Source organism: Bradyrhizobium forestalis (assembly GCF_002795245.1).
GTDB lineage: Bacteria > Pseudomonadota > Alphaproteobacteria > Rhizobiales > Xanthobacteraceae > Bradyrhizobium > Bradyrhizobium forestalis.
Map to the genome: position 1 here is coordinate 89005 of NZ_PGVG01000006.1, position 204674 is coordinate 293678.

The 204674-nt window shown below is 64.7% G+C and carries 195 protein-coding genes, 1 tRNA gene and 2 pseudogenes (1 of these 198 running past the window's edge); 126 read left to right on the plus strand and 72 right to left on the minus strand.

The annotated features are described in order from the left end of the window. Both cimA and CVM73_RS09525 read left to right on the plus strand, forming a co-directional pair. Window positions 1-3, plus strand: the 3' portion of a protein-coding gene (cimA, locus tag CVM73_RS09520; RefSeq protein ID WP_100231752.1) for a citramalate synthase. 1596 nt of this gene lie to the left of the window's left edge; the window shows 3 of its 1599 coding nt (coding positions 1597-1599); its start codon lies beyond the left edge, outside the window; its stop codon occupies window positions 1-3. A 140-nt stretch (window positions 4-143) separates the two neighbouring features. Continuing rightward, window positions 144-521: a VOC family protein gene (locus CVM73_RS09525; RefSeq protein WP_100231753.1), complete on the plus strand. Its 378-nt coding sequence runs from the start codon at window positions 144-146 to the stop codon at window positions 519-521. Between the two features lie 4 nt (window positions 522-525). Here CVM73_RS09525 and CVM73_RS09530 read toward each other — a convergent pair whose 3' ends face one another. Beyond that, window positions 526-1131 (minus strand): LOG family protein, encoded by a 606-nt coding sequence (locus CVM73_RS09530; protein WP_167406742.1) that lies wholly within the window; start codon window positions 1129-1131, stop codon window positions 526-528. 201 nt (window positions 1132-1332) lie between these two features. Here CVM73_RS09530 and CVM73_RS09535 point away from each other — a divergent pair, with 201 nt between their 5' ends. The 4 genes from CVM73_RS09535 to CVM73_RS09550 all read left to right on the plus strand — a co-directional run bounded on the left by CVM73_RS09535 (window position 1333) and on the right by CVM73_RS09550 (window position 5872). Then, window positions 1333-3291 (plus strand): ABCB family ABC transporter ATP-binding protein/permease, encoded by a 1959-nt coding sequence (locus CVM73_RS09535; RefSeq protein WP_100231755.1) that lies wholly within the window; start codon window positions 1333-1335, stop codon window positions 3289-3291. A gap of 54 nt (window positions 3292-3345) precedes the next feature. Further along, complete coding sequence (locus tag CVM73_RS09540; protein WP_283809903.1) at window positions 3346-4068, plus strand: phosphatidylserine decarboxylase; 723 nt, start codon at window positions 3346-3348, stop codon at window positions 4066-4068. Between the two features lie 80 nt (window positions 4069-4148). Continuing rightward, a complete protein-coding gene (locus tag CVM73_RS09545) occupies window positions 4149-5030 on the plus strand; it encodes a CDP-alcohol phosphatidyltransferase family protein (protein WP_100231757.1) in 882 nt (293 codons plus the stop codon). A gap of 122 nt (window positions 5031-5152) precedes the next feature. Then, a complete protein-coding gene (locus tag CVM73_RS09550; RefSeq protein ID WP_100231758.1) occupies window positions 5153-5872 on the plus strand; it encodes an RraA family protein in 720 nt (239 codons plus the stop codon). Window positions 5873-5889: 17 nt separating this feature from the next. On the opposite strand, the gene CVM73_RS09555 is transcribed toward CVM73_RS09550, so the two are convergent. Then, entirely contained in the window at window positions 5890-6183 is a 294-nt protein-coding gene (locus CVM73_RS09555; protein ID WP_100231921.1) for a hypothetical protein, read from the minus strand. A 301-nt stretch (window positions 6184-6484) separates the two neighbouring features. On the opposite strand from CVM73_RS09555, the gene CVM73_RS09560 reads away from it, so the two are divergent. From CVM73_RS09560 to CVM73_RS41725, 9 genes are all read left to right on the plus strand, one after another. Further along, entirely contained in the window at window positions 6485-7258 is a 774-nt protein-coding gene (locus CVM73_RS09560; RefSeq protein ID WP_027571673.1) for a motility protein A, read from the plus strand. A gap of 21 nt (window positions 7259-7279) precedes the next feature. Continuing rightward, complete coding sequence (locus CVM73_RS09565) at window positions 7280-8110, plus strand: OmpA/MotB family protein (RefSeq protein WP_100231759.1); 831 nt, start codon at window positions 7280-7282, stop codon at window positions 8108-8110. A gap of 172 nt (window positions 8111-8282) precedes the next feature. Further along, window positions 8283-10184, plus strand: a complete 1902-nt coding sequence (locus CVM73_RS09570) for a potassium transporter Kup (RefSeq protein ID WP_167406743.1) — start codon at window positions 8283-8285, stop codon at window positions 10182-10184. Window positions 10185-10324: 140 nt separating this feature from the next. After that, window positions 10325-12259 (plus strand): potassium transporter Kup, encoded by a 1935-nt coding sequence (locus tag CVM73_RS09575; protein ID WP_100231760.1) that lies wholly within the window; start codon window positions 10325-10327, stop codon window positions 12257-12259. 276 nt (window positions 12260-12535) lie between these two features. Beyond that, window positions 12536-12862 carry a rhodanese-like domain-containing protein gene (locus CVM73_RS09580; protein WP_027571677.1) on the plus strand — a complete coding sequence of 109 codons (327 nt, stop codon included), beginning with the start codon at window positions 12536-12538 and terminating at the stop codon, window positions 12860-12862. Between the two features lie 8 nt (window positions 12863-12870). Next, window positions 12871-14049 carry an aminotransferase gene (locus tag CVM73_RS09585; protein ID WP_100231761.1) on the plus strand — a complete coding sequence of 393 codons (1179 nt, stop codon included), beginning with the start codon at window positions 12871-12873 and terminating at the stop codon, window positions 14047-14049. A gap of 7 nt (window positions 14050-14056) precedes the next feature. Further along, window positions 14057-15181, plus strand: coding sequence for a polyamine ABC transporter substrate-binding protein (locus CVM73_RS09590; protein ID WP_100231762.1), 1125 nt, complete (start codon window positions 14057-14059; stop codon window positions 15179-15181). An 81-nt stretch (window positions 15182-15262) separates the two neighbouring features. Then, on the plus strand, window positions 15263-15493 hold the full coding sequence (locus CVM73_RS09595; RefSeq protein ID WP_100231763.1) for a DUF433 domain-containing protein: 231 nt from the start codon (window positions 15263-15265) through the stop codon (window positions 15491-15493). A 1-nt stretch (window position 15494) separates the two neighbouring features. Continuing rightward, on the plus strand, window positions 15495-15932 hold the full coding sequence (locus CVM73_RS41725; RefSeq protein ID WP_430641294.1) for a DUF5615 family PIN-like protein: 438 nt from the start codon (window positions 15495-15497) through the stop codon (window positions 15930-15932). Here the strand turns inward: CVM73_RS41725 and CVM73_RS09605 are convergent. From CVM73_RS09605 to CVM73_RS09630, 6 genes are all read right to left on the minus strand, one after another. Next, the gene (locus CVM73_RS09605; protein WP_100231764.1) at window positions 15859-16791 is read right to left on the minus strand and encodes a lipid A biosynthesis lauroyl acyltransferase; all 933 of its coding nucleotides are present in this window, start codon (window positions 16789-16791) and stop codon (window positions 15859-15861) included. The genes CVM73_RS41725 and CVM73_RS09605 overlap by 74 nt on opposite strands. 8 nt (window positions 16792-16799) lie before the next feature. Continuing rightward, window positions 16800-18077 carry a beta-ketoacyl-ACP synthase gene (locus tag CVM73_RS09610; RefSeq protein ID WP_100231765.1) on the minus strand — a complete coding sequence of 426 codons (1278 nt, stop codon included), beginning with the start codon at window positions 18075-18077 and terminating at the stop codon, window positions 16800-16802. Between the two features lie 21 nt (window positions 18078-18098). Then, entirely contained in the window at window positions 18099-19304 is a 1206-nt protein-coding gene (locus tag CVM73_RS09615; RefSeq protein WP_100231766.1) for a beta-ketoacyl-ACP synthase, read from the minus strand. Then, window positions 19301-19771 carry a 3-hydroxyacyl-ACP dehydratase FabZ family protein gene (locus CVM73_RS09620; RefSeq protein ID WP_100231767.1) on the minus strand — a complete coding sequence of 157 codons (471 nt, stop codon included), beginning with the start codon at window positions 19769-19771 and terminating at the stop codon, window positions 19301-19303. The genes CVM73_RS09615 and CVM73_RS09620 overlap by 4 nt, the downstream gene beginning before the upstream one ends. Before the next feature lie 10 nt (window positions 19772-19781). Continuing rightward, on the minus strand, window positions 19782-20069 hold the full coding sequence (locus CVM73_RS09625; protein ID WP_007592476.1) for an acyl carrier protein: 288 nt from the start codon (window positions 20067-20069) through the stop codon (window positions 19782-19784). Window positions 20070-20302: 233 nt separating this feature from the next. After that, entirely contained in the window at window positions 20303-20644 is a 342-nt protein-coding gene (locus tag CVM73_RS09630) for a hypothetical protein (RefSeq protein ID WP_100231768.1), read from the minus strand. 320 nt (window positions 20645-20964) lie between these two features. Between CVM73_RS09630 and CVM73_RS09635 the strand changes: the two genes are divergently transcribed. Beyond that, complete coding sequence (locus CVM73_RS09635) at window positions 20965-21588, plus strand: ParB-like protein (RefSeq protein ID WP_100231769.1); 624 nt, start codon at window positions 20965-20967, stop codon at window positions 21586-21588. Between the two features lie 220 nt (window positions 21589-21808). Here CVM73_RS09635 and CVM73_RS40270 read toward each other — a convergent pair whose 3' ends face one another. Then, window positions 21809-21964 (minus strand): hypothetical protein, encoded by a 156-nt coding sequence (locus CVM73_RS40270; protein ID WP_167406744.1) that lies wholly within the window; start codon window positions 21962-21964, stop codon window positions 21809-21811. A gap of 271 nt (window positions 21965-22235) precedes the next feature. Between CVM73_RS40270 and CVM73_RS40275 the strand changes: the two genes are divergently transcribed. The 6 genes from CVM73_RS40275 (at window position 22236) to CVM73_RS40285 (ending at window position 29209) form a co-directional block, all read left to right on the plus strand. Next, window positions 22236-22379, plus strand: a complete 144-nt coding sequence (locus tag CVM73_RS40275) for a hypothetical protein (RefSeq protein WP_164936629.1) — start codon at window positions 22236-22238, stop codon at window positions 22377-22379. A 216-nt stretch (window positions 22380-22595) separates the two neighbouring features. Beyond that, window positions 22596-22763, plus strand: coding sequence for a hypothetical protein (locus tag CVM73_RS40280; protein ID WP_167406745.1), 168 nt, complete (start codon window positions 22596-22598; stop codon window positions 22761-22763). Continuing rightward, window positions 22760-25312: an HAD-IC family P-type ATPase gene (locus CVM73_RS09640; RefSeq protein WP_100231770.1), complete on the plus strand. Its 2553-nt coding sequence runs from the start codon at window positions 22760-22762 to the stop codon at window positions 25310-25312. Before CVM73_RS40280 ends, CVM73_RS09640 begins: the two co-directional genes overlap by 4 nt. A 552-nt stretch (window positions 25313-25864) precedes the next feature. Next, window positions 25865-27829 carry a TonB-dependent siderophore receptor gene (locus CVM73_RS09645; RefSeq protein ID WP_100231923.1) on the plus strand — a complete coding sequence of 655 codons (1965 nt, stop codon included), beginning with the start codon at window positions 25865-25867 and terminating at the stop codon, window positions 27827-27829. A 5-nt stretch (window positions 27830-27834) separates the two neighbouring features. Beyond that, entirely contained in the window at window positions 27835-28980 is a 1146-nt protein-coding gene (locus CVM73_RS09650; RefSeq protein WP_100231771.1) for a PepSY-associated TM helix domain-containing protein, read from the plus strand. 70 nt (window positions 28981-29050) lie between these two features. Next, a complete protein-coding gene (locus CVM73_RS40285; protein WP_167406746.1) occupies window positions 29051-29209 on the plus strand; it encodes a hypothetical protein in 159 nt (52 codons plus the stop codon). A gap of 13 nt (window positions 29210-29222) precedes the next feature. Here the strand turns inward: CVM73_RS40285 and CVM73_RS09660 are convergent, their stop codons facing one another. The 3 genes from CVM73_RS09660 to CVM73_RS09670 all read right to left on the minus strand — a co-directional run bounded on the left by CVM73_RS09660 (window position 29223) and on the right by CVM73_RS09670 (window position 32129). Next, window positions 29223-29717: an MgtC/SapB family protein gene (locus tag CVM73_RS09660; protein ID WP_100231773.1), complete on the minus strand. Its 495-nt coding sequence runs from the start codon at window positions 29715-29717 to the stop codon at window positions 29223-29225. Between the two features lie 10 nt (window positions 29718-29727). Beyond that, window positions 29728-30309, minus strand: a complete 582-nt coding sequence (locus tag CVM73_RS09665) for a peroxidase-related enzyme (RefSeq protein ID WP_100231774.1) — start codon at window positions 30307-30309, stop codon at window positions 29728-29730. A 227-nt stretch (window positions 30310-30536) separates the two neighbouring features. Continuing rightward, the gene (locus CVM73_RS09670; RefSeq protein ID WP_245452271.1) at window positions 30537-32129 is read right to left on the minus strand and encodes an ATP-binding protein; all 1593 of its coding nucleotides are present in this window, start codon (window positions 32127-32129) and stop codon (window positions 30537-30539) included. Here CVM73_RS09670 and CVM73_RS40855 point away from each other — a divergent pair. Both CVM73_RS40855 and CVM73_RS09675 read left to right on the plus strand, forming a co-directional pair. After that, entirely contained in the window at window positions 32122-32424 is a 303-nt protein-coding gene (locus tag CVM73_RS40855) for a hypothetical protein (RefSeq protein WP_245452272.1), read from the plus strand. The genes CVM73_RS09670 and CVM73_RS40855 overlap by 8 nt on opposite strands. 284 nt (window positions 32425-32708) lie before the next feature. Next, on the plus strand, window positions 32709-33677 hold the full coding sequence (locus tag CVM73_RS09675) for a catechol 2,3-dioxygenase (RefSeq protein ID WP_100231776.1): 969 nt from the start codon (window positions 32709-32711) through the stop codon (window positions 33675-33677). Window positions 33678-33888: 211 nt separating this feature from the next. Here the strand turns inward: CVM73_RS09675 and CVM73_RS09680 are convergent, their stop codons facing one another. Together CVM73_RS09680 and CVM73_RS09685 are read right to left on the minus strand one after the other, a co-directional pair. Then, on the minus strand, window positions 33889-37419 hold the full coding sequence (locus CVM73_RS09680) for a molybdopterin cofactor-binding domain-containing protein (protein ID WP_100231777.1): 3531 nt from the start codon (window positions 37417-37419) through the stop codon (window positions 33889-33891). Next, window positions 37419-37901: a (2Fe-2S)-binding protein gene (locus CVM73_RS09685; RefSeq protein ID WP_100231778.1), complete on the minus strand. Its 483-nt coding sequence runs from the start codon at window positions 37899-37901 to the stop codon at window positions 37419-37421. The genes CVM73_RS09680 and CVM73_RS09685 overlap by 1 nt, the downstream gene beginning before the upstream one ends. A gap of 253 nt (window positions 37902-38154) precedes the next feature. On the opposite strand from CVM73_RS09685, the gene CVM73_RS09690 reads away from it, so the two are divergent. From CVM73_RS09690 to CVM73_RS09725, 8 genes are all read left to right on the plus strand, one after another. After that, the gene (locus CVM73_RS09690) at window positions 38155-39612 is read left to right on the plus strand and encodes a 6-hydroxynicotinate reductase (RefSeq protein ID WP_167406758.1); all 1458 of its coding nucleotides are present in this window, start codon (window positions 38155-38157) and stop codon (window positions 39610-39612) included. Next, a complete protein-coding gene (locus CVM73_RS09695) occupies window positions 39609-40505 on the plus strand; it encodes a UPF0280 family protein (RefSeq protein WP_100231780.1) in 897 nt (298 codons plus the stop codon). The genes CVM73_RS09690 and CVM73_RS09695 overlap by 4 nt, the downstream gene beginning before the upstream one ends. A gap of 27 nt (window positions 40506-40532) precedes the next feature. Further along, complete coding sequence (locus CVM73_RS09700; protein ID WP_074119251.1) at window positions 40533-41117, plus strand: amino acid synthesis family protein; 585 nt, start codon at window positions 40533-40535, stop codon at window positions 41115-41117. 31 nt (window positions 41118-41148) lie between these two features. After that, on the plus strand, window positions 41149-42351 hold the full coding sequence (locus tag CVM73_RS09705) for an ABC transporter substrate-binding protein (protein WP_100231781.1): 1203 nt from the start codon (window positions 41149-41151) through the stop codon (window positions 42349-42351). Between the two features lie 150 nt (window positions 42352-42501). Next, complete coding sequence (locus CVM73_RS09710) at window positions 42502-44391, plus strand: ABC transporter permease (protein ID WP_100231782.1); 1890 nt, start codon at window positions 42502-42504, stop codon at window positions 44389-44391. Further along, a complete protein-coding gene (locus tag CVM73_RS09715) occupies window positions 44388-45179 on the plus strand; it encodes an ABC transporter ATP-binding protein (RefSeq protein WP_100231783.1) in 792 nt (263 codons plus the stop codon). The genes CVM73_RS09710 and CVM73_RS09715 overlap by 4 nt, the downstream gene beginning before the upstream one ends. Further along, window positions 45176-45880: an ABC transporter ATP-binding protein gene (locus CVM73_RS09720; protein ID WP_100231784.1), complete on the plus strand. Its 705-nt coding sequence runs from the start codon at window positions 45176-45178 to the stop codon at window positions 45878-45880. Before CVM73_RS09715 ends, CVM73_RS09720 begins: the two co-directional genes overlap by 4 nt. 25 nt (window positions 45881-45905) lie before the next feature. Further along, window positions 45906-46373: a MarR family winged helix-turn-helix transcriptional regulator gene (locus CVM73_RS09725; protein WP_100231785.1), complete on the plus strand. Its 468-nt coding sequence runs from the start codon at window positions 45906-45908 to the stop codon at window positions 46371-46373. Here the strand turns inward: CVM73_RS09725 and CVM73_RS39680 are convergent. Continuing rightward, window positions 46327-46911, minus strand: a complete 585-nt coding sequence (locus CVM73_RS39680) for a DUF2306 domain-containing protein (protein WP_158237559.1) — start codon at window positions 46909-46911, stop codon at window positions 46327-46329. The genes CVM73_RS09725 and CVM73_RS39680 overlap by 47 nt on opposite strands. A 31-nt stretch (window positions 46912-46942) precedes the next feature. Between CVM73_RS39680 and CVM73_RS39685 the strand changes: the two genes are divergently transcribed. Then, on the plus strand, window positions 46943-47491 hold the full coding sequence (locus CVM73_RS39685; RefSeq protein WP_158237560.1) for a hypothetical protein: 549 nt from the start codon (window positions 46943-46945) through the stop codon (window positions 47489-47491). A gap of 5 nt (window positions 47492-47496) precedes the next feature. Here the strand turns inward: CVM73_RS39685 and CVM73_RS09740 are convergent, their stop codons facing one another. Beyond that, window positions 47497-48693 (minus strand): amidohydrolase family protein, encoded by a 1197-nt coding sequence (locus CVM73_RS09740; RefSeq protein ID WP_100231788.1) that lies wholly within the window; start codon window positions 48691-48693, stop codon window positions 47497-47499. A 159-nt stretch (window positions 48694-48852) separates the two neighbouring features. Between CVM73_RS09740 and CVM73_RS09745 the strand changes: the two genes are divergently transcribed. The 6 genes from CVM73_RS09745 (at window position 48853) to CVM73_RS09770 (ending at window position 52438) form a co-directional block, all read left to right on the plus strand. Continuing rightward, window positions 48853-49626 (plus strand): ferredoxin--NADP reductase, encoded by a 774-nt coding sequence (locus tag CVM73_RS09745; protein WP_100231789.1) that lies wholly within the window; start codon window positions 48853-48855, stop codon window positions 49624-49626. Window positions 49627-49816: 190 nt separating this feature from the next. Further along, window positions 49817-50137 carry a hypothetical protein gene (locus tag CVM73_RS09750; protein WP_100231790.1) on the plus strand — a complete coding sequence of 107 codons (321 nt, stop codon included), beginning with the start codon at window positions 49817-49819 and terminating at the stop codon, window positions 50135-50137. 102 nt (window positions 50138-50239) lie between these two features. After that, on the plus strand, window positions 50240-51511 hold the full coding sequence (locus tag CVM73_RS09755; protein WP_100231791.1) for a cytochrome P450: 1272 nt from the start codon (window positions 50240-50242) through the stop codon (window positions 51509-51511). A 149-nt stretch (window positions 51512-51660) separates the two neighbouring features. Beyond that, window positions 51661-51846 carry a hypothetical protein gene (locus CVM73_RS09760; RefSeq protein WP_100231924.1) on the plus strand — a complete coding sequence of 62 codons (186 nt, stop codon included), beginning with the start codon at window positions 51661-51663 and terminating at the stop codon, window positions 51844-51846. A 49-nt stretch (window positions 51847-51895) separates the two neighbouring features. Further along, window positions 51896-52159, plus strand: a complete 264-nt coding sequence (locus tag CVM73_RS09765) for a hypothetical protein (protein ID WP_100231792.1) — start codon at window positions 51896-51898, stop codon at window positions 52157-52159. 36 nt (window positions 52160-52195) lie between these two features. Next, the gene (locus tag CVM73_RS09770) at window positions 52196-52438 is read left to right on the plus strand and encodes a hypothetical protein (RefSeq protein WP_100231793.1); all 243 of its coding nucleotides are present in this window, start codon (window positions 52196-52198) and stop codon (window positions 52436-52438) included. 35 nt (window positions 52439-52473) lie between these two features. On the opposite strand, the gene CVM73_RS09775 is transcribed toward CVM73_RS09770, so the two are convergent. Continuing rightward, window positions 52474-53724: a DUF763 domain-containing protein gene (locus CVM73_RS09775; RefSeq protein ID WP_100231794.1), complete on the minus strand. Its 1251-nt coding sequence runs from the start codon at window positions 53722-53724 to the stop codon at window positions 52474-52476. A 257-nt stretch (window positions 53725-53981) separates the two neighbouring features. Then, window positions 53982-54959: a tripartite tricarboxylate transporter substrate binding protein gene (locus tag CVM73_RS09780; RefSeq protein WP_100231795.1), complete on the minus strand. Its 978-nt coding sequence runs from the start codon at window positions 54957-54959 to the stop codon at window positions 53982-53984. A 118-nt stretch (window positions 54960-55077) separates the two neighbouring features. Between CVM73_RS09780 and CVM73_RS09785 the strand changes: the two genes are divergently transcribed. The 6 genes from CVM73_RS09785 to CVM73_RS09810 all read left to right on the plus strand — a co-directional run bounded on the left by CVM73_RS09785 (window position 55078) and on the right by CVM73_RS09810 (window position 60012). Continuing rightward, window positions 55078-55788: a TetR/AcrR family transcriptional regulator gene (locus tag CVM73_RS09785; RefSeq protein ID WP_100231796.1), complete on the plus strand. Its 711-nt coding sequence runs from the start codon at window positions 55078-55080 to the stop codon at window positions 55786-55788. 31 nt (window positions 55789-55819) lie between these two features. Then, entirely contained in the window at window positions 55820-56704 is an 885-nt protein-coding gene (locus CVM73_RS09790; RefSeq protein WP_100231797.1) for an amidohydrolase family protein, read from the plus strand. A gap of 94 nt (window positions 56705-56798) precedes the next feature. Continuing rightward, entirely contained in the window at window positions 56799-57512 is a 714-nt protein-coding gene (locus CVM73_RS09795; protein ID WP_100231798.1) for a PIG-L deacetylase family protein, read from the plus strand. Continuing rightward, the gene (locus CVM73_RS09800; protein ID WP_100231799.1) at window positions 57509-58192 is read left to right on the plus strand and encodes a 4-carboxy-4-hydroxy-2-oxoadipate aldolase/oxaloacetate decarboxylase; all 684 of its coding nucleotides are present in this window, start codon (window positions 57509-57511) and stop codon (window positions 58190-58192) included. The genes CVM73_RS09795 and CVM73_RS09800 overlap by 4 nt, the downstream gene beginning before the upstream one ends. Before the next feature lie 27 nt (window positions 58193-58219). After that, a complete protein-coding gene (locus CVM73_RS09805; RefSeq protein ID WP_100231800.1) occupies window positions 58220-59089 on the plus strand; it encodes a substrate-binding domain-containing protein in 870 nt (289 codons plus the stop codon). Further along, window positions 59089-60012 carry a DUF1932 domain-containing protein gene (locus CVM73_RS09810; RefSeq protein WP_100231801.1) on the plus strand — a complete coding sequence of 308 codons (924 nt, stop codon included), beginning with the start codon at window positions 59089-59091 and terminating at the stop codon, window positions 60010-60012. The genes CVM73_RS09805 and CVM73_RS09810 overlap by 1 nt, the downstream gene beginning before the upstream one ends. A 5-nt stretch (window positions 60013-60017) precedes the next feature. On the opposite strand, the gene CVM73_RS09815 is transcribed toward CVM73_RS09810, so the two are convergent. Further along, a complete protein-coding gene (locus tag CVM73_RS09815; protein WP_100231802.1) occupies window positions 60018-60332 on the minus strand; it encodes a hypothetical protein in 315 nt (104 codons plus the stop codon). Between the two features lie 311 nt (window positions 60333-60643). After that, window positions 60644-61885, minus strand: coding sequence for an amidohydrolase family protein (locus tag CVM73_RS09820; RefSeq protein ID WP_100231803.1), 1242 nt, complete (start codon window positions 61883-61885; stop codon window positions 60644-60646). A 178-nt stretch (window positions 61886-62063) separates the two neighbouring features. Between CVM73_RS09820 and CVM73_RS09825 the strand changes: the two genes are divergently transcribed. After that, window positions 62064-62450 (plus strand): nuclear transport factor 2-like protein, encoded by a 387-nt coding sequence (locus tag CVM73_RS09825; protein WP_167406759.1) that lies wholly within the window; start codon window positions 62064-62066, stop codon window positions 62448-62450. On the opposite strand, the gene CVM73_RS09830 is transcribed toward CVM73_RS09825, so the two are convergent. Continuing rightward, window positions 62447-63205, minus strand: a complete 759-nt coding sequence (locus tag CVM73_RS09830) for a GntR family transcriptional regulator (protein ID WP_100231805.1) — start codon at window positions 63203-63205, stop codon at window positions 62447-62449. The two genes, CVM73_RS09825 and CVM73_RS09830, sit on opposite strands and share 4 nt — an antisense overlap. Window positions 63206-63399: 194 nt before the next feature. Between CVM73_RS09830 and CVM73_RS09835 the strand changes: the two genes are divergently transcribed. The 5 genes from CVM73_RS09835 to CVM73_RS09855 all read left to right on the plus strand — a co-directional run bounded on the left by CVM73_RS09835 (window position 63400) and on the right by CVM73_RS09855 (window position 68593). Continuing rightward, on the plus strand, window positions 63400-64257 hold the full coding sequence (locus CVM73_RS09835; RefSeq protein WP_245452273.1) for an ABC transporter ATP-binding protein: 858 nt from the start codon (window positions 63400-63402) through the stop codon (window positions 64255-64257). Beyond that, entirely contained in the window at window positions 64257-65033 is a 777-nt protein-coding gene (locus CVM73_RS09840; RefSeq protein ID WP_100231806.1) for an ABC transporter permease, read from the plus strand. Before CVM73_RS09835 ends, CVM73_RS09840 begins: the two co-directional genes overlap by 1 nt. Window positions 65034-65072: 39 nt before the next feature. Next, the gene (locus CVM73_RS09845) at window positions 65073-66098 is read left to right on the plus strand and encodes an ABC transporter substrate-binding protein (protein WP_100231807.1); all 1026 of its coding nucleotides are present in this window, start codon (window positions 65073-65075) and stop codon (window positions 66096-66098) included. Between the two features lie 16 nt (window positions 66099-66114). Then, on the plus strand, window positions 66115-67548 hold the full coding sequence (locus tag CVM73_RS09850; RefSeq protein ID WP_100231808.1) for an amidohydrolase family protein: 1434 nt from the start codon (window positions 66115-66117) through the stop codon (window positions 67546-67548). A 136-nt stretch (window positions 67549-67684) separates the two neighbouring features. After that, window positions 67685-68593: an amino acid ABC transporter substrate-binding protein gene (locus tag CVM73_RS09855; RefSeq protein WP_100231809.1), complete on the plus strand. Its 909-nt coding sequence runs from the start codon at window positions 67685-67687 to the stop codon at window positions 68591-68593. Window positions 68594-68788: 195 nt separating this feature from the next. Here CVM73_RS09855 and CVM73_RS09865 read toward each other — a convergent pair whose 3' ends face one another. The 3 genes from CVM73_RS09865 to CVM73_RS09875 form a co-directional block, all read right to left on the minus strand. Continuing rightward, entirely contained in the window at window positions 68789-70000 is a 1212-nt protein-coding gene (locus tag CVM73_RS09865) for an acyl-CoA dehydrogenase family protein (protein WP_100231811.1), read from the minus strand. A 29-nt stretch (window positions 70001-70029) separates the two neighbouring features. Next, entirely contained in the window at window positions 70030-71148 is a 1119-nt protein-coding gene (locus CVM73_RS09870; protein ID WP_100231812.1) for a glycoside hydrolase family 172 protein, read from the minus strand. A 102-nt stretch (window positions 71149-71250) separates the two neighbouring features. Beyond that, window positions 71251-72876: a long-chain fatty acid--CoA ligase gene (locus CVM73_RS09875; RefSeq protein WP_100231813.1), complete on the minus strand. Its 1626-nt coding sequence runs from the start codon at window positions 72874-72876 to the stop codon at window positions 71251-71253. Between the two features lie 177 nt (window positions 72877-73053). On the opposite strand from CVM73_RS09875, the gene CVM73_RS09880 reads away from it, so the two are divergent. The 5 genes from CVM73_RS09880 (at window position 73054) to CVM73_RS09900 (ending at window position 77700) form a co-directional block, all read left to right on the plus strand. Further along, window positions 73054-74907 (plus strand): flavin-containing monooxygenase, encoded by a 1854-nt coding sequence (locus tag CVM73_RS09880; protein WP_100231814.1) that lies wholly within the window; start codon window positions 73054-73056, stop codon window positions 74905-74907. Between the two features lie 38 nt (window positions 74908-74945). After that, the gene (locus tag CVM73_RS09885; protein ID WP_100231815.1) at window positions 74946-75764 is read left to right on the plus strand and encodes a lytic murein transglycosylase; all 819 of its coding nucleotides are present in this window, start codon (window positions 74946-74948) and stop codon (window positions 75762-75764) included. A 224-nt stretch (window positions 75765-75988) separates the two neighbouring features. Next, a complete protein-coding gene (locus CVM73_RS09890) occupies window positions 75989-76210 on the plus strand; it encodes a hypothetical protein (protein ID WP_027571731.1) in 222 nt (73 codons plus the stop codon). 12 nt (window positions 76211-76222) lie between these two features. Then, a complete protein-coding gene (locus tag CVM73_RS09895; RefSeq protein ID WP_100231816.1) occupies window positions 76223-76645 on the plus strand; it encodes a hypothetical protein in 423 nt (140 codons plus the stop codon). 542 nt (window positions 76646-77187) lie between these two features. Continuing rightward, entirely contained in the window at window positions 77188-77700 is a 513-nt protein-coding gene (locus tag CVM73_RS09900; protein ID WP_100231817.1) for a hypothetical protein, read from the plus strand. 55 nt (window positions 77701-77755) lie between these two features. Here the strand turns inward: CVM73_RS09900 and CVM73_RS09905 are convergent, their stop codons facing one another. Further along, entirely contained in the window at window positions 77756-80944 is a 3189-nt protein-coding gene (locus CVM73_RS09905) for an efflux RND transporter permease subunit (protein WP_100231818.1), read from the minus strand. A 165-nt stretch (window positions 80945-81109) separates the two neighbouring features. Next, the gene (locus tag CVM73_RS09910; RefSeq protein ID WP_100231819.1) at window positions 81110-82354 is read right to left on the minus strand and encodes an efflux RND transporter periplasmic adaptor subunit; all 1245 of its coding nucleotides are present in this window, start codon (window positions 82352-82354) and stop codon (window positions 81110-81112) included. Window positions 82355-82553: 199 nt separating this feature from the next. Here CVM73_RS09910 and CVM73_RS09915 point away from each other — a divergent pair, with 199 nt between their 5' ends. Then, entirely contained in the window at window positions 82554-83159 is a 606-nt protein-coding gene (locus tag CVM73_RS09915; RefSeq protein WP_100231820.1) for a TetR/AcrR family transcriptional regulator, read from the plus strand. Here CVM73_RS09915 and CVM73_RS09920 read toward each other — a convergent pair whose 3' ends face one another. From CVM73_RS09920 to CVM73_RS09940, 4 genes are all read right to left on the minus strand, one after another. Continuing rightward, window positions 83160-84656, minus strand: a complete 1497-nt coding sequence (locus CVM73_RS09920; protein WP_167406748.1) for an amidase — start codon at window positions 84654-84656, stop codon at window positions 83160-83162. 278 nt (window positions 84657-84934) lie between these two features. Next, window positions 84935-86302, minus strand: a complete 1368-nt coding sequence (locus CVM73_RS09930) for an MFS transporter (protein WP_100231823.1) — start codon at window positions 86300-86302, stop codon at window positions 84935-84937. A gap of 308 nt (window positions 86303-86610) precedes the next feature. After that, on the minus strand, window positions 86611-88140 hold the full coding sequence (locus CVM73_RS09935) for an aldehyde dehydrogenase (RefSeq protein ID WP_100231824.1): 1530 nt from the start codon (window positions 88138-88140) through the stop codon (window positions 86611-86613). Continuing rightward, entirely contained in the window at window positions 88137-88787 is a 651-nt protein-coding gene (locus CVM73_RS09940) for a GntR family transcriptional regulator (RefSeq protein ID WP_167406760.1), read from the minus strand. The genes CVM73_RS09935 and CVM73_RS09940 overlap by 4 nt, the downstream gene beginning before the upstream one ends. A gap of 145 nt (window positions 88788-88932) precedes the next feature. On the opposite strand from CVM73_RS09940, the gene CVM73_RS09945 reads away from it, so the two are divergent. From CVM73_RS09945 to rnz, 5 genes are all read left to right on the plus strand, one after another. Beyond that, entirely contained in the window at window positions 88933-89706 is a 774-nt protein-coding gene (locus tag CVM73_RS09945) for an alpha/beta fold hydrolase (RefSeq protein ID WP_167406749.1), read from the plus strand. A 222-nt stretch (window positions 89707-89928) separates the two neighbouring features. After that, a complete protein-coding gene (locus tag CVM73_RS09950) occupies window positions 89929-91146 on the plus strand; it encodes a multidrug effflux MFS transporter (protein WP_100231826.1) in 1218 nt (405 codons plus the stop codon). A gap of 15 nt (window positions 91147-91161) precedes the next feature. Beyond that, a complete protein-coding gene (gene guaD, locus CVM73_RS09955; RefSeq protein WP_100231827.1) occupies window positions 91162-92559 on the plus strand; it encodes a guanine deaminase in 1398 nt (465 codons plus the stop codon). A gap of 15 nt (window positions 92560-92574) precedes the next feature. Continuing rightward, the gene (locus CVM73_RS09960) at window positions 92575-93558 is read left to right on the plus strand and encodes an antibiotic biosynthesis monooxygenase (RefSeq protein ID WP_100231828.1); all 984 of its coding nucleotides are present in this window, start codon (window positions 92575-92577) and stop codon (window positions 93556-93558) included. A 52-nt stretch (window positions 93559-93610) separates the two neighbouring features. Then, window positions 93611-94513, plus strand: coding sequence for a ribonuclease Z (rnz, locus tag CVM73_RS09965; RefSeq protein WP_100231829.1), 903 nt, complete (start codon window positions 93611-93613; stop codon window positions 94511-94513). 15 nt (window positions 94514-94528) lie between these two features. Here the strand turns inward: rnz and CVM73_RS09970 are convergent, their stop codons facing one another. Further along, a complete protein-coding gene (locus tag CVM73_RS09970; protein ID WP_100231830.1) occupies window positions 94529-95362 on the minus strand; it encodes an IclR family transcriptional regulator in 834 nt (277 codons plus the stop codon). A gap of 116 nt (window positions 95363-95478) precedes the next feature. On the opposite strand from CVM73_RS09970, the gene CVM73_RS09975 reads away from it, so the two are divergent. From CVM73_RS09975 to CVM73_RS10000, 6 genes are read left to right on the plus strand one after another with little or no spacing between them, the layout of a single operon-like run. Continuing rightward, window positions 95479-96402, plus strand: coding sequence for a dihydrodipicolinate synthase family protein (locus CVM73_RS09975; protein WP_167406750.1), 924 nt, complete (start codon window positions 95479-95481; stop codon window positions 96400-96402). 25 nt (window positions 96403-96427) lie between these two features. Beyond that, window positions 96428-97867 (plus strand): FAD-binding oxidoreductase, encoded by a 1440-nt coding sequence (locus tag CVM73_RS09980; RefSeq protein ID WP_100231832.1) that lies wholly within the window; start codon window positions 96428-96430, stop codon window positions 97865-97867. A gap of 2 nt (window positions 97868-97869) precedes the next feature. Beyond that, entirely contained in the window at window positions 97870-98976 is a 1107-nt protein-coding gene (locus CVM73_RS09985; RefSeq protein WP_100231927.1) for a four-carbon acid sugar kinase family protein, read from the plus strand. Beyond that, window positions 98973-100016, plus strand: coding sequence for a 4-hydroxythreonine-4-phosphate dehydrogenase PdxA (pdxA, locus tag CVM73_RS09990; RefSeq protein WP_100231833.1), 1044 nt, complete (start codon window positions 98973-98975; stop codon window positions 100014-100016). Before CVM73_RS09985 ends, pdxA begins: the two co-directional genes overlap by 4 nt. 13 nt (window positions 100017-100029) lie before the next feature. Next, a complete protein-coding gene (locus tag CVM73_RS09995; RefSeq protein WP_208639188.1) occupies window positions 100030-101160 on the plus strand; it encodes an iron-containing alcohol dehydrogenase in 1131 nt (376 codons plus the stop codon). Window positions 101161-101217: 57 nt separating this feature from the next. Further along, complete coding sequence (locus tag CVM73_RS10000; protein ID WP_100231834.1) at window positions 101218-102189, plus strand: Bug family tripartite tricarboxylate transporter substrate binding protein; 972 nt, start codon at window positions 101218-101220, stop codon at window positions 102187-102189. Between the two features lie 73 nt (window positions 102190-102262). Here CVM73_RS10000 and CVM73_RS10005 read toward each other — a convergent pair whose 3' ends face one another. From CVM73_RS10005 to CVM73_RS10015, 3 genes are read right to left on the minus strand one after another with little or no spacing between them, the layout of a single operon-like run. After that, complete coding sequence (locus CVM73_RS10005; RefSeq protein ID WP_100231835.1) at window positions 102263-103243, minus strand: G1 family glutamic endopeptidase; 981 nt, start codon at window positions 103241-103243, stop codon at window positions 102263-102265. Then, complete coding sequence (locus tag CVM73_RS40640; RefSeq protein ID WP_208639189.1) at window positions 103230-104171, minus strand: phosphatase PAP2 family protein; 942 nt, start codon at window positions 104169-104171, stop codon at window positions 103230-103232. The genes CVM73_RS10005 and CVM73_RS40640 overlap by 14 nt, the downstream gene beginning before the upstream one ends. A 15-nt stretch (window positions 104172-104186) precedes the next feature. Next, window positions 104187-106238, minus strand: coding sequence for a BTAD domain-containing putative transcriptional regulator (locus tag CVM73_RS10015; RefSeq protein ID WP_158237561.1), 2052 nt, complete (start codon window positions 106236-106238; stop codon window positions 104187-104189). A 127-nt stretch (window positions 106239-106365) separates the two neighbouring features. Between CVM73_RS10015 and CVM73_RS39690 the strand changes: the two genes are divergently transcribed. The 4 genes from CVM73_RS39690 to CVM73_RS10035 all read left to right on the plus strand — a co-directional run bounded on the left by CVM73_RS39690 (window position 106366) and on the right by CVM73_RS10035 (window position 108017). Beyond that, on the plus strand, window positions 106366-106584 hold the full coding sequence (locus CVM73_RS39690) for a hypothetical protein (RefSeq protein WP_158237562.1): 219 nt from the start codon (window positions 106366-106368) through the stop codon (window positions 106582-106584). Between the two features lie 216 nt (window positions 106585-106800). Beyond that, window positions 106801-107121: a hypothetical protein gene (locus CVM73_RS10020; protein ID WP_100231837.1), complete on the plus strand. Its 321-nt coding sequence runs from the start codon at window positions 106801-106803 to the stop codon at window positions 107119-107121. Window positions 107122-107415: 294 nt separating this feature from the next. Beyond that, window positions 107416-107489 (plus strand) — tRNA-Gln (locus CVM73_RS10030). Window positions 107490-107654: 165 nt separating this feature from the next. Continuing rightward, window positions 107655-108017, plus strand: coding sequence for a DUF1428 domain-containing protein (locus CVM73_RS10035; RefSeq protein ID WP_100231839.1), 363 nt, complete (start codon window positions 107655-107657; stop codon window positions 108015-108017). A gap of 10 nt (window positions 108018-108027) precedes the next feature. Here the strand turns inward: CVM73_RS10035 and CVM73_RS10040 are convergent, their stop codons facing one another. From CVM73_RS10040 to CVM73_RS10050, 3 genes are all read right to left on the minus strand, one after another. Continuing rightward, on the minus strand, window positions 108028-108591 hold the full coding sequence (locus CVM73_RS10040) for an invasion associated locus B family protein (RefSeq protein WP_167406751.1): 564 nt from the start codon (window positions 108589-108591) through the stop codon (window positions 108028-108030). Between the two features lie 61 nt (window positions 108592-108652). Further along, window positions 108653-111799: a multidrug efflux RND transporter permease subunit gene (locus CVM73_RS10045; protein WP_100231840.1), complete on the minus strand. Its 3147-nt coding sequence runs from the start codon at window positions 111797-111799 to the stop codon at window positions 108653-108655. Beyond that, window positions 111796-112968 carry an efflux RND transporter periplasmic adaptor subunit gene (locus CVM73_RS10050; protein WP_167406752.1) on the minus strand — a complete coding sequence of 391 codons (1173 nt, stop codon included), beginning with the start codon at window positions 112966-112968 and terminating at the stop codon, window positions 111796-111798. Before CVM73_RS10050 ends, CVM73_RS10045 begins: the two co-directional genes overlap by 4 nt. Window positions 112969-113346: 378 nt before the next feature. On the opposite strand from CVM73_RS10050, the gene CVM73_RS10055 reads away from it, so the two are divergent. The 6 genes from CVM73_RS10055 to CVM73_RS10080 all read left to right on the plus strand — a co-directional run bounded on the left by CVM73_RS10055 (window position 113347) and on the right by CVM73_RS10080 (window position 119120). Then, window positions 113347-113586 carry a hypothetical protein gene (locus CVM73_RS10055; RefSeq protein WP_027571757.1) on the plus strand — a complete coding sequence of 80 codons (240 nt, stop codon included), beginning with the start codon at window positions 113347-113349 and terminating at the stop codon, window positions 113584-113586. A 208-nt stretch (window positions 113587-113794) separates the two neighbouring features. After that, complete coding sequence (locus CVM73_RS10060) at window positions 113795-116191, plus strand: TonB-dependent receptor (protein WP_100231842.1); 2397 nt, start codon at window positions 113795-113797, stop codon at window positions 116189-116191. A gap of 2 nt (window positions 116192-116193) precedes the next feature. Beyond that, window positions 116194-116883 (plus strand): Fe2+-dependent dioxygenase, encoded by a 690-nt coding sequence (locus CVM73_RS10065; protein WP_100231843.1) that lies wholly within the window; start codon window positions 116194-116196, stop codon window positions 116881-116883. Next, window positions 116880-117839 carry a tonB-system energizer ExbB gene (gene exbB, locus CVM73_RS10070; RefSeq protein ID WP_100231844.1) on the plus strand — a complete coding sequence of 320 codons (960 nt, stop codon included), beginning with the start codon at window positions 116880-116882 and terminating at the stop codon, window positions 117837-117839. Before CVM73_RS10065 ends, exbB begins: the two co-directional genes overlap by 4 nt. Before the next feature lie 3 nt (window positions 117840-117842). Beyond that, complete coding sequence (gene exbD, locus CVM73_RS10075) at window positions 117843-118298, plus strand: TonB system transport protein ExbD (protein WP_100231845.1); 456 nt, start codon at window positions 117843-117845, stop codon at window positions 118296-118298. Window positions 118299-118307: 9 nt separating this feature from the next. Then, a complete protein-coding gene (locus CVM73_RS10080) occupies window positions 118308-119120 on the plus strand; it encodes an energy transducer TonB family protein (RefSeq protein WP_100231846.1) in 813 nt (270 codons plus the stop codon). On the opposite strand, the gene CVM73_RS10085 is transcribed toward CVM73_RS10080, so the two are convergent. The 3 genes from CVM73_RS10085 to CVM73_RS10095 form a co-directional block, all read right to left on the minus strand. Beyond that, entirely contained in the window at window positions 119108-119530 is a 423-nt protein-coding gene (locus CVM73_RS10085; protein WP_100231847.1) for a hypothetical protein, read from the minus strand. The two genes, CVM73_RS10080 and CVM73_RS10085, sit on opposite strands and share 13 nt — an antisense overlap. 62 nt (window positions 119531-119592) lie before the next feature. Beyond that, window positions 119593-120273 carry a site-2 protease family protein gene (locus tag CVM73_RS10090; protein WP_100231930.1) on the minus strand — a complete coding sequence of 227 codons (681 nt, stop codon included), beginning with the start codon at window positions 120271-120273 and terminating at the stop codon, window positions 119593-119595. Between the two features lie 77 nt (window positions 120274-120350). After that, window positions 120351-121217 carry a LysR family transcriptional regulator gene (locus CVM73_RS10095; RefSeq protein WP_100231848.1) on the minus strand — a complete coding sequence of 289 codons (867 nt, stop codon included), beginning with the start codon at window positions 121215-121217 and terminating at the stop codon, window positions 120351-120353. An 87-nt stretch (window positions 121218-121304) separates the two neighbouring features. On the opposite strand from CVM73_RS10095, the gene CVM73_RS10100 reads away from it, so the two are divergent. Then, on the plus strand, window positions 121305-122204 hold the full coding sequence (locus CVM73_RS10100; protein WP_100231931.1) for a DMT family transporter: 900 nt from the start codon (window positions 121305-121307) through the stop codon (window positions 122202-122204). Window positions 122205-122212: 8 nt separating this feature from the next. Here the strand turns inward: CVM73_RS10100 and CVM73_RS10105 are convergent, their stop codons facing one another. The 6 genes from CVM73_RS10105 to gntR form a co-directional block, all read right to left on the minus strand. Continuing rightward, the gene (locus CVM73_RS10105; RefSeq protein WP_100231849.1) at window positions 122213-122605 is read right to left on the minus strand and encodes a GFA family protein; all 393 of its coding nucleotides are present in this window, start codon (window positions 122603-122605) and stop codon (window positions 122213-122215) included. A gap of 3 nt (window positions 122606-122608) precedes the next feature. Further along, the gene (locus CVM73_RS10110) at window positions 122609-123778 is read right to left on the minus strand and encodes a serine hydrolase domain-containing protein (protein ID WP_100231850.1); all 1170 of its coding nucleotides are present in this window, start codon (window positions 123776-123778) and stop codon (window positions 122609-122611) included. Between the two features lie 30 nt (window positions 123779-123808). Continuing rightward, window positions 123809-124555, minus strand: a complete 747-nt coding sequence (locus CVM73_RS10115) for an SDR family NAD(P)-dependent oxidoreductase (RefSeq protein ID WP_100231851.1) — start codon at window positions 124553-124555, stop codon at window positions 123809-123811. Between the two features lie 17 nt (window positions 124556-124572). Continuing rightward, window positions 124573-125304 (minus strand): SDR family oxidoreductase, encoded by a 732-nt coding sequence (locus CVM73_RS10120; RefSeq protein WP_100231852.1) that lies wholly within the window; start codon window positions 125302-125304, stop codon window positions 124573-124575. 164 nt (window positions 125305-125468) lie between these two features. After that, on the minus strand, window positions 125469-127298 hold the full coding sequence (locus CVM73_RS10125; protein WP_100231853.1) for an IlvD/Edd family dehydratase: 1830 nt from the start codon (window positions 127296-127298) through the stop codon (window positions 125469-125471). 123 nt (window positions 127299-127421) lie between these two features. Next, on the minus strand, window positions 127422-128522 hold the full coding sequence (gntR, locus tag CVM73_RS10130) for an HTH-type transcriptional regulator GntR (protein WP_100231854.1): 1101 nt from the start codon (window positions 128520-128522) through the stop codon (window positions 127422-127424). 202 nt (window positions 128523-128724) lie between these two features. On the opposite strand from gntR, the gene CVM73_RS10135 reads away from it, so the two are divergent. The 14 genes from CVM73_RS10135 to CVM73_RS10200 all read left to right on the plus strand — a co-directional run bounded on the left by CVM73_RS10135 (window position 128725) and on the right by CVM73_RS10200 (window position 141774). Further along, window positions 128725-129792, plus strand: coding sequence for an ABC transporter ATP-binding protein (locus CVM73_RS10135; RefSeq protein WP_100231855.1), 1068 nt, complete (start codon window positions 128725-128727; stop codon window positions 129790-129792). A 52-nt stretch (window positions 129793-129844) separates the two neighbouring features. Beyond that, window positions 129845-131164, plus strand: coding sequence for an ABC transporter substrate-binding protein (locus CVM73_RS10140; RefSeq protein ID WP_100231856.1), 1320 nt, complete (start codon window positions 129845-129847; stop codon window positions 131162-131164). A gap of 100 nt (window positions 131165-131264) precedes the next feature. Then, window positions 131265-132182 (plus strand): carbohydrate ABC transporter permease, encoded by a 918-nt coding sequence (locus CVM73_RS10145; RefSeq protein ID WP_208639190.1) that lies wholly within the window; start codon window positions 131265-131267, stop codon window positions 132180-132182. Beyond that, a complete protein-coding gene (locus CVM73_RS10150; protein ID WP_100231858.1) occupies window positions 132175-133101 on the plus strand; it encodes a carbohydrate ABC transporter permease in 927 nt (308 codons plus the stop codon). The genes CVM73_RS10145 and CVM73_RS10150 overlap by 8 nt, the downstream gene beginning before the upstream one ends. 65 nt (window positions 133102-133166) lie before the next feature. Continuing rightward, window positions 133167-134153, plus strand: coding sequence for a D-erythronate dehydrogenase (gene denD / locus CVM73_RS10155; protein WP_100231859.1), 987 nt, complete (start codon window positions 133167-133169; stop codon window positions 134151-134153). 24 nt (window positions 134154-134177) lie between these two features. Continuing rightward, window positions 134178-135146: a sugar kinase gene (locus tag CVM73_RS10160; RefSeq protein WP_100231860.1), complete on the plus strand. Its 969-nt coding sequence runs from the start codon at window positions 134178-134180 to the stop codon at window positions 135144-135146. Between the two features lie 24 nt (window positions 135147-135170). Then, window positions 135171-135821 (plus strand): bifunctional 4-hydroxy-2-oxoglutarate aldolase/2-dehydro-3-deoxy-phosphogluconate aldolase, encoded by a 651-nt coding sequence (gene eda / locus CVM73_RS10165; RefSeq protein ID WP_100231861.1) that lies wholly within the window; start codon window positions 135171-135173, stop codon window positions 135819-135821. Window positions 135822-135881: 60 nt separating this feature from the next. Further along, window positions 135882-137051: an acetyl-CoA acetyltransferase gene (locus CVM73_RS10170; protein WP_100231862.1), complete on the plus strand. Its 1170-nt coding sequence runs from the start codon at window positions 135882-135884 to the stop codon at window positions 137049-137051. 197 nt (window positions 137052-137248) lie between these two features. After that, window positions 137249-137455: a hypothetical protein gene (locus tag CVM73_RS10175; protein WP_100231863.1), complete on the plus strand. Its 207-nt coding sequence runs from the start codon at window positions 137249-137251 to the stop codon at window positions 137453-137455. 126 nt (window positions 137456-137581) lie between these two features. Further along, window positions 137582-138781, plus strand: coding sequence for a CaiB/BaiF CoA transferase family protein (locus CVM73_RS10180; RefSeq protein ID WP_100231864.1), 1200 nt, complete (start codon window positions 137582-137584; stop codon window positions 138779-138781). A 154-nt stretch (window positions 138782-138935) separates the two neighbouring features. Further along, a complete protein-coding gene (locus CVM73_RS10185) occupies window positions 138936-140072 on the plus strand; it encodes a thiolase family protein (protein ID WP_100231865.1) in 1137 nt (378 codons plus the stop codon). After that, the gene (locus CVM73_RS10190) at window positions 140069-140428 is read left to right on the plus strand and encodes a Zn-ribbon domain-containing OB-fold protein (protein WP_100231866.1); all 360 of its coding nucleotides are present in this window, start codon (window positions 140069-140071) and stop codon (window positions 140426-140428) included. Before CVM73_RS10185 ends, CVM73_RS10190 begins: the two co-directional genes overlap by 4 nt. 490 nt (window positions 140429-140918) lie before the next feature. Continuing rightward, entirely contained in the window at window positions 140919-141446 is a 528-nt protein-coding gene (locus CVM73_RS10195; protein ID WP_100231867.1) for a carboxymuconolactone decarboxylase family protein, read from the plus strand. 25 nt (window positions 141447-141471) lie between these two features. Then, a complete protein-coding gene (locus CVM73_RS10200) occupies window positions 141472-141774 on the plus strand; it encodes a nucleoside triphosphate pyrophosphohydrolase family protein (protein WP_167406753.1) in 303 nt (100 codons plus the stop codon). A 106-nt stretch (window positions 141775-141880) separates the two neighbouring features. Here the strand turns inward: CVM73_RS10200 and glsA are convergent, their stop codons facing one another. From glsA to CVM73_RS10225, 4 genes are all read right to left on the minus strand, one after another. After that, entirely contained in the window at window positions 141881-143728 is a 1848-nt protein-coding gene (glsA, locus tag CVM73_RS10205) for a glutaminase A (RefSeq protein ID WP_100231869.1), read from the minus strand. Between the two features lie 21 nt (window positions 143729-143749). Beyond that, window positions 143750-145825, minus strand: coding sequence for a TRAP transporter permease (locus CVM73_RS10210; RefSeq protein ID WP_100231932.1), 2076 nt, complete (start codon window positions 145823-145825; stop codon window positions 143750-143752). Window positions 145826-146071: 246 nt separating this feature from the next. Beyond that, complete coding sequence (locus CVM73_RS10220; RefSeq protein ID WP_100231870.1) at window positions 146072-147238, minus strand: TAXI family TRAP transporter solute-binding subunit; 1167 nt, start codon at window positions 147236-147238, stop codon at window positions 146072-146074. A gap of 167 nt (window positions 147239-147405) precedes the next feature. Beyond that, a complete protein-coding gene (locus tag CVM73_RS10225; protein WP_100231871.1) occupies window positions 147406-147627 on the minus strand; it encodes an acyl-CoA carboxylase biotin carboxyl carrier protein subunit in 222 nt (73 codons plus the stop codon). A 94-nt stretch (window positions 147628-147721) separates the two neighbouring features. Here CVM73_RS10225 and CVM73_RS10230 point away from each other — a divergent pair, with 94 nt between their 5' ends. From CVM73_RS10230 to CVM73_RS10245, 5 genes are all read left to right on the plus strand, one after another. Further along, on the plus strand, window positions 147722-148696 hold the full coding sequence (locus CVM73_RS10230) for an IclR family transcriptional regulator (RefSeq protein WP_100231872.1): 975 nt from the start codon (window positions 147722-147724) through the stop codon (window positions 148694-148696). Next, window positions 148626-150185 (plus strand): acyl-CoA carboxylase subunit beta, encoded by a 1560-nt coding sequence (locus CVM73_RS10235; protein ID WP_100231873.1) that lies wholly within the window; start codon window positions 148626-148628, stop codon window positions 150183-150185. The genes CVM73_RS10230 and CVM73_RS10235 overlap by 71 nt, the downstream gene beginning before the upstream one ends. 266 nt (window positions 150186-150451) lie before the next feature. Continuing rightward, window positions 150452-152149 carry a GMC family oxidoreductase gene (locus CVM73_RS10240; protein WP_100231874.1) on the plus strand — a complete coding sequence of 566 codons (1698 nt, stop codon included), beginning with the start codon at window positions 150452-150454 and terminating at the stop codon, window positions 152147-152149. A 59-nt stretch (window positions 152150-152208) separates the two neighbouring features. Further along, window positions 152209-152373: a hypothetical protein gene (locus tag CVM73_RS39695; RefSeq protein ID WP_158237563.1), complete on the plus strand. Its 165-nt coding sequence runs from the start codon at window positions 152209-152211 to the stop codon at window positions 152371-152373. A 253-nt stretch (window positions 152374-152626) separates the two neighbouring features. Beyond that, on the plus strand, window positions 152627-153232 hold the full coding sequence (locus tag CVM73_RS10245) for a hypothetical protein (protein ID WP_167406754.1): 606 nt from the start codon (window positions 152627-152629) through the stop codon (window positions 153230-153232). 321 nt (window positions 153233-153553) lie between these two features. Here CVM73_RS10245 and CVM73_RS10255 read toward each other — a convergent pair whose 3' ends face one another. Continuing rightward, on the minus strand, window positions 153554-155029 hold the full coding sequence (locus CVM73_RS10255) for an FAD-binding oxidoreductase (RefSeq protein WP_100231876.1): 1476 nt from the start codon (window positions 155027-155029) through the stop codon (window positions 153554-153556). Window positions 155030-155211: 182 nt separating this feature from the next. On the opposite strand from CVM73_RS10255, the gene CVM73_RS10260 reads away from it, so the two are divergent. Continuing rightward, window positions 155212-155679 carry a hypothetical protein gene (locus tag CVM73_RS10260; RefSeq protein ID WP_245452275.1) on the plus strand — a complete coding sequence of 156 codons (468 nt, stop codon included), beginning with the start codon at window positions 155212-155214 and terminating at the stop codon, window positions 155677-155679. Window positions 155680-155881: 202 nt separating this feature from the next. Here CVM73_RS10260 and CVM73_RS10265 read toward each other — a convergent pair whose 3' ends face one another. Continuing rightward, window positions 155882-157057, minus strand: a complete 1176-nt coding sequence (locus CVM73_RS10265) for a patatin-like phospholipase family protein (RefSeq protein WP_100231878.1) — start codon at window positions 157055-157057, stop codon at window positions 155882-155884. 231 nt (window positions 157058-157288) lie between these two features. On the opposite strand from CVM73_RS10265, the gene CVM73_RS10270 reads away from it, so the two are divergent. The 3 genes from CVM73_RS10270 to CVM73_RS10280 all read left to right on the plus strand — a co-directional run bounded on the left by CVM73_RS10270 (window position 157289) and on the right by CVM73_RS10280 (window position 160609). Then, window positions 157289-158062 carry an acetoacetate decarboxylase gene (locus tag CVM73_RS10270; RefSeq protein WP_100231879.1) on the plus strand — a complete coding sequence of 258 codons (774 nt, stop codon included), beginning with the start codon at window positions 157289-157291 and terminating at the stop codon, window positions 158060-158062. Window positions 158063-158172: 110 nt separating this feature from the next. Beyond that, window positions 158173-159189, plus strand: coding sequence for a transporter (locus CVM73_RS10275; RefSeq protein ID WP_100231880.1), 1017 nt, complete (start codon window positions 158173-158175; stop codon window positions 159187-159189). Between the two features lie 22 nt (window positions 159190-159211). Continuing rightward, entirely contained in the window at window positions 159212-160609 is a 1398-nt protein-coding gene (locus CVM73_RS10280) for a carbohydrate porin (RefSeq protein WP_100231881.1), read from the plus strand. Here the strand turns inward: CVM73_RS10280 and CVM73_RS10285 are convergent. The 3 genes from CVM73_RS10285 to CVM73_RS10295 all read right to left on the minus strand — a co-directional run bounded on the left by CVM73_RS10285 (window position 160606) and on the right by CVM73_RS10295 (window position 164284). Beyond that, window positions 160606-161901, minus strand: coding sequence for an MFS transporter (locus CVM73_RS10285; RefSeq protein ID WP_100231882.1), 1296 nt, complete (start codon window positions 161899-161901; stop codon window positions 160606-160608). The genes CVM73_RS10280 and CVM73_RS10285 overlap by 4 nt on opposite strands. A gap of 107 nt (window positions 161902-162008) precedes the next feature. Beyond that, the gene (locus CVM73_RS10290; RefSeq protein WP_100231883.1) at window positions 162009-163205 is read right to left on the minus strand and encodes an acetyl-CoA C-acyltransferase; all 1197 of its coding nucleotides are present in this window, start codon (window positions 163203-163205) and stop codon (window positions 162009-162011) included. Window positions 163206-163513: 308 nt separating this feature from the next. Continuing rightward, window positions 163514-164284 carry an enoyl-CoA hydratase gene (locus tag CVM73_RS10295; RefSeq protein WP_100231884.1) on the minus strand — a complete coding sequence of 257 codons (771 nt, stop codon included), beginning with the start codon at window positions 164282-164284 and terminating at the stop codon, window positions 163514-163516. 156 nt (window positions 164285-164440) lie between these two features. Between CVM73_RS10295 and CVM73_RS10300 the strand changes: the two genes are divergently transcribed. Next, window positions 164441-164968, plus strand: a complete 528-nt coding sequence (locus CVM73_RS10300; RefSeq protein WP_100231885.1) for a PaaI family thioesterase — start codon at window positions 164441-164443, stop codon at window positions 164966-164968. A gap of 70 nt (window positions 164969-165038) precedes the next feature. Beyond that, complete coding sequence (locus CVM73_RS10305; RefSeq protein WP_100231886.1) at window positions 165039-165659, plus strand: TetR/AcrR family transcriptional regulator; 621 nt, start codon at window positions 165039-165041, stop codon at window positions 165657-165659. 131 nt (window positions 165660-165790) lie between these two features. On the opposite strand, the gene CVM73_RS10310 is transcribed toward CVM73_RS10305, so the two are convergent. Next, the gene (locus CVM73_RS10310) at window positions 165791-166699 is read right to left on the minus strand and encodes a LysR family transcriptional regulator (protein ID WP_100231887.1); all 909 of its coding nucleotides are present in this window, start codon (window positions 166697-166699) and stop codon (window positions 165791-165793) included. A 102-nt stretch (window positions 166700-166801) separates the two neighbouring features. Between CVM73_RS10310 and CVM73_RS10315 the strand changes: the two genes are divergently transcribed. The 8 genes and pseudogenes from CVM73_RS10315 (at window position 166802) to CVM73_RS10350 (ending at window position 176509) form a co-directional block, all read left to right on the plus strand. Further along, window positions 166802-168298, plus strand: coding sequence for a CoA-acylating methylmalonate-semialdehyde dehydrogenase (locus CVM73_RS10315; protein ID WP_100231888.1), 1497 nt, complete (start codon window positions 166802-166804; stop codon window positions 168296-168298). Between the two features lie 236 nt (window positions 168299-168534). Continuing rightward, the gene (locus tag CVM73_RS10320) at window positions 168535-169680 is read left to right on the plus strand and encodes an isobutyryl-CoA dehydrogenase (protein ID WP_100231889.1); all 1146 of its coding nucleotides are present in this window, start codon (window positions 168535-168537) and stop codon (window positions 169678-169680) included. Continuing rightward, window positions 169677-170747, plus strand: a complete 1071-nt coding sequence (locus CVM73_RS10325; protein WP_100231890.1) for an enoyl-CoA hydratase/isomerase family protein — start codon at window positions 169677-169679, stop codon at window positions 170745-170747. The genes CVM73_RS10320 and CVM73_RS10325 overlap by 4 nt, the downstream gene beginning before the upstream one ends. 247 nt (window positions 170748-170994) lie before the next feature. Continuing rightward, window positions 170995-171891, plus strand: a pseudogene (gene mmsB / locus CVM73_RS10330) (3-hydroxyisobutyrate dehydrogenase); the annotation flags it as partial. Beyond that, window positions 171891-173609 (plus strand): AMP-binding protein, encoded by a 1719-nt coding sequence (locus CVM73_RS10335; RefSeq protein WP_100231892.1) that lies wholly within the window; start codon window positions 171891-171893, stop codon window positions 173607-173609. The pseudogene mmsB and the gene CVM73_RS10335, both read left to right, overlap by 1 nt. Further along, entirely contained in the window at window positions 173610-174086 is a 477-nt protein-coding gene (locus CVM73_RS10340) for a MaoC family dehydratase (protein ID WP_100231893.1), read from the plus strand. Window positions 174087-174374: 288 nt separating this feature from the next. Beyond that, window positions 174375-175292, plus strand: coding sequence for an SDR family NAD(P)-dependent oxidoreductase (locus CVM73_RS10345; protein WP_100231894.1), 918 nt, complete (start codon window positions 174375-174377; stop codon window positions 175290-175292). Continuing rightward, entirely contained in the window at window positions 175289-176509 is a 1221-nt protein-coding gene (locus CVM73_RS10350; protein ID WP_100231933.1) for a BaiN/RdsA family NAD(P)/FAD-dependent oxidoreductase, read from the plus strand. Before CVM73_RS10345 ends, CVM73_RS10350 begins: the two co-directional genes overlap by 4 nt. A 163-nt stretch (window positions 176510-176672) precedes the next feature. Here CVM73_RS10350 and CVM73_RS10355 read toward each other — a convergent pair whose 3' ends face one another. Genes CVM73_RS10355 through CVM73_RS10365 form a run of 3 tightly spaced genes read right to left on the minus strand, consistent with a single transcriptional unit; the run spans window position 176673 to window position 180061 of the window. Next, on the minus strand, window positions 176673-177752 hold the full coding sequence (locus CVM73_RS10355) for a D-TA family PLP-dependent enzyme (protein WP_100231895.1): 1080 nt from the start codon (window positions 177750-177752) through the stop codon (window positions 176673-176675). Between the two features lie 3 nt (window positions 177753-177755). Then, the gene (locus CVM73_RS10360) at window positions 177756-179567 is read right to left on the minus strand and encodes an ABC-F family ATP-binding cassette domain-containing protein (RefSeq protein WP_100231896.1); all 1812 of its coding nucleotides are present in this window, start codon (window positions 179565-179567) and stop codon (window positions 177756-177758) included. Window positions 179568-179569: 2 nt separating this feature from the next. Beyond that, window positions 179570-180061 carry a YaiI/YqxD family protein gene (locus tag CVM73_RS10365; RefSeq protein ID WP_100231897.1) on the minus strand — a complete coding sequence of 164 codons (492 nt, stop codon included), beginning with the start codon at window positions 180059-180061 and terminating at the stop codon, window positions 179570-179572. Between the two features lie 108 nt (window positions 180062-180169). On the opposite strand from CVM73_RS10365, the gene CVM73_RS10370 reads away from it, so the two are divergent. Next, entirely contained in the window at window positions 180170-180970 is an 801-nt protein-coding gene (locus tag CVM73_RS10370) for a hotdog family protein (RefSeq protein WP_100231898.1), read from the plus strand. Between the two features lie 241 nt (window positions 180971-181211). Here the strand turns inward: CVM73_RS10370 and CVM73_RS10380 are convergent, their stop codons facing one another. Next, entirely contained in the window at window positions 181212-183584 is a 2373-nt protein-coding gene (locus CVM73_RS10380) for a xanthine dehydrogenase family protein molybdopterin-binding subunit (protein WP_100231934.1), read from the minus strand. Between the two features lie 210 nt (window positions 183585-183794). Here CVM73_RS10380 and CVM73_RS10385 point away from each other — a divergent pair, with 210 nt between their 5' ends. Next, window positions 183795-184868, plus strand: coding sequence for a Ppx/GppA phosphatase family protein (locus CVM73_RS10385; RefSeq protein WP_100231899.1), 1074 nt, complete (start codon window positions 183795-183797; stop codon window positions 184866-184868). Window positions 184869-184870: 2 nt separating this feature from the next. Next, complete coding sequence (locus CVM73_RS10390; RefSeq protein WP_100231900.1) at window positions 184871-185551, plus strand: RlmE family RNA methyltransferase; 681 nt, start codon at window positions 184871-184873, stop codon at window positions 185549-185551. A gap of 112 nt (window positions 185552-185663) precedes the next feature. On the opposite strand, the gene CVM73_RS10395 is transcribed toward CVM73_RS10390, so the two are convergent. After that, window positions 185664-187154: an MFS transporter gene (locus CVM73_RS10395; protein ID WP_100231901.1), complete on the minus strand. Its 1491-nt coding sequence runs from the start codon at window positions 187152-187154 to the stop codon at window positions 185664-185666. A gap of 481 nt (window positions 187155-187635) precedes the next feature. On the opposite strand from CVM73_RS10395, the gene guaB reads away from it, so the two are divergent. The 3 genes from guaB to CVM73_RS10410 all read left to right on the plus strand — a co-directional run bounded on the left by guaB (window position 187636) and on the right by CVM73_RS10410 (window position 190799). Further along, window positions 187636-189129 carry an IMP dehydrogenase gene (gene guaB / locus CVM73_RS10400; RefSeq protein WP_100231902.1) on the plus strand — a complete coding sequence of 498 codons (1494 nt, stop codon included), beginning with the start codon at window positions 187636-187638 and terminating at the stop codon, window positions 189127-189129. Between the two features lie 190 nt (window positions 189130-189319). Beyond that, entirely contained in the window at window positions 189320-190354 is a 1035-nt protein-coding gene (locus CVM73_RS10405) for an NADP-dependent oxidoreductase (protein WP_167406755.1), read from the plus strand. A gap of 151 nt (window positions 190355-190505) precedes the next feature. Further along, window positions 190506-190799 (plus strand): hypothetical protein, encoded by a 294-nt coding sequence (locus CVM73_RS10410; protein WP_100231904.1) that lies wholly within the window; start codon window positions 190506-190508, stop codon window positions 190797-190799. Between the two features lie 84 nt (window positions 190800-190883). Here CVM73_RS10410 and CVM73_RS10415 read toward each other — a convergent pair whose 3' ends face one another. The 4 genes from CVM73_RS10415 to CVM73_RS10430 all read right to left on the minus strand — a co-directional run bounded on the left by CVM73_RS10415 (window position 190884) and on the right by CVM73_RS10430 (window position 194124). Then, a complete protein-coding gene (locus CVM73_RS10415) occupies window positions 190884-191480 on the minus strand; it encodes a phasin family protein (protein WP_100231935.1) in 597 nt (198 codons plus the stop codon). A 457-nt stretch (window positions 191481-191937) separates the two neighbouring features. Beyond that, complete coding sequence (locus CVM73_RS10420; RefSeq protein WP_245452278.1) at window positions 191938-192468, minus strand: DUF992 domain-containing protein; 531 nt, start codon at window positions 192466-192468, stop codon at window positions 191938-191940. Between the two features lie 114 nt (window positions 192469-192582). Further along, window positions 192583-193428: a metallophosphoesterase family protein gene (locus CVM73_RS10425; RefSeq protein WP_100231905.1), complete on the minus strand. Its 846-nt coding sequence runs from the start codon at window positions 193426-193428 to the stop codon at window positions 192583-192585. A gap of 69 nt (window positions 193429-193497) precedes the next feature. Continuing rightward, window positions 193498-194124 carry an acriflavin resistance protein gene (locus CVM73_RS10430; RefSeq protein ID WP_100231906.1) on the minus strand — a complete coding sequence of 209 codons (627 nt, stop codon included), beginning with the start codon at window positions 194122-194124 and terminating at the stop codon, window positions 193498-193500. A gap of 155 nt (window positions 194125-194279) precedes the next feature. Between CVM73_RS10430 and CVM73_RS10435 the strand changes: the two genes are divergently transcribed. After that, the gene (locus CVM73_RS10435) at window positions 194280-194702 is read left to right on the plus strand and encodes an MAPEG family protein (RefSeq protein WP_100231937.1); all 423 of its coding nucleotides are present in this window, start codon (window positions 194280-194282) and stop codon (window positions 194700-194702) included. Window positions 194703-194770: 68 nt separating this feature from the next. Next, window positions 194771-196072 carry an RsmB/NOP family class I SAM-dependent RNA methyltransferase gene (locus CVM73_RS10440; RefSeq protein WP_100231907.1) on the plus strand — a complete coding sequence of 434 codons (1302 nt, stop codon included), beginning with the start codon at window positions 194771-194773 and terminating at the stop codon, window positions 196070-196072. A 217-nt stretch (window positions 196073-196289) separates the two neighbouring features. On the opposite strand, the gene CVM73_RS10445 is transcribed toward CVM73_RS10440, so the two are convergent. The 3 genes from CVM73_RS10445 to CVM73_RS10455 form a co-directional block, all read right to left on the minus strand. Then, a complete protein-coding gene (locus tag CVM73_RS10445; protein WP_100231908.1) occupies window positions 196290-196499 on the minus strand; it encodes a cold-shock protein in 210 nt (69 codons plus the stop codon). Between the two features lie 262 nt (window positions 196500-196761). Then, on the minus strand, window positions 196762-197094 hold the full coding sequence (locus CVM73_RS10450; protein WP_027573925.1) for a DHCW motif cupin fold protein: 333 nt from the start codon (window positions 197092-197094) through the stop codon (window positions 196762-196764). Window positions 197095-197162: 68 nt separating this feature from the next. Beyond that, on the minus strand, window positions 197163-198428 hold the full coding sequence (locus tag CVM73_RS10455) for an MFS transporter (RefSeq protein WP_100231909.1): 1266 nt from the start codon (window positions 198426-198428) through the stop codon (window positions 197163-197165). A 95-nt stretch (window positions 198429-198523) separates the two neighbouring features. Here CVM73_RS10455 and CVM73_RS10460 point away from each other — a divergent pair, with 95 nt between their 5' ends. After that, the gene (locus CVM73_RS10460; RefSeq protein ID WP_100231910.1) at window positions 198524-198976 is read left to right on the plus strand and encodes a winged helix-turn-helix transcriptional regulator; all 453 of its coding nucleotides are present in this window, start codon (window positions 198524-198526) and stop codon (window positions 198974-198976) included. 18 nt (window positions 198977-198994) lie between these two features. On the opposite strand, the gene CVM73_RS10465 is transcribed toward CVM73_RS10460, so the two are convergent. Next, window positions 198995-199366, minus strand: a complete 372-nt coding sequence (locus CVM73_RS10465) for a nuclear transport factor 2 family protein (RefSeq protein ID WP_100231938.1) — start codon at window positions 199364-199366, stop codon at window positions 198995-198997. Window positions 199367-199515: 149 nt separating this feature from the next. Between CVM73_RS10465 and guaA the strand changes: the two genes are divergently transcribed. After that, window positions 199516-201114, plus strand: a complete 1599-nt coding sequence (gene guaA / locus CVM73_RS10470) for a glutamine-hydrolyzing GMP synthase (RefSeq protein ID WP_100231911.1) — start codon at window positions 199516-199518, stop codon at window positions 201112-201114. A gap of 1 nt (window position 201115) precedes the next feature. Here guaA and CVM73_RS10475 read toward each other — a convergent pair whose 3' ends face one another. The 3 genes from CVM73_RS10475 to CVM73_RS10485 are packed head-to-tail and all read right to left on the minus strand — an operon-like array spanning window position 201116 to window position 202632. After that, window positions 201116-201730 (minus strand): DUF998 domain-containing protein, encoded by a 615-nt coding sequence (locus CVM73_RS10475; protein ID WP_100231912.1) that lies wholly within the window; start codon window positions 201728-201730, stop codon window positions 201116-201118. 45 nt (window positions 201731-201775) lie between these two features. After that, window positions 201776-202273: an SRPBCC family protein gene (locus CVM73_RS10480; RefSeq protein WP_100231913.1), complete on the minus strand. Its 498-nt coding sequence runs from the start codon at window positions 202271-202273 to the stop codon at window positions 201776-201778. Further along, window positions 202270-202632, minus strand: a complete 363-nt coding sequence (locus tag CVM73_RS10485; RefSeq protein WP_100231914.1) for an ArsR/SmtB family transcription factor — start codon at window positions 202630-202632, stop codon at window positions 202270-202272. Before CVM73_RS10485 ends, CVM73_RS10480 begins: the two co-directional genes overlap by 4 nt. Before the next feature lie 115 nt (window positions 202633-202747). Here CVM73_RS10485 and CVM73_RS10490 point away from each other — a divergent pair. The 4 genes and pseudogenes from CVM73_RS10490 to CVM73_RS10505 form a co-directional block, all read left to right on the plus strand. After that, window positions 202748-202835: pseudogene (locus CVM73_RS10490) on the plus strand (GMP synthase (glutamine-hydrolyzing)); the annotation flags it as partial. 3 nt (window positions 202836-202838) lie between these two features. Further along, complete coding sequence (locus CVM73_RS10495; protein WP_100231915.1) at window positions 202839-203696, plus strand: hypothetical protein; 858 nt, start codon at window positions 202839-202841, stop codon at window positions 203694-203696. 181 nt (window positions 203697-203877) lie between these two features. Continuing rightward, window positions 203878-204120, plus strand: coding sequence for a type II toxin-antitoxin system Phd/YefM family antitoxin (locus tag CVM73_RS10500; protein WP_100231939.1), 243 nt, complete (start codon window positions 203878-203880; stop codon window positions 204118-204120). Window positions 204121-204123: 3 nt separating this feature from the next. Next, the gene (locus CVM73_RS10505) at window positions 204124-204561 is read left to right on the plus strand and encodes a type II toxin-antitoxin system VapC family toxin (RefSeq protein ID WP_100231916.1); all 438 of its coding nucleotides are present in this window, start codon (window positions 204124-204126) and stop codon (window positions 204559-204561) included. Window positions 204562-204674: the final 113 nt, after the last annotated feature.

Genomic DNA, 204674 nt, shown 5'->3' on the forward strand with positions numbered 1-204674 from the left:
TAAGCCCCACGACGACTGTCATACCCCGCGAAAGCGGGGTATCCAGTACGCCGCGGCTTCTCGGTCGCTCTCTGGCGTCTCGGAGTACTGGATCGCCCGGTCAAGCCGGGCGATGACAGCGGAGGGTGAGGAAAGGGCGGGACATGATCGACCACATCTCCGTCGGCGTCAGCGATCTCGATCGCGCCGCAAAATTCTACGAGGCAACGCTTGCCGCTCTCGGCCTCACGCGCCTCGTGACGCGGCCGCGGACGGTCGGCTTCGGCAAGGCCTATCCGGAGTTCTGGATCAACTTGCGCGAGGGCATGCCGCCCGTAGCCCCCGAGAGCGGCGTGCACATCTGCCTGCGGGCGAAAACCACGGTCGAGGTCGATGCATTTCACGCGGCGGCGCTGTCCGCTGGCGGCGCCTCCGACGGTGCGCCCGGCATCCGCCCGCACGACCGCGTGCGCTACTACGCGGCCTTCGTCCTCGATCCCGACGGCAACCGCATCGAAGCGGTGACGTTTCCGGCAGAGTAGGACGTTACAGCTTGCGCGCCATTTCCGGGGCGAGCTCCTTTTCCGATTCGGCCACCTGTGCCGCGGCCGCTTTCAGCTTCGGCAGGATCTCCTCGACGCGATCGGCCTTGAGGATGTCGATCGAAAGGCCGGCGCGGATGAACTCGGTCTGGCGCATGTGCGACAGCAGCGAGAACAGCGGCTCCCAGAAATTGTCGATGTTGGCAAGCAGCACCGGCTTGGCGTGACGGCCGAGCTGCTTCCAGGTCATCTGCTCGACCAGCTCCTCCAGCGTGCCGACGCCACCCGGCAGCGCCACGAAGGCGTCGGAGCGTTCGAACATCAGGCGCTTGCGCTCATGCATATCAGGGGTGACGATCATCTCCTGCACGCGCGTCAGCGCGTTCTCGCGCAGCCGCAGGAAGTCGGGGATGATGCCGGTGACGGTGCCGCCATGGTCGAGCACGGAGGTCGCGACCGCGCCCATCAGGCCGAGCGAGCCGCCGCCATAGACCAAGCGGATGTTGTTTTCGGCGAGCGCCTTGCCGAACGCCTTGGCGCCTTCGGTGAAGCGGGGATTTGTTCCTGGGCCGGAGCCGCAATAGACACAGACGGTTTTGATCGTGCTCATTGGTGCCATGATGCATTGCAGCGAAGAGGCGTCAAGCCCAATCGGTGATTCGATACTCCCGGAAATCTACCGGTAAATGACGATGAACAATCAAAGATTCGCCATCTGGCGGGGTGCGCGCGCATCGGGAAGGCTCTATATGACGGACGAAAATCGTTAATCGCAGTTGCGCCCGCATCCGGCGGGCTTTCAGGCTTCTTGATGGACCAACCTCAATCGTTCGACGGCGCCGACGTTCCTGAGCCTCCCGCCGGAGGACCGCAGGCCGGGGCCACGCTGATGGGCACGCTCGCGCATCTGTGGCCCTATATCTGGCCGGGCGATCGCTTCGATTTGAAGATGCGGGTGGTCTGGTCGCTGGTGCTGCTGCTCGCCGCCAAGCTGATCACGCTCGCGGTGCCGTTCAGCTTCAAATGGGCGACGGATGCGCTGACCGGCGCCAACACCGCGCCTGTCGCAGCCGACAACTGGCATCTCTGGGTGATCGCCTCGCCGCTGCTGCTCACCGCAAGCTACGGCGCGATGCGCATCCTGATGGCGGTGCTGACGCAATGGCGCGACGGCATCTTCGCCCGCGTCGCCATGCATGCGGTGCGCAAGCTCGCCACCATCACCTTCATCCACATGCACGAGCTGTCGCTACGCTTCCACCTGGAGCGCAAGACCGGCGGCCTGACGCGCGTGCTCGAGCGCGGCCGCGAGGGCATCGAGGTGATCGTGCGCATGGTGATCCTGCAGCTGATCCCGACCATCGTCGAGGTCTCTCTGCTGCTGGCGGTGCTGCTCTGGCAATTCGACTGGCGTTACGTGGTCGCCACCCTGATCACGGTCACGCTCTACATGTACTACACCTACATCGCGACCGAGTGGCGGATCGGCATCCGCCGCAAGATGAACGATTCCGATACCGAGGCGAACACCAAGGCGATCGACTCGCTGCTCAACTACGAGACCGTCAAATATTTCAGTGCCGAGGCGCGCGAGGCGCAGCGCTACGACAGATCTGTGGAGCGTTACGAGGAGGCGAGCATCCGCACATACACCTCGCTCGCGGTGCTCAATACCGGCCAGGCCGTGATTTTCACGATGGGACTGACTGCAACCATGGTGATGTGCGCGATCGGCGTGCGCAACGGCACCAACACCGTCGGCGATTTCGTGCTGGTCAACGCCATGATGATCCAGCTCTACCAGCCCCTGAATTTCATGGGCATGGTGTATCGCGAGATCAAGCAGGCGATCATCGACATCGAGAAGATGTTCAATGTGCTGGGCCGCGAGGCCGAGATCAAGGATGCGCCTGACGCGAAGCCGCTGGTCATCTCCGCCGGCACGGTGCGCTTCGAGGACGTGCGCTTTGCCTATGAGCCGACGCGCCCGATCCTCAAGGGCATCAGCTTCGAGGTGCCGGCCGGCAAGACCGTTGCCATCGTCGGCCCGTCGGGCGCAGGCAAGTCGACCATCTCCCGGCTCCTGTTCCGCCTATATGACGTCTCCGGCGGCAAGATCCTGATCGACGGCCAGGACATCCGCGACGTCACGCAGGCCAGTCTGCGTGCATCGATCGGCATGGTGCCGCAGGATACCGTGCTGTTCAACGACACCATCCGTTACAACATCCGCTACGGCCGCTGGGACGCCAGCGATGCCGAAGTCGAGGAGGCGGCGCGGCTGGCGCAGATCGATCATTTCATCCGCATGGCGCCGAAAGGCTACGAGACCCAGGTCGGCGAGCGCGGCCTGAAGCTGTCGGGCGGCGAGAAGCAGCGCGTCGCCATTGCGCGTACCGTGCTGAAGGCACCGCCGATCCTGGCGCTGGACGAGGCGACCTCGGCGCTCGACACCCATACCGAGCACGAGATCCAGGGCGCGCTCGACCGCGTGGCGAAGAACCGCACCTCGCTGGTGATCGCGCACCGGCTTTCGACCATCGTCGGCGCCGACGAGATCATCGTGCTGGACCAGGGCCGCATCGCCGAGCGCGGCACCCACGCAAAGCTGCTCGCGCAGGGCGGCCTCTATGCCAGCATGTGGAACAGGCAGCGCGAGGCCGAGGCGGCGCGCGAGAAGCTGGCCAGGATGGCCGACACCAGCGCCGCGCCCAACCGGGAGCCGCCGCCGGTCGATGACATCCTGACGACGCCCGCGGCAGTGGAGTGACCTTGTCTCCGGTCCCAACTCTGGCCTAAACAAGCCCGCGCGACGACCCGCGCCATTAACCCCAAGCGGCAGATAGCGATGTCCATTCTCGATTCGATCCAGCGTCAGATCCCGCCGATCCACAAGGAGGGCTATCCCTTCATCGGCGGCTTTGCGCTGGCAAGCCTGATCCTGTTCTGGCTGTGGTCGCCTTTGGGGTGGATCGGCACGATTCTGACCGTGTGGTGCGCGCTGTTCTTCCGCGACCCCGTCAGGGTAACGCCGGTGCGCGAGGGGCTGGTGGTGTCGCCGGCCGACGGCCGCGTCTCGATGATCACCATGGCGCTGCCGCCGGCCGAGCTCGGCCTCGGCGACCGGCCGTTGCCGCGCATCTCGGTGTTCATGAGCGTGTTCAACTGCCACGTGAACCGCGCTCCCGTGGCGGGCAGGGTGGATCGCATCGCCTACCGCCCGGGTCTCTTCATCAACGCCGAGCTCGACAAGGCGAGCGAGGACAATGAGCGCAACTCGCTAGTGATCACGACGCCGACGGCGCGGATCGGCGTGGTCCAGATCGCCGGTCTCGTCGCCAAGCGCATCGTCTGCTTCGTCAAGGAGGGGCAGGCGATCGGTGCCGGCGAGCGCTTCGGCCTGATCCGCTTCGGCTCGCGCCTCGACGTCTATTTGCCCGTGGGCACCAAGGCGCTGGTCTCGGAAGGGCAGACCGCGATCGCCGGAGAGACGATCCTGGCCGACCTTGCCGGCGACGACCCGAGCCGCGTCTACCGCGCCAATTAACCAATAGTCGGTGCTTGTGGAGCCTCCGTCGCAATGGCGGAGGGGGGCGCGGCTTGCTATATCTCGCCTTGAGGTGAGCAATGACGCCCTTTGACTTCAAATATCCCGATACGCGCCGCCGGCGGTTCCGACCGATCCCGGTGCGGATGCTTGTCCCCAACGTCATCACGCTGCTGGCGATCTGTGCCGGCCTGACCTCGATCCGCCTGTCGATCGAGGGGCGGATGTCGCTCGCCGTCTACGCCATCGTGTTCGCAGCCGCGCTCGACGGCATCGACGGCCGCATCGCGCGCATGATCAAGGGCCAGTCCAAGTTCGGCGCCGAGCTCGACAGCCTCGCCGACTTCGTCAATTTCGGGGTGGCGCCCGGCCTGATGCTGTATTTCTGGCAGTTGCACGAGCTCGGCAATGCCGGCTGGATCGCCGCCATGGTGTTCGCGATCTCCGGCGGCCTCCGTCTTGCGCGCTTCAACGCCACGATGGACGATCCCAACAAGCCGGCCTTCGCCGCCAATTTCTTCACCGGCGTGCCGGCGCCCGCCGGCGCGATCACGGTGCTGCTGCCGATCTATGTCGCGTTCCTCGATCTCGGCCGGCTGCCCGCTGTGGTGACGGCGGCCTATACGCTGCTGATCGCCTTCCTGATGGTGTCGCGCCTGCCGGTGTTCTCCGGCAAGACCAAGCGCATGCGCGTTCCGCCCGAGCTGGTGCTGCCGGCCTTCGTTGCAGTGATCGTCTTCATCGCGCTCCTGATCGCCTATCCCTGGCACGTGCTGTCGATCGGCACGGTGCTGTATCTTCTCGCTTTGCCGCTCGGCTACAAATCCTATCGCGACCAGGCGCGCGCGATGGAAACCACTGCGCCGTCAGGAGGCGAGGTCCCGTCGCCGCCCTCAGCGCCGACGCTGGCGAATTTGTCGGAACCGCCGCACGACGACGACCGACCCGGCCGGCTGCACTGAGCGGACACACGCGGATATCTGCCATGAGGCCCTCTGAGTTGGGTTGAGGCCTGATCTCGGCTATATCGCCCTGTGCCGGCGGCATCGCGCCAACAGCGACCGCCAATCTGGGAGAGAACGCCGTGACTGATACCGCGACCGGGCCGCTGCCCGCTTCCGTCCTCGAGGCGCTGGGCCGCTACGACACCCCGACGATCTGCAATGCCATGGAGATCGTGGCGCCCGAGCGGCGGCTGATCGGCTACACCACCAAGCAACTGGTCTGCCCGTTCCCCGACCTGCCGCCGATCGTCGGCTATGCCCGCACGGTCACGATCCGCTCGGTGCTGAAATCATCGCTCCCGGCCGAAGAACAATCCAGGCGCCGCATCGACTATTACGAATATGTCGGCACCGGCCATGGCCCGCGCATCTCGGTGATCCAGGACATCGACGGGCCCGACGTCGGCTATGGCGCGTTCTGGGGCGAGGTGCAGAGCAACGTGCACAAGGCCCTCGGCTGCCTCGGCGTCATCACCGACGGCTCGATCCGCGACATCCCGCAATGGGCACCTAGCTTCCAGGCGCTGGCCGGCTCGATCGGCCCGTCGCATGCCTGGGTGCATGCGGAGAGCTTTGGTGGCGAAGTGCGCGTCGCCGGCATGACCGTGAGGTCCGATGATCTGATCCATGCCGACCAGCACGGCGCCATCGTGATCCCGCTCGACGTCGCCGCAAAGCTGCCGGAGGCAGCCGAACTCTGCGGCCGCCGCGAGACGCCGATCCTGGAGATCGCCCGCAGCCCCGATTTCTCGCTGGAGAAGCTGAAGGCCGCGCTGAAGCGCTCGGCGGAAATCCACTAAGCGCGTGATTGAACGACCTATGGCCGCGACGCCGGCCGTAGGTCGCCTTGCTCCTCCAGAAACAGGGCCGCCTGATCCGGCTCACCGAACACTGCGGCGGCGCATCCGATCAGGGTGAAGCCGCCGGCAAGGTCCCATAGCGTGATGTCCTCCGCATCGTCCGGGAGGTGAATCAAGCGCGCTGCGATCACCGCGAAGGCGGCTTCGACAAAGAGCAGCACGCTGAACGCCGGCAGGACGAGCTCCGGCTCGAGCAGGTGGAACGCCAGCGCCGCGGGCAGCGCGGTGAGAAGACTGAACAGTGTCAACATCGCGATGGCTCCGCGATCGACCATGTCTCAACGCTAGCAGACATCAACTGATCCCAGGCCACGATGTGGCGGAGGGCCGCAGCCGATGTGACGTCGTGGCGCGCCTGCTTATGGTTAGCGAAGTGTTGAAATTCCCATCGCTGGGCGACAATCGCAGCAGGCGCAGCGGCGGGCGGCACACCGTCCAGACTTAACCTTTACGCGGCTTTAAGGGCGGCGCTCTAGGGTTTCCGATGCGGTTCGGGGTTGGGCCGCGCCAGCGGCCAGGACGGCCGTTGTTGCGTTCGCGTTGGAGTCTCCCATGGATATCATGACGGGCGTTGGGCTCACGGCGGGCATCATCGTCATCACCGCGATGATCCTCATGGGCGGCGACCTGCACATGTTCATCTCCGAACATGCGATGATCATCATCTTCGGCGGCTCGATCTCCGCCACCATGATCCGCTTTCCCCTCTCGGCACTCCTGCACGGCCTTCCGCTCGGCGCCAAGTTCGCCTTCACCATGAGCCGGCTGTCGGCGCACGACCTCGTCGACGAGCTTGCCCGCATCGCCGAGATCGCCCGCAAGCAGGGCCCGGTGGGTCTCGAAAAGGTTGAGACCGACGAGCCGTTCCTCGCCAAGGGCATCCGCTACGTCGCCGACGGCTACGACCTCGACTTCATCCGCGACAATCTCGAGCGCGACCGCGACAACTTCCTGATGCACCTCGACGAGGGCAGCAAGATCTACCGCGCCATCGGCGACTGCGCCCCGGCTTTCGGCATGATCGGCACCCTGATCGGCATGGTGCAGATGTTCGCCAACATGACCGATCCCTCCAAGCTCGGCCCGTTCATGGCGACCGCGCTGCTCGCCACCCTCTACGGCGCGCTGGTTGCGAACCTGTTCTGTCTGCCGATCGCCGACAAGCTGCACGGCAAGCTGCTGGATGAAGAGACCAACCGCACCCTGATCATCGACGGCATCCTGATGATCCGCGACTCCAAGAGCCCGACCTTGGTGCGCGAAATGCTGCTGGCCTATCTGCCGGAGAAGCATCGCAACGCCGAGGGTGAACCGGTGCCGGCCTGATCGCGCACCAGGATTTGGGTCATGGCGAAGAAGAAACGCGGCGATGCGCATGGTGGCGGTCACGGCTGGTTCGTGACCTTCGCCGACCTCATGGGCCTGATGATGAGCTTCTTCGTGATGCTCGTCGCGTTCTCGACGCAGGATGCCAACAAGCTGAAGATCGTCGCAGGATCCATGCGCGATGCCTTCGGCGTGCAGAGCGAAGCGCGCTACGCCGGCATCGTCGAGTCGGACGGTCTGCCGACCCGTCCGCGGCTGAAGAACGTCGATCACATTCAGCCTGAAGATGCCTCGAATACGCCGACGCCGGATCAGGAGGACCGCGACCGCACGTCGGGGGCCAAGGTCAAGGTCGACCGCAATTTCGCGCTGGCCGCGGCCTCGCTGCGCCAGGCGTTGCAGGACATGCCGGAACTGACCGAGATGTCCAAGCACATCATGTTCGAGGAGACCAAGCAGGGCCTCAACCTCGAGATCGTCGACCAGGACGGCCGCTCGATGTTCGCCGACGGCTCCAAGGTGCCCTATGACCGCACCCGCCGTCTGGTCGAGAAGCTTGCGGTCCCGCTCAAGGCGACGCCGCTTCGCGTTTCCATCGCCGGCCACACCGCGGCCGGATTCGTGCCGACCCGCAGCGACTACGGCGCCTTCGATCTGTCGGCCGACCGCGCCAATGCGGTACGCCAGATCCTCGAACGCGAGGGCCTGCCGCCATCGCACATCTTCGCCGTCTCCGGCAAGGCGGATACCCAGCCGCTGTTTCCCGACGATCCCTCGCTCGCGGCGAACCGGCGGGTGACCATCACGTTGATGCGCGAAGATCCGCCGCTGCCGCCGAATCTGAAGCCGTAAGCCCCTTGTGCTACCATCTTACCTGAGGCATGTCGTCGCGCAGGCGACGAGCGTGGCTGCGGCGTCACAGCGTCTGTCCCGGTGCCTGTTATGGTGGGGGCCGATTGACAGGTGCGCCGGAAGCGTCAAAAGGCGCCGGATCAAATTCAGGGACGAAGCGTTTTCCACCCTCATGACGGCGAGCATCACACAGGCCGAGACCCAGGATGGGCAACCGGTCACATCAGGCTTTTGGGCCCTTACGCTCGGGAGCATCGGAGTCGTCTTCGGCGATATCGGCACCTCACCGCTCTACGCATTCCATGAGGCGGTCAGGGGCGCGGCGCATGGCGAGCCGGTCTCACGGGTCATCGTGCTCGGCGTGCTCTCGCTGATCCTGTGGGCGCTGCTGATCGTCGTCACCGCCAAATACGTCTTGCTGCTGCTGCGCGCCGACAATAATGGGGAGGGTGGCACGCTATCGCTGATGGCGCTCGGCCAGCGCGCGCTCGGGCGCCGGAGCTGGCTCCTGCTCGCGCTCGGCGTGGTCGGCGCCTCCATGTTCATCGGCGATTCCATGATCACGCCGGCGATCTCGGTGCTCTCGGCGGTCGAAGGCCTGAAGCTCGCAACTCCCGCGCTCGAGCACTACGTCGTGCCGCTCACCGTCCTCATCCTGGTGGTGCTGTTCGCGGTCCAGAGCAAGGGGACTGCCCTCGTCGCCTCGGCCTTCGGGCCGGTGATGGTGGTCTGGTTCACCGTCATCGCCGTGATGGGAGCCGTCCACATCGCCGACGATCCCTCCGTGCTGGCGGCCATCAATCCCTATTATGCGGTGCAGTTCGTGCTGTCGCACGGCACGATCGGCCTCGTGACACTCGGCGCCGTGTTCCTGGCGGTGACGGGGGGCGAGGCGCTTTATGCCGATCTCGGCCATTTCGGCCGTAAGCCGATCCAGTCGGCCTGGATGTTCTTCGTGCTGCCCGCGCTCCTGATCAACTATTTCGGGCAGGGTGCGCTGGTGCTGTCCGATCCCAGCGCGATCGAGCATTCCTTCTATCGCATGGTGCCCGAGAAGCTGGTGCTGCCGCTGGTCGGGCTTGCGACGGCCGCAACCGTGATCGCGAGCCAGGCGGTGATCACCGGCGCCTATTCTCTGGTCTATCAGGCCGTGCAGCTCGGCCTCTTGCCGCGTTTCGAGGTGCGTTACACCTCCGAATCCCATGCCGGCCAGATCTATCTGCCGCGCGTCAACCGCCTGCTGCTGATCGGTGTGATGCTGCTCGTGCTGCTGTTCCACACCCCCAGCAATCTGGCCTCGGCCTATGGCATTGCGGTCTCAACCACCATGGTCGCCGACGGCATCATGGGCTTCGTCGTGATCTGGAAGTTGTGGAACTGGCGTGCGGCGGCGGCCGCGGCCGTGATCATGCCGTTCGTCGTTGTCGATTTGAGCTTCTTCAGCGCCAATCTGCTCAAGCTGCTCGAAGGCGCCTGGGTGCCGCTGCTGTTCGGCGCCGCCATGGCGGGGACGATCTGGACCTGGCGCAAGGGCTCCGGAATCCTGATCCAGAAGACGCGACGGATCGAGGTGCCGCTGGACGATCTGATCCGGAGCCTGGAGAAGCGGCCGCCGCACATCGTCAAGGGCACCGCCGTGTTCCTGACCAGCGATCCCGCTTTCGTGCCGACCGCGCTCTTGCACAATCTCAAGCACAACAAGGTGCTGCATGAGCACAACGTCATCCTGACCATCGAGACCGCACACACGCCGCGGGTTGATATTTCGGAGCGGTTCAGGATGGAAAAGATCAGCGACAAGTTCTCGAAGGTTCGCTTGCGCTTCGGCTTCATGGAGCAGCCGAACGTGCCCAAGGCGCTCGCGATCGCGCGCAAGCAGGGCTGGCAGTTCGACATCATGTCGACGTCGTTCTTCGTGTCGCGAAGGTCGTTGAAGGCCTCTGCGCAGTCGGGTATGCCGCTCTGGCAGGATCATCTGTTCATCGCATTGAGCCGGTCGGCCAATGATGCCACCGACTATTTCCAGATTCCCACGGGGCGGGTGGTTGAAGTCGGAACCCAAGTCACTATTTGAGCGCAACCGGTGAATCCATGCAAAATTAGCATGGCTAGGGCCCGGATTCGGGCTAGGCTATGTCGGCAGCGCAGGACTATAAGCCGCGCGCTCTTCCGCCGTTGTGCCGTGAAGCATTGTAGAGGCCATAGGGCTCTTCCATGACCAGTGACGTAGCAGTTCCCGCCCCGGAGACGGCGGCGGCCAACGGGCATGGCGAGGCCCATACCACGGCCGGTTTCGGCGCGCTGACGCTCGGCAGCATCGGTGTCGTCTATGGCGATATCGGCACCAGCCCGCTCTACGCGTTCCGCGAGGCGGTGATGGCGGCCTCCGGCGCGGAGGGGGTGCCGACGCCGGCCGCCGTGCTCGGCGTGCTCTCGCTGATCCTCTGGGCGCTCGTCGTCGTGGTGACGCTCAAATACGTCGTGATCCTGCTCCGCGCCGACAACAACGGCGAGGGCGGCACGCTGGCGCTGATGGCGCTGGCCCAGCGGGCGGTCGGCACCGGCGCCGGGGGGGCGACCATCGTCCTGCTCGGCATCATTTCCGGAGCCCTGTTCTACGGCGATGCCGTGATCACACCGGCGCTCTCGGTGCTGTCGGCGATCGAAGGCATGAAGGACGTCACCCTGACGTTCGAGCCTTACGTCGTTCCGCTGACTGTCGTGATCCTGGTCTGCCTGTTCGCCGTGCAGTCCCGCGGCACGGCGCGCGTTGCCGCCTTCTTCGGCCCGATCATGTGTATCTGGTTTGCGGTCCTCGCGGTGGCGGCCATCCATCCGATCATCCAGCAGCCGCAGGTGCTGCTCGCGCTGAACCCGCTCTACGCCGTGAACTTCATGCTGCACCATGGCATCATCGGCTTCGTCACGCTCGGTGCGGTGTTCCTGGCCGTGACTGGCGCCGAGGCGCTCTATGCCGACCTCGGCCATTTCGGCAAGCGGCCGATCCAGACCGCCTGGCTCTCTATCGTGCTGCCATCGCTGGCGCTGAACTATCTGGGGCAGGGGGCGCTCGTCCTCAGCGACCCCGGCGCGATCGTGAGCCCGTTCTTCCAGCTCTTCCCGCAAGGCTTTTTCCGTGGCAGCATGGTCGTGCTGGCCACGGCCGCCACGGTCATCGCGAGCCAGGCCGTCATCACCGGTGCCTATTCGCTGACGCGCCAGGCGATCCAGCTCGGGCTGCTGCCGCGCTTTGAAATTCGCCATACGTCGGAAGCCCATTCCGGGCAGATCTTCATTCCGCGCATCAACCAGCTGCTGCTGGTCGCGGTGGTGCTGCTGGTGCTGCTGTTCCGCTCCTCCAGCGCGCTCGCTTCCGCCTACGGCATCTCCGTCACCGGCACCATGGTGGTGACGGCGATGATGGGCTTCGTCGTGGTCTGGAAGGGCTGGCGGTGGTCGTCGCTCGCCGCCGGCGCACTGATTGCGCCGTTCCTGTTCCTCGATTTGACCTTCCTGACCGCGAACCTCCTGAAGGTGTTCGAGGGCGGTTGGGTGCCGCTGGCGCTCGGCGCGGTCATGATCATCCTGATGTACACGTGGCGGCGCGGCAGCCGCCTCTTGTTCGAGAAGTCGCGCAAGCTCGAATTCCCGCTCGCCGACCTCGTGGCAATGCTGGAGAAGCGGCCGCCGCAGCGGGTGCCGGGCACCGCCGTGTTCCTGACCTCGGATCCCCTCAGCGCGCCGACGGCGCTGATGCATAGTCTGAAACACTACAAAGTGCTGCACGAGAAGAATGTCATTCTCACCATCGAGACCGCGCAGACCCCGCGGATCGATCCGGCGGACCGCGTCAGGCTGGAGCAGATCTCACCGACCTTCTCCAAGGTGACGCTGAAGTTCGGCTTCATGGAATCGCCCAACGTGCCGAAGGCGCTGGCGATCGCCCGCAAGCTGGGTTGGCAGTTCGACATCATGTCGACCTCGTTCTTCCTGTCGCGAAGGGCGCTCAAGCCCGCCGCCCATTCCGGCATGCCGCGCTGGCAGGACCGGCTGTTCATCTCGCTCAGCCGCGCTGCGAACGATGCCACCGACTATTTCCAGATCCCGAGCGGCCGCGTGGTCGAGGTCGGAACGCAGGTGACGATTTAGTTCCACTGCCGTCATCGCCCGGCTTGACCGGGCGATCCAGTACTCCGTGACTTCAGTGATTGAACCGAGAGGCCGCGGCGTACTGGATCCCCCGCCTTCGCGGGGGATGACATCGAGCGTGGCCTCTGAAAGCCGCTCTTCAAGTCGCTGCGATTTAGCTTTAACTTGCGCCGCGCGGCTCAAGCCTTTGTAGCGCTTGATTTTCGCCGCCCGAGAGGCGAGGTTGCCGCCGGCCGGGATCGCCCCGGCACGCGCCTTGCGACGTTGGAGGATGAAGTGGCAAACCAGGTACAGGATCTGACCCCGGACGAGGTCTCCAAGGGTGTCGCGGAAGGGCGCTATCTGCTCGTCGACGTCCGTGAGCCGAACGAGGTTCAGGCCGAAGCCTATCCCTACGGCGTCGTGGTTCCGCTCTCGACCTTCGATCCCAAGGCGATCCCCGATCCCCAAGGCAAGGAGGTCGTGTTTGCCTGCCGCTCGGGCAAGCGCTCGGTGACGGCCTCGCTCGCGGCGCAGGCGGCGGGCCTGCCTTACGACAAGCATCTGGCCGGCGGCATGCTGGGCTGGAAGGCGGCGGGTCTTCCCAGCAAGGTCGGCGGCTGATCGGCCCGATGTCCAAGAGCTCGTCCCTGAACAAGGTCTTCGCCGACCTTCCCGTCACCATCTTCGAGGCGATGTCGCAGGCCGCGCGCGACAACAATGCCATCAATCTCGGCCAGGGTTTCCCGGACGATCCGGGCCCAGAGGACATCCGCCGCGCCGCGGCCGAGGCCTCGCTGAACGGCTACAACCAGTACCCCTCGATGATGGGCCTGCCGGAGCTGCGCCAGGCGATCGCGACCCATTACGGCCACTGGCACGGCCTCAAGCTCGATCCGATGAGCGAGGTGATGGTCACCTCCGGCGGCACCGAGGCGCTGACCTCGGCGATCCTCGCGGTGGTCCAGCCCGGCGACGAGGTGGTCTGCTTCCAGCCGGTCTATGATTCCTATCTGCCGATCATCCGCCAGGCCGGCGGCATTCCGCGCCTCGTCCGCCTCGAGCCGCCGCACTGGCGGCTGAATGAGGACATGCTGAAAAGCGTCTTCAATTCAAGGACCAAGGCGGTGCTCTTCAACAATCCTCTGAATCCTAGCGCGGTGGTCTATCCGCGCGAGGACCTCGAGCTGCTCGCGCGCTACTGCCAGGAGTTCGACGTCATCGCGATCTGCGACGAGGTCTGGGAGCACGTCACCTTCGACGAGCACAAGCATATTCCGCTGATCACCATTCCCGGCATGCGCGAGCGCACCATCAAGGTCGGCTCGGCCGGCAAGATCTTCTCGCTCACCGGGTGGAAGATCGGCTTCGTCTGCGCCGCGCCGCCGCTCCTGCGCGTCGCCGCCAAGGTGCACCAGTTCCTGACCTTCACCACCGCGCCGAACCTGCAGGCTGCCGTCGCCTACGGCCTCGGCAAGTCCGACGACTACTTCCTGTCGATGCGCAAGGATCTGACGCGGAGCAGGGACCGCCTGACCAAGGGCCTCGAAAGCCTCGGCTTCCCCGTGCTGAAGTCGCAAGGCACCTACTTCCTCACCGTCGACCTGTCGCCGCTCGGGCTGAACGAGAGCGACACCGAGTTCTGCTGGCGCATCGTGAAGGACTACAAGGTGGCGGCGATTCCGGTCTCGGCGTTCTACGAGCAGGACCCGGTGACATCAGTGGTGCGCTTCTGCTTTGCCAAGAAGGACGAGACGCTCGACACCGCGCTGGAGCGGCTGTCGGACGCCGTGCGTGGACGCAAGAGGTAGACGAGAGATGACGAACGTCGGCCGCTCGGGATTTGGCTTTGGTCTCGCAATCGCCGCCGCGCTGACGTTGCTCTCCCAGGGAGCGGGCGCCGAAGAGCGCGTCGTCAACTTCTACAACTGGTCCAACTACATGGCGCCGGACGTCCTTGAAGCCTTCACCAAGGAGACCGGCATCAAGGTGGTCTACGACACCTTCGACGCCAACGAGACGCTGGAGACGCGCCTGATGGCCGGCAAGTCCGGCTACGACGTCGTGGTGCCCACAGCCTATTTCCTGCAGCGCCAGATCAAGGCCAACGTCTTCCAGAAGCTCGACAAGTCGAAGCTGCCGAACCTTGGCCATGCCTGGCCCGTGGTGACGCAGCGCCTCGCCACCTACGACCCCGGCAACGTCTACGCCGCCAACTACATGTGGGGCACGACGGGCATCGGCTACAACGTCGCCAAGGTGAAGCAGATCCTGGGGCTAGATGCCAAGATCGACAGCTGGGATGTCGTGTTCAAGCCGGAGAACCTGGCAAAATTCAAGGATTGCGGCGTCCACATGCTCGACTCCGCCGACGATATCTTCCCGGCGGCGCTGAATTATCTCGGGCTCGATCCGAACTCGACCAAGCAGGCGGACCTCGAGAAGGCCGCCGATGTCGTGGCAAAAGTCCGCCCCTCCGTGCGCAAGTTTCACTCGTCCGAATACCTCAGCGCGCTCGCCACCGGCGAGATCTGCTTCGTGGTCGGTTGGTCCGGCGACATCATGCAGGCCCGCGCCCGCGCAGCCGAAGCCAAGAAAGACAATAGCAGCGGCATCGAGATCGGCTACGCGATTCCGAAGGAGGGCGCACAGATGTTCTTCGACAATCTCGCGATCCCCGCCGATGCCAAGAACGTCAAGGAAGCCTACGAGCTGATCAACTATCTCTACCGTCCGGATGTCGCTGCGAAGAACTCGGACTTTTTGTCCTACGCCAACGGCAACCTCGCCAGCCAGAAGCTGGTCGATCCGAAAATCCTGAACGACAAGAACATCTATCCGGACGAGGCGACGCTCGCAAAACTGTTCGTCATCACGGCGCGCGAGCCGGCGACGCAGCGCATCATCAACCGACTGTGGACCAAGGTGAAGACGGGTAGGTGAGGGGCACGTACGTTCCAAACTCGCTATCCCAGGCGAATTAGAGTATCATCTGCCTCAGGTGATTAGACGAGGCCTTGAGCCATGACAGAGCATCCTCGGATCTCGCTTGCCCCCGACGTCCTTGCTGGCAAGCCCGTGATCAGCGGGACCCGCATAGCTGTCGAGTTCATCATTGGATTGATGGCGGACGGTTGGAGCGAAGCAGACATTTTGGCCAACTATCCGGGCATTTCGCGCGAGGACATTCTCGCGTGTTTGGATTATGCCCGCGACGCGCTGGGCGTGGAACGGGTTCATCCGACCGCAGCTTGAAATGCGCTTCTTGGCAGACGAGAATTTTCCCGGGTCCGCGGTAGATGCACTTCGTGCTTCAGGTCACGACGTTATCTGGATCAGGACTTCGGCACCTGGCAGCAGCGACCGCGAAGTATTGGCGCAAGCTTCGCAAGAACGGCGTGTCTTGTTAACCTTCGACAAGGATTTTGGGGAGTTGGCAAAGGCGTCATCGCTCCCGACCACATGCGGCGTTGTGCTCCTGCGCATCCCACCGCTTGCTCCAGGGCGGATTGGTCCAGCGATCGCCGATCTGATCTTAGCTCGTGCAGATTGGGCGGGCCATTTCTCTGATCGAGCCCGGCCGAGTTCGAATGCGGCCGCTTGGCAAGTAGCGTTTGCCGCTACCGCCACCTTCGATGCAGCCACAGCCACTGTTCGGGATGTTCGCGCACCCAGCTCTCGACCACGCTGGTGATCGCCTGTGTGGTGCCCTGGATGTCGATCTTGCCGTCGGCATCGCGCACCGGCTTGATCTCTTCTGTCAGCTCGCCGCGGAAGCGGTTGCCGGGCAGGCGGATGATGCGGACGCCGTGGATCGGGCATTCGATCTGGCGCAAGAGGCGCGCCAGCATCGGGTTGGCGCGGGTCTTGCGGCCGAAGAAGGTCACCTCGACGCCGGCAGTGAGATACTGGTCGATCAGCATGGCGACGTGCTTGCCGTCCTTGAGCGCCTGCGCGAGTCGCAGCGGCGCGTCGCGGCCCGCCGGGATCAGCGTGCCCATGTTGACCTGGCGCATCTCCTGGATGATGCGGTCGGCCGAGGCGATGTTCGGCCGGCGATAGAGAATCGCGGTATCCAGTTCATGCGCGACGGCGGCGAGCGCCGGCAATTCCCAATTGGCCAGATGCGCGGCGAAGATCAGCGCCGGCTTGCCGTCGTCGCGGATCTGGTCGAACAGCTCGATGCTGCGCGGGGGAATCTCGATCCGGCTCTTCTCCGGATGGTCGCGATCGTAGTCCCAGACGTGGTCGATATGGGCAAACTCGGCGCCGACGCGGCCGAGATTGTCCCAGACGCCCATCAGGATCTGTTCGATCTCCTCCGGCGATTTCTCCGGAAAAGCGGCGGTGAGATTGGCGCGGCCGATGCGGTGCTCGCGCAGGCGCGGGCCGATCAGCTTTACGGCGCGCGCGAAAAAGTCCGAGGTCTTGACCGGATCGAAATAGCGCGTGGTGCGCAGCATCGCGACGGTCGCGGCGCCGATCAGGCTTCCGCCGAGCGATTTTGCAGCCTCCCGCGCGCGGGCCTTCGTGCTCGCAGGAAGTAGCGTCATGCGTCCGGTCAGGCCGGTTCGCGGGTCAGGATCAGCGAGGCGTTCTGGCCGCCGAAACCGAACGAGTTCGACATCACCGCGGTGACGCGGGCATCGCGCGCCTTGTTGCCGACGACGTTGAACAGGATCGTGGGATCCGGGGTCTCGTAGTTGATCGTCGGCGGAATGCGCTGATGCTCGAGCGTGAGCAGCGAGAAGATCGCCTCCACCGCGCCGGCCGCCGAGATGGTGTGGCCGACCATCGACTTGTTGGAGGTGACCGGAATCTTCTGCGCGAGCTCGCCGAACACGGCCGATGTCGTGTTGAACTCCATCTTGTCGTTTTCGGGTGTCGAGGTGCCGTGCGCGTTGATGTGATCGATCTGGTCCGGCGTCATGCCGGCGTCGGCCAGCGTCTTGTTCATGCAGCCGATGATCGGCTTGCCGTCGGGCGAGGAGCGGGTGCGATGGAAGGAATCGGTGAGCTCGCCGCAGCCGGCGATCACGCCGAGGATCTTTGCGCCGCGCGCAGTCGCCGCCTCGTAGCTTTCGAGCACCAAGGCGCCGGCGCCTTCGGCCATCACAAAACCATCGCGGTTCTTGGAGAAGGGACGGGAGGCCGCCTGCGGCGGATCGTTCTGGGTCGACAGCGCCGAAAGCAGCGAGAAGCGCACCAGCGCTTCCGGGTTCACGGTGCCGTCGGTCGCGACGCACAGCGCAGCATCCGTCTCGCCACGGCGGATCGCCTCGACGCCGAGCTGGATCGAGGTCGCGCCCGAGGCGCAGGCCGTGGACAGCGAGATCGGCGAGCCCTTGGTGCCGAACGTCTCGGCGAGAGACGCGGCGACCGAGCCGAACATGAAGCGATGATGGTAGGCGCTGTACTTGCCGCCGCCGGAAATGCGCAGCAAATCGTCATAGGTGATGTCGAGCTGGCCGACGGCGCGACCGAGTTCGCGGCGCTGCGGCCATTCGACCTCGACCGGCGCAACTGCAAGGAAAAGGGGACCCGGGAAATCCGCCTTGGCACCGATGCCGGCCTGCTCCAGCGCTTCCTGCGTCACCAGCTCGGCCATCCGTTCGGACAGGGCGGTGGAGGAGAACGGATCGACGCTGACGAAATCGACCGTGCCGGCCATCGTGGTTTTGAGGCCGTCGATCGGAAAGCGCGTGATGGTGCGGATGCCGGATTCGCCGGCGACGAGCTTCGCCCAATTGTCGGCCTTGCCGGCACCGAGCGAGGTCATGATGCCCATGCCGGTGACGACGACGACGGGACGCCCGAGTTTGTCGCGTGGTGCAGTCATGTCGATCCCCGCTTGAGCTAACTAAACCGCCTCGACCAGCGCCATGCCTTCGCCGCGCCAGTGTCCGGCTCCCACCACCACGATCTGGGTAGGCGCACCCTGCATTTCAATCTCGGTCCCGGTCGAATCGTTCGGCGGGAACAAAGCACCACGCGAGATCGACAGCGCAGCGAGCGCAATTCCGAGCGGGAATTGCGTCTCCATGGCGTGGCCAAACACCGTGCCGGTCGAGCGCACCGGAAAGTCGGCATGGCTCTTCAGGAAGCCGCGCTCTTCCGAGGTCGCGGGCTCCGCACCGGTCGCTCCGGTGATGATGGCGCCCTTGCCGTCGCGCTTCGGCAGCTTGGCCCACAGCTTCTCCAGTGTCGCGGCCATGTCGCCGGGCCGCTTGCGCTTGGCGAGGTCTGCGACGACGCTCGACAATCTTGCGAACGGCTTTGCGCCGCGCGCTTCCGCATGCGCCTTCGATTCCAGCACCAGGAAGGCGCCGGCCGAGCCGAGCGCGAAGCCGGCGTGGTCCTTGCGGGCCCACACGGGAGCGAACTTATCCTTGAGGTTGAAGTCGCCGAATTCATAGAGGACGAGCAAGTCCTTGCGCTCGCCATTGTGCGAGCCGCCGACCAGCGCGATGTCGCTCTCGCCCGAGGCGATGCGCGCAAGCGCGATGCGGACAGCATCGGCGCCGGCGACCTCTTCGCCCATGAAGGTGCGCGAGGTGCCCCCTAAGCCGTGCACGATGGCGATGTTGCCGGCGAGCAGGTTGGAGAGCTGGGCCAGGAACAACGTCGGCCTGAGATCGCTCATCAGCCGCTCGTTGAGGAAGCCGGGCGCGTTGGCGCCCTTGGCCTCGGCCGTCAGCACGCCGCTGTCGACGTTGAGATCGCGCTCTCCGCCGCCGGCGGCGACCACCATGTCGATCTTCGACAGGATGTCCTTGTTGCCCTTGATGCCGGCGGAATCGAGCGCAAGACCGGCGGCATAGGTGCCGATGCGCTGCCAGGCTTCCATCTGGCGCTGGTCGCCTTTCTTCGGGATTTGGCTGTCGAAGGCAACAGGCATCAGCGGATGCACGATGTAGGGGGCAAAGCCCTTCTCGTCGACATTGATGCGCTTCTCCTGAAGCGCGGCCCAGTTGGCGTCCAGGCCCTCGCCGAGCGAGGTGGCGAGCCCAATGCCGGTGATCCAGACTTCGGTCTGGCCTGGCTTCGAAGCGGGAGTGTCAGTCATGGCGATACGGCCTGTTGCGGAAATCCGACGCGCTTGGCGATCGCGTCCATGTGGGAGCGCATATCCGCATTGGGGAAGGGGATGAGCGTGAAGGTGAGCGCCGAATTCGCGCGCAGCTTGCCGCCGACCCTGATCTTGGCCTCGGTCATGGCGTAGCCGGAGCCTTCATGGGTGAGGCTCGCCTCAATGCTCATGAGATCACCGGGAAAGACCGAGCCGCGGACCTTGGCTTCCTTCACGGCGGCGAGGATCGGCATGCGTTCGAACTTGAACACGCCGAGCTGAAGCCAGCCCGAGGCCTGCGCCATCGATTCGATCAGGAGCACGCCGGGCATCAAAGGATAGCCCGGGAAGTGCCCCTCGAAGATGGTGCTCTCCATCGGGACCTGCGCTTCGACGACGATCGTCCTCTCGTCGACCTTGAGGTCGACGATGCGATCGATCATGTGGAAGTATTCGAGTTGCATGACTGCGCCCTTAGGCGCTCGCGCCCTTGGCCGCAACCAGTTCGTCGATACGGGCGCACAGGTTCTTCAGCACGAAATACTGCTCGGTGGTCGCCTTGCCGTCGTTGACCTCTTGAGTCCACTTTTCCAGCGGCAGCTTGATGCCGAACTGCTTGTCGATCGCGAACGCGATATCAAGGAAATCGAGGCTGTCGATGCCGAGGTCATCGATGGCATGGCTATCCGGCGTGATCGTGTCGCGCGGGATGTCGCAGGTTTCAGCGATGATCGTGGCGACCTGATCGAATGTGGAAGACATCACTAAGCCTTTGATATATTGCGGATATTTGTCAGATTGTCCAGAGTGGCACGGTGGGTGGGCATCGCGCCCCTGATGACGCCCTCAAACCCCCCTCTGGCCGGGTCGAAAGCCCGTATATCGGAGCGCCGCCCTGAGTTCAATGGAGCCGGGCAGGCCCAGGGGACAGCGAGGGACAGGGTTGGGGATGCCCCGTTGGGACCCTCCGCCGAGGAGCCGGCGCCGGGCCGGTCCTAAATATGCGGCGTCGTGATCTTGACGCAGTCGCGGCGGCCCATCAGCACGCAATCCTGGGTTCGGCGCAGGTCGGCGATGCTGACCGCGAGCCAGATCCCGATCGCGGTCAGCGCGATGGTGAAGGCCAGCGCCGCGATGTTGGCCAGCATGCGCTGGCGGAAATTATCGGGTTCGGCGCGGGGCTGCTCGTAGCGCGACAGGTCCAGCCGTTCGGGTGCGACGCGCAGCGGTTGCACGGTGCCGCTGCCGCGCTTGACCGACGGGGAAGGCAGGGTGCGCGGCCTGAACTGGAGCACCCGGTGCTCGTCATCAGAGCTTATGGGCCGCTGGTTGTTCATGGGGCGGGGATCACTCCGAAGCAGCAATTTAGATAGCATAGGTGAGGAGCGCGTTGCAGAAAATCTTCTCAATGCCAGCGTGCATTTGTGCGATCGCACTATTTGTGCGCGGACCGGCGTGGAGCGGTCGGGGAACCGGGGGGCGCGGGCTGCGCTGCAACGACAGGCGCAGCGCCAGCCACGGAGTTCGTCCGTTCGTCCCGTCGCTATCGACTTGTGATCTCCGCGTCCTTTCCGAATGGATTTTGTCACCGCAGGGCCCATGGCATAGTCGCGATAACCCGGACCATCAGCGGCAACCATGTGAGGACCTTTCGATCATGACCAATACGCGCGAGCCGCGAGTGCATCCTGTCCCGATCCTGTCGCTCCGGCCGACGCAGATGACGGTGGGCATGCGCGAGGTCAAGGAGAAGCGCAGGCGCTGGCGCGAGCACGACAAGAAGAAGCAGGCCGATCTGCTCGGCAAGCACATGATCCCCGTCGTCTACGGCCCCGATTTGCGCTACTACGTGATCGACCATCATCATCTCGGCCGCGCGCTGCATGATGAAGGGGTCAAGGAGGTGCTGGTGACCATCGTCGGCGACCTCAGGATGGTCGAGCGCGAGGCGTTCTGGGGCGTCATGGACAACAAGCGCTGGGTCTATCCTTACGACGCCAAGGGCGAGCGGCGGTCGTTCCGCGACCTGCCGAAATCGGTCGCCGACCTCAAGGATGATCCGTTCCGCAGCCTTGCCGGCGAGTTGCGCCGCATGGGCGGCTTCGCCAAGGACACCACGCCGTTCTCCGAATTCCTGTGGGCCGACTTCCTGCGTCGACAGGTGTCGCGCAAGGCGGTGGAAGCCGATTTCGACAACGCGCTCGAGAAGGCGATGGCCGCGGCCAGAAGCAAGAATGCGATCTATCTGCCCGGCTGGTGCGGTCCGGCGGACGATGATTAGGGGTATCGGAAATCGCGTGCCGTGATCGATGCGCCACTACGGGCCGTGCCCTGCTGGTTCACGGGAGATGACTTACGAGTACCATGGGCCGGTCAATTTCGTCTGCGGCTCCACACACATCTCGGTGAAATGGTCGCTCAATCCAGATGGACGGATCGTGGGGCTTCAGGCGACCGGATTTACCCCGTGCCTCTGAACGGAGTGGGCGCCAGCGCTCACATCAATCGCGCTGGAAGATCCTGGCGCCGGGATAGGCGCGGCGGGCGTAAGTGACCACCAGCGCGCGGTCCTGGGTGTCCAGGAAGGGCGTTCGGATCTGGCACGATCCGACGATGAGGTGCCACAGGCCATTGAGTTTCTGGATCACGATCGTCATTTGAGTAGTCCTCGATGACTCCCATTCCAGCGAATGCTGCTTGTCGACGCAGTACTTGGGATCGCGGCCGCGGGTGTGGAATTTCCCAACACGGCCGCGCTCCGCTGCAAAACACCGTCGACCATTATTAGTTGGTTACGGAATGCGCCCATATAAGCCGGATCTGATCACAGCCGCTTGAGCGAAATCAATTTCCGCGCCCATGAAACCGTCCTGAAACAGAACCGTCCCATCTCTATGGGGTAGTCGAGCTCACACACAGGAGGCGAACATGCGCCGTCTGGTTTTCGTAATTGCCTTGCTCGCGGTCGCTTCGGCGGGAATCTCGGCATCGTTTGCCGCAGTCCATCACGCCAAGACGTTGACGTTCGCGGAGCGCTTTGCTCCGGCGCTCGAGTTGATGGCGAAGCGCTAGCGGCATGGCGCCTCAGCAGCGCTGAACGATGCAGCGGCTGCTCGCTCGAGGCGGACATCACGTCGCACCTGTCGACCGATGATGGCGGGGGCAGTCTTGACCTGTCGCAAATCTGCGTCGCGCTGAACGGCTAAGGTCTGCCCTGCATGGTTGCAGAGACAGCGTCGCGCCCCGATGCCGAGGGCTCCAAGTCATGCAGATTTTGGAGGCACGGCCATGAGCGTCATCTTTCGCATCCTCTTTGTCCTCGCCGGCGCGATCACGGCGCTGTTCGTCGCGCGTGACGCGCTGAATTTCACCATCATCCAGACCTTCGTCGCCGTCCTGCTCGTCACCGCCGTCGTCGGTGTCGGCAGCCTCTGGAGCCTGCGGCGGAAACCGTGAGCGAGGTGCAACGCAGAGGTGCGGTCGGCCTGAGCGAGGACGAGGCCCGGGCGAGGCTCGCGGCAGACGGCCCCAACGAATTGCCTCGGCCGGAACGACGCAGTCCCTTGCGCATCGTGGTGGAAGTGCTGCGCGAGCCGATGCTCCTGCTGCTGCTTTGCGGCGGACTGATCTACCTCGTGCTCGGCGATCTCAAGGAGGCGCTGATCCTCGTAGCGTTCGGGGCGATGTCCATCGTGATCACGGTGGTGCAGGAGACCCGGACCGAGCGCGTGCTGGAAGCCTTGCGTGACCTGACCAGCCCGCGTGCGCTGGTGGTGCGGGACGGTGAGCGCCGGCGAATTGCCGGCCGCGAGGTCGTGCAGGGCGACCTTCTCGTCCTTGGCGAAGGCGATCGCGTCCCGGCCGACGCCGCACTCATCGAGGCGCGGGACTTGCAGATCGACGAGTCCCTGCTGACCGGTGAGTCGATGCCCGTCCGCAAGAAGACCGCCGACAAGGTCACCGCGGCCGATCACCGGCCCGGCGGCGAGGATCAGCCATTCGTGTATTCCGGTTCGCTCGTCGTGCGCGGTGAGGGACTGGCGCTGGTCGAGGCCACTGGGCCGCGCAGCGAGATCGGGAAGATCGGGCTGTCGCTGCGCGGCCTGCAGGCCGAGCCGCCGCGGCTTCAGCAACAGACCGCAAGGCTGGTGCGGCTCTGCTTTCTCGGCGGCGCCATGATCAGCCTGGCCGCCGTAGCGCTCTACGGCGTCTCGCGCGGCGACTGGCTGCAAGCGCTGCTGGCAGGCGTTGCCATCGGCATGTCGATGCTTCCGGAAGAATTTGGCGTCGTGCTCACGGTGTTCATGGCGATGGGCGCGTGGCGGATTTCGCAAGCCCGCGTCCTGACGCGGCGGGCAGCCGCCATCGAGGTCCTCGGCTCAGCGACAGTCCTATGCACCGACAAGACCGGAACACTGACGCAGAACCAGATGTTGGTCGCCGAGCTGCGGCTGCTCGATGGCGCGCACCTGCGTGCGGAGGCGTCCGGACGGGATCATGTCGGGCCCGAATTCGCCGAGCTGGCGCGCTGCGGCGCCCTGGCAAGCTCTCCGGAGCCGTTCGATCCGATGGAGAAGGCGCTGCACTCGTTCGCGCGTGATGTCGTGCGGGACGGAGACCCGATGGATGGCGGGCGGACGCTGGTGCGCACCTATGGTCTGCGCCCCGAGCTGCTCGCCATGACCCAGGTTTGGCGGACATCCGCAGCGGCGGATCTCATCGCATGCGCCAAGGGCGCGCCGGAAGCGATTGCGCGCCTGTGCAGGCTGAACGACGCCGATCGGAAGGCCGTGCAAGCTGCCGTCGGCGCGATGGCGAAGGACGGGCTACGCGTGCTGGGGATGGCGGTTGCCGGGTGCGATGACGCTTCACTGCCGGCATCCCAGGAGGCTTTCGTATTTCGCTTTGTCGGCCTGGTCGGGCTTGCCGATCCGTTGCGGCCTCATGTTCCGGAGGCGGTTCGCGAGTGCCGTTCGGCCGGCATCCGCGTCGTCATGATCACGGGCGACTATCCGGCGACCGCCATGGCGATCGCAGGGCAAGCCGGGCTTGACGTCAAGGAGGTCGTGACCGGGGAGCAGGTCAGGCTCGCGGACGACACCGAGCTCGAGGCACTCGTCAGCAACGTGAACGTCTTCGCGCGGGTGCTGCCGGAGCAGAAGCTGCGGATCGTTCAGGCGATGAAGCGCAACGGCGAGATCGTCGCGATGACGGGCGACGGCGTCAATGACGCGCCGTCGCTGAAGGCCGCCCATATCGGGATCGCGATGGGAGGCCGGGGCACCGACGTCGCTCGCGAGGCATCCTCGATCGTCCTGCTCGACGACGATTTCAGCTCCATCGTGGCATCCATCCGCCTGGGCCGCCGGATCTACGACAATCTGCGCAAGGCGATGGCCTTCATTTTCGCCGTCCACGTTCCGATCGCGGGGCTCGCCCTGCTTCCCCTGGTTTTCGGGCTGCCGCTGGTTCTCGGTCCGGTTCACATCGCGTTTCTGGAGCTGATCATCGACCCCGTCTGCTCGCTGGTGTTCGAAGCCGAGCGGGAGGAGCGCGACATCATGAAGCGTCCGCCGCGGCGTGCCAACGCGGAGCTGTTCTCGTGGCCCCTGATCGCCTGGAGCGTCCTGCAGGGCATCATGGCCTTCGCCTTGATCGCTGTGATCTTCGTCTTGGCGCTTCGCTCCGGCATTCCGCCCGATGAGGCGCGCACGCTCGCATTCATTGCGCTCGTCGTCTGCGTCGTCGCGCTGGTTCTGGTCAATCGATCCTTCAGCGCATCCTTCTTGTCTGCCTTCTTTCGTCCGAACCCGGCATTGCTCTGGATCTTCCTCTCGATTGCGCTCGTTCTCGCCACGGCCCTGTTCTGGCCGCCGGTGTCAGGACTCTTTCGTTTCGGTCCCCTGCACCTTGACGACCTGATGATCACGCTCGGCGCGGGATTGCTGGTGCTCACGGCGCTCGAACTGCTGAAGCCGCTTTGGGGCCGGCGGTTGCGATTCTAAATCGTGACGCGGCCGGTCGGTCATCGCGGTGAGCGCGGCGGTGGATCGTCAGCGTGGGGAATTCATGCAGCCAGCGGCAGGCGAGCGCGAGACGCCGACGCCATTTCATTAGAACGGATCCAGTCTACATAGATTCTACGACACGAACGTCCAAAAGACTTTGATTGTGCGTTCGGAGTCTCTGCATGGTCGTTCCCGTAAGTTCGGGGACTGGGAATGCTGGAATTCGTGTTTGACGCACGCGCATCGAAGCGCGGGCGCGTGTCAATCTTGTGCGGTCTTGTCGCGCTTCCTGCCATCGGCTTCGGCGGCAACGCGCAGGCCCAGGGCGCGAGCGGAGGATCGGATCTTCCGCCCGTCGTGGTCGAGCAAAGCCGCCCGAACAAGCGTCAGGTCACAGCGCCGCGCAACTCGCGATCTGTAAGCACCCGACATACGCGATTGCGCGCGGCGGGACAGGCGACCCACGCGCCTTCTCAGCCGGCTGCCGCCGCTGCGGAGCGCGGTACGGATCCGGTGAGGGGCTTTGTACCTGTCGTCAGCTCGGCTGCGATGAAGTCCGACACGCCCATTCTCGAGACGCCGCAATCGGTCTCCGTCGTCAGCCGCGACCAGCTCGATGCTCGCTCGGTGACGACACTGGTCGAAGGATTGCAGTATGTCGCGGGTCTCGCCATCCAGCCGGGCGGCAAGGATCCGCGCTTCGACAACGTCTTCATCCGCGGCTTCGACAACAACGGCTACGGCGCCTATCGCGACGGGCTTCGCGAGGTCGGCGATCCCAACTTCTTCTCGCTGTTCCGCAACGAGCCCTACGGCTTTGAACGCATCGACGTCATCAAGGGACCGAGTTCGGTCATGTACGGACAGGGTGCACCGGGCGGCCTCGTCGACGTCATCAGCAAGCGGCCGACCGAGCAGGCTTTCGGCGAGATCGTCGGACAGTTCGGCAATTACGAACGGTTTCAGGGCGCATTCGACTTCGGCGGTCCCGCGACCAAGGATGGGACGCTGCTCTATCGGTTGACCGGCGTGTTCAGGGATTCCGATGCGCAGATCGCCAATTTCTCCAACTTCGTGAAGGACAATCGGACCTATATCGCGCCGGCTGTGACCTGGAAGCCGACCAACGACACGACGTTGACGATTCTCGCGGACTATACCCACGACCTGACCGGAAACGCCTTTCCGCTGTCGATGGCTCATGTGAGCGGCGGGAAGATCACCGGTATCACGGCGCTGCCGCTGTTCCTCGGCGATCCCAGCTACAACAAGTTCGACCAGGAGCAGGAGCGTGTCGGCTACCAATTCGAACATCGCTTCAGCAACAATCTGATCTTCGAATCGAAAGCCCGCTACGGTCACACCGAGCTCGACTATCGCTATCTGACGTTCATCGGAAGTCCGGTCGATACGACCACGGTCTTTCTGCGACGCGCCGCGCGCATACAGGAGCAGGTCGACTCGCTTTCGACCGACAACCACCTGATCAGCAAGTTCAGCATGGGGCCGCTGCAGCACACGGTGGTTTCCGGCATCGACTATCTGACGTTCAACATGACGGACCGGACATATTCCGGAGCGGCGCCGTCTCTCAGCAAGATCAATCCCGTCTACGACCAGACCGTCGTCGTTCCGACTGCGCTCGTCAATCCCTCGGCGAACCAGGCGATAGATCAGGTCGGCGTCTATATGCAGGACCAGATGAAGATCCAGAACTGGATCTTCACGCTGGGTGGACGGTACGACGCGTCGGAGCAGAACACCTACGCCTTGGTCACAAACAAGACTACCGACACGAAGGACACGGCCTTCACCAAACGAGGGGCGGTCTCATACGTGTTCGATTCCGGAGTGGCGCCCTACTATAGCTATTCGGAGTCTTTCCTGCCGACGCCGGGCACGGACTTTGCGGGCAGCCCGTTCAAGCCGACGACGGCACAGCAACATGAGGTCGGCGTCAAATACCAGCCATCGCGGACCTTGCTGATGACCGTGGCGCTGTATGACTTGACGCGGCAAAACTCGCTCACGACCGATCCATCACATCTCGGCTTCTCGGTCCAGCTCGGCGAGGTGAATTCGCGCGGCATTGAGTTCGAGACGCTGGCGCAGATCGTGCCGGGGCTGAACCTCGTGGCGACCTATACGAACCAGGACGTGAGAGTGACGCAAACCACCGGGACCGATCTCGGCAAGGTGCCGACGCTCGTGGCCCGCCAGCTTGCGTCGGCCTATGTCGACTATACGGTGCAGGGCGGCACCTGGGACGGCTGGGGTCTTGGCGGCGGCGTCCGCTACAACGGGCCGACCTTCGCCGATCCTACCAACACGATCGTCAACGAAGGCTACGTCGTTTTCGATGCTGGTCTGCACTATCGCCAGCCCAAGGGTGTGAACCTCGCGCTGAACGTGAAGAACATCGCCGACCGTGTCACCCTCGCTTGCACGACGAATGGTGGCTGCCAATACACCAGCCCGCGCACCATCACGGGCACGGTCAGCTATCGCTGGTAGAGGTCATGGTTCAGGCACGCACGATCCGCCTGTGGTCCCGCATTCATACCTGGACATCGCTGGTGTGCATGCTGTTTCTGCTGATGCTGTGCGTGACGGGGCTCCCGCTGGTCTTTCACGACGAGATCGACGATCTGCTGGAGGATGAAATTGCGGCTCCGGCCATGCCGGAAGCAACGCCGCGTCTCTCGCTCGACCGGATGATCGCGGCGGCTCAGGCGCGCTTTCCCGGTCAGTACGTCCTGCTTCTCAATCTCAAGCAGGCGGAGCCGCTGGTGACTGTCGCGGTTTCTCCGACCGCGGTCCCGGCGCCGGGCAACTTCCATCGTCTGACGCTTGATGCGCGGACGGCCGAAATGCTCGGGGAGGAGACGCCGCATCAGGACGTCATGGACATTGTGTTGCGGATACACAAGGACATGTTCGCGGGCCTGCCCGGCGAATTGTTTCTTGGGGCGATGGGTCTCGTGTTCGCCGCGTCGATCATATCCGGCGTCGTGGTCTACTGGCCGTTCATGCGCCGGCTGGATTTCGGCACAATCCGCCGGCGGTCGTCGCCCCGCGTCAAATGGCTCGACACCCATAATCTCCTCGGCATCGTCACCGTGACCTGGACGATCGTGGTGGGCCTCACCGGCATGATCAACACGCTGGCGACGCCGCTGTTCGACCTGTGGCGGGCGCAGCTCATTCCCGTCCTGCTGGCGCCTCATCTGGACAAGCCGGTCGCGCCAATCCCCTCGGTTCAGGCCGCTGTCGAGCTCGTCTGCGCGAGATTTCCCGATCGCCTGGTCACGTCGGTGACGATGCCGACCTCGGCGCGCTTCGGCAGCCCGCAGCATCTCGTCGTCTGGACCAAGGGCGCCACCCCCTTCACGGCGCGCATGCTTCAGCCGATGCTGGTCGACGCCAACGACGGCAAGACGATCGTCGCGCCCGAGGTGCCGTGGTATCTGAAGACGCTTCAGGTCTCGCGCCCGCTGCATTTCGGCGACTATGGCGGGCTTCCACTGAAGATCGTCTGGGCGCTGCTGGACGTGATGACGATCATCGTCCTCGTCAGCGGAATCTATCTCTGGGCGGCAAGGAGAAGGTCGTCGGCCCGCCGCAAGCCGCTCGACGCAGGCCAGACCGCAGCAGCCGGTGTCTAGTCCCATGCCCCCTTCCGTTTCCAGCGCGGACGTCCCGAACCGGGCCCGGCACCACAGAAGTGCCTGGGCCGTGTTCCGGGTGCCGCTCCTCGTCGGCTTGGTCTGTACCGCGGGGCTCGGTCTGGCCCTCGTCGGCGACGGGATCTGGGACGGCCTGTCGTGGCTGGCACTTTCGTTGCCGGTCACGCTTGTGGCCTTCTACTGGCGGCGCGCGGGTCGCCTGCGCTGACGGCGCGGGGCTGCTAAACGTGGTGCTCTTCCGGGCCGCTTTCGACATCGTGACGTTCGTCCCTGCCGCCAAGCATCCGGTGCAGCCAGCGCTCGATGCGGCGGCCGACTGTGAGCAGCACGAAAGCCAGCGCCAGAGCGACGGCGACGATCATCCATTGCCCGGTGCCGCAGACGATGCCGAGGCAGGCGGCAAGGAAGGTGCAGGCGGCACTGGTCAGGCCGCGCACGCGAAAATGCTCGCTCTCGTGGACGATGACGCCGGCACCGAGGAAGCCGATGCCGGTGAGGATGCCCTGGATGACGCGGCTCGCCGCGTCGGTGACCTTGCCGGGCTCGGCGAACTGGACTGCGAGCAGCACGACGGTCGCTGTGGAGAGCCCGACGATGCCGAGCGTCTTCAGCCCGATCGGCTTGCCGTGCAGATCGCGGTTGAGGCCGATCGCGCTGCCGGCGAGCGTCGCTGTGCCGAGGCGCAGCAGGATTTCGGGCCAATCGAGCTGGGTCATGTCTTGCCCGTCACGTCTTCGGCAGTCGTCCCATCAGGTAGAACTCCTCGTTCGGCCGCATGCCCGTGAAATTCGCCAGCCGGTTCGACAGCGCAAAGAAGGCGGAGATCGCGGCGATGTCCCAGATGTCGTCGTCGCTGAAGCCGTGCGGCGCGAGCGCGGCGAAATCATCCTCGGAAATCCGCTGCGCGTCAGCCGAGACCTTCATCGCGAAGTCGAGCATCGCCTTCTGCCGGGGCGTGATGTCGGCCTTGCGGTAGTTCACAGCGATCTGGTCGGCAATGAGTGGGTTCTTGGCGCGGATGCGCAGGATCGCGCCATGCGCGATCACGCAATACTGGCACTGGTTTGCCGCCGAAGTCGCCACCACGATCATCTCGCGCTCGGCCTTGGTCAGGCCACCGTCCTTCTCCATCAGCGCGTCGTGATAGGCGAAGAAGGCGCGGAACTCGTCGGGACGATAGGCCAGCGTCAAAAACACGTTCGGCACGAAGCCGCTCTTCTCCTGGACTGCGAGGAGGCGCGTGCGGATGTCGTCGGGCAGCGTGTCGAGGGCGGGTGCGGGGAAGCGTTGCGCGGCGGTTTTTGTCATGGGCGTGGATTCCGGCTTGGGCCGGCAACCATAGTCGATGCGGGCGCCGGTCTCAACGTGCCGCGATATTCCACGGCGCGCGTGCCCCGGACGCAGCGCAGCGCCACTTCAGCGGTGCGCTGCAGAGCCGGGGCCCAGAATGTTTGAGCGCGGCGATTGTGGCATGGGTCCCGGCTCTGCGCCGCAACGCTAAGGGCGTTGCAGCGCGTCCGGGACACGAGAGTGTGCTACCGCAGCGGCTTCTTCAACAGCGAGAAGCGGTCCGGATCTAGGCCCATCGATGGTTGCAGCATCGGGGCTTCGACGCTGGACATCATCTTCGCCGGCGGGGCCGAGAACACGGGATCGTTCGGCACGTCGCGCTGGGATGTGGCGCCGCGCCAGCGCTCCAGAACGGCGCCGACGAAGTGCATGTCGTGACCGGAGGTGACCGACGGCACACTCGAGATAGTGGCCTCGCCGCGCGGCAATTGGTGCGGCGGCACCTCCTTGAAGCGCAAGCGCGTCGGCAGTGCGACGCCTTCGCCGAAGGCCAGCACTTCACGCGTGCCGAGCGAGGGCACGAAGGAGAGCAGGTTCGCGGCGGCGTCCGACACTGCAGCGCGCAGCAGCGCCTGGTCGCGGTCGTTGGCGAGGCGCATCGTGAACAGCGTGTTGCACTGGGAGATGATGGTGGCGTCGAGCTCGGCGGGGCGCTGGGTGATGAGGCCGAGATAGACGCCGTATTTGCGCCCTTCCTTGGCGATGCGCGACACCGCCTTGCGGGTCGGCCCGAAGCCGATGTTGCGGTCGGCGGAGGCATAGCGATGCGCTTCCTCGCAGACGAACAGCAGCGGCGAGACGCCGTCGCTCCACAGGCCGAAATCGAAGGCCATGCGGCACAGCACAGAAACGACGGAATCGATGACCTCGGCCGGGAAGCCGGCGAGCTGCATCACCGTCATCGGCTTGCCGTTGGCGGGCAGGCGGAACAGATGGCTGATCACCTCCGCCATGGTGTCGCCGCCGACATTGGCGTTGTCGAACATGAAGGCGTAGCGCGGGTCGTTGCGCACGGCCTCGATGCGCGAGATCAGCTTGTGATAGATGATGCGCGAGGAACGGTTTTCCAGCTTGCCCATGCGCTCGTCGATCAGCGACAGCAGGTCGACCAGGCGATAGGGCACCGGCGTGTCGACGGTGTAGCCGATCTGCTTGGGATCGATGCGCTTGAGGCCGATGCGGTCGGCGTTCTGGTACTGGGTGTAGACGCCCTTGGCGAGCGGAATCACCTCGGCGAGGATGTCGAGCTCCTCCGGCACGCCGGCGCGGCCGCCGAACAGCACGTCGACGATTTCCTCGAAGTTGAACAGCCAGAACGGCAGCTTCAGGTTCCGCGGATTGAGCACCAGCGCGCGGTCGCCGAAGCAGCGGCCATACTCGTTGTGCACGTCGAGCAGGAAGATGCGCAGGTTCGGCCGCGCCTTCAGGATCTCGTTGAGCAGCAGCGAGACGCCGGTCGATTTGCCGACGCCGGTCGATCCCAGCACCGCAAAATGCTTGGACAGCATTTCCTCGACGTCGACATAGGCGACGACGGAGCGGTCCTGCTGGAGGAAGCCCACATTGATCTGGTCCGAGCCGGTCGGCGCATAGATCGTGCGCAGCTCCTGGCTCGTGATCAGGTCGACGGCATCGCCGATGGTCGGATAATTGGTGACGCCGCGCTGGAATTTGGCCTTGTCCGCGGCATTGAGGATCTCGCCGAGCAGGTCGACCGAGGCGATGGCGATGTAGTTGTCGGAGCTCGACAGATTCTCGCAGGAAACCTCGGTGATCATGGCAACGATGACCGAGCTGGCGCAGCGAATGCTGACGAAACGGCCGACGGTCGCCCGAACCTCCGAGATCGGCATTTGGCTCGCCGCCAAAAGCCCGACCCGGGCGAGCGATCCGCGAACCGAAATCACGCGTCCAAAGGATGTCACGATTGATGAACCTGGCAAGAGCAAGGGATTTACCCCGGACTATGCGCGGTCGTCGCTGCACAAACGGTTAAACGCCGGGCGCGCCCGCTCCGTTAAATCCGCGACAATTCGGCCAATAGGTTTGTTCCTGATGCATACTTCTGGGTGAAATCGACGGAAAATGCTGCTTTTCCAGGCCAATGGATCGGGCGGCGGCCTTAAAGGAAGATTTTACCATTCGGGCAGGCTCCCGTTCGTTCGGAGCACCCGCCGGTCCGGCCGGGCGGCCGTTTGCGGTGGGTGTAGCGGTTGATTTGTTGACTGGACCTAATCATTTGTACATTAGTACAAATGACGTTGCCGTCGGCGTCGTGTCGGATCGCCGCGTCGTCGCCCTGCATCCAATCGCGCCGTCGGGTACGGCGGATCGTGCCACGTCCCTGGAGGAAATTCATGCAGCCGGAACCGATCCTCGATCTCGCTCATCTCGGCCACATGGAGCTGCTGACGCCCAAGCCCGACGAGAGCCTCAAATTCTTCGTCGACGTGATGGGCATGACCGTCAGCGGGCAGAAGGGCGAGTCGGTCTACCTGCGCGGCTGGGACGATTACGAGCGCTATTCGCTCAAGCTCACCGCGTCGAAGACATCGGGCATGGGCCACATGGCGCTGCGCGCGCGCAGCCAGCAGGCGCTGGAGCGTCGGGTCGCCGCGCTGAAGGGCTCGGGTTTCGACATCGGCTGGATCGACGGTGACATGGGGCAGGGACCGACCTTCCGCTGCCGCGACCCCGATGGCCACATCGTCGAGCTCTATTACGAGACCGAATGGTATCAGGCGCCGCCGGAGCTGAGGCCGGCGCTGAAGAACCAGGCGCAGCGCTTTCCCGCGCGCGGCGTCAATGTCCGCCGGCTCGACCATCTCAACTGCCTTGCCGTCGACATCAAGGCCAACCGCGAGTTCTTCGAGACCTATCTCGGCTGCCGTCTCACCGAGCAGATCGTGCTCAATGATGGCCGTGAGGCGGCGATGTGGCTGACGATGTCGAACAAGAGCTACGATTTCGCCTATTCGCTCGACCATTCCGGCGTGCCGGGCCGTTTCCACCACGTCACCTACGCCCTCGACAGCCGCGAGGAGATTCTGCGCGCCGCCGACATATTCCTGGAGAACGGCGTTCACATCGAGACCGGCCCGCACAAGCACGCGATCCAGCAGACCTTCTTCCTCTATGTCTACGAGCCCGGCGGCAACCGCGTGGAAGTCGCCAATGCCGGCGCGCGCCTCATTCTCGCACCCGATTGGAAGCCGATCGTGTGGACCGAGGAGGAGCGCAAGAAGGGCCAAGCCTGGGGGTTGAAGACAATCGAGTCATTCCACACCCACGGCACGCCGCCGGTGGAAGTGAAGAAGCACGGTTGATCTAAAGCCGAATGGCTTTGGCTTGAATCGATTGCCGCGGTTCGTTCACCTCTCCCGCTTGCGGGAGAGGTCGGCGCGAAGCGCCGGGAGAGGGCTCTCTCCTCTTGGGGATTGTCCCATTGGGGATACACCCTCTCCCCAACCCTCTCCCGCAAGCGGGAAAGGGAGTGCACCTCCATCATTGCAGCGATCAAGCCTCATTCCATCATGCTTAGTGCGGCGTCCCACGCACGCGTGCGATGGTCTCGCGCACGTTGGCCCAAGCCGGCTTGTCGGGCGCGAACTGCCTGCGCAGGAACGTGACGAGCTCCTCGATTTGCGCATCGCTCATGCTGTTCCTGAAAGCAGGCATGTAGCCAAGGTCGCTCGATACGGGCTCGGCAATGCCGTGCAGGATAACCTGCACGAGATTATCCGCCGTTCTGCTGTGCAGGTTGGTGTTGAGCGCGAGCGACGGCCGCGTGCCGAACAGCGGCAGACCGCCGACCTCGTGGCAGACGGCGCAGGCGCCCTGATAGAGGCGGGCGCCGGTGGAGGATGCGACGGTAACTTGCGTTGCGTTCTCTAGCTTTGTCGCGAGCGCATCCTGCGCCTGGCGGTCGTTCGCGGGGTCGTTGAACGAATTGAGATAGACCGTCATCGCACGGATGTCCTGGTCGGGCAGGGCTTTGAGATCCCTGACGATCGGTGCCATCGGCCCTGCGGCGACGCCGTGATAGCGCGAATGGCCGGTGCGCAAATAAGCGTAGAGCTCGTCCTCGCTCCACGGGATCGGCGCGTACGAGAGCGAGGTGAGTGCCGGCGCCTCCCAGCCCTCGGCAAAGCCGCCGGCGAGATAGGCCTCGCGCTGCTGGGCGCCGAGCGCATTGCGCGGCGAATGGCAGGCGCTGCAATGGCCGAGGCTCTCGACGAGATAAGCGCCGCGATTCCAAAGCTCGGATCTGGCGGGATCGGGCGTGAACTCGCGCGCCCGATGGAACAGCGCGTTCCAGCCCGCGAGCAGTGGGCGCAGATTGAACGGGAAGGCGAGCGTGTTGGCGGGTGTCGCCGCGCGCACCGCAGGCTGCGCCATCAGGTAGGCGTAGAGCGCCTGCATGTCGGCGTCGCGGGTCTTTGAAAAATGCGTGTAGGGGAAGGCCGGGTAGAGCTGCCGTCCGTCGCGATGCAGCCCATCGCGCATCGCGCGCTCGAAGGCGGGATAGGACCAGGCGCCGATGCCGGTCTCGACGTCGGGCGTGATGTTGGTGCTGTGGATGATGCCGAACGGCGTTTCCAGCGCGCGGCCGCCTGCGTTGAGCGCGCCGCCGATATTAGTGTGGCACTCCGCGCAATTGCCGAGTGCGGCAAGCTGCTCTCCGCGCGCGATCGTCGCCGCGGAATAGACTGAAGCATCGGGCCGCGCGATCGGCGCAATCGCACGCCCTGGCAGCAGCGCAGCGCCGATGCCGATCGCGGCGGTGCAGACGGCTGCGATTGCCGCCAAGATGCCGGCGCGCTTGGCGAACGGATTTTCCCAGATCCGAGCAGGCGGCGACGCCGCGGGGGCGGACAGCGCCTTCGGCGTCGCCGGCGCATCGCCGTGCAGCCGTTTGAGGATTCGCTCAGGCGTAAACGGCGGCTCGCGAAAGCGCACGCCGGTGGCATCGAAGATCGCATTGGCAATCGCCGCCGCGCTCGGCACCGAAGCGGACTCGCCGATGCCGAGCGGCGGCTGGTCCTGGCGCGGCAACATCAGGACGTCGATCTTGGGCACGTCGGGGAACGGGATGATCGGGTAGGCGCCCCATTCGCGCGCGGCCACCGCGCCGCGCTCGAACGAGACCTCCTCCATCAGCGCGCGGCTGGTGGACTGGATGACGTTGCCGTGGATCTGGTGGCGCACGCCGTCGGGGTTGATCATCAACCCGGAATCCTGGCCCGCGACGACGCGGGTGACGCTGACGTCGCCGGTCGTCTTGTTCACCGCGACGTCGGCGACCCAGGCCGACCATGCCGCGCCATAGCCCGGAAACTTGCTGTGGACATAGAGCGCGTAGGCAAAGCCGCGCCCGTGTACGGTCTCGCCGTCCTTCTCCTCGCGGACCGGCCGTGGCCTCCAGCCTGCACGCTCGGCGACCGCGTTGACCAGATCGATCGCGCGTGGGTCCTTTAAATAGCGAAGGCGATATTCGATGGGATCGACGCCGGCTTCGGTTGCGGCCTCGTCGATATAGGATTCATGCGCAAAGGTGTTCGGCAGTGCCGAGACGCCGCGGAACCAGGAGGCGCGCACGATCGGCGGCATGTCGTGGGCGACGACGCGCATGTTGTCGTAATCATAGGGCGGGATCGCGGTGCGGTCGCCCATCTGGAGCACCGCGGGCTCCGGCGAGAGGCGGCCGGTCAGCAGCAGCGCCAGCGTCGGTGCCGCATTCGAGGGATAGCGCGTCGCGAGATCGTAAGCGGCGATGCCGCCGTCGGCATCGAGGCCACCGTTGACGTCGATGAGCTGCGCCGTGCCCTTGGGCTCCCAGGCGTGCTCCTGCTCGCGCGTCAATTGCACGCGCACGGGCCGGCCGACGGCGCGCGACAGCAGCAGCGCGTCGGCGGTGACGTCGTCGGCGCAGTTGCGGCCGTAGCAGCCGGCGGCCTCCAGCCGGATGATCTCGATCTCGCTCTCAGCGCGTTCGATCAGCAGCGCCAGATCGCTGCGCAGCACGTGCGGGTTCTGCGTGCCCGACCAGACGCGGATATTGCCGTCGCCATAATCGGCGACCGCGCAGGACGGGCCGATCGAGGCGTGCATCTGATACGGCCAGACGTAAGTGCGCTGCATCGCCTTGGCCGCGCCCGATATCGCCTTGTCGACCTCACCCTTGTCGATCAGCGTACGCGGTGTCGATGGATTGGCGCGCAGCGCGGCTTCGACATCGGCGAGATCGGTCAGGGTGGGCGTCGGCTTCCAGCTCAGCTTGAGCTGTTCTGCGGCGCGGACCGCATTCTCCTCGCGCTCGGCGACCACGCCGACGAAATCGCCGATGCGCACCACGGCCACAAGGCCGGGGATGTCGCGCACCGAGGATTCGTCCACCGCAATGAGGCTGGTGCCGACGAACGGTCCGGCATCGACGCCCGCATAGGGCGGGCGCACCACGCGGCCGTGCAGCATGCCTGATACTCGGATGTCGTGCACGAAGGTCAACTCGCCCGTGGCCTTGGCCGGCAGGTCGACACGCGGGACGGACTGGCCGACGATGGCGTAATCGCCGACGGGCTTCACAGTGCCGTCGTCTTCGAGCTCGAGACGAATCGTCTCCCCGCCGATCAGCTCGCCATAGCTGACGCTGCGGTTGTCGTGGCCGCGCACGAGGCCGTCCTCGATCCTGAGATCGGCGGCCGGCAGCTCCAGCCGCTCGGCCGCGCGCGCGATCAGAAAGTGCCGGGCTTGCGCTGCGGCCTTGCGCAGGGGAACGGCGGTGATCTGGATGGTTTCGCTGGCGATCGTCGCGCCCTGGTTCGGCACCAATGCTGTGTCGCCGAGCACGACCACGACGCGCGCAAAGGAGACGTCGAGCTCTTCGGCGACGATCTGGCCGAGGGCGGTGCGAATGCCGGTGCCGAGATCGACATGACCGTTATAGGCCGTGACCGCGCCGTCCGCGGTGATGCGGACGAAGGTCTCGGATGTGACCTCGTCCACGCTGCGGGCGACGATGAGCGAACCCGTTGGCCGCTCAGCTCCGTTCGAGGCAGGGGAGGCCATCAATCTGCGGCCTCGGTGAGCTGGCCCGATGCGCGCATGACAGCGCGCAGGATCTCGACATGCGTACCGCAGCGGCAAAGATTGTAGCGCAGCGCCGCCAGCGCCTCCTGCTCGGTCGGCCGCGGATTGATCGCGAGCAGCGCCTTGGTGGTCATGATCATGCCGCTGAGACAGTAGCCGCATTGCGCGGCCTGCTCGTCGATGAAGGCCTGCTGCACGACGTCGGGCTTGTCGCGGGTGCCGAGGCCTTCGAGCGTCACGATGTCGCGGCCGGCGCAGCCGCCGACCGGAATCACACAGGAGCGCGCCGCCGTGCCGTCGATCAGGACAGTACAGGTGCCGCATTCACCGAGGCCGCAGCCATATTTCGGGCCGTTGAGCGCGAGGTCATTGCGCAGCACATAGAGCAGCGGTGTGTCCCGCGCCGCCGTGACCTCGTGGATCCTGCCGTTCACGGTGAGGCGGATCGGTGTCTGCGTCATCCTCGTTTCCAAGCCCAAGACTGTGTAGTCGCGAAGTTTCGATACCGCGACGATACCGTTTGTACACAAACGTGCAAGCCGCGCATGCCGCACTGCAGCGCGATTGCCTTCTTTGTGGACAGAGCGGTTAGGCAAATGAGGTTTTATGCGGCAGCGGCATCTTTTGCGCTGCACCGCCGCTTGACAGCCCCGGGGCACCGCGCGCAACATCGTTCGTATACGAATGATAACTGCGATGTCCGCCGGCTCCGACATGGTGACAGAAACGACGAGCGCCGTCATCGACAAGATCCGCTGCGATGCTTGTCCGGTGATGTGCTACATCAAGCCGGGCGCGGCGGGCGCCTGTGATCGCTACGCCAACCACGACGGCAAGCTCGTTCGCGTCGATCCGCACGTGATCCTGGAGCGTACCGTCTCGCATGGCGGCAAGCTCGTTCCGTTCAGCCGCACCGAAGACTGGGACGGCAAGATCGTCCACGAGCCGTCAACATTCGTGACGGCGATCGGCGCGGGCACGACCTACCCCGACTACAAGCCGGCGCCGTTCATCGTTTCCGCGGAGGTCGACGGCGTCGACATGGTGACCGTGGTCACCGAGGGCATCTTCTCCTATTGCGGCATCAAGGTGAAGATCGACACCGACCGCTATCTCGGCCCGGAGACCGCGACCGTGCGCGCGCAGGGCGAGGCGGTCGGCCATGTCACCACCAGCGAATATGGCTCGCAGATGCTGTCGCTCGGTGGCGTGCATCACCTGACCGGCGGCTCTAAGAAAGAGGGCCGCGTCACCTGCGACACGCTGATGGACCTCGCCAATTGCAAGGCGGTGGAGCTCACCATCGACGGCGGCGCCACCGTTGTGGTGCAGGCCGGGCAGCCGCCGATCGTCAACGGGGTGAAAGAAGAGCGCATGCGCGTCGGCTGCGGCTCGGCGACGATCGGCATGTTCGCCAAGCAGTGGCACGGCAAGGTGGACGAGGTCGTCGTGGTCGACGACCACATCACCGGCGTGCTCTCGGAGCATCAGGCCGGCAAGCTGCTCGACATCGCCGACACCGGCATCAAGATGAAGGGGCGTCGCTCGACGCCCGGCCGCTATTTTCAGGTCGCCGATCCCGGCACGGGCTGGGGCGGCACCAACATCTCCGATCCTCTCTCGATCCTCGGGCCGTTCGACGTCAAGGAAGCAAAGCCCGGACTGACCATGTTGATGGTCTCCACCACCGGCGAGCATTCGTCCTATTACGTGCTTGACGAGGCCTTGAAGCCGGTCGAGACCGAGATGCCGGCTGACTTGAGGTTCTCGGTCGAGCGCATTCAGGAAAATTGCGAGCCGGCGCTCTGTACGGTGCTGTTTATGGCAGGCGCGGGCGGTTCGCTGCGCGCCGGCGTCACCGACAATCCGGTGCGGCTGACGCGCTCGGTGAAGGATGCGCTGACGCGCGTCACCAGCGGCGGCGCGCCGGTTTATGTCTGGCCGGGCGGTGGCATCACCTACATGGTCGATGTGACGCAGATGCCTTCGGGCGCGTTCGGCTATGTGCCGACGCCGGCGCTGGTCGCGCCGATCGAATTCACTATGAAGCTGTCTGACTATGCCGCGCTCGGCGGGCACATGGATTATGTCAAGCCGCTCGCGGAGGTCCAGAACGGCGACGATGTCCGGCAGTTGCCCTGGCAGAATCCGATTCCGGGGCGCCGGACATGATGAGGCGCCCGCAAATCGCATTGCTGTCTGATAGCCGGCGGCTGCATTTGCAGGATGGACCGATTGATCTGATCGTGGAGGCGAGGGGGCGGGCGGACGCGGTGCGGGCGGCCTATGAGGCTGCGGCGCTACGGTTCACAGGATTACTCGACGAGCTTTGCGCGGAACTGCCGGAATTGCGGTCCGCCGCTGGGAAGCGGACGTCGCTAGAGGGCGTCGTGGCGCGTCGCATGCACGCCGCGGTGGCGCCCTATGCCGCTGATTGCTTCATCACGCCGATGGCGGCCGTTGCCGGCAGCGTGGCGGAGGAGATTTCGGGCACAATGCTCGGCGCTGCGACGCTCGATCGGGCTTACGTCAACAATGGCGGCGACATCGCGCTTCATCTCGGCAAGGGCGAGCATTTCTCTGTCGGCCTGATGGACCGGCCCGACCGCGACGGCGTGATGCGGACGATGAGGATCGATGCGGATGATCCGGTGCGCGGGATTGCGACCAGTGGGCGGCATGGCCGCAGCTTTTCGCTCGGCATTGCCGACGCGGTGACCGTGCTCGCGGCGACGGCGTCGCAGGCCGATGCGGCCGCGACAATCATTGCCAATGCCGTCGATCTGCCCGGTCATCCCGCCATCATCCGAAAGCCCGCGAACGAGCTTCAGCCCGACAGCGATCTCGGCGCGCGTCTCGTCACCCGCGAAATCGGCGAGTTGTCTCACGATGAGATCGCCACCGCACTGGAATCTGGCGCGGAATGTGCACGGCATTTGTTCGATCGTCGACTGATCGAGGGTGCCGTGCTGCAGCTTTGTGGTGATATGCTTGTCATCGGACCGAAAGATATTGAACGGCAAGAAGCGCGCCCGCGTCAGCTGGAGACCGCGGTTCATGCCTGAACAGGGAAGTGCCGAGGGGAAACAGCCATGAGCGCGATCATCCGCAAGATCGTCACCGTCGTCGAAGAGACGCAGATGGAGATGGGCCGCCAAGTGTCGCCGCCGACCCGGCGTGCGGCCGCCATTGCCGTGATCGAGAATCCGTTCGCCGGAAAATACGTCGAGGATCTTTCGCCGCTGATCGCGATCGGCGAGGAGCTGGGCGACCTCTTGTCGAAGCGCGCGGTAGCCGCGCTCGGCATCGATGGCGCCAAGGCGCAGAGCTACGGCAAGGCCGCGGCCGTCGGCGAGAACGGCGAGCTGGAGCACGCCGCCGCGATCCTGCATCCCAAGATGGGCGCGCCGGTGCGCAAAGTTCTGGGCAAGGGTGCGGCGTTGATCCCCTCGTCGAAGAAGCGCAGCGGTCCGGGCACGACGCTGGACATTCCGCTCGGGCACAAGGACGCGGCCTTCGTGCGCAGCCACTTCGACGGCATGGAAGTGCAGATCAACGACGCGCCTCGCGCCAACGAGATCATGGTCGCAGTTGCTGTCACCGACAGCGGCCGTCCGCTGCCGCGCGTCGGCGGGCTCACGGTTGCGGAGATCAAGGGCGAAGACGGTTTGCGATAAGAGACGTAGAGAGTTCACATTGGAGGTTGGGATGCGAGCAAGAAATTACTTCATCGGCGCGGCCTTCGCGCTTCTGGCGGGCGGCATGGCTCATTCGGCCCTGGCGCAGGACATCAAGATCGGCGAGATCAACAGCTATTCGCTGTTGCCGGCCTTCACCGAGCCCTATCGCAAGGGATGGCAGCTCGCGGTGGAAGAGATCAACGCGGCCGGCGGCATCAACGGCAAGAAGCTCGTCGTCGTCTCCAAGGATGATGGCGGCAAGCCGGCGGATGCGCAGACGGCGGCCAACGAGCTCGTCTCGAGCGAGGGCGTGGCGATGCTCGCCGGCACGTTCCTGTCGAACATCGGCCTTGCGGTCAGCGATTTCGCCAACCAGAAGAAGGTGTTTTTTCTTGCAGCCGAGCCGCTGACGGACGCCATCACCTGGTCCAAGGGCAACAAATACACCTTCCGCCTGCGTCCCTCCAACTACATGCAGGCGGCGATGCTGGTGGAGGCAGCCAGCAAGCTGCCGGCAAAACGCTGGGCGACGATCGCGCCGAACTATGAATACGGCCAGTCGGCAGTCGCCGTGTTCAAGAAGCTGATGTCGGAGAAGCGTCCGGACATCCAGTGGGTCGATGAGCAGTGGCCGCCGCAGGGCAAGATCGACGCGGGCCCGGTGGTGCAGGCGGTTGCCGCCGCCAATCCCGAAGCGATCCTCAACGTCACCTTCGGTGCCGACCTCGTCAAGCTCGTGCGCGAAGGCAACACCCGCGGCCTGTTCAAGGGGCGCGAGGTCGTCTCCTTCCTGACCGGCGAGCCCGAATATCTCGATCCGCTCAAGGACGAGACGCCGGAGGGCTGGATTGTCACCGGCTATCCCTGGTACTCGATCAAGACCCCCGAGCATGACGCGTTCCTGAAAGCGTACCAGGCCAAGTACAACGACTATCCGCGTCTCGGCTCGATCGTCGGCTACCAGACCATCAAGTCGGCCGCCGCCATTCTCGCGAAGGCCGGCTCGACCGATCCGGAGAAGCTGATTGCCGCGGCGGAGGGGCTCTCGATGCCGTCGCCGTTCGGCGAGATCACCTTCCGCAAGATCGACCATCAGTCGACGTTAGGGGCCTTTGTCGGCAAGACCGTGCTGAAGGACGGCAAGGGCGTGATGGTGGACTCGTCCTATAAGAAGGGCGCGGACTATCTGCCCAGCGATGCCGAAGTCGCGAAGCTGCGTCCGAAGGATTGATCGCAGCTGCCGTAGGGTGGGTACGCCCTGCGGACTGCGCGTAGCGCAGACCGCTTGGCGTAACCCACCACTTTCGGTGCCACACGAAATAAAGATGGTGGGTTACGCTGCGCTAACCCACCCTACGACTTCACTTAACCCGGACCGCCGATGGCCTTTTACGTCGTACAGTTTCTGACCGGTCTCGCCAGCGCAGCGTCGCTGTTCCTGGTGGCCTCGGGCCTGTCGATCATCTTCGGCGTGACGCGGATCGTGAATTTCGCGCATGGCGCCTTCTACATGATCGGCGCCTATATCGCCTTCACGCTCACCGAGCGGCTTTCGGGGGCGTTCGGCTTCTGGGGCAGCATCGTGCTGGCCGCGCTCGCCGTGGCGCTGATCGGCGTCATCGTCGAGATGGTGCTGCTCCGCCGCATCTATCATGCGCCGGAGCTGTTCCAGCTGCTCGCGACCTTCGGCCTGACCCTGATGGTCGAGGACCTCGTCGTGCTGATCTGGGGGCCGGATGATCTCGTCGGCCGCCGCGCGCCGGGGTTCAAGGGCGCGATCGATTTCTTCGGCCAGAACATCCCGAGCTACGATCTGTTCCTGATCGTGCTCGGCCCGGTGGTGCTCGGCATTCTCTGGCTGCTGTTCCAGCGCACGCGCTGGGGTGTGCTGGTGCGCGCCGCGACGCAGGACCGCGACATGGTTGCAGCCCTCGGCGTCAATCAAAAGTGGCTGTTCACATCAGTGTTCGCCGTCGGCGTCTTTCTCGCAGCCCTCGGCGGCGCGCTCCAGATCCCGCGCGATGCCGTGCATCACGCCATGGACCTGCGCATCATCGTCGAGGTCTTCGTCGTGGTCGTGATCGGCGGCCTCGGCAGCATCGTCGGCGCCTTCGTCGCCGCCGTGCTGGTCTCCGAGCTCAATGCCTTCGGCATCCTGATCTTCCCGAAGATCTCCATCATCCTGGTGTTCCTGGTGATGGCCGTGGTGCTGATCGTGCGGCCCTGGGGCCTGTTCGGCAAGCCCGAGGCGGCCGCACGCAAGACGCCGGGTCTCACGGTCAATCCCTGGCGGCCGCTGACGTCGAACGAGCGGCTGGCCTCGCTGGCAGCGCTGGTCATCGCAGCGATGCTGCCGCTGTTCGCCGGCAACTACGCACTGACCGTCGGCTCGGAGATTGCGATCTTCGTGATCTTCGCCGTCAGCCTGCACTTCCTGATGTCGGTCGGCGGGCTCGCCTCGTTCGGTCACGCCGCCTATTTCGGGCTCGGCGCCTATGGCATCGCCTTCCTCGCCAAGATGGCGGGGCTGCCGATGATCGTGTGCCTGTTGCTCGGCCCGCTGCTCGGCTGTCTGGGCGCCGCGGTGTTCGGCTTCTTCGCGGTGCAGCTCTCCGGCGTCTATTTCGCGATGCTGACGCTCGCCTTCGCGCAGATCGTGTGGTCGATCGCGTTCCAGTGGGTGAGCGTGACGGGCGGCGACAACGGCATTCTGGGCCTCTGGCCGTCGAGCTGGGCGGCGAGCCCGTCGCATTTCTATTGGCTGGCGCTCGGTGTCGCAGCGCTGGTCATGATCGCGCTGCGGGCCATGGTGTTCTCGCCGTTCGGCTACGCGCTGCGAGCCACGCGCGATTCGCTGCTGCGCAGCGAAGCGATCGGCATCGATGCCAAGCGAATCCAGTGGACCGCCTTCGTCATCGCAGGCACGACCGCCGGCATTGGCGGCGCGCTGTTCGCCTACCTCAAGGGCAGCGTGTTCCCCGACAATCTCGGCATTTCGCTCTCGGTCGACGCGCTGGTCATGGTGCTGCTCGGCGGCGTCGAGACGGTGTCGGGCGCGGTGATCGGCGCCATCGTCTACAAGGCGCTCAACATCTGGCTGGTGAGCCAGACCGACCTGTCGAAGCTCGTGCTCGGCGGCTTCATCATGCTGATCGTCGTCGTCTTCCCCAAGGGCATCGTCGGCATGCTGGAGATGCTGGCGCAGCGCCGCAGGAAGTCCTCGCCGCCGGGATCCCCCTTGCTTGCCAAGCCGATCGAGTCCGCCGAATGAGCGCCATCCCCCCACTTCTCGCGGTCGAAGGCCTGACCAAATCCTATGGCGGCATCCATGCCGTGCGCGGCGTCTCGTTCTCGCTGCGCGCCGGGGAGATCCTGGCGCTGATCGGGCCGAACGGCGCAGGCAAAAGCACATGCTTCGACATGCTCAACGGCCAGAACAAGCCAGACTCGGGGCACGTTCGCCTGCTCGGCGAAGAGATCACAGGCAGGAAGCCGCGCGAGGTCTGGCGACTGGGTGTCGGGCGCACCTTCCAGATCACCGCGACCTTCGCCACCATGACCGTGCGCGAAAACGTGCAGGTCGCGCTGGTCTCGCACGGGAAGCAGCTGTTCAATCTGTTCGGCTCGGCGCCGAAGTTCGACCGCGGTGAGGCCGGCCGTCTGCTCGAGCTGGTCGGCATGGGCGGCTACGCGGATCGCCCCTGCGGCGAGCTTGCCTATGGCGACCTCAAGCGGCTCGAGCTTGCGGTCGCACTCGCCAACCAGCCAAAGCTGCTCTTGATGGACGAGCCGACTGCCGGCATGGCGCCGCGCGAGCGCGTCGACCTGATGCGGCTGACCGCAAGCATCGCGCGGGAGAAATCGATCGGCGTGCTCTTCACCGAGCACGACATGGATGTGGTGTTCGAGCATGCCGACCGCATCATCGTGCTCAATCGCGGCACGTTGATCGCCGAGGGCTCGCCGGCCGAGGTGCGCGGCAATCCGCAGGTGCAGGCGGTCTATCTCGGCGAGGGCCTCGTCTACGATGCCCGCCATCGCGAGGGAGCCTCCACATGAAGCTCACGGTGCAGGACCTCAACAGCCACTATGGCCCGGCACACATCCTGTTCGACATCGGCTTCGAAGTCGGCGAGGGCGAGGTCGTGGCGCTGCTCGGACGTAACGGCGCGGGCAAGTCGACGACGTTCCGCTCCATCGTCGGTCTCGTCGCGCAGCGCTCCGGCCGCATCATGTTCGAGGGCAAGGATGTTTCGGCGAAGCCGACACACGAGATCGTGCGCGAGGGCCTCGGTTACGTGCCGGAGGAGCGGCGCATCTTCACCGACTTGACCGTCGAGGAAAACCTCGAAGTCGGCCGCCAGCCGAAGCGCCCGAACGCGCCGCACTGGACGCGCGAAAAACTGTTCTCGCTGTTTCCAAACCTCGGCGAGATGAAGAACCGCCCGGGCGGCCGCATGAGCGGCGGCGAGCAGCAGATGCTGACGATCGCGCGCACGCTGATGGGCAATCCGTCGCTGGTGCTGCTGGACGAGCCGTCGGAGGGCCTGTCGCCGAAGATCGTGGAGCAGATGGTCGATGCCATTCTGACCATGAAGAAGGAAGGCGTCAGCATCGTCGTCTCCGAGCAGAATCTGCATTTCGCGCGGCTGATTTCGGATCGCGCCTACATCATCGAGCGCGGCCGCATCTGCTTCGGCGGCACCATGGCCGAGCTCGACGCGCGTCCGGATATCCGCGACGCGCATCTGTCGTTGTGAGGCAAAGGGAAGGGGCCGCGAACGGATGGCGAGAAGCGTCACGGCGAAAAAGAGCGTCAAACCGGCCAAAACGCTTAACAAGCCGCCTTACGTGCTCGACGAGCAGGTCGGCTTCATCCTGCGCCAGGTCTGGCAGCGCCACAGCTCGATCTTCGCCCGCGACATCGGCACCAACCTGACGCCGACGCAATGGGCGGCGTTGTCGAAACTGGCCGAGACCGGGCCGTGCTCGCAGAATCAGCTCGGGCGCCTGACGGCGATGGACGTCGCGACCATCAAGGGCGTGATCGATCGTCTCACCGCGCGCGGCCTGACCGAGACCAGCCAGGATCCCGATGACGGACGGCGACTCCTTGTCAGCTTGACGCGCGCGGGTCTGCAGCTTGCGGAGAAGCTGGCGCCGAATGCGCTTGCGATCACGCGCGAGACGCTGGCACCGCTCGAGCCTAGGGAGCGCGAGCTGCTGATGGTGCTGCTGAACAAGCTGCGGTGAATACGGTCCTGTCGGCGGCAGTGTGCCGCTTGGTCCACCCGATCACGATGGCCAGCGGCACGATCCAGCACATCCAGGCTGCGATGGCGTAGACCTCGTCAAACGGCAACATGAGGACCGTTGCCGCTGATGTCACCAGCCGCAGCCAAATGGCAGCCGACGCGACAGCGGCGACCGCAATCATCCGCCGCGCATGGCTTGCGACATTGCCGGACCGAACGGCATGGAGCGCGGCGCCAGCCAGTGCGAGCCATGTGACGCCTTGCACGAACAGGCCCGCCCGCGCGATGGCGTTGGCTTGGCTGTTCAGAGCGACCGGAAGAGCGCTTAGCGCGCCAACCAGAATGCAACCGAAGGCGAAGCGGCCGATCAGGCGGTGCAGAGGCGGGCGATAGCGCAGGAACAGCGCAAGGGGGATGAGGATCAGTGCCAGTCCTGACGCGATCATGTGCAGCGGAAACACGATGGGAAGTCGCGGAAGGACCAGATACAAGGGATGAGGCAGCGGCATCGACCCAGACCCGAGGGCAATCGCCATCGGGCCCGCCGGAAAGACCACAGAGGACACGATGATGAAGGCGACTACCCTGGCAGGGCCGACCGCACGCGGCCGAAATCCGGACGGCGGCGCAATTGATTGCGGTTCGGCTCGCTCCAAATCAGCGCTCCTCGTCCCGATCAAGGTTTTGATCGCAGCAGCGATCGTCGGGCTTGGTGTCGGCCATGTGGCGCCCGCCGTTGGTGCTGGCGTTTCCGTAACCGATTTCGAGGGGCGCTGGAAGGACGACACCAGGAATCTGGTGCTCGACATATCGAAGTGCAGCGGCGGCTGGTGCGGTGTCGAAGTTATCGGCGAAAACACCTGCGGCCGTGCCGCCTTGCGCATTGAGGAGCGCCCGTCGCGTGGCGGCCGTTTGGTTGGCCGCCTCGAGCTGGCGGCGGAAACCCAGCCCTATTCCGTGTCGGCCGAGCTTCAACAGGGGCAGCAGGGCCGTCGCATGCTGTTGAAGGGCCAAAGCGGCGACCAGTTTCAGCCTTGGCGCCGCACCTATCCGTTCATGGCGGCGCTTGCGCGTGTCGGGGATGCACAGTGCCGGATGGATGCCAAGGTCTCGTGACGCCGTCACTTCGCCACCACCTCCGGCACCTTGCCGGCCGGCGGCGTGTTGCGGCTGCGCTGGGTGCGCACGATGCCGTCGATGATGGTCATGCCGATGCCGGGGAGGTCGCCGAGCCGGACGCTCTCCAGGATGTTCTTGCCGGGCGAGTGCTGGGCCTTGTCCATGATGACAAAGTCGGCGGAGCGGCCGACTTCGATGAGGCCGCAATCGAGCTGGCGCATCCGCGCGGTGTTGCCGGTGGCGAGACAAAAGGCGATCTCGGCCGGCAGGTCGCCGAGCGAGGACAGCATCGAAACCATGCGCAGGATGCCGAGCGGCTGAACGCCGGAGCCGGCGGGCGCATCGGTGCCCAGGATGACGCGGTGCAGGTCGCCCATCTCGCGCGCCGTGCGCAGCGTGAACAGGGCCGAGCGCTCATTGCCATTGTGCACGAGCTCGAGGCCGCGCTTGCAGCCCTCGCAGATGCAGCGGATCTGGTCGTCGGGCAGGGCGGTGTGGCCGCCATTGATGTGGCCGACGACGTCGGTGTCGGCCTCCAGCACCACGTCCTTGTCGATCAGGCCGGAGCCGGGGATCGACGGGCCGCCGGTATGGATCGTGCTCTGGATGCCGTATTTGCGCGCCCAGCCGACCATTTTTCGCGCGGTCGGGCCGTCCTTGACGCCGCCGAGGCCGACCTCGCCGAGCAGCTTGACGCCGTTGGCGGCCATCTCCTTGAAATCTTCCTCGACCATCTCGCATTCGATCACCGGCGCGCCGGCGTGAACCTTCACGCCGCCGGGACGCAAGGTCCAGAACGCGCGCTGGGCGAACACGGCCATCGCCTTGAGGCCGACGACGTCGCGGGGCCGGCCGGGCATGTGCACCTCGCCGGCCGAGATCATGGTGGTGACGCCGCCATGGAGATAGCTGTCGATCCAGTTGATCTGGTTCTGCCGCGGCGTCCAGTCACCCGCGACAGGATGGACGTGACTGTCGATCAGGCCCGGCGCCACCGTGGTGCCGTGCGCGTCGATGACGGTGGTCGCGCCTTCGGTGTTGACGTCCTTGAAGCGGCCGATCGCGGTGATCTTGCCGTTCTCGGCGACGATGGTGTCGCCGTCCAGGATCGGCTTTTCCAAAGCACCGGACAGGATCAGGCCGATATTGCGGATCACCAGCTTCGAAGGTCCGGTGGCCTGGGGTGCGTCATGCGCCATGGAAGGGGCTCCTTATTCCTAACTGCAACGCTTCCGATCTTGGGCAGCCTTGACCGCGGGATCAAGCCGGATTATTCATTAGTATACGAATGATCGTGTACAAACGACGCATAGCTGACCGCCTCGAAAACCGCGAACCAAGCGACACGGAAGGGTGAGATGAGCAATTTCAATCAGGAAAGCGTTTTGAGCGTCCACCACTGGACCGACACGCTGTTCTCCTTCAAGACCACCCGCAGCCCGACCTTCCGCTTCCGCAACGGCGAATTCACCATGATCGGGCTCAAGGTCGGCGAGAAGCCGCTGCTGCGGGCCTACAGCGTCGCCAGCGCCAATTACGAGGACACGCTGGAATTCTTCTCGATCAAGGTGCCGGATGGCCCCTTGACCTCGCGCCTCCAGCATTTGAAGGAAGGCGACGAGATCATCGTCGGCCGCAAGGCAACCGGCACGCTCGTGATCGACAACCTGGAGGAGGGGCGCAACCTCTACCTCATCGGCACCGGCACCGGCCTTGCGCCGTTCCTGAGCGTGATCAAGGACCCCGAGACCTACGAGCGGTTTGAGAAGGTGGTGCTGCTGCACGGCTGCCGGCACGTGAAGGAGCTCGCCTATGGCGAGATGATCACCGAGCATCTGCCGAAGGACGAGCTGCTCGGCGAGTACATCCGCAATCAGCTGATCTACTACCCGACCGTGACCCGCGATCCGTTCCGCAACCGCGGCCGCATCACCGACCTCATCACGTCAGGAAAACTGTTCACCGATATCGGCCTGCCGGTGCTGGAAGCCGCGCATGATCGCGTCATGATCTGCGGCAGCCCCGCGCTGGTGGCGGATACCCGTGTGCTCCTCGGCGAACGCGGTTTCGTCGAGGGCAATCACGGCGAGCCGGCCCAGTTCGTGGTCGAAAAGGCTTTTGCCGAGCGCTAAAGCGTTTTCGAGCGAAGTGGGCACCGGTTCGCGTAAAGAAAACGCGTCAAAATAGGAATCTGGAGCCCCGTTCCGGGGCTCTAGGCACGGAATTTCTGCGCGAGAAGATCGTATTTTCGCCACCGCCGGGGCGTTGCGGCGCCGATTCGGCGCACGATACTATGTGGGAGCGAATCAGCGGAGTTCCCACATGGTTGCGGACAGCGACAGCAACATCGCCTGGCACCGGGTTCAGTTGAAGAAGAATCGCGCCGAGTTGAAGGCGCTGGAGACCGCGCGCTTTACGATGGGCGAGATCGCCTCGTCGAAGCGGAACGGACAGACCCAGACGTCGATCGCGGAACTCAAGCGGAAGATCGCGCAGTCGGAGCGCGCGATCGCCGATCACGACAAGCGCACGCGCCGCCCGCTCGCAACGGACCTGCAGAGTCTCAGCAATGGCAGCTGGAGCCATTGGGACGCCTACACGCAGCAGCGCAAGAGCGGGCAGCGATCGCCCGGACGCGGATAGGCACATCTCTCTCCACGTCTGCGGCCGATCAGGAGGCGCCCCTTGCACCGGCCGCCCCGTGCACCATCTCGGTGATACGCGACCAATCGTTCCGGCGATCCCATGACAGCGCGCCTCGATTTCACCAGCGAGGCCTTCTTTCGCGATCCGCCCAAGGCGATCGCGACGTTGCGCATGTCCGGCCCCCTGGTGGCGACGCGATTTCCTATCGTCGGCGAAGTCTGGATCACCACGACCCATGACGCCACCGCGCAGGTCCTGAAGGACGGCGCGACCTTCACGTTGCGCAAGGAGGATGGTGACGTCGCGGGTTTGCGCTGGTGGATGCCGAGGTCCGTCAGGACCATCGCCAACAACATGCTGACGATGGACGAGCCGGATCATACGCGGCTGCGCAGCATCGTGGACGAAGCTTTTCGCCGCCGCGCGATCGTCGCGATGGAGCCGCGAATCCGTGCCATCGCCGACGGCCTGGCCGATGAGCTGTTCGCGAGGGAATGCCCGGCTGATCTCGTCCAGCGCTATGCGCGAATCCTGCCGCTCGCGGTGATCTCGGAGCTGCTGGGCCTGCCGCTGGCCGATCGTCCTAAGTTCATCGCCTGGGCCAACGCGGTGTCATCGCTGACGAATGTCGTCGCCTTCTTCCGCTTGCTGTTCGCGGTCCGCAAGATGCGCGCCTACCTCGAGCAGCAGTTGCAGATCGCGCGCGTGCAGGGAGGCGAGGGCCTGATTGCCGAGCTGGTCCAGGTCGAGCGCGAAGGCGGCCAGATCACGCCAGATGAAATGGTCTCGATGGTGTTTCTGTTGCTCGGGGCGGGATCGGAAACCACCACGCATCTCATCAGCGGGTCCGTCTACGAGCTGCTCAGGAATTCCGAGCTGCGCGACTGGCTGGAACAGGACTGGAGCCGCGTTGGGCTTGCGGTCGAGGAGTTCCTGCGCTTCGTCTCGCCGGTGCAATTCTCCAAGCCGCGCTATGTGCGGCGCGATGTCGAGGTCGAAGGCGTGCGCCTGAAGAAGGGCGACCGCGTCATGGTGATGCTCGCCGCTGCGAACATGGATCCGGCGATGCATGATCGTCCCGAGAGCCTCGATCTCGAACGTAAGCCGAACCGCCATATCTCGTTCGGCACGGGAATCCACTTCTGCCTCGGCCATCAGCTCGCGCGCATCGAGGCGGCCTGCGCGCTGGAGGCGCTGTTCTCGCGATGGCCGAAATTGGGGCTCGCCGTCGATTCCACTGAGGTCCGCTGGCGCAGGCGGCCGGGCTTGCGCGCGATCGCGAAGCTTCCTGTCGCGGCTGAGGTCCGCGGAACACAGGCAGCTGCATTCACCGAAGCGAGGGGCGATCGTTCCCCCGCTGCGGCGAGCTGAGATCAGCGGCCTTTTCGGAAAATCTCTGCCAAGCGCGATCAGTCAGGAACGGTGTGCCGTTGGTCCTGTTGTCATCAGGACATCGGATGCGGCGACGAGTTCCTTGGGCGCGCATGTCAGAGGTCGACGTCTTAAAGGGAGACAAGATCATGGCCAGCAAGATGCCACCTGTTCCACCGGACAATCAGAGCAGAAAGGGAACTGGCGACAGCAAGCAGGTCCGTGCAGACCAGGCGCCGCACGGTCAGCAGCGCGTGCAGAATCCGGACCAGCAGGGACAGCAGGGCAACATCAAGCAGAACACGACCAATCAGGGCTATCAGCAAGATCGTTGAGGAGGACGACATTTATGTCGACATCCACCGATGAGACTGGAGGTGCAGGATGCAAGGCAAGAAGACCCACGAGCAGCAAATGCGCATCCTCGAGCGCAAGCCTGATGTTCCGGATGCGCGAGAGCTTGAGCAGGCCGCCGGCCATAACCTCCGAGAGGCGTCAGTCCATCGTGCCAACCCGGAGGCACGTCAAAGCGAGTTTCCGGTGAGCCGCGGCGGTCTGAACCAGGAAAGCGATCACAACAAGCACAACGATCCCGGTCAGAGCGGCCATAAGCCGCCGAAGCCGACGCCAGCGCAACAAAAGCACTGAGCTTTCGGAGAACGACCACTGCAAGAGGAGAGATCGATGCCAGGCGGGCATGGCAGCAAGACGCATTTCAGATCCGGCATGCATGGCAAGGGCGACGGCACCGGCGCCATGGCCGAAATCCCCAAGGACAAGATCGGCGACAACATGGTCCTGTCCAACCGCGACAAGGCCCAGCATTCGGACATTCGTGGCATGGACAGCAAGTTCATCCAGACCGAACAGTATCAGGACCACGCGGCCAACCGGCTCGAGGAGGAGCCGGAGACCGACGAGACCTGAGAGGGGCGTTCCCCCGCCAACTCGAGGACCGGTGTTCAGCCGGTCCTCTTTTTTGTGGACGCAAGATCGCGCTCCCAGCCGAACACCGAGCGGCCATCGAGATCCGGTGAGGCCGCGCGCTCACCGGCGATGAAAGCCGCAACCGAGGGGCCCCGTGCGGTCCGCTCCAGCCGCCGCGCCTGGTCGTCCAGGCGCTTGATCGCCAGCATCTCTTCCTCGCGTCCGAGCTTTGCGTTCTGGATCGCGCCCTTCAGCACCCGGATGGTCTCGTCATAGACCTTGATCGGAACGGGGTAGGGATGTCGGTCCTTGCCGCCATGGGCGAGCGAGAAACGCGCGGGGTCGGTAAAGCGATAGGGCGCGCCGTGCACGACCTCCGCGACCATCGCGAGCGAGCGCACGGTGCGCGCGCCGACGCCCGGCGTCAGCAGCAGTTCCGGAAAATCGACCGGGCCACGCTCGGCTGCGGCGGCGAGCGTGCCGTGCAGGCGGCGCGCGAACACGTCCTTGGGACGGACGTCGTGATGTGCGGGCATGATCAGATGCGGCAGCGTGCCTTGTGCCGGCGTGGACTCGGTCCCCATGAGCCGTTCGAATTCGGAGATGATGCGATCCGGACCGAGATCGGAGAGCAGTTCGACCTGCGCCGTCCGAGAAGTATCGGCGCGATGATCGGTGAGATTGACGATCTCCCCCTGCTGCGGCCCGTCGATTGCGCTGTGCGGCGTATCGACGAAGCTCTTCAGCGCCTCGGAATGCCAGTGATAGCGTCGCGCCTGCCGCTTGTCGCCGTTCATGCCCTGCTGCACCACGGTCCATTTGCCGTCGGCGGTCACGAAGAAGCCGTGTAGATAGAGGTCAAAGCCGTCCTGGACCGCGGCGCTGTCGACCTTGGCCACCAGACGGCTGGCACGGGTCAGCTTGATGCCGTCGAATCCGACGCGATCGCCGAGCTGCAGCAGCTCATCCGGCGTCTTGCGCGAATGCTGACCTCGGCCGCCACAGACATAAATCCCGAGCTCGTCCTGAAGCGGTCCGAGCCCGCGCTTCAGTGCGCCGATCACGGAGGTGGTGATGCCGGAAGAGTGCCAGTCCATCCCCATCACGGCGCCAAACGACTGGAACCAGAATGGATGCGACAGGCGCTGAAGAAACGCATCGCGGCCGTAATGATGCACGATCGCTTGGGTGACGATCGCCCCGAGCGAGGACATGCGACTCGCCAGCCACGGCGGAACCCGCCCGGTGTGGAGAGGAAGATCGGCACTGCCGGTACGTCGAGTCATTGGTAGGCCAAATTAGCGCATTCCGGCGACGGTTGCACAGTGGGGATGCCGCGTTGCACGAGACAGGGGAGCGAAGCCCGCCGCAACGCGTTGAGCGCACGATCCTGATCCCGTCGGGCGACGATGATGCCGATTTTATGCAACCACCCGCACGGCCGGAGGACATGCGGGCGAGGGCCCATAACTGGACAGCCCAGGCCCCTGTTGCCGGGCCGAGGCTTGCTGCTCAAGCGTTGTTTTTCTTGCGCGGTGGAGCCTCACTGCGCGCGGATGTTGGCGGCCTTCAGCACCGGCTCCCATTTGGCCGCCTCGGCGCGCATAAAGGCGTCGAAATCCTCGGGCGAGGAGCCGGCCGGGGTGGCGCCGATCTTGCCGAGCGTCGACAGCACGCCGGGGTCCTGCAGCGCGGCCTTGAGATCGGTCTCGAGCTTCGCGACGATCTCCGGTGGCATTTTTGCAGGCCCTAGAACGCCCCACCAGACCGAGACGTCGTAGCCGGGCACACCGGCCTCGGCGATGGTCGGAACATCCGGCAGCGCCTTGGAGCGCTCGGCCGAGGTCACCGCCAGCGCGCGCACCGGGCCGCCTTCGAGCTGGCCGATCGCTTCCGCGAGCGGATTGATGCTGAGCGGGATCTCGCCGGCGATCACGGCCGTCAGCGCCGGTGCGCCGCCCTTGTAGGGGATCGCAACGATCTTGGTGCCGGACATGTACTTCAGCAGCTCGCCCGCGAGATGCGCCGAGGTGCCGTTGCCGGACATGCCGTAGGAGAGCTTGTCCGGCTCCTTCTTGGCGGCGGCGAGGAGATCGCCGAGTGTCTTGTACGGGCTGTCCTTCGCCACCACGATCGCGAGCGGCGAGGAGGCGACTTCGGTGATCGCGGTGAAATCCTTGAAGGTGTCGTAGGGCACGCTGGGATAGATGAACTGGTTGAGCGGATGGCCGCTGGCGACCAGGATCAGCGTGTAGCCGTCGGGTGCGGCCTGCGTCAGCGCCTGCGAGGCAACAATGCCGCCGGCACCGGGGCGGTTATCGATCACAGGCTGCTGCCCCCAGGTCTTGGCTAGCGCCTGGCCCAGCGTGCGCGCGAGCACGTCGACCGCGCCACCGGCGGCGTAAGGCACCAGAATGTGGACCGGCTTGCTCGGATAATTTTCTGCCTGCGCGGCGCTCCACGTCAGCAGCAAGCCGGCACCCAGCATCAAACCGCCGATCTTCTTGTTCAAACCCAGCATATTTCCCAGCACTCCTTGAGGGCATTCGCGCGCCTGCCGGCGGTCTCCAGGCCGTTGCAGACGCTGCCCATGGTTTTTGTTGACGAGACCTGATCTTTTGTACGATAGTACAAATCACATGGTACGCAAGCCCACCAGCAAGGAAACGGCCCGCAAGCCGAACATGCGCGAGGCGATCCTCGCCGCGGCCGAGGAGCTGTTCGCCACCAACGGCTTCAATGCCGTGTCGGTGCGCGACATCGCGCATGCTGCCGGAGCCAATCCGGGCAGCGTCACCTATCATTTCAAGACCAAGGACGGCCTGCTGCTCGAGATCTACCGGCGCCATTGCGGGCCGATGAACCTGCGCCGTTCCGAGCTGCTCGCCGCCGCCAGGCGCGTGCGCGATCTCCAGGACCGGCTGGAGGCGATCGTGCGGGCCTATGTGGTGCCGGCCTTCACTTCCGGCAGCGATCTTGCCGGTGGTGGCGCGCGCTTCACGCGGCTGCGCGCGGTGATGTCCGCGGAAGGCAACGAGGTCGCGCGAAAGATCATCGCGCAGACCTTCGACGACACCAGCCATGCCTTCATCGACGCGATCCACGAGAGCCTGCCGCACATTCCGCGCACCGACATCGTCTGGCGCAGCCATTTCCTGCTCGGCGCACTCTATTATTCGCTGGTGACGCCCGAGCGCGTCTCGCGTCTGTCACGCGGCGAGGTCGACGGCAGTGATGCCGCGGGCGCTATCGAGCAATTGGTGCGGGCCACCGTCGCCGCGTTCCAGGCGCCGGCGCTGGACCAGGCCGCGTCGGCGCGGCGGCGGCCGGTCGTCAGCAGCAAGACTTGAAACAAGCGGTCTCGCTTCGTCGGTTCTCCTGATGACAATGATGTACACGCCGACCATTCCGCCGCCCGATCCGAACACGCGCACGCCAAAGTTCAAGCTGCCGAAGCTGTCCTGCGACGCGCATTGCCACATCTTCGGGCCCGGCGCGAAATATCCTTACGCGCCGGATCGCTCCTACACACCGCCGGACGCGCCGCTGGAGGACTTTCGCGCGCTGCATGCCAAGCTCGGGGTCGCGCGCGCCGTCATCGTCAATGCCAGCGTGCACGGCACCGACAACACGGTGGCGCTCGATGCCATTGCGCAAAGCAACGGCGCCTACCGGGCGGTGGCTAATATCGACGACACAATCAGCGAACGCGGGCTTCGCGGGCTGCACGAGGGCGGCTTCCGCGGCTGCCGCTTCAATTTCGTGCGCCATCTCGGCGGCGTTCCCGACAAGCGCGTGTTCGACCGCATCATCGCGATGGTCACGCCGCTCGGCTGGCACATCGATCTGCATTTCGATGCGATCGACCTGCCTGAATATGCCGACATGCTGACAAAGCTGCCGCTGAGCTACACCATCGACCATATGGGCCGGGTGAAGGCGTCGGAAGGGCTCGATCAATTACCGTTCAGAATCCTGATCGAGCTGATGCGGCGCGATGAGAAGTGCTGGGTCAAGATCTGCGGCTCGGAGCGGGTGTCCTCGGCCGGTCCGCCGTTCACCGATGCGGTGCCGTTCGCGCGAAAGATCGTCGAGACCGCGCCGGATCGCGTCATCTGGGGCACGGACTGGCCGCATCCCAACGTCAAGACGATGCCGAACGATGGTGACCTCGTCGACCTGATTCCATTGTTCGCGCCGGAGCCGGAGCTCCAGCATAAGATCCTCGTCGACAATCCCGCGCGCCTGTTCGAGTTCGAGGCATGACCAGGTCTTTGCGATCGATGCGCTGCGCAGAAATGCGTTGCATGGCGCCGCAGGCGGGACGCCGGCCAACGCCTATGAACGAAAGGAGTGACCCATGAAGACAGGTCTCGTCGTCACCGCTCATCCCGGCGATTTCGTCTGGCGCGCCGGCGGCGCCATCGCGCTGCATGCCAAGAGGGGCTATCGGATGAAGATCGTCTGCCTGTCGTTCGGCGAGCGTGGCGAGAGCCAGTTCGCCTGGAAGGAGAAGGGCGCGACGCTGGAATCGGTCAAGGCCGGCCGCAAGAACGAGGCGGAGCGGGCAGCCAAGCTACTAGGTGCCGAGATCGAGTTCTTCGACTGCGGTGACTATCCGCTGAAGCTGACGGAAGCGCATTTCGACCGCATGGTCGACATCTACCGCGAGCTCAATCCGAGCTTCGTGCTGACGCATGCGCTGGAAGACCCCTATAATTTCGATCATCCGAACGCGGCGCATTTCGCGCAGGAGACGCGTGTGGTCGCGCAGGCGATGGGCCACAAGCCCGGCGCGCAGTACAAATATTCGGCGCCGCCGGTGTTCCTGTTCGAGCCGCATCAGCCGGAGCAGTGCAATTACAAGCCGGATCTGCTGCTCAAGATCGACGAGGTCTGGAAAGAGAAGTACGAGGCGTTCCAGATCCTGGCCGCGCAGAAGCATCTGTGGGGCTATTACGAGCGCGTCGCGCTCAACCGCGGCATCCAGGGCAGCCGCAACACCGGCGTGCCCATGACCTATGGTGAGGCCTATCAGCGCCTGTTCCCGACGGTGGCGGAGGAATTGGCATGAAGCCGGTCGTCGTTCGCAACATCAAGCGTGCCGATCCCGCCGGAATGGCGGAGTACGGCGTCTCCACCGTGCACGAGGCCTATGGCCGCATCGGCCTGATGAAGCCTTACTTGCGTCCGGTCTGGGCGGGCGCGACGATTGCCGGTCCCGCGGTCACGGTGCTGGCGCAGCCCGGCGACAATTGGATGATCCACGTGGCCGTCGAGCAGTGCAGGAAGGGCGACATTCTCGTCGTCGGCTGCACCACTGACAATACCGACGGCATGTTCGGCGAACTGCTCGCGACCTCGCTTCAAGCACGCGGCGTGCAGGGGCTGATCATCGACGCCGGCTGCCGTGACGTCAAAGCGCTGCACGAGATGAGCTTTCCGGTGTGGTCGCGCGCGGTCTCGGCCAAGGGCACCGTGAAGGCCACGCTCGGCTCGGTCAACGTTCCCGTGGTCTGTGCCGGCGTCAACGTCGATCCCGGCGACATCGTCGTGGCCGATGATGATGGCGTTGTGGTGGTACCGAAGCGCTATGCGGCCGAAGTCGCCGAGAAGGCGAAGAAGCGCAACACGGATGAAGGCGGCAAGCGCACGCGGCTGGCCTCGGGCGAGCTCGGCCTCGACATGTACAACATGCGCGAGGCACTGGCGAAGGCCGGCCTCGTCTATGTCGACAATCCCGAGGACGTCTGAGTGGATTAAGAGAAGCGGAGCGGGCGGATGGATCGTCTCAAGCTGAAGGCCGTGCTCGGCAACCACCCTCACGTCAGGGCGGTGAAGAGCGGCGAGCTCCGCTCCGACCTCTTCGATCTCGACTTTGTCGCGTACACGCCGACCAACACGGCGTTCAAGCCGATGGTGCGCGAGCAGGCCTTCGACGTCTGCGAGATGGCGATCGTCACCTATCTAATGGCGAAGGCGCACGGCAAGCCGCTGGTGCTGCTGCCGGCGACCATGATGGGCCGCTTCCAGCATGCCTATGCGCTCTACAATCCGGCGCATCGCACGCTCGGCCCGTCCGATCTCGAAGGCAAGCGCGTCGGCATCCGCTCCTTCACGACCACGACGGGCGCCTGGATCAGGGGCATCCTCGCCAACGACTACGGTGTGAACCTCGACAAGATCCGCTGGGTCACGTTCGAGGAGCCACACGTGGCCGAATATGTCGACACCACCGAGCGGGCGCCGAAGGAGAAGAAGATCCTACAGATGCTGCTCGACGGCGAGCTCGATGCCGTCCTTGGCGAGACCTCCGATGATCCCAAGCTGAAGCCGCTATTTCCCGATCCGGCCGCAGAGGCCGCCAACTGGTATGCGCGGCGCGGCGTCGTGCCGGTCAATCATCTCGTGGTCGTGACCGAGCAGCTCGCGAAATCGCGCCCGGACGTGGTCACGGGCATTTATGATCTCCTGAAGCGGAACAAGGCGCAGGCGGGGCCCGCGGCAACGCCCGACCTCGTTCCGTTCGGGATCGAAGCCAACAGAAAACCGCTCGAGCTGATCGTCGACTACGCATTCCAACAAGCGCTCATTCCGCGCCGCTATGCAGTCGAGGAGCTGTTCGACCAGACGACACGAGGATTGAACTGATGGCGGGTGATCCCAGGCGCTGGCAGATCGGGCTGGTCGGCTATGGCGAGGTCGGCCGGATTCTGGCCGAGGATTTGCGCCAGCAGGACATCAAGGTCTCAGCCTACGACATCAAGCTCGGTGGCGAGCAGGGCGTGCCGCTGCAGGAGCATGCGGCGAAATTCGGTGTCGCTCTTGCAACCTCTCACGCGGAGCTGACCGCGAAATCCGATTTCATCATCTCCGCCGTCACGGCGAGCCAGGCCGTTCCGGTGGCAAAGGTCTGTGCGACCGCGATCAATCAGGGCACCTGGTTCCTCGATTTCAACTCGGCCTCTCCCGGCGCCAAGCAGCGCGCCGCGGCACTGATCGACGGCGCGGCCGGGCGCTATGTCGAGGGCGCGGTCATGACCTCGGTGCCGCCTTATCGCATCAAGGTGCCGTTGCTGCTCGGCGGACCCGGCGCGAGACAGCTCGAACCGCTTCTGAATGCGATCGGTTTTGCGGCCAAGGTTGCCAGCGACAAGCTCGGCGTGTCCTCGGCCGTAAAAATGTGCCGCAGCATCATGATCAAGGGTCTGGAGGCCATGGTTATCGAGAGTTTCACGACCGCGCGCGCCTATGGCGTCGAGGATGCGGTGCTGGCCTCGCTCGCGGAAACGTTTCCCGGCATCGATTGGGAGAAGCAGGGCGCCTATTTCTTTCAGCGCGTGATCGAGCACGGCCGCCGCCGGGCTGAAGAGGTGCGCGAGGTTGCCGCGACCGTGCGCGAGGCCGGGCTGACGCCGTGGTCGGCGCAAGGCACGGCCGAGCGGCAGGCCTGGATGGCGGATCTCGCCAATGAGGGGCTGTTCGGCGCCAGGGGCACCAGGGAATTCGCTCGTAGCGCCGACTGGCGGACCGAGGCCGACCGGATCCTCGCCAAGATCAATCGCGCCAGGTAATCAGCTCAAGATCGTGCCAGGACCCGAAAGCTGCCGACTTGGTCGCGCGCGCGTTCGATCAGGTCGATCAGATTGCGGGATTTGCGGACGAGCTGTTCCGTGGCCGGCTGTGTGCGGAATTCTGCCAGCACCGCGCGAACGCATTTGCTGGCGGCATCGAGCGTCCAGAGCGTACGGTTCACGTCGGCCTGCGTCCGGATCGCCGAGATATCGAGACCGGAGAGAACGTGGCCGATCCCGTCGAGCCGCTTCACCGCCGTATCGGTAGCCGTACGAGTCTGGACGGAATCATGAACGATGCTGCTGAATGCGCTGAACATACCCATACTTCCCCACTGAACGCATATGATCAGTGCAGGTCGTAGTTACGGTCGGCGTGGCCTGTCTCGCAATGCGTTGGGCTACGGTCCGGGATTCTACCGAACTCGGATGGGCTCGAACCGGCGGTAAAATCGAACTATGGGGGAACGTTCCTGCGGCGTCTCGATGACCGATTCGGAATGTTCCGCGTGCAGCGTCACGCGATCCCCGGCTCTGCAGTGCGTCGCTGAGGCGCTGCGCTGCGTCCGGGGCACGCGACCTATGCCTGAAAAAGGAAAAGCCACGGCCGGGATATCGGGCGGAATCGCTCTCAGCTCTTCGGACTGAACAGGGTCGGCCGCTGCCGCGCAAATGTCTGCTGGCCGCCCTTGAAGCCCATCAGAACGTCGGGCAGCTCGCCGATGGCGAAGCGGCCGTCCTTGGTATCGAGCACGATGAGATCGGCGGGATTGCCGACCTTGATGCCGTAATCATCGAGGTTCATCAGCCGGGCCGGCAGCTCGGTCACGAGATCGAGGCAGGTGGCGAAATCGCTCACCGAGGCGTGCGCGACATTGGCGTAGAAATTTGCCATCCGAAGCAGCGAGGCGTCGCCGAACGGCGTGAAGGGATTGAGCACGTTGTTGGTCGCGATCGAGCACACGACGCCGTCGCCCGCGAGCTTGTGCGCAAGTGTCAGCCCGCGGGGCGCGTTGCAGGGAGCCTCGCGCCCCATCAGATAGAGATCGGTCGCGGGTAGCACGGTGACGGCAACGCCGGCTTTTGCCAGCTGCGCGGTGGCAGCTTTCATACGCTCCGGCGGCAGTGCGGAGAGCTTTGTCGCATGGCCGATCGCCACGCGTCCCCCATAGTTGCGCCGCTCGGTCTGGCGGCAGACCTCGTCGAGATGCCACCAGGAGGGATCGAGATCGAAATCGAGATGGAGATCGACGTCGATGTCGAACTCCTGCGCGAGATCGAAGATGCGCGCGAGATGGGCGTTCGGGTTGGTGTCCATGTAGGGACAGCCGCCGATGACCTCGCCGCCGTCGCGCAGCGCCTGGATCAGCAGCTCCTCGGCTCCGGGATCGTTGGTCAGGCCTTCCTGCGGGAAGACACAAAGCTCCAGATCAATCGCCCAGGCATAGTCGCGCTGAAGCGCCTTCACCGCCTCGAAGCCGCGCAAGCCGATGCGTGGATCGATCTCGACATGCGTGCGCATGCGCGTCGTGCCGTGCACGACGGCGCGCTCGAGCACTCTTGCGCCGCGCGCGTAGATGTCCTCGATCGTGAAATCCTTCTTCATCCCGGCAACGGCGCGGATCGCTTCCGAGAGGCTGCCGTGATCGTGCCCGCAACGGCCGAGCAGGCAGGCCTTGTCAAGATGGATGTGGGTATCGACGAAGCCGGGCAGGGTGAGATGCCCACCGAGGTCGACCTCGACCGCTTCGTACGCAAGCGTTGGCGCGATCACGGCAACGCGGCCGCGCTTCACGCCGATATCGACGGGTGCGGCGGATGATCGCAACAAGGCGTTGCGAAAGATCAGGTCTAGGGCGCTCTGGGTGGTCATGGCGTGGGATTCAGCTGTGACAGCCTAGCGGAAGCCATGGGAGCAGGCAGCTCCAGATTGTGTGCAGTGTTGGGGCCAGATTGTCTAAAAAATGTGCATGCACTTTGAGGCCTGAATTGTAGAATGGCGGCCTCCGGAAACCACCGTGAAGTCCGCTCCTGCAAAGGCCGAACGCCCGATGACCGACGCCGAGATTGTCGAAGCCTATCTCACCGCTTCGATGATACCCGATCCCGACGCGGCCGCGGCCTATATGAAGCCGGGCACGGTGATCACGTTCACCGGAGGGCGCGAGTTCGATCATCCGCGCGGGCCGACCGGCTTCAATGCGAAGCGCTATCGCTGGGTCAAGAAGAAGATGGACCGCTTCGACGTCTGCCCGGGCGCGGAGGAGACCGTCGTCTACAGCGTCGGCACGCTCTATGGCGAGTGGATGGACGGCGCGCCGTTCGAGGGCAACCGCTATGTCGACCGCTTCGTCGTGAGGGGCGGCCAGATCGTGAAGATGGATGTCTGGAACGACAGCGCCGAGCGGATTCTCGTCCAGCGCGGGATCGAGGCTTAACTTCTACGAGCCACCTTCGGCAGCTTGACGACGCGATCGCTCGCCACCTCGTCGGCGTAGGGCGCGAGGATGTCGAGCAGGTCGCGGCCGCGCTGTGGAGTGGGGGCGACCAACGCGCGATTGGCCACGGAATCCAGGTGATGATGCATCAGTTCCATCACCTTGGCCGCGTCGCCCTTGGCCAGCGCTGAGATGAGGGCGCGATGCTCGTTGATGGCGCATTCGGTGGAATGCGGCCGGCTGTAGAGCGACAGCGTCAGGCAGCAGCGATAGGCGACCTCGCTGACATAGCGCACCAGGATCGGGCTGTTCGTCATGTGGGCGAGCAGGATGTGGAATTCGGTCGCAAGCCGAATCGACACCGCATCCGTGCCGCCGCGGGCGCGATCCTCGGCGTCGACATGGGCGTTCAGCTCGGCGATCTGTGCCTTGGTTAGCTTGCCCGCGAGCTGGCGCACGACAAGCCGTTCGAGCTCGATGCGGATGTCGAAGGCATCGCGCGCCTCCTGCCAGCTCGGCGTCGCCACCACCGCGATCCGGTTGCGGCGGAGTTCGACTAGGCCCTCCGCGGCGAGTTGCCCCAGCGCGTGACGGGCAATGGTGCGGCTGACTCCGAAACGCTCGCCGAGTGCATCCTCGGGCAGTTTTGCGCCAGGCTCCAGCGCCTGCTCGATGATCGCGCGGCGCAGCGCGCGGCAGATCACGCTGACCTTGTCCGACGATTCAGAAGTCTTGCTGCTCGCGCGCGCCGGCATCGGCGAATCCTATTGGACGTGAGATCTCTCTTTAGCATAGGCTCGCGTCAATTCAGCGCTCCAATTGCATGCAGTTTGGCGGTCAGGCTGCACAAATCGAATCCGGCCATTTGGCGCAGGTTTTGGCCAAGTCGTTGATTTCGCGAGGGCCGATCGCTGGCATCCAGCTTGCATGCACTTTGGTCGTGATGCGCATGCAACCCCACGCCCAATTTCGCGGCCAGCCCGTTCCGGAAGGCCAGGCTGCGACCGCCATCGAGCTGTCCGATGCCTCCGTGACCTTCGGGCGCGGCGACCGCGCCGTGCCGGCTCTGTCGAAGACCACGCTGAAAATCGCCGACGGCGAGTTTGTCGCACTGGTCGGCCCATCCGGATGCGGCAAATCGACCATTTTGCGTCTGGTCAGCGGCCTGGTGCAGCCGACCGGTGGCGTCGTCATCGTCGGTGGCCGCGAGGTGGCGGCCCGGGCGATGCGGGTCGGCATGGCCTTCCAGAACCCGACCATGCTGCCGTGGATGACGATCGAGCGCAACATCATGCTGCCGTTGAAGATCGTCGAGCCGTTCCGCTCGAACTTCCGCAGGCTGCGCAAGACCGAATTCCGCGACAAGGCCAATACGCTGCTGGAGCAGGTCGGCCTCAAAGGGTTTGGCAGCCGCTATCCCTGGCAGCTCTCCGGCGGCATGCTCCAGCGCGCCAATCTGTGCCGCGCGCTGATCCACGAGCCGCGCATGCTGCTGCTGGACGAGCCCTTCGGCGCGCTCGACCAGTTCACCCGCGAGGAGCTGTGGGCGATCCTCCAGAATCTCTGGATGACGCACAAGCCGACGGTGCTGCTGGTGACGCACGATCTGCGCGAGGCGGGCTTCCTTGCCAGCCGCATCTGCGTGATGAGCGCACGTCCTGGCCGCATCCTCGACGACAGCCACGTCGTGTTCGCGCGGCCGCGCACGGTCGCGATGACCTTCGAGCCGGATTTCGTCGCGCTGAACCAGAAGCTGCGCGCCTTCATCGAGGATGCGCGCAGCGCGGCTGAGCAGGGGACAGGCTGATGTTCGGGATCGATGTCAGGCAGAAGGCGTGGTCGGCGGGGCTGATCGTGCTGTTCTTCGTTGCCTGGGAGCTGTTCTGCCTGATGACCGGCATGTCGGACCTGGTGTTGCCGCGACCCTCGCAGGTGTTCGTGACGCTGGTCGAGCGTTTCCCGGTGCTGTGGCCGCACATCGTGCAGACGCTCGCCACCACCATGTTCGGCTTCGTGCTCGGCGTTGCGCTCGGCGTCGCTCTTGGCGCGATCATCGGCGTCTCCAAGACGGCTTACGACACCTGCTATCCGCTGCTGATCGGCTTCTCCTCGATCCCCAAGGTGGCGGTAGTGCCGATCTTCGTGCTGTGGTTCGGCTCGGGCACGGTGCCGGCGGTGCTGACCGCGCTGTCGATCTGCTTCTTCCCGATCGTCGTCAATATCGCGACGGGCTTAGCTACCACCGAGCCGGAGCTCGAGGACGTCTTGAAGGCGCTCGGCGCCAGCAAGCTCGACATCCTCTGGAATGTTGGCCTGCCCCGGACGATGCCGTTCTTCTTCGCTTCGCTGAAGGTCGCGATCTCCTACGCCTTCGTCGGTGCGGTGCTGTCGGAGACGGTCGCCTCCAACCGCGGCATCGGCAACGTCATGATGACCGCGTCCTCCAATTTCAACGTGCCGCTGGTGTTCGCCGGCCTGTTCGTGCTCGCCGGCCTTGGCGTCGCACTCTACGTCGTGTTCTCGCTGATCGAGGGCCAGGTCACCGGCTGGGCCACGCGCAAGAACGACGTGATCGCCACCTGATTTCTTGAACCGTCATGCAACGAAGCTGAGGAGGTCTCGATGTTGAGAAAGGTAACTGTCGCTCTGCTGGGATTGGCGCTGTTCGGAGGCGCTGCCGCTGCCGAGGAAACCACGATCAAGTTCACGCTGGGCTGGAAGACCCAGGGCAGCGACGCCGCGTTCTTCTATGCCAAGGACAACGGGTTCTTCAAAGAAGAAGGCCTCAACGTCGTTATCGACCAGGGCGAGGGCTCCGGCGCCACAGTCACGCGTGTCATGTCCGGCGCTTACGACGCCGGCTTCGGCGACGTCAACGCCATCATCCAGAACGCCGCGACCAAGCCGCAGGAGGCGCCGGTCATGGTCTACATGATGTGGAACCAGCCGCCGTTCGCGATCGTCGCCAAGAAGACCAGCGGCATCAACACCATCAAGGATTTTGAGGGGCACACGCTCGGCGGCGCGCAGGGCACGCCGACCACGCGTCTCCTGCCGGTGTTCACGCGCAAGAACGGTCTCGACGGCGAGAAGATCAAGATCTCCAACATGGCGCCAAATCTGCAAGAGCCGATGCTGATCAAGGGCGATATCGATGCGGCCCTGGTCTTCAACATCACCAGCTATTTCAACCTGGTGCTCAACCGCCAGGATCCGGACAAGGACTTCAAATGGTTCTCGTTCGGTGAGTATGGCCTCGATCTCTATTCGAACGGCGTGATGGTCTCCCGCAAGCTGATCGCCTCGAACCCGAAGGCCGTCGCGGGCCTCGTGCGTGCCATCAACAAGGGCGCGGTCGCGGTTGCCAAGGACCAGAACGCCGGCATGAAGGCGGCGCTGAACTACGACAACCTCATCAATGCCGATGTCGAGAAGCGCCGGCTGCAATACTCCTTCGAGAAGCTGATCGTCTCGCCGGAGATGAAGGAGATCGGCATCGGCGACATCAAGGACGACCGCATGACCCGCGCCATCGGCATCGTGGTCGAGGGCTATCAGCTCGTCCGCGCGCCGACGCCGGCAGAGGTGTTCTCGCGCGAATTTCTGCCGCCGCGCGCGGAGCGGGAGCTGGTGTATACTGCCAACTGATTTCGGAGGGACGGTCATGGCCACGGAGATTGCGGCAGCCCGCCTGTTCCGTAGCCCTGACCGCGGCGTCAGCAACAATGTCGTGCTGCGGCACGATGAGGGCGTCATCACCGAGATCGCGGAAGGGGCGGGGCCGGGGCCTCGCGCTTTCGTCATTCCAGCCTTCGTCAACGCCCATGACCATGCCCGCGCCACAGCGTCGTCCTTCGGCGCCGTCGGCATGCCTCTGGAAAGCTGGATTCTGCGGACCGCGCTCGGCACGCCGGTCGATCCCTACCTCGCCGCGGCCTCTGCCTTGGCCCGTTCCGCCAAGGCCGGCTGCGCGGCGATGATGGTCCACTACACCCGCCCGAGCGGGACGATGCCCTTGGTCGACGAGACCAGGGCGATCGCGAAAGCTGCGTCCGACGTCGGCATCCGCATCGCCTTTGCGATGGCTGTGCGAGACCAGAATCCGATCGTCTACGGTGATGCCGAGCCGGTGCTTTCGGGACTTCCCAGGGAGGATCGCAAGACCATCGAGGATCTCTTCGTCCGCGCGCCGATGTCGCCCGGTACCTATGTCGAGCTGACCGACGCCATTGCCGAAGCCATCGCCGGCCCGATGGTCGACGTGCAGCTCGGCCCTGCCGGCGTGCAATGGTGCTCGAAGCCGCTGCTGGAGGCGGTGGCGGAAAACTCGGCGCGGACCGGCCGGCGCATTCACATGCATCTCCTGGAGACCGTGTACCAGCGCGCCTGGGCCGACCAGCACTTTCCGGATATGGTGCGCTGGCTGCGTGACATCGGCTTCCTCTCCGAGCGGCTGACGCTGGCGCACTGCATCCACGCCCGCCCGGACGAGCTCGAGATGATCGCGGCCCCCGGCGCACGCATCGTCACCAATTTCAGCTCGAATTTGCATCTGCGCTCAGGCCTCGCCCCGATCGCAGCCGCGCACAAATGCGGCTGTGCCATCGCGGTTGGCGTCGATGGCCTGGCGCTGGATGAGGACGACGACATCCTGCGCGAGATGCGGCTGGTGCAGATGGTCCATGGCGGCCTGGGCTTCAAGGCAACATGGACGCCGGCCGAGATGTTTGCACTCGCCGTCCGCAACGGGCGCCGCGCCACCGGCGCGCCCGGGAGCGGCGAGCTCGTCGCCGGCAATCCCGCCGACTACGTCGTGATCGATCTCGACCGGCTCGACCGCGACCGGATCATGCCCGTTGATCCCATGGCGTTGCTGTTCGCGCGCGGCAATGCGTCCCTGGTAAAGGAGGTCGTTGTCGCCGGCACGACGATCGCGCGGGACGGGGTTTGCGTGGGCGTCGACCTGCCGTCGATCGAGCGGGAGTTGCGGGCCATGTACCGCGCCAATGTCGGCAAGCTCGAAAGCTTCCAGCTTATGTGGCAGCCCCTGTCGAAACGGCTGGGCGGCTGGTTCGAGCAGCAGTTGACCTGTCAATGAGGCGCCGAACGGCGTCGCGGCAGAATGTATATCAAACAGCGATAGCTGGTAGACGCAGCCTCGTCTGGCGCTTGACTGACCTGTAGGCTATCAGCTCCTCGATAGCTCGACACCAATCCCCTTCGAGGAGCCCCTGATGCGCCTACCCACCATTCTCCTGGCCGTGACATGTCTTGTCGGCGCAGCCTCAGCCGAAGACCTCACGGGCACGCTCCAGAAGATCAAGGAAACCAAGAAGATCACGTTGGGCTATCAGGAGGCCTCGGTCCCATTCAGTTATCTCGACGGCAACCAGAAGCCGGTCGGCTTCGCCATGGATATCTGCCTCAGGATCGTGGACGCGGTGAAGAAGCAGCTCAACATGCCCGACATTTCCGTCGAGACTCTCGCGGTGACGTCCTCGAACCGCATCCCGCTGATGGTCAACTCCACGCTCGACCTGCATTGCTCGGCGACCACCAACAACGCCGATCGCCAGAAGCAGGTCGCCTTCACCAACACGCATTTCCTCAGCGCGACGCGGTTCGCGGCCAAGAAGGCGGCGAAGATCGCCACCATCGCCGATCTCAAGGGCAAGGCGGTCACCGCGGTCGCCGGTTCGGTCAACCTGACGCAGCTCGCCAAGGTCAACACCGAGCGCAATCTCGGCATCAACATCATGCCGGCCAAGGACCAGGCCGAGGCCTTCCTGTTGCTGGAAACCGACCGTGCCCAGGCTTATGCACTCGACGACGTCCAGCTCGCCGTCGCGATCGCACGGTCGAAAGAGCCGCAAGCTTACATGATCAGCGAGGAAACGTTCTCCAAGCCCGAGCCCTACGGCATCATGCTGCGGCGAGAGGATGCGCCATTCAAGGCGCTCGCCGATCGCGCAACGGCGGAGCTTTATGCCAGCCCCGAGATCGAGGTGCTCTACAAGAAGTGGCTGCAATCGCCGACACCGCCGAACGGCCTCAACTACAACGTCCCGATGTCACCGGCCTTGCGCAACGCCTTCAAGAAGCCGAGCTCGAGCGCCGATCCGGACGTGTATGTGGCGAACTGATTGGGCTGCAAGTTACTGCGCCCTCTCCCCTTGTGGGAGAGGGCATCCCCGCTGGTCGACACGCATTCATAGGGGTGAGGGGTCTGTCTCCGCGGATAGAGACCCCTCATCCGGCGCTTCGCGCCACCTTCTCCCACAAGGGGAGAAGGGAAGAACGGGCGTTGCTGTTGTCTCGCGAAACAGACGCCTGCGCAGCTAAGCGTTCGAATACTTCTTCAGCTCGAACCTTGCGATCTGGTTCCGGTGGACCTCGTCCGGCCCGTCGGCAAGACGCAGCAAACGCGCGGTGGCGTAGGCCTGGGTCAGTCCGAAATCGTTCGAGGTCCCGCCGCCGCCATGGGCCTGAATGGCCCAATCGATGATCTGGCAGGCCATGTTGGGCACGGCGACCTTGATCATGGCGATCTCGGCCTTCGCGACCTTGTTGCCGACCGTGTCCATCGCATGGGCGGCATTCAGCGTCAGCAGCCGCGCCTGCTCGATCATGATGCGGGCTTCAGCGATGCGCTCCTGCGTCACCGTCTGCTCCGAGACCGGCTTGCCGAAGGCAACCCGGCTGCGCACGCGGCGGCACATCTTCTCCAGCGTGCGCTCGGCAAGGCCGATCAGGCGCATGCAGTGATGGATGCGGCCGGGCCCGAGGCGGCCCTGCGCGATCTCGAAACCGCGGCCCTCGCCGAGCAGCATGTTCTCCTTGGGCACCCGGACATTGGTGAACACGACTTCGGAAGCGCGGTCGGGCACGCCGTAAAAGCCGAACACGGGCAGGGGACGCTTCACCTCGATGCCGGGCGTGTCCATCGGGACCAGGATCATGGATTGCTGCTTGTGCCGGTCCGGATTGTCCGGGTCGGTCTTGCCCATGAAGATGCAGATCTTGCAGCGCGGGTCGGTCGCGTTGGTCGTGTACCATTTGCGCCCGTTGATGAGGTAATGGTCGCCGTCGCGCACGATCGAGCTTTCGATGTTGGTCGCATCGGATGATGCGACCGCCGGCTCGGTCATGGCGAAGCAGGAGCGGATTTCGCCTGCAAGCAGTGGCTTCAGCCAGCGCTCCTTGTCCTTCTCCGTGCCGTAGCGCTCCAGCACCTCCATGTTGCCGGTGTCGGGCGCCGAGCAGTTGAACACCTCCGGCGCGAGATGCGAGCGGCCCATGACCTCGCAAAGCGGGGCATATTCGAGGTTGGTGAGACCCGCGCCGTGACTGCTCTCGGGCAGAAACAGATTCCAGAGCTCCTCGGCGCGCGCCAGCGGCTTCAGCTCCTCGATGACCGGATAGACCTTCCACGGCCCGAGCTCTTCGGCTTCGCGATAGAAGCGCTCCTCGTTCGGATAGATGTGCCGGTCCATGAAGCTTTCGAGCCTGCGCTTGAGCTCGACGACTTTGGGTGACATCGGGTAGAGCATCTCGGGTCTCCTTGATCGGTGGACGGCAGCTAGCCAATTTCGAGGTAGTCCGGATCAGGCAGCTTGGGGAAAGGCGCGGTCGGCAGCGTCTGGTACCAGAACGCGACGGAGGCGATGTCGTCCTGCAACGGAAGATACTTCGCCTCCTTGACGCCCGGCAGCCAGCCGAGCGCCTGGATCGTCACGCGGAGGTCCGAGCGGAAGCGTATGGGATCCGGGATGTGCCAGCGGTATAGACTGAAGCGTTGCTGCGATTTGTAGACACCATCGGGACGGATCACCTGCGGCAGGCCGGAATACGGCGTGGTGAATTCCTGGTAGCGCGATTGCTGCGCCGGCCCCTGACCCGAATGGGCGACGTAGGGATCGAAATTGTACGCGCCGCAGAAATAGTCCTCGGTGCCGGTGCCGCAGATGGTCGGGAATTCGCCGTCGCCGTCGATGAAGAACTTGATCTCGCCTTCGCCCCACCAGCCGTTGTTGTTGACGCCCCAGGCCATGTAGGTGCCGACGTAATGGCCGGCGCCGGTGATGCCGTCGAGGATGGTGTACACCTCTTTGTAAGGCAGCGGATTGGTACGGCGGAATTGTGCGTGGAAATAGGCGCAATCCTCGGGCACGTCGGTCAGCGCATAATTGATCTGGTAGTAGACCGTGAGCTGCTCCTCGCTGCGGTTCTCCAGCGTGAAGCGCGCGCGCTTGCGGAACGGCATTTCCCAATAGCAGTTGAAGGCGCGGCCGGGATTGACGCAGACCGCGAGTGAGGACACCTGCGCGAACTCCTCCCACCCGCAGGCGAAGAAGTCGCCGGCCGGACATTCGACGCTCGGCTGCTGCTGGTCATCCCAGTAGACGCGCAGGATCGCGTGACGCAGCCGCCCGCGCGCCAGCGTCATCCAGACCTGCTGGATCGCGCCTTGGCCCTGGATGTCGGCGAGCGTGAAGATCGCGCCGGGCTCGATGACGACGTAAGGAGAGACCTTCCAGCCCCGGCCGAGATCGCGGGCCTGATGTGCGGCGGGGCCATCGACGGACATGCCGCCTTTGCCCTTCTCTCCGGTGAAGTTCTCCGGACTGATCGAGCGCGTCAGCGCATTCGACAGGCGCGACAGATTGCCGAGATGCATGCCCAATCCGGAAAACGTCATGATGTCCTCGATCCAAGGTGAGCGAGGCCTCGATATATCGCCCCTCGATCTACCAAAAGATGAAGACCGCGCACGGAATTGTCCGCACGCGATCGGACGTCGTCATGCGACGCGATACTCCTTGAATCTCTCGCGCAGCGCCGACTTCAGCACCTTGCCGGTGCCGGTCATCGGGAATTCCTCGAGGAATTCGACGGCGTCAGGCATCCACCAGCTCGCAATCTTCGGGCGCATGTGCTCGAGCAGGGTCTTGCCGTCCACGGTCGCGCCCTTCTTGCGAACGACGAGGAGGAGGGGGCGCTCCTGCCATTTCTCGTGGCTGATCGCGACCACAGCAGCTTGCAGCACATCGGGATGCGACAAGGCGATGTCCTCGAGCTGGATCGAGGAGATCCACTCGCCGCCGGACTTGATCACGTCCTTGGAGCGGTCGGTCAGCGTGACGTGGCCCTGGCCGTCAATCACGGCCATGTCGCCGGTGATCAGCCAGCCGTCGCGGTCGAGGCCCTCGTCGAGCTTCATGTAGCCGGAGGCGACCCAGGGGCCACGGGCGCGCAGATGACCGACGGTCTTGCCGTCGCGCGGCAGCTCAACGCCGGCGTCGTCGACGATGCGCAAAGCGGTGCCGAAACAGGCGCGGCCCGAGACCTGGCGCCGGTCGAATTTCTCCTTCTCGCTGAGGTGCTCCGAGCCGGGCCGCAAGCCCGGCATCGAGCAGCCCAAGGCCTCGGTCATGCCCCAGGCCTGGATATAGTCGATGCCATACTCGCGCTTGAGCTTCTCGACCATCGCGCGCGGCGGAGCCGAGCCGGACGACAGCGTTGCGCGTAGCGTCGAGAATTTGTTGCCGGTGCGGCCGAGCCAATCGAGCAGGATCAGCCAGAAGCTCGGCACGCCGGCCGAGAGCGTCACCTTCTCGCCTTCGAGCAATTCATAGAGCTTGTCCGGCTCGTAATTGCGGCCGGGCAGCACCAGCTTCGACCCAGTGTAGGGGGCGCTGAACGGCATGTTCCAGCCATTGCCGTGAAACAGCGGCGCCATCGGCATCATCACCTCGCGCACGCCTTCGACATGGCCCGGCAGGAAGTCGAAGCTGCAGCAGGTCATGGTCTGCAGGATCGCGGCGCGGTGCGAGTAGATCACGCCCTTGGGATTGCCCGTCGTTCCCGAAGTGTAGCAGATCGTCGAGGCGGATTTCTCGTCGAACTCCGGCCAGGCAAAGCCGGCGTCGTTCTCCTTCTCCAGAAGCTCCTCGTAACAATGCACGTTCGCAAGTTTCGTCTCGGGCATCCGCTCGCGCGAGGACATCACGACATAGGCCTCGATTGCCTTGAGCTGCGGCGCGATGGCCTCGACGATCGGCAGCGTGGCACGGTCGATGAACAGCAGTCGATCTTCGGCATGGTTGATGATGTAGATGAGCTGCTCGGGAAACAGCCGCGGATTGACGGTGTGCAGGACGTAGCCCATTCCCGGCGCGGCGTAGAACATCTCGAAATGACGATGCGTATTCCAGGCCAGCGTGCCGACGCGGTCGCCGGGATTCATGCCGAGCCGCTTCAACGCCAACGCCATGCGCTTGATGCGTGGATGTGCGTCCGCGTAGGTGTAGCGATGGATGTCACCCTCGATCTCGCGCGCGACGATCTCGGCCTCGCCGTGATAGTCGGCCGCATACTGGATCAAGCCGCTGATCAGAAGCGGCATGTCCATCATCAATCCCTGCATGATCTCCTCCAGTTGCCGCGTCGTTGCGTGGCGTAGGCCTTTGATTTGCGCGGAAGGTTAGCGGAACGTCACGCAGCGTTCACGCAAAAAACAACGAGCGTGATTGCATGCGCCACTTTTTCAGGGCTAACGTGAGGTAAGCTGCCGGTGAAGCAGCGTTCGCGGTGGAGGAGATGGATGTCAGCGGAAAGACACAAGACCGGCACAACCGGCGCATCTATGGTCGATGTTTCCGCTCTCCGTGCCCGCTATCGCGACGAGCGCGATCGTCGTCTGCGCGCCGAGGGCAAGGCGCAGTACGTCGAGGTCACGGGCGAATTCGGCCGCTATCTCGACGATCCCTGGGCCGATCCCGGATTTGCGCGCGCAGCCGTCAGCGAAGCGACCGAAGTGCTCATCGTCGGCGGCGGCTTCGGCGGTCTGTTGTGTGGCGCGCGGTTGCGCGAGGCCGGCATCGAGGATTTTCGTGTCGTGGAAAAGGCCGCAGATTTCGGCGGCACCTGGTACTGGAATCGTTATCCCGGTGCCGCCTGCGATACCGAGAGCTATATCTATCTGCCGCTCCTGGAGGAGACTGGCTACATGCCGGTGCGCAAATACGCCCGGGCGCCGGAGATCTACGAGCACTCGCGCCGCATCGGCCGTCATTTCGGGCTCTACGAGCGCGCGCTGTTTCAGACCGTCATCTCGCGGATGACTTGGCAGGAGCAGGAGGCGCGTTGGCTGGTCGAGACCGATCGGGGCGACCGCATCCGTGCACGCTTCGTCATTCTTGCCGGTGGTCCGCTGAGCCGTCCGAAGCTGCCGGGCATTCCCGGCATCGAGACGTTCAAGGGGCACAGCTTCCACACCAGTCGTTGGGACTACGGCTACACCGGCGGCAATGCGGACGGTGGTCTGACCGGTCTTGCCGACAAGCGCGTCGGCATCATCGGTACCGGCGCGACCGCCGTGCAATGCGTGCCGCATCTCGGTCGTTCGGCGAAGGAGCTCTATGTCTTCCAGCGCACGCCGTCCGCGATCGGCGTTCGCGACGACCGGCCAACGGATCAGGCCTGGGCGCAGAGCCTCAAGCCAGGTTGGCAGCGCGAGCGCATGGACAATTTCACGTCGGTGATTTCAGGCGAGCCGTTCGAGCAGGATCTGGTGCAGGACGGCTGGACCGGCCTGCTCGGCGAGATCCTGCTGGCGCCGCGACGCCAGCCGCAGCCGGTGACCTCATTGGAGGAGGCGCTGAAGGTGATCGAGCAGGCCGACTACCGCAAGATGGAGGAGATCCGCGCCCGCGTCGACGCGGTGGTCAACGACGAGGCGACCGCTTCTGCGCTGAAGCCCTGGTACAAGGCGTTCTGCAAGCGGCCGTGCTTCCACGACGAATATCTCGATACGTTCAATCGTCCCAACGTGCATCTCGTGGATACCGGAGGGCAGGGTGTCGAACGCGTCACCGACAATGCCGTCGTCGTCGACGGCAACGCCTACGAGCTCGATTGCCTGATCTATGCCAGCGGTTTTGAGGTCGGCACCGATTACGCGCGCCGCATGGGATTCGAGGTCCATGGCCGCGACGGCATGAGCCTGTCCGAGCGCTGGCGCGACGGCGTCAAAACGCTGCACGGCTTCTACAGTCGCGGCTTCCCGAATTGCTTCCTGATCGTCACGGTGCAGGCCGGCCAGAGCGCCAACTTCCCGCACATCATCGACGAGCAGTCGCGGCACATCGCCTATGTCATCAAGGAGGCCCGAGAGCGCAAGGCACGCACCCTGGAGCCGACGCTTGCCGCCGAGAACGCCTGGGTCGACGAGGTCGTCAAGGCCGCGCTCGGCCGGCAGACCTATCTCGCCGAATGTACGCCGGGCTACTACAACAACGAAGGCGTGTTCGATCCGATCGCGGCAAGAAACAGCCAATATTGGCGCGGGCCGGTGGCATTCCTGCGGCTGCTCGACAAATGGCGCAAGGAAGACAATCTGGATGGCCTCGAATTGTCCTATCATCAGGCCATGGAGTCGGCGCGTTCCACCGGGTAAGATCGCGCCGCCGAACGGTACAGGACAGGAGGTTGGGTATGATCAGGGGCAGGGCTGTTGCGGGAGCGGTTTTTAGCGCAATGACGCTGCTCGGTTGCCTGGCATCCTCCGCGGAGGCCGCGCAATGCGGCAGCTCGCCGGCCGGCTTCGAGGCCTGGAAGCGCGAGTTCAGCGCGGAGGCGCAGGGCAAGGGCATCGGGCCCACCGCACTGTCGGCGCTGATGCAGGCCAATTACGCCAGCGCCACCATCGCGGCCGACCGCGGCCAGCGCAGCTTTTCGCTGACGCTGGACCAGTTCCTGGCCAAGCGTGGCGCCACCACCATCGTCGCCAAGGGCCGGCAGCTCAAGCAGTCGCAGGCCGCCTTGTTCGCCTCGATCCAGCAGCGCTATGGTGTCCCGCCCGGGCCGCTGATCGCGATCTGGGGCATGGAGACCGGCTTCGGCAGTCAGCGCGGCAACCAGAATATGCTGTCGTCGATCGCGACCCTCGCGTATGATTGTCGCCGTCCCGAATTCTTTACCGACCAGCTCTACGCCGCCTTGAAGCTGATCGACCGCGGCACGCTGTCGGGATCGACTCGCGGCTCCATGCATGGCGAGGTCGGCCAGACCCAGTTCATGCCCAAGAACATTTTGGCCTACGGCACCGGCAATCTCGAAGTTGCTGCGAATGCGCTAAACTCGACGGCGAATTTCCTCAAAGCCCATGGCTGGCGCGCGGGAGCCGGATACCAGCCGGGCGAGCCGAATTTCGCTGCGATCGAGGCTTGGAATGCCGCAGGCGTCTATCAGAAGGCGATCGCGCTGATGGGCCGACAGATCGACGAGGGAGGAGGCGCCGCGGCCTCGCGCTAAAGCATGATCCGGACCCGAAGGGCCGCGTTAGCAAAAAAGGTTTGCAGCGGTCTTCCGAAAAGATCATGCTGAAACAATAGCCTAAAGCGCGATGACGATCTCATCGCGCTAGAGGCTGCTCAGCAAGGCGTGATGCGCCGGCGCGAGAAAGTTGTTGCCATCGGGAACCGACGGCATGAGGTTTGCTTTGATCAAGTTCAGGGCTGGGCATGAGGAGACTCAACATGGCTACCCAGATCGTGATGGACCAGACGGGCGATACGCGCCACGAGTTTGATCCTGGCAATGCCGAAGCGCTGGCGCGAGCCGAACGGCGCTTTCGGGAGCTGACCGGAGCCGGCTTCACCGCGGCTCTTCGAACCGGGCCCGGCGAAGTCACCCGCATCAGATCGTTCGATCCGACCGCGCAGGAAACGTTGTTCTTTCCCCGCCTGGTCGGCGGCTGATCTGAGCTGCCCATGATCGCGGCAGTTTGGCTCCGCGCGCCGGCGCGTGCGCGTCTGCATGCGCTGCGTGAACTCTACCGCCGCTTCTTCGGCGAGAACACGCCGGATGCCCGCGGCCGCCGGCTGCTGGCCGAATGGCTGTCGCCGGCGCAGTGCGCGCAGTTCGAGCAGCACCGGTATTTCGACGTCGTCGGCTGCGACACCGGCAGGACGTATCGCATCCACTACGGCACGGCCGCCAACGTCCACGAGATCGACGATGAGGGCCACGCGACGATGGGGTGGTGCTTCGTCCCGTCAGGCTTCCTGGTGCCGGGCGACGTGATGCTGGCGCAGAAGATCGCGCTCGAGACGGACGAGAGAGGAGCGCTTACGCTCGCCAACCGGTTTCCGCCGGCCACGCATTCCGAGCATTTCTACCGGCGGCCTTTCTAGCGCCGGGAAGGGCAAGGCGGTCAGGAGTGCGTGGTGCGGTAGGCGTCCAGCGCGTGCGCCGCGAAGACGCCGATGCTGCAAAGGGCGAGCAGGGCTGAGATCAGCTCAATCATAGCTCGTCCTCCCCTAGCGGCTGGGCAACGAGGTTCTGGCAGCAGGAAAAGTCGTAGAATAGGTCGAGGATGAACTGCATGGTGGCCGTCCCTGTACTTATTTTGACGACCACTTAACTGGCTATCTGTTTCAGGCGTGTTTCGTCGCACCGGGAAAGGGGTTTCGCGCGGAACCCCGCGCTGGTTTGTGCGCCGCCGGCCCGCCGTATCTCGCTATCGCTCAGGCCATTTAAGTCGTCTCCTCGGGAGCGGCGCATCATATTGCGAGGCAAAATCATGGCGCAGGTCGGTGGTTCGACGATCTCACCGTCGGAATGCGATTCAGATCCCGGGAGTAGGGCACAGGCGCGTTCTATGCGGCCGCCGGAAACGCTTGCGGGCCACCGGCGGTGGTGGTCATCTCAGCCCGGGGAACAACTGGAGGCCGGCATGAGGCGATTCATTCTCGGCGCTGCATGGCTTGCAGGCGCCTTGAGCGTCGTCACCTTGAGTTCAAGGCCCGCGCTTGCGCAACAATCCAAGGTCGGCGACTGGACCATCGAGAAGCGCACGCAGGACACGCATTGCAATGCGAGCCGCGGCTACAAGGACAAGGATGACGAGAACCGCGACTACGTCATCGTGATCACCTATTCCGAGCAGGCGATCGTGATCGTGATGATCTACGACGGTTGGGAATGGGACAAGGTCGGCGAGATCCTCCGGGCCGACGTCGGCACCGATGACGCCGACATCATGAAGAAGGCGAAGTGGGAGGTCATGGACAAGACCACGGTGCGGGGCATCTTCGCATACGATCAGTCGATCATGGACCGCCTCGGGAAGGCCAAGCGCCTCACGCTCGATTTCGAGGACGACGACGATGACAGCATCGAGATGCAGATCCCGCGCGCCGGCGAGGCGCTGGCCGCGCTGAAATTCTGCGAGGAGAATCGGAGGTAATCGATGCGATCCGAACTTCTTGGTCCCCAGGGCGCGTGCCGCGGCGGGACGCTGTTCACTCGGCAAGCCCCTGAACCGGCGCTGCGCTGGTGTCGCTGCCGTGATGCGTCAGCGGCTTCATGCCGGTGACGGTCCGCAGCAGCACATAGAACACCGGCGTCAGGAACAGGCCGAACACGGTGACGCCGATCATGCCGGAGAACACGGCGACGCCCATGGCCCGCCGCATTTCCGAGCCGGCGCCAGTCGAGAGCACCAGCGGCAAGACGCCCATGATGAACGCCATCGACGTCATCAGGATCGGGCGCAGCCGCAGCCGGCTGGCTTCGATCGCCGCCCGGAGCGGCGTGCGGCCTGCGAATTCGAGCTCACGCGCGAATTCGACGATCAGGATCGCGTTCTTGGCGGACAGGCCGACGAGAACGATGAGCCCGATCTGGGTGAAGACGTTGTTGTCGCCCTTGGAGATCCAGACGCCGAACATCGCAGCGAGCAGGCCCATCGGCACGATCATGATGATCGAGAGCGGCAGGGTCAGGCTCTCATAGAGCGCGGCCAACACCAGGAACACCAAGAGGATCGCCAGCGGAAACACCCAGATGCCGGAATTACCGGCGATGAACTCCTGATAGGTCAGGTCGGTCCATTCGAAGGCGAAGCCCGGCGGCAGCACCTCCGCGGCGATCCGCGTCGCCGCCTCCTGCGCCTGGCCCGAGGAGAAGCCGGGCGCCGCCGCCGCGTTGATGTCGGACGACAGGAAGCCGTTGTAGCGGATCGCGCGCTCCGGCCCCGCGCTCTGGCGGATCTTGAGCAAGGCCGATAGCGGCACCATGTCGCCGGAGGACGAGCGCACTTTCAATTGCCTGATGTCGTCGGCGCGGGCGCGGAACGGCGCGTCGGCCTGGACGCGGACGGAATAGGTGCGGCCAAACTTGTTGAAGTCGTTGACGTAGTAGGACCCGAGGTAAATCTGTAGCGTGTTGAACACTTCCGTCACCGGCACGCCCAGCTGGAGCGCCTTGGTGCGATCGATGTCGGCGAACAGCTGGGGCACGTTGACCTGGAAGCTCGAGAACACGCCGGCGATCTCAGGCGCCTTCTGCATCGCCGCCATGAATGCCTTGGTCGCCTCGTTCAGCGCGTCATAGCCGAGGCCGGCACGGTCCTCAATCTGCAGCTTGAAGCCGCCGATGGTGCCGAGGCCGTTCACCGGCGGAGGCGGGAACATGGCGATGAATGCCTCCTGGATGCCGGCATATTTCTTGTTCAGCTCAGCCGCGATGGCGGGACCGCTGAGCGAGGCATCCTTGCGTTCGTCGAACGGCTTCAGCGTCGAGAACACGATGCCGGCGTTGGAGGAGTTGGTGAAGCCGGAGATCGACAGGCCCGGGAAGGCCACCGAGCTCTCGACACCGGGCTGGGTCAGCGCGATGTCGCTCATCTTGCGGATCACCTCTTCGCTGCGGTCGAGCGTTGCGCCGTCGGGCAGGCGAGCGAAGCCGACCAGATATTGCTTGTCCTGACCCGGCACGAATCCGCTCGGCACCTGCTGGAATAGCAGGGCGGTGAGGCCGACCAGCACCACATAGAGGCCCATCACCGCGGCCTTGCCCGAGATCACCTTGGTGACGGTGCCGCTGTAACTCTCCGAGGAGTAGGTGAACGCCCGATTGAAGCGGCGGAAGAACCAACCAAGGCTCTTCTCCATGATGATTGTCAGCTTGTCCTTCGGCTCGTTGTGTCCCTTGAGCAGCAGCGCAGACAGGGCCGGCGATAGCGTCAGCGAGTTGATGGCGGAGATCACCGTTGAAATCGCGATCGTCAGTGCAAACTGCTTGTAGAACTGCCCGGTGAGGCCGGAAATGAAGGCGAGCGGCACGAACACCGCGATCAACACCAGTGCGATCGCGATGATCGGGCCCGAGACCTCGCGCATGGCCTGGTAGGTGGCATCGCGCGGTGACAGCCCGGCCTCGATGTTGCGCTCGACGTTCTCGACCACGACGATGGCGTCGTCGACGACGATGCCGATGGCGAGCACCAGGCCGAACAGGCTGAGCGCGTTGATGGAGAAGCCGAACACGTGCATCACCGCGAACGTGCCGACGATCGACACCGGCACGGCCAGCAGCGGGATGATCGAGGCGCGCCAGGTCTGCAGGAACAGGATCACGACCAGCACCACCAGCGCGATCGCCTCCAGCAGCGTGTGGATCACGGCCTCGATCGAGGAGCGCACGAACTGAGTGGGGTCGTACACGATCTGGTAGGACACGCCCTCCGGCATGTTCTTCTTGATCTCGGCCATGGTGGCGCGGACGTTGTCGGAAATCTGCAGCGCGTTGGAGCCGGGCGCCTGGAAGATCGGGATCGCCACCGCCTGCTTGTTGTCGAGCAGCGAGCGCAGGCCGTATTCAGACGCGCCAAGCTCGATGCGCGCGACATCACGCAAGCGCACCACTTCGCCGCGCGCGCCGGTCTTGACCACGATGTCGCCGAACTGCTCCTCGTTCGCGAGCCGGCCTTCGGCATTGACCGAGAGCTGGAGATCGATGCCTTTGACGTTCGGAGAGGAACCGACCACGCCAGCGGCGGCCTCGACGTTCTGTGCCTGGATCGCCCGCACGATGTCGCTGGCGGTGAGCCCATGCTCGGCGGCTTTCTGCGGGTCGACCCAGACCCGCATCGAATAGTCGCCGGCGCCATAGAGCTGGACGTCGCCGACACCGTCGATCCGCGCCAACCGGTCCTTGACGTTGAGCACGGCATAGTTGCGCAGATACGTCATGTCGTAGCGGCCGTTCGGCGACAACAGATGCACGACCATGGTGAGGTCGGGCGACGATTTCTTGGTGATGATGCCGAGCTGGCGCACCACGGCCGGCAGGCGCGGCTCGGCCTGCTGCACGCGGTTCTGCACCAGCTGCGTCGCCTTGTCGGGGTCGGTGCCGAGCCGGAACGTCACCGTCAGCGTCATGGCGCCGTCGGTGGTTGCCTGGCTCGACATGTAAAGCATGTTCTCGACGCCGTTGATCTGCTCCTCGATTGGAGTAGCCACCGTTTCCGCGATCACCTTGGGATTGGCGCCCGGATAGGTCGCGCGCACCACGACGGAGGGCGGCACGACATCGGGATATTCCGAGATCGGCATCGCGAACAGCGAGATGAGCCCCGCGAGGAAAATCAGAACCGACAGCACGCCGGCAAAGATCGGACGGTCGATGAAGAATTTTGAGAGATTCATGGCTTTGCCCCTGGGCAATATCCTGCGGTTCTCCAGCAACGCTCTCGTCATTCCGGGGCGCGCGCCAAGCGCGCGAACCCGGAATCCAGAGATGAAGTCATCGGAGTTTCGTAACTTCTAGATTCCGGGTTCGCGCTTACGCGCGCCCCGGAATGACTGTGGGCATCAGCGTTGCACCACGTCCTGGTTGCTGTGGTTTGACGCCTGCTGCGGCCCTCGCGCGCCCATCGCCGCCACCTCCGTCTTGAGGAGGGCGCCGGGACGCACGCGCTGCAGGCCGTTGACGACGATGCGGTCGCCGGACTTCAGGCCCGAGGTGACGATGCGCAGCCCATCGACGGCGCCGCCAAGCGTGATCGGCCGATACACCGCGCGGCTGTCGTCACCCACCGCCATCACGAACTTCTTGTCCTGGTCGGTACCGATCGCGCGCTCGTCGATCATCACCAGCGCCTGTTGCTTCGGCTGGCCCATGCGGACGCGGGCGAACTGGCCGGGGATGAGGCGTCCGTCCTCGTTCTGGAATACGGCGCGGACGCGGATGGTGCCGCTCTGGCCGTTGACCTGGTTGTCGATGAGCTGGATGTGGCCGTTCGCCGACAGGCCGCCCGACGTGGTCATCTCGACCGGGATCTGGTCGAGCTTGCCGCGTTGGCCGGAGCTATCTGCGATCGAGTTCAGCGCGCGCAGCACCACCTCTTCATCCGCATCGAACGAGGCATAGATCGGATTGACCGAGACCAGCGAGGTCAGGACCGGGGACGCGGTGCCGGCGGCGACGAGATTGCCGACGGTGACCTCGATCTTGCCGACGCGGCCATCCACGGGCGCGCGCACCTCGGTGTAGTCGAGATTGAGCTTTGCGGTCTGGAGCGTCGCCTCGGCCGCCTTGACGTTGGCGATCGCCTCGCGATTGGCATTGTCGCGCTGGTCGTAGTCACGCCGGGTGACGACGGCGTTGCCGACGAGCTGGGCGCCGCGCTCGAGCTCGCTCTGCGTGAACACGACGCGGGCTTTCGCGGCCTCGAGCTGGGCCGCAGCCTTGTCGACCTCGGCCGCATAAGGGGCGGGATCAATCTTGAACAGCACGTCGCCGGCCTTCACCAGCGCGCCTTCGGTGAAGTTCGCCGACAGGATCGCACCCGCGACGCGCGGGCGGAGCTCGACGCGGTTGATGGCCTCGAGGCGGCCGGAGAAATCGTCCCACAGCACGGTCGGCCGTGGCTCGATCATCGCGACGGTGACGGACACAGCTTGTTCGGCCGCGGCCGCCGGTGCGGTTGCTTGCGCCGCATGAAAATAGCGGCCGGTGGCGATCGAGCCGGCCGTGGCGAGGGCGCCCACGATGGCGACGCCACCCAGAAGGCGGCGGAAACGGCCGGTGCGGGAGGTATTTTGGGAGGGGTGCATTTGCGCGCTCCAGATATGTAGTGTTCACTACAGATGTGGAGCTGGATACCGCAGTGCAAGATACTTATGTACCATTCACTAAGAAAATTGTAGCGGCATACCGCAAGAATTGGAAGATCCTAGGAAAGTAGAATTAGAACAAATAGTTAGGATTCGGCGTTAAGCCTCTGGCAGAATGCGAATTCCGAGGAGTAGGCAGATGGGCATGGGACGCCCCCGCGAATTCGACGCCGAAATGGCGTTGGACCAGGCGATGGAAGTGTTTTGGCGCCATGGCTATGAGGGCGCGACCATTGCCCAGCTCACCGAGGCCATGGGCATCAACCCGCCCAGCCTCTACGCCTGCTTCGGCAACAAGGAAGGCCTGCTGAAGGCCGCGCTCGATCGCTACACCAAGCTGCGCGGCATCTGGATCGACGAGGTAGTGGCAGCACCGACCGCCCGCGAGGTCGCCGAGCGGATGTTGATGGGCATCGCCGACAAGCAGACTGATCCCGCCAATCCGCCCGGCTGCCTGCTCGTGCAAGGCGGCATCGCCTGCGGCACCGGCTCCGAGAACGTCCCCTTCGAGCTCGCCGCCCGCCGCGCCCAGAACGAAGACCAGCTCCGCGAGCGCTTTGTCCGCGCCAAGGCGGAGGGCGATCTCAAGGAAAGCGCCGATCCCGCTGCGCTCGCGCGCTATGTCTCGGCGGTGTCCGTCGGCATGGGCGTGATGGCGTCGTCCGGCGCGGATCGCGAAGCGCTGCGGCAGGTCGCTGATGTCGCCGTGCAGGCGGTCGAGGCGCAGTCGGCGGACAAAGCGTAGCTATCTCGCAGATTGCATTGCAGCCAGCGCAGGCGGCGGGACGAAGCCGCCGAACTCGCGTTCGATCAATCCGGCCAGCGCAATCGTCGTACGGTCCTCCAGATACGGCCCGATGATCTGGACGCCGATCGGCAGGCCCGACGGCGTGCGCTCGATTGGGACGGCGGTCGCCGGCAGTCCGCAGGTCGAAGCGGGGTCCGCCCAGATGAAGCACGCATCGGAATAGTTGTAGGGCTTGCCATCGATGTCGAGCTGCCGTGCGTCGAACGGCTCGGACTGGTCCTGCGGAAAGGCCGGCACGGCGGCGACGGGATAGATCACCGCGTCGAAGTCGCGGAAGAGCTGATGCCACCGCTGTTGCAATTGCAGACGGGCCGCATCGGCCGCCAGCCATTCACGATGCAGCATGCCCCAGCCGCGGGCCCGCTCGGCCTCCAGGCTGCGGTCGTCCGGCGACAGCGCCGCAGCAACGCCTTGCGCTTCGGCGAGGGCGGCTGGTGTCAGGCGCGGACTGCGCGCGGCGTTCAACAGCTTCATGTAGAGCCGCGCCGACTCGGCGAGATCCGGCAGCGATGCGCTCGAGCGCGCGACTCGCGCGCCTGATCGTTCGAGTCGTTCGGCCAATCGTCCAATGGCTGAACGCACGGCGTCACCCGTCGGCATCAGCGGGTGGGTGTCGATCACGAGGATCCTGAAATCGCTGAGCTGGTCATGGCGCGGGGCGGGCAGCGCGAGGCGATAGCCGATTCCATCGCGCGTCTCGTCGGGGCCGGCAATCACTTCGAGCGACAATGCAAGGTCCGAGGCGGTGCGCGTCATCGGCCCGACGACGGCGAGATCGCCCTGGCCGGGGACGGGCGGGGCCGGCGGCAAGCTGTAGCCGCGCAGCGGGACCAAGCCGAGGCTCGGCTTGTGTCCGAACACACCGCAGAAATGTGCGGGCACCCGGATCGAGCCGCCGATATCCGAGCCGATCGAGAGCGGACCGAAGCCTGCGGCCAGTGCCGCCCCCGATCCGCCCGAGGAGCCGCCGGGCGACCGGCCGAGGTCCCACGGGTTGTTCGTCGTGCCATGGATCTCGTTGTAGCTCTGGAAATCCCTGAGCCCGATCGGGATGTTGGTCTTGCCGATGATGACGGCGCCCGCCGCCTTCAGCCGCGACACGACGAGAGCGTCTTCCGTTGGCTGAAAGTCTTTGAAATGCGGAAAGCCCCATGTTGTCGGCAGGCCGGCGACGTTGAACGGTTCCTTCAAGGTCACGGGAATGCCGAGCAACGGCAGCCGCTCGCCGCGGCCAAGCGCGGCATCGGCGGCGCGCGCGGCGTCTCTGGCGCGATCGAAATCGCGAACGATGATCGCGTTGATGGGCCCGTCCAGTGCCTCGATACGGGCGATGGTGTGCTCGAGCAATTCTGTCGCAGATATCTTGCGCGCGTGCAGGGCGTCCAGCAGCGTGCCGATTGAGCCGTAGTTCAAGTCAGTGGCATCTGCGGTCATCATGAGCTCCCTTGCATCTCGCCATCTCGGCGAACCGATCCAGGAGCGAACATGCAATGCCGGGAGTGAGATGAGGAGGCGGCGCAACGGGAACCAGATCTGCCCGCCGGTCGCGGCCGAGCAGGGGCACCCGCGGCCTCCACAGCGTCGTGGCCGGGCTTGTCCCGGCCATTCACGTCTTCCTGCGTGGCACGGAGAGCGTGGATGCCCAGGACAAGCCCGGGCACAACGACCTCACGTCGGGAGGCGCAGCGCCATCAGGACGTCGAGAGCAGAAGTCAGGACGCTTCCTTGAGCACCGGCGCAGCTGCTTCCTCGGCCTTCAGCTCCTCGAGACTGCGATGCCGCGGCTCGATGCCGAGCGCCCAGACGGTGATGATCTGCACCACCAGCAGCCCGATCATCAGCGCCATGACGCCGGCCACGCCGCGCGACTCGAACAGCGAGACCACGAGGAACGGCGTGACGATCGTGGCGCCGCGCCCCAGCGTATTGACGATGCCGGAGGCGCGCAGGCGGACCTCGGTCGGAAACAGCTCGGGGATGTAGATGCCGAACAGCAGGGCGACCAGCACGTAGATCGGCACGGTCAGCGCGAAGCCCACGGCCGGCAGCAGGATCGGATCCGAGATCATGGGGTAGAGAATGCCGAGCACGACCGCGATCAGCGACGCGCCGATGATGGTCGGCTTGCGGCCCCAGCGGTCCGCGGTCAATGCGCCGATGGCCGAGCCGATGGGCGCACCGAGCGCCATCAGCAGCGAATAGCCAAACGACGTCGCGATCGAGAGGCCCTGCTTGACGAAGAACACTGGCAGCCAGGTCACGAAGCCGTAGAGCAGGGTGTTGATCGTGATCAGGCAGACCGCACCGACGATCATTCGCGACAGCAGGGGCGCGGTGAACAGCGTGCCGAGATCGGGGGCGACGGGGGCCGGGATTGCAGGCGCCGGCGCCGGCAGGGGCTGACCCTGCGCCGCCTCCTTCTCGATGGCCTGCATCAAGGCATCCGCCTCGGCGGTGCGTCCCACGGCCTCCAGCCAGCGCGGGGATTCCGGCAGCGACTTACGCATGTACCAGACGACGAGCGCGCCGACGCCGCCGAGCACGAACATCGACCGCCAGCCGAATTGCGGCACCAGCACGGAGGCGACCAGCAGCGCGACGGGCAAACCGGTGACGACGCACACGGCGGTGAAGCCGAGCCATTTGCCGCGGGTGCGCGCGGGCACGAACTCGGTCATCGTCGAATAGCCGACGACGTTTTCCGCACCGAGGCCGACGCCCATCACGAAGCGGCAGGCGATCAGGAAGGCCATGTTCGGCGAGAACGCCGCGGCAAGGGAGGCGATGCCGAACAGCAGCAAATTGAATTGGTACGTGAAGCGGCGTCCGTAGCGGTCGCCGAGGAAGCCGGTGCAGAACGATCCCAGCATCATGCCGACGAAGGTTGCCGAGATGAACGCCGCGTTCTGGGCGAGGGTCGAAAAGCCGGTCTTCAGCGTCACGCTGAGCACGGTCCCGGCGATGTAGATGTCGAAACCATCGAAGAACATGCCGATGCCGATGAGCAGCATGATGCGGCGATGGAATGGCCCGATCGGAAGCCGATCGAGACGGCCGCCTGCGTTCACCGATGTCGACATTGACGCTCTCCCTTGCCTGTTATCCTCGTTGATGCGGCCCGCCTTCTCTGAGCGATTGGCCGCTTGTCGTTGAAGCCCGATGGAATTTGGCTCCGTCGGCTGTCGCTGGTTCACCTCTCCCCGACGGGGAGAGGTCGGATTGCGCTTGGCGATGCGAAGCATCGTCCAGTGCAATCCGGGTGAGGGGCCTCTGCATTCGGTGAGACCGTAACCCCTCACCCGGATCGCATCTTGCGATGCGATCCGACCTCTCCCTACGGGAGAGGTGAACTCTCCGCTCGCATCGAGTTATCCAACTTCATCGCTTTTTAGTTCAGTCGCTTCTGATTGGCCGTGTCGCGGTACCAGTCGAATGGTTGCTCGTGCGTCGCGACCATCACGCTCTTGGTGTTGAAGTGGTCGTTGAAGCTCTCGGTGCCGCATTCGCGGCCGATGCCGGAATCGTCCACGCCGCCCCAGGGCGAGGCCGGGTCGAGCCGGTGGTGATCGTTGATCCAGACGATGCCGGCCTTGACCGACGCGGCCACGCGATGCGCGCGGGCGACGTCACGGGTGCGGATCGCGGCGGCGAGGCCGAACGGCGAGTCGTTGGCGAGCCTCAGCGCATCGGCTTCGTCCTTGAACGGCGTCACCGAGGTGAACGGACCGAACACCTCCTCCTGGAAGATCCGCATGTCGGATTTGACGTCGGCAAACACCGTCGGCTCGACGAAATAGCCGTTGTCGTGGCCCGCCACCTTCGCGGCAACGCCGCCGGTGACGAGACGCGCGCCGTCGGCATGACCGTAGCCCGCGTAGGCGAGAACGCGGTCGCGTTGTTTGGCCGAGATCACGGGACCCATCTGGGTGCTCGGGTCGAAGGGATCGCCGACGCGGATCGTGCGGGTCTTGGCCTGCAGCTTCTCGACGAATTCGTCATAGATCGAGGCCTGGACGATATGGCGCGAGGCGCAGACGCAGGTCTGGCCGGCGCCGATGAACGCACCGAACGCGGCGTAGTTGACGGCGCGGTCGACGTCGAAATCGTCGAACACCATCACCGGCGTCTTGCCGCCGAGCTCCATGGTCTGATGCGCGAACACCTTTGCGGCCGCGCTGCCGGCGATGCGGCCGGCCTCGGTGCCGCCGGTCAGGACCAGCTTGTTGATGTCGCCATGCTCGGCCAGCATCTTGCCAGCGCTCTGGCCGAGACCGAGAACGACATTGAACACGCCGGGCGGCAGGCCCGCTTCGGCGAAGATCTGCGCGAGCTTCAAGGTCGTCAGCGGCGTGTATTCGGACGGCTTGACCACGGTGACGCAGCCGGTCGCCAGCACCACGGCGAGCGACTTGCACAGGATCATCAAGGGATGATTGAACGGCGTGCAGTTGGCGACGATGCCGATCGGGGTGCGGAGCGTGTAGTTCAGATACGCGCCTTCGACGGGGATCACGGAGTCGCGGCGCGACAGCGCGACGCCGGCAAAATAGCGGAAGAAATCGGGCAGGCGGGAGAGCTGGGCGCGGGTCTCGTTGACCGGGCGGCCGTTGTTGAGGGTCTCCAGCCGGTACAGGCTGTCGAGATTGGCCTCGAATGCATCGGCGAGCTTGTTGACCAGTCTGGCCCGGGCGCGCGTGTCCATGCCGCCCCAGGCCTTGCCTTCGAACGCGGCGCGCGCGCTTTTCATGGCGCGATCGATGTCCTCAGTGGTGGAGTTGGGAATGCGCGCGATCACGTCGCCGGTCGCGGGATTGCGGACATCAAGCATCGCGCCGCCGCCGGCTTCGACTTCACGCCCGTCGACGAAATTGCCGTGGATTTCGACGTCGATCGACGCAGGTTTTGACGGGATGTTCATGCTGACCTCTCTTCCACGATGACGGCGTTGCGCTTGAGCGCCGGCAGAACGCGTTTTTCGGTGGCCCCGATATGGGCCTTGATGATGCGCGCGGCGGTTCGCGTCTCGCGGCTCTGCATGGCGTCGATCAGGGCGACGTGCTCGGCAACGAGCTTCGCCGGGTCGTGGCCTTTCAGGTTGGAGATACTGACGCGGACGAGGCGATCGGCCTGGCCGATCAGGTCGCACAGAGCCGTCGCCATGCGGCGATTGCCGGAGGCATGAGCCAGCGCGGTGTGGAAGCCGCGATTGTAGGCGATGAAGTCTTCGTGGTTGCCCGAGAAGCGGCGGAACTCGTCGAGCGATTTCAGCACGCTGTCGGGCGCGCTTTCGATCGCCTCGGCGACGCAGGCCGGCTCCAGCGCAAGACGGAAACGGAGGAGGTCGCGGGCGTCCGACAGCGAGATCGGCGTGACCCGATAGCCCTGGCGCGGCTGCACCGTGACGAGGTGCTCGCGCTGCAGCCGCAGAAGCGCATCCCGGACCGGTTGCCGGCTCACCTCATAGCGCTCGGCGAGGTCCTGCTCGCGCATTTCACCGCCGGGTGCAAGGCGACAAGATAAAATATCAGATCTGAGGCGATCATAGATATCTTCGCGTAAAAGCATCATATTCTTCCAACTCCTTGGCATTAATATCTCAGCCGTGATATTTCACGTCAAGTGCTAAAACTTGAATTCGCTGACAGTTGATTTATCAGTCGGGGCAGTTCAGGGCGCGCTGGCGGCCGACGAGGTGAAGGAAAGACCGGATATGGACAGGCTTCTTGCCAACGGGACCGTCAACGCCGTGCAATCGGGCGAGGGGCCGCCGCTGTTTCTCTTCCACTCGCTTCTGTCGGACCGCGCGAGCTTCGATGCGATCGTGCCCGCGCTTGAGAAATCGTTTCGCACCATCGTGCCGGAGCTGCCGGGGTTCGGCCGCTCACGTGCGGTGGCGGGCGGCCTTGCTGCGGTCGCGGACCGGATGGCGGAGGCGGTGCGAGACGCTGCAGGCGCTGCGCCTGCGATCGTGCTTGGCAACGGCTATGGCGGATTCGTCGCCTTGCAGATGGCGATCCGGCACCCGGAGATCGCCGGTAAGCTCATTCTCGCCGACAGCGGCGCGGCGTTCTCGGAGCCCGGCCGCGAGGCGTTTCGCAACATGGCGAAGGTGTCGCGCGACAAGGGATTGGAGGCCATCACCGACGTCGCGATGCGGCGCCTGTTTGCGCCCGAATTTCAGGCGCAGCATCCGGAGCTGATGCAGGATCGTCGTGCAGCATTCCTGCGGACCGATCCCGACGTGTTTCGTGCCGCGTGCGATGCGCTGGCGAGCCTCGATCTCCGCGCAAAACTTGCCGCGGTGCAAGTCCCCGTCCTCGTCCTGGTTGGTGAGCACGACGAAGCGACGCCTCCGCCGATGTCGCATGAGCTCGCCGCCGGATTGCCGCGTGCCGAAGTCAAGATCATTCCGGGTTGCGCGCATGTGCCGCAACTTCAGGCGCCGCGGCAGTTCCTCGCAGCTATAGAAGGCTTCCTGCTCTGATCGGCGCCTCGCCGAAGCCGATCTTGCGTTCGAAGCAGCGATGCCTTCCGAACGGTTAATGGACAGCGTCTTCACGGCGCCGTCCGCATTGAACTAGAACCCCTAAGAGTTTCTACACACAGTTCTGGCACGCTCCGCGCGTCAATATCCGCAACCTGCATCGTCGCCTCTCATTGCGCGCACGAAAAGACGGGACCTGCGGACATCGAGGGGGCGTAAGCCATGACTGCACTTGCTTCGGACGCCGGTCGCGCCAAGGGTGGGATCGTGCCGATCCTGTTGTGCGTCGTGCCATTCAGCCAGATTCCGCTCGATGCCTATACGCCCGGCCTGCCGCAGATGGTGGTGGATCTCGCCGCTGACGCGGCGTCGATGCAGAACACCGTCACCGCCTACATGCTCGGCATGTCTCTCGCGCTGGTGCCGGTCGGCATCGCCTCGGACACGCTCGGCCGCCGCAACGTCCTGCTCGCGGGGCTGTCGGTGCTGATCGCGATGAGCATCGCCTGTGCGCTCGCCACCAGCGCCTCGCTGCTGCTGGGCTTGCGTTTCCTGCAAGGCATCGGCGGCTGTACTTGTCTCGTCGTCGCCTATGCGGTCGCAGCTGATTGCTTCCGCGGCCGCGAGCTCACCGCGATCTCCGGTTTGTTAGGTGCCGCCTGGGGCCTTGCGCCAGTGCTTGCACCGGCGGCCGGCGGCTTCATCGTTGAGCTGACGTCGTGGCGCGGCGTCTTCATCGTCATTGCCGTCGCCGCAGCAATCGTCGCTACGATCGTCGTATTCCTTCTGCCTGAAACGTTGCCAGCGGAACGGCGTGCGCCGTTCGATCCGCGCCGCACTGCCGGTATCTTGCGCGATGCGCTCGTGCGTCCGGGCTTCCTGGCCTTCGTGCTGGTCTTTGCCGCGGCCGCCAGCGCGCAGCTGGCGTTCGGCGTCGTCGCGCCGTTCTTCTACCAGACCGGCCTCGGCTATTCGGCGGCCATCTACGGCCTCGTTGCGCTCGGCCTTGGCGGCGTCAATCTCGCCGGCGAACTCGGCTGCGCGCATTTCGCGCGCTTCATGCCGGCCCGCATGATGGGCTTCGGCGCCTTCGCGCTATTCCTCGCCGGTGCGGCGGTCTTGACCGCAACAGGCATGACCCTCGGTCTCGATTTCATGTCGATCACGATCGGCGGCGCGCTGGTGCTCGGCGGCTGCGGCGTTCTTTGCCCGATGATGTACGGCATGGCGCTTGGCCTGTTCGAGCGCGACCACGGCCTGATCGGCGGCCTCATCAGCGCGCTCTGCTATCTCGCCGTGAGCGGCGCCATGGCGATCGCGGCGGTGCTGCCTGAGGCCACGCAGACGCCGATCGGATGGCTCTATCTCGGCCTCTGCGCCGTCGCGGGCACATTGCTTGCGATCTCGCTGCCTGCGACGCGGCAGGCCACACAATCTTAAGGAAGGAAACAGTTCATGACCACTGTCGGTATTCGCGGCACGTTCTTCGACTTCGTCGACGATCCCTGGAAGCACATCGGCAACGAGCAGGCCTCCGCGCGCTTTCACCAGGACGGCCTCATGGTCGTCACTGACGGCGTCATCAAGGCGTTCGGTCCTTATGACAAGATCGCCGCCGCGCATCCCGGCGTCGAGATCACCCATATCAAGGACCGCATCATCGTTCCCGGCTTCATCGACGGCCACATCCATCTGCCGCAGACCCGCGTGTTAGGTGCCTATGGCGAGCAGCTCTTGCCGTGGCTGCAGAAGTGGGTTTACCCGGAAGAGCTCAAATACCGGGATCGCAACTACGCGCGCGAGGGAGTGAGGCGTTTCCTCGACGCGCTGCTCGCCTCCGGCACCACCACCTGCCAGGCCTTTACCAGCTCCTCGCCGGTCTCGACCGAAGAGCTGTTCGAGGAAGCGAGCAGACGCAACATGCGCGTTATCGCGGGGCTCACTGGGATCGATCGCAACGCGCCGGCCGATTTCATCGATACCCCCGACAATTTCTATCGCGACAGCAAGCGGCTGATCGCACAGTACCACAACAAGGGTCGCAACCTCTACGCCATCACGCCGCGCTTTGCCTTCGGCGCCTCGCCGGATCTGCTGCGAGCGTGTCAGCGCCTCAAGCACGAGCATCCGGATTGCTGGGTCAACACCCACATCTCCGAGAATCCGGCCGAATGCAGCGGCGTGCTGGTCGAGCATCCGGACTGCCAGGACTATCTCGGCGTCTACGAGAAGTTCGACTTGGTGGGGCCGAAGTTCTCCGGCGGCCACGGCGTCTACCTCTCCAACAACGAGTTCCGCCGCATGTCGAAGAAGGGCGCCGCGGTGGTGTTCTGCCCGTGCTCGAACCTGTTCCTCGGCAGCGGCCTGTTCCGCCTCGGCCGCGCCACCGATCCCGAGCACCGCGTGAGGATGTCGTTCGGCACCGACGTCGGCGGCGGCAACCGCTTCTCGATGATCTCGGTGCTCGACGACGCCTACAAGGTCGGCATGTGCAACAACACGCTGCTCGACGGCAGCATCGATCCGGCGCGCAAGGACCTTGCGGAGGCCGAGCGCAACAAGCTCTCGCCCTATCGCGGCTTCTGGTCGATCACGCTCGGCGGCGCCGAAGGCCTCTACATCGACGACAAGCTCGGCAATTTCGAGCCCGGCAAGGAAGCCGATTTCGTCGCACTCGATCCGAATGGTGGCCAGATCGCGCAAGCGTGGCACCAGTCGCTGATCGCCGACGGCGCCGGCCCGCGCACGATGGACGAGGCCGCGAGCATGCTGTTCGCCGTCATGATGGTCGGCGACGATCGCTGCGTCGACGAGACCTGGGTGATGGGCAAGCGTCTCTACAAGAAAGACTGAAGCGGACGGCAGCTCATGAGCGCATCTCCTGATCCAGCCGGCCAGCCGGTCGCCCTCGTCATTCAGCGCCGCATTGCCGACGACGGCTTCGCCGCGTTCGCACGGTGGAGCGGGGAGGTCGACGAGGTGCTCAAGGCGTGGCCCGGCTTCCTCAGCCAGGAGGTGGTGCCGCCGCAACCGCCGGCGCACGTCGATTGGGTGACGATCCTGCGCTTTGCGAGCCCGGCCGCCGCGCGCGCCTGGCTCCAGAGCGAGGTGCGGGCGAAACTGATCGCGAACGTGCAGCGTTTCTTCGTCGGTTCGGAGGACGTGCACATCCTGCCCGACACCGGCGTTCAGCGCGACAGCGCGGTCTCGGCCGTCATCTCTTTCAAGGTCCCCGACGGGCTCGAGGACGCGTTCCTGAAATGGCAGCAGCGAATCCAGGCCGCGGAGGCCGAGTTCAAGGGCTTCCTCCGCCACAAGATCGAGCGGCCGATTCCGGGCCTGCATGACGAATGGATCATCATCCTGTCGTTCGACAGCGATGCCAATCTCAATGCCTGGCTCGACTCGCCGTTGCGGCAGTCGCTGCTGAAGGAGGGCGCGCGCTTCAACGCCGGCATGAACGTGAAGCGGGCGAGCTACGGCTTCAATTTCTGGTTTCCGGCCGGCACGACGCAGGCTCCCGAGCAGGGGCCTGGCTTCATCTGGAAGAGCAATCTGATCGTTCTCCTGGTGCTCTATCCCGTGGTCTATCTCTGGGGCACTTTCATCAGCAGGCCGCTGATCGACAGCCACGGCGTGCCGATCTGGCTGTCGCTCTTCGTCGGCAATCTCGTCAGCACCCAATTGCTCGGCTGGTGGCTGGTGCCCGCCGCCTTCAGGGCGCTCGACTGGTGGGTGACGCCGAAGGCGACGCTCGGCCGCCAGATCGTAGGCTACGCGCTGCTTGCCGCGCTCTACGCCGCGTCGATGGGCCTGTACGCGCTGCTGCTCGCGTGGCATTGGGGGCGGTGAGGCCGTCAACCGCATTGTCGCGGAGAAGGGCGGTCGCTGGATATCGACGACCATGTTCGCCCTGACATTTCTCGGGACCTCGGCGAGCGTTCCCTCGGCGGAACGCAATCATCCGGCCCTCCTTGTGGAGGCCGCAGGTAAGCGCATCCTTGTCGATTGCGGCGAGGGCACGCAGCGCCAGTTGCTGCGCAGCGGCGCCGGCTTTCGGCGGCTCGACCGCATCCTGCTGACGCACGCGCATCTCGATCACGTGCTCGGCATCCCCGGCCTGTTCTCGACGCTGGGCCTGCGGCAGAGCTCCGACATGATGACAATTCACGGCGGGCAAGGCACGCTCGACATCGTCATCCGGATGCTCGCGGGGCTGTGGGGCGCGGGCAGGGCGCCGATCGCGGTGGAATTCGCAGCCCTGACCGAAGGGCAGGTCATCGACGCCGGCGACTTCACCGTCGACTCTTTTCCGGTCCGCCACCGTGACACCGACAGCTTTGGTTTCATCTTCAAAAGTCCGGCTCGCCGCCACCTTCAGCCCGATCGTCTCGCAGCGCTCGGTGTCCCGGACGGTCCCTTGCGCGGCGAGTTGGCCGCGGGCCGACCAATCGTGCTCACCGACCGAACGATTGACCCGGAGGATGTCCTCGGGCCGCCTAGCGGTGGCAAAAAGCTCGTCGTGATCGGCGACACCGAGACCACCGATGGGCTGTCGCAATACGTAGCCGACGCCGACATGATGGTGATCGAGGCGACGTTCCTCGATCGCGACGCGCCGACCGCGCGGAATTACGGCCATCTCACCGCGGCAGAAGCGGCCTCCTTTGCGGCCGCGAGCAACGTCGGGCGGCTCGTGCTGACGCATATGTCGGGACGCTACGCGGACGAAGAGATTCTTGCCGAGGCGACAAGGATCTTCCCGAACACCCGGATCGCCGCAGACTTCGACCGTCTCGTGATCTAGTCGCCGCGATCGCGCTCAGCCCGACAATCCCGACTTGATCGCGAGATCCTGCGCCTGGCTCGTCACCTGCACCAGCCGCGGCAGCGCCTGGTCGCGAAAGGCCGCCATGTCCATCCGTATCGCATCGACGGTGACGCTCAATCCGGCGATCACCAGACCCTGCGCGTCGAAGATCGGCGTTGCCAGTGTGCGCAGGCCATAGGCGTTCTCGCCGTCGGAGACGGCATGGCCCTTCTTCTTCACCTGATCGAGCCGGGCGAGCAGGGCATCGAGGTCGGTGAGCGTTCGCTCCGACAGCTTGACACGGGGGCGCAACTCCAGCCGCGCGATCTGCTCGTCGCGCGCCAGATGCGCCAGCATGACGTGGCCGAGCGCGGCGCTGTAGGCGGGAATGCGGGTGCCCGGCCGGCGATCCATCTTGTGGCGATCGAGGCCGGCTCCGACGCGGGCAAGATAGACCACGTCGCCGCCGTCGAGGATGCCGAGCGAGGCCGCGTCGCCTACCGCAGGCACAAGCTCGCGCAGCAGAGGCTCGACGATGTTCCGGAGCGATCCGTGCGACAGCACGGTGTAGCCGAGATCGAGGCAGGCGACGCCGAGGCGGAACCGGCGGCTCTGCGGAACCGCCTGGAGATATCCGAGCTCGATCAGGGTCTGGATCAGCCGGAACGCGGTCCCGCGATCGAGATCGGCCCGTGCGGCAATCTCACTCAGGGTGAGCTCGAAGGCCTCGCTGGTGAAAGTCTTGAGCACGGCAAACGCCTTGCCGACGGAAGCGACGTAATTCTTTGGATTCTTTCGTGTGGCTTCAGATTTACGCTTTGCGGCCTTGCTCTCAGCCTTCGCCATGCTCGAATGCCCCGCCATGACAGCTGCCCTTGACGCGGCGGCAGCCTGATCCTACCAACGGGATAGATCATAACAAATGTTCGCATTCCGAACAACGTCGGACGATCGGAGGAAGTTTGTCGACATCATTGCTGCACCCTCATGGCGTGTTCTCCGCCGCGTTGACGCCCCTCGACGCCGAGCTCGCCCCCGATCATGCGCGCTTCGTGGCGCATTGCCGCTACCTGCTGGACGAAGGCTGCGACGGCATCGCGCTGCTCGGCACCACCGGCGAAGCGAACTCCTTCTCCGCGGCCGAGCGCATGGCGCTGCTCGAGGCGGTGGTGGCCGCGGGCATCGCGCCGCAGCGGCTTCTTCCCGGAACCGGCGTCGCTGCGCTCACCGAGACCATTGCGCTGACGCGTCACGCGCTCTCGGTCGGGGTCGACACCGTGGTGATGCTGCCGCCGTTCTACTACAAGGGCGTCAGCGACGACGGCATCTACGCATCCTACAGCGAGGTCGTGCAGCGCATCGGCGATAGCAGGCTCAAGGTCGTGCTCTACCACATCCCGCAGATGTCGGCGCAGCCGATCTCGCATGCGCTGATCGAGCGGCTGCGCAAGGCCTATCCGGCCACCTTCACCGGCATCAAGGATTCTTCCGGCGACTTCGCCAACATGACCGCGATGGTCGAGCGTTTCCCCGGCTTTTCAGTTCTCGTCGGGGCCGATCCGTTGCTCCTGCCGCTGCTGCGCAAGGGCGGGGCAGGATGCATCACCGCAACCTCCAATCTCGTCGCGCGCGACCTTGCCTATGTCTACAAGCATTTTCGCGGCAGCGACGATGACGCGGCGCTTAGGGCGGCGCAGGCGCGCATCGTGAAGGCGCGCGAGCTGGTCTCGCGCTTCCCGCAGATGGCCTCGCTGAAGACGATCGTCGCCGAGCGCGCCGGCCATGCCGGATGGCAGCGCCTGCGGCCGCCGCTGGAGTCGCTGCCGCCGGCTCAAGCGAAAGAGCTGCTTGCGGATGCTGCGGCATTCGCCGCCGCCACCGTCTAGATCCGGCCCCGGACGAGGCGAACCGATGTCCGATTTTTTCCACGATGCGTTGGCCGGACTCGCCGCGATCGTCGGCGACAAGCACGTCATTGCGTCCGGGCAGGATCAGGAGCCTTACGTGGTGGACTGGCGCGGGCGCTATCACGGTCGGGCCGTTGCCGTGGTGAAGCCCGGCTCGACCGCCGAGGTCGCCGCCGTCGTGAAGTTCTGCGCAGCAAGACGACTCGCGATCGTGCCGCAGGGCGGCAACACCGGCATGTGCGGGGCGGCGACGCCCGACGATCACGCCGGCAATGTCGTGATCCGGCTCGACCGCATGCGGGCCGTGCGCGACGTCAGCCCGCTCGCCAATACCATCACGGTGGAGGCCGGCTGCATCCTCGCGGAGGTGCAGAACGCGGCGCGGGACGTCGATCGCTATTTTCCCTTGAGCCTCGGCGCCGAGGGCTCCTGCCAGATCGGCGGCAACATCTCGACCAATGCCGGCGGCACCGCCGTGCTGCGTTACGGTCCGACGCGCGATCTCGTGCTCGGCCTGGAGGTCGTCTTGCCTGATGGCCGCGTCTTCAATGGCCTGCGCGCACTGCGCAAGGACAATACGGGTTATGCGCTGAAGCAGCTCTTTATCGGTGCGGAGGGCACGCTCGGCATCGTCACCGCGGCGGTGCTGAAACTGTTCGCGCCGCCGCGCAGCTCGGCCCTGGCGCTGTTGCAGCTGCAAGGCGTGGAGCAGGCGCTCGATATCATGCAGCGCCTGCGCGGCGCAGTCGGCGACCGGCTCGGCAGCCTCGAGGTCATGTCGCGCTCGCAGATCGAGGTGATCGCCGCGACGGTGCCGCATGTCACCATTCCCTTCGAGCTGACGACGCCATGGTATCTGATCGTCGAGCTGACCGACACGCTCACAGGCGTTGACCTCAATGAGCCGCTGGCCACGGTGCTCGCGGATGCCATGGAAGTGGGGCTCGCTGAAGACGCCATATTGGCTTCCAATCTGACCCAGGCGAAGGCGATCTGGGCCGTCAGGCACAGCGTGTCCGAAGGCAACAAGCGCAGCGGCTATGTGGTGTCGCACGACAGCGTGGTGCCGCTGGAGCGCCAGGCGGCTTTCGTCAACAATGTCGAGGCCCGGATCAGGGCGGCCGTGCCGCATGCGAACGTCGTCATGCACGGCCATATCGGCGACGGCAACATCCACGTCGTGGCCCTGATCGATCGGGTGCATTGCCAGGCCCCGGATGCGACGGCGAGGCTCGTGGCTGAGATCAACGAGATCGTCGATGACGAGACGGCGGCGCAAGGCGGGGCGATCAGTGCCGAGCACGGCATCGGCATCACCAATCGCGGCCGGCTCGCCCGCGTTGCCGATCCCCTCGATATCGAGCTGATGCGGGACATCAAGCAATTGCTCGATCCGCATGGCCTGATGAATCCCGGCAAGATCTTTGGCGCGGGAGCGAGATGACGATGACGAGCGTCCGGCTGCTTGCTGACGATCTGACCGGTGCGCTCGACACCGCGGCGGAGTTCGTCGGCCTGTGCGGGCCGTTCGACGTCACCTGGCTGGAGGCACTCGCGACGTCCGGCTCCACCAGCCTCGCGATCGACAGCGGTACCCGCGAGCGATCGAAGGCGGAGAGCGTCGAGATCGTGGGACGGTTGGCGCCGCAGCTTCAGGGCGCGACGATCGCCTACAAGAAGGTCGACAGCCTCCTGCGTGGTGCCTGGGCGGCCGAGCTCGGCGCCTGCCTGCGCAGCGGTCATTGGGCATCCTGCGTGGTCGCGCCCGCCTTCGACTATCAGGGGCGCCGCACCGCAGGCGGCCAGCAATTCGCACGCACGATGCAAGGCGAGTGGCATCGGGTCGGCGACAATCTGCTGGATCAATTGAGACAGGACGGTATCGAGGCGCGGCGGGGCAGCTCCGATACGGTATTGCAGGGCGGCATTCAGGTGTTCGATGCCGAGAGCGACATCGACCTCGACCGCGTCGTCGAGATAGGACGGCGCATGCCGGGGCCCGTGCTGTGGTGCGGAAGCGGCGGGTTGGCCGGCGCGCTTGCGCGCAGCCACCGTGCCGATGCGCCAGGCCAATTGAAGTTGCCCGTGCTGGGGCTGTTCGGTTCCGACCAGCCTGCCACCGCCTCGCAGCTGGCTGCGTGCGGCGCGGCGGCGATTGCGCTCGCGGAAGGCGAGGGCGCGACGCGCGTCCAGCGCAAGCTGGGCGACGGCGGCGTGGCGATGGTCAAATTCTCTCTCGCCGAAGGCCTGACACGCACTGAAGCGGCGCGGCGGATCGCGCGCGAAATGGCGGCATTGATTGTGGCGCTCGACCCGCCCGGCACGCTGGTCGTCGCCGGCGGCGAGACCTTGAAGGCCGCGTGTGTTGCCCTTGGCGCGCATGCGCTCCAGGTGACAGGACGCATCGTGCCGGGATTGCCGCGCTCGATCCTGCAGGGCGGGCGCTGGGCCGGCGTCGACGTCGTTTCAAAGTCTGGAGCGTTCGGCAACAGCGAGCTGTGGCGCGATCTGCTCCGGGACAATCACCTGCTCAGAATGGAGAGTCCGATATGACCTCTCGTCATCTTGCCATCACCATGGGCGATCCGGCCGGGATCGGGCCGGAGATCATCGTCAAGGCCTGCGTCGGGCTGAAGGAGCGGATCGCGAGGGGCGATCTGCGCCTGCTCGTCATCGGCAGCGGCGCGGCGCTGGAAGGTGCGAAGGCCGTGCTCGGTGCCGACGTCGCGATCCCGGAGGTGACGGCTGAGGATCGCGAATGGCCCAATCTCTGCTACCTGCAAGCCGACGTTGAAGGCGATCCGATCAAGCCCGGCGTGCTCAGCGCCGATGGCGGCCGCTTTGCCTACAAGGCGATCGAGCAGGGCGTGCGCCTGACACAGGCCGGCCGCACCGCGGCGATCGTCACCGCGCCGCTGAACAAGGAAGCGCTCAACAAGGCCGGCTATCATTTCCCTGGCCATACCGAGATGCTGGCGCATCTCACCGGCGTTCGCGGCTCGGTGATGCTGCTGGCCCATGGCAACATGCGCGTCAGCCATGTCTCGACCCATGTCGCGCTGGAGGACGTGCCGAAGCGCCTGACGCCGGAGCGGCTGCGCATGGTGATCGACCTCACCAATGACGCGTTGCGCCGGCTCGGCATCGCCAAGCCCAAGATCGCGATCGCCGCGCTCAATCCGCATGCGGGCGAGGGCGGCCTGTTCGGCCGGCAGGACATCGACGTCTCGGCGCCGACGATCGCCAAAGCGGTGGCGGACGGTCTCGACGTCGTCGGCCCGGTGCCGGGCGACACCATTTTCGTCAAGCTGCGCGCCGGCCAGTTCGATGCCGCGGTCGCGATGTATCACGACCAGGGGCACATCCCCGTCAAGCTGCTCGGCTTCCAGGTCGATCCGGCGACCGGCCGTTGGCAGGAGCTCTCCGGCGTCAACATCACGCTCGGCCTGCCGATCATCCGCACCTCCGTCGATCACGGCACCGCCTTCGACATCGCCGGCAAGGGCATCGCCAACGAGCACAGCCTGATCGAAGCCATCGACTATGCTGAACGGCTGGCCGCCGGCGCCTCCGCATCCAAATCCAAATCATGAGATCGAACGCACGATGACCAACGCCTTCACGCCCATCGAAATCCAACGCCCCACCATCCTGGAGTTCGGCAACGGCACGATCACCGCCGCGGCGCGCTTCGCCGAGCGGATCGGCGCCAAGCGGCCGCTGGTGATCTCGGACCCGTTCAACGCGCGCCGTGCCGATACGTTGGCGCTGCCGGGGGCCGTCAAGGTGTTCGGCGAGGTCAAGCCTGAGCCGGACCTGCCCAATCTCGAGAAGGCGGTGGCGATGGCGAAGGAGGTCAAGCCTGATCTCGTCGTCGGCTTCGGCGGCGGCAGCGCGATGGATCTGGCCAAGCTGGTCGCGGTGATGTGCACCAGTGACGTGGCCTTTGCCGACATCGTCGGGCCGGAGAAAGTCGCCGGCCGCGGCGTGGCGCTGATGCAGATTCCGACCACCTCAGGCACCGGCAGCGAAGCGGGCACCCGCGCGCTGGTCACCGATCCCGTCAGTCAGAACAAGCAGGCGGTGCAGAGCCGCTTCATGCTCGCCGACATCGCCATCGTCGATCCGGACTTGACGATGACCGTGCCGAAGGAGGTCACCGCGGCGACCGGTGTCGATGCGCTGGCGCATTGTGTCGAGGCTTACACCAGCCGCAAGGCGCATCCGACCATCGATCTCTACGCGCTCGAAGGCGCGCGGCTGGTCGGACGCTATCTCAAGCGCGCGGTCGCCGACGGCAGCGACCGCGAGGCGCGCGCGGGTCTTTCGCTGGCCTCGCTCTATGGCGGCTATTGTCTGGGACCGGTGAATACGACGGCGGGCCACGCCGTGGCCTATCCACTCGGCACGCGCCATCACGTTGCGCACGGTCTCGCCTGCGCGGTGATCTTCCCGCATACGCTCGCCTTCAACATGCCGGCGGTGGGAGAGAAGACCGTCGCCGTGCTGGGTGCGTTGGGACTGCCGGAACGCAATGATCCCGAGCTTGCATTCGATGCCAGCTATGAGTTCTGCAAGAAACTCGGCATCGAGATGCGGCTGTCCGCGCTCGGCGTGCCCAAGAACGATCTCGGCGCGATGGCCGACGAGGCGCACGCCATTCGCCGCCTGCTCGACAACAATCCGCGCGATTTGAGCCGGGATGCGATCCTCAACATGTACGAGGCCGCGTTCTAGCCGTCTCCCGCGGCCCGCCCCACCAATCAACAACACAGTGAAACAGAGGAAACTTCGATGAGATCGATGTGGCTTGTTCTTGCCTCAGTCATGCTGCTGGCGACGTCGCCGGCGAAGGCGCAGGAGAGCTATCCGTCCAAGCAGGTAACGGTGATCGTTCCCTTCGCCGCCGGCGGCACGGCCGATATCTTCGCGCGCATGGTCTCGAACCATTTGCAGACGAAATTCGGCAAGCCCTTCGTGGTGGAGAATGTCGGCGGCGCGGGCTCGATCCTCGGCGTCACGCGGCTCGCGAAGTCCGCGCCTGACGGCATCACGCTCGGCCTTGCCAGCACCTCGGCGCTTGCGATCAATCCGTCGCTCTACGGTCCGAAGCTGAGCTACCAGCCGGACAAGGATCTGGTGCCGGTTGCCCAGATCAGCGTCGTGCCCAACGTGCTCGTGGTGAACCCCAACAAGATCAAGGCGCGCACCGTGCCGGAACTGATCGCCTATCTGAAGGCGAACCCCGACAAGATCTCGTTCGGCTCCGCTGGCGTCGGCACCTCGCAGCATCTGGCCGGCGAGCTGTTCCAGCAGATGACCGGCACCAAGATGGTGCATGTGCCCTACAAGGGGTCGAGCCAGATGCTGACGGACCTCCTCAGCGGCCAGATCGATCTCGCCTTCGACAACGTGCCGCTGCTGCTGCCGCAGGTGAAGACCGGCCAGCTCGCGATGCTGGCGACGGCTACGCCGAAGCGCGCCTCCTTTGATCCCGAAATCCCGGCGGTCACTGAATTTCTGCCGGGCTTCGAGGCCGTGGCCTGGCATGGCTTCTTCGTCCCTGCGGGCACGCCGAAGCCGATCGTCGAAAAGCTCTCGGCCGAAATCCGCGCCTTCATGCAGCAGCCGGAGACGGTGCAGAAGATGGCCGAGCTTGGTGCGGCCGCGGTCGCGGTGGATTCCGAGGCGTTCTCGGCCTACATCGCCTCCGAGACGGCGCGCTGGAAGAAAGTGATCGAGGCGGCGAACATCAAGTTGGAGTAGGCGCAGCCTTGCTGGTCTTTCGCCAGCCGAGACGGGCCGGATCACGGTCCGGCCCGAAATGCGCATTGCTAGCTTACGCCATCGGGTCCTGGAAAGTGCATGTGACGCCGATCGGGGCGCTCGCGTTCTCCTGCCGTAGTGCCGCGCGTGACACAATGACGGTACGCTCGGGATTTGCGAAAGCCTCGCGCATCTCGATCATGAGTGCGTTGTCGGCGAGCGTCATCATGCGCCCGGACCCGACCGCTCCATCCGCAGCCCGCGCCACGCAGTAGCTGAAATCCACGGAACCATAATCGGGAAGCGGAAACAGGTCGCCGCTTCCCGGGTCTGTCGGCCGCTCCATCACCCATTCCACCGACGATCCGAGCGGTTCGATCTCTCCGGGGGGCTGTCGGGCGAGAAATGAGCGGAATTGGCCGGTGCTCTGGTTCTTGATGAAGTACAGAACGTCTCCGCTGACCTGCACCGCAAGACCAGCGAGGATCTCGTGGCCGGTCTCGATCGGCAGGTTGTCGATCACCGTGATCGCTTGCGGCGTCGTGTCCTTCTCGTCCGAGTTGTGCCACCAGTCCCACCAGGCGAAGTGATTTGGCTTGCGGTTGGGCCAGTGGCCGGTGCCGATTTGAGGAAGGGACGTATTGGGTAACCTGCCATTGCGGCCGTCGAGGCCCACCCATAACAACGATTTTGGATCGTCAGAGTGCGTGTTCAACGCTGGCGCGGACGGCAGACGCACGGCCGGCACCTTCCATTTGCCTGCAGCGAAAACGATCCGCTGCGGCCAGGGCGTGGAGATCAGCGCCCCCGACCAATTCAACATCGATTCGAGCGCCCCTCCGAGCGAGGGGGGATCGATGGTGCTGAACGTCGGTCGTTTCGCGAAAAAGTGCGGCGAAACCAGAGTTGCCCAAAATTCGAACAGCTCCGGCTCGGTGAGAACATCCGGCTTTTGCGGAATGCCATAGAGATCGAGCTTGTCCGGGCTGGCCTCGAGGAGGTTGAAGCCTTTCGGCACGACCTCGTACAAGCCGTAGCCATCACTCTTGGGCATCTTTCCCTCCCGCGAAGACACCGGTGTCCGCCCACTCGCGCCTGGCGTTGTCGACGAGCTCCGTGAACTTCGGCAGGTATGCCCGATCGAGGAGAATTTTGTCGGTGATCGCGGTTGCGAGTGTCACGCCCGCCACGGTGTCCGAGCGATAGTGGAGGCCGGCGATTTCGCGATTGCGCGCCACTCTGTCGGCAAGGACGCCGAGCGCCTTGTCAATCGTCGTTCTCCCTGCGGCTCCCGGCGCCGGGGCCGGAACGCCGAGGGACGGCGGAATGACTTTCGTGAGCAGCGCCGCGAAGACGTGAGCCTGGGTAGAGTGACCGCTTGGGTAGGACGCATGTCCGCCGTGCTGGATCGGCGACATGAGGCCAGGCACGACTTGGGTTGGACGCGGACGGTTGAAATGAGCCTTGTAGTGCATCGCGATCAACGCCGTGAGCGCGTCGGCGACGATCAACAGGCGCGATGTCGCCGGATGCGTCGTCGCCGTCGCGGATACCAGATGCAGGAACTTGCTGATGAATTCGTCGGCCTCGGAGACGATGTCGTCGAGGGCCGCAGCGCGCTCGTGAACCGCCATGTTCCTCAAAGCGCTGATATCGTCGTCAAGAACTCCGGCCCAGGGGGTTGGCCCGGCGCCGAGCAGCGCAAAGCCGCCGAGCCTGGCGAGCCAATCTGCCCGGCTGGCGAGATCGGACATCACGACCCAGGCGTACCACCGGGTCGACCAGAGCCTCATGCCAAAGCCGCTGGGATTGAATCTGGCGCCGGCGATATCGCGCTCGCTTATGAACGGGCGATCGACGCGATCGCTGAACATGGCGCCGCTCGATCCGGCTGCGTTGCCGCCGTAGCCTCCATACCCGCCATAGCCTCCGTAGCCGCCATATCCGCCATAGCCGCCGTAACCGCCATATCCGCCTGCCATGTCTGCCTCCTCTGTTTAAGACTTGCCGGTGCCGCTCTTGCTGTCTCCATGCCGAAGTGCCGATGCCAGCCGCGAGAGCGCTGCTTCGACGCGCGCCAGGGTCGGCTTCGGCCATGGCGACGTCGCGATCCACTTCAGGTCGATCTCACCTGCCGACATCAATGGCTGGGCAAAGGTCTGCGCATCGTCGAGGCGTCCGCTCTCCACGAGAGCGGCAACGAGAACGCGCAGGTTCACCTGATTGCCGGGCAATTGCGTCGCGACCCGCGTCGCGTGTTCGATCGCGGACGTGAGGTCCTGCAGGGCAAAGTGGGCCTGAGCCGAGATCATCTCGGCGAACCATGCGTGCCGGTCTCTCGGGGACAGGCGCAGATTGACCGCGGCATCGCGCAGCGCGTCTTGGTAGTTTTCGCAGCGGACATGCACGGCGGCCCGGTACGCGAATGCGAGCGCCAGGTTCGGCGTAAGCTCGATCGCGCGGTCGAGCTGCTCGAGGGCCCCGACATGGTCGTGCTTGCACTGCGACAGCGTATAACCGCCGACGGCGTTGGCGAGCGGATCCGCCGAGTTGCGCTCCAGCGCTCTTTCGGCGAGTGCACGCGCGGCATCGCGTTCGTTCAGTGCATTCGCAGACCACCCGCGCGCCACGCGCTGCATGTGCCAGATGGCGCTGTAGGACAAGGGAGGTGCCCAGCTCGGGCTGAGGACATGCGCCCGCTCGAAATTGGTTCGGGCCGTCACGAATGTCGTGTAATCCGGGCTGAACATCTGATCGTAACCGACCAACGCCAGTTGATAGGCGTCGAGATCGTCTGGTCTCTTCTGCATTGCGCGATGAAGCTCCCGGTCGCGGACTTGGGGCGCCAGCGAGCGTATGACCTCGACGGCGATGCGATCCTGCAAATCGAAGACGTCGGCTGCAGCCCCGCTGAGACGATCGACCCGGACGACTTCGACCGTTTCGGCGGCAACGAGCTCGGTCGAGATCCGGATCTGATCGCCGGCGCGCTGAATGCTTCCATGAAGCAGATATTGCGCATTGAGATCGCGGCCGATTGCACGCAGATCCGGCGTCTGCGATGCCGGGATCATCGTGGAGCCGCGGGAGATGACGAACAGCTCCTTCAAGCCCGACAAAGCCTGGACGACGCTGTCGACCACGCCGATCGTGAATTGAGGCTCCAGGGCGGGCGAGAGCGCGCGAAAGGGAAGGACGGCGACCGACGGTCGGCTGACGACGGATCCGGACAGGGCGATGGCGGGCGCTGCTATGGAAGACGGAGCCGGCCTTACGACGGTTTCGGGCTGCTGCTGCCGCAGGCCGGCAATCAAGTCCTGCGTGAGTTTGTGCGGCTCGATGTCGTAGGCATCTTCGAGTTGGCGCCAGAGGCGCGCATAGATCGCGAGTGCCGCGCCAATGCTCCCGGTCGCGAGATGGCTCTTGATGAGAACTCGAATGGCCCGCTCGTTCTCCGAATCCAGCCGGTGGATCGCCTTCGCTGCAGCTTCCGCGGTTGCCGTCACGACTGGGTCGGTCTCGCTGGGCAGCAGCCTCGTCAGCGCGTCGATCAGCCGTTCGTGGATCAGAGGTCGCGTCTCTGCGAGCCATTCCGAGAAGGCCGGATCGACGCCTTCCAGGTCGTCGAGGATATCGTCGGTCAGGCGTTCGCGCGTGAGCAGGAGTGGATGGACGATACCGCGCTCGGCATCCGAGATGATCTCGACCAGATCGCAGTTCACCCGTTCGATATCGAGTGCCACGTGGATCTGGTCTGCATGGAAGTGCGGGCAGCCGAGCGCTTTTAGCTCGCGCTGAATCTGGCTTAACGATTGGCGCAGCGAGCCCTTTGCGAGCGGGTCTTCCTTCTCGCTCCAGAGCAGCCCGACCAACTTGCTCCTGGGCAACTGGCGTGCGGAGGAGAGCATCATATAGCCGAGAAGCGCTTGCGCCTTTCGGCCGAGCCCGACCTCTTGCCCGTCCACGGACGCCGAAAATGCTCCGATGATTTTAAGTGTCAGGTGGCGGGGCTCGTCTGCGCCAACCGCCTTGTTGTTGACTCCCGACATCTCGTCCCATCCCCCGTCGATGGTGTCGACGACAGTGTAGGAGGGCAGGTTCCGGGTGGCCAGACTTGGCAGAATGCAAACTATCGGTTCGCGCGGTCTGCGAAGCCAATGACAGGTGAGCTCAGGAATGCAGCCCGCCGGATCTGAAGCAATTCGGGAATGGTACATCTCGGCTCGTCAGATGGTCAAGGGTTGCGGAATGATCGAAATGCGCCTTGCGTGCGGAATGAGAAATGGCTCATCACTTCGAGCCGACGGCCGTGAAATCAGCGTGAATCGGCGGATCTTCGGCGGCATGCGGGGCATCCGCCGCGTCGTCGACAACTCACGCGCGAGCTCGATCTGACTTGTTCGCCTTGTCCGACGTATCGTGCGCGGCGACGCAGAGGCAGGCAGGACCCGATGCGTGTCCGGCCAGGATCGTGTGGCGGCAAATCCCGTGTGGTCGCGGCAGGTGTTGGCGCGCACTGGATTCACGGGCCATTCACGATCTGCTTCGCATCGTCGGCCTATGTTTTGTTCACGACCGAAGGGTCGCGCAACTTGGCAAGGGAGGCGTATCATGACTGTCCTGCTGAGAAACACCTTCAAAGCCTGGATCGATCGCGCGCCCGGCGCGCCGCCCAAGCTGATCATGACGGGAGACGTGCGGGTGCCGACCAACGGCTGGCGAGCCCGGCTGACAAAGCGCTCGCCGCAGGGGATCAATCCGAAGATCCTGATCCTCGATGTGAATGCACAGGAGCCGAGTGGCGAGGCCCCGCAGGAGATCACGACGATCCCGCTTCGCTTCGAGGAAAGCCCGCCGCAGGACGAATACGGCCAGGTGATGATTGCGAACGGCAAAGGCGAGATCGTCGTCCACATCGGCCGCACGCATTGATGGCCTGCTCTGGCCGGGAATGGTCGAATCCGGCCCCGTGCATCGCTGAGATCACCGAGGTGAGATTCCAAGCGCGGTGCCGCCACAGGCGCTCCGCGCTCATTCTCGAAAAAGAGCAGCAAGACGTTTCGCTCGGGCGTGAACGCATCAAGAACAGGCGACGATGTTCACAGAAGGACTGGACCGCGAAGATCAGCGCGGCTATATGAGCGGCCTGCGAGCCGCTGATTTGCAAAATCTTCAGTCAGCCTTGCAAAAACTCCGAAGAAAGCTTAGCGATTTCAAGCGTTTCGGTGGGGAATGGTGTAACGGTAGCACAACAGACTCTGACTCTGTTTGTCTTGGTTCGAATCCAGGTTCCCCAGCCAGCCCGGGCAATTTTCCAAGGTATGGTTCCAGGTCCCTGAGCAGAATGGCAGGTTGATGGGCCGCCTCGCTGCTCGCGACGGTTTGCCTCACCAACATTCGCATTTCCAAGTCGGATCGCAGCGCGCTGTATCGTCCTTGGGCCGTACAACCCAAGGAGATCCCTGATGCCCTATGTCGATGGTTTCGTTCTCGCCGTGCCGAAGGCCAATCTCGAGGCCTACAAGGCGCTGGCGACGACCGCCTGCGCGCTTTGGATGGAGCACGGCGCGCTCGATTATGTCGAATGCATCGGTGATGACGTTCCCTATGGGGAGCTCACCTCGTTTCCGCGCGCGGTGATGGCGAAAGAGGACGAGGTCGTGGTGTTCGCCTGGATCGTCTACCGCGACCGGGAGACGCGCGATGCCGTCAACAAGAAGGTGATGGCGGACCCGCGGATGAAGTTCGAGGGCATGCCGTTCGACGGCAAGCGGATGATCTATGGCGGCTTCACGACGCTGCTCCGGGCGAGCGACGTCGCGAGCTGACGGGTCGCCCTTACTTAATCCTGTCGTAAGCCGCCGCGAAATCGCTCAGCGGCATCGGGATCGCGATCGTCTCCTTGGCCATGTTCTGGAAGGAGACCTTCAACTGCTTGCCCGACCGCAACGCTGCGAGCAGGTCCGCTGCGATCGGTGTCGAGGCGTAGCAGCCGCGGTTCTCGCAAGTCTGGACCTGGAGGTCGACGGTCTTGCCTTCGTCCACCTGGAGCTTGGCGCCGACGGGAAGATTGAGGCCGAGCGGCAATTGCAGCAGCGCGATCGGCGTGCGGGTGTCGGGCGCGATGCGGATGTTGATCAGGACGACGGTCTGGCCGGTCTTGGTCAGCACCGCGTTCTGCTCCATCGCGCATTCGAGCGGGGCGTCGCGGCTTGCGCTGGTGCAGCGGACGATCCAGCCGGGCTGTCCGGAAGCGCCGTCAGGCTGCGCTTGCGTCGGGGCGGGCGCGGGCTGCGCGGCCGGAGGAGCGGCGTTCTTCTTGGCGCCCTGCTGGGCATGTGCGGCGCCCGCTGACAGCAGGACGGCAGCGGCAAGGGCGACAAGTCTGGATTGCATGAGCATGGCGAAACCGCATTTGCGAACCGGGGTCTCGCTGTAGCGTTGCCGGACGTGCGGTGCAAGCTTACTCGGCGGCTTCCTTGACGCTGCCGTGCTCGGGCGCCTCGCGGCCTTCGCCGTCACCCGTACGGCCCCGGCCCGAGAACCAGTTGTTGAGCTCGTCGAGATAGAGATAGACGACGGGCGTGGTGAACAGCGTCAGCGCCTGGCTGACGATCAGGCCGCCGACCATGGCGTAGCCGAGCGGCTGGCGGATTTCGGCACCGGTGCCGTGGCCGAGCATCAACGGCACGCCGCCGAGCAGAGCCGCCATCGTCGTCATCATGATCGGGCGGAAGCGCAGCAGTGCGGCCTGGCGGATCGATTGCTCCGGCGTCTTGTGCTCGTCGCGCTCGGCGGCGATCGCGAAGTCGACCATCATGATGCCGTTCTTCTTCACGATTCCGATCAACAGGATGATGCCGATCAGCGCGATCAGGCTGAAGTCGAAGCCGGCTGCCATCAGGATTGCGAGCGCGCCGACGCCGGCCGAGGGCAGCGTCGACAGAATCGTGATCGGATGGATGTAGCTCTCGTAGAGTATGCCGAGGATCAGATAGACCACGACGAGGGCGGCGAGGATCAAGAGCGGCACGGTGCCGAGCGACTGCTGGAACGCCTGAGCGGTGCCCTGGAAGCTCGAATTCAGCGTCGGTGGCGCGCCGAGCTCGGCCATCGCCTTCTGTACAGCCTCCGTTGCCTGGCCGAGCGCCACGCCTTGCGCGAGGTTGAAGCTGATCGTGATCGCCGGGAACTGGCCCTGATGGCTGATCGAGAGCGGGCGGACCGGATCGGTGGTCCAGGTCGCGAAGGTCGACAATGGCACCTGGTCGCCGGTCGACGGTGACTTCAGATAGAGCTTGTTCAAGCTGTCGAGATTGCCCTGCATCTCCGGCAGGATCTCGAGGATCACCTTGTAGGTGTTGAGCTGGGTGAAATACTGCGTGACCTGCCGCTGTCCGAAGGCGTCATAGAGCGTGTCGTCGATCAGCTGCGGCTGGATGCCGTAGCGGGCGGCGGTGTCGCGGTTGATCTTGAGCTGCACCGTCGTGCCCTGCGTCTGCTGGTCGGTCGCGACGTCGCGCAGCTCCGGCAGCGTCTGCATCTTGGCGAGGATTTTCGGCGCCCACTCGTTGAGCTCGGCGAGATCGGCATCCTGCAAGGTGAACTCGAACTGCGTGCGCGTCGGCCGGCCGCCGAGCCGGACGTCCTGGGCCGCCTGCATGTAGAGGCGGGCGCCCTCGACCTTGTCGAACTGCGGACGCAGGCGCGCGATGATCTGTTGTGCCGAGGCCTCGCGCTTATCGCGCGGCTTCAGCGTGATGAACAGATTGCCGTTGTTGCCCGCTCGGCCGCTGCCGCCGATCGCCATGGCAACGCTGGCGACGTCGGGATCGGCCAGGATGATCTTGCCGAGCTGCTCCTGGCGTCTCATCATCTCCTTGAACGAAATGTCCTGCGAGGCTTCGGAGGTGGCCGTGATCAGGCCGACGTCCTGCTGCGGGAAGAAGCCTTTCGGGATCAGCACGAACAGGTAGATCGACAGTCCGAGCGTGGCGAAGAAGATTGTGAGTGTGGTGCGCCGCCACGCCAGGGCGTGGTCGAGGATGTATTCATAGCCGCGCAGCATGGCGTCAAAGGCGCGCTCGCTCCATTGATAGAAGCGGCCGTGCTGCACCTCGCCATGGGCGCGCAGGAAGCGCGAGGCCATCATCGGCGTCAGCGTCAGCGACACGAACATCGAGACGAAGATCGTCATCGCCAGCACGACGGCGAATTCGCGGAACAGGCGCCCGATGATGCCGCCCATAAGCAGCAAGGGGATCAGCACCGCGACCAGCGAGATGCTGATCGAGACGATGGTGAAGCCGATTTCCTTGGAGCCCCTGAAGGCGGCCGCGAGCGGGGTTTCGCCCTCCTCGATGTAGCGGGTGATGTTCTCGAGCATCACGATGGCGTCGTCGACGACGAAACCGACCGCGATGGTGAGCGCCATCAGCGACAGATTGTCGAGCGAATAGCCGGCCACCCACATCAGGGCGCACGCGCCCAGGAGCGCCAATGGCACCGTGACCGTGGGGATGACCGTCGCCCAGAAGCTGCGCAGGAAGATGAAGATGACCATGACCACGAGGGCGATGGTCAGCAGCAGCGTGAACTGGACGTCCTCAACCGCGGCGCGGATGGTCGTGGTACGGTCGCTGATGAGCTCGATCTTGATCGCAGGCGGGATCGCTGCAACGAGGCGAGGCAGGGTCGCCTTGATCCGGTCCACGGTCTCGATGACGTTCGCGCCCGGCTGCTTGAAGATCACCAGGAATACGCCGCGCTTGCCGTTGGCCCAGGCCGCCTGCTTGGCGTCCTCGGCGGCGCTGACCGCTTGGCCGATGTCGCGAATCCGCAACGGACCCCCGTTGCGATAGGCGATGATGACGTCGTTCCAGTCCTTCGACTGGGTGAGCTGGTCGTTGGCGTAGATCGTGTAGGCGCGTTTTTCGCCGTCGATATTGCCCTTGGGGCTGTCGACCGTGGTGATCGCGATCTGGCTGCGCACATCCTCCATCGACAGGCCCTTGGCGACCAGCTTCGCCGGGTCGACCTGGATGCGGATGGAGGGTTTCTGCTGGCCGCCGATGAACACCTGCGCGACGCCGGAGAGCTGGCTGATCTGCTGGGCGAGCTGGGCGTCGACCGCGTCGCTGACGTTGGTGAGAGGCAGCGTCTCCGAGGTCGCCGACAGCAGCAGGATCGGCGCGTCGGCGGGGTTGACCTTGCGGTAGGTCGGGGGCGAAGGCAGGTTCTTCGGCAGCTGGCCGCTGGCGGCGTTGATGGCGCCCTGCACGTCGTTGGCGGCGCCGTCGATGCTGCGGTTGAGGTCGAACTGGATGGTGATCGACGCCGTGCCCAGATAACTCGTCGAGGTCATCTGCGCGATGCCGGGAATCTGGGCGAATTGCCGCTCGAGCGGCTGCGCCACCGACGAGGCCATCGTTTCGGGGCTGCCGCCGGGCAGGTTGGCGGTGATCTGGATGGTCGGAAAGTCCACCTGCGGCAGGGGCGCAACCGGGAGCAGGGGATAGGCGACGAGACCGACAAAGAGAATGCCAGCCATCAGCAGCGAGGTGCCGATGGGATATCGGATGAAAGGTGCCGAAATCCCGCCCCCAATCATTCCTGTCGTACCTTGTTCTGGGCTGGATCCGAGCTTGCCACCGCCGTCGACACGAGGCTGCCGGGCTGGACCTTGAACTGACCACCGACGATCACCTGCTGGCCCGGGCTCAAGCCTTCCTCGATGACCGAACGCCCGTCGATGCCATAGCTGACCTTGACCTTGTGCACCTCGGCTTTGCTGTCCTGGTTGACGGTATAGGCGTAGAGTCCGTTGGTGGAATGCTGGACCGCGTCATCCGGAACCACGGTCGCATCCTTCAGCGTTCGCACCAGGAGCCGCGTCGAGACCGATTGGCCGGGCCACAGCGTGTGGTCCTTGTTGTCGAACACCGCCTTGAGCCGGATCGTCCCGCTGGTCGTGTCGACCTGGTTGTTGATGACCGCGAGCTTGCCCTCGGCCAGCGTCTTCTTTCCGTCGGTCGTGAAGGCGATCACCTTGAGCGCGCCGACCTTCTGGCCTTCGCTGATATAGGGGAGCTGGTCTTCCGGCGCCGTGAAGATCACCGAGATCGGCTCGACCTGCGAGATCGTGACGATGCCCGTCTGCGTCGAGGCGTTCACGATATTGCCGATGTCGACCTGGCGCAGGCCGGCGACACCGGGGATCGGCGCCTTGATTTGGGTGTAATCGAGCTGGGTCTGGGCGTTGGCGATCGCGGCCTCGTCGGCGGCGATCTGGGCGGTGAGCTGGGCGACGGTCGAGCGCTGGGTATCCACCCGCTGCGCGGTCGCGAATTCGCCGAGCCTCATGGCGCGCTGAAGTTCGAGATTGGCGTTGGCCAGACTGGCCTCGTCCTGCGCCTTCTTGGCCTTAGCCTGGTCGAGCGCGGCTTGATAGGGACGGGGGTCGATCGCGACCAGGAGATCGCCCTGCTTGACGATCTGGCCCTCTTTGAATTCGAGCCTGTTGATCTGGCCATCCACACGGGTTCGGACCTGGACCGTATTGAAACCCTGAACCGTGCCGAGACCGGTGAGGTACACAGGAAAGTCGGTCTTCTGGACCGGCGCAACGCTGACGGGGACGGCGGAGGGGCGAGGCGGGCCTTTTTGTGCGGTCTGGGTTTTTCCAGCCTGGGACGAGCCGAATTTCTGCCAACTATAATAACCCGCGGAGGCCACGGCCGCGATGATCAGAAGCCAGAGGATCGGCCGGGACTTTTTCATGTCGTCTCGTGTCGGCTCGTATGCCCTCAGCTACGAATAATAGGGCAATCGTAGAGTTCCATCGCGATGTATAATACACGCCAAGTTCCAGTGTAAACAGCACTATCGGCAGAGAATCCTAAACAATTGGAAAGCTTTGCACCCTCTTGGCAGTGGTCTGGCGCGGCGATGTGCAGTGCTGAATTTTCCCGCCTCGACCGATCGGCGTGCCGGCTTTGCGCAGCGCCCAAGACGGCGTGCTCATGCCGAATGACGTTGCGCCAGCCGTGGTTCGGATCAGTCGCAAGACAAGAATGGTTCTAAGTCGCGTGGAGACCGTTTCGGTTGTCAGCGATTTCCGCATCGTCCATATCGGCGCCGCCATCAATGGAGCGCAGCATGGACGAGCTGAACGGCAAGCTGATCGCATGCCAGATTCTGATCACGGGATTGATCGCGCGTGTCGCCAACGAGCAGCGCGATCCCTTGCGCTTCCTCACCGACTTTCGCGACGAGATCAAAGCCGTCGTGAACGGCGTCAACATCGCCGGCATGGACAGTACCGATCGCGTGCGCGCCGTCGCGCAGAAGACCGTCGATGAATTGTTCTCGCTGATGAAGCCGCCGAGCAGCGACTGAGAACGAAGCGCTATAGCCGCGTTGTCTTTAGAACGAATCCAATCTCGTCTTAGAACGATTTCAAACTGCAGTTTAGAATCGTTTTGATCTGGACCGATTCAAACATTCTCGCGAACGGCTCGCATTGACCCACTATTTTGCGGCCGATACCAACAGCCCATCGTTCGTTCGAAGTGAATGAGCGAACAAGAAGATGGGGCGTTTGGTAATGGGGCAGGTGGTCGCACCGAAGTCGTTGCGTTCGGTCGTAGCGTTCGATCCGATGGATGAGAGATCCGCGGGCGTTTCCGGTAAAAAAGTTTCAGCGGTTGCGAGCTTGATCGCGGTGGCGTCGGTGTCGAGCGGCGCGCAGGCGCAGCAGTCGAACCTGCCGCCGGTGACGGTCGATGCTCCGGTCGAGCGTCCGCGTCCGGCGGCCTCGAAGCCTTCGCCTGAGCAGGTCCGCGCCCGCAACGCGCTTCGTCGCGCCGCGCAGCGCCAGCAGGCGCAGCAGACGGCTCCCACCACGCCGTCCGGCGCTCCCGACGGCAATCCCTATGCTGATCCGGCGGCGCCCTACAAGGTCGACCACGTCCAGGCCTCGGGCAAGTTTCCCGAGAAGATGCTGAACACGCCGAAGACCATTACGGTGCTCAGCAAGGAAGTGCTCGAGGACAAGAACGCCACGACGCTGAAGGAGATCGGGCGCTCGACCGCGGGCGTGACGCTCGGCTCGGGCGAGGGCGGCAACGCGTTCGGCGACCGCTTCTTCATCCGCGGATTCGATGCGCGCAACGACGTCTTCATCGACGGCATCCGCGATCCCGCCGTGTCCATCCGCGAGAACTTCTTCACCGAGCAGATCGAGATTCTGCGCGGCCCGGCATCCTCCTATGCCGGCCGCGGCACCGCCGGCGGCGCCATCAACATCGTCACCAAGCAGGCCGGCGACGTCAACTTCAAGCGCATCGACAGCGAGTTTGGTACCGACATGACCAAACGCGTCACGCTCGACGTCAACCAGGTGATCGATCCGACCTTCTCGGTGCGCACGGGCGGTCTGTTCCAGGACGCCAACGTCGCCGGACGCAACTACGTCACCGACAATCGCTGGGGCAGCTTCATCTCGACCAAGTACACCCCGACCAACGACATCAAGATCACGACGAACTACGTCCATACCGATCTCAGCGGTTATCCCGATTTCGGCGTGCCCTATTACAAGCAGGGCAACGTGCCGGTGACCTCGGCGGGGATTCCGCGTGGCAATTGGTACGGCTTCCTCAACCGCGACTTCCAGACCGCGCGGCAGGATTTCGGCACCGGCACGATCGAGTACAAGGTCAACGAGGCGATCACGCTGACCAGCAAGGTGCGCGGCGAGCACTCGCTGCTCAACTATATCGGCACGCTGCCGCAGAACCCGAATACGACCAGCCCCAATCCGCTGCTCTGGACCACGACGGCGAGCGCGCAGAGCCGCTACCAGAATGTCGACGTTTGGGCCAACCAGAACGAGGCCACGTTCAAGCTCGACACCGGCGGGGTCAAGCATACGGCGGTGTTCGGCGTCGAATATTCGAACGAGAACATCTCGATCGACCGCTATGCCGGTCTCGCATCCGAACTGTCCGGCTCCGCCTTTACGAGCAACGGCGCGGTGACGGGAGTCAATCTCTACTCCCCGCAATACACCAACATTCCCTTCGGCATTCCGTCGCTGCTTGGAAATCCGACGCGCTATGGCGTCAACACCAGCAGCGTGTACGTCATGGATACCGCGAACTGGCAGGACACGGTCATTGTCAACGGCGGCGTCCGCCATGACGGCTATAGCCAGAGCGCGTCGAACAATTCGAGCTATGTGAAGCAGAACGCCGATCTGGTGAACTACAACGTCGGCCTGGTCTACAAGCCGATGTCGATCGGCAGCGTCTATGCAGCCTACGCGACCTCGGCCAATCCGTTCGGGTCGGAGCTGGACGCGACCGGTACCGACTATGGTGGCGTTCCCCCCAACTCGACCATCCTGCTCGGGCCGGAACGCAACAAGGCGATCGAGCTCGGCACCAAATGGGAGCTTGCGGATCGCCACCTGCTGGTGACCGGTGCACTGTTCCAAACCACCAAGGACAACGCGCGCGAAACCGTCAACGGCCTGCTGACCTCGGGCGCTGCCTACAGGATCCAAGGCATCGACATCGAAGCGGAAGGCAAGATCACCGACCGCTGGAGCATCTTCGGCGGGCTGGTGCTGATGCAGTCGAAGGTCACGCAGAGCGGCGTTGCTTCGAATATCGGGCTGCAACTCGCCAACGTTGCCCACCAGTCGTTCAGCATGCTCACCAAGTACAAGTTCGATGACGGTTGGGAGCTTGGCGGCCAGGCGGTGTATCGCTCCAAGGTCTATGGCGGCACGTTCGCGGCCAACACCAACGAGCTGCCGAGCTATTGGCGTTTCGATGCGTTCGTCGAGAAGAAGATCGACCAGAACTGGACCATGAAGTTCTACGCGCAGAACCTGACCAACAAGCTCTATTACGACTCGTTCTATCGCAGCAACGTGCCGTTCGTGGCGGTTGCGCCGGGACGGGCGTTCTACATCGTGACGACAGCGAAGTTCTGATCATGTTGACGTGTCTGCCTGGCGTTCTCAGCAAGGATGATGTGGCGGATTTCCGCCGCATCATGGATGCCAGCGAATGGGAGGACGGGCGCTCCACCGCGGGTGCGCAGTCGGCCATGGTCAAGCGCAATGAACAGCTGCCGCCCGACAGCGAAGTCGCGCGAAAACTCGGCAACCGCATCATCTCGGCGCTGACGTCGAACCCGCGCTTCATCGCGGCGGCGATACCGCTCCAGATCTTCCCGCCGCTGTTCAACCGCTATGCCGCGAGCAGCGGCCACCATTTCGGGCTGCACGTCGACAATGCGATCCGCGGCGACCGCCTGACCGGCCTTCGCATCCGCACGGACCTATCGGTCACGCTGTTCCTCGCCGAGCCGGAGGAGTACGACGGTGGCGAACTTGTGATCGAGGACACCTACGGCTCGCACGAAGTCAAGTTGCCAGCCGGGGACTGCGTGCTCTATCCCTCGACCAGCCTCCATCTGGTCACCCCCGTGACCAGGGGGACGCGGGTTGCGTCTTTCTTCTGGCTTCAGAGCATGATACGGGACGATCAAGCCCGGAGCATGATCTTTGACTTGGACACCGCGATACAGGCGCTGGTGCAACGGCTCGGGCGTGACGATCCCGAAACGGTCAAATTGACGGGTATCTATCACAACCTCATTCGCTACTGGGCCGAAGTATGAAGACCATGTCCTTCCAAGCAAGCCTTGCCGCAGCCTTGATGCTGGCGGCCGCCTGGCTCGCATCCCCCGTTTCTGCCCAGACACAAAGCCCGCCGGCGGCACCGGTGCAATCGACAGCTCAGCCGTCCGCGGCCGGAACGGTTCCGTCGGCAACCGCGCCGGTGGCCCCGGCGCCTGCGGCCTCGACGGCTCCCGCCGTTGCGACCGCCCCCGTGGCCGCCAATCCCGCGAGTGCGAAGTCCGAGGCGGCGGCCATCGTGCCGGCCATGAAGGAATTGTCGCCCTGGGTGATGTTCATGTCGGCGGACGTCATCGTGAAGGCGGTGATGATCGGGCTCGCCTTCGCCTCGCTGATGACCTGGACCGTCTTCATCGCCAAATCGATCGAGCTGTCGGTCGCCTCGACCAAGCTTCGTTCGGCCTTGAAGAAGATTGCGGAGGCGCGCTCCCTCGCCGAAGCGCAGATGGCGCTCGGCACCAAGGAGGGCATGCTGCCGTCCTTCCTGGCGGCGGCACTGCGCGAGGCGCGGATGTCGGCCGGCCTGTCCAGCGATGCCGGCATCAAGGAGCGCGCGGCCTCGAGCTTTTCCGAGATCGTGCGCGCGGAACAGCGGCGCATCCGGATCGGCATGGGCGTGCTCGCGACCATCGGCTCGACCTCGCCCTTCGTCGGCCTGTTCGGCACGGTCTGGGGCATCATGAACAGCTTCATCGGCATCTCGAAGTCGCAGACCACGAACCTCGCCGTGGTCGCGCCCGGCATCGCCGAAGCGCTGCTTGCCACCGCGATCGGCCTCGTCGCCGCCATTCCCGCCGTCATCATCTACAACCACTTCTCGCGCGTGACGAAGGGCTATCTCGAGCTCGTCAGCCGCGCCTCGGGTGCAGCAGGGCGGCTGCTCTCGCGCGATCTCGACCGCAGCCACGGCAGCGTGCATTCGCGCGCGGCGGAGTAGACCATGGCCGTTTCACTCGCAGACAATGATGATGACGACGACTTCTCGGAAACGCATGACATCAACGTCACGCCGTTCATCGACGTCATCCTGGTGCTGCTGATCATCTTCATGGTCGCCGCGCCGCTCTCCACGGTCGACCTGCCGATCGATCTGCCGACGTCGAGCGCGACGCCGCAGAAGAAGCCGGACAAGCCGACTTATCTCAGCATCAAGCCCGATCTGACGCTGGCCATTGGCGAAAACCCGGTCCACCGGGCCGAGTTGATCGGGACCCTGGACGGCCTGTCCGACATGAGCAAGGACAAGTATGTGTTCCTGCGTGCCGACAAGTCGGTGCCATATGGCGAGTTGATGGGTGTCATGGAGCTCTTGCGCTCAGGCGGCTATACGCGGGTGAAGCTGGTCGCGCTGGAAGGCGCGCCGGGGGCGCCTGCGGCAGGCGCCGCTCAGCCTTAAAGGCCCGCCATGTCGAACGAACTCAGACCATCCCGGAGGCTCTGGATCTTGGCGGCAGTGGCGGCGCTCGCGCTCCATCTGGGTGGGGCTGCGCTCGCGCTGGCCCATTTGCGCGCCGACGACGATGGCGACGGTCTCGGCGCGGCCGGAGCCGAGTTCGCGGTCGAGATGGCTTCGCCCAAGGTGCCCGATACCGATCTGCCGCCTGGGCCCGATAGCGAAGCGATGCAGGAGCAGCAGGCGCTTCCCGAGCAGAAGGCCGAGACCAAGGAGACGGAGCTTCCGAAGGACCAGTCGCAGGAGGTCGAGGATCCCGACCGCGTCGTGACCGAGAACAACACGAAGAAGCCGACGGAAGACGATCCGAAGATTCAGGCTGTCGAAACTCCCGCGGCCGAGGCATCGCCGAAGTCGGTTGCAACGGCGCGGCAGACGCTCGATGAAGACGCGCGCGAAGCCGAGAAAGCCCTGGCGCCGGTGCTCGGGCTTGGCAAGGACATCCTGAAGATCACGGCCGACTGGAACCGCAAGATCAGCGCGCATCTCGCGGCTCACAAGGTCAATCCGGAGGGCAAGCAGCCCAATAACCAGAAGGTCAAGGTGAGCTTCGCGATCAACCGGAAGGGCAACGTGCTGTCGGTCGATGTCGCGGAATCGTCGGGAGATGCAGCCTACGATGCTGCGGCGGTGTCGATCGTCCGCAAGTCCGATCCGATCCCGCAGCCGCCTGCCGGATTGACCGAGGACCGGTTCGAACGGACCGTCGACATCATCTTCACCCCGCCGGATGCGAAGAAGAAAAAGACGGCTCAGCGCCAGTAGAGCCGGATTCCGACATAGACCACGACCAGGCAGGCGAAGATCAGCGCCACCGGGAGCGGCCGTTTCTGGGTTCCAGCGAATGCCGACGCTCCGAAGGAGGCGGCCGTCTTCGGCTTCGGGGCCGGGCGGCGGAAGGCGGTAACATTGTCCGCGGCCGGCTCGGCTTGGCGGGGGCGGACATCGGGCGGCGTTCCAGCGCCGCCCATTTCGACATAATAGGCCTTGTAGATCGCGCCGATGGTGGCCTCGGTGGCCTCGCCCTCGCTCATCTGCGCCAGCAGGTTTTGATAGCTCGCCAGGAACTCCTGGGCCTCCGGAGGCAGCGCGGACAACCCGTTGAGCTTGGCCATCATCTTCCAGGTGGCAAAATCGGCGCGGGCGCGGGTGTCGGCGCGTCGCGCGATCAGCATATCGGCAGCTTTGACCAAGTCGGCCTCTGGCCCTTAGGCGTGGGTTCGGACGTTACGTTCAACTACGCGTTGCCGGTCAGGAAGAGAACAGCCTGAATCACATAACCGGTCAACGTTCGCAGTATTGCTGAAATAACATCAAGATTTAGACCGAACTGCGAGCCTGCGAGCGGCAGCAGGATCAAGAGGCCGATCAGGATCAGCATACCGAACGGCTCGAGCCGGGCCAGCGGCACGGCGAGGGGGCGGGGCAGCAGCCCGACCGCAACGCGCCCGCCGTCGAGCGGCGGGATCGGCATCATGTTGAACACGGCCAGGATCGCGTTGATGATGAGGGCATTCTTGAGATTGTCCGCGACCCATTTCGCCGAGTTCGCGGGCACCAGGGGCAGGGCATGGAAGGCGAGGGCCGCCGCGAGCGCCAGCAGGATGTTGGTGGCGGGACCGGCCAGCGCTACCCAGACCATGTCGAGCCGGGGGTTTTTCAGTTTGCGGAAATTCACCGGCACCGGCTTGGCATAGCCGAACAGGAACGGCGAATGCGCGAACAGCAGCATCGCCGGCAGGATCAGCGTGCCGAAGGGATCGATGTGCCTGACAGGGTTGAAGCTGACCCGCCCGAGCTGCGAAGCCGTGTTGTCCCCGAGCCGGTCCGCGACGAAGGCGTGTGCGGCCTCATGAAAGGTGATGGCGAGCACGAGGGGGAGCACCCAGACTGAGAGATCATAAATCGAAATATTCACCAGCTCATCCGTTCCGGTTCGGCCCGCGCGCTTCGCAAAGCAGGCCGTATAGGGCCACAACCCTTCACGATCTACCCCTATATGGCACCCGATTCCGAAATTGCCCGTTGCAAATGATCCGCCAGCAGTGCCGCCGGACGCGACAGGTTATGCGCGCGATGGAGGCGGATGTCCGCGGCCGGCAGCGGCGGCAGGCCGTCGCGCTCCGACAGGACGCGCAGGCGAGGGGGCAGGGTGCCCGCCTTCACGACCGTGATCGCGAGGCCCTGGGCCGCGATCGCTTCCACCGCCGCGAGGCTCCGGCTGACGAAGGCGAGCCGCCACGGGCGGCCGGCGGCATCGAGGGCGTCGGCCGCCCATTGCCGGAATAGGCAGCCCGGCGGATAGAGCGCGAGGGGGAGCATGTCGTGCGGCGCTCCGGCTGAGTATGACGCGGCTGCGGCCCAGACCGCCTGCTCGCGCCGCAGCAGCTCGCCATCGCCGTGTCCTGCCGGATGCATGGCAATGACAAGGTCGTAGGCCTCGCCGAGCCGGGCCGGCATCGTGGCGGTCAGCCCCGTCTCGATCTCGACCCGGATCTCCGGACGGCTCTTGGCGAACTGCGCCAGCAATGGCGGAACGACGATCGTGCCGTAATCGTCCATCACCCCGAGGCGGACCACGGCTTCACGCTTGCGCGCGCGGAGCGCATCGACCGTCTCTGCACTGAGGTCCAGAAGCCGTCTTGCATAGCCAAGCAGCTCCTGACCCGCCGCGCTCAGTGCCACGCCCGACCTCGTGCGGTGAAACAGCCTGACGTCCAGCCGTTCTTCGAGACGCCTGATCTGGACGCTCACCGCCGATTGGGTGCGATTGAGTATCGCGGCCGCGCGCGTGAATGACCGATGCTCGGCAACAGCGAGGAAGGCCTTCAGAAGGTCGGGGTCGAGATCGGGCGAGGTCATGACGAAAACTTATCCTGACATGACGGAAATTCCATTCCCCGTTTCGGCGCGCCTCCTATGCTGCCCGCAAAGTCGTTGGGAGGATTCGTGGGCGAGATCTTTGGCGTTTTTGCCGCCGTGTTGTCGAGTGCGCTGGGCGGGACATCGATCGGTGCCACGCGCTATCTCGTGGGGAGCATCGATCCGCTCGCGATCGGCGCATTCCGGTTCGGCATCGGCTTTGTCCTGCTGCTGCCCCTGACGCTGCTGCGCGGCGATCGCTGGCCGAAGCGGGGGGACCGGGTTGCCGCCATCGGACTCGGCACTCTCTTCTTCGCGCTGTTCCCGATCCTGTTCAACGCGGCGCTGATCTTCACGACCGCCGCGCGCGGCGCGCTTGCGTTGTCGACGCTTCCGCTGTTGTCGCTCGTGATCGGCGCCGCTCTCGGCGCCGAAGTCCTGACCTGGCGCAAGTCGATCGGTGTCGTGATCGCGACGTCCGGCGTTGCGGTCGCGCTGCTCTCCGACCTCGCCTCGGCACCCTCAGGCGCCTGGCGCGGCGATCTCCTGATGATGGCGGCGGCGCTGTGCATGGCGCTCTACGGCATCTGGTCGAAGCCGCTGATCCGGCGCTCCAGTCCGATCGCCTTTACGACCATGAGCATGGCGGCGGGTGCGGCCTGCCTCATCCTGCTCTCGCATGTCTGCGGCAGCTTTGCGCCCGTCGCCGGCTTCGGCATGCCGCAGTGGCTGGGAACCCTCTATCTGGGTGCCTTCGGCGCGGCGCTGACCTTCTATCTCTGGGCCTTCGCGCTGGAGCGGACGACGCCGACGCGCGTCGCGATCTCGGTGACGGTCAACCCGATCTCGGCATCGCTGGTTGGCGCCTGGCTGCTCAACGAACCGCTGCGATGGAATCTGGCGGCCGGCATCATTGCGGTGTTTGCCGGGATCTGGATCGCGACGACGACGGGACGCCGCATCGAGGCGGCTGGCGCCTCAGGTTAATCGCGACCTCACGTCGGGATAGTCGTCTGATATTGTATCAGGCCATCGTCGAGTTTCACCCACGCCAGCTTTTCCGAGACCCAGATGTGCTCGGTCGGCGCGAAGGCGTTGCGATCGTCGAAAGTGGCCAGCGCCACGCCCGCCAGCGTGCCATTGCGACGCCAGGCGAACAGGCGCGTGCCGCACTGCTTGCAGAACACACGGTCGATGTTTGCGGACGACGCATAGCGGGCGGTCTCGCCCTCGACGGTGAGCGCGCGCTGGTCGAACTGCGCGCGGGCGAAGTAGGGCGATCCCATCGCCTTCTGGCAGATGCGGCAATGGCAGATGCGGACGTTGAGCGGCTCGCCCTCCGCCTTGAACCGCACCGCGCCGCACAGGCAGCCGCCTTCCCGGATCATGGCTCAGGCCACCCGCCATTCGCCGACCTGGCGCGCCATGTTCCAGTTCAGATTGTCGAGATCGCCATCCATGTCGGAATTCCTGCGTCTGGTGTTGGTGAAGGCGGCCCAGCAGAAGCCGCCATGGGTGCGCACGGCAATCGTGCTCGTGCCCGGCAGGCTGCCATTGTGCCACCAATTGTCCAATTTGTTGACGCAAAAACCCTTGGCGTAGTCCGGGCTGTAGCTGGGCGCGGTGGTCATGACCTGGATGGTGCGCGGCCGCAGGATGTTCGCCGGTCTCGTGTAGCCGTCGACATGCATCATGAACTGCACGAGATCCGCCGGCGTCGCGATCCAGCCGCCATGGGAATCCATCCGCCGGACATTCATGCTGTAGGGATTGTCGCCCTGGCCGTAATAGGCGACTTCGCCGGCCTGGCGCTGCTCGCGGGTGTTGCCGGCGATCGTCATGTCGCTGATGCCGCAGCGCGCCAACACCTCGCCGCGGGCATGCTCGGCATAGGGCTTGCCGGTGAGCTTCTCGATGACGCGGCCGAGCACGCAATAGCCGAAATTGGAATAGGCGTAGTGCTGGCCCGGCGGTCGGTCCAGCGGCCGATTGGCGAGCGTCCAGGCGATCAGCTCGGCATGATCCATCCGCGGATGGGAGAACATGGGATCGCGGTTGTCGTTGCTCCAGCCGCCGGCGGTGTGGGTCAAGAGATGCTCGAGCGTGATCTGGTCGATGCCGGCAGAGTAGGGCGGCTGTCCGTAATCGGTGCCGAGCAGCGCGCCTGGGCCGAACACGCGGTCCGTCAGCTTGAGGCGGTTCTCCTCGATCAGGCGGAAGATCGTGACCGAGGTGATCATCTTGCTGACGCTGGCGATCCGGAACAGATGCCGCGGCGTCACGGCCTCATTCCGCTCGATATCGGCAAGACCAAAGGCGTCCTCATGGACAACAGTGCCGGCATAGCCGATCGCGACGGACATTGCCGGCACGCCGTACTTGTCCATGAAGCTGTGTGCCAGCCGTGCCATGGCGCCGCGCTCGGCCGGCGAGGGCGGGCGGATACTCGGCGGGCTGGGTGCGAGCTGCGCGAGTGTCGTCGACGACAGCAGCGGCAGCGCGCCTGCGCCCGCCGCGAGCTTCACGAACTCCCGACGCCCAAAATCACGTCCACGCTGCATGGTCCGCCCCTAGCAGGGGCGGCCAGTGCTTCAGTAGGTCGCCCGTCCGCCGGAAATATCAAACACCGCGCCGGTCGAGAAGGCACAATCTTCGGACGCGAGCCAGGCCACCATCGCGGCGAGCTCCTCCACCAGGACGAAGCGGCCCTTCGGAATCTTCGACAGCATGAAGTCGATATGCTGCTGCGTCATCTGGTCGAAGATCGCCGTCTTCGCGGCCGCCGGTGTCACCGCGTTGACGAGGATGTCATGGGCGGCGAGCTCCTTGCCGAGCGACTTCGTCAGCGCGATCAGGCCGGCCTTGGAGGCCGAATAGTGCGCCGCGTTCGGATTGCCTTCCTTGCCGGCGATCGAGGCGATGTTCACGATGCGCCCATATTTCTGCTTGAGCATCGCGGGCACGATCGCCTTGCTCACGATGAAGGGGCCGTCGAGGTTGATGCGCAGAACCTTGCGCCATTCCTCAAGATCGGTCTCCCAGACCGGCTTGTTGACGCCGGCGATGCCGGCATTGTTGACGAGGATGTCGATCTTGCCGAACGCGGCCAGCGTCGCATCGCGGGCCGCTTCGACAGCGGCGGTGTCGGTGACGTCGACCTTGAAGACCCTTGTTTCGCCGCCGATCTCCTTTGCGGTTTTCTCGGCCAACGTCGAGTCAAAGTCCCAGATCGCGACCTTGGCGCCGGAGGCGGTGAGGCGCTGGGTGATCGCGCGACCAAAGCCCTGCGCGCCGCCGGTGACGATGGCGACGCGGCCGTTGAGATCGATCTTGTTCATGCCGGAAGCCTCTGGCGTCAGAGCATGTAGCCGCCGTCGACGACGAGGTCGACGCCGGTGGTGAAGGCGCTCTCGTCGCTGCCGAGATAGACCGCCATGGCGGCGATCTCCTCGGCAGTGCCGAGCCGGCCCATCTTCTGGCGGGAGATGAACATCTCCTTGCCCTGCGGCCCTTGCGCTGCGGCGCGGTCGAGCATCGAGGGGGTCTCGACTGTGCCGGGGCAGATCGAGTTGCAGCGGATGCCCTTGGTGATGAAGTCGAGCGCAACCGCACGCGACAGCAGCGACACCGCCGCCTTCGACGAGCTGTAAACGTAGCGGTTCGCCGGCGGCCTCAAGGCCGCGCAGGACGAGATGTTGACGATGCTGCCGCCGCCGCCCGCAATCATCTCGGGCAGGAACGCCTTGATGGTCCGGTGCATCGACTTGACGTTGAGGTCGAACGAAAAGTCGAAATCCTCTTCGGAGCACTCCAGGATGGTGCCGTGGTGCACGAAGCCGGCCGCATTGAGCAGGATGTCGATCTTGCCGACGCGCTTGGCAAAGGCGTTGACGTCGGCGGTGTTGCGGACGTCGAGCTTGGCCACTTCGGCGATGCCTTCCTTGGTCAAGCCAGCGATCCCGGCCTCGTTGATGTCGGTGGCGATGACGGTCGCGCCTTCACGCGCGAATGCGATCGCGCAAGCGCGCCCGATGCCTGCTGCCGCAGCCGTGACGACGGCGCGCTTTCCCTTGAGGCGGTCTGCCATTTTCTTGTTCTCCTTGTGAGTTCGTCATTCCGGGGCGCGCCGCTTGGCGCGAGCCCGGAATCCATGGTGCAAAGTGCCGTAGCCCGGATGAGCGCGCAAGCGCGACATCCGGGAACGGGATGTCCCGAGTGTCGCTTCGCTCACCCGGGCTACGTGTGCCTAGCTCAGTGATTATCCCGCGCCACGCCAAACGCACCGGCGACGTTCTGATAACGCGTGGCGAGCTCCATGCAGGCGCCGGTCGACTGCTGGCCGACGGTGTTGCGATAGATCTCCTGCCACGGCGTCTGGTTCGGCGGATGCTTGAAGCCGCCATTGGCCTTGAGCTCGGCGTGGCGCTTCTTCAGCTCCTCGTCCGAGATCAGGATGTTGGCGCTGCCCTTGTTGAGGTCGATGCGTACCTTGTCGCCGGTCTTCAGGATCGCGAGACCGCCATTGGCGGCGGCTTCCGGCGAAGCATTGAGTATCGAGGGCGAGCCTGATGTGCCAGACTGGCGGCCATCGCCGATGCAGGGCAGGGACAGGATGCCGCGTTTGATCAGCGCCGCCGGCGGCTGCATGTTCACGACCTCGGCGCCGCCGGGATAGCCGATCGGTCCGGTGCCGCGGATGAACAGCACGCAGCGCTCGTCGATGTCGAGCGAGGGATCGTCGATCCGCTCGTGGTAGTCCTCGGGACCCTCGAACACGATGGCGCGGCCCTCGAACGCGTTGAGGTCCTTCGGGTTGCTGAGATAGCGGTCGCGGAATTCCTTGGAGATCACCGAGGTCTTCATGATCGCGGAATCGAACAGATTGCCCTTCAGCACCAGGAAGCCGGCGTCCTTCACCAGCGGCTTGTCGTAAGCCCAGATCACGTCGTTGTCGGGGACCGGCGCGTTGGCGCAGTTCTCGCCGATGCCGCGGCCGTTGACCGTGACCGCGTCCTCATGGATGCGCTTGTGCTTCATCAGCTCGCGCACCACGGCCGGCACGCCGCCGGCGCGGTGGAATTCCTCGCCGAGATAGAAGCCGGCCGGCTGCATGTTGACCAAGAGCGGCACGTCGTGGCCGACCTTCTGCCAGTCCTCGATCGACAGCTCGACGCCGATGTGGCGGGCGAGGGCGTTGATGTGGATCGGCGCGTTGGTCGAGCCGCCGATCGCCGAATTGATCACGATGCAGTTCTCGAACGCCTTGCGGGTCAGGATGTCCGAGGGCTTGAGGTCTTCCCAGACCATCTCGACGATGCGCTTGCCGGTCTCATAGGCGATCTGGCCGCGCTCGCGATAGGGAGCGGGAATCGCCGCACAGCCCGGCAGCGAGAAGCCGAGCGCTTCGGCAAGCCCGTTCATGGTCGAGGCGGTGCCCATGGTGTTGCAGTGGCCGACCGAGGGCGCCGAGGAAGCCACGATCTCCATGAACTCCTCATAGTCGATCTCGCCGGCCGCGAGCCGCTCGCGCGATTTCCAGACGATGGTGCCGGAACCGGTGCGCTCGCCGGCGTGCCAGCCGTTGAGCATCGGGCCGCCCGACAGCACGATTGCGGGCAGGTTCACGGTGGCCGCCGCCATCATGCAGGCCGGTGTGGTCTTGTCGCAGCCGGTGGTGAGCACCACGCCGTCGAGCGGATAGCCGTAGAGAATCTCGACCAGGCCGAGATAGGCGAGGTTGCGGTCGAGCGCCGCGGTCGGGCGCTTGCCGGTCTCCTGAATCGGGTGGGTGGGGAATTCCATCGCGATGCCGCCGGCCTCGCGGATGCCCTCGCGGACGCGGTGGGCGAGCTCGATATGGTGGCGGTTGCAGGGGGAGAGGTCGTTGCCGGTCTGGGCGATGCCGATGATCGGCTTGCCGGATTGAAGCTCGGCGCGGGTGAGACCGTAGTTCAAATAGCGCTCCATATAGAGCGCGGTCATGCCCGGATTGTGCGGGTTGTTGAACCATTCCTGCGAGCGAAGATGGCGGCGAGTACCGTTGCTGCCGGCGGCTTGCCCATTGGTTGGTTTCTTTGTCATTGGTTTCTCCTGCAATGCAAACGCACTGGCGTCCGTCTCATGGTGTCGGCATGTGCGATGCCCCAACGGCGCGAGCGATGATCTGCCTTCCCGCTGGCGGGTCGTTTCCTCACGAGTCCGATACTAGTCGTGGCTGCTTGGTAACGCTATCATTTTGTTCGCCGCCCCCGCGCCGGAAACGCCTGGCCTGTTGTCCGAACGTCGCGCCGACGAGCTTTGCCGCTCGATCACCTTGAAGCCGAGATCGAGCACGGGCTGCTCCGGGCGCCGGCCCTCGATCGCCTCGATCAGCATGGTGGCAGCCGTCTTGCCCATCTCGTAGCGGTTGGTGCGGACGCTGGTGAGGGTGGGGACGGCGGAGGCCATGAATTCGAGGTCGTTGAAGCCGACGATCGCGATCTGCCCGGGGACTGCGATCTCCCGGCGCCGGCATTCGAACAGCACGCCGAGCGCGAGGTCGTCATTGGCGCAGAACACCGCATCGATCTCGGGCTCCCGCGCCAGGAGATCGGTGAACAGCGCTCCGCCAAGCGTCACCGAAGTCGGTGTGGCCGTCGTGACGACGAGGCGCTGATCGAACAATGCGGCGTCCTTCATCGCCGAGACATATCCGTCCAGCCGCCGCTGCACCCTGGGATCCATGCGTGCGCCGACGAAGCCGATTCTGCGGTGGCCTTGTTCGAACAGATGCGCGATCGCTGCGCGGGCCGCATCATAGTGCGAAAAGCCGATCATCATGTCGACTGGATCGGGGCCGGTCTCCATGATCTGCACGATCGGGCAGTCCGCGGCTTCGAGCATCGCGCGGGACTCCGCGGTCTGGTCGATGCCGGTGACGATCAACCCGGCCGGCTTCTGCGCCAGAAACAGGCGCAGCAGCTTCTCTTCCTGGAGAATGCTGTAGCGCGTGTTCGACAACTGGATCGAGTAACGGCTGCCTTCGGACGCGTCATAGATGCCGCGCAGCACGTCCGAAAACACGTTATTGGTGAGCGAGGGGATCAATACACCGATGACTTCGGTGCGTTGCGAGGCGAGTGCGCGTGCGGCAAGGTTGGGCACATAGCCGAGCTCCTTGGCGGCGCTCTCGACCCGCGTCCGCTTGGCGACCGACAGGGCCTCCGGGTTGCGGAAGAAGCGGGACGCGGTAATCGGGCTGACGCCGGCGAGCTCGGCCACTTCGGCCAGCCGGATTTTGCCTGACTTGGTGCGTTTTCGACCCATTTGCTGCTCTTAACACAGTCGGTCCCGCAAACAAAGGAACGTTGACAGCGCTACCAGCAACGACTAACCAAAGACAAATTGCCAAAACCGCACAAACTACCGACAATGTCGCCCGCTAAGATCGGGCTTCGTTCGGTGAAGTCTGAAGAACAAGACGGTCGCGGCGCTTAGGGGCGTCGTGGACTTTCGAGGAGGGAGCTAGATGTCGTCTGTGCAAATCCGCGACGTGCGGAAATCGTTCGGCAATTTTGAAGTCCTGCACGGCGTGACGATTCCGATCGAGGATGGCCAATTCGTCGTCCTGGTTGGCCCCTCCGGCTGCGGCAAGTCGACGCTTCTGCGCATGCTCGCCGGCCTCGAGAACATCACCTCCGGCACGATCTCGATCGGCGACCGCGTCGTCAACAATGTCCAGCCCAAGGAGCGGGACATTGCGATGGTGTTCCAGAACTACGCGCTCTATCCGCACATGACGGTCGCGGACAACATGGGCTTCTCGCTGAAGTTGCGGAATGCCGGCGCCGACGAGATCAACAAGCGCGTCAAGCGCGCCGCCGAGATCCTCGCGCTGTCGCCGCTGCTCGACCGCTATCCGCGCCAGCTCTCCGGCGGCCAGCGCCAGCGCGTCGCCATGGGCCGTGCCATCGTGCGCGATCCGCAGGTCTTCCTGTTCGACGAGCCCCTGTCGAACCTGGACGCCAAGCTGCGCGTCGCCATGCGCACCGAGATCAAGGAGCTGCACCAGCGGCTGAAGACGACCACCGTCTACGTCACCCACGACCAGATCGAGGCCATGACCATGGCCGACAAGATCGTCGTCATGCATGACGGCATCGTCGAGCAGATGGGGACGCCGCTCGAGCTCTACGACAAGCCGGAGAACCAGTTCGTGGCCGGCTTCATCGGCTCGCCCGCCATGAACTTCCTCAAGGGTCATGTGCGCGTCAACGGCGTTGCGACCTTCGAGGGACCGAACGGCGTCAAGCTGCCGCTCAAGACTGCGCCGACGGCCTCCGACGGCCGTCCCGCCGTCTATGGCGTGCGGCCTGAGCATTTCACCATCGCCGACGATGGTGCCGAGGCCGAGATCATCGTGGTCGAGCCGACCGGCTCGGAGACGCAGGTGTTCGCAAAGCTTGGCGGCGAGCAGGTCGTTGCCGTCTTCCGCGAGCGTCACCAGTTCAATCCGGGCGACAAGGTCCGGCTGAAGCCGGATCCGTCGCTGGTACATCTGTTCGACGATGCGACGGGCAAGCGCATGAATGCCTAGCGCGCAAGACGACAAAGCATAAGACAACAAAAAGCATCACAGGGAGGACGACATGCAAGACTTTTCCCGCCGGTCTCTGCTTCAGGGCGGAACGGCACTGGCCGCGACCGGCATGCTGACCGGGCCGGCACTGTTCGACTTCGCCAAGGCCTGGGCGCAGAGCGCGCCCTGGAAGGCCGAGCCCGGCGCCAAGCTGACCGTGATGCGCTGGAAGCGCTTCGTGCCGCAGGAGGACGACGCGTTCAACGCGATGGTTGCGGCGTTCAAGGCTGCCACCGGCACCGAGATGAACGTGTTCAGCGAATCCTTCGAGGACGTGCAGCCGAAGGCCTCGGTTGCGGCCAATACCGGCTCCGGGCTCGATCTCGCCTGGGGTCTGCACACGCTGCCGCAGCTCTTCCCCACCAAAGTGCTGAAGATGAACGACGTCGCCGATTATCTCGGCAAGAAATACGGCGGCTGGACCGATGCGGCGGCCAAGACCTGCAAGCTCGGCAACGACTGGCTCGGCATCCCCGTCGCCACCAACGGCGGCTACATGACCTACCGCAAATCGGCGCTCGACAAGGCCGGCTTCAAGGAATTCCCGAAGGACTTCCCCGGCTTCCTCGAGATGTGCAAGGCCCTGAAGGCGAACAACACGCCCGCCGGCTTCGCGCTCGGGCATGCCTCGGGCGACGGCAATTCGTGGCTGCACTGGGTGCTGTGGGGGCACGGCGCCTACACGGTCGACCAGAACGACAAGATCATCATCAATTCGCCGGAGACGGCGAAGGCGCTGGAATATACCAAGGCGCTGTACGACAGCTTCATCCCGGGCACGGCGTCCTGGAACGACTCCTCCAACAACAAGGCGTTCCTCGCCGGCGAGCTCTATTGCACGGCGAACGGCATCTCGATCTACGTCGCCGCCAAGACGGATGCCAGCAAGAAGGAGCTTACCGCGGACACCTATCACGCGCTCTGGCCGGTCGGTCCGGTCGGCAAGCCGACCGAGCTGCAGCTGGCGCTGCCGATCCTCGCCTTCAACTTCACCAAATATCCGAACGCGGCGAAGGCCTTCGTCGCCTTCATGCTGGAGAAGGAGAACTACGAGAAGTGGCTGGACGGCGCGCAGGGCTATCTGACGCAGACCTTGAACGCCTATGAGTCGGCGCCGATCTGGACGGCTGATCCCAAGAACGCCGTGTTCTCGCAGGCCTCCAAGCGCACGCTGCCGGCGTCCGGCATCGGCACGGTCGGCGAGAAGGCGGCGACTGCAATCGCCGACTTCATCGTCGTCGACATGTTCGCCAACTACTGCACCGGCGCCAAGGATGTGAAGGGCGCGATGGCGGAAGCCGAGCGCCAGCTGAAGCGCATCTATCGCTGACAGTCACGGGGCGGGCGGCCCTCCGGCCGCCCGCTCGTCAACATTTCGATCAGGGATATCGGGCATGGCTGATGTCGCAATTCCCCGGGCCAAGCCTCAGATGAGCGAGGACAGCGCCTGGATCCAGCTCAAACACAATCGCAACTGGCTCGGCTTCTGGTTCATGGTGCCGGCCATGGCCTTCCTGATCTTCTTCCTGGCCTATCCGCTCGGGCTCGGCATCTGGCTGTCCTTCACGGACACCCGCATCGGCAGGGTCGGGCACTTCGTCGCCACCGAGAACTATGAGTGGCTGTGGGACGATTCCATCTTCTGGCTGTCGGTGTTCAACACGCTGCTCTACACCTTCGTCGCCAGCGCCCTCAAATTCGCGATCGGGCTCTATCTCGCGCTGCTCTTGAACGAGAACATGCCGTTCAAGGCGATGCTGCGCGCGATGGTGCTGATCCCCTTCATCGTGCCGACGGTGCTCTCGGCGCTGGCGTTCTGGTGGATCTTCGACTCGCAATTCTCCATCATCTCCTGGTCGCTGAAGCATCTCGGCCTGATCAACCAGAACATCAACTTCCTCGGCGACACCACTTGGGCCAGAATTTGCGTGATCTTCGCCAACATCTGGCGTGGCGTTCCGTTCGTGGCGATCACGCTGCTCGCGGGGCTGCAGACCGTCTCGCCGTCGCTCTATGAAGCCGCAACGCTCGACGGCGCAACGCGCTGGCAGAATTTCCGCTACATCACCTATCCGCTGTTGACGCCGATCATCGCTGTCGTGATGACCTTCTCGGTGCTGTTCACCTTCACCGATTTCCAGCTGATCTGGGCGATGACACGTGGCGGTCCGGTCAACGCGACGCACCTGATGGCGACCCTGTCTTATCAGCGCGCGATCATTGCGGGGCAGCTGGGTGAGGGTGCCGCAATCTCCAGCGCCATGATTCCTTTCCTGCTCGCGGCCATCATGATTTCGTGGTTCGGATTGCAGCGCCGCAAGTGGCAGCAGGGAGAAAGCAATGACTGACCTGCCCACCAGATCCATCGATCTCAAGGCCGTATTGTCCGCCTCGTCGCCGACGGCCGATCACAGCGAAGGCATGAGCTATCTGCAGTCGGTGCCGCGGCGGATCGTGACGCTCTACCTGCCGCTCGCGATCATCGTCGTGATCCTGCTGTTTCCGTTCTACTGGATGGCGCTGACCTCGGTGAAACCGGACGAGCAACTGCTCGACATGGAGACCTACAGCCCGTTCTGGACCTGGAGCCCGACGTTCAAGCATTTCCACAAGCTGCTGTTCGAGAGCTACTACCCGCACTGGCTCTGGAATACGATGTACGTGGCCGTCTGCGCGACGGTGCTTTCGATCTTTGCGAGCGTGCTGGCCGCCTATGCCATCGTGCGGTTGCGTTACAAGGGCGCCAATCTCGTCGGTGGGCTGATCTTCCTCGCCTATCTCGTGCCGCCTTCGATCCTGTTCATCCCGCTCGCCACCGTCGTGTATCAGTACGGTCTATTCGACTCTCCGCTGGCGTTGATCCTGACCTATCCGACGATCCTGATCCCGTTCTCGACCTGGCTGTTGATGGGATATTTCAAGACCATCCCGTTCGAGCTCGAGGAATGCGCGCTGATCGACGGGGCGAGCCGCTGGCAGATCCTGATCAAGATCGTCGTGCCGCTCGCCATTCCCGGCCTGATCTCGGCCTTCATCTTCTGCTTCACGCTGTGCTGGAACGAGTTCATCTACGCCCTGACGTTCCTGCAGTCGACCAGCAACAAGACGGTGCCGGTGGCGATCGTCAACGAGTTCGTGGACGGTGACATCTACCGTTGGGGCTCGCTGATGGCGGGCGCGCTGGCCGGCTCGCTGCCGCTCGTGATCCTTTACGCCTTCTTCGTGGAGCATTATGTGTCGGCGATGACCGGCGCCGTGAAGGAATGATCGCGGGGCTTGCCGAGGGCGCGTCAGGAGCGGCGCGCTGCGGCCAATAAGAAGGAGTTGAGCTCTTGCACATTCTGGTTCTCGGTGCCGCCGGCATGGTCGGCCGCAAGCTCTGTGAACGGCTGTTGCGCGACGGCCGGCTCGGCAAGAGCGACATCACCAAACTGACCATGCACGACGTGGTCGAGCCGAAGAAGCCGGAGCAGGCCGGCTTCCCCGTCGAGACCGTCTCGGGCGATTTCGCCGTGCCGGGCGCGGCCGAGAAGCTGATCGCCGGCCGCCCCGACGTGATCTTCCATCTCGCCGCGATCGTCTCCGGCGAGGCCGAGCTCGATTTCGACAAGGGCTATCGCATCAATCTCGACGGCACGCGGATGCTGCTCGACGCGGTCAGGCTTGTTGGCGGCGGCTACAAGCCGCGCGTGGTGTTTACGTCCTCGATCGCGGTGTTCGGCGCGCCGTTCCCGGATGCGATCGGCGACGAGTTCTTCCACACGCCGCTGCTCAGCTACGGCGCCCAGAAGGCGATCGGCGAACTATTGCTCGCCGACTACTCGCGCCGCGGCTTCCTCGACGGCATCGGCATCCGCCTGCCGACCATCTGCATCCGGCCGGGCCTGCCCAACAAGGCGGCCTCGGGCTTCTTCTCCAACATCCTGCGCGAGCCGCTCGCCGGCAAGGAGGCGATCCTCCCGGTGTCGGAGGATGTCCGCCATTGGCACGCCACGCCGCGCTCGGCCGTCGGCTTCCTGCTGCACGCCGGCACCATGGATCTCGCCACGGTCGGCCCGCGCCGCAATCTGACCATGCCGGGCCTGTCGGCCACGGTCGGCGAGCAGATCGCCGCGTTGAAGCGGGTTGCAGGTGAAAAGGTCGCGGCCCGCATCAAGCGGGAGCCGGATCCCTTCATCGTCGGCATCGTCGGCGGCTGGCCGCGCAATTTCGATGCAAAGCGCTCGCGCGAGCTCGGCTTCACCACCGCCGAGAAGACTTTCGACGATATCATCCGCATTCACATCGAAGACGAGCTCGGTGGCAATTTCGTCGCCTGACCTCTGACTGAGCGGGCCCTGGTGATGGCGAGCGTTGCTTGCATCGGCGAATGCATGGTCGAGCTCCGGCAGGCGCAAGGAGGCGCGTCTGCCGGGCAGGGCGGCGGCCTGTACTCGCGCGGTTTCGGCGGCGATACGCTCAACACCGCCGTCTACCTGGCGCGGCTCGAGGTCAAGGTCGACTATCTCACCGCGCTCGGCGACGACGCCCTGAGCGATGAGATGATCGCGGCCTGGCATGCGGAGGGCGTCGGCACGCGGCGCGTCGTGCGGCTGGCCGGCAAGCTGCCCGGCCTCTACATGATCCAGCTGGATGCCAAGGGCGAGCGCCAGTTCTTCCATTGGCGCGACAGCGCGGCGGCGCGCCAGCTGATGAGCCTGCCGGAGACCGACGAGCTGCTCAACTCGCTGATGAGCTATGACATCGTCTATCTCTCCGCCATCACGCTCTCGATCTACGATGCGGCCGGGCGCGAGCGCCTGTTCGCGGCGATCAAGCGCGCGCGCCTGCTCGGCACCCGCTTCGTGTTCGACACCAATTTCCGCGCCCGCGGCTGGCCGGATCGCGACGTCGCGCGCGAGGTCTTTGCCGCGGCCTTCGCAGCCGCCGACATCGTGCTGACCTCGACCGAGGACCTGCTCGCGCTCTATCCCGGCGAAAGCCAAGAGCAGCTGATGGCGCGCATCCCGACCCCGGAGCTGGTGTTCCGCCTCGCCGAGCCAGTGAGCCTCTTGCGCTTCCCGGGGGGGACCCACGAGGTCCGCGCCGAGCCCATGACCAAGCCCGTGGTCGACACCACCGCCGCCGGCGACAGCTTCGCCGCCGCGTACATTGCCGCCCGGCTCGCCGGCGCGGAACCGGTGGAGGCCGCCCAAGCCGGGCACCGGCTCGCCAGCATCGTGATCTGCTATCCCGGCGCCATCATTCCAGGCTATGCCATGCCGCCGAGGAAGCGGCACCGGCCGGCGGCCTCTCGCCAGGCCACCAAGTAAAGCGACCAAATGAAATAGAGCCCCATGACCACGACTGCCCAACAGAATCACCTCGTCGCGCTGTTCAAGGACGCGACCGTCATTCCCGTCCTCACCATCGAGCGCATCCAGGATGCCGTGCCGCTGGCGCGTGCGCTGGTCGCCGGCGGCGTCCGCACGCTGGAGGTGACCCTGCGCACCCCCGTTGCGATCGAGGCCGCGAGGGCGGTGATGGCCGAGGTGCCTGAGGCGGTCGTCGGCATCGGCACGATCCTCAATCCGGCCGACTTCACCCGGGTCGAGAAGCTCGGCGTTGCGTTCGGCATCAGCCCGGGCCTGACCCCTGATCTGCTCAAGGCCGCAACCGACAGCTCCTTGCCGTTCGCGCCGGGCATTGCCACGGCCTCCGAGCTGATGATGGCGCTGTCCTACGGCTTCGACGTCGCAAAGTTCTTCCCGGCCGAGCAGGCCGGCGGCATCAAGGGCCTGCGGGCGCTCGGCGGGCCGTTCCCGAACGTGCGGTTCTGCCCGACCGGCGGGGTCGGCGAGGCCAATGCGGCGACCTGGCTGGCCGAGCCCAATGTGGTGGCGGTCGGCGGCTCCTGGCTGTGCCCGACGGCGGAGATCCGGGCCGGGAACTGGGCCGGCATAACTGCCATCTGCCAGCGCACCCTCAAGGCCCTGAAAGCCGCGTGAAGTCTTGCCATCCCTGGGCTAAGACTTAGCTCAGGAAGAGACCTCCAGGGAGAAATGACCATGACCGCCAGCATCGTCGGATGGGCGCATACGCCGTTCGGCAAGTTCGACACCGAAACCGTCGAAAGCCTCGTCACCCGCGTCGCCAACGAGGCGCTGGCGGATGCCGGCATTTCCGCCTCCGACGTCGACGAGATCGTGCTCGGGCATTTCAATGCCGGCTTCTCGCCCCAGGATTTCACCGCCTCGCTGGTGCTCCAGGCCGATCCGAAGCTGCGCTTCAAGCCGGCGACCCGTGTCGAGAACGCCTGCGCCACCGGCTCTGCCGCCGTGCACCAGGGCCTGCGCGCGATTGCCGCAGGCGCCGCCAAGATCGTGCTGGTCGTCGGCGTCGAGCAGATGACGCGCACGCCTAGCGCCGAGATCGGCAAGAACCTGCTCAAGGCGTCCTACCTGCCCGAGGACGGGGACACCGTCGGCGGCTTCGCCGGCGTGTTCGGCAAGATCGCCAGTTCCTATTTCCAGAAATACGGCGACCAGTCCGATGCGCTGGCGCTGATCGCGGCCAAGAACCACAAGAACGGCGTCGCCAACCCCTTCGCCCAGATGCGCAAGGATTTCGGCTTCGACTTCTGCCGCGCCGAGAGCGAGAAGAATCCTTACGTTGCCGGTCCCTTGAAGCGCACCGACTGTTCGCTGGTCTCCGACGGAGCCGCGGCGCTGGTGCTGGCCGATGCCGAGACCGCCAAGGGCATGACCAAGTCGATCGGCTTCCGCGCCACCGCGCACGCCCAGGACTTCCTGCCGATGAGCAAGCGCGACATCCTCCAGTTCGAGGGCTGCACGGTCGCCTGGCAGCGCGCGCTGGAGAAGGCCGGTGTCACCCTGTCCGATCTCTCCTTCGTCGAGACCCATGACTGCTTCACCGTCGCCGAGCTGATCGAGTACGAAGCGATGGGCCTGACGCCGAAGGGGCAGGGTGCCCGCGCCATCAAGGAAGGTTGGACCCTCAAGGACGGCAAGCTGCCGGTCAATCCGTCCGGCGGCCTCAAGGCCAAGGGTCATCCGATCGGCGCCACCGGCGTGTCCATGCATGTGATGACCGCGATGCAGCTCGTAGGGCAGGCGCCCGAGGGCATGCAGCTCAAGAACGCCAAGCTCGGCGGCATCTTCAACATGGGCGGTGCTGCCGTCGCCAACTACGTTTCCATCCTGGAGCCGTTGAAGTAGCCTCTCGTAGGGTGGGTTAGCCCCGCGACTGCGCAAAGTGCAGTTTGCGCGGCGTAACCCACCACTTCGACCTCAGTGCGTAAGAGGTGGGTTACGCCTTCGGCTAACCCATCATACGCATTAAGTTCTTTGCGTTAGATCATGGCAGGCCCCCGCGGCCTCCTTAATGCTCTGATTGATTTTGCGGGAAATGCATCATGGGCAATGACTACGAAGACTCGCTGTCGATGGACGCGCTGAACGATCGCATCGCGATCCTCGAGGACAATATTCGCCAGCTCATCGAGCAGGCCGCTGCCGCCTCGGGCGAGCAGAACGAGTCGCGCATCGCCGACCGGATCAGCCAGCAGAATGAAGAGCTCGACCGGCTCCTGAAGATCCGGGAATCCCGTCAGAAGAAATAGTAGACGATATCGCCGCGCGGCGCATGCCGCCATACGCTGCCCGCCCTTGCGCGAGCGGCGGCACTGCCGTTAGCTGGACCGAAATCGCGGGCCATGCCTTGAGCCCCGCGCAATCGGGAGCGAACGATGGGGCCGCTGAAGGGCATCAAGGTCATCGACATGACCACCGTGCTGATGGGGCCCTATGCGACCCAGATGCTCGGCGATTACGGTGCCGACGTCATCAAGGTGGAGTCGCTGGACGGCGATGTCACCCGCCTGATCGGCCCGATGCGACACGCCGGCATGGGCCCGGTGTTCCTCAACACCAACCGCAGCAAGCGCTCGATCTGCCTCGATCTGAAGAAGCCTGCGGGGCGCGAAGCCGTGTTGCGGCTGCTCAAGGACGCCGACGTGCTGGTCTACAACGTTCGTCCGCAGGCGATGGCGCGGCTGCAGCTCGGCTACGATGTCGTCTCCGCCATCAACCCGCGCCTGGTCTATGCCGGCGTGTTCGGCTTCGGCCAGGACGGGCCGTATGCGGCAAAACCCGCCTATGACGATCTGATCCAGGGCGCCACCGCGCTGCCGGCGCTGATGGCGCAGACCGGCGACGGCGTGCCGCGCTACGTGCCGAATGCGCTGGTCGACCGCATCGTCGGCCTCACCGCGGTCGGGGCGATCTGTGCCAGCCTCGTGCACCGCGACCGCACCGGCCGCGGCCAGCGTCTGGACATCCCGATGTTCGAGACCATGGCCGGCTTCGTCATGGGCGACCACATGGGCGGGCTCACTTACGAGCCGCCGCTCGACAAGGGCGGCTATGCCCGCCACCTCTCGCGCGACCGCAGGCCGTACAAGACCTCGGACGGCTATCTCAGCGTCATCGTCTATAACGACAAGCAGTGGGAGAACTTCTTCAAGGCCACGGGGCGCGACGACCTGCGCACCGACCCCAAATTCGCGACCTTCGCCGGCCGCGCCGCCAATATCGACGTGGTCTACGCCGAGCTCGCCCACATCTTCGAGACGCGTACCACGGCCGAGTGGATCGACCTGCTGACCAAGGCCGACGTGCCTGTGATGCCGATGCACGATCTCGCCTCGATCCTGCACGACGAGCATTTGGAGGCGACCGGCTTCTTCCCGGTCGTCACCCATCCGACCGAAGGCCCGATCCGCAGCATGAAGGTGACGGCGAGCTGGTCCGAGACCGAGGCCGAGCCGGTGCGGCTGGCGCCGCGGCTCAACGAGCACGGCGCGGAGATTTTGCGCGAGGTCGGGTATTCCGCCGACGAGATCGCCGCCATGGTGCGCGATGGCGTCACGCGCGCGGCGCCGGAGTAGGGGGAGCAGTGATGAAAACGGCTCTCTCATCCGTCATTCCGGGGCGCGACAAAGTCGCGAGCCCGGAATCCATTTATCCTCCGCACATGACGCGCGATGGATTCCGGGCTCGCCCCTTCGGGCCGCCCCGGAATGACAGCGGAGAGATAGCACCATGAGCTTCATCACCGGCGTCGGCCTCACGCCGTTCGGCAAGCATGAAGGCTCGTCCTCGCTCGACTTGATGAGCAAGGCCGCGCAAGCCGCGCTCGACGATGCCGGGCTGAAACGTGGCGAGATCGACGGCATTCTCTGCGGCTACTCGACCGTGTCGCCGCACATCATGCTTGCGACGGTTTTCGCCGAGCATTTTGGCATCCGCCCGTCTTACGCCCACGCCGTGCAGGTCGGCGGCGCCACGGGCCTTGCGATGACCATGCTCGCCCATCACCTCGTCGAAGCCGGCGTCGTGCGCAATGTGCTCGTCGTCGCCGGCGAGAACCGCCTCACCGGGCAGAGCCGCGACGCCTCGATCCAGGCGCTGGCGCAAGTAGGCCACCCCGACTACGAGGTGCCGCTGGGTCCGACCATTCCCGCCTATTACGGCCTCGTCGCCACGCGCTACATGCACGAATACGGCGTGACCGAAGAGGACCTCGCCGAATTCGCGGTGCTGATGCGCGCCCACGCCTGCACCCATCCGGGCGCGCAATTCCATGACCCCATCACGGTCGCCGAGGTCATGGCCTCCAAGCCGGTCGCAATGCCGCTCAAGCTGCTCGACTGCTGCCCGGTCTCCGACGGTGGCGCGGCGTTCGTCATCAGCCGCGAGCGGACCGGGGAAGCGGGGGTTCGCATCCGCGGCTGCGCCCAGGCGCATACCCATCAACATGTCACGGCCGCCCCCGCCCTCAGCGAGCTCGGCGCCGAGATCTCCATCGCGCGCGCCAGGGAAGCCACGGGCCTTGCGATATCAGACGTACGCTATGCCGCGATCTACGACAGCTTTACCATCACGCTCGCGATGCTGCTGGAAGACCTCGGCCTTGCCGGCCGCGGCGAGGCGGCCGCGCGCGTGCGCGCCGGCCATTTCAGCCGCGACGGCGCGATGCCGCTGAACACCCATGGCGGCCTGCTCAGCTACGGCCATTGCGGCGTCGGCGGCGCCATGGCGCATCTGGTCGAGGCGCATTTGCAGATGACGGGGCGGGCGGCTAGCCGGCAGGTGCGCGATGCCTCGATAGCATTGCTGCACGGCGACGGTGGCGTGCTGTCGTCTCACGTGAGCATGTTCCTGGAGCGGGTGCGATGAGCGAGCGTCTGGCCGACTGGACCAAGGGCGAAGCGGCCATCACCTACCAGGTCTGCGCCTCCTGCGGCCACGTGCAGTATTTTCATCGCTCCTTCTGCGCGGCCTGCGGTGCATCTGGCCCGCGCGAGCAGCGCGCCAGCGGCAAGGGCAGGGTATACGCGACCTCCCTGGTCTGCCGCGCCGCCACGCCCGAGACGCGCACGCACGTGCCCTACAACATCCTGCTGGTCGATTGTGCCGAGGGTTTTCGCATGATGGCCCATGGCGAGAATGACCTCGCCATCGGCGATTCGGTCATTGCGAGCTTCAAGCCCTTTGCCGGCAAGCTGGTGCCGTTCTTCGCCAAACAGAAATAGTGGGATCCGTCATTCGGGGGCGGTCCAAGGGACCGAGCCTGGAACGGGTATTCTGGGCTTGGCCTGTGCGAGGGCCACCCCGGAATGACGGAAACGCTAAAACTCGAACTAACGCCCGTAGAACAAGATGCTGGCGATGACGAGCATCGCCGTCACCGCCAGCATATGCGCGAGCGCTCCCGAGGCCGCCCCCTTGGTGGCTTCCTTCATGCCTTTTCTCCCTAGACTTGGGCGTGACTCATCGTTGCGCGCACTGCGCACCCGACGGCCAATTGTTTTACTCGGAACACCCCTTGCGAGTATTCGCCGCGACTTGTCCCCACGCAGCGAATATCGACTGTGTCAGGTTCGATCAGCAATGCGGCGGCAATTTGACTCGATGATGTTGCTCCTGCGTCCACGCGCGAATAGAGTCTTTGGGAACCTTCGCCGATGGCGACAACAAGCATCAAAAGCCAAGAGAAACGTCAGGGAAAACTTCAGGAAAATCATGGCCCGCATTCAGTACAGCGACCCGTCCAAGGCATCCGACCGCACCCGCGAAATCCTCGACAAGAACCGTCATGCCAACATCTTCCGGATGATGGCGCATTCGCCGAGTTACTTTGAGCAATACTGCCGTCTCGGCGGCGCGATCAGGCACAAGGGCGAGCTCGATCCCGTCGTTCGCGAGCTCGCGATTACCCGCACCGGAATCTTGTGCGAGGCTCCGTACGAGATCGTCGCGCACAAGCGGATCGGCAAGAATGTCGGCGTCACCGACGCGCAGAACGAGGCGCTCGAGAACTGGCAGGCCGCATCTTGCTTCAATGAGGTGCAGCGCGCTGCGCTCGCCTTCACCGACGAGATCGTGAAGCTGAAGAAGCCGACGGACGCGACCTTCAAGGCGATCGCGTCGAAGCTGACACCGGCCGCATTGGTCGAATTGCAGCTCTCGGTCGGCTTCTACATCATGACGTCGAAGTTCCTGGAGACATTCGAGATTGATCTTCAGCCTGTCACCGAAGTGGTGGGCTGATCCGAAGCCGCTGTGAGGGATGGTCATGACGATCGATGAATATGCGGCCTGGGCCGCAACCATTGCGAAAGTCGATGAGCATCCCTCGAATGAGCGGCTGTCCTATCTCGGGCTTGGTCTTGCGGGTGAAGCGGGCGAGGTCGCCGAGCACATCAAGAAGCTCTTGCGCGACGACTGGCTCGACAAAGCGGGTCTGGTCGAAGAACTCGGCGATGTCATCTACTACTGGGCCTGCCTGTGCGCCGCCACGGGCCAGCAGCCGTCCGAATTGCTCAAGGCTAGCGCCGCCAAGATCAGGCGACGCATCAGCGAAGCGGCAAGTCGCTAGAACAAGAGGTGTATGCTGGGGCACTGACTGTCCCCGCAGCGTCATGGCCGGGCTTGTCCGGGACAAGCCCCGGGCATGACGGCCTCATGTGCATGAATGCCAACCACTACATCGACGTCAGAATATCCACCTTCGCATTGGCCACGATCAGGCGATCGGCCAGCAGCTGCGCCAGGTTGCGCATGATGCATTCGCTGGCGCGCGGGTGCTGCTTGCGGAAGCGCTCGAAATCCTTCAGTGGCACCACGAATGCGGTTGCCGCCATGTCGGCGAAGACGTCGGCGGAGCGGGTCGGCTCCAGCAGCGCCATCTCGCCGAACGCCATGCCGGCGGTGAGTGTCGCCAGCCGTACGCCGTCGGGCAAGGCGACGTGCACCGCGCCGCTGCGCAGGAAATACAGGGCATCGGCAGGATCGCCGGTTGCAAGAATCTTCGCGCCGGACTGATAGGTCCTGATGGTGCAGAGCGAGGTAAGATCGGTCAGTTCCTCCTGGCTCAGCCCTGCCAGCAGCGGCTGCTCGGCAAGCTCGGTGGTCTCGTGAAAATCGATCGAGCCGCCATAGCGGTAGACGATCTGATCTTCGGCCCATTCGATCGCGGTGTCGAGCAGGTAGAAGTCGCGGACGTTCTTCAGCTCGGCGGTCCATTCGCGCAAGCTGTTCCATTCCTTCGACGCGCGCCGAACGCCTGACAAAACCACCGTGACATTCAGCGCGGCCAATTCCTCGAAGGCCTCCGCCACAAGTCGTGCGCCGGCGCGTGTGGTCGAGGTCACGCGGTGAAGGTCGAAGATCACGAATTGCGGCCGCGGCCGGCCGGCGAGCCGGCGCGAGACGTAGTCGACCGCCGACAGCGACAGCGTGCCGACCAGCTCGATGATCCGCACCTCCTGCTCATGCGCGGCGAGGATCTCGCGCTCCTGCGGCCGGCGCACGCGGCGCGACGGGCTCTTGCCGATGTCGTAATCGGCGATGACGGCGTTGCGGACATCGTCGCTGCGGTTGAGCATGTGCAGATCGTAATGCGACGACAGCGCCTCGCAGACCTTGATGCCGCGCACGCTGTTGCCATGCTTGTCGAGCTTTGGAGAATAGCTGCCGAGGCCGAGCCGGGCAGGGAGCGCGGCCAAAATGCCGCCGCCGACGCCGCTCTTGGCGGGAATGCCGATCCGGTAGATCCATTCACCGGCATAGTCGTACATGCCCGAGGATGTCATCACCGACAGCGTGCGCGAGATCGCGTAAGCGCTCAGCACCTGCTCGCCGGTGACGGGATTGATGCCGCGATTGGCGAGGGTTGCCGCCATCACCGCGATGTCGCGCGCGGTGACCAGCACGGCGCATTGCCGGAAATAGACGTCAAGCACCGCCGCAACGTTGTCCGAGATCACCGCGTTGGTCTTCAGCAGATAGCCGATGGCGCGGTTGCGGTCGCCGGTCTGGCTCTCCGAACTGTAGACCGCCTCGTCGACCGCAAGGTCGCGGCCTGCAAAGCGGCTGAGTGCAAGGCGGATCTGCTCGAAGGCTTCCGCGCCCTTGCTGTCATAGATCAGCCCGGTGCAGGCGATCGCGCCGGCATTGACCATCGGGTTGAACGGATGGTTCTCGGAATTGAGCCGGATCGAGTTGAAGGGGTCGCCGGAGGGCTCGACGCCGATCGCGCTCTCGACCTTGCTTGCGCCGAGCAGGTCCAGCGCCAGCGCGAACACGAAGGGCTTGGACATCGACTGGATGGTGAAGGGCACCCGGCTGTCGCCGACCTCATAGACATGGCCGTCCAGCGTCGCCAGGCTGATGCCAAAATAGGCAGGGTCGGCCTTGCTCAGCTCGGGAATGTAGTCCGCGACATGGCCCGAGGTCTCGGCGGAGAATTCGCTGAGGCAATTGTCCAGAAACCGCAGCAAGGGCGGCTTCGAGCGGGTCCAGGCGGTGGCGGCGGGCAGTAGCGGCTTCATCGCCGCACTTGTGCAACGCAATTAAGGCACGCGCAACCCGTCCGGCATCGCAGGCTGGCGTCGGACCAGGACAAGCGCGACCAAGATCGTCGGCAGCAGGATCCCGAGGCCCAGCAAGGTCACTTGCATCTGCGACAGCGGCATGATGCCGCCGCCTGGGGTCGCCACCACGAAGCCGCCGATCACCAGCAGCACGCGAATGGGCCATTCCAGGCTGCCTGTGCCGCGCAGATCGCCGACGAAGGGCTGGTAGCCCTGGATGCCGCCGCAGATGAACAGCGTGCCGAAGGCGGCGAGGCCCATCAGGCCGAGGCCGGCGAGATAGGGGCTCGGCCCCTGCAGCACCAGCGCCGGATTGAGCACGAAGATGAACGGCAGGAAATAGATGATGCTGCCGACCCACATCGATTCCCAGCCCGTCTTCATCGCCGGCGAACCGGCGATGCCGGCGGCTGCGAAGGAGGCGATCGCGACCGGCGGCGTGATCGACGACAGCATGCCCCAGTAGAAGATGAACATGTGCACGGCCATGCGGTTGAGCCCGAGCTTCTCCAGCGCCGGCGCGACCAGGATGGCGAGGAAGATGTAGCAGGCCGTCGTCGTCAGCCCGAGGCCGAGGATGAGGCTGGTGAGGGCGCACATGCCGAGCAGCAGGAAGGCGTTGTCGCCGGCAATATGCAAGAGGTCGTTGGCGAGGCTCGAGACCACGCCGGTCATCGAGAAGGCCCCGATCAGGAGGCCGCAGCCGGCGAGAATGCCGACCAGCTCCACGAAGGTGCGCCCGTTCACCTCCAGGAACCTGCCGATGGTCGCGAGCGTCCAGCGCGTGTCCTTGGAGAAGAACTGGTTGAGCACCAGGAGCAGCGCGGTCGCATAGAACGGCGCGTGGCTCTCGCGCTTGAAGTAGAGCAGCATCACGATCAGGAGCGCGATGACGAAGACGTAGTACCAGCCGTCCTTGATCGTATCCATGATGCGCGGCAGCTCGGCGCGCGGAATCCCCTTCAGCTTGTGGCGGGCGGCATAGGCGTCGACCTGCATGAACAGGCCGACATAGTAGAGCACCGCCGGAATGATCGCGGCGAGCGCGACGTCGGCGTAGCTGACGTTGAGGAATTGCGCGATCACGAAGGCGGTCGCGCCCATCACCGGCGGGGCCAGCACCGCGCCGGTGGAGGCGCAGGCCTCGATCGCGCCGGCATAGGATGCGCGAAAACCGCTCTTCTTCATGACCGGGATGGTCATGGTGCCGGCGGTCAGCACGTTGGAGATGATCGAGCCCGACATCATGCCGAGCAGGCCGCTGGCAAAGATGCAGACCTTCGCGGCGCCGCCGCGGAAGGTGCCGCACAGCGCGAAGGCGAGGTTGATGAAGAATTTTCCCGCGCCCGTCATCATCAGCGCGGTGCCGAACACCAGGAAGCCGATCACGGTATCGGCGAAGGCTTGAATGGGAATGCCGAGCAGGCTTTCGCCGGAGAGCACATGATAGGCGGTCGCCTGCTCGAGCGTCGATTGCGTGCCGCGGAACGGCCCGAGCCAGCCGGCCTCGGCGAACAGCGGATAGACGGTGAAGGGGAGCACGCTGAGCAGCAGGCTCCAGCCGCCGGTACGGCGCAGCGCCTCCATCAGCATCACCCACATAACGAGGCCTGCGGCGATCACGCCGTTCGGGGCGCCGCCGAATTCCCAGCCGGCCTCCGCCGCCTTGCGCACGTTCGACATCAGCATGAGGGATGCCGCGAACGTCGCGACGAAGAGGGCGAGGTCGTACCAGGGGATCCGGTCGAGCGGCGCGCGCTCGGTGCCCGGAAAGATCAGGAAGGTGAACGGCAGCATCAACGCGATCAGGAGATAGAAATACTCGGTGTTGAGCTGGGTGTAGCCGATGAAGAAGCGCAGCGAGAATTGCTGGTTGATGCAGAGCAGGATGGTCGCCGCGGTCGCCGCCACCAGCGCCCAGCGCCAGGCGCCGCGCAACGTGCGCACGCGCGTCACCTCCGCCTCCTGCATATTGCCGGCGGCGCCATGCGGATCGTCGAACACGACCCGCTTGGCCTCGTCTTGCGGGGAGGTGGAGTTGGAAGCAGAAGACATCATCGACCCCGCGCGTGGGCTGCTAACCGTTGACTAAAGGAAATTGGTTGTTGGTTGAATCGATCGCGCCGCGGGCGTGCTTAACCTCTCCCGCTTGCGGGAGAGGTCGGCGCGCAGCGCCGGGTGAGGGCTTTCTCCTCTGGGGGAATCCCACCGCGGAAATACCCTCTCCCCAACCCTCTCCCGCAAGCGGGAGAGGGAGCGCACTTCCCGCGCAGCAACGATCAAACCCAACAGCATCGCATTCTATTCCTCGAACCCGTTCGGCATGCCGGCCTTGGCAAGCGCCGCAGCGCGCGCCTTCATCCAGCCGTCGAGGAAGGCCTTGTCATCCGAAGGCGGATTGGACTTGCCGTAATCGGCCCACGCCGCGGCCAGCACCTCCTGCCGCTTGATCAGCTTGTTGTTGTGCGCGTCCTGCGCATCGCTCCATTGTCCGGCTTCCTTCAGCGCCTTCACCGCGCCGGGATGCACCGGCACCACCCAGTTCTTGGTCTGGCGGTCGGCCGCGAGCCCGCCGGCGCCGGGCGCGGAATCCTTGTAGGCGTCGTAGTTCACGATCATCGCCTTGGTGACTGCGTAGACCTGGTCGGCCGGCTGCGAGGCGTAGGCGACGAAGATCGGGTAGGGATAGTTGCCGAGCTCGACCGGCTTCTCCGGCGAGATGCCGGCGCCGCAGGTCGCAGTCTGCGGGAAGAAGAACGAACCGACCTTCTGCATTCGCGCCCAGCCTTCCTTGTCCTTGGCGGGCAGCGGCGGCCAGATCAGGCCGCGCGGCGAAGTCTCGGCTTCCTTGGCGGGGCCGGTGATGGTGGTGCCGAAGGCGGCATCGACGTCGTTGTTGATCAGCCCTTTCCACATCGCCCCGTAGCTTGCGAACTCGACGGCCTTGACGTCCTTCTGCGTCAGCCCTGCGAAGGCGAGTACGGCCAGCGAATTCTGATTCAGAGCGGGCGAGCCGACCACGAAGCCGACGCGCTTGCCCCTGAGGTCCTTCAGCTCCTTCACGCCGGTGTCGGCGGCCACCGCAAGCGAGCCGCAATTGCAGTCGACGGTCGAGAGCAGGATCTGCAGCGGCTGCGGTCCCCATTCCTTCGAGCCGAACTCGAACACGCCTTCTTGTGCGAAGTAAGTGCCCGATCCCATCGCCGCGGAGGCCGCGCGCTTGGCGCGCAGCGGCGCGAGGCGGGCAACGTCGTTGCCTGCGGGGAGCACGCGCACGTCGGTGCCGTATTTGTCCTTCATCATCTTGCCGACGCCGACCGCGATGTTGAAGCCGGCGGTGCCGGTGTCATAGGCGGTGAACGTCAACGTCGCCGGTAGCTTGATGTCTTCGGCGAACGCATAGCGTGTAGACGCAAAAGAAATGCCCGCCACCAAGGCAGGCGCGAGCACGAGCAGCCCACGAAGCATGTTTCCCTCCAATGATCCCCGTTTTGCCGCGAGGATTTTCTTTCTTTGTTTGAAACAACGTTTTGTTTGCAACAGATCATGTCACTGCCATCAAGCGATGGCAACGCCGTGCTGCGCATGCAGGAATGCGGCTGACAGATTGTCGCGGAAATGACCGGATAAAGCGCTCAACTCGTGACGATCGCGATCGCCTGTCCCTCCGCAACGAGGTCGTTGAGCTTCACCAGAAGCGATGTGATCGTTCCGTTCGCAGGCGACGGCACAGGTATTTCCATCTTCATCGCTTCGACCACCACAACGTAATCGCCATCTGCGACGGTTCCTCCAACTTGCACGGGAGTTGCGCAGATGCGTCCCGCGACCTCCGTCACGATCTTAATTTCTGGCATGCCATCGCCTTTTTGTTGTCGTCGCAAAATGCCTGAGGTAGCGTCGTCTGCAAGCGGAATTTAATTCCGCAGAGCGGAACAGACGGTAGGAAACATGGGACGACGATCGGAGCGGTTGAGTAGGCAAGGCGCGCTCGCTGGCGATGCCGGTGAGGGTGATGTCATCCAGGTGGTCTCGCGCGCGTTCGACGTGTTGCGATGCTTCGAGGGCCACGAGGCGAGGCTCGGCAATCTCGAGATTTCAAACCGCTGCGGTCTGCCGCGCTCGACGGTATCGCGGCTCACGCACACGCTGACGCGCATGGGCCAGCTCGTGTATCTCCCGCGCGATCAGAAATATCGCATCGGCCCGAGCGCGGTGGCGATGAGCGCCTCGATGATGAAGGGCGCGCAGCTGCGCAGCATGATCCGGCAACGGCTCCAGGAAGTGGCCGAGCAATTGCCGGGCACCGTCGGCTTCGTCGTGCCCGATCGCTTCCATCTCGTCTATCTCCTGTTCGCGCGCTCGGCGAGCGCACTCGGCCTGCACGAGGGCACCGGCAGCCGCATCTCGATGGCCTCGACCGCCGCTGGCGCGGCCTACACCGCGGCCCTGGCGCCGGAAGTCGGCGATGCCTTCGTTGCAGACATGGAGCGGGAAGCCCCCGAGGCTGCCAAGATTCTCAAGCCCCGCATCGAGGCCAACCGGCAGTCGCTGCGCGAGCGCGGCTATGTCGTGGCCTGCGGCCTCTGGAGCCCGCACATCAACGGCCTCGCGGTGCCGATCTGGTCGCCGCAATACCAGACCTTCGTGGTGATCACGATCGGCCTTCTGTCGGCGATGTATGACGAGCAGCGTCTGCATGACGAAGTCGCCCCGCTGATGCTCGCGCTCGGCCGCTCGCTCGGCAGCCTGATGGAGGGCGCGGAAGGCGACGCCTTCAGCAGCCGTATCTCGCGTAAGCCGGTCGCCATGGCCGTGCACAACAATAACAAGCCGATCAAGTCGGAGGGAGTGAATGAACTGGAAGCCGGAACTCGACGAGCTCGCCCGGCGCGAAGCCTTCGCGCGGGAGATGGGCGGCGTTGACAAGGTCAAGCGACAGCATGACCAGGGCCGACTGACTGTTCGGGAGCGTATCGACAAGCTGATCGACAAAGGCAGCTTTCACGAGATCGGTGCCGTCTCCGGCATCGGTGAGTACGATACCAGCGGCGAGCTGCAGAAATTGACGCCGGCGAACTGCGTGTTCGGCCGCGCGCGCGTCGACGGCCGCACCGTGGTCGTGGTCGGCGACGATTTTACGGTCCGCGGCGGCTCGGCGGATGCGTCGATTTCCGCAAAACCGCTGATGGCGGAGGAGATGGCGCACGACTTCCGCCTGCCCATCGTCCGCATCATCGAGGGCTCCGGCGGCGGCGGCTCGGTCAAGACCATCGAGACCAAGGGCGCGGCCAACTTGCCGGGCGGCATCGGCGGTACGCGCTGGTATCGCTTCACGACCGAGAATCTGTCGCGCGTGCCCGTGGTCGCGCTCGGCCTCGGCTCGGTCGCAGGCCTTGGTGCCGCGCGTCTCGCGTCCAGCCACTATTCCATCATGACGCGGAAGTCCGCGATGTTCGTCGCGGGGCCGCCGGTGGTGAAGGCGCTGGGGCAGGATCTTTCCAAGGAGGAGCTCGGCGGCGCCGAGATCCAGACCCGCGCCGGCGCGATCGATCATGCGGTCGATACCGAGGAGGAGGCGTTCGCCTGCGCGCGGCGTTTCCTCTCTTACCTGCCATCATCGGTCTACGAGCTGCCGCCGACCTTGCCCTGCACCGACAATCCCGAGCGCAGCGACGAAGCGCTCATGAATGCGGTGCCGCGCAACCGCAAGCAGGTCTACAAGATGCGGCCCATCATCGAGTCCGTCGTCGACAAGGGCTCCTTCTTCGAGGTCTCCAGGAATTTTGGCAAGCCCATCATCGTCGGCCTCGCGCGGCTCGAGGGCAGGGCGGTGCTGCTGCTGGCCAGCGACAGCTTTCACTATGGCGGCTCCTGGACCGCGGATGCCTGCCAGAAGGTGGTGCGCTGGGTCGACTTCGCGGAAACCTTTCATCTGCCGATCGTCTATCTCATGGATTGCCCCGGCTTCATGATCGGCCTCGATGCCGAGAAGGCGGCCACCATCCGCCACGGCGTCCGCGTCATGGCCGCGGTGAACCAGACCACCGTGCCCTGGTGCACCGTGATCCTGCGCAACGCGTTCGGCGTCGCCGGCGTCGTGCATCAGCCGGCCGACCGCTTCTCCATCCGCTACGCCTGGCCGTCGGCCTATTGGGGCTCGCTCCCGCTCGAAGGCGGCATCGAGGCCGCCTACCGCGCCGACATCGACGCGGCGGAAGACAAAACGGCGAAGCTGAAGGAGATCGAGGAGCGCCTCAACAAGCTGCGCTCGCCGTTCCGCTCGGCCGAGAAATTCTGGGTCGAGGAGATCATCGATCCCAGGAAGACGCGGTCGCTCCTGTGCGAATTCGCACGTCCCGCCGAGCCGCTGCGCAAGCCAGGACCGCCGGAGAATTTTTCGATCAGGCCGTAGATCCTTGTGCCGCTCGTGCCCCGGACGCAGCGCAGCGCCGCCGGAGATGCGAAGCATCGTCCGGCGGTGGTGCGCTGCAGAGCCGGGGCCCATGCAACAGCGTGCTCGCAGTCTCCTGGGTCCCGGCTCAGCGCCGCAACGCCTAAGGCGTTGCAGCGCGTCCGGGACACGAGAGTGAAGGTAGCGCCGGCGCAATCCAAAGCCCTTCCACGACAAAACAATAACGCGCTAAGCTCCGCCAACAAAAACAACAGGAAGCGCCAATCGTGTACGACTTCATCATCGTGGGCGGCGGCTCGGCGGGGTCCGTGCTGGCCCACCGGCTCTCCGCCAGGAGCGCCAACAAGGTCCTGCTGTGCGAGGCCGGGCAGGACACACCACCCGGCAACGAGCCTGCCGAGATCAGGGACAGCTATCCGGGCACGGCCTATTTCGATCCGCGCTTCCACTGGACCGAGCTCAAGGTCACGACGCAGCTCGTCAGCCACAACAATCCCAACGAATCGCGTCCGCCGTTACGCAAGTACGAGCAGGCGCGCGTGCTGGGCGGCGGCTCGTCGATCAACGGTCAGATGGCCAATCGCGGCGCGCCGACCGACTACGACGAATGGCAGGCGCGGGGCGCCGAGGGCTGGTCGTGGGCCGACGTGCTGCCCTTCTTCAAGAAGGTCGAACGCGATCTCGACTTCGACGGACCGTATCACGGCAAGGACGGCCGGATCCCGGTCCGCCGCATCCCGCGGGAGCACTGGACGCAGCATTCGGAGGCGTTCGCGCAAGCCTTCCAGCAGGCCGGCCACCAGTTCGTGCCCGACCAGAACGGCGAGTTCGTCGACGGCTATTTCCCGGTGACGCATTCCAACCAGGCCGAGCAGCGCGTCTCGGCCGCCATGGGTTATCTCGATCGCGACACCCGCGCGCGTACGAACCTTGCGATCTCCACCAACACGCAAGTGCGGGAGCTGCTGTTCGACGGTACGCGCTGTGTCGGCGTGAAGGCACTCGTTGACGGACGCGAGCAGGAATTCCGCGGACGCGAGATCATTCTCTCCAGCGGCGCCATCCATTCGCCGGCGCATCTGCTCCGCGCCGGCATCGGCCCGGTCGGCCATCTCAAGGATATGGGCATTCCCGTGCTGATGGGCTTGCCGGGCGTCGGCCAGCGCCTGATGGATCATCCTTCGATCTCGCTGTCGTCCTTTGTCCGCCGCGGCGCGCGCATGAACGAGCACACCAGGCGCCACATGCAGCTTGGCCTGCGCTATTCCTCCGGGTTGCCTGATGTGCCCAAGGGCGACATGTTCGTCGTCGTCATCAGCAAGTCGGCCTGGCACGCCGTCGGCGCGCAGATCGGCTCGCTCCTGACCTTCGTCAACAAGACCTATTCCGAGACCGGACAGGTCAAGCTTGCCTCGCGCGATCCCTCGGCAGAGCCGATCGTCGAGTTCAACCTGCTGTCCGACCGGCGCGATCTCGATCGCCTGATGAGCGGCTTCCGCAAGATGGCGGCCGTGCAGATGAGCGAGGTCGTCAGGAAGGTGACGGACAAGCCGTTCCCGGCCGCCTATACCGATCGCGTCCGCAAGATCGGCGTCGTCAACACCAGGAACAGGATTCTCACCACGATCGCCGCGGCCTTGATGGACGGTCCGGCGGCGCTGCGTCACTACATGATCGACAATTTCGTGGTGGAAGGCTTCACCTTCGATCAGGTGATGAACGACGACGAGGCGCTGGAAGCCTTCGTGCGCAAGGCGACGATCGGCGTCTGGCACGCCTCGTGCTCTTGCCGGATGGGCCACGCCAACGATCCGATGGCGGTGGTCGATCATCAGGGCCGCGTCAAGGGCATGCAGGGCCTTCGCGTCGTCGACGCCTCGATCTTCCCGGTGGTGCCATGCGCCAACACCAACTTCCCGGTCCTGATGTCGGCGGAGAAGATTGCGGCCGCGATCATGACGTGAGCGGCAGCCGCTTCTGGTTATCCGGGGCAGTAGAGGGAAGAGGAGCGCTGATAGGAACCTTGTCCGGCGTGCTGCATTCAACGCGCATGAGAAACCTGTATTTCGGCATCGGCGCTCTCGCCGGCGCGCTGGTTCTCCTCACGATTTGGCTGGGCCAGCACGAGCGCCAGGCATCAATCGACCGTCTTCAGCAATGGGAGATTCCGCGTTCGCCTGCACGCTAGGAAGCGCCAACCAGGTGTCTTCCGCAACGCTCCGGATGCGAACCGGATTTGATTGCATGCCGCAAACAGCGCGCACCCAGCGTGCATTCGTGCGCTGCGCGTGAATCATCTCGGTCGCTACGTGTAGGCTATGGCACGATTGCAGGTCGTGTCGCGCAATGCAGCGATTTTCAGCCGCTCTTTAGGCCCATTTCAGCCAAACTGTTATTGGTCTCTCGTTGTCCGGGGCAGGGTCTCTCATTGGAGTCCTGCAATGTTCAAGCGAGTATTTTCTGCGTGCCTCTTCGTTGCCCTGGGGTCTGCCGCTTCGGAGGCGCGGCCTTATCGCATTCATCAAGCTCCTGAATGCAATGTCAGCATGCCCTGCGACTTCTCGTATTCGCAGACGCGACGCGAGCGGACTTCCAGGTCCTCACTAGCTTCCAGATCCTCACTGATTTCCAAGCCCTCGCTGCAAGCCTACCGCTCGACGCAACTGACAGTGACCGATGCTGGGAGCACCGCCGCGCCGGCGGCCGTCTCCGATGTCTCCGGCGTACGCATTGGCGTACGCATTGTCGGTGGCCGTCCGGCCGGTTGCCCCTCGTCCTTCTGCGGCTGCGGCGCGGCTTTGCGCGTGTTCGGCCGTATCGTGCCGGAGTTGAATCTTGCGTCCAACTGGCTGCGCTTTCCGCGGACATCACCCGCACCAGGAATGGTTGCTGCGCGACGAGGACACGTTTTCGTCCTGGAGCAGCACCTCGGAGGCGACGTCTGGATGGCCTATGACGCCAACTCGGGCGGGCGCGCGACGCGAATCCACGCGCGTTCATTGCGAGGCTATACGATCGTCAATCCGCGCGGCGGTTCGGTGGCTTGAGGACGGCAGACGCCACTCTCGACAAGACCGTGGGTGGGGCGCAATAGCTTTGCGACCCACCGACGCTGGACCGGAGTAATCGCATGTGGGAACGGATCCCTGCAGCCATCCTTCGAGACGCCCGCTTTGGCGGGCTCCTCAGGATGAGGGCGGAGTACGCTGCAGCAGCTTCAGCGGGCCCGATGCCAATTAGCCTCATCCTGAGGAGACCGCTGGAAGCGGTCGTCTCGAAGGACGAGGCGCTTGCTCAGACCGTTCCAACAGATCATATGCGATAGCCCTGCACGCTGGAGCAATTGTCGGCGCCGGGCGCAGCGTCGATCACAGCCGCAGAACCTTGCCGGGATTCATGATGTTCTGCGGATCGAGCGCCCGCTTGATGGTTCGCATGATGTCGAGCTCGGTCTTCGACCGGTAGTGGCTGAGCTCGTCGAGCTTCTCGACGCCGATGCCGTGCTCCGCCGAGATCGAGCCACCCATCGAGGTGATGAGATCGTTGACGGCCCGCGTGATGGCGCCCTTGTATTGCGCCAGCGTCTGCTGATCCATGCCCACCGGCCCCATGAACGAGAAATGCAGATTGCCGTCGCCGATGTGTCCGAGCGGGTAGGGCCTGATGCTCGGGAGAATGTCGAGCACGGCCTTGGTACCCTTGTCGATGAACTCCGGTATGCGGGAGATCGCCACCGACACGTCGTAGCTCAGCCCAGGTCCTTCGGCCCGGGAGGCCTCGGCGACACCCTCCCGGATGCGCCACATGTTGCGCGACTGGCCGACCGTATGAGCGATCGCGGCATCGAGCACCCGGCCGGCCTCGAGCTGATCGGCGAGAAACTGCTCCAGCTTCTCGGACATGCCCTCGGTCCCGTCCCGGCGTGGGCGCGCCGACGACCATTCGAGCAGGAGATACCATGGCGTCTCCGCCTTGAGCGGATCCTGGGTGCCGGGGATATGGCGCAGCACCATGTCGATCGCGCTGCGGCTCATCAGCTCGCAGGAGCCGACATTGTCTTCGGAAGCGCTGTGGGCTTCGGACAGGATCTCCAGGGCCGCGCGTGGATCCCGGATCGCCAGCCACGCGGTGCAGACGTCCTTCGGTGCGGGCCATAGCTTGAGCACGGCCTTGGTGATGATGCCCAGCGTGCCTTCGGCGCCCATGAACAGATGCTTGAGGTCGTAGCCGGTGTTGTCCTTCTTGAGCGCGCGCAATCCGTCCCAGACCTCGCCGTTGGGCAGGACGACCTCGAGCCCCAGCACGAGGTTGCGGGCATTGCCATAGCGCAGCACTTGCACGCCGCCCGCGTTGGTCGAGAGGTTGCCGCCGATCATGCACGAGCCCTGGGCGCCGAGGCTGAGCGGCAGGAACCTGTCGTGCTGGCTTGCGGTCTCCTGAAGCGTCTGCAGCACGCAGCCGGCCTCGACCGTCATCGCATAGCCGACGGGGTCGACGTCCAGCACGCGGTTCATGCGGCCGAGCGACAGCACGATGCCGGTGTGCGCAGGCCAGGGCGTCGCCCCGCCCATCAGGCCGGTGTTGCCACCCTGCGGCACGATCGCGATGCCGTGCTCATGGCAGAGCCGCACGACCCTAGAGACTTCCTCGGTGCTGCCGGGCCGAACGACCGCGCCGGCACCGCCAACCAGCAATCCCCGCCAATCCGTCACGAACGGCTGCTTGCCGTGCTCGTCCTCGATCAGGCCCTTCTCGCCCACGATCGCGCGCAAGGCATCGCGCATCTCGGCGGTCACAGGAGCGGTCGGGATGATGGGATCGGAGGATAGGAAGGCAGCCGGCATTTCGTTTCCCCTGGGTACATCTTGGTGTGTACTCGATGTGCCGATCCCGGCAACGTTCGGGCAATCTTTGCAACATTTCTAAACAGCTTCGTCAACATCCCGCGGCTGTTCCGGCGTAGGACGCGCCCAGACTTTGCGGAATCAGGATCGGCAGAATGTTATTGAAGTTTCCGGCGGCGCGCATGGGCATCGGCGCGGCCTGCCTCGTGCTTATCGGCATCAGCCCGTTGTGCGCGGAGCCGGTGTTCGACAGTCTGGCCGGCGCTTGGTCGGGCATCGGCACGATGAAGCCGTCGGATGGTCCGCGTGAGAAGGTCCGCTGCAAGGTGGCGTACAACGTCACCAGGCCGGGGCGGTCGCTGACACTTGATCTACGCTGCGCAAGCGATGCGTACAAGATGGTCCTATCCGCGAACATCGAGCAGAGCGGGACGGAGCTTTCCGGCAACTGGTTCGAGAGCGAATATCGACAGGGCGGCAAGGTCTACGGCACGAACAAGGATGGCCTGATCGAGGCGCGAATTGAGGGGAACACGGTGGCCGCGCTGGTGACGATCCAGACCAAGAGCAATCGTCAATCCTTTCTGATGGAGGCACCGGGGTCCTGGATGTCGGAGGTCGCGATCGAATTGAACAAGGAAGCGAAGTGACCTCGACCTTCGTTCATCGGCACCACTGCCTCCGGGCGCACGCCGAGTGAATTCGGAATAATCGCATAATGCCACTGTGTTGCCCGACGTGTCAAATGGCGCTCGCGACGCACTAGGCTAAGTCATTGATCCGTCACGCCCCGGCTACTGTGCATGGGGTTGTTTTTGCACTTTTTGCTTGAGCGGCCAGCCGGAAGGCGCCTCACGCCCACTCCGTCTCCCGGTGCACGTCGTGCACCACGAGGCCCATGCCTTCGTCCGGCATCTTGATCCAGTCGCGGCGCTTCAGGGTGCGCTTGGTGTCCTCGTAGCCAGAGGTCCAGTGCTCGCGCATCGAGGTGCCAGAGAATTCGTGGTCCTTGGCGTCGCCCTCATAGGCCTTCTGCTGGTAGATCAGATGCAGGATCGCGATCTCCGGCATGTTGCACAGGCTCGCCTTGAGCTTGCGCTCCTCGTCGGAGAGCTGCTCGTCCGGGAGCTTCGCCAGCGCCTTGTAGAGCAGGACCTTGAGATTGTGGGTGCGGCGGTAGACGTCGGTGTTGTGGCGGGTGCGCGAGGAATACATGATGTCCTTGTGGCGGGCCATGACGTCCTGGATCGAGCGCGGCAGCACGCCGCGCGCGCTGAACAGGTCGACCTGGAACACCAGCGAATTGAGCGCATCCTCCTGGTCGAGCAGATGCTGGAGCGGCGTGTTGGAGACGATGCCGCCGTCCCAGAAATGATCGGTGCCGATCCGCACCATCGGCAGCGCCGGGGGCAGGGCGCCGGAGGCCATGACGTGCTCCGGCTCGATCTCGTCATGGGCGTTGTCGAAATAGATGAAGTTGCCCGAGAGCACGTTCACCGCGCCGACCGCGAAGCGGACCTTCTTCTCGTTGATCAGATCGAAGTCGACGAGCTCGTTGAGGCTCTCCTTCAGCGGCATCGTGTCGTAATAGCTGGTCGCGGTCCGCGCGCCGACCGGGCTGAGCCAGGGATTGACCTGGTGCGGGGTGAAGAAGCCGGGCTGCCCCAGTGCCGACGTCATCCACGCGCTGGTGAGATTGCGCCACTGGCGGAAGATGTCGCCATCGGGCGTGTAGTGCCAGATCTTGCGGTTGGTGATGCGCTCCCAGAAAATGCGCAGCGCCTCCAGCCGCTTCTCCGGCTTGTTGCCGGCGATGATGGCGGAGTTGATCGCGCCGATCGAGACGCCGCAGACCCAGTCCGGCTCGATGCCGGCCTCGTGCAGCGCCTGGTAGACGCCGGCCTGGTAGGCGCCGAGCGCGCCGCCGCCTTGCAGCACCAGCGCGACCCGGTCGCAGCGCTCGGGACGCCAGCCGTGCGCCGGCGGCTGATGTGTCGAATGCATCGGTTGCGACGTGCGGGCGTCCATGGTGCGTCTCCCTCGCGTATTCCCAAACGATTGCGTCCCGCGGTGACGGCGTGATGACAGAGTTGGTGCCGATGCATCGGCTGCATGCACGGTGGCTGCTGCGGGAATGGCAGCGGTCGCGTGCCTGACGGAAATCCTTCACATCGCAGTCAATGAGGCCGGCTAGCAATTTCCATCACCGCATGACGCTGCCGGGCGGCCATCAGAGACATCACACAGCAGGAGAGACCGATGCGCAGGGAAGAGGTGCTGAGACTTCCGTCGATGCCCGCGGCCGGGCCGAGCTATCCCGCCGGGCCCTATCGTTTCGTCAACCGCGAATTCCTCGTCATCACCTACGAGACCGATCCAGAGCTGATCCGCGCCGGCCTGCCCGAGCCGCTGGAGCCGATCGACCAGCCGATCGTGCATTACGAATGGATCAAGATGCCTGATTCCTCCGGCTTCGGCAGCTACACCGAGTCAGGCCTCGTCATCCCGGCGCGCCTCAACGGCGAGGAGGTCAACTTCGTCTCCCAGATGTATCTGGACGACGACCCGCCGATCGCGGCCGGCCGCGAGATCTGGGGCTTTCCGAAGAAGTACGCCCATCCCAAGCTCGAGATCGTCAAGGACACGCTGACGGGCACGCTGGAGTATGCCGGCCAGCTCGTCGCCATGGGCACCATGGGCTACAAGCACGAGAGCATGGCCGGCAACGGCGATCGCACCCGCGCCACGCTGTCGAAGGCGCAGGTCAACCTGAAGATGATCCCGGGCGTCGATGGCCGTCTGGAGGTCTGCCAGCTCGTCGCCATCAACCTCATCGACATCGTGCCGAAGGGCTCGTGGATGGGCCCCGGCCGCTTGCATCTGGTGCCGCATGTCAATGCGCCGGTCGCGGATTTCCCGGTCCGGCGCTGCCTCGGCGCACATCATTACATCGCCGACCTGACGCTGCCGTTCGGCCGTGTCGTGCACGACTACGTCAGGGAGGCCGAGGCAACCGGGCTGGCGGCGGAGTAGGGTCCATCATCAAACTGTAACACTGGCGTAATTGAGTACCCGCGTGGGGTCCGGAAGATGCCGTCAGCCATCTTCCGGATACGGGGCATTGTTGACGGTTGGGGTTGGCCATGGCTGAGCCGGCGAAGCTAGTCAGCGCGCTATCGAACACTGACCCAGCCATTCCCGGACTCGTCTGGGCGTTCCGCCTGCACGGCGACGGCAGCGCCGAGGCGCTGCCGATCGACCAGCCGATCGAGTTCAGCCATGACGGCCGGCTCTGGCTGCACTTCAACCTGACGGATGCGCGCGTGCGGCCGTGGATCGCGGGATCAACGCTGCCGCCGCTCGCGCGCGAGCTCTTGCTGTCGAACGACACGTTCCAGCAGCTTCACGTCATCGATCATTGCGTCTACGGCGTGTTCTCCGATCTCGTCCGCGAGATCGATAGTCCGACGGAAGAGGCCGCGTTCCTGCGCTTCGCCATGACCGAGCATCTCCTGGTCAGCGGCCGCCATCACGCCCTATGCTCGGCGGAGGCGACGCGCCGCGTGCTCGAAGGCGGCTACCGCGTCGACAATGTCGCCCATCTCCTGGAAAAGATCGTCGACGAGGTCGCCGACACGCTTGACAGGATGGCCGACAAGCTCGGGCAGGAGATCGACGGCATCGAGGAGCGGATTCTCGCTGACGATACCAGGCCGGAGATGCGCCGCAATCTCGGCCGGCTGCGCCGCACCTGCGTCAGGTTGCATCGGCAGCTCACCGGCCTGCGCGTGTTGTTCCACCGCCTCGACCAGAAGAACACCGATCGCCTGTCGCCGGCGTTGCGCATCCACGCCGGCAAGCTGGCGCAGCGGCTCGACGGCCTCGATCACGACATCGTCGAATTGCGCGAACGCAGCCGGCTGCTCGAGGAGGAGCTGCGTTTCAAGAACGAGGAGGAGAGCAATCGCCACCTCCACACGCTCTCGATCGTAACCTCGCTGCTGCTGCCGCCGACGCTGGTCACCGGGATCTTCGGCATGAACACCAAGGGCCTGCCGCTCACCGAGGTCGAGACCGGATTCCTCTGGGCGGCGGTGCTGATGGCCTCCTCGGTTGCTGCGGCCTATCTCTTCATGCGGCGGACGGGCATATTCAAGTAGCGTATGCCACCGGATATCGGCCGTGATCGGGACTGCCAATAGCTCTCCGTTGCGATGCGCGATCGTGCTTGCATGCACCATCGCCAGCACCCATGCGCTCGCCGGCGCCAAGGACGAAAGCGCGGCTGGATGGCTGGCGCCGAACTGGTTCAACGAGTGGCATGACGGGCTCGCCAACAAGGGCCTCAACTTCGGCGCCACCTACATCGCCGACAACATCGGCAACGCCACGGGCGGCGTTGCCCGCGGCGCCATCCATTTCGGCCGGCTCGACCTCTCGATCGACGCCGATCTCGACAAGCTGGTCGGCTGGACCGGCGGCCGCTTCTACGCCAATGCCCTCGTGATCTACGGCCGCGGGCTCTCCCGCAACTATGTGATGAACCTCGCCACCATCAGCGAGATCGAGGCGCTGCCCGACCAGCGGCTCTACAATGCCTATTTCGAGCAGAGCTTCTTCAATGATCGGCTGAACATCAGGGCCGGCCAGCAGGCCGCCGACGTCGAGTTCTTCGACAGCCAGACCGACGACCTCTTCGTCAACGGCACCTTCGGCTGGCCGGCGATCAAGGCGAGCAACCTCCCGGCCGGCGGCCCGGCGCCGCCGATCGCGGTGCCCGGCATTCGCATCAGGGCCGCGCTATCAGACAAGATCACCGCCTATGGCGCGGTGTTCAACGGCGATCCGTCAGGGCCGGGCGATATCGATCCGCAATTGCGCGATCATCATGGCCTGGCCTTCCGCGTCAACGATCCGCCCTGGGTGATCGGGCAGGTCCGCTTCAACTACGACATCGATGTCGGAGGCCGTCCGCTCGCCGGCAATGTCACGCCGGGCGCCTGGAAGCACTATGGCTCGTTCGACAGCCAGCGCTTCACGGCAGAGGGGCAATCGATTGCCGATCCCGCTGGGAGCGGCATTCCCGCAAGACTTCGCGGCAATTACGGGATCTTCGCCGTGATTGAGCAGGTGCTCTATCGCCCGCCGGAGGTGAGGGAGAACAGCACCTCGGCCTCGCTTCCCGGCGTCACGGCGTTCGGCCGCATCGCCTACAGTCCGCCGGACCGCAATCTGATCGACCTGTACGTTGACGGCGGTATCGGCTTCGTCGGCTTCACGCCCGGCCGTCCGCTCGACCGCTTCGGCGTGGCGATGGCCTACATGCGGATCTCGAACACCGCGCGCAATCTCGATCTCGACACCCTGGCCTTTACCGGCATCCAGAGTCCGGTGCGCAGCAACGAGACCCTGATCGAGATGATCTACGAGGCGCACGTCAAGCCGGGCTGGCTGATCGCGCCGTACTTCCAATACGTGTTTCGCCCCTCCGGCGGCGTCCCGAACCCGAACGATCCGACCGGCGTTTCGCGGATCGGTGACGCCGCGGTGTTCGGCGTCACCACCACGATCAGGTATTAGGCCATCGCCGGCTTCGGCTCAGTCTTCGGCTGCCGCGCCAGCGCCAGCACGATCAGCGATGCGAACACGCAGAGCGCGCCGGCGATGAAGAAGGCGGGCAGGTAGCTCTGATAGACCGTCCGCGAGAACCCGGCGCCGAACGCGGCCGTGCCGGCGCCGAGCTGATGGCCGGCGAAGATCCAGCCGAACACCAGATTGGCGCGCTCAGGCCCGAACTTTTGCGCCGTGAGGCGGACCGTCGGCGGCACCGTGGCGATCCAGTCGAGACCATAGAACATCGCGAAGACCGAGAGGCCGTAGAACGAGAAGTCGCTGAAGGGCAGGAAGATCAGCGAGAGCCCGCGCAGGCCGTAGTACCAGAACAGCAGCCAGCGATTGTCGTAGCGGTCCGACAGCCAGCCGGACATGACCGTGCCGAAGAAGTCGAAGATGCCCATCGCGGCGAGCAGGCTCGCGGCCTGCACCTGCGGGATGCCGAAATCGAGGCACATTGGAATCAGGTGCACCTGAACGAGGCCGTTGGTCGAGGCGCCGCAGACGAAGAAGGTCGCGAACAGGATCCAGAACGCCGTCGACGTCGAGGCGTCGCGCAGCGTGCCGAGCGCAACGCCGGTGATCGAGCCGCGGCTCACCGGCGGTGCGGGCAAGGGCTCGGTGCTCTCATCGCCGAACGGCCGCAGGCCGACGTCGCTGGGGCGGTCACGCATCGCGAGCAGCACGGCCAGTGCGGAAACGCCGAGCATGATGCAGACGAAGCCGAGCGCGAGCCGCCAGCCGTAGCGTTCGGTGAGGCTTGCCAGCAGCGGCAGGAACACGAGCTGGCCGGTGGCGACGCTCGCCGTCATGATGCCGACCACGAGGCCGCGTCGTGCCGCGAACCAGCGCGTGGCAATGGTCGCGCCCAGCACCAGCGCGGTCATGCCGGTGCCGATGCCGATCACCACGCCCCACAGCGCGATGAGCTGCCAGACCTCGGTCATGCCGAGCGAGAGCACGAGCGCCGAGACCACGATCAGCTGCGCGGCGAGCGTGACGTTGCGCAGGCCATAGCGGTTGAGCAGGGCGGCTGCGAACGGCGCCATCAGCCCGAACAGGATGAAGCGGATCGACAGCGCGGAGGAGATCTCCGCCGTGCTCCAGCCGAACTCCTTTTGCAGGGGAACGATGAACACGCCGGGCGCGCCGACCGTGCCGGCGCTGATCAGCGCGGCGAGGAAGGTCACGCCGACCATCACCCAGCCGTAGTGGATGTTGCGGCGGGACAGTGCTGCCGCGAGCCAGTTCGAGATCATTGGGCCTCAGTGTTGTTGGCGAGCCCACGGGACCCGCGTCCTTGCTATCTGGCACAATCGAGGAAAGTCTGAAATGACAGACCTCCCTCAATTTCGGACATTGGCTGCTAGTGCGCCAGGCGCTCTACGGCGATCGCCGTGGCTTCGCCGCCGCCGATACAGAGCGCCGCGATGCCGCGCTTGAGGTTGTTGGCCTCCAATGCATGCAGCAGGGTCACGATCAGCCGCGCGCCGGTCGCGCCGATGGGATGGCCGAGCGCGCAGGCGCCGCCGTTGATGTTGAGCTTGTCGCGGGGAATGCCGAGGTCGCGCTGCGCCGCCATCGCCACCACGGCGAAGGCCTCGTTGATCTCGAACAGGTCGACATCGCCGGCGCTCCAGCCGACCTTGTCCAGCAGCTTGCGGATCGCCGGGATCGGCGCTGTGGTGAACCATTGCGGCTCCTGGCTATGGGTGGCGTGCCCCTTGATCTCGGCGAGAACAGGCAAACCGCTGCGGTCGGCCAGCGAGCGTTTGGTCAGCACGAGGGCCGCGGCGCCGTCGGCATTGGCGGAGGAGGCCGCCGGCGTGATGGTGCCGTTGGCGCGGAATGCCGGTTTCAGCCCGGGGATCTTCGCGGGGTCGACCTTGAGCGGATGCTCGTCGTTGGCGATGATGCGGGGACCTGCCTTCTCGGTCAGCGTGATCGGCGCGATCTCGGCCTTGAAGGCGCCGCCCTCGACTGCCTTGCGCGCGCGGCTCAGCGTCTCCATTGCGTAAGTGTCCTGGTCCTTGCGGGTGAATTGATAGGCTTCCGCGGTCGCCTCGCCGAAATCGCCCATCGAGCGGCCGGTCTCGTAGGCGTCTTCCAGGCCGTCCATCATCATGTGGTCGATGATGCGGTCGTGGCCGACGCGATAGCCGCCGCGCGCCTTGGCGAGCAGATACGGCGCGTTGCTCATGCTCTCCATGCCGCCGGAAACGACGATCTCTGCTGAGCCGGCGCGAATGATGTCATGCGCCAGCATGGTCGCCTTCATGCCGGAGCCGCAGACCTTGTTCACCGTGGTCGCGCCGGTGGCGTCCGGCAAACCGGCGCTACGCGCCGCCTGGCGCGCCGGCGCCTGGCCTTGTCCGGCCGGCAGCACGCAGCCCATGAAAACCTCGTCAACCTTCTCGGGGGCGAGCTTGGCACGCTCGAGCGTCGCGGCGATCACGTGTGATCCAAGCTTGTGCGCGGGGAGTGGCGACAGCTCGCCCATGAAGCGACCGAGCGGGGTGCGTGCGGCGGAGACGATGACGACGGGATCGGTGGCTTCGGCCATGGTATAACTCCCTGCGATGACGGGGTAAGATTATGTTCATCATATGATGCAGCGCAAAAAATGCAACCGCGCGAGGGATGAGAAAATATCGTGGTTCGGATGAGATTTAGTCGTTCGGTTGGAGGAGGGGCGATGCCGTTGTGGCTGGGGGCTGGGTAGTTGCCGCATAGCACACTGTCATCGCCCGCGAAGGCGGGCGATCCAGTACTCCGTGACAGCCGTAATGAATCGAGGGGCCGCGGCGTACTGGATGCCCCGCCTTCGCGGGGCATGACACCGTCTCTGGGGCGTTTATCGCCTCCCAGCGCCTACCGTTTCCTGTTCACGAACGCCTGCATCAGCCGTGTCGGCTCATCCGTCAGGAACGATTCGCCGAATACCTTCACGCTCAGATTCACCGACTCCGTCAGCGGCAATTCCTCCCACTGCCGCAGCAGCGCCTTCTGCGAGCGCAGGGCCTCGGGGCCGCAGGCGAGCAGCGCCTCCACGACGTGCTCGATCGCGGCATCCAGCTCCCCGGGCGCGGCGACCTTGTCGACCAGGCCCCACGCGAGCGCCGTCGGAGCGTCGATATTCTCCGCCGTCATCACCAGCCAGCGCGCGCGGGCCCAACCGATCAGGCGCGGCAAGAGTGCCGCATGGATCACTGACGGGATGCCGACGCGCACCTCGGGCATACCGAAATGGGAATCATGCGCGGCGATCCGGAAGTCGCAGGCCGCCGCCACTTCGAGCCCGCCGCCGAGGCACCAGCCCGGCATGCGTGCGATGACCGGGGCAGGGAAGGCGCGCACCGCTTCGCAGAGATCGCGCAGGCGGCTGATGAAGGCCTCGGCGGATTTCTGGTCGAGCCCGGCCATCTCCTTGATGTCGGCGCCCCCGATCAGGCTCTGCTCGCTCTGGCCACGCAGCACCACGACGCGGATGCTGCGGTCGGAGCTGAGCTGCTGGAGGCCTTCGCGCACGGCGTCGGTCACGGGTGAGCCGAGAATGTTGAGCGGCCCGGCGTTGCAGATTGCGACATGAACGACGCCACGCGCATCGCGCGTCACGCCGCAGTGGTGGTTGAGCATTTCCATCGTCGGATCTCGAAAGGCTTTTGTGGACGCGCAAGGTACGCTGGTCGGGATCACTTCCGAGCCGAAACGACCGTTTTGTCAAGCGGGCAGGAAGGGCAGAGTTGTCAACGCGAAATCCGTGCCATAGTATGATTTGTATCATGCAAAGAGGTGGCCATGGCCGACATCGATCAACTCGACCTGTTTTCGCCGGCGCAGCGGCGTGAGCGCGTGGTGGATTGGCAAGTGCCTGCACCGGTGGCGAGAGCGGCCATGGGGCTGTCAGGCATGGACGCCATGCTTGGCATTCGCGACGGTCGTCTGCCGCCGCCGCCCTTCGCAAAGCTGATCGGCTTCACCGTGGGCGTGGTCGAGCCGGGCCGGATCGTCATGGAACTGGAGCCGCGCGAGGATCTCGAGAACACCATCGGCCTTCTCCATGGCGCGACCGCAGCGGCGCTGCTCGATACGGCCATGGGATGCGCGATCTCGACCCGGCTCGAGGCCGGGCAAAGCTCGGTGACCCTCGATCTGAAGCTGACCTACTTGCGCCCGCTGTCGGTTCGCTCGGGACTGATCTCGGCCGAAGGCAAGATCATCAAGCTGGGGCGCCAGACCAGCTACGCGGAAGGCTTCGTCCGCGACGGCAAAGGCGCGCTCGCGGTCCATGCAACCGCAACCTTTTCCATGGTCGGCAACAACTAAACATGAATTAATGCACCGTTCGGGCTACTTTCGTGTTATGAGATGATCTCCGACATTCAATGAGATCCGCATGCGCTATTCCCGGGAACACAAGCAGGAAACCCACGACCGGATCGTCAAGAAGGCTTCCGTGCGACTTCGCGAAAAGGGCGCTCATGGCATCGGCGTCGCCGACCTCATGAAGGAGGCGGGCCTGACCCATGGCGGCTTCTATGCGCATTTCGATTCCCGCGAGGCGCTGGTGATCGAGGCCTTTGGCTATGCCATGGACCGCTCGATGGAGCACTGGCGCAAGCTCACCGGCGAGGCCGCTCCTGAAAAGCGGCTGGCGCTGATCGCGGAGAGCTATCTTTCGACGCTGCATCGCGACAATCCCGGCCATGGCTGTTCGATTCCCGCCCTGGGCGCCGAGATCGCCCGCGAGAGCCCGAAGGCGCGCAAGGCCTTTGCCGGCAAGCTCGATGAGATGATCGAGACCCTGACCGACACCATCCCGAACCTGCCGCGCAAGACCGCCCGCAAGCAGGCGATCGCGACCCTGGCGATGATGGCCGGCACCATGCTGCTGGCGCGCATCGCAGGCTCGAGCGAGCTGTCCGACGAGGTGCTGAAGGCGGGCCGGGACGGCGTGCTCGATGGCGCGAAGCGTGAGCCGAAGGTGGCGGCCGCGAAGAGGGCGAAGCAGAACTAGGCGAGATGCCGGGTGGGCAAAGGCGCGTCAGCGCCGTGCCCACCATCTTTCCGCGATCGCGGCTGGCATGGTGGGCACGCCACGCGCCGCGCATGCGCGCGTCTCGTCGCTTTGCCCACCCGAGAGCGGTGCTACCGCCCCGCAAACAGCGCCCGCTCGCGCTCGACAATTTCCGAGATGTAATCCGCCACCGCCCGGATCCGCGCAAGGTCCTTGCTGTCGGCGTGCATCAGCATCCAGAACGTCCGCGTGATCGAGATCTCGTCCGGCAGCACTGGCACGAGCTGCGGATAGTCGCTCGCCATGAAATGCGGCAACACGGCGATGCCGAAGCCGGAGAGGGTGGCGTTGAGCTGGGCGATCAGATTGGCGCTGCGAAAGCGCGCGGAGATCCGCGGCGAGACCTGCGGCAGATAGTCGAGCTCCGGCGTGAACAAGAGCTCCTCGATGTAGCCGACGAAGCGGTGCTGCGTCAGGTCCTGCCGCGAGGTGATCTCAGGGAAGCGATCGAGATAGGCGGGTGCGGCATAGAGCCCAAGGCGGTAGTCGAGCAGCTTGCGGCCGACGATGCGGCCTTCCTTCGGCATGGTCAGGCTGATGGCGATATCGGCCTCGCGCTTGGAGAGGCTGAACAGCCGCGCGGTAGCCACAAGTTGCAGGTCGAGATCGGGATAGCGGTCCGCGAACGGCGCCAGCCGTGGCGCCAGGAAGGCGGTGCCGAATCCGTCAGGGGCGCCGATCCGCACCGTCCCGGTCAGCCGCGCCACGGAGCCGCCGACCTGCTCCTGGTTGGCGACGATGGTCGATTCCATCGCTTCCGCACTGTCGGCCACCCGCTGACCGGCCTCGGTGAGGAGATAGCCGGTCTTGCGCCGGTCAAACAGTTTTGCCGACAGGTGCTTTTCCAGCCGGTCGACGCGGCGGATCACCGTGGCGTGGTCGACACCGAGCTGTTTTGCCGCAGCCGACACCGAGCCGCCCCGAACGATGGCCAGCACGAAGCGAAAGTCGTCCCAATCGATAGCGCCTTGATCCAGCATTTTCGCACATCTATGGTGCATTATCTCAGACTTGAATCCTATAAAATGCAGGTCGATAGGATTTGTCAAAGCGAACACGCTAGGCCTGAAGGAGATCATTCCATGCGTTCAGTCGGACATTTCATCGGTGGCAAGGAGGTCAAGGGTACCTCGGGCCGCACCGCCGACGTTTTCGAGCCGATGACCGGCGACGTCCAGGCCAAGGTGGCGCTGGCGTCCAAGGCCGAGGTCCGCGCCGCCGTCGAGAACGCCCGCGCCGCGCAGCCGGAATGGGCCGCGACCAATCCGCAGCGCCGCGCCCGCGTCATGTCGAAGTTCGTCGAGCTGGTGCAGCGCGACTACGACAAGCTCGCCGAGCTGCTCGCCCGTGAGCACGGCAAGACCGTGCCGGACGCCAAGGGCGACATCCAGCGCGGCCTCGAAGTGGCGGAATTCGCCTGCGGCATCCCGCATCTGATGAAGGGCGAGTACACAGAAGGCGCCGGCCCCGGCATCGACATCTATTCGATGCGCCAGGCGCTCGGCGTCGTCGCCGGCATCACGCCGTTCAACTTCCCGGCGATGATCCCGATGTGGAAGTTCGCGCCCGCGATTGCCTGCGGCAACGCCTTCATCCTCAAGCCGTCGGAACGCGATCCCGGCGTGCCGATGCTGCTCGCCGAGCTCATGATCGAGGCGGGCCTGCCGGCCGGCATCCTCAATGTCGTCAACGGTGACAAGGAAGCGGTCGACGCCATCCTCGACGATCCCGACATCAAGGCCATCGGCTTCGTCGGCTCCACGCCGATCGCGCAGTACATCTATGAGCGTGCGGCGCAGACCGGCAAGCGCTGCCAGTGCTTCGGCGGCGCCAAGAACCACGCCATCATCATGCCCGATGCCGACATGGACCAAGCGGTCGATGCGCTGATCGGCGCCGGCTACGGCTCGGCCGGCGAGCGCTGCATGGCCGTTTCGGTCGCCGTTCCCGTCGGCAAGCCCACCGCGGATCGCCTGATGGAAAAGCTGATCCCGCGCGTCGAGAGCCTGAAGATCGGCACCTCCATCGATCCCTCGGCCGATTACGGTCCGCTGGTCACGCGCGAGGCGGTCGAGAAGGTCAAGAGCTACATCGACATCGGCATCAAGGAAGGCGCAACGCTCGCCGTCGACGGCCGCGGCTTCAAGATGCAGGGCTATGAGAACGGCTTCTATCTCGGCGGTTCGCTGTTCGACAACGTCACCAAGGACATGCGGATCTACAAGGAAGAGATCTTCGGCCCGGTGCTCTCGGTCGTGCGCGCGCATGACTACAAGGAAGCGCTGGCGCTGCCGTCCGACCACGACTACGGCAACGGCGTTGCCATCTTCACCCGTGACGGCGACGCTGCGCGCGACTTCGCGGCCAAGGTGAACGTCGGCATGGTCGGCATCAACGTGCCGATCCCGGTGCCGATCGCCTATTACACCTTCGGCGGCTGGAAGAAGTCGGGTTTCGGCGATCTCAACCAGCACGGCCCGGACTCGGTCCGCTTCTACACCAAGACCAAGACGGTGACCTCGCGCTGGCCGTCCGGCGTCAAGGAAGGTGCGGAGTTCTCGATCCCGCTGATGAAGTAGTGCGATCGGTGTGAGCTCTCGCGGCATCGGGAAATCACCTCTCCCTTCGGGAGAGGCAAAGGCCGCTCTTCTGGCGGCCGTTCTAAGAGGACGCCGAAGCGAAGCTTCGGCTGTGGCGAAGCGCCCGGTGAGGGGTTACGGTCTCTCGTCGGAGCAGCGCCCCCTCACCCGATTTGCTGCGCAAATCGACCTGTCCCCGCAGGGGAGAGGTGACCCAAGCCGGCGGGGGCATTGAGATGCAGTTCGCTCTGAACGAGGATCAGATCGCGGTTCGCGACATGGCGATGGCGTTTGCGGCGGAGAAGATCGCGCCGCACGCGCTGCGCTGGGACGAGGAGAAGCATTTCCCCGTCGACGTCATGCGCGAGGCCGCAAGCCTGGGTATGGGCGGTATCTATATCCGCGACGATGTCGGCGGCTCCGCCATGTCGCGCTTCGACGCGGCGCTGATCTTCGAGGCGCTGGCGACGGGCTGCCCGACCACCTCGGCCTTCATCTCCATCCACAACATGGCGAGCTGGATGATCGATGCCTTCGGCAGCGACACCCAGCGCCACACATGGCTGCCGAAACTCTGCACCATGGAGCTGATCGCGAGCTACTGCCTGACCGAGCCGGGCGCCGGCTCCGATGCGGCCGCTTTGCGCACCCGCGCGGTGCGCGACGGCGATCATTATGTCCTCAACGGCCAGAAGCAGTTCATCTCCGGTGCCGGCGGCACCGATGTGCTGGTCGCGATGGTGCGAACCGGCGGCGATGGTCCCGGCGGCATCTCGACCCTCGTCATCGACGGCAAGACGCCGGGCGTGTCCTTCGGCGCCAACGAGCGCAAGATGGGCTGGAACGCGCAGCCGACCCGCGCCGTGATGTTCGAGAACGCCCGCGTGCCGGTCGCCAACCGATTGAGCGAGGAGGGCGCCGGCTTCAAGATCGCGATGGCCGGCCTCGACGGCGGCCGCCTCAACATCACGGCGTGCTCGCTCGGTGGCGCCCAGACCGCGCTCGACAAGGCGCGCGCCTACATGAAGGAGCGCAAGGCGTTCGGAAAGCGGCTCGACGAATTCCAGGCGCTGCAATTCAAGCTCGCTGACATGGCGATCGAGCTCGAGGCCGCGCGCACATTTTTGTGGCGCGCCGCCGCAGCGCTCGACCGCAAGGACCCTGATGCCACCATGCTCTGCGCGATGGCCAAGCGGTTCGGCACCGATGTCGGCTTCGAGGTCGCCAACCATGCGCTGCAGCTGCACGGCGGCTACGGCTACCTCAGCGAATACGGCATCGAGAAGATCGTGCGGGACTTACGCGTGCACCAGATCCTCGAGGGCACCAATGAAATCATGCGGCTGATCGTGGCGCGCAAACTGATCGAGGGCGCGCGATGAGTTCAGTGGAAGAGGGCGATCTGGTCGCCCGCGTCGAGGGCGCCGCCGGCATCATCAGGCTCAACCGCCCCAAGGCGATCAACGCCGTGACGCTGGAGATGTTTCGCGACATCGAGAAGGCGCTCGACCGCTTCGAGGCCGATCCGGCCGTCGCCGTAATCCTGCTCGAAGGCGCCGGCGAGCGCGGCCTGTGTGCGGGCGGCGATATCCGCACGCTCTGGGAAAGCTCGAAAGTCAATGGCGATCTCGGCAAGATCCTGTGGCGCGAGGAGTACATCCTCAACGCCCGGATCAAGAGGTTTCCGAAGCCCTATGTCGCCTTCATGGACGGCATCGTGATGGGCGGCGGCGTCGGCCTTTCGGCCCATGCCAGCCATCGCGTCGTTACGGATCGCACGAAGCTTGCGATGCCCGAGGTCGGGCTCGGTTTCTTCCCCGACGTCGGCGGCACCTATCTGTTGTCGCGCTCGCCGGGCGAGATCGGCACCTATTTCGGCCTGACCGGCCAGACCATGAACGGGCCGGATGCGATCCACGCGAAGTTCGCGGACTGGGTGGTGCCGGCGTCGAGGCTGCCGGAGCTGCGGGAGGCGCTGACGAAGGTGCGTTCCGGTGCGACGGCCGCCGAGGTCGGCAAGCTCATCGACGGTTTTGCGACCGGCGAGACCGCGGGGCCGGTGGCTGCGAAGGAGCCTGTCATCGACGCGCTGTTCGGCTTCGACCGCATGGAGGACATCGTCGCGGCGCTGAAGCGCGACGGCTCGGAGTTCGCGCAAGCAACGCTGAAGACGCTCAACGAGAAATCGCCGCGCGGCATGGTCGTCACGCTGAAGCTGCTGCGCCTGGCGCGCACCGCGTCGAGCCTCGAAGAGTGCCTGGTGCGCGAATATCGCGCCGCGCTGGAGGTCTTCCGCAGCGACGATTTCCGCGAAGGCGTGCGCGCCGCCGTGATCGACAAGGACCGCAATCCGAGCTGGTCGCCGCGAGGAATCGAGGATGTGACGCCAGACATGCTTGCGCCGTATCTCGCCGAGATCGGCTCTGATGAGCTGAAGTTCAACCAGTGAAAGACGGGCAGCCGCCACGAACTCGGACCACCTCTCCCGTAGGGAGAGGTCGGATCGCATCTATAGATGCGATCTGGGTGAGGGGTTACAGTCTCACTACGCGCCGCGGCCCCTCACCCGGATTGCTCAGGCGCGCAATTGCGCGCCATGGCAATCCGACCTCTCCCCGCTGGGGAGAGGTGTTCCCGAGGCCGCTGCTGTGTCGAATTTCAGTGAACTCTAATCAACGAAACGTCTAGCGGAGGAAACGACAATGGCCACGATCGCATTCATCGGTCTCGGCAACATGGGCGGCCCGATGGCCGCTAACCTCGTCAAGGCCGGCCACAAGGTGGTGGCGTTCGACCTCGTCGAAGCCTCGCGCAATCAGGCCAGGGCCGATGGCGCCGGCATCGCTGACAGCGCCGCGGGCGCGGTGAAGGGCGCCGATGTGGTCGTCACCATGCTACCGGCCGGCAAGCACGTGCTCGGCGTCTGGAACGAGGTGGTTCCTGCCATGACCAAGGGTGCGCTGATCATCGACAGCTCCACCATCGACGTCGAAAGCGCGCGGCAGGCGCATGCGCTGGCGGCCAAGCATGGTGTGCTCTCGGTCGATGCGCCGGTCTCCGGCGGCACGGGCGGCGCCAAGGGGGCGACGCTCACCTTCATGTGCGGCGGTGACGACAAGGCATTTGCGGCGGCCAAGCCCGTGCTCGAAAACATGGGCAAGAAGATCGTGCATTGCGGCGGAGCCGGCGCAGGGCAGGCAGCAAAGATCTGCAACAACATGATCCTCGGCATTTCGATGATCGCGGTGAGCGAGGCCTTCGCGCTCGGTGAGAAGCTCGGGCTCTCGCACCAGGCGCTGTTCGATGTCGCCTCGACCTCGTCCGGCCAGTGCTGGTCGCTGACGACCTATTGCCCGGTGCCGGGCCCGGTGCCGACCTCGCCCGCCAACAACGATTACAAGCCGGGCTTTGCCTCGGCGCTGATGGTGAAGGATCTGACCTTGGCGCAGGACGCCGCGAAGGCCGCGGGCGCGGCGACGCCGCTCGGCAAGCATGCGCAGGAGATCTATCAGTCTTTCGACGCAGCCGGCCAGGGCGGGGTGGATTTTTCCGGAATTATCAAGCACGTTAGGAGTCTGGCCGGGAAAGCTTGATGACGACATTCCAGGAAGCGCGCGCGTTCCTTCTGCAACACCGCACGGATTACGAGACAGCGGTCAAAGATTTCCGCTGGCCCGATCCGGCTCCGTTCAACTGGGCGCTCGACTGGTTCGACGCCGAGCTGGCGGCACACGCGGAGAGCAGGGACCGGCCCGCGCTCTGGATCGTCGATGCCGCGCAGGACAAGCAAACCAAGCTGTCCTTCGCGGCGCTCTCGAAGCGCTCGAACCAGGTCGCGAACTTCCTCCGGGCGCAGGGCTTGAAGCGCGGCGACCACCTTTTGCTGCTGCTCAGCAACGTGGTTCCGCTATGGGAGACGATGCTTGCCGCGATGAAGCTCGGCGTGGTCGTGATTCCCGCCACCACGCTGCTCACCGCCGATGAGCTGCGCGACCGGCTCGATCGCGGCAAGGCCAAAGCGGTGGTGGCCGCCGAGGATCAGGTCGCAAAATTAGCGAACCTTGGTGCGGAGAATATTGTGCGCATCGTGGTGGGCGCTGCCTCCGAAGGCTGGCTCACCTATGACGAGGCGGCGAAAGCGCCAGAGAGTTTTGCGCCCGACGGCCCGACCAACGCCGACGACCCGATGCTGCTCTATTTCACCTCGGGCACGACGGCAAAGCCAAAGCTGGTGCGGCATAGCCAGCGCAGCTATCCGGTCGGCCATCTCTCGACGATGTACTGGATCGGGCTGCAGCCCGGTGACGTCCATCTCAACATCTCGTCGCCCGGCTGGGCCAAGCATGCCTGGAGCTGTTTTTTCTCGCCGTGGAATGCGGGAGCCGCCGTGTTCGTGGTCAACCAGCCGCGCTTCGACGCGAAGGGACTGCTCGCCACCATCGGCCGCTGCGGCGTCACCACGCTGTGCGCGCCACCGACGGTGTGGCGGCTGTTCATCCAGGAGAACCTTTCTTCCTTCAAGGTTGCCTTGCGCGAGGTCTGCGGCGCCGGCGAGCCACTCAATCCTGAGGTGATCGATCAGGTGCAGGCCGCCTGGGGCCTCACCATCCGCGACGGCTACGGCCAGACCGAGACCGCCGCGCTCGCCGGCAACTCGCCCGGCCAGAAGATCAAGATCGGCTCGATGGGCCGGCCGCTGCCGGGCTATCGCGTGCAGATCAGCGATGCCGACGGCCATCCGGCGACGGAAGGCGAGGTGACGCTGCTGCTGGGCACCGATCGCCCCGCGGGCCTGATGCAGGGCTATCAGGGCGACGACGGCAAATTGTCCGGCGCCGAGGGCGAGCTCTATCGCAGCGGCGACGTGGTGTTCGCGGATGAGGACGGCTATCTCACCTTCGTTGGCCGTTCCGACGATGTGTTCAAATCCTCCGATTACCGCATCAGCCCGTTCGAGCTGGAGAGTGTGCTGCTGGAGCATGAGCTGGTCGCGGAAGCCGCGGTGGTGCCGAGCCCGGATCCGATCCGGCTCGCGATTCCCAAGGCGTTCGTGCTGCTGACCTCGGGCGCCGAGCGCACGCCGGAGACCGCGCTGTCGATCTTCAAGCACCTGCACACGCGCCTTGCGCCGTTCAAGCGCATCCGCCGCCTGGAAATCGTCACCGAGCTGCCGAAGACGATCTCTGGCAAAATCCGCCGTGTGCAGCTACGACGGCTCGAACGCGACGATGATCGCACCGATCCGCTGCGCGGCCGGGAATTCCGCGAGGAGGATTTTCCGGAGCTGCCGAAAACACGGAGTGAGACCTAAGTGAACCAAATCTGGAAGTCGCCGCCGATCACGCTTCAGGCCTATCAGGCCCTGGTCGGCAAGGAGATCGGCGTGTCGTCCTGGCACCTGATCGATCAGCCCCGCATCGACACCTATGCCGACGTGACCGAGGATCACCAGTTCATCCATGTCGATCCCGAGAAGGCGAAGGCGACCGCGTTCGGCACCACCATCGCGCACGGCTTCCTGACGATGTCGATGCTGTCGGTGATGTCCTATGAGGTGATGCCGGCGATTGCGGGCACCACGATGGGCGTGAACTACGGCTTCGACAAGCTGCGCTTCATCTCGCCCGTCCGCTCGGGCAAGCGCATCCGCGGCCGTTTCGTGCTGGCCGAAGCCAAGCTGCGCAAGCCCAACGAATTGCAGTCCCGCACCAATGTCACGGTCGAGATCGAGGGCGAGGACAAGCCGGCGCTGATCGCGGATTGGCTGGGGTTGATCTATTTCGAGTAACTCCGCCCGTCATGGCCGGGCTTGACCCGGTCATCCATCGCTGCTCAAAAGCTGACCAAGTCGATGCGCGGAGCTTTCTTACCCTCTCCCCTTGTGGGAGAGGGTGGCTTCGCGGAGCGAAGCCGGGTGAGGGGTATCTCTCCGCGGACTCGCTCGTAGAGACAACCCCTCATCCGGCGCCGTAGCCGACGCTAGGCGTCGGCGTCCATTTTAGGTACGGCGGCCGTAGGCCGCCTATGCCACCTTCTCCCACAAGGGGAGAAGGAAGAAGAAGCAGGAACTTCACTCATGGCAATCAGGTTCGACGGACGCGTCGCCATCGTCACCGGCGCAGGCAATGGTCTCGGACGCGCGCACGCGCTGGGGCTGGCGAGCCGCGGCGCCAAGGTCGTGGTCAACGATTTCGGCGGCGCGCGTGACGGCACCGGCGGTTCGCTGTCGCCGGCGGAGGCCGTGGTCGAGGAGATCCGCAAAGCCGGCGGCACCGCGATGGCCGACGGCGCCGACGTCTCCAATTTCGAGCAGGTCACCGCCATGGTCGAGCGCGCCACCAAGGAGTGGGGCAGCGTCGACCTCTTGTGCGCCAATGCCGGCATCCTGCGCGACAAGTCGTTCGGCAAGATGGAAGCGGCCGATTTCCAGAAGGTGCTCGACGTGCATCTCGTCGGCACCTTCTATTGCTGCAAGGCGGCCTGGGCCGGCATGCGCGACCGCAACTACGGCCGCATCGTGCTGACGACGTCGTCCTCGGGCCTCTACGGCAATTTCGGCCAGGCCAACTACGGCGCGGCGAAATCCGGTATGGTCGGCCTTATGAACGTGCTGGCCGAAGAAGGTCGCAAGAACAACATTCGCGTCAACATCATCTCGCCGACGGCGGCCACCCGCATGACCGAAGAGCTGCTGCCGCCGCAGGCGCTGCAATTGATGAAGCCGAACGCCATCACGCCCGCCGTCGAGTACATGCTCAGCGAGGACGCGCCGACCCGCACCATCATGGGCGCGGGTGCGGGCTCCTTCGCGGTGATCAAGATTGTTGAGAGCGAGGGCATCAATTTGCCGGAGTCCGAATGGACGCCGGACGCGGTCGCGGCGCACTTCGCCGAGATCAGCGACATGTCGAAGGCGAAGGCGCTCACGGGCGCGTTCGAGCAGACGCAGAAATATGTAGCCCAGGCCGCGGCGCGGGCGGGGATCAAGCTCTGACTGTCGTCGCCGTCATCGGCGCCGGTCCCGCCGGGCTGATGGCGGCGGAGATGCTGGCGCGGGGCGGCGCCCGCGTCACCGTCTATGACGCAATGCCATCCGCGGGCCGCAAATTCCTGATGGCGGGCCGCGGCGGGCTCAACCTCACCCACAGCGAGCCGCTGCCGCAGTTCATGGCGCGCTATCGCGAGGCGGCACCGAAGCTGCAAGCGGCCATCGAGGCATTTTCGCCCGAGGCGTTGCGGGCCTGGAGCGTAGCGCTGGGCGAGCCGACTTTTGTCGGCAGCAGCGGGCGGGTGTTTCCAGAGGCGTTCAAGGCGTCTCCGCTGCTGCGGGCCTGGCTGCGGCGGCTCGATGCCGCTGGCGTCCGGTTCGCCTTTCGCCATCGTTGGAGCGGCTGGGACGGCGAGGGGCGGCTGCTGTTTCAAACACCCGATGGCACATCGGCCGTCGCCGCTCGCGCCACCGTGCTCGCGCTCGGCGGCGCAAGCTGGCCACGCCTGGGCTCGGACGGCGGCTGGGTCGACATCCTCGCGGCAAAAGGCATTGCCGTCACAAAACTCCGGCCGGCCAATTCCGGCTTCACGGTCGCATGGTCCGACGTGTTTCGCGACCGCTTCGAGGGCCAGCCGCTCAAAGGCGTCGCGCTGACGATCGGTGCGCACACGGTGCGCGGCGAAGCGATGATCACCCGCAGCGGCATTGAAGGCGGCGCGATCTATGCGCTGTCGGCCGAGTTGCGCGAGGCGGTGCTGGATCTCGGGCAGGCGCGGCTGGGAATCGCATTGCGGCCCGACCTCGACGCCGCCGCACTGACCACGCGGCTGTCGGGGACGCGCGGCAAGCAATCGCTGGCGAATTTCCTGCGCAAGGCAGCGCAATTGTCGCCGGTCGGCATCGGCCTGATGCAGGAGGCCGCCATCGCATCCGGCCGGCCGCTGGCGGCGTTCTCGCCGGCCGAGCTGGCGCAGCTGATCAATGCCATTCCGGTTCAGCTCACCGGCACAGCCCCGATCGAGCGGGCGATCTCGACGGCGGGCGGGATTGCTTTCGACGAGCTCGACGAGCGCTTCATGCTGCGCAAATTGCAAGGTGTGTTCGCCGCCGGCGAGATGCTGGACTGGGAAGCGCCGACCGGCGGCTACCTGTTGCAGGCGTCGTTTGCGACGGGGGCGGCCGCGGGCAGGGGTGTGTTGGCGTGGCTGAAGCGTTCTTAGAACGCCGCCGCCCTTCGAGGGCCGCTGAAGAAGCGGCCACCTCAGGGTGACGGCTGCGAGAGAGCGCCTCCCTGACGAGGTCCCAGAGAGAGCGTCATCCTGAGGTGCGTGCGGCGCGATGCAAAGCATCGCGCCGGGAGCCTCGAAGGATGCGCGGGCGCTCCTACCTCAGCTTCCCCCGTGCCGCGACCGGCAGCGTGCCGATGATCTCCTCGCCGCGCACCATCACCACTTCGTCCATCATGTTGACGACGACGCAGACATGGTTCGGCACGATGCGGACGACGTCGCCGACGTTCGGCCTCGTGTTGCTGCGGGACAGGTCGAGGAAGCCGTGCTCCTCGGCGAATCTTGCGATCTTGGCTTCGGGGTGCTCCAGGATCAGGCCGTGGCCGTCGAGGCCGCCGGTGTCGGTCGTCAGCGTCTTCGAGCCGGCATCGAGGATACCGCGCTCGGGCGCGGCGCGGCTCACCACCGTCGAATAGATGTGCAGCGCGCAATCGTCCCAGGTCGCCGAGCCGACCGCGACCTGCATGCGGTCGTTGTAGATGTAGGTGCCGAAGCGATGCTCGGTGCCGCCCTTGAGCTTGCCGAGGTTCTTCAGGTTCGGCGTGCCGCCGGTCGAGACGATCTTCGCATCCAGCCCATGCGCGCGCACGCCAGCCAGCGCCTCGTCGTAAAACTTCTGCGCCTCAGTCCAGCCGGTCTCGGTCGGGTACAGCATGAAGCCGGCGAACTCCAATCCCTTGAACGCGGCGATCTCGCGCGCCAGCGCAATCGCTTCGGCCGGTGTCTCCACGCCCGCACGCTTGCGGCCGGTGTCGCATTCGACCACGACCGAGAGCGGACGGCCCGACGCCGCAGCCGCCTTCGGCAGGCCGGCGACGACGGTCGAATTGTCGGCCGCCACCGTCATGTTGGCCTTGGCCTGCAACGCGCCGAGGCGGGCCATCTTCTCCTCGCCAAGCAGATTATAGCTGATCAGGATGTCGTCGATGCCGGCATTGGCCATGATCTCGGCTTCACCCAACTTCTGGCAGGTGATGCCCTTGGCGCCGGCCGCGACCTGCATCTTGGCGATGGTCGGGTTCTTGTGCGTCTTGATGTGCGGCCGGTTGGCGATCCCTGCATCATCGCAGGCCTTCTGGATCCGCGCGATGTTGCGTTCAACCCTGTCCATGTCGATGACAGCGCAGGGCGTGCCGTATTCGCGGGCGATCTTGGCGGCGAGGGGAGTGGTCATGATTTAAGCCTGTTCTATCTCTTCGCGGAGCATTTCAAGTTCGAGCCAGCGCTCTTCGGCGGCGGACAGTTCGTCATGCGCCTTGGCGATCGCGGCCGACGTATCGTCGAATTTCTTGCGGTCCTTGGCGTAGAGGTTGGGGTCGTCCAGCACGCGTTGCAGCTTGGCGATGTCGGCGTGCAACGTCTCCATCTTCTTCGGCAGTGTTTCCAGCGCGTGCTTCTCGTTGAAGCTCAGCTTCCGTTTCGGCGCCGACGCCGGAGCGGCGGATCGCTCCTCTTTCTTCTCCGCAGGGGCTTGCGCCTTCGCCGTCTCGCGTTTGAGATCCGCACCGCGCTGGCTAAGCATGTCGCTATAGCCGCCGGCATATTCGATCCACTTGCCGTTGCCTTCGGGCGCGATCACGGAGGTGACGACGCGATCGAGGAAGTCGCGATCGTGGCTGATCAGGATGACGGTGCCGTCGTAGTCACCGAGCATCTCCTCGAGCACGTCGAGGGTCTCGAGGTCGAGATCGTTGGTCGGCTCGTCCAGCACCAGCAGGTTCGACGGCTTGGCCAGTGCGCGCGCCAGCATCAGGCGGCCGCGCTCGCCGCCGGAGAGCACCTCCAGCGGCGTGCCGCGCTGCGCCTGCGCGAACAGAAAGTCTTTCATGTAGCCGACGACGTGCTTCGGCTTGCCGCCGACCATGACGTGGTCGCCGCGGCCGCCGGTCAGCGCTTCCGCCAGCGTCGATTTGGGATCGAGACTCTCGCGGTGCTGGTCGAGCGTGGCCATCTCCAGATTGGCCCCGAGCCGTATTGTGCCGGAATCAGGCGGCATGCCGCCGGTGAGCAGATTGACCAGTGTTGTCTTGCCGGCGCCGTTCGGGCCAATGATGCCGAGCCGGTCGCCGCGCTGGATACGGGTCGAAAAATTCTCGACGATCTTGCGCTCGCCATAGGCCTTGGTGATGCCCTTGGCCTCGATCACCAGCTTGCCGGACTGCTCCGCCTCGCTAGCTGCGAGATTGGCGCTGCCGGCGGTGCCGCGATAGTTGCGGCGCTGGTCGCGCAGCGCATGCAGATTGGCGAGCCGCTTGACGTTGCGCTTTCGGCGGCCGGACACGCCGTGGCGCAGCCAGTGCTCCTCGTCGACGATCTTGCGGTCGAGCTTGTGCTGGTCGCGCTCTTCTTCCGCGAGCACCTCGTCGCGCCAGGTCTCGAACGAGGCAAAGCCGCGGTCGATCTGCTTGATCCTGCCGCGGTCGAGCCATGCCGTCGAGCGCGACAGATTGGTGAGGAAGCGGCGGGCGTGGCTGATGATCACCAGCGCGCTACGGCGGCTGTCGAGCTCCTGTTCCAGCCATTCGATGGTGGAGAGGTCGAGATGGTTGGTCGGCTCGTCCAGCAGCAGGATGTCGGGCGAGGGTGCCAGCACACAGGCGAGCGCGGCGCGGCGCGCCTCGCCGCCGGAGAGATTGTGCGGGCTCTCGTCGCCGGTGAGGCCAAGCTGCTCGAGCAGGTAGCGCGCCTGGTGATGGTCGTCACCCGGCGCGAGCCCCGCCTCGACATAGGCGAGCGTGGTCTTGTGCTCGCCGAAGTCAGGCTCCTGCGGCAGATAGCGCACGGTCGCGCCCGGCTGCACGAAGCGCGTGCCGCCGTCGGGCTCGACGAGGCCCGCCGCGATTCTGAGCAGCGTCGACTTGCCGGAGCCATTGCGGCCGATCAGACAGACGCGCTCGCCTGGCGCGACATTGAGCTCGACGCCGCTTAGGAGCGGCGTGCCACCAAAGGTCAGCCTGATGTCTTTCAGTTGGATCAGCGGCGGCGCCATGATCAGCCCTGACTCATTGCGGCCTGATCGGCACGGCGGCGCTGGATCCGGCGCAGCGTCTGGTCGAGCGCCGAGAGGAAGGCGGAGCGGTCGCGCAGTGCGAACGAGCGCGGGCCGCCGGTGACTTCGCCGGCCGAGCGCAGATCCGTCATCAGGTTGCGCACCGCCAGCGTCATCCCGATCGACGCCTCGGTGAACGGCTTGCCGTTCGGCGCGATGACGTCCGCGCCGGCCTTGACGCAGCGGCTGGCGAGCGGAATGTCCGAGGTCACGACGACGTCGCCGGGCTTGGCGCGCTCAGCGATCCAGTCGTCGGCGGCGTCCATGCCGGCGCCTGCGGCGACGCGCTCGATCAGCGGGTCCTGCGGCACGCGGATGAAATTGCCGGCAACAACGCTCACGGGCACGCCGTGCCGGATCGCGACGCGATAGATCTCATCCTTCACCGGACAGGCGTCGGCGTCGACATAGATGCGGGTGGGGGTGTCGGTCATTCCGCCGCGTGGTACCCCATTCGGGCGGCAAAGGCGAGGGGATTGACCGGTGTTCCCGGGGCCCTACGATCGCCCTTGAAACAACAAGAATATGGGGAAAGCCAAGCCATGCCGAACCGGCTCGAAACCTACCGCGTCGAGGCCTACAACACCGCAAAACAGTCCGAAAACAAGATGCACGACGACACGGTGGCCCGCCGCTTCGGCTTTTCCGGCGGGCTGGTCCCCGGCGTCGATGTCTTCGCTTACATGATGCACGTGCCGATCGCGCGCTGGGGCCGCGATTTTCTGTCGCGTGGGCTGGTCGAGGGCCGCTTCATCAAGCCGGTCTATGACGGCGAGACCGCCGATGTCGATGCCACCGAGCACAACGGCCTGCTTACGATCGAGGTGTTCAGCTGCACCGAGCTTTGCGCCACGGGGACAGCCGTGTTGCCGACGGCTGTGCCTGCGATGTCATTGAGCGAGTATGTCGAGGTCCCGGCCGTTGCCGAACGCAAGCCGGTCAGCCCGGCGACGTTCGAAACGGGCAAATGGCTCGGCACGACGCCGCGTCGCTGGGCCGGGCAGGATGCCACGGATTATCGCGCGGACATCAGAGAGGCCGATCCGATCTTTGCCCGCGAGGGGCTCGGCCACCCCGGCCTGATCCAGCGCGTCATGAACCGTGTGCTGGTCGACAACACCATCCTGGGCCCGTGGATCCACGTCGGCAGCCGCATGCAGCTGCTGTCGCCAGCACGCGCCGGGGACGAGATCACCGCGCGGGCAAAAGTGACGGCGAACTACGAGAAGAAGGGCCACCGCTTCGTCGAGCTCGACGCACTCGTCGTCGCTAACGGCACGACGCCGCTCGCCCACTGCCAGCACACCGCAATCTACCAGCCGCGCGAGCAGGCCGCGGCGTAGGCTTTTCGTGCCGTCATTCCGGGGCGCTCCGCAGGACCGAACCCGGAATCTCGAGGTTCCGGGTTCGATGCTTCGCATCGCCCCGGAACGACTGAATCATATTCAGACGGTGTCATTCCCCGCGAAGGCGGGAATCCAGTACGCCGCGGCTTCCCGGCTTTAGCCGTGCTGTCTCTGGAATACTGGATCACCCGCCTTCGCGGGTGATGACAGCGGAAGGCTGGGAAGCAGCAAGCTCCTCTTACGCCGCCTTGGCCTTCGCCTCCTGGATCGCGCGCCACACGCGCTCCGGGGTCAGCGGCATGTCGATGTGCTTGATGCCGTAGTCGGAGAGCGCATCGAGCACTGCGTTCACTACCGTCGACAGGCTGCCGGCGCAGCCGGCTTCGCCGCAGCCCTTGCTGCCGAGCGGATTGGTGGTTGCCGGCACCGGGTGGTCGCCGACCGTCATGTTCGGCACGTCCTCGGCGCGGGGCAGGGCGTAGTCCATCAGCGAGCCCGTGATCGGCTGGCCGCTGTCGTCGTAGCGGATGTACTCCATCAGCGCTTGCCCGATGCCCTGAACGACGCCGCCATGCAGCTGGCCCGCGACCAGCATCGGGTTGATCACCGTGCCGAAATCGTTGACGGCGCTGTAGCGCACGATCTGCACGACGCCGGTCTCGGGATCGATCTCGACCTCGGCGACGTGGCAGCCGTTCGGGAAGGCTGACGGCACCGGCTCGCTGGTGTGGTCGACGTCGAGCGAGTCAGGCACGCCCTCCGGCACCTTGCCGTCATGCAGGCGTCTGGCGAGCTCCATGATATCGATGCTGCGGTCGGTGCCGGCAATCGTAAAGCGGCCGCCTTCGAACTCGATGTCGGCTTCGGAGGCTTCCAGCATGTGCGCGGCAGCATGCTTGCCCTTCTCGATCACGAGCTTGGCAGCGCCTACGATCGCCATGCCGCTCGCGGTGATCGAGCGCGATCCGCCGGTGCCGTTGCCGGTGTGAACGATGTCGCTGTCGCCCTGCACGAGCTTCACGCTCTCGAAGGGGACACCGAGCTGCGCGCTCAGCACCTGCGCGAACGGGGTGGCGTGGCCCTGGCCGTAATCGAGCGTGCCGGTGATCAGCTGCACGGTGCCGTCAGCGTCGAACACGATCTTGCCGAGCTCGGGGCTCGGCGGCGCCGTGACCTCGAGATAGGAGCCGACCGCGATGCCGCGCAGCTTGCCGGCCTTCCGGCTCTCCTTCTTGCGCTTGGTGAAGTTCTCGTGATCGGAGATGTCGAGCGCCTTGTTGAACACGGCCTGGAAGTCGCCGCTGTCATAGGTGACGCCGGAGGAGGCCGGGAACGGCATCTGGTTCGGCTTGATGAAGTTGCGCTTGCGCAAGGTCATCCGGTTGATGCCCATCTCGTCGGCGGCGCGGTCGATCAGCCGCTCCATGTAGTAATTGGCCTCAGGCCGACCGGCGCCGCGATAGGCGCCCATCAGCGTGGTGTTGGTGAGCACCGTCTTGATGTCGACACCCATCAGCGGCGTGCGGTAGACGCTGGAAAAGTTCTTGCCGGTGTTGAGCGAGAGCGGGCCCGGCGCGACGCCGGTGATGTAGGCGCCGAGATTGCCGTAGCCGGACAGCTTTGCTGCAAGGAAGTGCCCCTCGGCATCGAGCGCAAGCTCGGCGTGAATCTTCTGCGCGCGGCCGTGGCTGTCGGAGAGAAAGCTGGTCGAGCGCTCGTCCAGCCACTTCACCGCCCGTCCCAGTTCCTTCGCCGCATACAGGATGCACATGTATTCGGGATAGTTGATGTTCTTCATGCCGAAGGAGCCGCCGACATTGGCGGTGAGGATGCGTACCTTCTCGTTCGGCACCTTCAGGTTCTTGGCGAGATTGGCGCGGTTGCCGGCGACGCCCTGCGTCGGCACCTGAAGCGTGTAGCGCTCGGTCTTCTTGTCGTAGGAGGCTAGCCCAACGCGTGGCTCCATCGAGACCACGGCGACGCGTGTGTTCTCGATGTCGAGCTTGGTCACATGAGCGGCGCTGGCAAAGGCCGCGTTGACCTTGTCCATGTCGCCATAGTGGTAGTCGAGCGCGACGTTGTTGGGGATGTGGTCATAGAGCTGCGGCGCGCCGGACTTGGCGGCCTCCTCGGGATCGGTCACCGCCGGCAGTGGCTCGATGTCGAGCTCGACCGCTTCGGCCGCGTCGCGCGCCTGCGCCAGCGTCTCCGCCACCACGAAGGCGACGGGATCGCCGACGAAGCGGACCTTGTCGGTCGCCAGCGGCTGGCGGTTGGTCTGGAGCAGGGGCGAGCCGTCACGGCTCTTCAGCGGCAGGCCGCAGGTGAAGGGGCCGTAACCGGCGGCATCGAGATCCTTGCCGGTCCACACTCCCAGCACGCCCGGCATCGCCCTGGCGGCATCAAGGCCGACGCCGCGGATGATGCCATGGGCATGGGTGGAGCGGACGATCACGGCATAGGCCTGGCCCGGCAGGTTGAAATCGTCGGTGTAGCGGCCCTTGCCGCGCACCAGCGTGTCGTCCTCCTTGCGGCGGACCGGTTGCCCGACGCCATATTTTTGCAGTGCAATAGCGTTCTCGAGCGTGGACGATTTGGTGTGTTCTTGCATGGAATTGACCTGAAAAGCCGGCATTTGCGCATTTTCGCGGCAGCGGAGGGCCGGACCCTGTTCAGATAACCCACCACCCCGTTCACGACAACGCACGAATGGGCATGGTCCCATGTGATGCGATGTTGCGCAGGCCTGCCGCGCTGCTAATGTTTCAGGCGAAAAAATCAATTCCAGACCGGCCCGACCGGCCGCGGAAAGACAGTTTGTATGAATGACCACACGCGGCTCCGCGACGGCCATGGGCCGCACGGCGAGCTGGAGGGGTCGATGGCGGCGGTGGCGTTGGCCACTGGGCCTGCCATCCCCGTGCAGGTGCCGGGAACCGGCGTCTACGCGGCGCTGGACCTCGGCACCAACAATTGCAGGCTGCTGATCGCCTGTCCGACCCACGACGGCTTTCGGGTGGTTGATTCCTTCTCGCGCATCATCCGGCTCGGCGAGGGGGTCTCGGCAACCGGCTCGATCAGCGAGGCCGCGATCGAGCGCGCCATTGCGGCGCTCAGCATCTGCCGCGACAAGATCAATCTGCGGAAAGCGCGGCGACTGCGGCTGATCGCGACCGAAGCCTGCCGCGCGGCCTCGAATGCGGAAGGGTTCCGCAGCCGCGTCGCGGCCGAGACCGGCATCGACCTCGAGGTGATCGACCGCGAGACCGAAGCCTCGCTCGCCGTGCTCGGCTGCTCGCCACTGGTCGACCCGAGGGGGCGAGGTGCGATCCTGTTCGACATCGGCGGCGGTTCCACCGAGCTGGTACGGATCGAGCGCGATCCCGCAAATCCGGAGCCGCGCATCAAGGCCTGGATGTCGATCCCGTACGGCGTGGTCACGCTCGCCGAGCAGTTCGGCGGCCGCGACGTGACACCGGAGATTTACGCCGCGATGGAGCAGGAGGTCGCGAACCACGTGGCGCCGTTCGCGGAGGAACACGGCCGCGATCTCGCCGACATGCACCTGCTCGGAACCTCCGGCACGGTGACGACGCTCGCCGGCATCCATCTCAACCTGCCGCGCTACGACCGCCGCCGCATTGACAGCATCTGGATGAACGATGCCGACATCACTGCGACCATCAACAAGCTGCTCGGCATGAGCTACGAGGAGCGCGCCGGCAACAGCTGCATCAGCGTCGAGCGCGCCGACCTCGTGCTCGCCGGCTGCGCCATCCTCGATGCCATCAGGCGCGCCTTTCCGCTGCCGCGCCTGCGCGTCGCCGACCGCGGCCTGCGCGAGGGCATGCTGGTCGAGATGATGCGCGAGGACGGCGCGCTCAGGAGCTGGTGAGAATGGCCAAGGACACCACCGGCCGCTTGCACGTCCAGGTCAAGACCGGCGGCAAGCGCAAATTGTCGTCGAAGCTCTGGCTGGAGCGGCAGCTCAACGATCCCTATGTCGCGAAAGCCAAGGCGGCGGGCTATCGCTCGCGCGCGGCGTTCAAGCTTTTGGAGATGGACGACAAGTTCCGGCTGCTGAAGCCGGGCATGGCCGTGGTCGACCTTGGTGCCGCGCCCGGCGGCTGGAGCCAGATCGCCGCCAAGCGCGTCGGCTCGGCGGAAGGCAAGGGCAAGGTGGTCGCCATCGATCTCCTGGAGATGCCCGAGATTCCCGGTGTCGATTTCGCGCAGCTCGATTTCATGGACAACGACGCGCCGGACAAGCTGACCGCGATGCTCGGCGGCGGCGCCGACGTTGTGATGTCCGACATGGCCGCCAACACCACCGGCCACCGCAAGACCGACCAGCTCCGCATCGTCGGCCTAGTCGAGACAGCTGCTGCATTTGCCTGCGACGTGCTCAAGCCCGGGGGCACGTTCTTGGCAAAAACCTTCCAGAGCGGTGCCGACGCCGAGCTGCTCGCCCAGCTCAAACGCGACTTTGCGACGGTGCGCCACGTCAAGCCCGCCGCGAGCCGGCAGGATTCCTCGGAGCGCTACGTGCTGGCGACGGGATTTCGGGGCGAGGCGTAGCAGTAGCCGCGAACTCCGTCATTGCGAGGAACGAAGCGACGAAGCAATCCAGAATCCCTCCGCGGAAAGATTCTGGATTGCTTCGCTTCGCTCGCAATGACGGGGAACGAGACTACCCCAGCCGCTGATCCCGCACGTCCTGCGTATCCTCGCTCGCCGCCTTGACGGCGGCTTTGGCCGCGCCCTTGCCGGCACCCTTGCGGCTCGCGATCTCCACCGCCTTGCGGCCGGAGATCTCGTGGCCGGCATCGCTGGGCATCTGCCAGAAGAACCAGCTCGACGCCGCCGAGGTCAGCGCGACCACGACGAAGGCCGGTGCGAACACGGTGGCGTCGATCTCGCTGACATGGTTGAACCACATTGTCGTCTCCACGCAGGCCGCGCCGACGGCGACGCCGGCCGAGACGGCGAGCTGCTGGTTGACACTGACGAGGGTGGTGGCACGGCTCATCTGCGCGGTCTCGACGTCGGCATAGGCGACGGTGTTGATCGCGGTGAACTCGAGCGAGCGGAAGAAGCCGCCGACCACCAGGATGACCATGATGATGAGCAGCGGCGTCGTCACCGTGAACAGCGCGCAGACGCCGAGGAAGAACGCGCTGACGATCGCGTTCACCGTCATCAGATTGCGGAAGCCGAAGGTGCGGATGATCCGCGCCGCCAGCGTCTTCATGCCCATGGCGCCCAGCGAGGAGGCAAAGGTGACGAGGCCGGAATGGAACGGCGACAGCCCGAAGCCGATCTGCATCAGGAGCGGCAGCAGGAACGGCAGCGCGCCGATGCCGAGGCGAAACAGGAAGCCGCCGAACACGGCCGCGCGCAGCGTCGGCAGGTTCAGGAGCGAGAAATCCAGCACCGGCGACCCCGTGCGCCGGGCGTGGAAGACGTAGAGCGTCATCGAGATCGCACCGCCCGCCACCAGCGCGGCAACGGTGCTCCACGGCAGCAGATTGAGGCCCGCGACGGAGAGGCCGAAGGCGATGCCGGCGAGCCCCAGCCCAGCGAGCACCATGCCGTAGAGATCGAACGGCTCGCGTTCCTCGCTCTTGATCGGATCGATGAAGCGCATCGCCATGAAGATGCCGAGCAGGCCGATCGGGATGTTGATCAGGAAGATCCAGTGCCAGGACGCGTAGGTCGTGATGAAGCCGCCGAGCGGCGGTCCGATCACGGGGCCGATCAGGGCAGGGACCGTGACCCAGGCCATCGCGTTGACCAGCGCGCTCTTGTCGACCGAGCGCAGCAGCACGAGGCGTCCGACCGGCGTCATCATCGCCCCGCCCATGCCTTGCAGGATGCGCGCGAATACGAAATCGGTGACCGAGGTCGAGAGCGCGCAGCCGACCGAGCCGACCATGAACACGCCGACCGCGATCGCGAACACCATGCGCGCGCCGAAGCGGTCGGCGGTCCAGCCGCTCGCCGGGATGAACACCGCGAGCGACAGCAGGTAGGACGTGATCGCGAGCTTCAGCGTCAGCGGGCTGGTTCCGATGTCGGCCGCGATCGCCGGCAGCGAGGTGGCGATCACAGTGGAATCCATGTTCTCCATGAAGAGAGCAGTGGCCACGATCAGCGGGATGACGCGTTGCTTGTCGACCATGACGGATTGGTAAGGGAAATCGGAAGGAAGGGTGGACTTGCGGCTTAACACCGCCGCCCGGCGGGGACCATTGCGGATCGGCGCATGGCACCTAGATCCCGCGTAACAACGGTGTGACCCCTCTCTTTCGGGTTGTGCCCGCTGGCGGAATTCCACTCTTTCGTCATTCCGGGGCGCGCCCCTTGGCGCGAGCCCGGAATCCATCGGGCCCCAAGATCCGCTGCGCGATGGATTCCGGGCTCGCGACTTCGTCGCGCCCCGGAATGACGACGGGTGGCCGCCTCTCGGCTGAATCCGGCCAAAAAAGCCTGTGCATGGCTGGCAGGCGGCCCGAATTGCTTTGATTCGTCGCGCGGCCGTGCTATCGACCCGCGTCAACCCCACCGATGGGCTCCGATTCTTAAGGCGATGCCGCAAGGTACGCCGAGGGCGGCGCTCATCCATAAGCATTTGCGGCAGGGCCGCAGGAAGGAGTTGGCATATGGCCACGGTGCAACTTCAAGGCATCCGCGAAGCCTTTACGTTCGACGACGTGCTGTTGAAGCCGGGTCTGTCCGACGTCATGCCGGGCGAGGTCGACATCCGTTCCCGCGTCACCCGCGTCATTCCGCTCAACATTCCGATCATGGCCTCCGCCATGGACACGGTCACCGAGGCCCGCATGGCGATCGCGATGGCGCAGGCCGGTGGCCTCGGCGTCATCCACCGCAATTTCGATCCCGAAGGGCAGGCCGCCCAGGTGCGGCAGGTCAAGCGCTATGAGTCCGGCATGGTGGTGAACCCGCTCACCATCAGCCCCGAGGCCACGCTCGACGACGCGCTGAAGCTGATGAGCGATCACGGCATTTCCGGCATTCCCGTCGTCACCGGTGCCGGCAAGAATACGCCCGGCAAGCTGGTCGGCATCCTCACCAACCGTGACGTGCGCTTTGCGACCAATCGCCAGCAAAAAATCTCCGAGCTGATGACGCACGAAAACCTCGTCACGGTCCGTGAGAATGTCAGCCAGGACGAGGCGCGGCGGATGCTGCACCAGCATCGCATCGAGAAGCTGGTCGTGGTCGACGAGCAATATCGCTGCGTCGGCCTCATCACCGTGAAGGACATGGAGAAGGCGGTCGCCCATCCGCTCGCCTGCAAGGACGCGCAAGGGCGCCTGCGCGTTGCTGCGGCCACCACCGTGGGTGATAACGGCTTCGAGCGCACCGAGCGGCTGATCGATGCCGGCGTCGATCTCGTCGTCGTCGACACCGCGCACGGCCATTCCCGCCACGTGCTGCACGCGGTGAACCGCATCAAGCGTCTGTCCAACTCGGTGCAGGTCGTCGCCGGCAACGTCGCCACCACCGAAGGCGCGCAGGCGCTGATCGACGCAGGCGCGGATTGCATCAAGGTCGGCATCGGTCCGGGCTCGATCTGCACCACCCGCATCGTTGCCGGCGTCGGCGTTCCCCAGCTCACCGCGATCATGGATGCGGTGGAAGCGGCGAAGAAGTCCGACATCCCGGTCATCGCCGACGGCGGCATCAAATATTCCGGCGACCTCGCCAAGGCGCTCGCTGCCGGCGCCGACATCGCCATGGTCGGTTCGCTGCTCGCCGGCACTGACGAGACGCCCGGCGAAGTGTTTTTGTGGCAGGGCCGTTCCTACAAGGCCTATCGCGGCATGGGCTCGGTCGGCGCGATGGCGCGGGGATCTGCCGATCGCTACTTCCAGCAGGACATCAAGGACACGCTCAAGCTCGTCCCCGAAGGCATCGAGGGGCAGGTGCCCTACAAGGGTGCGGTCGGCCACGTCATGCACCAGCTCGCCGGCGGCTTGCGCGCCGCGATGGGGTATGTCGGCGCAAAGGACATGAAGGAGCTGCACGACAAGGCCCAATTCATCCGCATCACCGGCGCGGGCCTGCGCGAAAGCCATGTCCACGACGTCACGATCACGCGCGAGAGCCCGAACTATCCGGGCGGGGGTTAGTAATTCCATACTCCGCTGTCATGCCCCGGCTTGACCGGGGCATCCAGTACGCCGCGGCTTCTCGGCTCAATCACAACGGTCTCGGAGTACTGGATGCCCCGCCTTCGCGGGGCATGACAGCGAGTGTGTGGGATTTGCTTCATTCCCACGTACCTCCTAAATGACTGCAACAAGCAGTCAGGAGGAAGCCATGTCCCAAGGTCAACATAGCGGCAAGCGCATCGTTCTCGCCGCGCGTCCCGTCGGCGAGCCCAAGCCGTCCGATTTCCGCTTGGAGGAATTCGCGGTGCCGACACCCGGCGCAGGTGAAGTCCTGCTGCGCACGATCTGGCTGTCGCTCGATCCCTATATGCGCGGGCGCATGAGCGAGGGGCCGTCCTACGCAGCTCCGGTGCCGATCGGCGGGGTGATGGAAGGCGAGGCGGTCAGCGAGGTCGCCGCCTCCAGCAATCCCGACTTCGCGGTCGGCGACATCGTGCGCATCCGATCCGGCTGGCAGACGCATGCGATCTCGAACGGCAAGGGCCTGATCAAGGTCGATCCCAAGCTCGGTCCGATCTCGACCTCGATCGGCGTGCTCGGCATGCCCGGCATGACCGCTTATACGGGCCTGCTCGACATCGGCAAGCCGCAACCCGGCGAGACCGTCGTCGTTGCCGGCGCCTCCGGTGCGGTCGGCTCGGCCGTGGGCCAGATCGCCAAGATCAAGGGCGCTCGCGCGGTTGGCATCGCCGGCGGCAAGGACAAGTGCGACTACGTGGTGAAGGAGCTCGGCTTCGACGAATGTCTCGATCATCGCGAAACCGATTTTCCGGCCAAGCTGAAATTCGCCTGCCCCAAGGGCATCGACGTCTATTTCGAGAATGTCGGCGGTGCCGTGTTCGAGGCGGTGTTCCCGCTGCTCAATCCGTTCGCGCGTGTACCGGTCTGCGGCCTGATCGCCCATTATAACGACACCGAGGCCAAGCCGCCGAAATGGGCCGGTGCGATGATGCGCAACATCCTCACGAAGCGGCTGACCTTCCGCGGCTTCATCGTCTCCGACTTCGCGTCCCGCCATGGCGACTTCCTGCGCGACATGTCGGCCTGGGTCCGCGACGGCAAGGTCAAGTACAAGGAGTTCGTCACCGAGAGCCTGGAAAGCGCCCCCGGCGCCTTCATGGGCCTGCTCAAGGGGGCCAATTTCGGCAAGCAGCTGGTCCGGGTTGGTCCGGACAAGGCCTAACTTGGCGACATCCAGCCTCCTCGGGGCAGTGGATGGTTAAGAAAGAGTCACTAATCGGTCACACCTGCCCGCAAAACCCGCAGGTGTGACCGCCTGTTCATTGACGCCCCGACGAAGGCATTGAATCATCGCGCATATTTTAGGTGCTGCGATGTTAGAGATTGGTATTTTCTGCGTAATCCTCCTGGCCGCCGGCTATTGGGCGACGATGTTCGTCATGGGCCGCCGCGACGACGTCATCCATGGCAAGTTCGTTCACACCGAGGACGAGGGCGATTTTGCTCGCCCTCCGATGCCGGCACCACCGCCGCCGTTTCCGAAGCGTCCGGTCAAGGCCGCGCAAACTGCCGGGCAGCCGCCTGCCACTGCCTCAAAGCCGGTGAACAGCGAGGCATTGCAATCGCTGCTGGCCGCGATCCAGCAGGATCTCAAGAGCGTGGCTTAAGTCTCCGGCGAGGCCGCAACTGAAGCACAAGCTATGAGCGGCTGAGGTTCAGCCGCGCATGTGCGCCATGGTTAAGGCAGCGCGCTAGGCTGCGTGCCGCATGCGTTCGATGCTCTGGGTTATATGGTTTCCTGCATCGTCAGCCACCTTCAAAGACATGTCCGCCATCCGGCGGCTGGTATCCAAGGCGCTGCTGATGGTGTCGCGCATCAGATCAGTCTGCACAGCCGCCAAATCTTGCGGAGTTCGGCAGCGCCAGAGTTCATTCATACGGTCCATGGTCCTCTCGATCTGCTGTCGAACGAAATCGAAGTACTCGTGTGAGACGCCGTTCATTCCTTTGGCGACCGCGGTTGTAGAGTACATGATTGCTTCTGCGTTGCGGACCGAGCGCTCTGTTGCCCGCTGCGCTTCATCGCCCGTCAAACCGAACGTGCGACCAAGCTGATCACTCGAGCGGCCCATCATCGCCGTGGCCATGTCGACGCCGAAGCGCCAACTGTTTTGCAACATCTCGGCATTTTGTTGCAGCAGATGGCTGCTGGCTTGGGCCACCTCCTCGCTGGCCTCTGTGGTAGCTAAGCTGATCCGCCTGGTCTGCTCAGCAGTCCTTTCGGCGGCGCGGCGCATTGTGTCCTCAGGGCTTTGTGTGGACTTTTCCTCCTGGCGTGGATTAGCCATTTGTTGCTCCATCGTTATTGTTGGTGAGGTCGGATCCTATGCTCTCCGTCACAGGTGCGATCCTAAGCGAGCAACGTGGGCATTTCTCGACCGTTCCGGGGCACGCGATTTTTAATCAATCCTCCGCGATCGCGCGCAGCAACGAGCGCTTCAACTTCTCAAGCACTGCCTCGGTCCGATCTTCACCTTGTTCCCAATGCTGGGCATGCAGACCCCGCCGCCATCGCGGAAGCCGTCAGTCCAATAGCAAATTCTTAAGGCAGGCAGCTTGTCCGGATCGGCTTGAACTCGCCGGAAGAAGAGCACTCGATTTGCGCCAAGCGAGCCTTGAAGCGAGCCTTGAAGCGAGCCTTGGGGCATCGTTGAGCCAGAAGTCACGTGCGGGAGCACCGGTGGCGCCCCGGCGGAACCCGAACTCACTGAAAAGCGATCTTCTTCAATTCGCCGGCGACGGCCGTCACTGCGCCTTGCGGCGCGCAGGCGCAGCGACCGGCCGCAATTCCATTCTCGATACGCCTGCTGTGACGTTCACACCTGTCTGCCCCTGGACGGACACCGGCTGCAAGGCGATCGTGCGATCCGAGCCGCCCACCAGGAGGTTGGCACCAACTCCGGCGCCCACTGTGCCGCCGGCGGTCGCGCCCGCATAGGTTCCGGCCAGGGCCGCCCGGCGAAGCGTGGTTGGCGCAAACACGGTCCAAACGAGCTGACCGCCGGACGTGGCTCCTATGTCGAGACCAAGCGTGCTGACGGTGCCTTCGTACGTCTCGCGCGCCCTGCCTCGCGCCGATGCGTAGATGCAGCTCAACTGCCGTTGTCCCGCAACAATCATGCCGACTCCGGGCGATATGTTGCACGTGAGTGTGCCGACCCTTGCGCGCCCAGCCTCCTGCGCCGTTGCCGGAACCATCGCGAGGACGAGGGCCAAGGCCGCGCAAGCTGTCGCCAGATTGGTCAGCCTGGTTTCGTTCAGCGTTGTCCTAATCATGGGGCCTCCATCGACGTATTCTGAATGGTCCTTCAATGCGCGCTGAGCAAGCGATGTTCCCGTTGGTGGAAGGCAAAACTCCGCAGCAAGTGCGCCCACTGCACGCAGCCGATTTTATGAGTGATCGCCGCCCATCTGGGCGAGCAGTTCCTCGATGTCGACATCGCGCTGGCCCGCCGCCCTGACGTGGCGGACCTCAAGACGGTCGGGCTGGAAACGGTATTCGACCAGCCCGACTTCCTTGATCGCGACCCGGTCCTGGCGCGAATCATTGATGACGAAGCCGGCCGACGGCGCCCAGATGTGGCGGGTGTGGCGCCAGGTGAAGTCACGCCGCTGGTGCACGTGACCGCTGGCGATGAGACGCAGGTCGACTTTCCCGAACATCTCGATCAGCCGCGCCCGCGCCGGCTGCGGCACGTAGCGGATGGAAGTCTCCGGCGTTTCAGGATCGTCGGGCAGGTTGAGAAACAGCGGCTTGTGCAGGAACAGCGCGACCGGCCTGCCGTTCGTGCGCGCGATCTCCTGGGATAGCCAGTTGAACTGCTCGGCCTCGAAGGCGAGGCCCGAATTCATGACCAGCGAATTGAGGCCGATGAAGCACCAGCCGGCGGCCTCGAACGACCAATGGTCTTCGCCGATGATGTCGCAGAACCGCTGGCGGTGCGTCTCGTTGACCGGCGGCTTCGGCGCCGGCCCGATCGCGGTCGGATTGTCGCCGATGTCGTGATTGCCGGGGAGGTAGCGGCAGGTGACGGGTAGCGCGTCGTGCAGGCCTTTCGCGAATTCGACGTCGTCGCGGCTGGTCGGCCCGTCGAACGAGACGTCGCCGGTGTTGATGACGAGATCGGGCCTGCCGGCGTCGATGTGCTCGCTGATGCGGTGGAAGTTGGCGATCAGGCCGGGGAAGCGCCGGCCGAGATGGGTGTCGGAAATCTGGGTCAGGCGAAATTCGGGCATGCGATCATCCTACCCGTTGCCGCGCGTCGGAACGATGACGGCGCGGGCATGGATCGCAACGAACAAAGTTTAAAGCACGCGGTAGCGGATCGTGTAGCCGTCCTGCGGTGCGACCGGGCCGGCGAGCGGGGAGGCGATGCGGTCGGCGAGGTGCCAGGGGCCGAATTGGTCGGAGCGATGCGGCTCGGCCGGCAGGCGGAGGCGGAACTCGAAGGTGCCCTTGCCGGGCAGGCTCACGACCAGAACGCGGTCCGCGGTGCGGTGGTTGAGCACCACAGCGCCGCGCAGGACGGCCCGCCCGTCCGAGAGGTCGCGCCCCCCGTCGACCAGCGCCAGCGTCTGGTTGCGGTCGGTATGCAGCTCGATCTGGCTGTCGGTCACCGCCGTCAGCATCTCCCGGGGCATGCGGATCTCGAACTCGACGGCGGGCTTGGAGGGATTGAGGCCGAGATAGGCAAGCGCAGCGTGGCGCATGTCGTAGGCAGCGAAGGCGAACAGCGCGAGCGCGGCGAGCGTAGCCAGGCCGTGCCGGGCGACGTCGCGCCAATTCACGTAGATCATCCGGTAGCTCAGGCGAAAATAGACCGTCATTGCCAGCGCGACCGCGAGCGCTGCCGCGATACCTGACAACGCCGACATCAGGATGCCGAGCTGGCCGTCGGCGGATTCGCTGAAGAGGCTGGACAAGGTAGTCATGGCGCGAGCTCGCCTCGGGCCTAAGGGGCCGAAATCGCTTGAACAATCGGTGGTTGGTCGCAACAGCGGGAACGCCGGTTCAAGTCGTTCATTGTCAGCGCCAAAAGTGGCGGCTAATGACGGTCGGCGGCATTTCGCCTCCCGGGAAAGTTCCGATGTCCGTTCAAATGGTCTTGCTGCCGGTCTTCGTGCAGGTCGCTCTTACCTTCGCGCTTTTGATCGGCATGGTCCTGGCGCGGCGCAAGACCCTGGTCTCGGGCGAGACCAAGATCCGCGACATTGCGCTGGGCGAGCCGAACTGGCCGAAGGCCGTCACACAAATCGCCAATTGCTACCGCAACCAGTTCGAGCTGCCGGTGCTGTTCTACGTCCTGATCGCGCTGGCATTGCCCTTGCGCCGCACCGATCTCTTCATCGTGCTGATGTCCTGGGTGTTCGTCGTGACACGCTTTGCCCATGCCGGCGTGTTCGTCTCCTCCAACGATCTCGGCCGCCGCTCCACGATCTGGCTCGCCGGCGTGCTCGTGCTGCTCGCGATGTGGATCTACTTCGCGCTGAAGCTCTTGCTGCTGATCTGAGCGCGCATGATCCGGAAAAGTGGATCCCGGTTTTCCGAGAAGATCATGCGCAAAACCGAAAGACTCAAATGACCCCCGCTGCCCGGCTGTCCGCAGCCATCGAACTGATCGACACCATCGAGAGGGACCGCGTGCCCGCGGCCAAGGCGCTGAAGGAGTGGGGCACCGCCCACCGCTTCGCCGGTTCCGGCGACCGCGCCGCGATCGCCGGCCTCATCTGGGACGTGCTGCGCCGCTACGCCTCGAGCGCCTACCTGATGGATTCCGATACCGCACGGGCGCGCCTGATCGGCATGCTCCGTCTCGAGCGCGACATGGACACGGCCACCATGGCCGCGCTGTTCGACGGCAGCCGGTTTGCGCCGGCGCCACTGACCGAGGCCGAGCAGGCCGCGCTCAGCCATCGCTCCCTCAAGGACGCACCCGCTGCCGTCGCCGGCGACTACCCCGAATGGCTCGATCCGCATCTTGCAAAAGTGTTCGGCGAGACCCGCGCCGCGGAGGCCGCAGCGATGGCCAGCCGGGCCCCGCTCGATCTGCGCGTCAACACGCTAAAATCCAATCGCGACAAGGTGCTGCGTGCGCTTGCTCATCTTCATGCGAAACCGACGCCCTGGTCCGCAACCGGCCTGCGCATCGAGCTTTCGGCCGATGCGCGCAACCCCGGCATCCAGGCGGAAGAGGATTTCATCAAGGGCGCAATTGAAGTGCAGGATGAAGGTTCCCAGCTTGCGGCCCAGTTCACCGCGGCAAAACCCGGCGAGCAGGTGATCGATCTCTGCGCCGGAGCCGGCGGCAAGACGCTGGCGCTCGCCGCCCTGATGCAGGGCAAGGGCCGGCTGATCGCGACCGACCGCGACAAGCGCCAGCTCGCCCCGATCCATGAGCGGCTGTCGCGCGCCGGCGTCCACAATGCCGATGTCCGTACGCCCAAGGGCGAGGCCGATCCGCTTCAAGATATCCGCAGCACCGCCGACCTCGTCGTGATTGATGCGCCCTGCACGGGAACCGGCACCTGGCGCCGGAACCCCGATGCCAAATGGCGGATGCGGCCGGGCGCGCTGGAGATCCGCCTGCGTGACCAGGCCGAGGTGCTCGCGCGTGCGGTGCCGCTGGTAAAGCCAGGCGGCCGCATCGCCTACATCACCTGCTCGGTGCTGGCGGAGGAGAACGGCGAGCAGGTGAGGGCGTTCGTCGCGCGCCATCCCGAATTCGCGATTATCCCGCCCGAGCAGACCGCGAGCGTGCTCTGGGACAAGGCGGAAGCTTTTGGCGAGGCTGCGCTGCAGTCGGCGGAAGGCTGGCTGATGACGCCGCGGCGGACGGGCACGGATGGCTTTTTCGTCTCGGTGCTGAGGAAGGGCGGCTGATCTCATCCCGCCGTCATTCCGGGGCTCGCGAAGCGAGAACCCGGAATCCATCGGGCCGCAGCACTTGTCGTGCGATGGATTCCGGGTTCGCCCTTCGGGCGCCCCGGAATGACAGGGAGCAAAACAAAAGCCCCGCAGACCGGATCCCGGTCGCGGGGCTTTCGAGTTCTAGCGTTCTGCCGGTACGTCCGTGGTCAGAACGCCCTGGCGCGGGCGATTAGCCGACGCGGAGATTGTCAGCCGAGGACTTGCCGCTGCGGCGGTCGGCGACGATGTCGAACGAGACCTTCTGGCCCTCGTTGAGGGGGGAGAGGCCGGCGCGCTCGACGGCGCTGATGTGCACGAACACGTCCTTCTGGCCGTCGTCCGGCTGGATGAAACCATAACCCTTTTGAGTATTGAACCACTTCACGGTGCCCATAGCCATGGGAATTTCCTTTGTTAGAGAGGGTACGCACGCGGACCGGTACGCGTCGCTGCGCCCATGATCCTGTTCAGTCGATGTTTGGAGAAGTCATCTGAAGCGTGCGCGCCCGTCTGTAACGAAGCGAAGCGGCCCAGTCGTTCGGCCCAAGTATCGATGATCACAATATAGCGAGGATTTGGGGCTACTTCAAGGCACCACCCGTGGTTCGGGATGTCGCGCGTCTTTGCTATTTTGCGGTGCAAATGAACCGCGAGGGGGCGCATCAGTCCACGATGAAGAGCGTGGCGCCGGTCGTCGTCGAGGACCGGTGCGCGGCGTCGCCGAAATCCGACACCTGGTAACTCATTCCCGCCGTGAGCTTGAACTTGCGCCCGTCGCGCAGCTCAGAATCGAGCTCGCCCTTCAGCACATAGAGCACGTGGCCCCGATCGCACCAATGATCGGCGAGATAGCCCGGCGAGTACTCCACCATCCGCACCCGGAGCTCGCCGATGTTGAGGGTGCGCCACTTGGCCTCACCGCTCTCGCCGGGATGCGTGGTTGCCTCGATCTGGCTCCAGTCGGTGACGGTAAAGGGGGAGGTTGGGAGCTTCATGGGGGAGGGATCCTGCCTTGATGCGGTGCATCGCTTGTTAGCCTATGCCGATCTCCGGGTCGTGCACTTTACCTGGGCGGGGAGGGCGTCAGCGCGCAGCCGGCCGCCTCTTGCATCCTGCTCGCATTGATCACCCAGACCAGCAGAGCGGCGGCGCTGATGCCGGAACCCAGCATGCAAACGCCGCTCCAGCCGACCATCGCGTACACCATGGTCGCCGCGATTCCGCCAGCTGCGCTGCCGATCGAGTAGAACACCATGTAGCCCCCGACCAGCCGGCTTGCTGCGTCGGGACGCGCGGCGACGATCAGGCTCTGGCTGGTCACATGCACGGCCTGCAGCCCGAGATCCAGCATGATCACGCCTAGGACGACGAACCAGAGCGAGACATGCAGGCAGGCGATCGCGGCCCAGGCGGCGAGCATCAGCATGAGCGACAGTCCGGTGGTGCGTTGGGCCCATCCGAGATCGGCGAGACGGCCGGCATTGCGCGCGCCGAGTGCTCCGGCGAACCCGGCGACCCCGAGCAGTCCAATCGTTGTGTGCGACAGCGCGAATGGCGGCGCCGAGAGCGGCAGCACGATCGACGTCCAGAACACGTTGAGATCGGCGAAGATCAGGAACGCAAACAAGGCGCGCTCGCGCAGGATCGGTTCCTCGACGAACAGCGCCGCCGTTGAGCGCAACAGCGACAGATACGAGGAGCCGCCGGCCATTGCCGCGTGCGCGCCGCGCGGCAGGACGCGCAACAGCAAGACAGCCATGGCGAGCATGAGGCCGGCCGAAACCAGGTAGACCGTGCGCCAGCCGCCGATATCGGCCAGCGCGCCCGAGGCGAAACGCGCGAGCAGGATTCCCCCGACGACGCCGCTGGTAACGGTTCCGATGGCGCGGCCCCGGCCGTCCGGTGTTGCGAGCGTTGCGGCAAAGGCGACGAGGATTTGCACGACCACGGCAAGCACGCCGACCAGCGTCAGTCCCGCCAGCAGCACCGCGCCATGCGATGCGGTGCCGACGACCACAAGTCCGGCCGCTGACAGTGCAATCTGGCCGGCGATCAGGCGCCGGCGATCCCAGAGGTCGCCGAGCGGCACGATCAGGATCAGGCCGCATGCGTAGCCGATCTGGGTGAAGGTCACGACCATGCCGATTGCCGCGGGAGCGATGCCGAGGTCCTCGGCCATCGCGTCGAGCAGTGGCTGGGCGAAGTAGATGTTGGCAACGCTGAGGCCGCAAGCCAGCGCGAGCAGCAGCGCCATCGCGGAAGAAAGCCCGTGCCCGGCCGTCCCGGCACTATCCTTCGGGTTGCCTCTGGCGAGGTCATTGCTGGTCATCCGTCCTCTCCGGCATGATCTCTCTGGTCTCATCATAGGACCAGTTGCGCACAGCGCTGTCTAGTCTTATTTTAGAACCAGATTGGAGTGGGAGCATGAAGCGGACAGGTTTCTCGGAGGCCGTATGCCCGGTGGCGCGCGCGCTCGATGCAATCGGCGACTGGTGGTCGCTCCTGATCGTGCGCGATGCTTTCGACGGGCTGCGCCGGTTCGGCGATTTCCAGAAGAACCTCGGCATTGCCAAGGGTATGCTCAGCACGCGCCTGCGCAAGCTGGTAGAGCTCGACGTGCTCGAACTGGTTCCGGCTTCCGACGGCAGCGCGTATCAGGAATATGCGCTGACGAGGCGGGGACGCGGCTTGTTTCCTGTCATCGTCGGTTTGCGCCAATGGGGCGAGGCGCATCTCTACGCGCGCGGCGAGGCGCATTCCGACCTGGTGGACCAGGCAGGCCAGCCGGTCGGGCAGCTGGTGCTGCCATCGCGAGCCGGCCGGCCGCTGACGTGGTCCGATACGAAGGTGCGAAAGGCGGGTGCACGCAAGCGCTGATGTCTCCGCGCAGACGGATCAATGCGGCAAATGGTTCGCCGACCCCTGCACGATCAGCCCCGCCTCGTTCACCCGCAGATATTCGCAGATCCGCTTGCCCCGCTCGTTCTCGTAGAACACCACGACGCTGTCGGGGCTGACGAACAGATCGATCAGCGAGAAATGCAGGTTCGGCAACAGCCCGAGCGCCTTGCCCCAATAGGCGCGCAAAGCGGCCTTGCCGCGCAACGTTCCGCTGGGGTCGAACCCCAGCGCCGGAATACGGTCCGAGGTCATCACGGCCGCCTCGTCATAGAGTGCAAGCACGCGCTCGAGATCGCGCGTGTTCCAGGCCTCGACCCAGGTCCGGCCGAGCGCGGCCAGCGTTGATGGCTGATGGTGCTGTGACATGGCATTCTCCCTGATCGGCCCCTGTTTGACGGTAGCGGCATAATAGGTCAATATTACTTACCTATATTCATTTGTCCATGTCCAAAGAAGCATGTGGGCGCGCCGCCACCGCGGTTGCGGCCCGGGCCGCGCCAGCGTATCTGCTGGCCATGACAGCAGCACAGAACGACCGCTCCGCGTCGACGCCCTCGGTGGCCTCGGCGCACGACAAGATTCTCATCGTCGACTTCGGCAGCCAGGTGACGCAGCTGATCGCGCGTCGCGTGCGCGAGGACGGCGTCTATTGCGAGATCGTCCCGTTCAACAAGGCAGAAAGCGCCTTCGAGGAGATGAAGCCGAAGGCGGTGATCCTCTCCGGCGGCCCGGAATCGGTGCACGAGGCCGGCTCGCCCCGCGCCCCGCAATTGATCTTCGATTCCGGCGTGCCCGTGATGGGCATCTGCTACGGCCAGATGACCATGGCGGCCCAGCTGGGCGGCGAGGTCGAGGGCGGCCATCACCGCGAATTCGGTCGCGCCGATGTCGAGGTGAAGGCCGAGAGCCAGCTGTTCGCGGACGTCTGGTCATCAGGCAGCAAGAACCAGGTCTGGATGAGCCATGGCGACCGCATCACCAAGATGCCGCCGGGCTTCTCCGTCGCCGGCACCTCGCCGAACGCGCCGTTCGCGGTCATCCAGGATCAGAAGCGCAAGTACTACGGCCTGATGTTCCACCCCGAAGTGGTGCACACGCCCGACGGCGCAAAGCTGATCCGCAACTTCGTGCGCAAGATCGCCGGCCTCACCGGTGACTGGACCATGCGCGCCTTCCGCGAGGAGGAGATCGCAAAAATCCGCGCGCAGGTCGGCAAGGGCAGGGTGATCTGCGGCCTCTCCGGCGGCGTCGATTCAGCGGTCGCGGCCGTGCTGATCCACGAAGCCATCGGCGACCAGCTGACCTGTGTCTTCGTCGATCACGGCCTGATGCGCCTCAACGAAGCCGAGCAGGTCGTCGACCTCTTCCGCCACCACTACAACATCCCGCTCATGCACGTGGATGCCTCCAAGCAATTCCTCGGCGAGCTCGAAGGCGTCACCGATCCTGAAGTGAAGCGCAAGACCATCGGCCGCCTCTTCATCGAGGTGTTCGAACAAGAGGCGAAGAAGATCGGCGGCGCCGACTTCCTGGCGCAAGGCACGCTCTACCCCGACGTGATCGAGAGCGTCTCCTTCACCGGCGGACCTTCAGTCACCATCAAGTCGCACCACAATGTCGGTGGTCTCCCCGAGCGCATGAACATGAAGCTCGTCGAGCCCCTGCGCGAGCTGTTCAAGGACGAGGTGCGCAAGTTAGGGCGTGAGCTCGGCCTGCCAGAAATCTTCGTCGGCCGGCATCCGTTCCCAGGCCCCGGCCTCGCCATCCGCTGCCCCGGCGAGATCACTGGGGATAAGCTCGACATCCTGCGCAAGGCCGACGCCGTCTACATCGACCAGATCCGCAAGCACGGCCTCTACGACGAGATCTGGCAGGCCTTTGCCGTGCTGCTCCCCGTCAAGACCGTCGGCGTCATGGGCGACGGCCGCACCTATGACTATGTGGTTGGCCTGCGCGCCGTCACTTCGACCGACGGCATGACCGCGGATTTCTACCAGTTCGACATGAAGTTCTTAGGCGAGACCGCGACGCGCATCATCAACGAGGTGAAGGGCGTGAATAGGGTGGTGTACGACGTGACGAGCAAGCCGCCCGGGACGATCGAGTGGGAGTGAGTTAAGGCGTCACACGCACAACGACCGCGCCTAACCAAACCCAGCCAACAATAGCCGCGATAAAGAACGCGATGCCTGGCGCGATCAGATTGCTCATGCCGGAGGCGACGAGTACGGGCATGGCGAGCCCGGCCGCTATCGAAATCAGGGCCAGTTCTGTTTCGCCCGCGTCGTAATAGCCGCGCGCGAACACGAAGCAGGCGATGATCAGCGCGCTGAAAGCGACCATGAAGCCCATGCCGTGAAGCTTGGCGCTCGTCGTCATCACGGGTGCCATGTCGGCCGGCGTGCCAGATGGAAAACCGAAGCTCGCTGGGGCGGGGAAGATGCCTGCAATGATCAGCCCTAGGCCATAGACGGCGATCAGGAGCGGGCCCCAAAGGCCGCCTTCGGCGGCGCGCAGGCCGACGGCGCACAGCAATGTCAGCACTCCACTGAGGATAAACGTGACGACCATCAGCCAGCCGCGGTCGCCGAGGCTGAGCATGCTGATCGCATGCCGTTTGAGATCGAAGCCAGGCCGCGCGAAACTTTCGACCGACGACACAAGGATGAAGAGGAGGCCAGCGGCAATGCCGGCGAGCGGGAGCAGGCGCACGATGTCAGAGCGCATCATCGATTTTCTCTCTGTTTGTGATTGAGGCAGTCGTATAGCGTCAACTCACCCCACCGGCTTCATCCCCGCCTTGATGTATTCCACCATCTGCGTGACTACCGTGCCCCAGCCGTCGTGGAAGCCCATCGCTTCGTGCTTCTTGCGGGTCTCTTCGTTGCCGTGAATGGCGGTGGCGACATAACGCGTGCGCTCGGGGCCGAGCGGCGAGAGCTCCAGCACCGCCGTGAAGAACGGATTCGGCGCGGGGCGGAAGCCCGGCAGCAGCGTGTCGGTGAACACCAGGCGTTCGTTCTCGATGACTTCGAGATAGCAACCGACGTTGGGAAATTCCTGGCCCTCGGGCGAGCGCATGATCGAGCTGAACACGCCGCCCGGTCGCAAATCGATCTCACACTTCGTAACGGACCACGGACGCGGGCAGAACCAGTGCTTAAGATGTTGCGGCGTCGTCCACACTTTCCAGACCAGGGAGACGGGGACTTCGATCTCACGTTCCAGTACGAGATCGAACTTCGGATCGGGCTTCACCAACGCGGCTTTCATTTCAAACCTTCCTTTTTCAGCTTCAACAAATATGCATCCATCTGGTCGAGGCGGCGCTCCCAAAGGCGCCGCTGCGCCCCGAGCCAGTCTTCGGCAACCTTCAGGCGGTCGGCGGCGAGCTGATAGGTGCGCACGCGGCCCTTCTTTTCGGAGTGCACAAGCCCGCAGCCTTCGAGGACTTTCAGATGCTCGAGCAGGGAGGGCATCGCCATTTTGTAGGAGGCGGCCAGTTCGCTGACCGAGGCCGGCTTCAGGCTCAGCCGCTCCACGACATCCCGGCGTGTCGGATCCGACAGCGCACGGAAGATGCCGTCAATCGCACCTGGCGGAGGCGGAGCGCTGGCGGTTTGCGGCATCATTGCTGGTCGGTTTGCCATTTCTGGTGGGGGGCAACAGCGACATACTAGAGTAGGGAGAATACTTAGGTCAATACCTAAGTATTTAGGCCGCCACAATTTGCCTTGTGAGCACGTCGCGACGCGCATCATCAGCGAAGTGAAGCGTGAACCGGGTGGTGTATGATGTGACGAGTAAGCCGCCCGGGACGATTGAGTGGGAGTAGGGTTTGGCGAGAGACAAGGCGCCGGTAGCTGGCGAAATCTATAGCTTTCGCACTTCGCCACTGTCGGGATTTGCCCCGCCGGAGACCGGTCGCTATGCGGCATTCAAGGTCTTGGGCGTCAACGAAAGGTTTGTTGCCATCGCGGTGCTAGGGGGAATTTGGTCGACGCCTCCCAGCTTGAGAGTGGCCAATGAGGCGGTCGTTCTTCATGAACACCGCTTTGCGCATACGGGTCGAATGGCCGTGTTCGGCGTTAACGCTGATTGGTGGGCACCATCCGACCTCGATAGTGTTTCTTTATTGGGAAGCGGTAGGTTGTCGCCTGAGGAGCAGGCGATAGGTGCGAAGATTATTGGCTTCGGAATCGGGTTCAGCTACTCGACTCTCCGATTTGCCAACCATGCAGCCGAAGGCGAATGGCGCTGGGAACACGATCGCGACGCGCTCCTGGTCGAATCCGAGAAGAGTAAGGCGAAGGCCGCTGCCGAACGAGCCGCGAAGGAAGAACGATACCGAGCGCGTCTCAAGAATCTCACGTGGGAAAAGCTGCTAGCTGAGACGCCGTTCGAAAGATGGGCGCCGTCGCCACCGTTTCCGCCAGTGGAGTTCACCAAAGCCGCCCGAGAGACAGTCCATAGTGCGTGCCGCGAGCTTCGCGAGCTGGGACCAAGGCCGCCGAAAGCGAAGGTGCGATCGATCCTTCGACGTTGTGTTGAATGGTTTAACGAAGCGGATAAAGCTGCCGGAGAAGTAATCGAGACCGAGGAGCGCGAGGACATTTACGCGGTGCTAGAAGAGATGGCTTTCGTGGCGAAACAGAAGAGTCTGGTCGATGAGATCGACACCTGGCGAGAATGGTGAGCCCGTAGGATGGGTAGAGCGCAGCGAAACCCATCGCGGCAACACAACGAGGTCGATGGGTATCGCTGCGCTCTACCCATCCGACGACTACTGGAAAGCGCTCTAAGGTGAGTACGGTCAAGCCCTCTTGAAATTTGGGTAGTTTATCTTTATGACTACTGTAGTCATAAGGATGAGCTCCATGCGCGAAATCCAACTTCGTGATGCGAAGGCCAATCTTTCCGCAGTCGTCGATGAAGCTATCGACGGCAAGCCTGCGGTGATCACGCGTCATGGCAAGAGGCAGGCTGTGGTGTTGAGCTATGAGGAGTGGCGCCGGCTGTCGCAGGTGCCGAGTTTCGGACGCCTGCTGATGGCAGCTCCTGCGAGGGCGGGCGATTTGCCGGCGCGCAATCGGTCCCGGCTGCGCAAGACCGATTTTTGAAACGTGTACCTGGTCGATACCAACGTCATATCCGCGGTGTCGCCGAACCGGCCGGTGCCGACGGCGCTCGTCGAATGGATGGACGCACAATCCGGCTCCCTATACTTGTCCGTCGTGACGATTGCGGAGGTCGAGGACGGAATAGCGAAACTGCGACGAGAGAAAGCCACGCGCAGGAGCAGGGACCTGGCACAATGGCTTGACGCCGTGCTGCACCTCTACGGTGATCGAATCCTGGCGTTCGACACGCCGGGCGCGCGGCTTGCGGGAGAGCTGTCGGACTGGGCTCGCGGGCAGGGGCATGCGCCTGGATTTGCCGATATCATCATTGCTGCTACGGCGCGCGAGCACGCGCTGACGATCTTGTCCCGCAACGTCAGGCATTTCGCGCCACTCGGCGTGCCGGTGCTCGATCCCTTCAGTAAGTTGCCGCCGTCCTGATTGTTGCGCAGGTGCTCCGCGCTTGCGTTGGATGTGCGCCGTGCTCGTCCATGATACGACATCTGCATCGCCCTTCCGGAGCCGAGCTTGATGTCCGTTGCGCCCACCCAGCC

Bases quoted from the DNA above. Each gene is read 5' to 3' on its own strand.
- CVM73_RS09525 (WP_100231753.1), top strand. From the start codon at position 144: ATGATCGACCACATCTCCGTCGGCGTCAGCGATCTCGATCGCGCCGCA.
- CVM73_RS09530 (WP_167406742.1), bottom strand. From the start codon at position 1,131: ATGAGCACGATCAAAACCGTCTGTGTCTATTGCGGCTCCGGCCCAGGA.
- CVM73_RS09535 (WP_100231755.1), top strand. From the start codon at position 1,333: ATGGACCAACCTCAATCGTTCGACGGCGCCGACGTTCCTGAGCCTCCC.
- CVM73_RS09545 (WP_100231757.1), top strand. From the start codon at position 4,149: ATGACGCCCTTTGACTTCAAATATCCCGATACGCGCCGCCGGCGGTTC.
- CVM73_RS09555 (WP_100231921.1), bottom strand. From the start codon at position 6,183: ATGTTGACACTGTTCAGTCTTCTCACCGCGCTGCCCGCGGCGCTGGCG.
- CVM73_RS09560 (WP_027571673.1), top strand. From the start codon at position 6,485: ATGGATATCATGACGGGCGTTGGGCTCACGGCGGGCATCATCGTCATC.
- CVM73_RS09565 (WP_100231759.1), top strand. From the start codon at position 7,280: ATGGCGAAGAAGAAACGCGGCGATGCGCATGGTGGCGGTCACGGCTGG.
- CVM73_RS09570 (WP_167406743.1), top strand. From the start codon at position 8,283: ATGACGGCGAGCATCACACAGGCCGAGACCCAGGATGGGCAACCGGTC.
- CVM73_RS09575 (WP_100231760.1), top strand. From the start codon at position 10,325: ATGACCAGTGACGTAGCAGTTCCCGCCCCGGAGACGGCGGCGGCCAAC.
- CVM73_RS09585 (WP_100231761.1), top strand. From the start codon at position 12,871: ATGTCCAAGAGCTCGTCCCTGAACAAGGTCTTCGCCGACCTTCCCGTC.
- CVM73_RS09590 (WP_100231762.1), top strand. From the start codon at position 14,057: ATGACGAACGTCGGCCGCTCGGGATTTGGCTTTGGTCTCGCAATCGCC.
- CVM73_RS09595 (WP_100231763.1), top strand. From the start codon at position 15,263: ATGACAGAGCATCCTCGGATCTCGCTTGCCCCCGACGTCCTTGCTGGC.
- CVM73_RS41725 (WP_430641294.1), top strand. From the start codon at position 15,495: ATGCGCTTCTTGGCAGACGAGAATTTTCCCGGGTCCGCGGTAGATGCA.
- CVM73_RS09605 (WP_100231764.1), bottom strand. From the start codon at position 16,791: ATGACGCTACTTCCTGCGAGCACGAAGGCCCGCGCGCGGGAGGCTGCA.
- CVM73_RS09610 (WP_100231765.1), bottom strand. From the start codon at position 18,077: ATGACTGCACCACGCGACAAACTCGGGCGTCCCGTCGTCGTCGTCACC.
- CVM73_RS09615 (WP_100231766.1), bottom strand. From the start codon at position 19,304: ATGACTGACACTCCCGCTTCGAAGCCAGGCCAGACCGAAGTCTGGATC.
- CVM73_RS09620 (WP_100231767.1), bottom strand. From the start codon at position 19,771: ATGCAACTCGAATACTTCCACATGATCGATCGCATCGTCGACCTCAAG.
- CVM73_RS09625 (WP_007592476.1), bottom strand. From the start codon at position 20,069: ATGTCTTCCACATTCGATCAGGTCGCCACGATCATCGCTGAAACCTGC.
- CVM73_RS09630 (WP_100231768.1), bottom strand. From the start codon at position 20,644: ATGAACAACCAGCGGCCCATAAGCTCTGATGACGAGCACCGGGTGCTC.
- CVM73_RS09635 (WP_100231769.1), top strand. From the start codon at position 20,965: ATGACCAATACGCGCGAGCCGCGAGTGCATCCTGTCCCGATCCTGTCG.
- CVM73_RS40270 (WP_167406744.1), bottom strand. From the start codon at position 21,964: ATGACGATCGTGATCCAGAAACTCAATGGCCTGTGGCACCTCATCGTC.
- CVM73_RS40275 (WP_164936629.1), top strand. From the start codon at position 22,236: ATGCGCCGTCTGGTTTTCGTAATTGCCTTGCTCGCGGTCGCTTCGGCG.
- CVM73_RS40280 (WP_167406745.1), top strand. From the start codon at position 22,596: ATGAGCGTCATCTTTCGCATCCTCTTTGTCCTCGCCGGCGCGATCACG.
- CVM73_RS09645 (WP_100231923.1), top strand. From the start codon at position 25,865: ATGAAGTCCGACACGCCCATTCTCGAGACGCCGCAATCGGTCTCCGTC.
- CVM73_RS09650 (WP_100231771.1), top strand. From the start codon at position 27,835: ATGGTTCAGGCACGCACGATCCGCCTGTGGTCCCGCATTCATACCTGG.
- CVM73_RS09660 (WP_100231773.1), bottom strand. From the start codon at position 29,717: ATGACCCAGCTCGATTGGCCCGAAATCCTGCTGCGCCTCGGCACAGCG.
- CVM73_RS09665 (WP_100231774.1), bottom strand. From the start codon at position 30,309: ATGACAAAAACCGCCGCGCAACGCTTCCCCGCACCCGCCCTCGACACG.
- CVM73_RS09670 (WP_245452271.1), bottom strand. From the start codon at position 32,129: ATGATCACCGAGGTTTCCTGCGAGAATCTGTCGAGCTCCGACAACTAC.
- CVM73_RS09675 (WP_100231776.1), top strand. From the start codon at position 32,709: ATGCAGCCGGAACCGATCCTCGATCTCGCTCATCTCGGCCACATGGAG.
- CVM73_RS09680 (WP_100231777.1), bottom strand. From the start codon at position 37,419: ATGGCCTCCCCTGCCTCGAACGGAGCTGAGCGGCCAACGGGTTCGCTC.
- CVM73_RS09685 (WP_100231778.1), bottom strand. From the start codon at position 37,901: ATGACGCAGACACCGATCCGCCTCACCGTGAACGGCAGGATCCACGAG.
- CVM73_RS09690 (WP_167406758.1), top strand. From the start codon at position 38,155: ATGGTGACAGAAACGACGAGCGCCGTCATCGACAAGATCCGCTGCGAT.
- CVM73_RS09695 (WP_100231780.1), top strand. From the start codon at position 39,609: ATGATGAGGCGCCCGCAAATCGCATTGCTGTCTGATAGCCGGCGGCTG.
- CVM73_RS09700 (WP_074119251.1), top strand. From the start codon at position 40,533: ATGAGCGCGATCATCCGCAAGATCGTCACCGTCGTCGAAGAGACGCAG.
- CVM73_RS09705 (WP_100231781.1), top strand. From the start codon at position 41,149: ATGCGAGCAAGAAATTACTTCATCGGCGCGGCCTTCGCGCTTCTGGCG.
- CVM73_RS09710 (WP_100231782.1), top strand. From the start codon at position 42,502: ATGGCCTTTTACGTCGTACAGTTTCTGACCGGTCTCGCCAGCGCAGCG.
- CVM73_RS09715 (WP_100231783.1), top strand. From the start codon at position 44,388: ATGAGCGCCATCCCCCCACTTCTCGCGGTCGAAGGCCTGACCAAATCC.
- CVM73_RS09720 (WP_100231784.1), top strand. From the start codon at position 45,176: ATGAAGCTCACGGTGCAGGACCTCAACAGCCACTATGGCCCGGCACAC.
- CVM73_RS09725 (WP_100231785.1), top strand. From the start codon at position 45,906: ATGGCGAGAAGCGTCACGGCGAAAAAGAGCGTCAAACCGGCCAAAACG.
- CVM73_RS39680 (WP_158237559.1), bottom strand. From the start codon at position 46,911: ATGGCGATTGCCCTCGGGTCTGGGTCGATGCCGCTGCCTCATCCCTTG.
- CVM73_RS39685 (WP_158237560.1), top strand. From the start codon at position 46,943: ATGATGAAGGCGACTACCCTGGCAGGGCCGACCGCACGCGGCCGAAAT.
- CVM73_RS09740 (WP_100231788.1), bottom strand. From the start codon at position 48,693: ATGGCGCATGACGCACCCCAGGCCACCGGACCTTCGAAGCTGGTGATC.
- CVM73_RS09745 (WP_100231789.1), top strand. From the start codon at position 48,853: ATGAGCAATTTCAATCAGGAAAGCGTTTTGAGCGTCCACCACTGGACC.
- CVM73_RS09750 (WP_100231790.1), top strand. From the start codon at position 49,817: ATGGTTGCGGACAGCGACAGCAACATCGCCTGGCACCGGGTTCAGTTG.
- CVM73_RS09755 (WP_100231791.1), top strand. From the start codon at position 50,240: ATGACAGCGCGCCTCGATTTCACCAGCGAGGCCTTCTTTCGCGATCCG.
- CVM73_RS09760 (WP_100231924.1), top strand. From the start codon at position 51,661: ATGGCCAGCAAGATGCCACCTGTTCCACCGGACAATCAGAGCAGAAAG.
- CVM73_RS09765 (WP_100231792.1), top strand. From the start codon at position 51,896: ATGCAAGGCAAGAAGACCCACGAGCAGCAAATGCGCATCCTCGAGCGC.
- CVM73_RS09770 (WP_100231793.1), top strand. From the start codon at position 52,196: ATGCCAGGCGGGCATGGCAGCAAGACGCATTTCAGATCCGGCATGCAT.
- CVM73_RS09775 (WP_100231794.1), bottom strand. From the start codon at position 53,724: ATGACTCGACGTACCGGCAGTGCCGATCTTCCTCTCCACACCGGGCGG.
- CVM73_RS09780 (WP_100231795.1), bottom strand. From the start codon at position 54,959: ATGCTGGGTTTGAACAAGAAGATCGGCGGTTTGATGCTGGGTGCCGGC.
- CVM73_RS09785 (WP_100231796.1), top strand. From the start codon at position 55,078: ATGGTACGCAAGCCCACCAGCAAGGAAACGGCCCGCAAGCCGAACATG.
- CVM73_RS09790 (WP_100231797.1), top strand. From the start codon at position 55,820: ATGACAATGATGTACACGCCGACCATTCCGCCGCCCGATCCGAACACG.
- CVM73_RS09795 (WP_100231798.1), top strand. From the start codon at position 56,799: ATGAAGACAGGTCTCGTCGTCACCGCTCATCCCGGCGATTTCGTCTGG.
- CVM73_RS09800 (WP_100231799.1), top strand. From the start codon at position 57,509: ATGAAGCCGGTCGTCGTTCGCAACATCAAGCGTGCCGATCCCGCCGGA.
- CVM73_RS09805 (WP_100231800.1), top strand. From the start codon at position 58,220: ATGGATCGTCTCAAGCTGAAGGCCGTGCTCGGCAACCACCCTCACGTC.
- CVM73_RS09810 (WP_100231801.1), top strand. From the start codon at position 59,089: ATGGCGGGTGATCCCAGGCGCTGGCAGATCGGGCTGGTCGGCTATGGC.
- CVM73_RS09815 (WP_100231802.1), bottom strand. From the start codon at position 60,332: ATGTTCAGCGCATTCAGCAGCATCGTTCATGATTCCGTCCAGACTCGT.
- CVM73_RS09820 (WP_100231803.1), bottom strand. From the start codon at position 61,885: ATGACCACCCAGAGCGCCCTAGACCTGATCTTTCGCAACGCCTTGTTG.
- CVM73_RS09825 (WP_167406759.1), top strand. From the start codon at position 62,064: ATGACCGACGCCGAGATTGTCGAAGCCTATCTCACCGCTTCGATGATA.
- CVM73_RS09830 (WP_100231805.1), bottom strand. From the start codon at position 63,205: ATGCCGGCGCGCGCGAGCAGCAAGACTTCTGAATCGTCGGACAAGGTC.
- CVM73_RS09835 (WP_245452273.1), top strand. From the start codon at position 63,400: ATGCAACCCCACGCCCAATTTCGCGGCCAGCCCGTTCCGGAAGGCCAG.
- CVM73_RS09840 (WP_100231806.1), top strand. From the start codon at position 64,257: ATGTTCGGGATCGATGTCAGGCAGAAGGCGTGGTCGGCGGGGCTGATC.
- CVM73_RS09845 (WP_100231807.1), top strand. From the start codon at position 65,073: ATGTTGAGAAAGGTAACTGTCGCTCTGCTGGGATTGGCGCTGTTCGGA.
- CVM73_RS09850 (WP_100231808.1), top strand. From the start codon at position 66,115: ATGGCCACGGAGATTGCGGCAGCCCGCCTGTTCCGTAGCCCTGACCGC.
- CVM73_RS09855 (WP_100231809.1), top strand. From the start codon at position 67,685: ATGCGCCTACCCACCATTCTCCTGGCCGTGACATGTCTTGTCGGCGCA.
- CVM73_RS09865 (WP_100231811.1), bottom strand. From the start codon at position 70,000: ATGCTCTACCCGATGTCACCCAAAGTCGTCGAGCTCAAGCGCAGGCTC.
- CVM73_RS09870 (WP_100231812.1), bottom strand. From the start codon at position 71,148: ATGACGTTTTCCGGATTGGGCATGCATCTCGGCAATCTGTCGCGCCTG.
- CVM73_RS09875 (WP_100231813.1), bottom strand. From the start codon at position 72,876: ATGCAGGGATTGATGATGGACATGCCGCTTCTGATCAGCGGCTTGATC.
- CVM73_RS09880 (WP_100231814.1), top strand. From the start codon at position 73,054: ATGTCAGCGGAAAGACACAAGACCGGCACAACCGGCGCATCTATGGTC.
- CVM73_RS09885 (WP_100231815.1), top strand. From the start codon at position 74,946: ATGATCAGGGGCAGGGCTGTTGCGGGAGCGGTTTTTAGCGCAATGACG.
- CVM73_RS09890 (WP_027571731.1), top strand. From the start codon at position 75,989: ATGGCTACCCAGATCGTGATGGACCAGACGGGCGATACGCGCCACGAG.
- CVM73_RS09895 (WP_100231816.1), top strand. From the start codon at position 76,223: ATGATCGCGGCAGTTTGGCTCCGCGCGCCGGCGCGTGCGCGTCTGCAT.
- CVM73_RS09900 (WP_100231817.1), top strand. From the start codon at position 77,188: ATGAGGCGATTCATTCTCGGCGCTGCATGGCTTGCAGGCGCCTTGAGC.
- CVM73_RS09905 (WP_100231818.1), bottom strand. From the start codon at position 80,944: ATGAATCTCTCAAAATTCTTCATCGACCGTCCGATCTTTGCCGGCGTG.
- CVM73_RS09910 (WP_100231819.1), bottom strand. From the start codon at position 82,354: ATGCACCCCTCCCAAAATACCTCCCGCACCGGCCGTTTCCGCCGCCTT.
- CVM73_RS09915 (WP_100231820.1), top strand. From the start codon at position 82,554: ATGGGCATGGGACGCCCCCGCGAATTCGACGCCGAAATGGCGTTGGAC.
- CVM73_RS09920 (WP_167406748.1), bottom strand. From the start codon at position 84,656: ATGACCGCAGATGCCACTGACTTGAACTACGGCTCAATCGGCACGCTG.
- CVM73_RS09930 (WP_100231823.1), bottom strand. From the start codon at position 86,302: ATGTCGACATCGGTGAACGCAGGCGGCCGTCTCGATCGGCTTCCGATC.
- CVM73_RS09935 (WP_100231824.1), bottom strand. From the start codon at position 88,140: ATGAACATCCCGTCAAAACCTGCGTCGATCGACGTCGAAATCCACGGC.
- CVM73_RS09940 (WP_167406760.1), bottom strand. From the start codon at position 88,787: ATGCTTTTACGCGAAGATATCTATGATCGCCTCAGATCTGATATTTTA.
- CVM73_RS09945 (WP_167406749.1), top strand. From the start codon at position 88,933: ATGGACAGGCTTCTTGCCAACGGGACCGTCAACGCCGTGCAATCGGGC.
- CVM73_RS09950 (WP_100231826.1), top strand. From the start codon at position 89,929: ATGACTGCACTTGCTTCGGACGCCGGTCGCGCCAAGGGTGGGATCGTG.
- guaD (WP_100231827.1), top strand. From the start codon at position 91,162: ATGACCACTGTCGGTATTCGCGGCACGTTCTTCGACTTCGTCGACGAT.
- CVM73_RS09960 (WP_100231828.1), top strand. From the start codon at position 92,575: ATGAGCGCATCTCCTGATCCAGCCGGCCAGCCGGTCGCCCTCGTCATT.
- rnz (WP_100231829.1), top strand. From the start codon at position 93,611: ATGTTCGCCCTGACATTTCTCGGGACCTCGGCGAGCGTTCCCTCGGCG.
- CVM73_RS09970 (WP_100231830.1), bottom strand. From the start codon at position 95,362: ATGGCGAAGGCTGAGAGCAAGGCCGCAAAGCGTAAATCTGAAGCCACA.
- CVM73_RS09980 (WP_100231832.1), top strand. From the start codon at position 96,428: ATGTCCGATTTTTTCCACGATGCGTTGGCCGGACTCGCCGCGATCGTC.
- CVM73_RS09985 (WP_100231927.1), top strand. From the start codon at position 97,870: ATGACGAGCGTCCGGCTGCTTGCTGACGATCTGACCGGTGCGCTCGAC.
- pdxA (WP_100231833.1), top strand. From the start codon at position 98,973: ATGACCTCTCGTCATCTTGCCATCACCATGGGCGATCCGGCCGGGATC.
- CVM73_RS09995 (WP_208639188.1), top strand. From the start codon at position 100,030: ATGACCAACGCCTTCACGCCCATCGAAATCCAACGCCCCACCATCCTG.
- CVM73_RS10000 (WP_100231834.1), top strand. From the start codon at position 101,218: ATGAGATCGATGTGGCTTGTTCTTGCCTCAGTCATGCTGCTGGCGACG.
- CVM73_RS10005 (WP_100231835.1), bottom strand. From the start codon at position 103,243: ATGCCCAAGAGTGATGGCTACGGCTTGTACGAGGTCGTGCCGAAAGGC.
- CVM73_RS40640 (WP_208639189.1), bottom strand. From the start codon at position 104,171: ATGGCAGGCGGATATGGCGGTTACGGCGGCTATGGCGGATATGGCGGC.
- CVM73_RS10015 (WP_158237561.1), bottom strand. From the start codon at position 106,238: ATGTCGGGAGTCAACAACAAGGCGGTTGGCGCAGACGAGCCCCGCCAC.
- CVM73_RS39690 (WP_158237562.1), top strand. From the start codon at position 106,366: ATGCAGCCCGCCGGATCTGAAGCAATTCGGGAATGGTACATCTCGGCT.
- CVM73_RS10020 (WP_100231837.1), top strand. From the start codon at position 106,801: ATGACTGTCCTGCTGAGAAACACCTTCAAAGCCTGGATCGATCGCGCG.
- CVM73_RS10035 (WP_100231839.1), top strand. From the start codon at position 107,655: ATGCCCTATGTCGATGGTTTCGTTCTCGCCGTGCCGAAGGCCAATCTC.
- CVM73_RS10040 (WP_167406751.1), bottom strand. From the start codon at position 108,591: ATGCTCATGCAATCCAGACTTGTCGCCCTTGCCGCTGCCGTCCTGCTG.
- CVM73_RS10045 (WP_100231840.1), bottom strand. From the start codon at position 111,799: ATGATTGGGGGCGGGATTTCGGCACCTTTCATCCGATATCCCATCGGC.
- CVM73_RS10050 (WP_167406752.1), bottom strand. From the start codon at position 112,968: ATGAAAAAGTCCCGGCCGATCCTCTGGCTTCTGATCATCGCGGCCGTG.
- CVM73_RS10055 (WP_027571757.1), top strand. From the start codon at position 113,347: ATGGACGAGCTGAACGGCAAGCTGATCGCATGCCAGATTCTGATCACG.
- CVM73_RS10060 (WP_100231842.1), top strand. From the start codon at position 113,795: ATGGGGCAGGTGGTCGCACCGAAGTCGTTGCGTTCGGTCGTAGCGTTC.
- CVM73_RS10065 (WP_100231843.1), top strand. From the start codon at position 116,194: ATGTTGACGTGTCTGCCTGGCGTTCTCAGCAAGGATGATGTGGCGGAT.
- exbB (WP_100231844.1), top strand. From the start codon at position 116,880: ATGAAGACCATGTCCTTCCAAGCAAGCCTTGCCGCAGCCTTGATGCTG.
- exbD (WP_100231845.1), top strand. From the start codon at position 117,843: ATGGCCGTTTCACTCGCAGACAATGATGATGACGACGACTTCTCGGAA.
- CVM73_RS10080 (WP_100231846.1), top strand. From the start codon at position 118,308: ATGTCGAACGAACTCAGACCATCCCGGAGGCTCTGGATCTTGGCGGCA.
- CVM73_RS10085 (WP_100231847.1), bottom strand. From the start codon at position 119,530: ATGCTGATCGCGCGACGCGCCGACACCCGCGCCCGCGCCGATTTTGCC.
- CVM73_RS10095 (WP_100231848.1), bottom strand. From the start codon at position 121,217: ATGACCTCGCCCGATCTCGACCCCGACCTTCTGAAGGCCTTCCTCGCT.
- CVM73_RS10105 (WP_100231849.1), bottom strand. From the start codon at position 122,605: ATGATCCGGGAAGGCGGCTGCCTGTGCGGCGCGGTGCGGTTCAAGGCG.
- CVM73_RS10110 (WP_100231850.1), bottom strand. From the start codon at position 123,778: ATGCAGCGTGGACGTGATTTTGGGCGTCGGGAGTTCGTGAAGCTCGCG.
- CVM73_RS10115 (WP_100231851.1), bottom strand. From the start codon at position 124,555: ATGAACAAGATCGATCTCAACGGCCGCGTCGCCATCGTCACCGGCGGC.
- CVM73_RS10120 (WP_100231852.1), bottom strand. From the start codon at position 125,304: ATGGCAGACCGCCTCAAGGGAAAGCGCGCCGTCGTCACGGCTGCGGCA.
- CVM73_RS10125 (WP_100231853.1), bottom strand. From the start codon at position 127,298: ATGACAAAGAAACCAACCAATGGGCAAGCCGCCGGCAGCAACGGTACT.
- gntR (WP_100231854.1), bottom strand. From the start codon at position 128,522: ATGGGTCGAAAACGCACCAAGTCAGGCAAAATCCGGCTGGCCGAAGTG.
- CVM73_RS10135 (WP_100231855.1), top strand. From the start codon at position 128,725: ATGTCGTCTGTGCAAATCCGCGACGTGCGGAAATCGTTCGGCAATTTT.
- CVM73_RS10140 (WP_100231856.1), top strand. From the start codon at position 129,845: ATGCAAGACTTTTCCCGCCGGTCTCTGCTTCAGGGCGGAACGGCACTG.
- CVM73_RS10145 (WP_208639190.1), top strand. From the start codon at position 131,265: ATGAGCGAGGACAGCGCCTGGATCCAGCTCAAACACAATCGCAACTGG.
- CVM73_RS10150 (WP_100231858.1), top strand. From the start codon at position 132,175: ATGACTGACCTGCCCACCAGATCCATCGATCTCAAGGCCGTATTGTCC.
- CVM73_RS10160 (WP_100231860.1), top strand. From the start codon at position 134,178: ATGGCGAGCGTTGCTTGCATCGGCGAATGCATGGTCGAGCTCCGGCAG.
- eda (WP_100231861.1), top strand. From the start codon at position 135,171: ATGACCACGACTGCCCAACAGAATCACCTCGTCGCGCTGTTCAAGGAC.
- CVM73_RS10170 (WP_100231862.1), top strand. From the start codon at position 135,882: ATGACCGCCAGCATCGTCGGATGGGCGCATACGCCGTTCGGCAAGTTC.
- CVM73_RS10175 (WP_100231863.1), top strand. From the start codon at position 137,249: ATGGGCAATGACTACGAAGACTCGCTGTCGATGGACGCGCTGAACGAT.
- CVM73_RS10180 (WP_100231864.1), top strand. From the start codon at position 137,582: ATGGGGCCGCTGAAGGGCATCAAGGTCATCGACATGACCACCGTGCTG.
- CVM73_RS10185 (WP_100231865.1), top strand. From the start codon at position 138,936: ATGAGCTTCATCACCGGCGTCGGCCTCACGCCGTTCGGCAAGCATGAA.
- CVM73_RS10190 (WP_100231866.1), top strand. From the start codon at position 140,069: ATGAGCGAGCGTCTGGCCGACTGGACCAAGGGCGAAGCGGCCATCACC.
- CVM73_RS10195 (WP_100231867.1), top strand. From the start codon at position 140,919: ATGGCCCGCATTCAGTACAGCGACCCGTCCAAGGCATCCGACCGCACC.
- CVM73_RS10200 (WP_167406753.1), top strand. From the start codon at position 141,472: ATGACGATCGATGAATATGCGGCCTGGGCCGCAACCATTGCGAAAGTC.
- glsA (WP_100231869.1), bottom strand. From the start codon at position 143,728: ATGAAGCCGCTACTGCCCGCCGCCACCGCCTGGACCCGCTCGAAGCCG.
- CVM73_RS10210 (WP_100231932.1), bottom strand. From the start codon at position 145,825: ATGTCTTCTGCTTCCAACTCCACCTCCCCGCAAGACGAGGCCAAGCGG.
- CVM73_RS10220 (WP_100231870.1), bottom strand. From the start codon at position 147,238: ATGCTTCGTGGGCTGCTCGTGCTCGCGCCTGCCTTGGTGGCGGGCATT.
- CVM73_RS10225 (WP_100231871.1), bottom strand. From the start codon at position 147,627: ATGCCAGAAATTAAGATCGTGACGGAGGTCGCGGGACGCATCTGCGCA.
- CVM73_RS10230 (WP_100231872.1), top strand. From the start codon at position 147,722: ATGGGACGACGATCGGAGCGGTTGAGTAGGCAAGGCGCGCTCGCTGGC.
- CVM73_RS10235 (WP_100231873.1), top strand. From the start codon at position 148,626: ATGAACTGGAAGCCGGAACTCGACGAGCTCGCCCGGCGCGAAGCCTTC.
- CVM73_RS10245 (WP_167406754.1), top strand. From the start codon at position 152,627: ATGTTCAAGCGAGTATTTTCTGCGTGCCTCTTCGTTGCCCTGGGGTCT.
- CVM73_RS10255 (WP_100231876.1), bottom strand. From the start codon at position 155,029: ATGCCGGCTGCCTTCCTATCCTCCGATCCCATCATCCCGACCGCTCCT.
- CVM73_RS10260 (WP_245452275.1), top strand. From the start codon at position 155,212: ATGGGCATCGGCGCGGCCTGCCTCGTGCTTATCGGCATCAGCCCGTTG.
- CVM73_RS10265 (WP_100231878.1), bottom strand. From the start codon at position 157,057: ATGGACGCCCGCACGTCGCAACCGATGCATTCGACACATCAGCCGCCG.
- CVM73_RS10270 (WP_100231879.1), top strand. From the start codon at position 157,289: ATGCGCAGGGAAGAGGTGCTGAGACTTCCGTCGATGCCCGCGGCCGGG.
- CVM73_RS10275 (WP_100231880.1), top strand. From the start codon at position 158,173: ATGGCTGAGCCGGCGAAGCTAGTCAGCGCGCTATCGAACACTGACCCA.
- CVM73_RS10285 (WP_100231882.1), bottom strand. From the start codon at position 161,901: ATGATCTCGAACTGGCTCGCGGCAGCACTGTCCCGCCGCAACATCCAC.
- CVM73_RS10290 (WP_100231883.1), bottom strand. From the start codon at position 163,205: ATGGCCGAAGCCACCGATCCCGTCGTCATCGTCTCCGCCGCACGCACC.
- CVM73_RS10295 (WP_100231884.1), bottom strand. From the start codon at position 164,284: ATGGAAATGCTCAACCACCACTGCGGCGTGACGCGCGATGCGCGTGGC.
- CVM73_RS10300 (WP_100231885.1), top strand. From the start codon at position 164,441: ATGGCCGACATCGATCAACTCGACCTGTTTTCGCCGGCGCAGCGGCGT.
- CVM73_RS10305 (WP_100231886.1), top strand. From the start codon at position 165,039: ATGCGCTATTCCCGGGAACACAAGCAGGAAACCCACGACCGGATCGTC.
- CVM73_RS10310 (WP_100231887.1), bottom strand. From the start codon at position 166,699: ATGCTGGATCAAGGCGCTATCGATTGGGACGACTTTCGCTTCGTGCTG.
- CVM73_RS10315 (WP_100231888.1), top strand. From the start codon at position 166,802: ATGCGTTCAGTCGGACATTTCATCGGTGGCAAGGAGGTCAAGGGTACC.
- CVM73_RS10320 (WP_100231889.1), top strand. From the start codon at position 168,535: ATGCAGTTCGCTCTGAACGAGGATCAGATCGCGGTTCGCGACATGGCG.
- CVM73_RS10325 (WP_100231890.1), top strand. From the start codon at position 169,677: ATGAGTTCAGTGGAAGAGGGCGATCTGGTCGCCCGCGTCGAGGGCGCC.
- CVM73_RS10335 (WP_100231892.1), top strand. From the start codon at position 171,891: ATGACGACATTCCAGGAAGCGCGCGCGTTCCTTCTGCAACACCGCACG.
- CVM73_RS10345 (WP_100231894.1), top strand. From the start codon at position 174,375: ATGGCAATCAGGTTCGACGGACGCGTCGCCATCGTCACCGGCGCAGGC.
- CVM73_RS10355 (WP_100231895.1), bottom strand. From the start codon at position 177,752: ATGACCACTCCCCTCGCCGCCAAGATCGCCCGCGAATACGGCACGCCC.
- CVM73_RS10360 (WP_100231896.1), bottom strand. From the start codon at position 179,567: ATGGCGCCGCCGCTGATCCAACTGAAAGACATCAGGCTGACCTTTGGT.
- CVM73_RS10365 (WP_100231897.1), bottom strand. From the start codon at position 180,061: ATGACCGACACCCCCACCCGCATCTATGTCGACGCCGACGCCTGTCCG.
- CVM73_RS10370 (WP_100231898.1), top strand. From the start codon at position 180,170: ATGCCGAACCGGCTCGAAACCTACCGCGTCGAGGCCTACAACACCGCA.
- CVM73_RS10380 (WP_100231934.1), bottom strand. From the start codon at position 183,584: ATGCAAGAACACACCAAATCGTCCACGCTCGAGAACGCTATTGCACTG.
- CVM73_RS10385 (WP_100231899.1), top strand. From the start codon at position 183,795: ATGAATGACCACACGCGGCTCCGCGACGGCCATGGGCCGCACGGCGAG.
- CVM73_RS10390 (WP_100231900.1), top strand. From the start codon at position 184,871: ATGGCCAAGGACACCACCGGCCGCTTGCACGTCCAGGTCAAGACCGGC.
- CVM73_RS10395 (WP_100231901.1), bottom strand. From the start codon at position 187,154: ATGGTCGACAAGCAACGCGTCATCCCGCTGATCGTGGCCACTGCTCTC.
- guaB (WP_100231902.1), top strand. From the start codon at position 187,636: ATGGCCACGGTGCAACTTCAAGGCATCCGCGAAGCCTTTACGTTCGAC.
- CVM73_RS10405 (WP_167406755.1), top strand. From the start codon at position 189,320: ATGTCCCAAGGTCAACATAGCGGCAAGCGCATCGTTCTCGCCGCGCGT.
- CVM73_RS10410 (WP_100231904.1), top strand. From the start codon at position 190,506: ATGTTAGAGATTGGTATTTTCTGCGTAATCCTCCTGGCCGCCGGCTAT.
- CVM73_RS10415 (WP_100231935.1), bottom strand. From the start codon at position 191,480: ATGGCTAATCCACGCCAGGAGGAAAAGTCCACACAAAGCCCTGAGGAC.
- CVM73_RS10420 (WP_245452278.1), bottom strand. From the start codon at position 192,468: ATGATTAGGACAACGCTGAACGAAACCAGGCTGACCAATCTGGCGACA.
- CVM73_RS10425 (WP_100231905.1), bottom strand. From the start codon at position 193,428: ATGCCCGAATTTCGCCTGACCCAGATTTCCGACACCCATCTCGGCCGG.
- CVM73_RS10430 (WP_100231906.1), bottom strand. From the start codon at position 194,124: ATGACTACCTTGTCCAGCCTCTTCAGCGAATCCGCCGACGGCCAGCTC.
- CVM73_RS10435 (WP_100231937.1), top strand. From the start codon at position 194,280: ATGTCCGTTCAAATGGTCTTGCTGCCGGTCTTCGTGCAGGTCGCTCTT.
- CVM73_RS10440 (WP_100231907.1), top strand. From the start codon at position 194,771: ATGACCCCCGCTGCCCGGCTGTCCGCAGCCATCGAACTGATCGACACC.
- CVM73_RS10445 (WP_100231908.1), bottom strand. From the start codon at position 196,499: ATGGCTATGGGCACCGTGAAGTGGTTCAATACTCAAAAGGGTTATGGT.
- CVM73_RS10450 (WP_027573925.1), bottom strand. From the start codon at position 197,094: ATGAAGCTCCCAACCTCCCCCTTTACCGTCACCGACTGGAGCCAGATC.
- CVM73_RS10455 (WP_100231909.1), bottom strand. From the start codon at position 198,428: ATGACCAGCAATGACCTCGCCAGAGGCAACCCGAAGGATAGTGCCGGG.
- CVM73_RS10460 (WP_100231910.1), top strand. From the start codon at position 198,524: ATGAAGCGGACAGGTTTCTCGGAGGCCGTATGCCCGGTGGCGCGCGCG.
- CVM73_RS10465 (WP_100231938.1), bottom strand. From the start codon at position 199,366: ATGTCACAGCACCATCAGCCATCAACGCTGGCCGCGCTCGGCCGGACC.
- guaA (WP_100231911.1), top strand. From the start codon at position 199,516: ATGACAGCAGCACAGAACGACCGCTCCGCGTCGACGCCCTCGGTGGCC.
- CVM73_RS10475 (WP_100231912.1), bottom strand. From the start codon at position 201,730: ATGATGCGCTCTGACATCGTGCGCCTGCTCCCGCTCGCCGGCATTGCC.
- CVM73_RS10480 (WP_100231913.1), bottom strand. From the start codon at position 202,273: ATGAAAGCCGCGTTGGTGAAGCCCGATCCGAAGTTCGATCTCGTACTG.
- CVM73_RS10485 (WP_100231914.1), bottom strand. From the start codon at position 202,632: ATGATGCCGCAAACCGCCAGCGCTCCGCCTCCGCCAGGTGCGATTGAC.
- CVM73_RS10500 (WP_100231939.1), top strand. From the start codon at position 203,878: ATGCGCGAAATCCAACTTCGTGATGCGAAGGCCAATCTTTCCGCAGTC.